Source organism: Streptomyces sp. NPDC034049 (assembly GCF_055575575.1).
This window is the reverse complement of sequence record NZ_JBVISJ010000009.1, coordinates 172468-399315: the sequence shown is the minus strand read 5'-3', so window position 1 is coordinate 399315 and position 226848 is coordinate 172468. Positions and strand designations below refer to the sequence as shown.

The window sequence follows — 226848 nt, the reverse complement described above, 5'->3', positions numbered from 1 at the left end:
CGCGTCGCTCGACGAGGGCGGCGAGATGGGCCGCCAGGTTGCCGGGAGCGGCCGCGTCGGCGGGCGGTCGGACGGGCCGGGCCGTCGTGGTGAACGTCGTCGTGATCGTCATCGCGTCGGCTCCTCGGTGACGGCGGGGGCGGAGGCGTGCTCCCGGTGGGCCCGCATCAGTGCCGCCGTCTTCAGCAGCATCTCGTCGTACTCGGCGGCGGGATCGGAGTCGAGGACGATCGCGCCGCCCGCGCCCAGATGCATGCGGCCGCCCTGGAACACGGCGGTACGGATGACGATGTTGAGGTCGGCGCCGCCGCTGCACCCGAGGTAGCCGAGGGCGCCCGAGTACACGCCCCGCGCCTCGGTCTCCAGCGCGTCGATGATCTCCAGGGTGCGCAGCTTGGGCGCGCCGGTCATCGAGCCGCCGGGGAAGCAGGCGCGTACGCAGTCGACGGCGTCGGTGCCCTCGCGCAGCCTGCCCTCGACCGTGGAGACGAGCTGGTGCACGGTGGCGTACGTCTCGGTGGCCATCAGCCGGGTGACCTTCACGGAGCCGGTGCGGGAGACGCGGCCGAGGTCGTTGCGGAGCAGGTCGACGATCATCAGGTTCTCGGCGCGGGTCTTGGCGTCGGCGGCCAGTTCCTCGCGGAGCCGGGCGTCCTCCTCCGGGCTGTCGCCCCGGGGCGCGGTGCCCTTGATGGGCTTGGCCTCGGCGATGCCGTCTCGGGTGATCCGCAGGAACCGCTCGGGGGACGAGCCGGCGATGTCGAGGTCGCCGAACCTGAGGTAGGAGGCGTACGGGGCGGGGTTGATCCGGCGCAGCACCCGGTAGAAGTCGTACGGGTCGTAGGGGGCGGGTAAACGGGCCGCGTTGGTCAGACAGACCTCGTAGCTGGTGCCCGCGTTCAGTTCCGCCTTGCAGGCCTCGATGTCGGCGAGGTAGGTGGCGCGGTCGCGGACCAGCCAGGGTTCGGCGGCGCGCGGGTAGGGCGCGGGGGCCGCCTTCAGCGGGACCGTGGCGTCCGAGCCGACGAAGGTGAGCTGGGCCAGCGCGGTGTCGAGCCAGTCGCCGGCCTCGCGGGAGGCCGCCGGGGTGTCCTCGGAGAGGCAGACCGCGTAGGTGTGGCCCTCCTGGTGGTCCACGGCGATCAGCCGGTCGGCGAACAGCCAGGCCGCGTCCGGGGTCTCGGCGCTGTGCCGGTTCTCGGAGCCGGTGTCGGCCTTGAGTTCGTAGCCGAAGTAGCCGACGTAACCGCCGGTGAAGTCGAAGGGCAGACCGGTCGCGTCGACCTTGCGGCCGGCCAGCTGCCGCTTGAGGTAGTCGAAGACGCTCGCCCGGACCGTGCGGGTGGGCCGGCCCTGCCGTTCGATCGTGCAGGTGCCGCTGTCGACGTCGTAGCGGACGGCCTCGGCGAGGGGGCCGCTGCCGTCGCCGAAGAACGAGAAGCGCGACAGGCCGGGTTCGACGCGGGAGCTGTCCAGCCAGAAGGCGTGCGGCGCGTCGGCGTACATCCGGGTGAAGGCGGCCTCGGCGTCGACGGCGCCGGCGATGCGGCGGGTGTGCAGCCGGTACCCGGCACCGGGGGCGCGTCGCGGGCGCGGGATCGTGCCGGTGAGAGCGGTGGCCGCCGGGTGGTGGGTGCCGGGGACGGGGGCGACCGCGGTGTTCTTGCTGCGCGTTCTGCCGGTGCGCTCCGCCGTGAGGTTGCGGAAGTTCACCAGCAGCCGGTGGCCGTGGTCGGTGAGGATCGACTCGGGGTGGAACTGGACGCCCCACAGCGGCCGTTCGCGGTGCCGGAGGCCCATGAGGACGCCGTCCTCGGACCAGGCGGTCGCCTCCAGGGTCGGCGGCAGCGGCTCGCGTACGGACAGCGAGTGGTAGCGGACGACGGTGAAGTTCTGCGGGAGGCCCCGGAACAGGTCGCGGCCGTCGTGCCGGACCGTGGACAGGTGCCCGTGGCGGGGCCACGGGGCGGGTTCGACATCGGCGCGTTCCCCGGCCGCGATGCCCTGGTGGCCCAGGCAGACGCCCAGGACGGGAATCTCGGCCTCGGATATCACCCGGGCGGCGATTCCGAAGTCACGCGCTCGTGCGGGGTGGCCGGGTCCCGGCGACACCACCACATTGTCGAATTCCCCCAGCTTCGGGATGTCGTCGGCCGAGGCGTCGTTGAGCACGACCACCGGCTCCTCGCCGTTGACCTCGGCGATCAGCTGGAACAGGTTGTACGTGTACGAGTCGTAATTGTCGATGAGCAGGGTCTTCACCCGCCCACCCCCCTCTTCGTTCTCGGACCTAGGCGGTCCGTCGTTTGTGCCGGCCGCGCAACGCCTGCAACGGCGGGTACAGCCATTTCTTCAAGAATCTCTGGAGTCTCGGCATGAGAATCCAGGTGACGATGGCTGCCACGGTCAGACACAGCAGAAGTGTACGGAAAAGCGGATTCAGGTCGTTGAGATAGGGAAGTATTGCCTGGTTGAACAAGAACACGGGCGGAAAGACCGCACCGGAATTCACCAACCAGAGTTTCCATTTCGGGGGTGGCCCCGGAGGGCCGGCCGGTGTCGGGGCCCGGGCGCTCTGGGAGTCGAACCAGGCCTTGGAGCCCACGATGCTCCGCCGGCCGGTCTCCTGCGCCAGTCCGTCGGCGCGGGCCGACCACTGTGCCCAGATCACGGAATTCTCCCAGGTCCGGGCTGATTCCTCGCTGTCGAAGCGGTAGACCACATGCCATTCACCCTCTCCGTCGACGAGTACGCCACCCCCCAGAAAACCCGGCTGCTGCGCACTGGTACGCAGCGCGGCCCACCCCCAGGAGTGGAAGTCGGCCTCGCGCCCCGGCACCACCTGGTACGCGACGGTGACGGTAACGGGAATCCTGCTCACGGTGTCGAATACGTGAAGACCATGGGCGCCGTTCAAGCCTCAACGAAGTTTTTCGACGGTGTCCGGATCGCTCCCGTATGACGGCCTTTCAGACACCTTGACGGCTTCCGTCACGCGGGTACGTCGAAGTAACTTCCGGTAATTCCCGGAAGCGCTTGCCGTCCCGGCCGAAATAGGCGCACCATTCGCCGACGGCCTCCGGTGAATTACCCGAATACGAAGGAGGGCCACGCGGTCCGGGTGCCCGGTCGCGCGTCGGCGCACCGACAGGGCCACTTCCGCGCAGGTGGACCGGGACCGCGGTCCGCTCCCCGTCCTACGCTGCCGATCATGGACTCCGTACTCGCCGGCGACCTCTCCCGGCTCCCCGAACTGCTCCAGGCCGCCCGTGACTTCGCCGCCGAGGAGGTGGCGGGACTCGCGGACCGGCCCGTCGCCCGGCCGGACGGGCGGCCCGGGACCGTGCCGCTCCCCCTCGAAGGTGTCGGCGCGGCGGGGGCCCTGACGGAGTTCGCCGAGCGCTGGGCCGGCGGCTTCTCCGGATCGGCCGGGCCCCGCTACCTCGGTTTCGTCACCGGCGGGGCCACCCCGGCGGCCGTCGCCGGGGACTGGCTCACCAGTGCGTACGACCAGAACGTCTCCGGCGGCCAGGACTCCTCCGCGACCGCCCTGGAACGGCAGACCCTCCAGTGGCTGCGGGAGCTGTTCGGGCTGGGCCCGGAGTACGGCGGTGCCTTCGTGACCGGGGCGACCGTCTCCAACACCGTGGGGCTCGCCGTCGGCCGCGAGTGGCTCGGCGAACGGCTCGGCGTGGACGTGTCCCGGGAGGGCGTCGCCGCCCTCGGTCCCGTCGAGGTGCTGTCCGGCAGCCCGCACTCCAGCATCACCAAGGCGCTCTCCGTGCTCGGCGTCGGCCGCGACCGGCTGCGTAGCGTCCCCCTGCTGCCCGGGGGCCGGGAGGCCGTGGACGTGGCGGCCCTCGACGCCGCCCTGGAGGCGCTGGACGGGCGGCCTGCGATCGTGGTGGCCAACGCCGGGACCGTCAACTCGGTCGACTTCGACGACCTGCGTGCGGTCGCCGCGCTCAGGGAGCGTCACGACTTCTGGCTCCACGTGGACGCCGCGTTCGGCGGCTTCGCCGCGCTGTCGCCGTCGTACGCACATCTCGTCGACGGTCTCGACGCCGCCGACTCGATCTGCGTGGACCTGCACAAGTGGCTGAACGTGCCCTACGACGCGGCCGTGCAGTTCACCCGCCGCCGGGACCTCCAGGTACGAGTCTTCCGCAACGACTCCCCCTATCTCGGCCTCCCCACCGGCGAGCCCGACTTCCTGCACCTCACACCGGAGAACTCCCGCCGACTGCGCGCCCTCCCGACCTGGTTCTCCCTCATGGCGTACGGCCGGGCGGGGCACCGCGAGATCGTCGAGCGCAATGTCGCGCAGGCCCGCGCCCTCGGTGAACGCCTCGCACAGGCACCGGGGTTGACGCCCGTCGCACCGGTCCGACTGAACGTCGTCTGCTTCACCCTCGCCGAACGGCCCACCCGGGAACGGGTCCAGGCCCTGGCCCAGGCGATCGCCGCCTCCGGCGAGGCCTTCGTGACCCCGACGGTCCTCCACGGGACCCACGCGCTGCGCGCCGCGTTCAGCAACTGGCGCACGACGGCGGCGGACACCGAACGGGTGCTCGACGCGGTGGTCGCGGCGACGAAGACGGTGACCGGTGCCGGGTCGTGACCGCTGCGGTCGCCGTCGCCGGGACCGCGGGATGCCACGTGGGGCATGCCGCAGCAGGTGAGGACGGGCAGGCTCCTGCGGGCACGTCCGACCCGGCCACGTTCACAGGAGGGCGTCGCGGAGAGGCAGCGGGTCGGCGGCGCTGCGCAGTGCGTGACTGGGCGGTGCCCCCCTCGTCGAGCCCGGATCGGACCGTGGTGGTGGCTGGTGACAGGATCTGGGGGTGCTGATCAAGGGATACGACGCCGGCCCGCTGATGGCGGGCGAGGCACTGCTGGTTCGCCCGGGCTTCTGGTCGAACTACCTTCTGGCGATGTGCAGCGACGGTGGGTGTGCCGAGCGGCCGGTCCCGGAGTGGTTCGGTGAGGACGGCGCCGATGCCGATGCCCTGTCCGAGGTCCTCTTCGATCCCGGACGCTGGCCGGTGTTCAGGGTGCCGGCAGAGAACGGCCCCGGAGCCGTGGTGATCTACCGCAACCTGGAGGGCGACTACGGCACCGACTACCTCCTCACCTATCCAGGCGGAAGCGTTGAGCAGATCGCCGGCTGGGACGGAGACTTCTCGGGCACGGGGCTGACATGGCGCGAGCTGATCCGGATCGCTGACAGCCCGTCCTTCGCAGCCGAAGGGGTTCAGGACGCGGCCGTTCGCTTCCTGCTGCTGCTTCCACTCCTCACCGACCCCAATGTGCCGGAAGCAGCGTCGGCAAGGCTCATCGCCGCCCTGGCCGTGGTCGGCGCGCCGCAAGACACCGCCTCCATCACGGCGGAGCACCTGCTGGCCCACCTCACGAAGAGATCCCGACACGACCCCACGTGGGCGTCTCCGCTGAGCGGCAGCTGAGCGGCAGCTCGCCCCATCGACGGCGCCCTGGCCCCCGCCCACCACCACACCATCGCCGAGCGGTCAAAGAACCACCGGTACTCGACCAATCACCAGGTCGTCATCGACGCCCCGCGACTGCCGCCTCAAGTGCGACGGCGTCCACCACGCCATGCTCGGCATCGCCCGCATGCACCACCTCGCCCTCGCCGGACCTTGGCCAGCGAGGCCAGATCGCTGATGGGACGTCCGGACGACCGCGCCTACGGGTGCGTGTCCGTGATCGCGATGACCTTGTCGAGGTGGTCCAGGGCGGCCTGAAGGTCGTCGATCTTGCCCTGGATGCGCTCGCGCTCGGCTCGCAGCATGGCTCGTTGATCGGCGTCGGTGTGCCCGGAGTCCCAGCACGGCAGGAGTTCGGTGATCCTCCGGCTGGTGAGACCCGCGGCGAACATCTGCTGGAAGAAGCGGACCAAGGGGACGGCGTTCTGCCGGTACAGGCGCTGGCCCGACGGGCTGCGCTCCGCGACGAGCAGCCCTTGCTGCTCGTAGTAGCGCACGGCGCGCACCGAGACGCCGGCACCTCGCGCCACCTCGCCGATGCGGATCAACCGCTCGCCTGCGGCCACTGTGACAGTCATGGTGATTCCTCTCACCCTGGCCCTGACGACCAGCGCTTGCCTCTGACGTTAGCGTCAGGTTTTAGCGTAGCGGCCATGGACATCAACAACTCCGTCGCCCTTGTCACCGGAGCCAACCGCGGCCTGGGCCGCGCCTTCGCCCAACGCCTGCTCGAACGGGGCGCCCGCAAGGTCTACGCGGCGGCCCGCCGACCGGAGACCGTGGACCTCCCCGGGGTCGAGGTGCTATCCCTCGACATCACCGATCCCGCATCCGTGAAAGCCGCCGCCGAGGCCGCCCCGGACGTCTCACTCCTCGTCAACAACGCGGGAATCAGTACGGGGACCGACCTGGTGACCGGTTCGCTGGACGCGGTGCGGCACGAGCTGGAGACCAACATGTTCGGCCACCTGGGAATGATCCGGGAGTTCGCGCCGACGCTCGCCGGGAGTGGCGGGGGCGCGATCGTCAACGTCCTCTCCGCCATGTCGTGGTTCGGGGGCAGAGGCGCCAATGCCTACCACCTGACCAAGGCCGCCGCCTGGGCCATGACCAACGGCGTCCGCCTGGAACTCGCCGAGCAGGGCACGCTCGTCACAGCTGTACACCTCGGCCTGGCCGACACCGACATGGCGGCGGGCTGGCCCGTGGACAAGCTCGCTCCGTCGGACCTGGCCGACGCGGCGCTCGACGGTGTCGAGGCGGGCTCCACCGAGGTCCTCGCCGACCAGTGGAGCCGGGACGTCAAGTCCCGACTGCCGCTGGCCCCGGAAGAGTTCAACGCCGCAATGGGCCGCGCCCTGGCAGCGCTGATGGCACCCTGAGAGGCCCTTCGGCCTCACGGACTTCGGTCCCGCCCGCTCTCGCCGGAGAAGGCCGCGCCCCTCATGGCGGAGGCGACGGTCGCCCGGGACCCCTCCGGCGAGGCGCTGCTGCTGCTCGGCAGCCCTGGGGTGGAGGAGAAGGCCCGCGCCTGGGTCGTCACGGTGATGCGGAGGGAGGAGTTCCTGCGCGCCGGGGCCCGTGACCCGTGACCCGTAGGCGTGACAGGTGCTGCTGGAGCGGCAGCGCGCCGGGCGGGAGGCCTATCACCGGGAGGCCTATTACGTCGCCGTACGGGAGGACTTGGCGCTCCCGCGCGGCCACGCGGCCCGCCGGCAACTCCCGACGCCGCCTGCCCACCTCGGTGACGGCGCCCGGCCGGACCCCGGTGCAGGAAGCCGGCCGAGTCCCGGTGCAGGCGGGCCGCCGAACCCCGGTGGCGGCGGTCAGCGGTAGCCGGTCGTGTCTGCCGGCTTGCCCGCGTCCTGGACCTCGACGATGTAGCGCCAGGCGTCCGGGCGGCTGCCGTCGAGGTCGGTGAAGCCGTAGGTCCGGGCGAGTGAACCGCTGGAGAGGGACTGCCCGTTGAAGCGGGCGACCTCCGGGTCGGCGGCGAGCGCGGCGACGGCCCGGCCGACGAAGCGGGGGGTCTCGGAGATGGCGAAGTGGGGGACGCGTTCGAGGGCGTCACGCCAGTTCTCCTCGGTGACCCCGAACCCGTCGAGCATCATCTCGGAGCGGAGCCAGCCGGGGGTAAGGGCCACGGCGGTGGCGCCGCGCGGCCCCAGTTCGTGGCCGAGGGCGAACGCCATGCGCAGGACGGAGGACTTGGCGAGGTCGTAGAAGAAGGTGGCGCGGTAGTGGGCGCCGTTGTACTCGGCCGTGCCGTCGGTCATCTCCACGACCAGGCCGCCGGGGTTGCGCAGCAGCAGCGGCAGGGCGAGGTGGTTGGTGATGGCGTGGGTCTCGACGGCGAGGCGCAGCAGCCGCAGCCCGTTGTCGAGATCGTGCTCCCAGACCGGGCTCTCCCATTCGAAGAGCTTCTCGCCGCCCCAGACGTCGTTGACGAGGACGTCGAGCCTGCCCTGCTCCTCGGTGATCCGGTCGACGAGGGTCCGGACCTGTGCCGGTTCGAGATGGTCGGTGGGTACGGCGATGCCGTGGCCGCCCGCCTCCGTGACCAGGTCGGCGGTGTCCTCCAGGGTCTCCGGCCGGTCGTACTCGGAGCGCCGCTCCCGCGTGGAGCGCCCTGTCACATAGACCGTCGCTCCGGCCGCCCCCAGTTCGACGGCGATCCCCCGGCCCGCTCCGCGCGTGGCTCCCGCGACCAGTGCGATCTTGCCGTCCAGCGGCTTCGACATGTCCGACCTCCCGTGTGTACGTGCCACCTTGGCCGACGCCGGGGGTGTTCCGGCGTCCTCGACACGAGGGTGTCGTAGAAGCCGGACATCTTCTGTCGGGTTTTCGGTGGCCTTCAGGGCGCGCATGGCGGGGCCCGGCTGCCATGCCTTCTCGGCAGCCGGGCCCCTGGCGGTCGTCAGTGACCGCGCGCGATCCACTCCTGGAGGTGCGGGGCCTCCGCGCCGATCGTCGTCGTGTCGCCGTGGCCGGTGCGGACGACCGTCTCGGGCGGCAGGGCGAGCAGCCGGTCGCGGATGGAGTCGATGATCGTCGGGAAGTGGGAGTAGGAACGACCGGTGGCGCCGGGGCCGCCGGAGAAGAGGGTGTCGCCGGTGAAGACCGTGCCGAGGCCCGGGTCGTGGAGGCAGACGGCGCCCGGCGCGTGACCGGGGGTGTGCAGGACGGTCAGGTCGGCGCCCGCCGCCTCGATGACCTGTCCGTCCGCCAGCCAGTGGTCGGGCAGCCGGTCGGGGTGGGTCTGCTTCCACAGCGGCAGATCGTCCGGGTGGAGCCAGATCGGCGCGCCGGTGCGCTCGGCGAGGGCGGGGGCCGCGTCGATGTGGTCGTTGTGGGCGTGGGTGCAGATGATGGCCAGGAGCCTGCGCTCGCCCACGGCCTCGGCGATGGCGTCGGCGTCGTGGGCCGCGTCGATGACGACGACCTCGTGGTCGTCGCCGACGAGCCAGACGTTGTTGTCGACGTCCCAGGTGCCGCCGTCGAGGCTGAACTGGCCCGAGGTGACGAGGTGTTCGATGCGGGCGGCCATCAGAGGGTCACCACCGAGCGCAGGACGTCGCCGCCGTGCATCCGCTCGAAGGCCTTCTCCACGTCGTCGAGCCCGATGGTCTCCGTGACGAACGCCTCCAGGTCCAGGCGGCCCTGGAGGTAGAGGTTGATCAGCATGGGGAAGTCGCGGTCGGGCAGGCAGTCGCCGTACCAGGAGGACTTCAGGGCGCCGCCGCGGCCGAAGACGTCCAGGAGGGGCAGTTCGAGCTTCATCTCCGGGGTGGGGACGCCGACGAGGACGACCGTGCCGGCCAGGTCGCGGGCGTAGAAGGCCTGCTTGTACGTCTCGGGGCGGCCGACCGCCTCGATCACGACGTCCGCGCCGAAACCGCCGGTCAGCTCACGGATCGCCTCGACGGGGTCGGTGTCCTTGGAGTTGACCGTGTGGGTGGCGCCGATGCTCTTGGCGGTGGTCAGCTTCCGGTCGTCGATGTCGACGGCGATGATCTTCTCAGCGCCGGCCAGCCGGGAACCGGCGATGGCCGCGTCCCCGACGCCGCCGCAGCCGATGACGGCGACACTGTCACCGCGCCCCACGTTCCCGGTGTTGATCGCGGCGCCGATGCCCGCCATCACCCCGCAGCCCAGCAGTCCGGCGACCGCCGGGGCGGCGGCCGGGTCGACCTTGGTGCACTGGCCCGCGGCGACGAGGGTCTTCTCCGCGAAGGCGCCGATGCCGAGGGCGGGCGACAGCTCCTGACCGGACGAGGCGAGGGTCATCTTCTGCGTGGCGTTGTGGGTGGCGAAGCAGTACCAGGGGCGGCCCCGCCGACAGGCCCGGCAACTGCCGCACACCGCACGCCAGTTGAGGATGACGAAATCACCGGGGGCGACATCCGTGACGCCCGCGCCGACGGACTCCACCACACCGGCGGCCTCGTGGCCGAGCAGGAAGGGGAAGTCGTCGTTGATCCCGCCCTGCTTGTAGTGCAGGTCGGTGTGACAGACCCCGCACGCCTGCACCTTCACCACGGCCTCCCCCGGTCCCGGGTCGGGCACCACGATCGTCTCGATCCGCACCGGCTCGTTCTTGCCCGGTGCGATCACGCCGCGTACTTCCTGCGCCATGGTGAACCTTTCCGTCGATCCGAGAGAGAGCGGTCGCCCGCCCACGGTCACCCTACGGACTGACCAGCGAGTAGGGCCTCCCGTGAGGGTGGAGCCATGGCCGAAAAGGGGCCGGCCTCGGCGCCGCCGAGGCCCGCCAGCGGCTGGAGTCGGCCCTGCCCGCCCTGCGGGGGTCCGCGGCCGAGCTGCTGATCGCCTGCCGGCCGGGCGCCCGGTCGGAGAAGGCCCGCACCCTCCTCGCCGGGCACGGCGTCCGGGCGGCCGACCCCACCGGCGGCACGAACGCCTGGACTGCCACGAGACACCAGCCACGCCGGCCGACCGGCGGCGCGCGGGCCGGCGGGGCGCGGGCCGGCGGGGCGCCGGAACGCCAGGTCCACGCTGGAACGCCAGGCCCGCTCCACCGCCGGCGCCCTCGTCCTCCTCGGGCCGGGGCTCGGACTGCCGCACAACCGCCCGCGCCCCCGGATCTCGGCACCACGCGCGCCGCCCTCGCCGCGCGCCGCGCGCCGCCCTCCCCACGCCCCGCCCTCCCCGCGCGCCCGCGTCAGCGCATGAAGTCCCGCACGGCCCGGGCGATCTCGTTCTCGTCGAGGCCGTCCGCGTCGCCGAGGGCCAGGAGCCGGTGCGGTACGTGGACGAGGGTCTCGGCGACCTGGCTCGCCGAGGTGCCGGGCAGGCACGGCTCGACGAGGACGACGTCGGCGTGGTCGGCGGCGAGGACGGCCGTGCGCAGGCCGATCTCGTCGAAGGGGCGGATGGTGACGGCGTAGAGGACGGCGAGGTCCGTTCCAGCGGTGGCGCGCAGCACGGGATCGAGTGCGGCGCCCACGGCGAGCACGACGCCGTCGAGCCCCGGCCGCACGAGACGGAAGCCGCCGGTGGCCTCGTACGGAGAGGCGTTGGAGCGCGCGGAGACGTGGACGTACGCGCGCTCCCCGTGGGCGACGGCGGCGGTGACCGTGTGCCGCACCTCGTCGGGGTGGCCGGGGACGTGCACGGTCCAGCCGGGGGTGGCGGCGTACCGGTTCAGTTCGTCGACGGCTCCGTAGCCGACGAGCACAGCACCCCTGTCGCGCGGCGCGGGGACGGTCCCGGTGAGCGCGTGCAGCATGTCGGTCCGCATGGGAGGGCCCTTTCTGTTAACGGATTGTTTCGTGGGACAGAAACATGAGAAACAAGTGAGACAGCGCGGTCGATAAACGCTTCCGCAGGTCTCTCATATCTCGCCCGGCAGCTCGGAATCCAACCTTCCATCCCCTGCAATTCAACCTTTAACCAAGCGAGAGGAAAGTGGCCATCTCTTTGCCTTGTGGAGGCGTAGTTCTGGTGTTTGCGCGGACCCGCACCTGCGTAACTTGATGTTGATCAACTCACTCGTGCAAGCTCCGGAACCAGGAGGCGGCGCCAGCCATGGCCGACAGCGGAACACCTTCCGAGGCACCACCCTTCGTCCACCTCGTCGCCGGACCGACCGGCGTCGGGAAGAGCGCGGCGGCCACGGATCTGGCCCGGGTGACCGGTGCCCCCGTCGTCGTCGCGGACCGGTTGCAGTGCTTCACGGACCTGGCCACCACGAGCGCCCGCGCGGGCGCGGCGGCGCCGGGGGTCCAGCGGTACTGGCTGGGCGACCGCACGGTGGCCGACGGCGACCTGTGCGCGACACAGGCGACGGACGCGCTGGTCACGCTGGTGCAGGAGCTGGGCGCCCGGCATCGCTTCGTGATCGTCGAGGGCGGCTCGATCTCCCTGCTGCGCGAGCTGTCCGCCCGCCGTGCCGACCTCGGCTGGCGGCTGACCGTACGGCTGCTGCCGGCCCCCGAGCGCGCCGAGTACGTCGCGGCGCTCACCCGCCGGGCCCGGGTGATGCTGACCCCGCCGGCCCCCGAGCGCGGTCTGCTCGACGAGCTGGCCACCCTCTGGCAGGATCCGCGGCACCGGTGGTTCGCCGCTTCCGTCAACGGTTTCGAAGCCGTCCTGGAATGCTGCGCGAAATATTCACTGGATGTGGAGAACCTGCACAGGCGGGATCTGCCCGAGCACATCCTGACGCGTATGGCGGGTTTGATTGCCGAGCGGCACGCCGAGCACGGTTTTCTGCAGCAGCAGGTGTTCTCCGAAATTTTCGAGACCCGGATTTCCGGGGACGGATTCGACTTCGGAACGCTGGAGCGTGCGGCATGACCGCGGTGTCCGAATTCACCCCGCCGCCGGACACCGCCGCGCGGCTCGCACGGGCCGCCCACGATTTCGGCCACATCGTCACCTCGCGCCCGCTGAGTGTGTGCACGCCCACGTCGGTCGCCGAGATCCAGGACGTCCTCGCCCACGCCGGCCCGCGCCGACTGCCCGTCGCGGCGCGTGGCGGCGGCTACGCGCTGTACGGGCAGGGGCAGGTCGACGGCGGCTGCGTCGTCGACATGGGCGGGCTGGACGAGGTGCGCTGTCTCCCGGAGGAGCGGGTCCTGGTCGCGGGCGCCGGCGCGCTCTGGAGCGATGTCGTACGCGCCGCCCTCGCCGAGGGGCTGACCCCTCCGGTCCTCCCCGACCACCTCGGCGGCAGTGTCGGCGGCGTGCTCACCACCGGCGGCTTCGGCGGCTCCAGCCACCGGTACGGGCTGGTCGCCGACCAGGTGCGGGAGCTGGACGTCGTCACCGGCGCCGGTGAGGCGGTCACCTGCTCCCGCGACCGGAACCGGGACCTCTTCCACGCCGTCCTCGCCGGTCTCGGCCAGTGCGCGCTGATCGTCCGTGCCACCCTCCGGCTGCTGCCCGCGCCCGCGCTCGTGCGCCGCTACCGCCTCTATCACCAGGACCCGGCCACGTACTTCACCGATCAGCGGCGGCTCGCCCGCGACGACCGCTTCAGCCAGGTGTGCGGGCAGGTGCGACCGGCCCTCGGCGGCAGCTGGGACTACGTGGTCGAGGCGGTCGCCCCGCACACGGACCGACTTCCGCCGGACGACGCCGCGCTGATCGGCGACCTGGCCCACGACCACGACCTGGAGGAGATCGAGGACCTCGCGTACGAGGAGTATCTGCGGCGCCTGGACCGCGACGAGCGCATCCTGCGGGTGACGGGCGAGTGGAGCCGTCCGCATCCGTGGCTGACCCTGCTGCTGCCGGAGGAGGCGGCCCCCGCGTTCGTGCCGGAGGTGCTCGCCGACGCGGCCCAGCACGGGCTGCGCACCTGCGGGACGGTCCAGCTGCGTCCCCTCGACGGCACCGTCCTGCGCGCCCCGCTGCTGCGCAGGCCGCCGGGCGAACGGCTCTGTCTGCTCTCGCTGATGCGCACGGCCCCGTCCCAGGACCCGGACCGCGTCCGGCGGTTGGTGGCGGCGAACCGGGCGGTGTACGAGCGGGCGCGGCGGCTCGGCGGTGTGCTGTACCCGGCCGGCGCGGTGCCGATGACGCCGGAGGACTGGCGGGCGCACTTCGGTCGCGCCTACGACGGGCTCGACCGGGCCAAGGGGCACTACGACCCGTATCGCGTCCTCACCCGGGGGTACGGGCTGTGGCGGTGAAGGGGGTGACGGTGTTCTGCGGCGCCTCGCCCGGACACCGCCCGGAGCATCTGCGCTCCGCCGCCGAACTGGGCGCCGCGCTCGCCGGCGCCGGGCTGCGGCTGGTCTACGGCGGTGCCCGCACCGGGCTGATGGGGGCGGTCGCGGACGCGGCCCTTGCGGGCGGGGGTGCGGTGACCGGTGTGGTCCCGCGCCGGATGCTGCCGTACGAGATCGCGCACACCGGGCTCGACGAGCTCGTGGTGGTGGACGGCATCCATGAACGCAAGGCGCGGATGGCCGAGTCGGGCGACGCGTTCGTGGCGCTGCCCGGGGGTCTGGGCACGCTGGAGGAGTTGTCCGAGGTGCTGGCGTGGGCGCAGCTGCGCATCCACCGCAAGCCGTGCCTGCTCCTCGATCCGACCGGCTTCTACCGGCCGCTGCTCGACTTCCTGCGGCACGTCGGGGACGAGGGCTTCCTGCACCCCGGGGATCTGGAGCGGCTCGTGGTGTGCGGGTCGGCGCGGGAGGTCGTCGAGCGGCTGACGGTCGCGTCGGCGCGGGAGGTCGTCGACCGGCTGACGGCCGCGTCGGCGCGGGTCCCGGCCGTCTCCGCCCCGCCCGAGCTGGGCCGGACCGCGTTCCTCTTCTCGGGCGGGGGTTCGCAGCAGCCGGGCATGGGGCGCGAACTGTACGACTCCCGGCCGGTGTTCACGGCGGCCCTCGACGAGGTCTGCGCGGCCCTGGACCCGTACCTCGACGTACCGCTGCGGGACGTGATGTTCGCCGAGCCCGGGACGCGCACGGCCGCACTGCTCGACCGGATCGCCTTCGCCAACCCCGCGATCTTCGCGCTCCAGGTGGCCCAGTACCGCCTCCTGGAGAGCGTGGGCCTCACACCGGAGGTGCTGTTCGGGTACTCGGCGGGCCGGATGGCCGCCGCCCATGTCGCCGGGGTCTTCTCGCTGGCCGACGCGTGCCGGGCCGTGGGCACGCTGTCCCGGCTCATGGGCGCGATCGTGACGCCGGGGGCCATGGCGGCGCTGGAGGTGGGCCCCGACGAACTGACACTGGAGCTGGAGCGGGAACCGGGGGTGGTGGTCGCGGCGGTCAACGGGCCCCGGGCCCTGGTCGTCTCGGGCGACCGGGACGCGGTGACGGCGGTGCACGACGGCTGGGCTGACCGGGGCCGCCGCACCCGGCTGCTGCGGGTGGGGCTGGCCGCGCACTCGCACCACCTGGACCCCGTCCTGGACTCCTACCGCGCCACCTTGCGGACCATGGGCCTGCGGGCCCCGCGCATCCCGCTGATCTCGGACGTCACCGCGCGGCCGGTCGGCGCCGAGGCCACCGAACCGGAGTTCTGGGTGCGGGAGTTGCGTGACCCCGTGCGCTTCTCGGCCGCGCTCGACCTGATGCGCCGGGACGGTGTGGAGTCCTTCCTCGAACTGGGTCCCGGCGAGGTCCTGGCGCGCATGATCGACGAGTACCCGCCGGACGACGGAGCCGGGGCACCGGCCGTGCTCACCGTCGCCCGGGACTGGAGGGCGCTGCTGGGCGGCTGAAAGCCGTTCCCGGTGCTCCTCACCCCCGACGTAGGCTGAAGCTCCGCGCCCCGGTCCCCACTCCCCGACCGACCTGCCGAGGAGCCCTGTGAGCACCCCTGAGACCACCGCCGAGCGGCAGCCACCCACCTGGCGGCTGCTGCTCGGCTATGTACGGCCCCATCGTGGGGCACTGCTGCTGGGCGCGCTGCTGTCCCTGGTCACCGGCGCCACAGGCCTGGCCCTGCCGTTGGTGGCCCGGGAGCTGATCGACGACCTCTCGCACGACCGGACGATCACCTGGGCGCTGGTCCTGATGTCGGCGCTGGTCGTCACCAACGCGGCGTTGGGCGCCGTGGGTTCGTACGTGCTGCGGCGCACCGCCGAGTCGGTGGTGCTCGGCGCGCGGCGCGCCCTGTCGTCGTATCTGCTGCGGCTGCGGATCACGGCGGTGGACCGCAGCGAGCCGGGCGACCTGATGGCGCGGATCACCTCCGACACCACGCTGCTGCGCGAGGTGACCACCGACACCCTGGTGGGCCTCGGCACCGGCGGGCTGACCCTGGTGGCGACGGTGGTGCTGATGGGTCTGGTGGACCCGGTGCTGCTGGCCGTGACCCTGGGCGTGATCGTGGGCGCGGGCGTGGTGTTCGGGGTGATCGTGCCGCGCATCAACCGGGCGAGCAGGGCCGCGCAGGACGCGGTGGGCGCGATGGGCGCCTCGCTGGAGCGGATCCTCGGCGCGCTGCGCACGGTGAAGGCGTCCGGCGCCGAGCACCGCGAGGAGGAGACGATCCACGCGGCGGCCGAGGAGTCGTGGCGGCAGAGCGTGCGGGCCGCCAAGTGGTCGGCCGCCGCCGGGAACACGGCCGGGCTCGCCATGCAGATCGCGTTCATCACGGTGCTTGCGGTGGGCGGCGCGCGGGTCGCGACCGGCGCGATCGACGTGGGCACGCTGGTGGCGTTCCTGCTGTACGTCTTCTATTTGATGTCGCCGATCCAGCAGGTCGTGGGCGCGATCACCCAGTACCAGACGGGTGCCGCCGCGCTCGCCCGTATCCAGGAGGCGCTGCGGCTGCCCGCCGAGCCGGCCTCCGCACCGGCTCCGCTGCCGTCCCCGGACGCGGAGCCCGCCGCCCTCGCCTTCGACGAGGTCCGTTTCCGGTACGCCGACGATCTGCCGTACGTCCACCACGGGGTGACCTTCGAGGTCCCGGCGCGGGGCATGACGGCGTTCGTGGGCCCGTCGGGCGCCGGCAAGACCACGGTCTTCTCGCTGATCGAGCGGTTCTACGATCCCGAGGCGGGCCGCATCACGGTCGACGGCCGTGATGTCGCCGAGTGGGAGCTGTCCCGGCTGCGGTCCGCGATCGGGTACGTCGAACAGGACGCGCCCGTGCTGTCCGGGACGCTGCGGGACAACCTGCTCCTGGGCAACCCGCGCGCCGACGAGGGCGACCTGACACGGGTGCTGAAGACGACCCGGCTGGACGGCCTGGTCGCCAGGCTTCCGCAGGGCCTGGAGACCCTGGTCGGCCACCGGGGCACCAAGCTCTCCGGCGGCGAGCGTCAGCGGGTGGCCATCGCGCGGGCCCTGCTGCGCCGCCCCCGGCTGCTGCTGCTCGACGAGGCGACGAGCCAGCTGGACGCGGTGAACGAGGCGGCGCTGCGCGACACGGTCGCGGACGTGGCCCGTACGACGACGGTGCTGGTCGTGGCCCACCGGCTGTCCACGGTGACGATGGCCGACCGCATCGTGGTCATGGACGCGGGCCGGGTCCGCGCGGTCGGCACCCATCGCGAACTGGTGGCCGCCGACCCGCTGTACGCGGAGCTGGCGGCCACGCAGTTCCTCGCGACGGCCGGATAGCCGGAGCCCCCGGAGGGACCCCGGGGGTCAGAAGGGGAAGTGCGACTGCTGGCCGGCGATGGTCACCCAGCGGGTGTTGGAGAACGCCTCGATGCCCCAGCGTCCGCCGAAGCGGCCGTAGCCGGAGGCCTTCACCCCGCCGAAGGGGGCCATCGGCTCGTCCGCCACGGACTGGTCGTTCACGTGCACGATGCCGGTACGGATCCGGCGCGCGACGGCCAGGCCGTGGGTGGCGTTCTCGGTGATGATGCCGCAGCTCAGGCCGTTGTCGGTGTCGTTGGCGAGGGCCACGGCCGTGGCGTCGTCGGCGAACGACCGCAGGACGCAGAGCGGACCGAAGGACTCCTGGTAGTACAGGTCGGCGTCCTGGGGGACGTCGGTGAGCACGGTCGCCGGGTGCACCGCGCCCTCGGGCTGCCCGCCCCCCGTGAGCACGGTGGCGCCCTTGGCGACGGCGTCCTTGACCAGGGCGGCGATCCGTTGGGCGGCGTCGGCGCTGACCAGCGGACCGACCACCGTGTGCGGGTGGTTGGGGTCGCCGGCCTGGAGGGAGGCGACCTTGGCGGTGAACTTCTGCGCGAACTCCTCGGCGAGCGACTCGTGGACGAGGATGCGGTCGCCGGACATGCAGATCTGTCCGGCGTTCATGAAGACGCTGAAGGTGACGGCGTCGACGGCGTAGTCCACGTCGGCGTCGTCGAGCACGATCACCGAGTTCTTGCCGCCCAGCTCCAGCACGGCGGGCTTGAGATGACGGGCCGCGTGCTCGCCGATGATCCGGCCGACACCGGTGGAGCCGGTGAAGTTCACCGCGCGGACCCGCTCGTCGGAGATCAGCGCCTCGGCGATCTGCGCCGCGTCCTCGGGGGCGTTGGTGACGACGTTGAGCACCCCGTCGGGCAGCCCCGCCTCCCGGAACACGTCCGCCACGAGGAGCCCGCAGGCGATCGGGGCGTCCTCGCTGGGCTTGACGACGACGGTGTTGCCCGCCGCCAGCGGCGCCGCGACCGCCCGGACACCGAGGATGACCGGCGCGTTCCAGGGGGCGAACGCCGCGACCACACCCAGCGGTTCGCGTACCGCGAGGCCCAGCGCGCCCTCCTTCTGGCTGCTGAGGACCTCACCGCGCGGCGCGGTGATCGCGGCCGCGGCCTCGCGCAGGATGTTCGCCGCGAGCGCCACGTTGAAGTACGCCCACGGCCGGGTGCCGCCCGCCTCGCGGGCCATGATGTCGGCGACCTGGTCGCCCCGGCCCTCCAGCAGCTCGGCCGCCTTGAAGAAGATCGCCCGCCGGGCGAAGGGGGTGAGCGCGGCCCACTCCTCGAAGGCGGCGTCCGCGGCGTCCACGGCTCGCCGGACGTCCTCCGGCCCGGCCGCCGCGACCGTCGCGTACACCTCCCCCGTGTACGGGTCGAGGTCCTCGGCGGTGCGGCCGGACGTGGCGGGCACGTCCTTGCCGCCGATCAGAAGGTCACGGGTGATGGCCATGATGCGGCTTCCTAGGGGTACGTATCGACGACGGTACGTGATCGAGCATGATCGCTCATGAACGTTCGTAGTGCGAAATTCAATTACGTTACTGTTCCGTGATGCTCTGCCCGGCCCCCGGGCATGTCAAGAGCCCCACCACGACGAACGCGGCGGGGCTCCGGAACGGACGCGGGCGGCTTCGCTACTCGATGGCGCCCAGCAGGCCGAGGGCGGGGGCGGCCATGTCGGTGACCTGGTGCAATTCGTTGAGCCGGTTCAGTTCGTGCACCTGGTTGAGGCTCTTGAGCTGCTGCGAGGGGCGCGGCAGGGCCGCCCGCTGCTCCTCGGGAAGATCGCCGACGGCGAGCGAGTCCAGCGTGGTCATCGGGTTGAGCTGCGTCGTTTCCGCGACGGCGTCCGCGTTCGCCATCGGTGCGGCCAGGCCCGTGACACCGATGGCGAGACCCACGGCGGCGACGATACGTCGAGTTGAGATCATGCCCTCAGCAACGCGCCCCGGGCCCCTGCGGTCACGGCCGCTCACCCGTGAGGCGCAGGGGCGGACGGAGGCGAGCGCAACGCCGTTCGACGCGCGCCCGCGCCTGCGCTTGCCGAGTCCCGCCGGACGGAGGAGCCTCGAAGGAGAGGCCGTTCGCGGCCCGTTCACCCATGCCGGGCCACGGCCTTTCGAAGGAGGTCACCCATGGGCACCTCGACCAGCCCCGCCTTCGACGTCGAAGCGCTGCGCAGGGGCACGGAGGAAGCGAACGCGGCGACGCTGACGTCGCTCTACGCGGACGACGCCGAACTGCGCGTCGTGGACCGCAACACCCAGCCCAGCCACCCCAAGGTCCTGCACGGCCGGAACGAGATCGGCGCGATGTTCGACGACGTCTGCAGCCGGGAGATGACCCACAGGGTCGAGCAGTGCCTGGTCCAGGGCGACCAGGTCGCGTTCACCGAGTCCTGCGAATACCCCGACGGGGTGCGGGTCCTGGCGAGTTCCATGATCTCTCTGAAGGACGGGAAGATCGTCGACCACACGATGGTCCAGGCCTGGGACGAGTGAGCGTCCGGGGCGCCGACTCGCCCCGGACCGCTCTCGGCGGGCCCCCGGCGGCGCGGTGCGCTTTCGGACAGGGGCTCTTTCGGGTCATCGCGGTGCCGTCCCCCTGACGGGGCACGGTCGCGCGGCCATACTGACGGGCGTGCGTGTAGCGATCATGACGGCGGGTTCCCGGGGTGACGTGGCGCCGTACACCGGACTCGGACACGGGCTGGTGCGGGCGGGACACGAGGTCACGCTGGTGACGCACGCCCGTTTCGAACCCCTGGTGGCGGGTTCGGGAGTCGTCTTCCACTCCCTGCCCGTGGATCCCCGGGCGGAGCTGGAGTCGGAGCGCGGGCAGGGGCTGCACCGGAGCACCACCGGCGCCGGGAAGCTGTACCGGGCGGCGGAGATGGCCCGGAGCCTGGTGGGACGGATGGCCGGCGATCTGGTGGCCGCCGCCCGCGCCAGCGACGCCCTGCTGCTGGCGGGCACCCTCGCGCCCCTCGGCCACACCATCGGTCAGGGCCTCGCGATCCCGACGCTCGGCGTGAACCTCCAACCCCTGGCGCCCACAAGGGAGTTCGCGCCCCCGATGACCGGGGTGCGCTCCTGGGGCCCGGTCGGCAACCGGGCGGCCGGGCACGCGGTGAACACGGCCGTCGAATGGATCTTCGCGGAGGAGGTACGCAGGCTGCGCGCCGAGTACGGGCTTCCGCGCACCGGCCGGACGGCCGCGCGGCGGGCCCGTGAGCGGCTGGGCCGGCCGGTGTTCCACGGCTTCAGCCCCCGGGTGGTGCCACGGCCCGGGGACTGGCGGGCCGGGCTGGACGTCACCGGTTACTGGTGGCCGTACGACAGCGTGGACCGGCTGCCGGCCCCGCTGCTGGACTTCCTCGACGCCGGTCCTCCGCCCGTCTTCGTGGGCCTGGGCAGCGCCACCGTGCCCGATCCCGAGCGGATGAGCGACGAGGTCGTACGGGCCCTGCGGGCGGCCGGGCTGCGCGGGGTGATCCAGCGCGGCTGGGGCGAACTGCGGGGCGAGGGCGACGACATGTTCACCGTGGGCGAGGTCCCGCACTCCCTGCTCTTCCCGAGGACGGCGGCCGTCGTCCACCACGCGGGCGCGGGCACCACGGGGGCCGGCCTGCGCGCCGGGGTGCCTGCCGTGCCGGTGCCCGTGCAGTTCGACGAGGGTTTCTGGGCGGCCCGGCTGGTCGCCCTCGGGGTGGCGCCTGCCGCCGTCCCGCTGCGCGGCTTCACCGCCGCCGCCCTCACGGCCGCCCTGCGCCGGGCGACCACCGACCCGTCGTACGGCCGTCGCGCCCGCGCCCTGGCCGAGCATCTGCGGGCGGAGGACGGGGTGGCCCCGGTCCTGACGGCGGTGAACCGACTGGCGGGCTGAACGTGCGAGGGCGTGAAGAGCAGGGGCTGCGCCCCTGCTTTTCAGGGGCGCGGGGAACTGCGCGAGAAGCCCCACCGGACCCGCACCCGAAGAACCACCCTGCCATCCCCTACGGTTCCGCCACTTCACCCTCCCCCGGTCGCCATCCCACCGGTCGCAGTATCCCCAGCAGCAGTCGGACCAGTTCGTCGACCACCTCGTCCAGAGGGGCGTCGACCCAGCCGGCCTGCCAGTCGTGGAGGAGGCCGTTGACGCTGCCGATGAAGGCGGTCGCGGCGATGCGGTAGTCGCGGTGGACGGCCTCGCCGCGCTCCGCCGCCGCGGTGGCCTCGGCGCAGATGAAGTCGACCCAGCGGGCGCGGCGTTCGAGGCGCTGGCGCTCCATACGGGGACTGACGCCGACGATCTCGGTGAAGGTGATGCGCAGCCGGCGCGGGTCGCCGGTGACATTGGCGGCGTACGCGAGGAACGCCGCGGAGACCCGCTCGGCGATCGGCCGCCCCTCCGCCGTGGCGAGTCCGGCGAGCGCGGCCTCCTCCGCCCAGTCGTTGACCCGTAGATGGAGAGCGGCCAGCACGTCCTCCAGGGAGTGGAACTCCTCGTAGAACTGGCGGGTCGACAGTCCGGCGGCCTCACTCAGGGCCGCGATGGTGGTCGCCCGGAAGCCGGGGGTGTCGCCGAAGAGCCGCAGCCCCGCGTCGAGGAAGCGGTCCCGGCGCTCGGCCCGGCGCTCCGCCGCGGATCTGCCCCCGTAACGGCCGGTGGGCTGTTTGAGCCTGCCCGACACGTTTCTCCCTCCTGACGGACTCACCCGTACGACGCCCGATGCGGCCGTCGCTCGATTTTGTCGTGTCCCTGGTCTTGTGGTGAAGCGGGACCGTTCCTTACTTTCCAGTAAGTCTGCTCTGAACACAGGTGTGTTCAGACTCCGCCCGCGCAGGAGGATCCGACATGCCCCTCTCCCCCACCCCCCGTGTCCGCAGGAACCGGCACCTCGGTGCCGTCGCCGTCGCCCTCGCGCTGACCGCCTCGGCCGCGGCGACCGCGACGCCGGCGAGCGCCGCTGCCGGTCTGCGGGAGGTGATGTTCGTGGGCAACAACTGGGAGGGCACCGCAGATGTCATCAAGGCCTCCGGCGACTTCGCCAAGATCGGCCGTATCAACGTCATCCCCGACAAGGACGCCCGGATGGCGGAGATCAACGCCGACCCGATCCGGTGGATCGCCTACATGACGATCCGGAACAGCGTGGGCGAGGGCCACGACCAGTACGTGGACGACATGTACTCCACGCCGGACGGCTCGTCGATGGTCGTCTCCCGCCCGAGCTTCGCCGACGTGGTCTCCATCGACATCAGGACCGGCGCCGTCAACTGGCGCTTCCCCGTGTCGGGTTACCGCTCCGACCACATGGCGGTCTCCCCCGACGGCAAGCGCGTCGCGGTGTCGGCGTCGACCGGCAACACCGTGCACGTCCTGGACATCGTCACCGGCAAGGAGGTCGGTTCGTTCAAGACCGGCGACAAGCCGCACGAGAACATCTTCACCAAGGACGGCAAGTACATCTGGAACATGGCGATCGGTGACGTCAACACCCAGACCGACGCGCCCTGGCTGGACTGGACGAAGGGCGACCGCAAGATCACGGTCGCCGACGCCAACACCTTCCAGCAGGTCAAGGTGATCGACATGCGCGCGCGGCTCGACGCCATCGGGCTGAGCGACTACTCGGACGCGGTCCGTCCCGCCGCGTTCTCGCCGGACGAGACGAAGCTGTACTTCCAGGTGTCGTTCTTCAACGGCTTCTTCGAGTACGACATCGCCACCGACAAGATCACCCGCACCAAGACCCTGCCGAAGTCCCCGGGCGTCAGCGACGACCGCACCACCTTCGTCAACGACTCCCGCCACCACGGCCTCACGATGAAGCCGGACGGCACCAAGCTGTGCATCGCGGGCACGATGGACGACTACGCGACCGTCGTGGACCGCGTGACCCTCCAGGAGGGCCCGCTGGTCCCGGTCTCCAAGCCGTACTGGTCGACCGTCAGCGGTGACGGCAAGTCCTGTGTGGTCTCCGAGAGCGGTGCCGACCAGGTCACCGCGATCGACTTCGCCACCGGGAAGAAGACCGTGTCCGTCGCAGTCGGCGACCACCCCCAGCGGGTGCGCGTGGCACAGGTGCCCGCCGACTGGACCGGACCCTCGGCTAACTGAACCTGGTGGTCAGCCAGTTCGACAGCTCCGTCCGCGCCGCGCTCAGCTGCGTCGCGGTCGGGGCTGTCGCGCCGTTGGTGACCAGGGCGTAGTGCAGCTTGCCCGAGTCGGCGGCGGTGAGGAGCAGACGGCGGCTGCCGGTGCCGCCGGGTTCCCGTGCGGCGGCGATCGGCGTGGACGTGGTGTACGCCGGCGGCGCGGCCGTCACCCCGAGGTCGGACACCACCGTGGTGGACGCGGTGGGGAAGGACGCCGGGAGGTGCAGCTCGGTCGGTTCGGTGCTGCCGTCCGAGCGCCAGACCAGCAGGGAGTACTGGCCGGAGCCGACGAGCGAGGAGACGTTCGGCAGGGAGCCGGGCACCGGGTTCCACGTCAGGGTCGTGGAGCCGTCGCGCGAGCGGTCCTCGTAGGTGAAGGCGACCGTCCGGCCCGCGGTGGCGCTCGGGTAGATCCGGTCCAGCATCCGGGCGTCCTGCCGGAGCACGGCCGTGCCGGAGTCGTCGAGGCGTACGGCGGAGAGGTCCTCGTCGTTCCAGCCGTCGGCCTCGACCTGCACCTTGTCGGGGTTGTCGTTCATCAGCTCGTGGTGGCGGCCCCAGTAGATGTCCCACTGCCACTGGGAGCCGGAGAGGACCGGGCCGGAGGCGGCCGGGTTCGACCACCAGTCGACGCCCTTCACCCGGGAGTCCAGCGCCTGGTACATGGCCTTGTGGACCGTGGGCGCCTTGTCGGAGACCGAGCCGCTGAGCGGGTGTCCGAACTCGCTGACGATCGCCGTCGTGCCGCCGGCGGCGGCCCGGTCACGGACGGCCTGGAAGTCGTTCACGTACTGGCCGTTCTCCGCCTTGCCCCACATGAAGACGCCGGAGATCGCCTTCTGGTCGTAGAAGTGGGTGTTGAAGACATAACGCGGTCCGATGGTGCCCGCGTCGAGCAGTCCGCCCTCCTGCTTCTGGAAGTCGATGTTGGCGTTCCAGAAGAGGTTCGGCTCGACGAACGCCGGTTTGGACTGCCAGCCCGCCGCGTCCATCCGGGCGCGGAACTTGACGTAGAACGGCCACAGGACGTCCTTCTCCCACGTCCTGCTGGTCTGCCCGGAGTCGAGGGTCCCGAAGTGGGGCTCGTTCCACGGGTCGAAGCCGACGAGGCCCTGGAACTGGGCGGTCGTGAGGTTCGCCTTCAGATACGTCATCGTCTTCTGCGCGGTGTCCAGGAAGGAGTCCTGGAGCCCGTGGGTGTTGTGCCAGAAGTCGTACGTCGCCTCCGTCACGGCCGCGTTGGAGGTGATGTTCTGGCCCCAGAACGGGCAGATGCCGCAGTACTCGTCGGGGTAGTCACCGAGGTCGACGGCCCACTTGGGGGCGCCGTCGCCGGTGTACCAGCTGTCGGAGTCGAACAGCCAGCGGGAGTACAGGTCCTGGTGGAAGTCGGGGTAGACCTTGATCCCGGCGTCCAGGAACGCGCCCATCTGCGCGGTGGCCGCCGCCAGGTAGGAGGTGCTCACCTGCCCGCGGACCGGTTCCGCGTAGGCCCAGGAGAGCAGGAAGCGGACGGAGTTGCCGCCGCCGAGGGCCCTGAGCGCGGTCGCCGACTTCTTCGCGTCGGCGACCGAGGCGAAGGGCAGACCGTTGTTCTCCTTGAGTTTCGTCTCACCCGAGACGTTGTAGCCGCGCAGGACGACCTCGCGGCCGAGTCCGTCCTTGAAGGTGCCGCCGTCGACCGTGAGAGTGGCCGCGGCCTGTGCGTCGAACCAGAGTTCGTCAGTGAGAGCGGAGGCGGGCTGGGTGGGGCCCACCGTGGTCAGGAAGCCGGTGACGAGTACCAGGACACCGAGCAGACTCATGCGCAATCTTGACATGTCCGCCACATTCGACATGTGCACTACCGTCCCAATGGGCAGGCGAGTCGTCAATAGCAACTGACGCACGAGTAAGTACCCGTTTTCGCAAGACAGTTCACCTGCCACGACCGATTCTTTGCCCCCGCGCGACCGCGTCGGGCCGGCGCGGCCGACCGAAGGGTCCCCGAGCCGCACGGGAAACACCCCCGACGCACGCCTCTCGGAGTTCAGGCGATGTTCACCCGAACGTCACCAGGGAGGGCCCTGTCGCCGGGAGCGGCCTATGGTTGATCACAGTTTGGGCCTGTTTCTCCCGTACTCCGTCCGGTGTACACGAAAGGTGGTATGTGCGGTGGACAGCTCTTTTCGCGGGCTCCGCGAACACAAGCCAGGCACGCGTGACTTCGACCCGAGGAGCGCCCTGCCCCGTCTCGACCGCCTCGGGCCACGGGAGGGGGAGAAGCGCTCGGACGCACGGAACGAGCGCTGCGCGTCGCTGTACGACGCGATACGGGACATGGGCCGGTACCAGGCGGCGGTGGAGGCGGAGAGCCGCAGGACGGGCGGTGACGACCTCCTGCCCGGCCCATGACGAAATGACGCGACCAGGACCGAGCCACGTGTGAGGGGGCTCGGCGCGACCGACCACCATCGGGCTGGGCTTTCATGGGCACAGAACCGCGGACCGACACCGGCTTCTCCCCCGAGGAGCCCCCGGGACGCACCACGGGCAACAAGTACTTCAAGGAGTTCATGAGGCTCGTGCACGTGAGCCTGCGGAGCTGGTGGTGGGGGGAGCCGCTGGCGGCGACGCTCGGCGGTCTCGGGGGCGCCTGGATCGGGCACGACGACGACCTGCCCATGGACGAGGTGCTGGGCGTCGCCGTCTCCATGGTGGGCGTCATCATCGGATCCGTGTTCGCCGTCCTGGCGATGATCACCCGCGCCTGCGACAACACCTTTCTGCGCAAGGCGAGAAAGGCCCGGCTCCTGCCCGTCGTCAACTACCTGTGGCCGTTCTTCACCATCATCGGCATGGGGATCCTGTCCATCGTGTTCCTGCTGCTGATGGCCGGGATCTCCGAGGACGCGCCCACGCTGCTGCTCATGACGGTCAGCGCGTCGGCGGGGTTCTGCGTCCTGTGGACCCTGGCCGGTCTGCTGCCCGCCCTGGGGGCGCTCATCGTGTTCACCCGCCTCATCGAGAAGACCTCGGCCGTGAACGACTGACGACAGCCCCGGACGGCACCCGGTGCGGGGACGCGCACACGTCTCCCGCACCGGTCGTTCAGCCGCGCGTCACTCGTCGACGTTGAGCATGATGTGGGTCCGGTGACCGTCCAGGGTGAGGTAGCCGTCTCCGTAGGCGGAGCGGTAGTGGCCCGTGCCGCCGACGATGGCCGTCTTGGCCGTGACCGGCTGGAGCGGCCGGTAGTCGATCATGTCGCTGAGGGTCAGCGTCCCCTTCTTCAGGCGCAGCACGCGGGTGCACTGCGCGGTGACCGCCCCGGCCCCGCTGCGCACCACGTCGCACTCCGACTCGCCGTCGCCGGCGTACCGCAGCTCCGTCTTCCCCGACTTCTTGGCCTTGTGCGGGGTGTACAGGTCCAGCGGAGTGGTCCAGGTGCCGCCGACCACGCCGTCCGGGGACGGCCAGGTGGCGACCCGGTTGACGCCGACGAGCTCGACCTTCTCGATGTCGTTGTCCTGGTCCTTCTGCTCGGCCTGCGCCGACGTCGGGAGAAGGGCGAGCGTGGTGGTGAGGGCGGTGACGAGCACCCCGCGGACAGCCGATGTGATCACTGAACCTCCAGTTCGGACAAGGTGCACTCGGACGGCGGAACGGCCGACGGCCCGTCGGCGCGGGGGTGCCGGTCAGTCATCGACGTAGAGGTCGAAGACGAAGCGGCCGGGCTCCACGGTGATGTAGCCCTCGCCCTCGGCGTCGTTGTAGATGCCCGTGCCGCCCGCGATGGAGGTCTTGGCGGTGACGCGCTCGTCCCCCTTGCGGCTGATCATGTCGTGGAGGGTGATCTCCCCGCCCTTGAGGCGTAGCACCCGGGTGCACTGGGCGGTGGACCGCTGAGGGGTCGCCTCGACGAGGGTGCAGCGCGAGCCGCCGTCGCCGACGTACTTGCCCTTGGGGTCGTGCAGGTGCAGATAGGTGGTCCAGGTGTTGCCGGGCTCGGTCTGCGCGGCGGCTGTGTCGTGCGCGGCGTGGCCGACGAGCTTGACTCGTACGACGTCCTCGTCCCCGACGTCCGCGGCGGCCGGCGCGGAGAGCGACGTGGCGAGAGCTGCGGCCAGGACGCCGAGGGTCACGGCGCCGCGGGCAGTGGCAGAGGGCATGCATCCTCCCAGGTGAATGTGGTGGTGGGTGCTCGGACTCAGGAGCATGGACATTCCATGTACCGGGTCCCCGCATGGCAACGCGCCTGGCGCGGCGGACGGCCGAGGCCACCCGAACAGGGGCGCGCTCCTCATCCCCCTGGGCGTCCGCCCGCCCGGTCGGGCCCCTCGCGCGGACGCCCGCCGGCGAGGGGCGGCCCGCCGGTGTGCCGTACCCCCGCACTCGTACTTGGATGGAGGGGACGCGAGAGGAGCGGGCGATGCGTGAGATCCTCCCGGCGCTCGGCGCGTGGTACGCGGCGGGCTCCCCCTTCGGACTCGCCACCGTCGTCGCGGTCAGCCGGAGCGCGCCGCGCGGGCCGGGGGCCGCCATGGCGGTCGGGCCCGGGGACGAGGTGGTGGGCAGCGTCTCCGGCGGCTGTGTGGAGGGGGCGGTGTTCGAGCTGGCCCAGGAGGTGCGGGCGTCCGGCGAGCCGCGGTCGGCGACCTTCGGCTACAGCGACGACGACGCGTTCGCGGTGGGGCTGAGCTGCGGCGGGGAGATCACGCTCCTGGTGCGCCGGGTGACGGCGGCCGAGGACCCGTCGTTCGGGCCGGTGGCCGAGACGGTGGGTGCGGGGCGTCCGGTGACGGTGGCGACCGTGGTCGACGGTCCCGGAAGGCTCGGCGCCACGCTGGCGGTGTGGCCGGAGCGGACCCTCGGCAGCCTCGGCACGGCGGGCCTGGACGCCGCGGTCACCGCCGACGCGCGCGGGGAGTTGGCCCAGGGTGTCACCGGGCCGCGGCACTACGGCCCGCACGGCGAGCGGCGCGAGGACGCGGTCACCGTCTTCCTGCACTCGTTCGCGCCGCCGCCGCGCATGCTGGTCTTCGGCGCGATCGACTACGCGGCGGCGGTGGCCCGGATCGGCGACTTCCTCGGGTACCGGGTCACCGTGTGCGACGCCCGCCCGGTCTTCGCCACGCCGAAACGCTTTCCCCCGTCCGTGGAGGTGGTCGTCGACTGGCCGCACCGCTATCTGCGCGGCGCCGCCACCGACGACCGCACGGTCGTCTGTGTGCTCACCCACGACCCCAAGTTCGACGTGCCGCTCCTTCGGGAGGCGTTGCGCCGGCCGGCCGCGTACGTCGGGGCGATGGGGAGCCGCCGGACGCACGAGGACCGCACCCGGCGGCTGCGGGAGGCCGGGCTCGACACGGCCGCGCTGTCCCGGCTGCGCTCCCCCGTCGGCCTGGACCTCGGTGCCCGTACGCCGGAGGAGGTGGCGGTGTCCGTCGCGGCGGAGATCGTCGCGCTGCGGTGGGGCGGCAGCGGGGTGCCGCTGACGGAGACGAGCGGGGTGATCCATCCGCCGGCCCCGTCCCGGTGAGGGCTGTGACGCGGCCCCGGTGAGAGGCGACGATGCCGCCCCTGCTCAGGTCCTGGGCGGCAGTCGGTGCAGGTGGACCTCCGTCAGCGCGCCGTCGGCGACCGTCGCCGTCATGTAGGTGCAGTGGGGCTGCCGCCGGCGGTCGGTCGGGGAACCGGGGTTGAGCAGGCGAAGGCCGGTCGAAGTCGTCGTGTCCCACGGGATGTGGCTGTGGCCGAAGACCAGGACGTCGGTGTCGGGGAAGCGGGCGGCGCAGCGGGGTTCGCGGCCCTGCGCGGGGCCGGTCTCGTGGACGACGGCGAGGCGCAGCCCGGCGAGGTCGGCGCGGGCCACCTCGGGGAGGCGGGCGCGCAGGCCGGGGCCGTCGTTGTTGCCGTACACGGCGATCAGCCGGCGTGAGCGGGCCTGGAGCAGGTCGAGGGTGTCCTCGTCGACCCAGTCGCCGGCGTGCACGACGACGTCGGCGCGCGGCAGTTCCGCGAGGAGGGGGCCGGGCAGCGCCTTGGCGCGCTTGGGCAGATGGGTGTCGGAGAGGAGCAGCAGACGCACCCTGCCAGCGTGTCACTCGATGGGGATCTCCGCCCACACCTGCTTGCCGCCGCTGACCGGGACGGTGCCCCACGCGGAGGACATGGCCTCGACGAGGAGGATGCCGCGGCCGCCGGTGGCCTCCCAGCCGATGACGGTGGGTTTCATCGGGGTGCGCGGGGAGGAGTCGGCGACGGAGACGCGCAGCCGGTCGGCGAGCAGGGTGAGGTCGAGGCGGACCCGGCCGTCGGTGTGCACGAGGGCGTTGGTGACCAGCTCGGAGACCACGAGGAGCACGCTGTCGGCCACGGATTCGACGCCCCAGCGGCGCAGCACACGGCGGGTGTAGCGGCGAGCCTGCCCGACCGCCTGGGGGACGCGCCACACGCTCCAGTTCTCGCGCTGGGGGCGCAGCGCCATGCCGTCGTAGCGGACCAGGAGGAGGGCCACGTCGTCGTCGCGGTTGGCGCCGCCGAGGAGGGTGTCGGCGACCACGCCGAGGTGCGCGGGGTCGGCGGCGGACAGTTCGGCGGCGAGATGGTCGAGCCCGTCCTCCACGTCGACGTCGGCGGACTCCACGAGGCCGTCGGTGGTGAGGGCCAGCAGGGTGCCGGGGGTCAGCCGCAGCGGGCTCATCGGGAAGTCGGCCTGCATGACGACGCCGAGCGGCGGGCCGCCCTCGGCCTCGCTGATCTCGGTGCTGCCGCTCGGGTGACGCACCACCGGCGGGATGTGGCCGGCCCGGACGTACCAGGCGGAGCCCTCCTCCATGTCGATGTCGACGTAGCAGCAGGTCGCGAAGAGGTCGGTCTCCATGTCCATGAGGAGGCGGTTGGCGTGCGAGACGACGACGTCCGGGGGGTGCCCCTCGACGGCGTACGCGCGCAGCGCGGTGCGCATCTGGCCCATCAGGGTGGCGGCGCCCGCGTTGTGGCCCTGGACGTCGCCGATGACGAGGGCCACGTGGTTGTCGGGCAGCGGGATCACGTCGTACCAGTCGCCGCCGACCTCCAGTCCGGCCGTGGTGGGCAGATAGCGGGCGACGGCGACCGCGCCGGGCAGCTGGGGCAGGCGGCGCGGGAGCAGGGTGCGCTGGAGCATGCCGACGAGTTCGTGCTCGGCGTCGAAGGCGTGGGCCCGCATCAGGGCCTGCCCGGCCAGGCCCGAGGCGGCGGTGAGCAGGGCGCGTTCCTCGGGGCCGAAGTCGTGGGGGTTGTCCCAGCCGATCAGGCACGCCCCCGCCATGCGGCCGCCGGCGGGCAGCGGGAGGACGGCGAGGCCGCCGGGGCCGACGTCGGCGAGGGCCGGCTCCAGATCGGCTCCGGCGGGCCAGATCCCGGCGCGTCCCTCGCGCAGGGCGGTGGCGAGGGTCGGCATGGTGCGCACGGGGGCGTCCGGCCACTCGGAGCGCCATTCGGAGCGCCACACCTCGGGCCAGACCTCCGGCTGCGGCGGATCGAGGACGGTGACGACCAGGCGGTCGCCCTCCAGCTCGGCGAGGGCGATCCGGTCGGCCTGCAGCGGTTTGCGCAGGGCGGTGACCACGGCCTGGCTGACGTCCCGGACGGTGCCGGCGGTGGCCAGGGCGGCGGCGAGGCGCTGGATGCGGGCCACGTCGCCGCGTCCGGTGCGCAGGGTGGAGGCGTCGGCGACGGTGCCGACGAGACGGGCGGGCCGCAGCTCGCCACCGGGCAGGATCCGGCCGCGCAGCCGGAGCCACTTCTGCTCGCCGGACGGCTGGAGGATGCGGAACTCCAGCTCGCGGTCGCCGATGGACATGTGGTCCGCCTCCACGACGGACATCAGCGCCGGCAGGTCCTCGGGCACGGTCAGCGCGATCAGCGTCTCGACGCGGCCGTCGAAGTCGTCCGGGCCGATGCCGAACAGCTCCAGCAGCCCCTCGTCGACCTCGACCCGCCCGGTGTCCATGGCGAGGTCGAAGGAGGCGCCGGACCCGGCGGGCGTTGCGGGAGCGGCGCCGGCGGCCGCCTCGGCGAGCACGTCGAGGCAGCGCCGGTCCTCGGCGTCGAAGGCGTCCGTGCCGTCGCCGACGGCCACGAGACAGCCGCGTTCGCGCAGCGGCAGCAGGCCCAGGGAGAAGCCCCCGGCCAGGGCACGGCGGACGTCGGCGTCCTGAGGGGTCTCGGCGTCCTGAGGGGCGTCCTGAGGGGCGTCCTGGTGCGGGTCGGTGCCCGGGTGCGGGTCGGTGTCCCGGAGCAGGTCCGTGGAGGCGAGCCAGCGCGGGCGGCCCGAGCGGCAGGTCTCGGCGACCGGGGCGGTGCCCGATGCCGGATAGCTGTCGGAGAGCCCGTACAGGTTCCGGGGCACGCCGGCGGAGGCGGTGAGGGACAGGGCCTCGCCCTCACCGTCGGGGAGGTACACGGCGGCGACGGTCGCGCTGGTGAACACGAGCACCTGTTCGAGGATGGCGTGCAGCCGCTCGTGCGGATCGAGATCGCCGCCGAGCGTCCTCAGCGCGAGTTCGGCACGCAGCGTCCTCGTTCCGTGTTCCGCAGCGCCCTCACTGACCACGTCCGCAATTACAGCGCTTCCGGCCCGGTCGCGCAGCCCCTGGGACCGTTCGGCGAGGCCGGGGCCCTGTCCACGGGGGCCGTCCGGGATCGAAAGAACCCGAACAGATCTTCACGCGTGCGTTCCGCACACCGACCGCGTGACAGGCGTGACGGGTCACTGGTGACAGCCGTGACTGTCGGGTCCCGGGGCGGGCTGGAAGGCTCGTCCTCACCCGGCCCAGGGGGCGACGGCAGTGACGGCACACGACTCGGGGGACGCGCATGGACAAGCGGTACGAGGCGTACGCGCTCGCCGACCGGCACTTCTACGAGACACCGGACCGGCTGTCGGCCGGTGACCGCGCCGGCACGGCGGCACCGGGCTTCGAGACGGCGGGGCGCGCGGTCCCCGAGGGCTGGCGGGCCGCCCGGATCGGGGACTGGCTGACGCTGACCCCGGTCGACGACGGCGGGCGGCCCCGTCCCGGGCCCACCCAGGGATGGAAGGTGCACGCCTCCGCCACCCGGGCGAACGCGGACCGCGTCGCGGCGATCGTGTGGGACTACTGCGTGCCCCGGCGGATCCCGTTCAAGTTCGTGCCGGGCCCGCATCTGCTGCACCTGCGCAACGCGAAGTACGCGGCCCGCGACACCAGCGGCAAGTTCGTGACGGTCTACCCGGCCGACGAGGAGCAGCTGCACCTCGTCCTGCGCGAGCTCGGGGCGCTCCTTGAGGGCTTCGAGGGGCCGTACATCCTCACCGACCTGCGCTGGAACGAGGGACCGCTGTACGTCCGCTACGGCGCCTTCGCCCGCTCCTTCGTCGTCGACGAGCGCGGCACGCTCGTCCCGGCGGTGCGCGACGGCGCGGGCACGCTGGTCCCGGACCAGCGCAAGCCGACCTTCCATGTGCCCGACTGGGTGACCCTGCCCGCGTTCCTGGAGCCGCAGCTGGCGGCGCGCAACACGACCACGGTCGGGGAGCTGCCGTACCGCATCGAGAAGGCGCTGCACTTCTCCAACGGCGGCGGGGTGTACGTCGGCACCGACACCCGCGACGGCCGCCGGGTGGTCCTCAAGGAGGGGCGCCCGCACGCCGGGCTGGCCGCCGACGGGGCCGACGCGGTCACCCGGCTGGAGCGGGAGAAGGACGCGCTGGAGCGGCTCGCCGGCCTGGGGGTGGTGCCCGAGGTGCGTGACTGGTTCACCCTGGGCGACCACCGCTTCCTGGTCATGGACTTCGTCGAGGGCCGCCCGCTCAACTCCTACGTGGCCGAACGGCACCCGCTGCTCGCGGCGGACCCCGGACCGGGCGCGGTCGCCGCGTACACGGCGTGGGCGTTGCGCGTCCACCGGGCCGTCGAGGAGGCGGTCGAGGCGGTGCACGGGCGCGGGATCGTCTTCAACGACCTGCACGTCTTCAACATCATGGTCGCGCCCGACGAACACTCGGTGTCGCTGCTGGACTTCGAGGCCGCGGCACCCGCCGAGGAGAACGGCCGTCAGGTCGTCGCCCACCCCGGCTTCCTCGCGCCCCCGGACCGCACCGGCCCCGACGTCGACCGCTACGCCCTCGCGTGTCTGCGCCTCGCGCTGTTCCTGCCGGTCACCTCGCTGCTCGTGGTGGAGCGGGCGAAGGCCGCGCATCTGGCGGCGGTGATCGCGGAGCAGTTCCCGCAGGTGCCGCGCGCGTTCCTGGACGAGGCGGTGGCGGAGATCTCCCGTGACATCGGGGCCAAGGGGACGGCATCGCCACCGGCACCGGCACCGGTGGCGCGCACCCGGGCGCCCGAGGCAGGGTCGGGCAGTGTTGCGGACGACGTGGCGGCCGGGGCGGGTGGCGTGGCGGCCGGCTGGTCGCCGGCCGAGCCCGGCGACTGGCCCTACAGCCGCGACTCCATGGTCAAGGCGATCCTGGCCTCCGCGACGCCGGAGCGCGACGACCGGCTCTTCCCCGGCGACGTCGCCCAGTTCTCCGACGGCGGCGGCCTCGGGCTCGCGCACGGCGCGGCGGGGGTCCTGTACGCGCTCGCGGAGGTCGGCGCCGAACGCTACGAGGAGGGCGAGCGCTGGCTGCTCGACCACACCGACCCGGTGCCGATCGGCACGCCGCTCGGCCTGTACGACGGCCTCGCGGGCGTCGCCCACACCCTGGAGCGGCTGGGGCACCGGCAGCGGGCCCTGGACCTCGTCGAGCAGATCCTCGGCGAGAAGTGGCACAAGCTGTCGTCCGACCTGCGCGGGGGCCTCGCCGGGCTCGGACTGGTGCTCGACGAGCTGGCGCGGACCACCGGTGAGGCCACGTTGCACGACCACGCGGCGCGGGCGGCCGACCTGCTGGTCCGGCGTCTAGCCGAGCCCCGCCCGGCACCGCCCCGCCGCCGGGCCGGCCTGCTGCGCGGCGCGAGCGGACCCGCGCTGTTCCTGCTGCGCCGGTACGAGGCCACGGGCGAGCGCGCGTTGCTCGACGCGGCAGGCGAGGCGCTGCGGCAGGACCTGGAGTGTCTCGTCGAGCAGAAGAACGGCGGGCTGGCCGTCGACGAGGGGTGGCGGACGATGCCGTACCTCGGCGACGGGAGCGTGGGCGTCGGGATGGTGCTCGACGACTACGCGGCGGCGACCGGCGCCGTCGATGCCGGCGACCGTGACGACGCCGGTGACGGCGCCGGTGGCGATGCGGCTGCCGCTGGCAGTACCCGTGCCGATGACGGGGGCGGTCGATTCGCCCGCCCCGCGGACGAGTTCGCCCGGGTCCGCGCGGGCGTCCTGGCCGCCGCGTCCTATCGCTTCTACGCCCAGCCGGGGCTGTTCGAGGGCCGCGCCGGGATGATCCTGCACCTCGCCCGGACGGGTGCCCCGCGCGAGCGGCTGACGGAGCAGATCGCCGCCCTCGGCTGGCACTCGATGCCCTACCAGGGCCAACTGGCCTTCCCAGGGAACCACTTGATGCGGCTCTCCATGGACCTCGGTACCGGAACGGCGGGGTGCCTGCTGGCCCTCGGCGCGGCCCACGCCGCCGCCGACGGCGACGCCACGGCGCACCTTCCGTTCCTGCCGCCGCTCCGACGGCGGCCCCACTGACGCGGTTCCGCCACCCGGCGGAGTCGTGACGCACCACTCCCGTCCCCACAAGGGCCCCGAGCGGGCCACCGATCGAAAGGAATCGACATGGCACTCCTCGACCTGCAGACGATGGAAGCCGACGAGACGACCGGCACCGGCGGCCCCAGCTCCCTGAGCGTGCTGTCCTGTGTGAGCGCGGCCAGCATCACGCTCTGCCTCTGATCATCTGCCTCTGATCGTCCGAGCGGGCGTCCGGGTCACCCGGGCCGCCCGTCGGACCGGCACGGCGGCTGAGTCGCGCCGACGGCTCCGGACGGTTCCTCTCCCCTGTCCGGGGAGGGGCCGTCCGGGGCCCATCCGTCATTCTTCCGGTCACTCATCGGCCATTCCCTCCGGTCAGTCATCGGGCCATCACTCCGGTCACTCCGGTCACTCATCGGGCCATCACTCCGGTCACTCCGGTCACTCATCGGGCCATCACTCCGGCCGTTCATCCGGTCGTCCCACGTCAGGACAGGTATGACGACCCTCACCGAAGGCGGTGCCCACGGCCCGGCGGCCGTGTCCGTCCCCCTGCTGCGCTCGATCGTCCGCCGCTCCGGCCCCCGTTGCGCGGCCCTGGCACTCGTGTCCGTGGCCTCGACGGGGGCGAGTCTGTTGCTGCCGGTCGCGCTGGGTCGGGCCCTTGACCTGCTGCTCGCCGGCGATCCGGACGGTTCGCGCCAGGTGCTGTGGTGCGCCGTGCTGGTCCTCGTGGCGGCCGTCCTCGACGCGGTCGAGACCGTGCTCGGCGGTACCACGAACGCCCGGGCCACCGCATGGCTGCGCCACGGTCTGGTCCGGCACGTCCTGGCCGTCGGGCCCCGGGCCGTCGCCCGGTTCGGCCCGGGGGACCTGGTGGCCCGGCTCGTGGGGAACGCGGCCCAGGCGGGAACGGCGCCCGCGACCGCCGCCGCGCTCCTCGCCGCGCTCGCCGGGCCCCTGGGCGCCGTGGTGGCCCTCACGGTGATCGACCCGCGACTCGGGGCGGCCTTCCTGATCGGCGCACCGCTGCTCGTCCTGCTGCTGCGCGCTCTCGCGCGGGACTCCTCCGACTGTGTGACGCGCTACCAGCGGGCCCAGGGCCGTATCGCGGGCGGCCTGGCGGAGGCCGTCGCCGGACACCGCACGATCGCCGCCGCCGGGACGGCCGAGCGCACCGTCGCACGTGTCCTGCGCCCCCTGCCCGAACTCTCCCGCGAGGGTCACCGCATGTGGCTCGTCCAGGGCCGCGCCGCCGCCCGGGCGGCCACCGTGGCCCCGCTCCTGCAGCTCGCGATCGTGGCCACCGCCGGGGTCCTGCTCACCCGACAGCAGCTCTCCGTGGGCGAGTTGCTGGCCGCGTCCCGCTACGCCGTCCTCGCCGCGGGCGTCGGCGTCCTGGTCGGGCAGCTCACGGGCCTGGTCCGCGCGCGGACGGCGGCCGAGCGGCTCGACGAGATACGGAGCGAGCCCGCGACCCGATACGGGGGGCGTGCGCTGCCGCCCGAGGGGACGGGGCGGCTGGAGCTGTGCTCCGTGACCGTCCGCCGGGGTGGGCGCGCCGTGCTGGACGGCGTCGATCTGGTGGTCCCGGCCGGCGCCACGGTCGCTGTGGTGGGCCGGTCGGGCGCGGGCAAGTCGCTGCTCGCGGCCGTGGCCGGGCGGCTGGTGGATCCGGACGAGGGGGAGGTCCGGCTCGACGGGGTGCCGTTGCCCGAGCTGGACCGCCGGGAGCTGCGGCGGGCGATCGTCCACGCCTTCGAACGCCCGGCCCTGCTGGGCGAGTCGGTGGAGGACACCATCGCCTTCGGCGTGGTCCGCCCCTCCCCCGCCCGGGTGCGGGAGGCTGCCCGCGCCGCGCACGCCGACGGTTTCGTCCGGCGCCTTCCCGAGGGTTACGCCACTCGATGCGCCGATGCGCCCCTGTCCGGTGGTGAGGCCCAACGCCTGGGCCTGGCGCGCGCGTTCGCCCGCGACAGTCGTCTGCTGGTGCTCGACGACGCCCTCTCCAGCCTCGACACCCTGACCGAGCACGACATCACCGACGCCCTCCTGCGTCCCGCCGCGGGCGGCAGCCGTCTGCTGGTCGCGCACCGCGTCACCACGGCCGCCCGCGCGGACACGGTGGTGTGGCTGGAGAAGGGGAGGGTGCGCGCGGTGGGACCGCATGCGGAGTTGTGGCGGACGGCGGAGTACCGGGAGCTGTTCGGGACGCGGGCGCCGAACAGCACGGACCGGACTGACCCGATGGACCGGACGGACCGGACGGACCGGACGGACCGGACGGACCGGACGGACGCCGTCCACGAGGGCGGCGTGCCCCGGGGCGCGCCCGGCGGAGGGGGCCGATGAAGGGCGGCGGCCTCTTCCATCGGGGCCTGCGCCATCTCCGGCGGCGGGCACGGGTCGTCGTGCGGCTGGCCCTGTGGTCCGTGGTGGAGACGGGGCAGACCTTCCTCATGGGGTACGCCCTCGCGCGGGCCCTCGACGACGGGTTCCTGGCGGGGCGGGCCGGGGTCGGGCTGGGGTGGCTCGGGGCCGCCGCGGCGGCCGTGCTGCTGGGAGCGCTGGGGACGTGGCGGGTGTACGGGTGCGTGGCGGGGCTCGTGGAACCGTTGCGGGACGGGCTGGTGCGCGGGGTCGTCGAGCGGGGGGTCCGGGAGGCGGACGGCGGGGCCCTGTCCGGGCTGACGCAGCAGGTGGAGATCGCCCGGGACACCTTCGCCGGACTCGTCATGGTGTCCCGCTCGTTCCTGTTCACGTCCGCCGGGGCGCTCGTCGGGCTCTTCTCCCTCGCCCCGCCGCTGCTGCTGGTCGTCGGCCCCCCGCTGGTCGTCGGTGTCGCCCTGTTCCTGGTGACGCTCAGGCCCCTGGCCCGCCGCCAGGAGAGCTTCCTCGTCGCCGACGAGGCGCTCGCCGACCGGCTCGGTGCCGTCTGCCCGGGGTTGCGGGACATCACGGCCGCCGGCGCGGAGGACTCCGTCGCCGCCGACGCCGGCCGGCGCGTGGACGCCGAGCTGCGGGCGGCGCGCTCCCTGGCCCGCTGGGGCGTGGCGCGGGTCGCCGCGCTCACCGTCGGTGGCCATCTGCCCGTCGTGCTGCTGCTGGTCGCCACCCCTCGGCTGCTGGACCGCGGAGTCACGCCGGGCGCCCTGATCGGCGCTCTCGCCTACGTCACCCAGTCCCTCCTCCCCGCCCTGCAGAACCTGGTGCACGGCCTGGGCACCAGCGGCTCCCGGCTCGCCGTGGTGCTCCGCAGACTGGCCCCGGCGCCCGCCCCGCCGCCGGCGCCGGACGACGCCGCACGGCCCTCGACGCACGGCGCACCCCCCTCGACGCACGCTCCTCCACCGACGGGCACCCCGTCGCCGGCGGACCCCCGCGACGCCCTCTCCCTCTCCTGTGTCACCTTCGCCTACGGCGCCTCCGCCGCCCCCGTCCTGGACGGACTCGACCTCCGCGTCCCTCACGGCACGCATCTCGCCGTCGTCGGTCCCAGCGGCGTCGGCAAGTCCACGCTCACCGGGATCGTCGCGGGTCTCCTGCGCCCCCGGCACGGCACCGTCCACTTGTGGGGGCAGCCGGTACCCGGCGCCACATCCCGCGCACACCGGGTGCTCATCCCGCAGGAGGCGTACGTCTTCGGGGGATCCCTCGCAGAAAACCTCGGCGAGCTGCGGCCGAAACCCGTGCCCGAGGACGAGTTGTGGGCCGCCGCGGAGGCCGTGGGCCTCACCGAGGTGATGATCCGGCTGGGCGGTCCGCCCGGAGAGGTCGACCCGGGCGCGCTGTCCGCCGGGGAGCGGCAGCTCGTCGCACTGGCGCGGGCGTACCTGTCGTACGCCTCGGTCGTGATCCTCGACGAGGCGACCTGCCATCTGGACGCGGAGGCCGAGGAACACGCGGAGCGGGCCTTCACCCGGCGGCCGGACACGACCCTCGTGGTCGTCGCGCACCGCGTCAGCTCGGCCCGCCGCGCTGACCGGGTGCTGGTCATGGACGGCCGGTCCGTGGCGTACGGGGACCACGACGGCCTCCTGGCCCGCTCACCGCTCTACCGGGACCTGGTCGGCGCATGGTCCCCGGCCCCTACCCCGGTCCGCTCCCCCGACGTCTCAGAGCCAGCCCTCCCCCTGCGAGATCCGGATCGCGTCGATCCTGTTGCGCGCCCCCGTCTTGCGGGTGATCGCGGCCATGTAGTTGCGCACGGTTCCGTGGGAGAGGTGCAGGCTGCCGGCGATCTCCGCGACGGAGGCTCCCTCGGCAGCCAGGGATAACACGCTCAACTCCCGCCGGGTCAGCGGCATCTCGGCGGCCTTGAGGAAGCCGAAGCCGAGGGAGTCGTCGATGAAACGTCTCCCCCGCGCGACCTCACGGATCGCGGACACCAGACGCTGTGGGGAGCCCTCCTTGTCCACGTAGCCGAGGGCGCCCGCCTCGGCCGCGCGCTTGAGGAGGCCGGGTCTGCCGGCGTTGGCGAGGACCACCAGGCCGGGGGTCGGGCCGCCCGTGCCGCGCAGATCGGCGAGCGGCGGGATGCCGACCGCGTCGGCGCAGTCCAGGTCCGCCGCGCAGACCTCGGGGCGCAGGGACCGCACCCGCCCCGGCGCGGCGCGCCAGGACGCGTCGAACACGGCCAGATCGGGTTCCCGGCGGAGCCACTCCGCCAGCACCGATCTGACCAGACACTCGTCGTGCACGAGAAGTACCCGGATCACGTTCGCCCCTCCGCCTGCCGGCCACCGATGTCCCTCCGCTCAGCGCGTGCCCATTGTTGGCGCCCCCGACCGCGCCCGGGCGCGAAGAACCAGCCATCGGGGTGCGTGGGGGCGCACTCGCGGCGCCCGTGCGCGATGCCGCGCATCAGTGCGGGGGCATGGCGTGGGCGAGAGGGGGTACGGCGGCGTGTCGTCGGGGCGGCGTTCGCCGTGCGCGGGCGGGCCCCAGGGAGGAGCCTTGACCCTGGGGCTGTCGCACGGTCGTGCGAGGAGGTGGTCGGCATGTCCGACGTCCACGCGTCCGGAGCGCGGACGACCGTCGAGACGGCCCGCGCCGGCCATCCGATGCTGTCGCTGGCGCTGGCCGCGATGATGGACGACGTCCAGGCCCACTCCGGCGCGGTGTACCTGCTGACGCCGGACGAGCCGGTGCTGGAGATGGCGGTCATGGCGGGGCTGCCGAGATCGTTCGCCGCGCCCTGGGAACGGGTCGGGCTGAACTCGCCGATCCCGGTCTCCGAGGCCGTGCGGGGGCGGCGGCTGGTGTGGGTCAACGGCGAGGAGCAGATGGCGCGCCGCTATCCCCGGATCGCCGTGGTCCTGCCCTACCCGTTCGCCCTGGCCGCGCTGCCGGTGGCGACCCGCGACACCGTCTACGGCGCGGTCTTCCTGACCTGGCCCGGCTCCCACCCGCCGGAGCTCAGCGAGCGCGAGCGGGACCAGCTGACCTCGGCCTGCGACCGGCTCGCGATGCGGCTCAGGCGCGCCGAGGAGGAGGGCCGGCCGGTGGTTCCGGAGCCGGACCTGTCGTCGCCGTCGACGACGGTCGCGGGGACGCTCGGCACGGTGGAGGCGGCGCGGATGGTGGCGCGGCTGCCGTACGGGATGTGCGCCCTCGATCTGCACGGGCGGATCTCCTTCGCCAACGCGGCCACGGCCGAACTGCTCGGCATCCCCGTAAGCGGTCTGCTGGGCACCCAGCTGTGGGTGTCCGTGCCGTGGCTCAACGATCCCGCGTACGAGGACCGCTACCGGGCGGCACTGATGAGCCAGCAGGTGACCTCGTTCGTGGCGCTGAGACCGCCGAGCGACTGGCTGTCCTTCCGGCTGTACCCGGGGAGCAACGGGCTGAGCGTCCGGATCTCCCGGGCCCGCGCGGTCGCCGAGGCCGAGCACGCGGCGCGGGAGGAGGACGACAAACCGGGCCGTCTGGTGACCATCCACCATGTGCTGGCGCTGGCGAGCGCGCTCACCGAGGCGGCCGGGGTGCAGGACGTGGTGGAGCTGGTCGCCGACGAGATCGCCCCGGCCCTCGGCAGCCAGGCCCTGGTGATGCTCGGCTCACGCGCGGGGCGCCTGCATGTGCTCGGGCACCGCGGCTACTCCGACCCGCACCTCGTGGAACGCTTCGACGGGATGCCGCTGACCGCGGCGATGCCCGGGGCGCACGCCCTGGCCACCGGGGTGCCCGCGTTCTTCGAGTCCCGCCAGCAGCTGGAGCACCTCTACCCGCTGCGGCAGGACACCCCGGACGGGCTGGGCGCCTGGGCGTACATCCCGCTGATCGCCTCGGGGCGGCCAGTGGGCACCTGGGTGCTCGGGTACGCGGAGCCGCATCCGTTCCCGGCCGACGAGCGCGCGGTGCTGACCAGCCTGAGCGGCCTCATCGCGCAGGCGCTGGAGCGGGCGCTGCTGTACGACGCCAAGCACCAGGTGGCGCACGGGTTGCAGAAGGCGCTGCTGCCACACTCGCTGCCCTCCATCCCGGGTATCGAGTCCGCCTCGCGCTATCTGCCCGCCACCCGTGGCATGGACATCGGCGGCGACTTCTTCGACCTGGTCCTCTCGCACGGGAGGGCCTCGGCCGTCATCGGCGACGTGCAGGGGCACAACGTGACGGCGGCGGGGCTGATGGGGCAGATCCGTACGGCCGTACGCGCGTACACGACCGTCGGGCAGACGCCGGAGGAGGTGATGAGCAGCACCAACCGGCTGCTGATCGACCTGGGTTCGGAACTGTTCGCCAGCTGTCTGTATCTGCGGCTGGACCCGGAGCACGGGACGGCCGTCATGGCGCGGGCCGGGCATCCGCCGCCGTTGCTGCGCCGGCCGGACGGGCACGTGCGGGTGCTGGACCTCGCGGGCGGCCCGCTGCTGGGCATCGACGCGGCGGCGACCTATCCGACGACGGAGGTGGCGCTGACGGAGGGGTCGGTGCTCGTCCTGTACACGGACGGGCTGATCGAGTCGCCGGGTGTCGACATCGAGGACGCGCTGGCGGATCTCGGGGAGCGGTTGTCGTCGGCCGGGGAGCGGCCGCTGGACGCGCTGGCCGACAGTCTGGTGAGGGAGACCGAGACGGCGGAGGAGCGGGCGGACGACGTGGCACTACTGCTGCTCCGGGCCACGGGGCGCTCCGCTGGGTGACGCCGCCTCGAAGAGAGCCACGCCCTTTCGATGCGACGCGAGCGGTCCGGCCCTCCCGCCGGAGGGCCGGACCGTGCCGTCTGTCGGCCGGAACCGCTGAGGTGGGGCCGGCGGACGGGTCGTGGGGCGCCGACCGGGGTCAGTGGCCGCTGATCCCCTGGCCGACGCCCACGCACTCGGTGGCGTTCGCCTACTGCCGGAGGCCCTCGTCGCCGACACCCTGCTCGTGCCGACCGGCTTCACCCTCGTCGCCCGGGTGACGCCGCCTCGAAGAGAGCCACGCCCTTTCGATGCGACGCGAGCGGTCCGGCCCTCCCGCCGGAGGGCCGGACCGTGCCGTCTGTCGGCCGGAACCGCTGAGGTGGGGCCGGCGGACGGGTCGTGGGGCGCCGACCGGGGTCAGTGGCCGCTGATCCCCTGGCCGACGCCCACGCACTCGGTGGCGTTCGCCTACTGCTGGAGGCCGTGGTCGCCGACACCCTGCTCGTCGGCACCCTGGTCACCCTGGTCACCGACGCCCTCGTCGCCGGCGCCCTGCTCGTGCTGGCCGGCGTCGCCCTCGTCGCCCGCACCGGCCACGGCACCGGCGTCACCGGCTCCGGCCGCCGCGGCGCCCTCTTCCTCGCCCGCGCCCGCGGCCGCGGCGCCCTCTTCCTCACCGGCGCCCGCAGCTGCGGCGCCCTCTTCACCGGCACCGGCCGCGGCACCGCCGTCGGCCTCCTCGCCGGCGCCCGCGGCGTCACCGGCACCGCCGGCGGCTTCCTCACCGGCGCCCGCGCCGGCGTCGCCGAGGGTGGCACCCGTGGCCGCGAGGGCCGTGGTGACCGGCTGGAAGAAGGTCTCGCCGCCGACCGTGCAGTCGCCGCTGCCGCCGGAGGTCAGGCCGATGGCCTGGCCGTCCTCGGTGAAGAGCGAGCCGCCGCTGTCGCCGGGCTCGGCGCAGACGTCGGTCTGGATGAGACCGGTGACCGTGCCCTCGGGGTAGTTCACCGTGGCTTCGAGGCCGGTGACCTGGCCGTCGGCGAGCCCGGTGGTGCTGCCCATGCGGAAGACCTGGAGGCCGACCGCCGCCTCGCCGGCCGCGGTGATGTCGACCGTCTGGCCGTTGCCGAGGTCGACCGTGCTGGCCGCCTGGGTCGCCGGGTCGTTGTAGTCGACCAGGGCGAAGTCGCCCGCGCCCGGGAACGTGGCGGTCGCCGCGTCGACGGTGCCGATCGGCGCGCCGCCCTCCTCCTCGGACCACTCGGCCTCGGCGACACCGCAGTGACCGGCGGTCAGGAAGGCCGGGGCACCCTCGGCGTTGACGACGTTGAAGCCGGCCGAACAGCGCGCGCCGCCGCCGAAGATGGCGTCGCCGCCCTCGAGGAAGGTCTTGAACGTGCCGGCGGACTTCTTGATGGTCGCCATGTCCGAGCCGAGCGACTTCACGGCCGACTCGATGGTGTCCCAGTTCTCGCCCGTGACGGTGGAGTCGGCGGTGACCTGGAGCTTGTTGGTGCGGGGGTCGATCGCCCAGGCGGTGCCCGGGACGGTGGCCTGCTCCTTCAGCGTGGCCGCGCCCTTCTGCAGCTCGGACCAGCTGTTCTCGACCTCACGGACCTCCGCGCCGGCCTCCTGGGCCTGGATGATCACGTTGTTGTCGTCGCCGTCGATCTCGAGGCCGTCGATGACGTTGATGATGAGGCGCTGCTCGCCCTTGTCGTAGTACGCGCCTGCGAACGCGTCACCGAGCAGGTCCTGCAGCTGGGAGGCGAGGTCCGGGGCGTCACTCGCGGCGAGCGTCTTCGGGGCGGCGCCCTTCGCGTCCGTCTGGGACGCCATCGCGTTCGGCAGGATGAGGGCTGCCGCGCCGAGCGCCGCCACGCCGCCTGCGGCTATGAACGCCTTGCGCTTGGTGGCTCGTTTGTGACTCAACTCTTGACCTCCTGGGGACGGGGTCCGTACCGCCGTCCGGCGGGTGAACTGGGGGCGCCTGGTTGCCAGTTGGTACGGATGGTTCCGATGGGGTGTTCAACGCCCCGCAAAAAGATTCCGGTCTTCCATTTCGCAAAGTGCGCTACGCCCGTCGTTCGCCTGGCATTTCACGACTTCCCGACCGTGCGCCCCCGTGGGGCCCTCGGGGGACCGGCCACCCGCACCCCTTCGGCACTCTCGGCCACCGCCCGGTAGCGGTCTGTCGACGCCGGTGATCGGGAAACCGGCTTCAGGGAATCTCCACACCGAATGCCCAGCGGGGTCACGGTCGGTGGGAGTTCTGCACAGGCCTCACGGGGGTGCCGCGCCTTTGCGGCGGGACTGTCCCATTCGTTTTCCGGGACGCAATGAAGCGCGTATGACGATGCCGCGATCCGTGTGAAGAGGTTGCCCCCAAGCCGTGCGCAAGCCTGCACCAATGAACCGTCTCGGTCACCAAGTTCGCTGGTGAGAGGCCTTGTTGATTGGAAGTGCTCCGTCGCGATCTGCTTTGATCCATCGCACCGCGGGGGCCGCCGAGCTCTCCGAGACGGGAGCAGCCGGCTCTCGAGGACGAGAAGTGGGCACCCACGTGCGCGGCCGTCGTTCTGTCCCCAGAAGGGGGCCGCTCCCCCCTTATGAATAGCTATACGAAGGGAAGTTCCATCATGAACTCCACCCCCCAGGTTGAGACCGCCGAGATCTCGGACGCCGCCCTCGACGCTGTCTCCGGTGGCCTCTCGGTCAACGCCGTCGGCACCGTCACCGGCCTGGTGGACGGCATCGCCCCGGTCTCCGGCCTGGTCAACACGGCCGTCGGCACCGTCGAGGGTGTGACCGGCCTGAACACCGCCCCGGTCACGAGCCTGGTCGCCGGTCTCTGATCGAGCCCTCACGCCGCTGAGTCCCGGAACCACCTGACAGGTTCCGGGACTCTCGGGGTGCCTGGGTCAAGTCCTCCCGTCTTCTGTCGTCTCCTGTCACGCAGGTGAGGGAAGTCCCGTGCAGTTCCGCCAACAGGCCCTCGCCAAGCTCCAGTCACCGGAGGAACTCGACCTCCCGGTGCGCTTCGCCCGCCCCCAGGGCTGGCTGGTGCTGTCCGTGACGGTGATCGCGATGGCCGCCGCCTCCGTGTGGGCCGTCACGGGTTCCGTCGCCTCCACGGTCGGCGCACCCGCCGTCCTCACCCATGGTCAGGGCAGTTACGTGCTCCAGAGCCCGGTCGCCGGGCAGGTCACCGCCGTCCTCGCGAAACAGGGCGAGCGGCTGCCCGCCAGGGCTCCCGTCCTGAAGGTCGCCACCGCCGACGGCGAGCAGGTCGTGCGCTCCGTCGCGGCCGGCCGGGTCTCCGCGCTCGCCGCCACCATCGGCCAGATCATCCAGACCGGTGCGAACGTCGCGGCCGTCGAGAAGGTCGCCGACGCCGACGACCCGCTCTACGCGACGGTGTACGTCCCCGCCGAGAACGCGGCCTCGATCCCGAAGGACGCCGAGGTGGACCTGACCGTGCAGTCGGCGCCCACCCAGCGGTACGGCGTGCTGCGCGGCCATGTGAAGAAGGTGGACCGCACCGCGCAGACCCCGCAGTCCATCGGCGCGTTCCTCGGTGACACCCAGCTGGGCGAGCAGTTCACCAAGAAGGGCCGGCCGGTGGCCGTCACCGTGCGGCTGGACCGTTCGTCGTCGACCGAGTCGGGCTACAGGTGGTCCTCGCAGGACGGGCCGCCGTTCGAGCTGACCTCCATGACCATGGCCACGGCGTCGATCCGGCTGGCCGACGAGCGCCCGATCGATTGGCTCCTTCCGTGACCGCCTCCGAGGACACCGCCCGGCCGGCCGCGCGCGGCAGACGCAAGGCGGCACCGCCGAAGCGCCCGGTGCCCAAGGGCAGGCAGCGGACGGTCCGCACACCGACCGTCCTCCAGATGGAGGCCGTGGAGTGCGGCGCCGCGTCCCTCGCCATGGTCCTCGGCCACTACGGGCGGCACGTCCCGCTGGAGGAACTGCGCATCGCCTGCGGTGTCTCCCGGGACGGCTCGCGCGCCAGCAACCTGCTGAAGGCGGCCCGGAGTTACGGCCTGACCGCCAAGGGCATGCAGATGGACGTGGCCGCCCTCGCCGAGGTGAAGGCACCGGCCGTGCTGTTCTGGGAGTTCAACCACTACGTCGTCTACGACGGCATGGGCCGCCGCTTCGGCCGGCGCGGCGTCCACATCAACGACCCCGGCAAGGGCCGCCGGTTCGTGCCCATGGAGGACTTCGACTCCAGCTTCACCGGAGTCGTCCTCGTCATGGAACCGGGCGACGACTTCGAGAGGGGCGGACGCAGGCCCGGTGTGCTCGGCGCCATGCCCGCCCGGATGCGCGGCACCTCCGGCACCCTGCCCGCCGCCGTCCTCGCCAGCCTGCTGCTGGTGGCGGTCGGTGCTGCCGTCCCCGCGCTCAGCCGCACCTACATCGACATGTTCCTGATCGGCGGTCAGACCTCCCTGCTGGGTGTGCTGTTCGCGTCGATGGGCGCGTGCGTGCTGCTGACGGTCCTGCTGACCTGGCTGCAACAGGCCAACCTGCTGCGGGGCCGGCTGATCTCCTCCACTCTCTCCAGCGCCCGCTTCCTGCGGCACCTCCTGCGGCTGCCGGTCACCTTCTTCTCCCAGCGCAGCCCCGCCGACCTCGTCCAGCGGCTCCAGTCCAACGACGCGGTCGCCGAGACCCTGGCCCGGGATCTCGCGGCGGCCGGTGTGGACGCGGTCGTGGTCGTCCTCTACGCCGTGCTCCTCTACACGTACGACCCGCAGCTCACCTTCGTCGGCATCGCGGTGGCCCTGCTGAACGTGGTGGCGATGCGGGTGGTGATCCGGCTGCGCGCGACCCGTACGGCGAAACTGCGCGCGGACAACGCGCGGCTCACCAACACGGCGTACACCGGGCTCCAGCTGATCGAGACGATGAAGGCGACCGGCGGCGAGGAGGGCTACTTCCGCAAGTGGGCCGGGCAGCACGCCACCACGCTGGAGGAGCAGCAGCGGCTCGGGGTGCCGAGCGCCTGGCTGGGGGTCGTCGCCCCGACCCTCGCCACGGTCAACAGCGCGCTCATCCTGTGGATCGGCGGTATGCGGGCGGTCGAGGGCCATATATCCGTGGGTCTGCTGGTCGCGTTCCAGGCGCTGGTCACCCGGTTCACCGCGCCCCTCACCCGGCTCAACGGGGTGGCGGGCCGGATCCAGGACTTCGCGGCCGACGTGGCCCGGCTGAAGGACGTGGAGAACTTCCGGGCGGACCCGTTGTACGCCCGTCCGGACGCGGCCGAGTCCACCCGCCGGCTAAACGGTCACGTCGAGCTGGAGAACATCACCTTCGGCTACAGCCCCCTCGACAAGCCCCTGCTCACCGGCTTCGACCTCACCGTGGGCCCGGGCCGGCAGGTGGCGCTGGTCGGCGGCTCCGGCAGCGGCAAGTCGACGGTGTCCAGGCTGATCTCGGGCCTGTACACCCCGTGGGAGGGCGTGATCCGCATCGACGGCCGGCGCCTGGAGGACATCCCCAGGGGGGCTCTGGCCGCCTCCGTCTCCTTCGTCGACCAGGAGGTGTTCCTCTTCGAGGGCACCGTCCGCGACAACGTGGCCCTGTGGGACCCCTCGATCCCGGACGAGGCCGTGGTCGAGGCGCTGCGGGACGCGGCCCTGTACGACGTGGTCACGCGGCGCCCGGGCGGCATCCACAGCAGGGTCGAGCAGGACGGCCGCAACTTCTCCGGCGGGCAGCGGCAACGCCTGGAGATCGCACGGGCGTTGGTCCGCAGGCCCAGCGTCCTCGTCCTCGACGAGGTGACCAGCGCGCTCGACGCGGAGACCGAGCTGACCGTCATGGACAACCTGCGCAAGCGCGGCTGCGCCTGTGTGGTGATCGCCCACCGGCTCTCCACGGTCCGCGACAGCGACGAGATCGTCGTCCTGCAACACGGCACGATCGTGGAGCGCGGCCGGCACGAGGAACTGGTGGCGCGCGGCGGCGCGTACGCCCAGCTGGTCAGGGAGCGATGAGATGACTGCCGTGCACGACGGGCAGAGCGGTCAGGGCGGCTACGAGGGAGACCTCGTCCTCGGTGCGCTCGGCGCGATGGGCACCCCCCTCGACTGCTCCGGCCACACCCGGCTGGACCTCGAAGGCCCGCAGACGCTGTGGCTGGTGGCCTCCGGCGCCCTGGACCTGTTCGCGGTCGACGCCGGCCAGCAGGGCCACTGGCACCATCTGGGCCGCCTCGAAGCGGGTGCGCTGTTGCTCGGCCCGGTCGCCGGGCCGCAGCACACGCTGGTGGCCCGCCCGCTGCGCGACTGCGTGGTCCGGCGCATCGGGCTGCGGGAGCTGTACCAGCAGGCGGGCACCGAGACCTGGTCGTACGACGAGTGGGGCAACCCGCAGCTCGTGCCCCCGCAGACGAGTCCCCTCGAATACGCCCTCGCCCTGGGGGTGGGCCGGGGCCTGTCCATCCTCTTCCAGGCGCCGATGGCCACCGAGCAGGCCGCCGCGCCCACCGACGACGACGTGTTCTGGATGCAGGTGCCGCCCGGCAGTGTCCAGTACGGCTCGCTGTACGGCGCTCAGGCGGCGGCCGATCTGCTGATGGACCCGGGGGTCTGGCAGAGCATGGTCGACCAGCAGTACCGGCTGCTGGCCACACTGGACCGCTGGATCGAGCAGCTGGAGCGCAGCCACGAGGACCGGACGGCCGCCGGGATCAAGGCCGGTGAGGCGGTGCGCGCCCAGGCCGACCGCACGCTGCTCGCCTCCATCGGCAAGTCGTCCGCGAACCGGCGTACGACGGCGGCCGACGCGGACGCCACGTACGCGGCCTGCGGGCTCGTCGCCCGGGCGGCGGGGATCTCGCTCTCCGAGCCGGCGCAGAGCGGAACCGAGAGCGACCGGCTCGACCCGGTGGAGCGCATCGCGCTCGCCTCCCGGGTCCGTGTCCGCGCCGTACGCCTCACCGGGAGCTGGTGGCGGGAGAACGTCGGCCCGCTGGTCGGGCACCGGGCGCTGTCGGGTGCGCCGGTGGCACTGCTGTGGCGGCGCGGCGGCTATGTGGCCGTCCAGCCGTCGTCCGGCCGGGAGACCCCGATCGAGAAGGCGAACGCGGCCGAGTTCGAGCCGCGTGCCGTGATGTTCTACCGCCCGCTGCCCGAACGGGTGCCGAGCCCGCTGCGCCTGATGCGGTTCAGTCTCCACGGGACGAGCGGTGACATGACGGGCCTGCTGCTCAGCGGGCTGGTCACGGTCGTGCTCGGCTCGCTCGTGCCCGTCGCGACGGGCCGGATCCTCGGCGAGTACGTGCCGAGGGCCCAGGAGGACCTGATCGTGCGGGTCTGTCTGGCGATCATGCTGGCGAGTGTGGTGTCGGCGGCGTTCCTGCTGCTGCAGAACCTGACGATCCTGCGTCTGGAGGGCCGTATCGAGGCCACGCTGCAACCGGCGGTCTGGGACCGTCTGCTGCGGCTCCCGACGAAGTTCTTCACCTCGCGGTCCACGGGTGAACTGGCCAGTGCCGCCATGGGCATCAGCGCGATCCGCCGCACGCTGGCCGGTGTCGGCCCGGTGGTCGCCCAGTCGGTGACCGTCGGCGCGGTGAACCTCGCCCTGCTGCTCTGGTACAGCGTCCCGATGGCCCTGGCGGCGATCGCCATGCTGGTCGTGGTGGCGGCGGTGTTCCTGGGCCTCGGTCTGTGGCAGGTCCGCTGGCAGCGCCGGCTGGTGGTGCTGGGCAACAAGCTGAACAACCAGGCCTTCCAGACCTTGCGGGGGCTGCCGAAGCTCCGGGTGGCGGCCGCCGAGAACTACGCCTACGCGGCCTGGGCGGGCGAGTTCGCGCGCAGCCGGGAGCTCCAGCAGAAGGTCGGTGGCATCAAGAACCTCAACACGGTGCTGGGCGCGGTGTATCTCCCGCTGTGCACCCTGCTGATGTTCATGCTGCTGGCGGGGCCGGCCCGCGGTTCGATGTCGGCGGCCGAGTTCCTGACCTTCAACACCTCGGTGACGATGCTGCTGACGTCGGTCACCCAACTGACGGGGGCGTTCGTGTCGGCGGTGGCGGTGCTGCCGCTGTTCGAGGAGATCAAGCCGGTGCTGGAGGCGACGCCGGAGGTCCGCACGGCGAGCACCCGGCCGGGCGTGCTGTCCGGCGCGCTGGAGGCCCGCCGTCTCTCCTTCCGCTACGCCGACGACGGACCGCTGGTGCTGGACGACGTGTCCTTCGCCGTCGCGCCCGGGGAGTTCGTGGCGATCGTCGGCCCGAGCGGCTGCGGGAAGTCGACGCTGCTGCGTCTGCTCATCGGGTTCGACAGGCCGGTCTCCGGGAGCGTCCTGTACGACGGTCAGGACCTCGGCGCCCTGGACCAGGCCGCCGTACGCCGCCAGTGCGGGGTCGTGCTCCAGCACGCCCAGCCGTTCACCGGCTCGATCCTGGACGTCATCTGCGGCACCGAGCCGTTCACTCCGGAGGAGGCGATGGCGGCGGCCGCGATGGCGGGCCTGGCGGAGGACATCCAGCGCATGCCGATGGGTCTGCACACCATCGTCCAGGGCAACGGCGCGATCTCCGGCGGGCAGCGGCAACGCCTGATGATCGCGCAGGCGTTGATCCGCCGGCCGCGGATCCTCTTCTTCGACGAGGCCACGAGCGCCCTGGACAACGAGACCCAGCGCACGGTCATCGAGAGCACACGGGCCCTGAACGCCACGCGGATCGTGATCGCCCACCGCCTGTCCACGGTGATGGACGCGGACCGGGTCGTGGTGATGGAGGACGGCAAGGTGGCGGAGGTCGGAGCACCGGGCGAGCTGCTGGCGAACCCCACCGGGCGCCTGCACGAGCTGGTCCGCCGTCAGATGGCATAGCCGGTTCCCCTCCCCCACCGGCCTCATGGCCGGTCAGAGCGACAGATCGCGCTCGTACCAGGTGCCCGCCGCACCACTGAGGTGTTCCGGGCCGGCCGGACCGACGGGGACGAACCCCGCCTTGGTCAGCACCTTCCGGGAGGCGGCGTTGTGGTGGGCCACGGCCGCCCGCAGGGTGCGCAGGCCGTACCGGTCCGCCGCCGACCGGCACAGTTCCCGGACGGTCGCGGTCGCCACGCCGTGACCGGCGACATGCTGGGCCACCCGATAGCCGAGGTGCGCGGAGTGGTCCTCGATGTCGACCAGGTTGAACCTGCCGAGCACCGAGCCGTCCTCGGCGAGGAGCACGTGGAAGGCGCAGACACCGCTCTCCTGCTCGGCCAGCAGGGCGGCGTACCGGTCGGGGAACTCGTCGAAGAACGCGTCGCCGCGGTCGGGGATCGAGGCGGCGAAGTAGGCACGGTTCGCCAGTTCGAAGTCCAGGACCGCCGCGGCATGTTCGGCACACAGTCGTCGCAACTCGGGCATCGGGCGACCCTAGTCGGAGGGTGCGCCGAGGGCACCTGATTTCCTCCGCACGGCAGGCACCGGCCCCGGGACGAGGAGGACCGAGGCGACCGGCACCGCGGCGAGGACCAGCCAGGGCACGGCGGTCGGCAGATCCGCGTCCATCAGGGCGCCCGCCGCCGCGCTGCCGACCAGCACGATCAGGCCGGACACGGAGGACATCGCCCCGGTGTAGAGCCCGAGGCGGCCCTCGACGGCGAGATCGGGCACCCAGGCCCGGGCCGCGGGGGCCACCAGCATCTGGCCCAGGGTCAGGAGGACCACGAACCCGACGGCGGGCAGCAGTCCCGCCGTGCCCGTCCACTCCGCGGGTCGCGCCAGGCCCACCACGCCGAACCCCGCGGCGATGAGGAGCAGTCCACCGGCCATGGACCGCCGCAGGTCGAGCCGTCGGGCCGCCCATCGCGTCACCGGCAGCTGCGCCGCCACGACCAGCAGCGAGGACAGCCCGAACAGCCAGGCCAGCGCCGTCTGCGACCCCGTGGCGCGCTCCACCTCGTCGGGCAGGAGCAGGTACAGCTGGTTGTAGGCCAGCAGGTACGCGCCGTACGCGCAAGCCAGCGCCAGGAACCGCCGGTTGCGCAGCAGCCCGCCCAGTCCGCCCCGCACCGCGACCCGCTCGCGCCCCGGAATGTGCTGCGGCAGCAGCCGGGCGTGCCCGGCGAGGACGAGGACGAAGACCCCGGCGCCCGCGAGGCAGACCACCCGGTAGTCGACGGCCAGCAGCAACGCGCCGATCAGCGGTCCGACGAACGCCCCGGCCTGCCCCGCCACCGTGAACAGCGCGAGCACGCTCGTACGGGGGCCGCCGCCGGACTCCTCCCAGACCACCGCCTGCCGAGCCACCTCGGACTCGACGGCCGGGGAGAACAGCGCGGCGGCGAAACCGATCAGCAGGACGGAGGCGATGACCGACCAGTCCTCGTCGGCGTACCCGAGCCACGCGAACCCGGCGATCCGCAGCACGCACCCGGCCAGCACCACCGGCCGTACGCCGTACCGGTCGGCCAGGGCGCCGCCGACCACGAACAGCCCCTGCTGGCTGAAGGTGCGCAGTCCGAGCACGAAGCCGACCATCCAGCCGGCCATGCCGATCGCCGTCCCGAGATGCTCGGCGAGGAACGGCAGCACCGCGAAGAAGCCGACGTTGAAGGCGAGTTGGGTGAGAATCAGCAGCCGCAGGAGCGGGTTGAGCCTCGCCCACGTCCCACGGCGCGACACCTTGCCGGCCACGCCCGCGGCCGCCGCACCACCGACGACCGCATGCCCGGCCGCTTCATTCTCGGCGGCCCGGCTCCCGGGCCGCCCGGCTCTCTCCTCCGTCGTCCGCCCCGTGGGGGGCGCGGTCGGGGGCTGTTCGGGCTCGGTCATCCGGTCTCTCCGACGGTGGGGGCGGCGGCGGGCTTCGGTCGCTGTGGGGCCCCGGCGAGCGGACGGCGCGGCAGGCGCGGCACACGGACCCCGCCCGCCGCCGTGACCGCGAGCGCGCCGAGGAGGGCGAGCGCGGTGGCGGGGGCGAGGACGGCCCAGGGGGCGCGTTCGGCGTAGGGCTGGTTCTCGGCGAGCAGGAGGCCCCACTCCGGGTCCGGGGGCTGTGCGCCGAGGCCGAGGAAGCCCAGGGAGGTCAGGGCGAGGGCCACCCCGGGCAGCCGCAGCAGGGCGTGTCGGGCGACGGGCGGCAGCACGGCGGGGAGCAGTTCACGGCGGAGCAGATACGCGTCGCCGGCGCCCAGCCCCTTCGTGGCCGTGATGTGGGTCGTGGCCCGTTCCTGTGCGAGCAGGGCGGTGGTGTGCGCGGCCAGCGGTACCCAGGCGACGGCGGCCACGGCCAGCGCGGGCGTCGCCCCTCCGCCGCCGACCACCCCGGCGACGAGGAGACCCGCGAGGACCGCGGGCACGGCGTTGACGGTGTCGACGAGGGGCCCGGAGAAGCGGGGCAGCAGCCCGAGCAGGACGCCGGTCAGCAGTGCGGCGGCGCTGATCGCGACGGCCAGGGCGAGGGTGGTGAAGGCGCCGTGCCCGATGCGGGCGAGGAGGTCTCGCCCGAGCGCGTCGGTGCCCAACGGGTGTGTCCAGGAAGGGGGTTGGAGCCGGGCGCCGGTGTCGAGGGCGAGCGGGTCGCGCATCAGGCCGAGCGTGACGACCGCCAGCAGGAGGCCGCCGTGCAGCAGGGGGGCGCGGCTGGGGGCCGGTGGCGTGGGCCGGTGCAGGGAGTGGAGCGCGCCGTCGCGCAGGGCGGGGCCGATGAGGCGGTGGGCGGCGAGGCGGGCGAGGGCCCCGGCGACGGCGGCCAGCAGGACGAGGGCGAGGGTGCCGGCCTGGAGGACGGGGAGGTCCTGGGCGACGGCGGCCTGGAGGGTGGTGCGGCCGAGGCCGGGTATGTCGAAGACCTGCTCGACGGTGACGGCGCCGCCGGTGAGGCCGACCACGAACAGACCGAGGTTCGGCAGCAGTCCGGGTACGCAGCGGCGTACGGCGTGGCGGGCGGTGGCCCGCTCGGGTATGCCGCGTGCGGCGGCGGCCAGTGCCCAGGGTTCGGCGAAGGCGCCGGGCAGCAGGTCGGTGAGCATCCGGCCGAGCAGCGCTCCGGCGGGCAGGCCCAGGGCGAGGGCGGGCAGCACCGTCCACCGCGGCCCGTACCAGCCGAGCGCGGGCAGCCAGCCGAGGTGGACCCCGACGACGACGGCGAGCACGGAGGCGGTGAGGAACTCGGGCAGCGCGGCGAGCATCGCGGCGCCGCTGCCGCCGCCCCGGCGGTCGTCGAGGCGGCGGTGCGCGCCGAGCCACAGGGTGCGGGCGCAGACCGCCGCGGCCGTGGCCGCCGCGACGACGAGCGCGGCGGCCATCAGCAGCAGGGACACGCCGAGGGCCTGGACGACGGACGGGGTGACCTCGGCGCCGGAGATCCACGACCGGCCCGCGTCACCGCGTGCCAGCCCGCCGAACCACTCCCCCAGAAGCCTCAAGGGGCCCGCGTCGAGGCGGAGTTCGTCGCGTACGGCGGCCAGGACCTCCGGCGTCGGGTCGCATTCGGCGGAGCGTGCCTTGAGGACGGTCAGCGCCGGGTCGGTGCGCGACAGCCACGGCAGCAGGCCGATGCCGCACAGCAGACCGGCGGCGAGCAGGGCCCGCCAGAGTGCCCGTATCAGCGCCGGGTCCCCGTTCCGACCAGCGTGCGCTCGTACGGGTCGAGGATCACGCCCCGCACGGAGGTGCCGACGCCGGTGATGATCCGCTGGTGGACGAGCGGGACGGTGGCGTCGGTGGCGAGGATCGCCGCCTCGGCGTTCATCGCCGCCTGCTGCCGCTTGGCGGTGTCGGACTCCCGCTCGGCGGCGGCGACGGCCCGGTCGACCTTCTTGTCGCAGAGCAGGGCGAGGTTGTAGCTGCCGTCGCAGGTGAAGTCGCCGGCCAGGATGGTGACGGGGTCGCCGGTGTCGAGCAGGGAGTTGCGGGCGCCGACGAACGCGTCGAACTTTCCGGCGAGGGCGTCGCTCTCCAGCCGCGAGTACTCGCGGACCTCCAGCTTCACCTCGAACCCGGCCTCCCTGAGCTGCTGTTGCAGCACCTGGGCGACCTCGGGCAGTTCGGGCCGGTTGTCGTAGGTGGCGATGGTGACGGAGGTGCCGTCGGGGTCGGCGGCCTTCGCGCGGCCGGCCGGTGCGACGCGCTTGTCGGCGGCCCAGGTCACGGCGGGGCCGAAGATGCCGACTCCGGCGTCCGCGTGGCCCTCGTACACGTCCTCGGCGAGGACGGAGCCGTCGACGGCCTCGCGGGCGGCGGCCCGCAGCTTCGGGTCCTTGAAGGCGCCGGTCCTGGTGTTGAGCAGGAGGCTGGTGGTGCGGGTGGTGGCAGTCTCGCGGCGGGTGCCCTTGTCGAGGGTGGAGGCCTGCGACACGGGGACGGCCTCGGCGATGTCGACCTGGTCGGTGCGCAGGGCGTTGGTGCGCGCGGAGCCGTCGGCGATGAACTTGGCGTCGATGCCGCTCGCCTGGGCACGCCCGCCCCAGTACTCCTCGAAGCGGTTCAGGGTGGCCGCGGTGGTGCCGGTGACCTTGGTGAGTTCGAACGGGCCGGTGGCCGTGCCGACCGGGTTCACGCGCTCGGCGCCGTAGGCCTTGGCGGAAAGGATCGCGAGGCCGGGGCTGGTGAGCCTGAGCGGCAGGGCGGGGTCCGGGTCCTCGGTGGTGACGCGCACCCGGCGGTCGCCCTCGGCCTTCGCGGTGAGGGTGATGCCGGAGAGCGCGGCGGTGACCGGTTCGGCCTCGGTGGCGCGGGTGAGGGCGGCGGCGACGGTGGCCGGGGTGACCTCGGTCCCGTCCTGGAAGGTGGCCTCGCGCAGGGTGAAGAGCCAGTTCCGGTCGTTCTCGCGGGTCCAGGACTCGGCGAGCGCGGGGGCCGGGACGCCGTTGGCGTCCAGCTTGGTCAGGCCTTCGGTGACGCCGAGCCGGCTGAGGAGGGTGGCGTCGGCGCCGTACGGCGAGAAGTTCTCGGCGGGCGGGAAGGCGAGGGCCACGCGCAGTCGGGAGCCGTCGCCGGAGGCGTCGTCGGTGGTCCCTCCGTCCGAGGCGAAGCAGCCGGTCAGCAGGGGGGCGAGGAGCAGGCCGGCGACGGCGCGACGGCGGCGGGGAGTGCGCATGGTCCTTGGTTCTCTGTGGGGGGCGGGGCGGCGGGGGACGGAACGGGGGGCGGGGCGCGACGCAGCCTACATGAGAATGATTTTCATTTAATCGGCGAGGAGGTCACGGCCGCGAGCACCGGGACCTCGAAGTGCACCACCCGCCCCCCGGTCGTCTCGCGCTCGTCGCACACGGCCACGCCCTGCGACCGCCAGAAGCCCTCGGCGCCGGGCACCCCGGGGTCGGTGTGCAGGTACACGGAGCGGTAACCGCCGTCGGCCGCCGCGAAGTCCAGCAGCCCGGCGACCAGCCGCCGGGCCAGCCCGCGCCGCCGGTGCTCGGCACGGACGTACACGCGCCGCAGCTGGGCGGTCGCCCCGGACGGGTAACGCTCGGCCAGCCAGCGGGGGTTGGGCGGATGGGCGGGCCCCCGGGAGTCCAGCGCGCCGGTGGCGACGACCGCGCCGTCCCGCTCGTCGACCGCGACCAGGAGCACATGACGGTCCGGGGTGACGTACGCGCCCCGCAGATCGATGATGTCGCCGTGCCAGCGCGGCACGTACCCCGTACCGAAGTCCCGGTAGACGGTGTCGAGCATCACCGCCCGCGCGCCGTCGAGGTCTTCGAGGCCTGCCACCCTGATGTCGTAGTGCTGCACCTGCACATCATATGCAATAAGTCTGATCATTCCGATCAGGGGTTCGGACGGCCGCTCCGTACGTTCGGACGCCCCTGCCGCTCGGTGGTGCCCCACGGCGCGCGATCGGCCTGGATGCGACGGCGTGCCTCCGGCCGCCGTACGGGACACGCGTGTTGGGGCGACTACCGGGTACTCCGGAGGTCATGCGGATGAGCGTGGTGGATGTGGGATCGAACACCGTACGGCTGGTGGTGGCGGACGCCGAGGGGGGCGTACCGCTGCCGGTGCACACCGCGAAGTGGCGCCTGCGGCTGTCCGAGCAGGTGCCGCCCGGAGGTGATGTGCCCGACGAGGCCGTACGACGGCTGTGTCAGGCGGTCACGGCGGCGGCGCGTACGGCGGAGAGATGGGGGGCAGCGACACCACTGGCGTTCGCGACCGCCGTGGTGCGGTCCGCGCCGAACTGCCGAGAGGTGCTGCGCACGGTGCGCGCGGAGACCGGTGTGCCGATCTGCACCCTGCCCGGCGAGGTGGAGGCCGAACTCACCTTCCTCGGCGCGCGGCGGTGGATGGGCTGGCGGTCGGGGCCGCTGGCCCTGCTGGACATCGGGGGCGGCTCGCTGGAGGTGGCCTTCGGGCGGGGACGGCTGCCGGACTTCGTGGCCTCGCTGCCGCTGGGCGCCAACCGGCTGACGCACGAGTTCTTCCACGGGCAGGACCCGCCGTCGATGGAGAGCATCAAGGCGCTGCGCCGCAAGGTCCGTCATCAACTCCGGGACGTCTCGGCCCGCATCCGCTGGGAGGGACCGCGCACGGCTGTGGCCACCTCGCGCACCTTCCAGCAGCTCTCCCGGCTGTGCGGATCCGCGCCGGGACGTCATGGGCCCTTCGTGGAACGGGAGTTGCGGTGCGCGGACCTCGGCGAGGCCATCACCCGTCTCGCCGCCCTGCCCGCGGCCCAGCGGTCCGCCCTGCCGGGCATCTCCGCGCCCCGGGCGACGCAGAGTCTCGCCGGGGCGCTGGTCGGGCACACCACGATGAAGCTCGCCGGTCTGAAGAGCGTGACGATCTGCCCCTGGGCGATCCGCGAGGGCGTCCTGCTGCGGCACATCGAGGACGGCCCGGCGTGGTGGTCGGAGGTGACGCGGGACGTCGAAGCCACGGGGTCGGCGGGTTCGAGCACACCGGGCGCGGTACCCCTGCGGATCGCGGCCCCGGCCCGCTGACCCCACCCGACCCCGACCGACCACACCTGCCCCCGCAGAAAGGAGCACCCCCATGACGCACCACGACAAGCGGAGCCCCGACACCGAGCCCGGCCGGCACGGCGACAGCAGGAAGGACAAGCCCGACACCGCCCTCGACGAGGTCCTGCGCGAGGTGGAACGGGCCGAGACCGACGTCACCGACTCCGACGGGCGCCGCCACCATGGCGAAGCGGGCGACGCGATCACCCCCAACGAGCGGGCCCAGGAGGAGTCCCACCACGACTAGGACACCCGGAGGCCGGATGGAGGCAGGTCGGATGCGCGACTCCTTCCGAGAAAGTCAATACGCAGGACAGCAATTCACCTTTTCGAGTGTTGTAGATCTTGCGCCGGGCGCGAAAGGGATGGCCTGCTCCGCGCCGGGGTAGCTAACCGGATCCAATGCGCCCTACCCCTGACAAGGTGGAGCCGCCATGAGTCCGGATGCCCACGACCGTGCCGCCCCTCGACCCGAGGACACGGCCCCCGAATCCGGATCCGGGCCCGTGTCCGGGTCGGTGGCGGCCGACGAGTACGCCCGCACCCGCCGGGTCGGCCCCTTCGTCGTCGTCGAGGTCTCGGGCGAGATCGACATGGCGTCGGCCGGATCCCTCGCCGCGCATCTGACGGCCGCCGTCACCGGGGCGTCCCCGCCGGACGTGCTCGTCGACCTGCGCCGCGTCGCCTTCTTCGACTGCTCGGGGCTGCGCGTGCTGTGCAGAGCGGAGGCCACCGCCCGGTCGCTCGGCGGGCGGCTCCGCCTCGTCTCCGACCAGCCCCGGATACACCGACTGCTGCGCGCCGCCGGTCTGCTGGGCCGTTTCCCGCCCTTACCGGGCTTCCCGCCCACGCCCCCACCACCGTCTCCCCCACCGCCCGCGTCTCCCCCGCCTCCGCGACGGCCAAGTCTCAAGTAGCAGTTCAATGAAACGATTGAAGGACCTGCGGCAGGCACAGACCGTTCCGGCGGACACCGGCGCGGAATCCGAGCGACACAGAAGTGGAGACGCGCGAAGTGAAGTTCCTTCTCGAAGTCGACCTGGACAGCACGGGCTGGGACGAGGGCACCGCCGTCCAGGAGCTGGAGCGCATCCTGCGCTACTGGGGCGGCAACCTCCGGCACTGCGAGATCGCCCCCGGGGACGGACAGCCCCTGTACGACTCCGGCCACCAGGAGGTCGGCCGCTGGGCCGTCACCTCCGAGTGACCCACCGGGCCCCGGCATGATGCCGGGGGCCGGCCCGCGGCCCCACTCCGCTTCGGCCGGCCCCCGGACGGGATCGCGTGACCACCGCGACAGGGCTCGCGCTCCCCAGCCACGGGCCCTCGCTCATCACTCACGGGGTCACGCAACCCCGGTCTTCCGGCCGCCGTCGGGCGGCCGTGTCTCGCGGGTGGTTCAGAAGGAGTACAGAACGCTCGCGGCGGAGTCCTTCAGGCACTCGTTGGCGAAGGTCCGCTCGTACGCGACGCGCTTGCCCTGCCAGACACCGTGGACGGTGACGACGACCGGGTCGTACTGCTTGGTGCACATCGCCCCGGCGCTGCCGCTCAGGACCTCGAAGTCGCCGCCACTGTCGCGGAGTTCGGCGCAGGCGTCGGCGGGCGCCGGGTGGGTGCCGCCGGGCTTCGGCGCGCAGCTCAGGGTGACGGCACGCTCGGGAGTGACGGTCGCCGAGGTCTCGCCGTGACCCACGGTCAGCACCAGGGCCGACGGGGCGTAGAGCCCCTGTACGGCGGGCTGGGGGGCCGCGGGTTCGGGCGCCGCGAGCGCGGGCCCCGCGAGGGGACCGCAGACGGCGGCGGCCGTCAGGGTGAGAGTCGCTGCCAGGCGCGCGGTCTTCGGCATGGTGTGCATCCTTCCGCTTTGCAGGAGTGCCCGGACGGCCCCGCCACATCGGTCGCGTGGACGAAGCCGGCCCGGACGGTGCCGGTTCGGCGTGCGCGAGTCTGCCGGGTCCCAGGCCGGAACACACATCCAACCCACAGGTTTCGGTAACTTTGAGTATTGAATCAGTGGCTCGAAGTCACGGAATTCGAACATGCAAACCCCGATTCTGAGCGGTTTCCGATCGCCTCATGATCACGAATGGCCGGATCTCCACGGCTCGGCAATCGGCCTGAAACATTCCGCTTCGGCCCGGACACCCACGCCATGACGGTGCGGGACCCCGAGCGAGACCACCCCGCTACACCGCGTGTTTCGGGCGGGCGCTTCCTCGGCGCTGCATGAGTGCCGGCCGGGCCCCACGCGATGATCCGCGCCCACGCCGACCGGACCGCCGCCGATCTGCGGACCAACGCCTCCCTCGCCCCCTGTTGCAGAAGGGCGACCGGAGCGTGGTCAGCGCCTACTACTCGCTCGACACCGGCCGCGTGGAGACCCTCACGGGCGCGCCCCCTCCGCCTGATCGGTGCCGCCGCGTCGGTACGTGGCCCAGGACGCTCGTGCCGTCCTGGGCCACGGCGAGGGTCCCACCCCCGGGCGGTGGACTGCTGGCGCACGGGTCGTCAGGATCGTCGGCGACGCGGGGCGTTCTCGACGGTGAGGGGCAGGACCGACGGGTGACGAAGCACTGGGCGGACTTCCAGTACGAGATCTACCTGGGCGGGATGGGCGGGGCCGTGCCCCGGCTGCCCACCGACCTGACCCGGCTGGAGGAGCTGGCCGAGCACCGGCTCGGCGCCGGTCCGGTCGGCTATGTGGCGGGCAGCGCGGGGAACGGCAGTACGGCCCGCGCCAACCGGGAGGCGCTGGACCGGCACCGGATCGTGCCCCGGCTGCTGCGGGACGTGAGCGAACGCGACCTGTCCGTCGAGGTGTTGGGCCGCGCGCTGCCGGCGCCGGTGGCGCTCGCCCCGGTGGGCGTGCTGTCGATCGTGCACCCGGAGGCGGAGCCGGCGGCGGCCCGGGCCGCCGCCGCGCAGGGTGTGCCGTACATCCTGTCCTCGGCGTCCAGCACGCCCATGGAACAGGTCGCGGAAGCCATGGGGGACGCGGAGCGCTGGTTCCAGCTGTACTGGGCGAAGGACCGCGACGTCACCCGGAGCTTCCTGGAACGCGCGCAGGCCGCCGGGTACTCAGTGCTCGTCGTCACGCTCGACACACCGTTGCTCGGTTGGCGGCCCCGTGATCTGGAGCGGGCGTATCTGCCGTTCCTGCACGGCGTCGGCACCGCCAACTACTTCTCCGACCCGGCGTTCCGGGCGGGGCTCGCGCGGCCGGTCCACGAGGATCCGAACGCGGCCGTGCTGCACTTCGCGGGGATGTTCGGCGATCCCGGGAAGACCTGGCCCGACCTGGCGTTCCTGCGTGAACACTGGGACGGGCCGATCGTGTTGAAGGGCGTGCTGCACCCGGACGACGCACGGCTCGCCGCGGACGCGGGGATGGACGGGGTGGTCGTGTCCAACCACGGGGGACGGCAGGTGGCGGGGGGTGTCGGGGCGGCCGACGCGCTGCCGGGGGTGGTGCGGGCGGTGGGTGAGCGGCTGACCGTGCTCTTCGACAGTGGTGTGCGGACGGGTGACGACGTCTTCAAGGCGTTGGCGCTCGGAGCGGACGCCGTGCTGCTGGGGCGGCCGTACGTGTACGGGTTGGCGCTCGACGGGCAGGCGGGGGTGGAGCACGTCATCCGCTGTCTGCTCGCCGAGTTCGACCTCACGCTGGCGCTGGCCGGGCATCGGGGGCCGGGGTCGGTGGAGGGCGGCAGTCTGGTCGGCGGGGGCTGCTGACGCGGGTTGCGCCCCCGCCGCCCCTACCCGTCCCATCCTGTAGGGGCTGCGCCCCTCGACCCCCATACGTCCGTCCGGTGGGGGCTGGTCGCGCAGTTCCCCGCGTCCCTGAAAGGGGCCTGCGGCCCTTTCGGGGGCGAAAAGCACGGGGCGCAGCCCCTGCTTTTCAGGGGCGCGGGGAACTGCGCGAGAAGCCCCACCGGGCCCGCACCCGACCGGCAACCCCTCTACAACCCGAGCCCCGTCAACAGCGTCGGCACGTCGACGGACGTCAGCGGGGTCAAGGGACCCCCCTGCTCCGTACCCTCCGCGGCGCCCTCGTCATGTACGGCCAGCACGGACCCACCCCGCTCGGCCTCCGCCTCCGGCGTCGCGTTCGGCGTCGGCGTGTCGGGCTTCTCCGGCCCCGGCGCCGGGGAACCCTCGCCCGCGTCCGGTTCCTCGGAGACCGGCTCGGTCTCGGGCGTGGGCGCCTCGGATCCGGAGACGGAGAAGGACTCGGGGCTCGCGGTCACCCCGTCGGTGAGCCAGCGCTGCTTGGTGGAGTTGTCCCGGACCTTGACCACGACGTCCGACTTGGGCTCCGAGTCGATGGGGGCCATGGCGAGCCCTTCGCCCCACCGGGGCAGCAACTCGCCCTGGACGGTGAAGTCGTAGCGGACGTCGTCGCCCCGCTTCGCGTGTTCGCCCGCGCAGCCGCCGAGGACGACGACACCGGCGTCCACCTGGGAGTCCAGGCACAGTTCGGGGTTGGCGACACTGCGCAGCAGCCCGTCCTCCTCGTAGGACCACTTCTGGGTCCAGCCGGAGTCGCACACCGCGAGTTCGGTCGAGGCGCCCTTCACGGCCTTGCCGCCCGCGATGTCGAGGCAGAGATCGGCGGCCTGGTTGCGCAGCCGGGTCTGCTGGGGCGCCGTGGGCCGTCCGGCCGAGGCCGGCGGGGTCGGTGAAGCGCTGCCGCGGGTGGCCTCGTTGCCGGTGTCCGGCGCCGTGGCGACACCCCCGGTGGCGCTGGTGGAGGCGGTGGGGTCGGCGCCGCTGCCGTCGTCCGAGAGGAACGCGGCGCCCAGGACGGCCGCGAGCAGCGCGCCCGAGGAGACGCCGACGGTGAGCAGGGCCCGGGGGTTGCGTGCTCCGGAGGTGATCCGGCGGCGCTGTGCGGGGATCTGGGAGAGCAGTCGGTGACGGCCGCCGTTCCCCGGCCGCCTCGACGTGCCCTTCTCCGGCAGCCGGCCGGGCCGGGAGTCGAGGTAGCGTCGGGCGCCCCAGCCGAGTACGGCTTCGGCGATGACGCCGCCGAGTCCGCCCTCGAAATGGCTGAGTTGCTCGGCGGCGTAACGGCAGTAGCGGCACTCCAGCAGATGCTGCTGGACGTCCGGCAGCAGCGCGCCGCCGCGGCGAATGGGCACATCCAGCAGGCGGTTGTAGAAGCGGCAATCCTTGGACGGCGCGAGTTCCCGGTGGGCACGGACGCAGCCCTCCCGGAATTTGTCGCGTGCCTGCTCAAGGGTGGCGACGGCGCTGTCCGCGTCCAGCCCCAGCAGACCGGTGGGTATGGTTATCGTTTCGGCTTCTACTTCGGTGTGCCACAGCAGGCACTGGGCGACCGCGGGGAGGGCCTGGAATGAGCGCTCGACGAGCTTGCGGTTTTCCGGCGTCATGGACTTCGCCGCCCGCATGCCCCGCCCTCCGGCGGGCTTGCGCAAGTCCGGCAGCACGCCGGAGACACCCCCTTCCGCGGACCACTCCTTGACGGTGTCGCGCGCGGCCACCAGTAGCCGGGGCCGCAGGGCGACACCCGACTCGCCCCGCATCAGCCCGTCGAGCACCCGGTGGAAGGCGGTCGCGGTGACCATCGAGGCGACCTGTGACTGGGTGGCGAGACAGATGGCCGCGTAGTCATGGGTCGGCTGCCAGTGCCGTGCCATCAACAGGGCGACCGGGTCGCCGGTGCCGCCCTCCGGCCATCCCCTCAGCCGGGCCGCGAGAGTCTCGTCGGACTCTCCGGGTACCGGGCCGGGCGCGGGCGGAAAAGTGGGGTGGGGAGGGTGGGGAGTGTGCACAGAGCGGGTTCCTTCCAAGGCACAAGATGGCACACGGAGTTGTGGCCGCCGAAAAGGGCCCTGGATTGGTGCGTACCTTTTTGGCGGGCGCCGGGAAAGCGGCCGGGGACCGGGCCGCACGATGACCGTCTTCCTCGAGCCTTTTGGGCCCTTCGGCGACCGGGAAAGCCAAATGGCCTTTCCGGCCGGGCCATTGCCCCTGCGCAGGAAGTTCACCCTTGCACAAGTTACTCATGGCTAACAAGGCACTTGTGCAACATCCGCATCACTAAAAGCAGGTCAGATGACCGGTACGAATGCTTCCGCTTCGCAGAGCGAACGCTTCCGCTTCCCAAATGTTCAAGCCTTCAAGCACCCCGTGTGAACCGTACGCACACCCCGGCGGTCCGCGCACGCTCCCGGCGCGCGGACGGTTCGTTGTTGACTGAGGTCGGCCACCTCGGAAGGCCCCGCGCGGAACGGCGGCTCTCCCGCGCGAAACGGCCGCCGACCTTGATCCTCCCGCCCTCGGTCGGCGGCCCCGGGGTGGCACCGCTCTCTCCGGCTCGCTCAGATCTGCCAGGAGCGCAGCCGGTCCGCCGCCCCGTAGACGTCGGTCTTGCCGGAGATCAGGTCCCGCGCGAGATCCACGAGGGCCCCGTACGGCGGGTCGATGCCGACGCCGCTGACGAACATGTAGGCCACGGCCGTCGCGCAGGCGAAACGGGCGTTGGCGGCCGGCAGGGGCTTGAGCAGGGCGAGGGTGTGCAGCAGCGCGGCCGCCCGCCAGGCCGGGTCGGAGTCCACGCCGAGGCGCGGCGGGTCGACGCGGTGCCGGGCGACGGCGGCGACGAGCGCCGAGAAGTCGTTGACGGTGGGCTGCTCGGGCATGACCTCTTCGTGGCGCTGGAGCAGCCAGGGCACGTCGATGTGGATGACGGGAGCCATCGGTCAGACGGCCCGTCCCTCCGCCTTCGCGGCGGGTTCGTCCTCCGGGAAGGCGGCGGCGAATTCGTCGGCGTGCGCGGTGAAGAACTCCCGGAAGGCCTCCGCGCCCTCCTTCAGCGCCCGGTGCCGCACGATGTCGGCCGCGGCGGCCTCGCGCACGAGCGCCTTCATCGACGTCCCGCGCTCCTTGGCCATCTGCCGCAGGTCCTCTAGCTCGCGGTCGCTGAACTCCACATTCAGAGCTGGCATGCGCCCACGGTACCGCGAGGGTACTTACGCGTAAATAATCGCAGGTCAAAGCTATGGGACGGCGGTACCGACACAAGGCGGCCGACGCCCCGGAGGACGTCGGCCGCGCGCGTTCGGAGGTGGGGCGTCAGCTCTGGTCCGCGACGAACGACGCCATACGGGCCAGCGCCGCGTTCCAGTTGATCGTGTGTTCGTTGGTCGACCAGGACTGGATGTCGTCGATGTAGCAGAACTGACCGACGCAGCCCTGGAGTTTGCTCTGCGCGTAGGGGTCCTGGATGGAGGAGTTGGGCCCGCCCGCGAGGGTGCCGGCCGGCGGGTTGGGCTGGTCCGGGTCGAGCTGGTGGGCGTACCAACGGGCGTGCTGGTTGCGGGCGTCGACCTCGCCGTAGCCGGTGACGTAGGAGATGTTGAGGGCGTTGCGGCCGAAGAGGTAGTCCATGCTCTGGAGCGCGCCCTCCCGGTACTTGGACGCCCCGCTGATGTCGTAGGCCGTGGCGACGACGACCGCGTTGTTGAGGATCTGGTGGTTGGAGCCCCAGTCGTAGAGGTTGTTCTCGGGCGCGTACGGCATGCCGTACGGGTGGTCCTTCAGCGTGGTCAGGTAGCGGTCGGCGGCCTTGATCACGGACTGGCGGACCTTGTCGCGGCCGGGCAGCCCGTTCGGCACGGTCGCGAGGTCGAGGCGGCCCGCGGCGGCCGTGCGGGCCCAGTCGAAGCTGATGGGTCCGAAGATGTCGGCGGTGTGCACGGGTGAGGCGAGGACGTGGTCCTGGAAGGACTTCTCGCCGGTGGTCAGGTACAACTGGGCGGCCGCCCAGTAGAACTCGTCGGTGACGTTGCTGTCGGCGTAGGTGCCCCCGCCGACGCCGTCGCTCTCGGAGGCGTAGACGGCCGGGTGTTCCAGGGCCGCCGCCCAGGCCGTGCGGGCCGCGGTGAGGGCCTTCGCGGCGAAGGCGCGGTCGTAGGGGCGGTAGAGGCGGGCCGCCTGGGCGGCCGTGGCCGCCAGGTTCAGGGTCGCCGCCGTGGTCGGCGGGTGCAGCTCACGCTTCTGCGGGTCGTCGGCGGGCATCAGCGGCAGACCGGTCCACTGCTCGTCGTGGATCTTGTGGTGGGCCATGCCCGCGAGCGGCTTTCCCTGCGGCACCTGCATCCTCAGCAGGAAGTCCAGCTCCCAGCGGACCTCGTCCAGCAGGTCGGGCACCTTGTTGCCGCTCTCGGGGATGTTCAGCGAGCCGTCGCCGAGCTTGCCGGCCTTGCCGGTACGGGCGTGCAGCGCGCGTTCGTAGGTGCTCAGCACCTCCCAGGTGGAGATACCGCCGTTGACGACGTACTTGCCGTGGTCGCCGGCGTCGTACCAGCCGCCGGTGACGTCGAGCCGGTAGTCGCAGACGCCGGGCTGGCAGGGCACGTTCCCGTCGCCCTGGTTGGGCGCCACGTCGACATGGCCGGCGGCGCGGCCGTAGCCGGGTCGCAGGTCGTCGCTGATCGGGGTGCCGCTGCGCTGGGTGTAGTAGTACTTCAGTGAGTCCAGGCGCAGGCGTTCGTAGGCGGCCGGGTCGATGTCGAACGGGCGGCTGGTCTCGCCGTCGGCGACCAGGGTGAAGCCGGTGCCGCGCCCCCGGTACGCGCCGAAGTCGATGGAGTGGACGTGCTGCCCGGAGGAGGCGTCGAGACCGCGCGGGGTGCTCCGCCCGTGGGCGACGACGGCACCCGAGGCGTTCTTCAACTGCCAGGGCAGCCGCGCCGTCGCGTCGGTCACCAGGGTGGCGTTCTTGGGCCCGGCGGGCAGATAGGCGACCTGGTTGACCCGCACCCGGGGCCCGGTGTCGGGTTCGTACACCTCCGGCGGCACCCCGCCGAGCAGCGAGACGTCGTCCATGCAGAAGGTGAACGGGTTCGCGTTGCCGCCCACCTGGAAGCCGACCTGGGCCTGGGTGGTGTCGACGGGCGAGGTGAAGGTGTACGTGTAGGAGTCGCCCGAGACGTTCAGCTGCGGGCTGACCTCGAAGTAGGTGTCGTACGGCGCCACCGACAGGCCGACGATGGCCCGCAGGACGTTGCCCTGGGGCGTGCCGGAGGCGGAGAAGGCGAACCGGTACGACTCGCCCTTGACCAGGGTGATGTCGTTCTGGCCGACGGCGGCGTCCCAGCGGTTGGTGGTGCCGCCGGGGATCTCGGCGCAGAGCCGGCCGTCGGTGAGGCCGGCGGTGACGTTGCCTGTCGTCCACCAGGGTGCGGTGGTGGTGTCGAAGGTGCCGTTCTTGACCTGTTCGACCTCCTCGGCCTGGGCCGGGCCGGTGGGCAGCGCGGTGAGCGCGGCCGCGAGGAGGGTTGTCAGGGCGAGCAGGGCGGTTCTGCGTCGTTTCACGTCTGGGCTCCTCGGAGGAGGTGGGGGCGCAGTCGGTGACGGGTGGTGCCGGGGGTGCGTGTGCGGACAGAGACGTGGGAGCGCTCCCAGATGCGGACCTTGGCCATGCTGTTAGAGACATGACAGCCCGTCAACGGTCCGGACGGGACTGGTTTGTCGTCCGGACCGGAGCGGCGGCTCACCGACGAGGCCCGGGGCGTCAGCCCGCGAGGACGTCCAGCCTGCTGATGCGGACCGCGCCGCGTGCCTCGCCCGGGTGGCGGCTCGTCAGGGTGAGCCGGACGCGGGAGCCGCGCAGCGGGGTGAACGTGATGGCGGTGGGGGCGTCGGAGGCGGTGGCCCAGTCGATCGTCGCGCCCTCCACGGGGACGTACCGCCGGCCGTCCCACACCTCGACCCCGACGGCCTCGGGCAGGCTGTGCCCCGCGTCGACGGTGAAGCAGACCTCGACCCGGTCGACCGTCCCGGGCCGCCCCCAGTCGACCGTGACCCAGTCCTCGGGTCGTGCGCCGCTGAACGCCGGCAGCAGGGCGGTGGCCGCCTTGAGGAAGGCGTTGGACCAGCCGGTGGCGGGGTCGCCGTCGAGCATGGCGGCGGGCAGGGTGTCGGGGCGACCGGAGTAACTCGCGTCGGCGCGGGGGTAGGTGACGGGAGCCGGGTGGTCGGGCCCGAACGCGGCGGCCGGGGTCGTCGACCTGTCGCGGGCCGGCGTGGCGCGCACGCTCACCCGTCCGGTGCGCAGCCCCGCCACCCGTGCCGTCACCCGTACCGTGCCCGCCTCGACCCCGGACCGGACGATCGCGAGCGCCTTGCCGCCGAAGGCGGTGCGGGTGGATGCCTGGTAGCGCTCGGCGCTCTCCTCACGGCCGTTGTCCAGGCCCGCGAGGGAACCTCCCCGGACGTCGAAGCTGATGAGGTGCTCGGCGTCGGGGACCACCACGCCCCGGGCATCGACGATCTCCGCGGTGACGAAGGCCAGCGAACGCCCGTCCGCCGCCAGGAACTTGCGGTCCGCGGTGAGCCGTACGGCGTGCGGCTCACCGGCCGTGCGCAGGACGTCGGTGGCGACGACCCTGCCGTCGCGCCGTGCCACGGCCTTCAGTTCGCCGGGGGCGTAGGGCACCTTCCAGGTGAGGTGGAGTTTGCCCGCGCTGCCGCCCGGGCTGGTGTAGCTGCCCGGGTACGGGCCGTCGGTGAAGGTCTTGTCGTCGCCGGTGGGTTCGGTGGTCTCCAGGTAGGACCGCCCGTCGAGGGTCTTCTTCTCGTCGAACCTCCTCGTCCCGAGGGACTTGCCGTTGAGGAACAGCTCGACGGTGGCGACGTTGGCGTAGGCCCACACCTCGACGGTGTCGCCCCGGTCGTGGTTCCAGGTCATCGGCAGCAGATGGACCATGGGCTCGTCGGTCCACTGGCTCCGGAAGAGGTGGTACATGTCCTTGGGGAAGCCGGCCGTGTCGACCGCGCCGAAGAAGGAGGCCTTCACCGGGAAGACGTCGTACGGCGTGGGCTCGCCGAGGTAGTCGATGCCCGACCAGAGGAACTGCCCGGCGAACCACTTCCGGTCGCGGTCCTTCTTGTGCCCGTACTCGCCGCTCATGGTCCAGGAGGCGAGGTTGTTGTCGTAGGAGGAGACGCCCCGTCGGCCCGGCGTGTGGTTCTCGCCGGTGTTGAGGTGCTCGGGCTCCTGGTAGACGCCTCTCGTGGAGGTCTCCGAGGACGACTCCGACTCGAAGAGGAACAGGTGCGGATAGCGGGCGTGCAGGGCGTCCACCGACTTGGCGGTGTTGTAGTTGAGGCCGAGGCCGTCGAGCTTGGCGAGGATCAGGTCGCCGGGGGTGCCGGGGGCGGGGACGCTGCGGTGGCGGTGGGAGCCGATGACGACGGGGCGGGTGTCGTCGGAGGCCTTGAGGGCGGTGATCAGGCGGTCCGCCATGACGAGGCCGGAGGCCGAGGTGAACTCGGAGACCTCGTTGCCGAGGGACCACATCAGGACGGCGGGCGAGTTGCGGGCCGCGAGCACCATCTCGGTGATGTCGCGGTCGGCCCACTCGTCGAAGAAACGGCCGTAGTCGTAGCGGGTCTTGGGGCTCCGCCAGCAGTCGAAGGCCTCCACCGTCATCACGATGCCGAGGTCCTCGCAGACCTCGATCATCTCGGGCGAGGGCGGGTTGTGGGAGGTGCGCAGGGCGTTGACGCCCATCGACTTCATGATCGTCATCTGGCGGCGGATCGCGTCGGCGCTGACGGCGGCGCCGAGCGCGCCGAGGTCGTGGTGGAGGTCGACCCCCTTGATCTTGTGCGGGGTGCCGTTGAGGTGGAAGCCCTCGTCGGGGTCGAAGCGGAAGGTGCGGATGCCGAAGGGGGTGCGGTGGGTGTCGGTGGTGCGGCCGCCGACGCGCAGTTCGGTGGTGAGGGTGTAGCGGTGCGGGTCCGCGAAGTCCCATCGCCTCGGCTCGCGGACGGTCAGTTCCTGGGTCGCGGTCGCGGTGTCGGTGACGGCGACCGTGGAGGACGTACGGGCGACCGTCCGGCCACGGGCGTCGACGACGCGGGAGACGACCTCGACGTCCGCGGCGCCGCCGGAGGTGTTCACGACGGAGGTGCGGACGCGGACGAGGGCGCGCTCGTCGGTGACGTCCGGGGTGGTGACGTACGTGCCCCAGCGCGCCACGTGCACGGGGTCGGTGACGACCAGTCGGGCCTCGCGGTAGATGCCGCTGCCGGAGTACCAGCGGCTGCTGGGCAGGCGGTTGCGCACCTCGACGGCGATGACGTTCTCGGTGGCGTCGTCGGTGTGCAGCAGGTCGGTGAGGTCGAAGGCGAAGCCGGTGTAGCCGTAGGGGTGACGGCCGACCTCGGTGCCGTTGCAGTGGACGCGGGAGTCCATGTAGACGCCGTCGAACTCGACGGAGATCCGCTTGCCGGCGAGGGAGCGCGGCAGGGTGAAGGCGGTGCGGTACCAGCCGAGGCCGCCGGGGAAGAAGCCGGTGCCGCTGGTGGTGCCGTGCTCGGTGGTGGGGGCGAGTTCGATGGACCAGTCGTGCGGGACGGCCACCTGCCGCCAGGCGGAGTCGTCGAACCCGGGGCGCGCGGCGTCGGCGTACGCGCCGGTGGGATCGGTGATGCCGCCGGGGTTGACGAGGGCGAAGCGCCAGCCGTCGCGGAGCGGGACGGTCCGGCGGGTGGCGGCGGCTCCCGAGCGGGGGGCGGCGGCCGCGGTGCCCGTCAGCGCTCCCACCAGCGGGGCGGAGGTGCCCGCGACGAGCAATGATCTGCGGGTGACGGTCATGGTGTTCCCTTCGTCGAACGTGCGGGTGGACGTTCCGGGGAGCCGTGGAGCACAAGACCCCACAAGACATCACATGCGATCGTGACCGAACAAAATCTGACGACCCGTCCCGGGGGTCGTCAAGGGCCTCGCACGCCACTCGGCGAACGCCCGTTCAGGAAATCGCGCGGAGGTACGGTTTCCCGTCCGCTTTTCCGGCGGAGCGCATAGGCTGGAATTCGCCCGTAAGCCCGTTCGGTCCGGCGGAATGGAACTCGCGACGATGAGGAGCCGCAAGGTTACGCACGGTGACACCCCTGCGTACGCCCTGGACGGTGCCGCCACCGCGCGGGCGGCCATGGACGGCGACGGCACGATCGTCGAGTGGAACGAGGGCGCCAGACGGCTGCTGGGCTGGCACGCGACGGAGGTCGTGGGCCGCCCCGCCGAGGAGCTGCTGGCCCCCGGGCGCACTTTCCTGCCGCCCCCGCCGGGCAGTCGCAGCTGGAACGGGACGCTCGCGCTGCGTCACCGCGACGGCCGCACGGTGACCGCGTGGCTCCTCGCCCACCACCGGAGCCTGAAGGACGCCGACGGCGGCGGCAACTGGCTGGTTCTCTGTCCGCTGGACGATCCCGGTCCGCTGGCGCGGGAGGATCCGCTCGCGGCGGCCGTCATGGTCCAGTCGCCGTGCGCCATGGCCGTCTTCGACGACCACCTCCGGCTGCGCGGCATCAACGACGTGATGGCGGACGCCGTGGGGATGCCCGAGGAGAACCTCCGGGGCCTGCACATGTCCGAGATCATCGGCGGCCGGCAGGGCGAGAAGCTGGAGCAGCAGCTGCGCGAGGTGCTGGCCCTGGGCCGCCGCAAGGACGTGCAGACCTTCCTGCGGGCCGCCGACGAGAACCGCGCCCACGCCTGGTCGGCGGCGATCGCCCCGCTCACGGACGAGTCCGGGGTGCCGATCGGGGTCTGTGTCACCGGGCACGACATCACCGAGCAGTACCTGGCGCGGCAGCGCCTGCAGCTGGTGAACGAGGCGAGCATCCGCATCGGCACCACCCTCGACGTGCGGCGCACCGCCCAGGAGCTGGCGGACGTCTGCGTGCCGGTCCTCGCCGACTTCGTCAGCGTCGACCTCATGCAGTCCCTCGACCACGGCGACGAGCCGCACGAGGGCCCGCTCTCCGCGCCCTTCACCCTGCGCCGCGCCGCCCACCAGTCGGTGACCCCCGGCTGCCCCGAGGCCGTGGTCGAGGTGGGCCGGACCGACGTCTACCCGGCGACCTCCCCGCAGGCCGCGTCCCTGACGGTCGGCCACACCGTCGTGGCGGCGGACCCCGCGAACACCCTCGTGGACTGGCTCGCCTGGGACCCGATACGCGGCCGGCGGGTCAAGGAGCTGGGTGTCCACACCACCATGTCGGTACCGATCCGGGCCCGGGGCACCACCCTCGGCGTGGCCGTCCTGACCCGTTTCAAACGGCTCGACCCCTACACCGCCGACGACGAGCTGCTGGCCGAGGAGGTCACGGCCCGCGCCGCCGTCTGCATCGACAACGCCCGCCGCTACTCCCGCGAGCGCGAGACCGCCCTCGCCCTCCAGCGCAGCCTGCTCCCCCAGACCCTGCCCCGCATGCCCGCCCTGGAGGCCGCCTCCCGCTACCTGCCGGCGGCCCAGGCCGGGGTCGGCGGCGACTGGTTCGACGTCATCCCGCTCTCCGGGATGCGGGTCGCCATGGTCGTCGGCGACGTCGTCGGCCACGGCGTGCAGGCCTCCGCCACCATGGGCCGGCTGCGGACCGCCGTGCGCACCCTCGCCGACGTCGACCTCGCCCCCGACGAACTGCTCACCCACCTGGACGACCTCGTCGTACGCCTGTCCGCCGAGGCCGGCAGCGAGGGGGTGACCGGTGAGGTGGGCGCCACCTGCCTGTACGCCGTCTACGACCCGGTGACCCGGCGCTGCACCTTCGCCCGTGCCGGGCACCCGCCGCCGGTGGTGCTGGACCCCGACGGACGGCCCATGGAGGTGGAAGTGCCGTCGGGACAGCCCCTGGGCCTCGGCGGACTGCCCTTCGAGTCCGCCGAACTCGAACTGCCCGAGGGCACGGTCATCGCCCTCTACACCGACGGCCTGATCGAGACCCGGGACCGGGACATCGACGCCGGCCAGGAACTGCTGGCGGAGGCGCTGTCCGGCCGCAAGGGCTCGCTGGACGACATCTGCCAGGACGTCGTCCACTCCCTGCTCCCCGCGAACGGCGCCCCGGACGACGTGGCGCTGCTGCTGGCCCGCACCCGCGGGCTGCGGGCGGAGCGGGTGGCGACCTGGTCGATCCCCGCCGACCCCGCGTTCGTCGCCCGGACCCGCCAGTACGTGCTGACGCAGATGGCGCTGTGGGGGATCAGCGAGTCGGCGTTCACGGCCGAGCTGGTGGTGAGCGAGCTGGTCACCAACGCCATCCGGCACGGCGCCCCGCCCATCCAGCTGCGTCTGATCCACGACGACACCACCCTGATCTGCGAGGTGTCGGACGGCAGCGGCACGGCCCCGCATCTGCGTCGGGCCAAGACCTTCGACGAGGGCGGGCGCGGTCTGCTGCTCGTGGCCCAGCTGACCCAGCGGTGGGGCAGCCGGCACACCGAGGACGGCAAGACGATCTGGGCGGATCTGACGCTGTCGGAGGAGTGAGCACGGCGGCGCCGCGGTGAGCCTGGTCTCACTCCCGGGCCGTATGCGTGTTCGCCGGACGTCGGCGGGCAGTTGTAGGGTGCAGCAGTCTCCGCGCCGTCGAGCGCCCTGACGTCCCCCCGACGAAGAACACCCCCGAAAGCCCTGCCGTGAACACCGCCCTCGCCGAGGTCCTGTCCGTCGTCCTGCTCGTCGTCGTCCTCGGCTGCGCGGTCGCGCGCCCCTTCGGGCTGCCGGAGGCGGTGGTCGCCGTACCGGCCGCCGGGATCGCCGTCGCCGCCGGTGCCGTCTCCCTGGAGCACGCCCGCGCGGAGGCCGAGCTGCTGGGCCCGGTCCTCGGGTTCCTCGCCGCCGTGCTCGTGCTGGCCAAGCTCTGCGACGACGAGGGGCTCTTCCAGGCGTGCGGGGCGTGGATGGCGCGGGCGTCGGCGGGGCGGCCCCGGCGGCTGCTGGGGTCGACGTTCGCGCTGGCCTCCGGCATCACGGCGGTGCTCAGCCTGGACGCGACGGTCGTCCTGCTCACTCCGGTGGTGTTCGCGACGGTGGCCCGGCTGGGCGCCCGCCCCAAGCCTCATCTCTACGCCACCGCGCATCTGTCGAACACGGCCTCGCTGCTGCTGCCCGTGTCCAACCTCACCAACCTGCTGGCGTTCACGGCCAGCGGGCTGACCTTCACCCGGTTCGCGCTGCTGATGGCGGCGCCGTGGGCGGTCGCCGTGGCCGCCGAGTACCTGGTGTTCCGGCGGTTCTTCGCGGCCGATCTGGACGCCGGGGCGCCCGCGCCCGAGGAGGCCGTCGAGGCGCCCGAGCTGCCGATGTTCGCGCTGGTCACGGTCGTGTGCACGCTCGCCGGGTTCGTGCTGACGTCCGTGCTCGGCATCGAGCCGGTGTGGGCGGCGCTGGCCGGGGCCCTGGTGCTCTCGGTCCGCGCGCTGGTCCGCCGGACCACGAGCCCGCGCGCGCTCCTCCACTCCCTCTCCCTGCCCTTCCTCGCGTTCGTGCTGGCGCTGGGCGTGGTGGTGCGCGCGGTCGTCGACAACGGGCTCGCCGACGCGCTGGGCCGGGTGATGCCGTCCGGCACCGGTCTGCTCGCCCTCCTCAGCGTCGCCGCCCTCGCCGCCGCGCTGTCCAACGTCATCAACAACCTGCCCGCGGTCCTGGTCCTGGTCCCGCTGGCCGCGCCGCTCGGCACGGGCGCCGTGCTCGCCGTGCTCCTCGGCGTCAACATCGGCCCGAACCTGACGTACGCCGGTTCCCTGGCCACCCTGCTGTGGCGGCGGATCGTCCACCAGCACGACCACGGTGTGGACCTGGGCGAGTTCACCCGCCTCGGCCTCCTCACCGTCCCGGCGGCCCTGGTGTCGTCGGTGGTGGCGCTGTGGCTGTCCCTGCTGGCCTTCGGGAGCTGACCGGCGGGGATTCCGCCCGGCCGCCGTCCCGCAGGCCCTGCCTGTACTCCCCCGGCGGCACCCCGTAGCGCTGCTGGAACACCCGGCTGAAGTGGAACGGGCTGGCGAACCCGGAGGCGGCGGCCACGCGCTCCACGGAGAGTCCGGTGGCCTCCAGGAGCCGGGCGGCGTGCAGCAGTCGGGCCTGGCTCAGGGCCCGCATCGGGGAGTGGCCGAGCTGCTCGGTGAAGAGGTGCGCGAAGCGGGACGGGGAGAGGGAGACCCGCTCGGCGAGGGAGCGGACGGTGTGCGGGGCGGCGGGGTCCGCGGCGATCAGGTCCTCGGCCCGGCGGATCCTCGGGTCGGCCCCCGACCGGCGGGGCTCCGCCCGGGCGGCGGTCAGCAGCACCACCTCCTCCAGTGAGCACAGGGCGAGTTCACGGGCGGCGGTGCCGTGCGCGACGGCGACCTCCTCACCGGACGGGACGGCGCCCGGGCTCGGCGGTGCGCCCTCGCCGGTCCAGCGGGCGTCGGCGAGCATCCGGCGGAAGGCCGCGTCGACCCGGTCACGGATGCCGGCCGGGGCCGAGGGGAGGGCGTGGACACGGTCGGCGGTCTCGTGGGGGCGCAGCCAGGCGGTCCAGGACGGGCGCGCCTGGCAGTGCGCCCACCAGAACGCCCAGTGCCGGGCGCCGGGCCGGACCGTGTAGTGCTGCGGCACCCCCGGGCCGAGGACCACCAGGTCGCCCGGGCCCGCCGGGGTCCGTGTCCTGCCCTGCCGCAGCAGTCCCGCGCCGCCCGTGGTCCAGACGAACAGCCAGCTGTCCGCGCCGCGCGGCCGGTGCACGGCGTAGGACGGCCGCTGGTCGAAGCGTCCGATGATCACCTGGCCCGGCGACGGATTGACGGGCGCAGCAGTCCCAGGCAGGTCGTCAGCACGCACAGGCATCCTCCCGAAAGGCACGTGGACGTAGCTTGGAGCACAGGGACGACGCCGAGAAGGGATGCCGCGCATGACAGTCACGGACAACACGGAGTTCGAGGAGAACGGGTACGTGGTGGTGCGGGGACTGTTCACGCCCGCCGAGATCGAGCAGTTGTGCGACCGTTTCGCGGCGCTCCAGGCGGGCGGACCGATCCCGGGGCACTTCCAGCCCCGCCCGGTCCCGGCCGACGGTCCGGCGGACCCGTTGCATGTCTACCCCCGGGTGATGCATCCGCACCGGATCGACGACCTCTCGCTGCGGGTCCTCCTCGACACCCGGCTGCGGGAGATCCTCGAAGGGCTGCTCGGGGAGGAGGTCCTGGCCGCGCAGAGCATGTTCTACTTCAAGCCGCCGGGGGCCCGGGGGCAGGCGCTGCACCAGGACAACTTCTATCTGCGGGTCGAACCGGGGACGTGTGTGGCCGCGTGGATCGCCTGCGACGTGATCGACCGGGACAACGGCGGTCTGGAGGTCGTGCCGGGGACGCACCGGATGGATCTCTTCTGCCCGGAGGTGGCCGACTCGGAGGTGTCCTTCGCCCGCGAGTACGTCGCTCCGCCGCCCGGCCTGGCCCCCGTGCCCGTCGACATGGCACCGGGTGACGTCCTCTTCTTCAACGGCAGCCTGGTCCACGGCTCCCGGCCCAACGGGACCACCGACCGCTTCCGCCGTTCCTTCATCGGCCACTACGTGGGCCGCTCCGCCGAACGCATCGGCCGCTACTACGAGACGCTGACCATGAGCGGCGCCCCCGTGGCCCTCCCGGAGAGCGAGGGAGCGGGCCCGTGCGGCACGGAGTTCGAGCCGGCGGGCCCCCACTGAGCGGGCCCGCGCCGCCTCAGCCCAGTTCGAGGAGCCCCAGCCGGACGGCCTCGGACACCGTGCTCGCCCGGTTCTCGGTGCCGAGCTTGCGGTAGACGCGGACCAGATGGGTCTTGACTGTGGCCTCGGTGAGATGGAGGGCGGCGGCGATGGCCCGGTTGCTGCGGCCCAGCGCCAGCAGCCGTACGACCTCGATCTCCCGGTCGCTCAGGGCGGTCCCCGGATCGGCCAGGTGACCGGCGAGGTGTCCGGCGGCCTCGGGGGCTAGCCCCATGCCGCCGGCCGCCGCGGCGCGTACGGCCCGGAACAGTTCCTCGGGCGGGCCGGCCTTGAGGACGTAGCCGCGGGCGCCGGCCTCCATGGCCCGGACGACGTCACCCTGGGTGCCGGAGCCGGTGAGGACGACGACCCGGCTGCGGGGGGACCCGGCCGTGATGCGCCGGGTCGCGTCCAGGCCGTTGACCGGGCGGTCGGGGACCGTGTCGCCGGTCAGGCGGAGGTCCATCAGCACCACGTCGGGGCCGAGCCGCGCGGCGAGCCGTACGGCCTCCTCGCCGTCGCCGGTCTCGCCGACCACGTCGAAGCCGGGCTCCCCGGCGAGGAGGGCGCGCAGGCCGGCCCGCACGACCATGTGATCGTCCACGATCAGGACGCGCAGCGGGGTGTCGGCCGCGGCGGTCACCGGTCGCCCGCCGGGCCCGCCAGGGCGAGGGCGCCCACGGGGAGGCTGGCGCGGGCCAGGGTGCCCCGGCCGGGAGCGCTGCGGACGGTGAGCGATCCGCCGAGGGCGTCCAGACGCTCGCGGCCGGCAGGCAGGCCGAGGCCCCGGTCTCCCGGTCCCGCGGTGGTCGCCGCCGGGTCGAAGCCCACGCCGTCGTCCCGCACCTCGACGGTGACGGCCGTGTCGTCGCGGTGGTCGAGGGTGACCCAGACGTGCCGGGCGCGGGCGTGCTCGCAGGCGTTGGCCACCAGGCCCTGGGCGACGCGGAGCAGGGCGGCGGCCCGGTCGCGCGGCAGGCCGCCCGGCTCGCCCTCGGTGCGGAACACCACCCGCGAGGGAGTGGTCGTGGTGCGGGCGCAGAAGGTGCGCAACGCGGTGGCGAGGTCGGCGTGTTCCAGGGCGGGCGGGGTGAGGTCACTGATGACGGTGCGGGTCTCGGCGAGCTGGGTGCCCAGCGCGTCGACGACCGTGCGGAGCTGGGTCCTGGCCAGATCGGGGCAGCGATCCCAGTCACGGTCGGCCGCCTGGAGGAGCATCCGGCTGCCGGCGAGTTCCTGGGCGAGGGTGTCGTGCAGGTCGCGGGCGATCCGGGCGCGCTCGGCGAGCCGGCCGGCCTCGCGCTGGTTTCGCGCCAACTCGGCGCGGGTGCGCCGCAGTTCGCCGAGGAGGAGCTGCTGGGCGCGGTAGAGGGCGACCGTGGCCCACAATGCGGCGACCGGGGGGAGGAGCTGTTCGGGGTGGAGGGTTCCGGAGGTCCGGGCGATCAGCAGGACGAGCGGCCCGGTGATCACACCGACGACGGCGACCGCCGTACGGCCCGTGAACATGCGCAGGGCGAGGATCGCGAGCGGGAGCACCAGCCAGGTGTAGGCGGTGGCGGCCGGGGCCGGCATCTCCCAGGAGACCCGCCACCACAGCACCAGCAGCGCGCCGAGCCACAGCGGGCGGCCCCATCGGCCCAGCCGGTCCCAGAGGGCGAGACCGGCCACGTACCCGACCGCCAACAGCGCGACGAGCGGGACCAGTTCCCAGCACAGCGCGGAGTTCAGGTCGGCGAGGCGGACGGCTCCGCCGACGACGACGGTCAGGAACAGCAGGTCCGGCAGGCGCCGAAGCGGCGGTAATCCTCGGTGCGGGACGGCGGGGGCGGCGATGGCGGGCACGGCGGCGGCGATTCCCTCTGCGACGGTCCGGACGGGCACGGGCTGGCGGGGCCAGCCGAGTGTAGGCCGTGACGCGTGTGACCGCGGTAAAGAGGTTCGCCGTACCCGCCGTGCCCGGCGTGGGGTCACCGCCCGGGGTGCAGCCCCAGGACTCCCGGGGTCGGGTCGCCCTTCACCTCGCCGAAGTAGAGGGCGAAGGTCTGCTTCCACCGCTCGACCTGGGCGCGGTCCTCCATGAACCGGGGGAAGCCGTCGAGGTGCGCGTTCCGGTAGGTCCAGATGGGCTGGAGTCCCCCGGCGGGCGTGATGTCGGTGCGGACGGACCAGGAGGAGCCCTGCTGGCGTTCGGCGGACAGCGCCCAGTTGAGGTACAGCTTGGCGGCCGTGGGGTGGGCGGCCTTCCGGAGGATCGCGGCGCGCTGGCCCCAGGCCATGAAGGGGTGGCCGTCGGCGACCGCGAAGCGGGTCGGGGCCGTGGCGGGCGCGGTCAGCGAGCCGGAACCGCCGACGCCGATGGCCTTCTGCTTGGCGTTGACCGCGACACCCGGGCTGTGCGAACCGCGGTTGAACTGCGGCTGCTGGGCGGCGAACTTCGCGATCCAGTCCCAGCCGTAGGCCTGCTGGTAGAGGGAGAAGAGGTACAGCACCGCGTCGTCGTCGTGCGGGTAGGAGGAGGCGATGGCGCCCTTCCAGCGCGGGTCGACCAGCTCCTGCGGCGACTTGGGCGCGTTGCCGCCCACGGCTTCGACGCCGTACATGTAGCTGAAGGCGGTGACCCGGACGGCCGTCCAGGCGCCCTGCGGGTCACGGAAGTCCGCGTACAGCTTGGAGAAGCCGGCGGGCTTGTAGGGCAGCAGCTTGCCCTGGCGCTTCCAGCGGGTGAAGTCCTGGAGCGTCTGGAGCTGGACGACGTCGGGTACCAGCGTGTCGGTCGCGAGCTGGTTGTCGACGCGGACGTCGTGGTACTTGCTGTAGTCCACGACCATCGTCAGGTCGATGTCCGGGAAGCGGGTGCGGAAGGCCTGGGCCGTGGCGTCCTGCTGGGTGGCGGTGTCGCCGCCCGCGTAGATGACGAGCTTGCCGCCCTCGGCGACCGCGTCGCGGTACAGCTCGTCGAGGGAGCGGGTCTCCTCGGCGCCCGGCGTCGCCGCGGGGGCACCGGCGGGCGACGCGTGGGCCGTGCCGGTCGCGACGAGACCGGCGAGCGTGGCGCCCGCGCCGGTGGTGAGGATGCGTCGCCTGCTGAAGCTGCTGGCCATGTGGGGGAAGGTCCTTTCCGAGCTGATCCGTCGGGCGTGCCGCCGCCGCGGCAACGCAAGTCTGTGATCGGCAGGGGCCGTCGCGCGTCGCCCGGAAGCCGCCGACCCGTTCAACCGTTCGGTTGAACGCGCGGCCTCATCCGTCACGGTGCGCTCCCTCCGCACCGCTCTCGCCCGATGCCCGGGTACGCCCGGCCGCACGCCGGTCGAATGGGGCGGCTTCACCAGCGGCTTCACCATGAGGGTGGCGGTCACCTCGACGGCCGGACCGTCGGGGGAGGACAGCCGCCAGGTCACTGTGAGGCCCGCGCGGCGGCCGAGCGGACCCTGGCCGGAACTCCCGTCGAGGTACGGGACGCGTTCCGCCGGCTGCCGATGGGGACGGCGACGGAACTCAGCGTGTGAGGGGCGCTCCCGCCTCGCCCGTCTCCAGCAGGTCCAGCGCCCGTTCCCAGCAGAACTCCGCGCGCTCACCGCCCTCCTCGGGCCCGCCGGCGTACGGGTCGCCGAACCTGACGCCCATGCCGCGCAGCCGCTCCAGGCTCGCGCGGTAGGCCGGGTGGGCGGCGAGGGCGTGGGCGACACAGGGCAGCACGGCGATCGGCACGCCCAGGCCGCTCGCCTCGCACAGGGTGCCGACCGCGAGGGTGTCGGCCAGTCCGGCGGCCCACTTGTTGACCGTGTTGAAGGTGGCGGGCGCGACCACCACGGCGTCCGGCGGCGGGAAGGGGCGGGCGTCGCCCGGTCGGCGCCAGGCGGAACGGATGGGGCGGCCGGTCAGCGCCTCGACCTCGGCCGTGTCGAAGAAGCCGCCCATGGCGACGGGGGTCGCGATGACCCCGACCTCCCAGTCGCGCTCCTGGGCGGCGGTGATCAGCTTGCTGACCTCGGCGGCGATACCGGCCGCGCAGACGACGACGTAGAGGAAGGGCTGCCCGCCCCGTCCGGAACCGCCTCGTCCCGGCTCCCCTCGCCCGGAACCGCCTCGTCCCGCCAGGTCATCGGTCGTGTTCGCAGTCGCAGTCACCCGTCGACCCTATTGAACCCGGCTCACCCTCCGGGCGATCTTTCGACGAAGCGTTCGACGTCCTCGGCGGTCGGGCGGAGCAGGCCGTCCCGTACGGCGAGGGCGGTGGCCTCCGCGCGGGAGGCGGCGCCGGTCTTGCGCAGCAGGTGCTCGACATGGGTGTGCACGGTGCGCGGGGACAGGAACAGCGCCTGGGCGATGGCCTGGTTCGTGCTGCCGGTGGCCGCCCGGGTGAGCACCTCCAGTTCCCGCGGACTGAGCCCGTACGGCAGCGGGACGGGCGTCTCGTGGACGAGGACCGCGCGGCGGACCACGGCCGTGCCGAGGGTGTGGCGGCGCACGGCGACCCGGTACCAGTCGGGCCCCACCGGCCACAGCAGGCGCAGCCGGGTGCCGTGCGCGTCGGCGAAGGCGGTCAGCAGGCGGCGGAACTCGGGGTCCCCGAGAACCACGGCCGGGTGGCGGCCCGGGAGTTCGAGGGTGTCGTCGGCGACGACGATGCTCGCCCCGCCGTCCGCGGGGAGGTCGGCGAGGTCGCCCGCGTGCGCGGTGGGGTCGGCGAGGACGCCCAGGGCGGGCAGCAGGGACGCCAGCAGGTGGCGGGTCGCGGTGTCGTAGGCGTCGGGGGTCGCGGTGGAGAGGGTGATCAGGCCGACGAGCCGCCCGTGGTGGCGCAGGGCGCCGGTGACCGCGTCGCGGACGCCCGCCGGGCGCATCCGCTCGGCGTAGAACCAGCCGTCGCGGTAGCGCTCGCCCGGGTCCTCGACGTCCTCGCAGATGGAGGGTGGGATCGCGCTGCGCAGGACGTTGGCGTACCAGGGTGTCGAGACGAACTCGGCGGCCAGCGTGGCGGAGACGTCGGCGTCGTAGCCGACGCCGGCGACCTGGACGTGGGCGCCGGTGATCGGGTCGATCTCCAGGAGGGTGGCGGCGTCCAGGGGCAGCGCGCGGCCGAGTTCATGCAGGGCCTCGGCGCAGGCGGCGGCGGTGTCGCGTTCGCGGGTGAGCATGCCGATGCGGGCGGCGGCCGCGAGCTGGTGATGGGTGAGCATGCGAGCCTCCCGGAGCCGCCCCGAGACCGGTGCAGGTCTTTTGGGCCCTAACGATAGGCGGCCGGGGTTCGACGGACAAGGCATTCACCGATCCACGACGCCCCCACCGCCCACGGCCTCCCCACGGGACGTGCGCGGTCCCGTCGGCACCCGCCCACCGAACACCGCACACGTGCCGGGCCCCGCCCACCGAACACCGCACACATGCCGGGCCCCGCCGCCGCTGCCCAACCGGGACGCGTGGTCCCCGTCCGTGTCCGGACTCGGTATTTGTACGGATGGTGGGGCGGGGCGGTGGGGTCTTTCCTGTTCGGCACAGCAGGACGCCCGCCGCTGACGGGCCCCGTCCCCCTTGGAGATCCCCGCCATGACCAGACGCACCCTTTCCGCCACCCCGGCCTCGCGCAGGCAGTTCCTCGCGTGGTCGGCCGGCACGCTCACCGCGACCGGACTGGCCGCCACGGGCTGCAGCGCCCCGGAGAGCAGCTCCGGCGCGGCGAAGGCGGCGGACGCCTCCCCCTCCGCACGGCGGCTCACAGAGATCGGCCTCGACTACCCGTTCACCCAACTCCCGCTCTACACCACCCTGGTGAAGCTTTCGACGGCCGCGGCGAAGAAGCACGACGTCAAGCTGTCGACGACGAGCGACGCGAGCAACCCCGACACCCAGGCCAGCAACCTCACCACCTGGGTCACGCGGAAGACGCCCGCGATCGTGTCGTTCCCGATGGTCTTCGAGGCCACCGAGGCGATCGCGAAGTCCGCGCTCGACGCCGGTCTGATCTGGGTGACGTACGGCGGCACGCTGGAGAACCAGAGCGCCGACATCCAGTTCAGCTTCCGCGAGAGCGGCACGCTGCTGGGCGAGGCGGCGGCGAAGTGGGCCGAGGAAGAGCTGAACGGCAAGGGGAAGATCGCGTTCCTGGTCGACAACACGATCGAGCTGGGCCGGGAGCGCACGAAGGGCATGGTCGACGCCTTCACCAAGCTCGCGCCCGGCGTCGACGTGGTCGCGCAGGAACAGGCCATCGACCCGGACACGGGGCTGTCGAAGTCCAACGCGCTGCTCGCCAAGCACCCCGACCTCAACATCGTCCTCGGGATCACGGACGCGGCGGCGTACGGCGGGTTCAAGGCCCTGCAACAGGTCGGGCGGAAGAAGGACGACCGGAAGACGTTCGTCGGCGGGCAGGACGGTTCGGCGCCCTCGCTCCTCGCCATCAAGCAGGGCACGTTCTACCGGGCCTCCTCCGCGCTCGCCCCGCGGGACATCGCCGACGCCATCGTCGACGTGCCGCTCGCGGTCGCCGCCGGGAAGGCGGACGCCAGTGTCCAGGTGCCGGTCAAGCTGGTCCGCAGCGGGGACACGGCGGAGATCGACGCGCTGCTCGCCCAGAACGGGTAGGGCCGCCCGATGGCCGACATGAGCGACACGCACGGCGCGTCCAACCCGCCGAACCTGCGGATCTCCTCCCTCAGCAAGTCCTTCGGCGGGGTGCGGGCGCTGGACGGGGTGGACCTCACGGTGCCCGCCGGCCAGGTGCACGCCCTGCTCGGGCACAACGGCGCCGGCAAGTCCACGCTGATCAAGTGTCTGGGCGGGGCGTTCCCGCCGGACGCCGGGACGATCGAGGTGGGCGGGGTCCCGTACGCCCGGCTCAGTCCGCGCGAGTCGATCGCGGCGGGGGTGGCGATCATCTTCCAGACGCTCAGCGTCGTGGACCCGCTGACCGTGGCCGAGAACATCTTCCTCGGGCAGGAGTGGACCAGGTACGGGCGGGTCGACCGCAGGGCCCAGGAGAAGGTGTCCGCCGAACTCCTCGACCGTGTCGCCGCGAGCTGCTCGCCGCGGGACCGGGTGGGTGAACTGCCCATGGGCCAGAAGCAGTTGGTCGAGATCGCCAAGGCCCTCAGCCGCAGCGCCTCGGTCCTGGTCCTCGACGAGCCCACGGCCGCGCTCTCCGGCGCCGAGAGCGACGCCCTCGCCACCCGGGTGGAAGACCTGCGCGCCCAGGGCCTCGCCATCGTCTACGTCACGCACCTCCTGGCCGAGGTCGAACGCCTCGCCGACGCGGTGACGGTCCTCCGCGACGGCCGAGTCACCCACACGGCGACCGGTGTCCACCACCGCCACGCCCTGGTACGGGCGATCACGGGATCCGCCGAACCGGCCCCACCGGCGCCCACCGGGACGGGGCCGGTCCCAGCCGACGACCCGACGGACGGGGGTACGTCGCGTCCGGCCGCCGACATGTCGCCCAGCACCGCCGAGCCCGCGGCCCCCTCCACCCCCCGCTCCCCCGCCCGGCTCTCCCTGCGGGGTTTGCGCGGTCCCGGGTTCGGGCCGGTCGATCTCAGCGTCGGTGAGGGCGAGATCGTGGGGCTGTACGGGCTGATCGGGTCCGGGCGCACCCGGATGCTGGAGACGTTGTTCGGCAGGCGGCGGGCCTACGGCGGGAGCGTCCACGTCGGCGAGCGTGCCGTCTCCCCCGCCCGCCCCGCCGACGCCCTCGCCGCCGGGATCGCGCTGGTGCCGGCGGACCGGCGGACGCAGGGCCTGTTCGCGGGGCTGAGCGCGCAGGACAACGTACTGCTGCCGAGCGTGCGGGCCCTCGCCCGGCGCGGGGTGCGCGCCCTCGGTGCGGAGCGGCGGGTCTTCGGCTCGCTCGCCGAGGCGGTGGGGCTGCGGCCCGCGCGGCCGGGGCTGCCGGCCTCCGCCTTCTCCGGCGGCAACCAGCAGAAACTGCTGCTCGGCCGCTGGATCAACGAGGCCAGGACCGTCGACGTCCTGCTGCTCGACGAGCCGACCCAGGGCGTCGACGTCGGCGCCCGTCAGGAGATCTACGACGTCGTGTCCACGCTCGCCGCCGAGCGCGGCACGGCCGTGCTGTTCGCCTCCAGCGACCCAGAGGAGGCGGCCGGCCTCGCCCACCGCTGTCTGGTCGTCGACCGGGGCCGGATCGTCGCCGAACTCGCCGGCCCGGACCTCACCGAGGCGTCCCTCCTTGCGGCGGTCCACGACGCGGGGCCCACGCCTCCGCACCCCCACCACCCCCCGGACGGCGCCCCCACCGCGCCGCCCACGCCCACCCCCTCCCACGAAGGAGCAGCATGACCGCCGTGACCGCCGCCGAGCGCGTCGTCCCCGGCCCGCGCGCCCTGGCCGCGCACGGGCTCTCGTCGGTGCGACGCCATCCTCTGATCGTCGTCCTCACCCTGCTGGTGCTGGTGTTCCAGCTGTCCACCGGCAGCTTCCTCGACCCCGGGAACCTGCGCGGGATCGCCACCGACGCGGCCGCCCTCGCGATCGTCGCCGTGCCCCTGGCCCTGCTGGTGATCAGCGGTTACCTGGATCTGTCGGTGGGTTCGACGCTGGCGCTGGGCGCCCTGACGGCGGGCTGGCTCGCGGGGGAGCAGGCCCAGTCCCCCGTGGTCGCCGTCCTCGGCGCGCTGGCCGTCGGCGCGGCGGTCGGCGCCGTGAACGGGGTGCTCTGCTGCCATCTGGGGCTGTCGCCGTTCATCGTGACGCTGGGCATGCTGGCGGCCGTGCGCGGCCTGGCGCAGCAGCTCTTCCCGCTGCCGCTGAGCGGTTTCGGCGACGGTTTCGCGTGGCTGGGCGGGGCCCGGATCGCCGGGATCGCGGCCCCCGTGGTCATCGCCGCCGCCGTGCTGGTGGCCGGGGCGCTGTTCCTGGCGTACACCCCCACGGGACGCCATGTGTTCGCGATCGGCGTCAACCGGGAGGCCGCCTATCTGTCCGGCATCGACGTCCGCCGTACGCCGTTCGCGCTGTTCGTGGTGACCGGTACGGCCGCCGCGCTGGCCGGGGCGATCAAGGCGTCCGTACTGGACAGCGCGGTCGCGGGCACCTCGGGCACGGGCTTCGAGCTGACCGTGCTCACGGCGGTGCTGTTGGGCGGGGTCGCCCTGAGCGGCGGCTCCGGTTCGGTTCTCGGGGTGCTGCTCGGCGTGCTGTTCCTGGGTTGCCTGCAGAACGGGCTGACACTGCTGAGCGTGCCGACGTTCTGGCAGCAGATGGCGCAGGGCGTGGCCCTGGTGGCGGGCGCGGCGCTCGCGTACTTCGGCCCACGCGCCACCCGGTGACCGGCGCCCGGGTCCCCTCCCACTCCCCAGCCGCTCCCCCGCACCCAGACACCCCAGAGAGGTCCTCGTGAGCGACACTTCCCCCAGCCTGGTCCTGACCGGCGGTCAGGTCATCACCGTCGACGCCGGTTTCTCGGTCGCCGAGGGTGTGGCCGTGCGCGGCCGGGAGATCGTGGCGGTCGGCACGGACGCCGAGATGCGTGCCCTGGCCGGGCCGGCGACACGAATCGTCGAGCTGGCCGGGCGTACCGTGCTGCCGGGCATCAACGACTCGCATCTGCACGGCGCCGCGTACGGGCTGTCCAAGCCCCCGTTCGCCCTGGACGTCGGCCACCCGGCGGTGGGGTCGATCGCCGACATCGCGGGGGTGGTGGGCGCGGCGGCGCGGGCCGCCGCGCCCGGCGAGTGGATCGTCGGCCTGGGCTGGGACCCCGGCTATCTCGCCGAGTGCCTCGCCGAGCCGGGCCGTCTGCCGCACCGCGCCGACCTGGACGCGGTGGCGCCCGGCCACCCGGTCTGTCTGACCGACTTCTCGCAGCACATGGTGTGGGCGAACAGCGAGGCGCTGCGCCGCTGCGGGATCGACGCGGACACCGTGGCACCGGACGGCGGTGTCGTCGACCGCGACCCCGACGGCCGGCCCACCGGCATCCTGCGGGAAGCGGCCGGTGTCCTGCTCCAGGCCGCCCTGCCCTCCCCCACGGTCGCCCAGCGCCGCCAGGCCATCCGCAACGTGGTGGCCGAGCTCCACTCGCGCGGCATCACCAGCTACACCGAGCCGGGTCTCGGCCCCGGCGGCGCCGAGACCCTGTTCGGGGGGCTGAGCACCGACAACTGGACGGCGTACGCGGACCTGGCGGCGACCGGCTCGCTGCACGCCCGGGTCAGCGCCCTGCTGCTGCCCGCGCCGATCGGCGGCTCCGCCGAGGACGTCCGCAAGGGTCTCGCCGAGCTGCACCGCCCGGAGTCGGCGGACCCCCGGCTGCTGAACGCCATCGGCGTGAAGATCTTCGCCGACGGGGTGCCGCCGAACCGTACGGCCTGGATGAACGAGCCCTACGTGGGCGGCGGCCACGGCTCCCTCTGTGTGCACGGGCGCACGCCCGACCTCCAGATCGACGAGCTGTTCGACATGATCCGGATCGCGCACGAGGCGGGTTACCAGCTGGGCGTCCACGTCACCGGCGACCGGGCCATCGATCTCGTGGTGGACGCGTTCACCGCGGCGCAGCGGGCCGTGCCGCGCGCCGACGCCCGGCACTACGTCATCCACGGCGACTTCATCGGCGCGGACAGCCTCGCCCGGCTGGCCGCGCACGGCTACGGCGTCAACATGAACCCCGCCATCAAGTGGACGATCTCCGATCTGATGGCGGAGGTGGTGGGCACCGAGCGGTCGGCGTACCAGTGGCCCGCGCGGTCGGCCTTCGACGCGGGCGTGGCGGTGTGCGCCAGTTCGGACGCGCCGATCACGGAGCCCGACTGGCGGCAGGGCGTCGCCGGGATGCTGCTGCGCGAGTCGAAGGCCAGCGGCCGGGTCAGCGGGCCCGAGCAGCGCGTGGAACTGGCCGAGGCGCTGCGGGCGTACACGATCAACCCCGCGCGGCAGGACTTCGCGGAGGAGTGGAAGGGGTCCGTGGAGGTGGGCAAGGTGGCCGACCTGTGCGTCCTGGACCGGCCGCTGCTCGGCCTCGACCCGCACGAGATCACCGGGGTCGAGGTCGACATGACGGTGTTCGACGGCGGGGTCGTCTTCGAGCGCTGAACCGGGGGCCGCGGGGGGAAGGCCGGCGCCGCTGCCGCGGCGCCGGCCTTGCCATGTGACTGTCCGGAGGGAAGCGGGCCGTCAGCTCGTCAGCGCCTCCACCCTCCGCATGACCTCCGCGCAGAAGGCGCCGACCCCGTCGGGGTCGTCGATGAACTGGTTGGGCTTGACGCAGAAGGTCGTGAAGCCCTGCTCCAACTGCTCGGGGATGGAGGCGAGGGCAGCCCCGAGGTCCGCCGGGGAGTGGTCGTCGGGGAAGACCGCCTGGGTGCCGCCGATCATCTCCAGTTCGGCGGCGTCCCGTCCGGCGGCGGTCATGGCCTCGTCCAGCGTCTTCAGGTCGTCCGGGGTCGGGCGCCCGAGAGGGTGGAAGCCATGGCCGTACCGGACCAGTCGGCGCAGGACGGGGCCGTGCAGGCGCTGCCCGCCGAACCACAGCCTCGGCCCCTCGGGGCGGTACGCCTTGGGCTCGAAGTACACGTCCCGGAACGGGTAGTGCTCACTGTCGTGGGAGATCGGGGACGGCCCCCAGGCCTTGGCCCAGACCTCCAGGTGCTCGTCGAGCAGCCGGCCCCGTCTGCCGAAGGGCACCCCGAGCGCGTCGTACTCGTCCCTGCTCCAGCTGACCGTGGGCTGCACCAGCAGCCGTCCCTCGCTGAGCAGGTCGAGGGTGCCGAGTTCCCTGGCCATCAGCAGGGGGTGGCGCAGCGGGGCCAGGACCGCCGCGGCGGCCAGGCGCAGGCGTTCGGTGACGGAGGCGATGGAGGCGAGCAGAAGCAGGGAGTTGGGCCAGGGGGTGTACGGGTCCTGATTGCCGGGGAGGGCGTAGTCGCGAGGATTGCCCATGACGCCGTCGGCGGCGGCGTCGGGGCCGAGCACGATGTGTTCGCTGACCATGACGGAGTCGAACCCGGCGTCCTCGGCCTCGCGTGCCCACCGGACGGCGGTGGGCAGGTCGGCCCGGCCGCCGGTGAGGGTCCAGTTCTCGCTGAGGACCAGCAGCATGCGGGGGGTGGTGCTCATGGTGGATTCCCTCTCCTCCGTACAATTTGATCCCGAATGACCGAACGACCGAACAATTGAACGACCGAACTACCGAATGTCCGCACGAACGACGGACCCGGACCGGGGGTGGCCGAGTGGGCCCCGCCGTCCGGCCGTGAGACCGAAGGAGCACGCGTGCCCGGCCAGCGATCCATCACCGAAGCCGAGAAGCTCGCCGCGGCGAAGCTCGGGGACTTCCCGATCCGCCGGGACCAGATGGCGGCGGTGGCGAACATCTACCGGGCCGCGGCGGCGGTGCGGCAGCACCTGGAGAACTCCGTGCTGCGCGGTTCCGACCTGACATGGACCGCGTTCGTGGTGCTGTGGGTCGTGTGGGTGTGGGGCGAGTCCGAGACCCGGCACGTGGCCGAGGAGGCGGGCATCTCCAAGGGCACGCTCACAGGTGTGGCCCGGACGCTGGAGTCGCGCGGGCTGTTGCGGCGCGCGGACCACCCGACGGACGGCCGGCTGGTCCTGCTGGCCCTCACCGAGGAGGGCGAGGAGCTGATGCGGCGGGTGTTCCCGCGCTTCAACGAGGAGGAGGCCTTCGTCACCGGGCAGCTCAGCGACGCGGAGTGCCGCAGCCTCGCGGAGGGACTGCGCAGCGTCGTGCTCCAGGTCGAGGAGCACGGCGAGGAGCGCCGCCGCACCCTGCTGGACGGAGCCGAGCCCGCGCCCCGGCGCAGCGGTCGCCGCCCGAAGGCGTGACGGCTCCGCACCCGACGCACCCGCCCGTCCACCCCCACTCCCTTCGTATCGTTTGGATTCAAACAAGGTAGGCGGACGCCGGAGCCCCGGTCAAGACCCACCGGACGACCGGGCGACCGGGCCACGCACGCCCCGGCCACGCTCCCGACGGCTCCGGCGCCCCGACGGCTGCGACAGCTGCGACTGCTGCGACTGCTGCGACAAATTCGCTTGCGGGGGCGGAGCGCCGCGCCGCAGGATCTGCCCCATGTGCATCCATCACACCTCCCCGACGCCGTTCCTCGCCACCGCCTCGCCGGTGCGGGGGCAGCAGCGGTCGGGCCGACCGTGGGGGCCGACACCACCCCGGTCGTGACGGCCGCGCTCGTCGCGGGGCTCCTCGCCGGCTATGGCATCGCCATCCCCGTCGGAGCCGTCGCGACCTACCTCGTCTCCCTCACCGCCCGTACGTCCCTGCGGACCGGAGCGTGCGCCGCGCTCGGTGTCGCGACGGCCGACGGACTGTACGCCCTGCTCGCCACCCTCGGCGGTACGGCCCTCGCGAACGCCCTGCAACCGCTGCTGACACCGCTGCGCTGGGCCTCCGCCCTGGCGCTCCTCGCCCTGGCGGCACGCGGCGCGGTCGGAGCCGTGCGCCAGTACCGCGCCCGGCGCCTGCCCACCCGCGCGCAGCGGGACCCGGTCGGACCGGCCCGCGCCTACGTCGCCCTCCTGGGGATCACCCTGCTGAACCCCACCACCGTGGTGTACTTCGCCGCGCTCGTGCTCGGCAGCCGCGCCACCGAGGCCGTGAGTCCCCTGGAGCAGGCGGTGTTCGTCCTCGCCGCGTTCCTGGCCTCGGCGAGCTGGCAACTGCTGCTCGCGGGCGGCGGCGCCCTCCTCGGCCGCGCACTGACCGGGCACCGTGGACGCCTGGTCACCGGTCTCGTGTCGAGCGCCGTGATCGCGGGACTGGCGGTGCTGATGGTCTAGCAATGTGACAAGTGCCGTACGCGGGTGGCCCGATGAGGATGATTTCGCGAGGGGCCGGTGTTGAGGACGAGGAAGAGTCGGTACGCGAGAGCAAGGGACGGTTGCCATGCCTCTTGAGGGCGAGTACGTGCCCAGCCCCACCCAGTGGGTGCGCGAGCAGGTCGAGTTGTACGAGAGCTCGGGCGGCACCGAGGGGACGACACTGCTGGACACCGGTCTGCCGGTCATCGTGCTCACGACGCGCGGTGCGAAGAGCGGGAAGATCCGCAAGACTCCGCTGATGCGGGTGGAGCACGACGGCCGGTACGCGGTCGTGGCCTCGCAGGGCGGCGCGCCCAAGCACCCGGTCTGGTACCACAACATCAAGTCCGACCCGCTGGTGGAGCTGCAGGACGGGCCCGTCCGGCAGGACCTGACCGCGCGTGAGGTCACCGGGGCCGAGAAGGCCGAGTGGTGGGAGCGGGCGGTCGCCGCGTATCCGCCGTACGAGGACTACCAGAAGAAGACGGACCGAGAGATCCCCGTCTTCGTGCTGGAGCCGGTGGAGGGGTGACCCGGGGGGCGCGACGTCGGCTCCGGGTCCGGGTCCGGTGGGGGCTGATCGCGCAGTTCCCGCGCCCGTGAAAAAGAGGGGCTGCGCCCCTGCTTTTTCGGCCCGAAAGGGCCGTAGGCCCTCAAGGGGCGCGGGGAACTGCGCGAGAAGCCCCACCGGACCCGCACCGGCAGAAAAAATCCTCACTTCGTCGCGCATGTTCCCCGAAGGGCCGGGCACACGAGATTCAGGCCCCGCCGCGTTCCCCCGTCGCGGCGGGGCTTTCCGCTGCCCGCTCCCCCGGCCGCGTCTTCTCCGTCACGTCGAGGAAGATCTGGTCGGCCTCGGGGACGACGCGGGCGATGGAGCGCTTGATGCGGACGGCGACCAGCTCGACCTCCTCGCTGTCGAGGCCGGGCACCAGGTCCACCCGGGCGGCCACCAGGATCGAGTCCAGGCCGAGTTGCATGGTGAGCAGGGCCTCGACGGTGTCGATCTCGGGCTGCGCCTCCAGCAGGGACCGGATCTTCCGGCTCGGTTCGGCGTCGGCGGCGACGCCGATGAGCTGTTCGCGGGCGTCCCGGCCGAGCCAGTAGGCGACGTACACCAGCAGGGCCCCGATCGCGAAGGAGGCGGACGCCTCCCAGATGACCTGGCCGGTCACCATGTGCAGGGCCATCCCGGCGATCGCGAGGGTCACCCCGAGGACCGCTGTGCCGTCCTCCGCGACGACCGTGCGCAGCGCCGGGTCCCGCAGTCCGCCGACGCCGCCCTGCCGCCGCACCTGGTGCAGGGCGCGCAGCAGTGAGGCCCCCTCGGAGAGGAGGGCCACGCCGAGGACGGCGATACCGGCGACATAGCCGCCGTAGGACTCCGCGCTCCCGGCGGTCAGGGCGTGGAAGGCCTGGTAGAAGGAGAAGCAGCCGCCCATCACGAAGATGCCGACGGCGGCCAGCAGCGACCAGAAGAAGCGCTCCTTGCCATAGCCGAAGGGGTGCCGGGCGTCGGCGGGACGGCGGCTGCGGCGCAGCGCGGCGAGGAGGAAGACCTCGTTCAGGCTGTCGGCGACCGAGTGGGCGGCCTCCGAGAGGAGGGCGGGCGAGCCCGCGAGGAGCCCGCCGACGGTCTTGGCGACGGCGATCAGGAGGTTGGCGCCGAGGGCGACGAGGACCGTGATCCTGGTCCTGCGGTCGGCCCGTGCCCCGCCCTTTTCCCCGCTCGCGCCCTGGTCCCGGGTCCCCGGTCCTTCGAGGACCGCCCCGCCCCGCTCGTCCGCCGTCTCGGTGTCTGATGGTGTCCGGGTCACGTTCGCCGCTTGCCCCGACCGTTCGCGCTCACACCGTGGGGGTCGCGGAAATCGGGGAACCCTCCTCAGGGCAGACGTATCGGGACGGGCCGGGAGGACGACGCATGAGTGTCGGTGAGGGCAACGAGGCCTACGGGCGGAAGGCGTTCAAGCGGTCCAGGAGCCACTTCACGGACCGGATCACCGCCGACGGCCGCGACGGCTGGCCGGTGGAGGCGGGCCGCTACCGGCTGGTGGTCAGCCGGGCCTGCCCCTGGGCGAGCCGGGCGGTGATCTCGCGGCGGCTGCTGGGCCTGGAGGACGCCCTGTCGATGGCGATCGCCGACCCCCTCCAGGACGACCGCAGCTGGCGGTTCACGCTGGACCCGGACGGCCGCGACCCGGTGCTCGGCATCCGCTTCCTGAAGGAGGCGTACGACGCGCGGGAGAGCGACTACCCGGGCGGCGTCAGCGTCCCCGCGATCGTGGACGTGCCGAGCGGTGAACTGGTCACCAACGACTACCAGCGGCTCACCCTCGATCTCGCCACCGAGTGGAGCGGCCTGCACCGCGAGGGCGCACCCGATCTGTATCCGCGGGAGCTGCGCGACGAGATCGACACGGTGATGGCCGAGGTCTACGAGGACGTCAACAACGGCGTGTACCGGGCGGGCTTCGCCACCGGGCAGGAGGAGTACGAGAAGGCGTGCGCCGGGGTGTTCCGGCGGCTGGAGGCGCTGTCGGAGCGGCTGGCGCGGCGGCGCTACCTCGTCGGGGAGACGATCACGGAGGCGGACATCCGGCTCTTCACCACACTGGTGCGTTTCGACGCGGTCTACCACGGTCACTTCAAGTGCAACCGCTGGAAGCTCGCGGAGGACCCGGTGCTGTGGGCGTACGCCCGTGATCTCTTCCAGACCCCCGGATTCGGCGACACCGTCGACTTCGACCACATCAAGCGGCACTACTACCAGGTGCACACGGGCATCAACCCGACCGCCGTGGTGCCGCTCGGGCCCGATCTGGCGGGCTGGCTCGCCCCGCACGGGCGGGCGAATCTGGGCGGCCGTCCGTTCGGGGACGGCACGCCGCCGGGGCCGGTGCCGGCCGCCGAGGTGGTGGCCCCGCAGGGCCGTCCCTGACCGGACGGCCGACGCAAGCGAAGGAGGAGGACCAGATGTCCAAGAAGAAGAAGCTGCCCGTCGCCTACAAGCCGGTCGGCTTCGCGCTGGGCTGGGTGAGCGGTGCGGTGGCCTCGGCCGCGTTCCGCAAGACCTGGAAGCTGATCCGGCACGAGGACGACGCGCCCGACGCGCTCGACCGGGACCGCGGCTGGGGCGAGATCCTGCTGGCTGCGGCCGTACAGGGCGCGATCTTCGCGGTCGTGCGCAGCGCGGTGGACCGCACGGGCGCCAAGGTCATCGAGCGGTCCACCGGGGTGTGGCCGGCCCCCGAAAAGGGAGGCCGGGACTGACGACGAGCGGGGCCGGTCGGGCGCTTACACGGCGTGCGACCGGCCCCCTGGCACGTACGGCCCCGTTCGCTTGCTTCGGCCCGTCAGCCCTGCTCGGGGGCTGTCAGCCCTGCTTGGGTGCCGTCGGGGTTTCCCGGCGCAGGGTGAAGGAGTGGCCCGCCGGGTCGGAGTAGCCGCGCTCCTCGAAGGGGCCGCTGGCCTCCTTGGTGTCGACGGGCCGTCCGCCCAGGGAGACGATCAGCCGTTCGGCCTCGTCGAGGTCCTCGACGTAGAAGTCCAGATGGGCCTGGAGGGAGTTCTCCGGGCGAGGCCAGCTGGGCGGAACGGCGTTGACGTCCCGGCGGAACGCCAGTCGGGCACCGCAGGCGCCCTCGATCTCGACGCGGTTGGCGGTCGCGTCCGTCTCCTCCGCGTCGAGCAGCTCCTTGTAGAACACCGCGAGCTTCTCCGGCTCGGCGCAGTCCAGCACCACGAGGCCCGCCTGTACCAGTGCCATGTCTCCTCCGTACGGGATCCCGGGCGCGGGGGACGGTCCGCCGCCGCCCATACGCTCCCCGGGTACCCGCGGACTACAGGTTCAGCCGCAGCGTGAGCGCCTGGGCACGGAACGCCTCCCGCTCGTAGAACCGGATCCCGTCCGCGTTGCCCGCCGAGGCGGTCACCTCCGCGTGCGCCGCGCCCCGTTCCCGGGCCCACGCCAGGAAGATGTCCACCAGCCGGGCCCCGACCCGGGCCCGCCGGTGTTCGGGCCGTACGTACAGCGCCATGAGGGTCGCCGAGGCGACGGGCCGCAGGGCGGTGGGGCCGGCCATCGAGGCCGACAGATGGCCCACCACCTCGCCGTCGTGCACCGCGGCCAGCAGCAGCCTGCCGGGGTCCCGGAGGGCGGCGGCGAAGGCCTCGGCGCCGTGCAGGCGCGGCCAGTCCACGTTCAGGCTGGGGTCCCGCTCCCCGCCGTCCTCGGCGAACAGCAGGGAGCTGGAGACGACGATCCCCGGTACGTCCTCGGCGCGGGCGCGCCGCACGATCACCTCTTGCTCACTCATGGACCGGAACCTAGCGGTCGGCTCTGACAACCCGTCGGCGCCGGACCAGCGGCGCCCCGGACCGGACTTCCTGGACAGGTGTCCAGCTATAGTGGACATCTGTCCAAGAAGTTCGGGAAGCATCGAGTGAACGACGGAGTCTGTTGACCATGGAGATCCTGGCGAACGTGCTGGTCGCGCTGGTGGCCCTGCTGCACGCGTACATCCTGGTGATGGAGATGTTCCTGTGGCAGAAGAAGCCGGGGATGTCCTTCCACGGCATGGACGCCGAGCTGGCGCGGCGGACGGCCTCGCTCGCCGCCAACCAGGGCCTCTACAACGGCTTCCTCGCCGCCGGCCTGGTCTGGGGCCTGATCGCCGACGACCCGACCGGCTACCGGGCGCAGATCTTCTTCCTGTCGTGTGTGATCGTCGCGGGCGTGTACGGCGCCGCCACCGCCAACCGCCGCATCCTCGTCGCCCAGGCCCTGCCCGGCGCGCTCGCCCTGGCCGCCGTCCTCGTCGCCGGATGACCCCCGAGGAGCCCCGGCCCGCACCGGAACACCGGCCCGCACCGGAACCCCGGGCCACGGAGGATCCGCGGGCCTCCCGCACCCGGGCCAGGCTGCGGGAGGCCCTCCTCGACGAGTGCGCCCGGCACCCCCTGCACGAGGTCAGCGTAGCCGCGCTGGTCCGCCGGGCGGGGGTCGGCCGGGCCACGTTCTACGTGCACTACCCGGATCTGGAGGCGCTGGCCGTCGACGCCTGCGCCGATGTCGTACGGGAGGCCGTGGAGGCGCTGCACGCGTGGCGGGGGCGCCCCGATCCGGTTCGGGCGCCGGCCGCCCTGCCGGAGTTCTTCGCCGGTCTCGCGCCGCACGCCGCCCTGTACCGGGCGCTGCTGACGCCCGGTGGCGGCGGGCCGCTCGGCCGGGTCCTGCACCGGGACCTGCGCGCCTACAGCCTGCGCGAGCGCGAGCTCGCGGGGGCCGCGGACGCCCCGCTGGTGGCCTCCGCCGTGGCGGCCACCTTCGCCGGGGTCCTCGCCGACTGGCTGCACGGCCTCCTCGACGGCACCCCGCGGGAGATCGCCGACCAGGCGTGGCAACTGCTGGTCGCCCTGCACCGCAGCCGCTGAGCAGCCCTGTGGGTGACCTGGTGCACAGGTCACCCACAGGGCCGGGGACACGCGGGGAGAACGTGCCCCGGCGGGAGATGGCTTTCTCGGGCGCCGGCAGCGGCGGACGGCCACCGGGAGCGGTCGGTCGGCTCCCGGGCGTCGGGCGGCCGGGCCGGACTCAGAAGGTGAGCACCGGCTTGATGGTCCTGCCGTCGCTCATGTCCGCGACCGCCTGGTCGATGTCCTCGAACTTGTAGCGGCTGATCAGCCGGTCGAGCGGGAGCTTGCCGTCCTTCACGAGCTGGACGAGGACCGGGATGGCGGTCTGGATCTCGTTGTCGCCGAGGGTGAGGCCGACGACGCGCTTGCCGCCGAGCATGCCGTTGACGTCGAGGGAGACCTCCGTGCCGAACGGCGGGGCGCCGACGATGACGAGCGTGCCGCGCGCGGCGAGGGCGTCGACGCCCTTGCGGAGCACGAAGACGCTGCCGGTGGTCTCGACGACGCCGTCCGCGCCCCGGCCGCCGGTGATCTCCATGATCGCCTCGGCGATGTCGGCGACCTCGGCCGCGTTCACCGTGTGGGTGGCGCCCAGTTCCTTGGCCAGCTCCAGGCGCTCGCCGACCTTGTCCACGGCGACGACCGTGGTCGCCGGGGTCAGGTTGGCCGCCATCACGGCGGACAGGCCCACGGCTCCGGCGCCGAGGACGACGACAGTGCCGCCCGCGCGGGGCTCCAGCACGTTCCAGACGGCGCCCACACCGGTCTGGACGCCGCAGCCGAGCGGGGCGATGGAGTCCAGCGGCACGTCCGGGTCGACCTTGACGAGGCCGCGCTCGTCGACCAGGGCGCGCTCGGCGAAGGAGGACTGGCCGAAGAAGTGTCCGCCCAGCTCCTGGCCGTCGCGGCTGATGGTGCTGGTGCCGTCGGCGCGCCGGCCGCCGATCAGGTTGAGCGGCAGCCAGGTGGCGCAGTACGCCGGGTGCCCGTCGCGGCAGTTGTGGCAGCCGCCGCAGGAGGTGAAGGACAGCACGACGTGGTCGCCCGGCGCGACGGTGGTGACGCCGGGGCCCACGGCCTCGACGACACCGGCGCCCTCGTGGCCCAGTACGCCGGGCAGGGGGAACGGCAGCCCGCCGCTCGCGACCCCGAGATCGGTGTGGCACAGCCCGGCGGCGACCATGCGGACCAGGACCTCGCCCTGCGCCGGCTGGTCGAGGACGACCTCGGAGAGGGTGAAGGGCGCGCCCCCGGACTCGACCACGGCGGCACGTATGGTGGTGGACATGCTCATGAACTCCTTGTTCTGGCGGTGAGCCGCCGGACCGGTTCCGCGGCTCACCGGGTGTTCCGGGGGAAGGTGCTCAGTCGAGCGAGACGACGACGGACTTGACCTTGGTGTAGGACTCCAGGGCCTCGGGGCCGTACTCCCGGCCGAAGCCGGAGGCCTTCACGCCACCGAAGGGCACGGCGGGGTCGAGCATCGGCCAGTCGTTGACCCAGACGATGCCGGCCTGGAGGCGGTCGGCGACGCGGTGGGCGCGGGTGAGGTTGGTGGTCTGGATGCCGGAGGCCAGGCCGTAGGGCGTGGAGTTGGCCAGCTCGACGGCCTCGTCCTCGGAGTCGAAGGGCTGCACCGTGAGGACGGGCCCGAAGACCTCCTCCTGCACGACCCGCGAGTCGTTGGCGAGGTCGGCGATGACGGTGGGCTTGTAGTAGTAGCCGCCGTTCAGGTCGAGGCGCTCGCCGCCGCAGACGATGCGGCCGCCCTCCTTGCGGGCCAGCTCGACGTACTCCTCGACCTTCTTCAGGTGCCGCTCGCCGGCCATCGGGCCGATGACGGTCTCGGGCTGCCGGGGGTCGCCGATCGGCACGCCCGGCACGGCCTCGGCGAGGATGCCGAGCACGGTGTCATGGACCGGACGGGCGACGAGGAGGCGGGGGCCGCCCATGCAGAACTGGCCGGTGTTGAAGACGAAGCCCCCGATGATGGCGCCGATGGCCTTCTCGAGGTCGGCGTCCTCGAAGACGAGGTGCGCCGCGTTGCCGCCCAGCTCCATCGTGACCTGCTTCAGGCCCTCGCCGGCGACGCTCGCCGCGTGCCGGCCGGTGGCGGTGGAACCGGTGAAGGCGATCTTGTCGACGCCGGGGTTGCGCAGCAGCGCCTCGCCCGCGACCGGGCCCGTGCCGGTGACGACGTTGTAGACGCCGTCCGGGACGCCGGCCTCCTTCAGCAGACCCGCCATGTAGAGGGCGCTGAGCGGGGTCTCCTCGGCGGGCTTGTGCACAACGGTGTTGCCGGCCGCGAGCGCGGGGGCGATCTTGGTGCCGGCCAGGATCAGCGGGAAGTTGAACGGCGTGATCGCGCCGACCACGCCGATCGGGCCGCGCCTGGTGTAGGCGAGGCGGTTGTTCGGGACGTCGCGGGCGGAGCCGTCCAGGGACCAGGCGAGGGAGGCGAAGTACTCGTAGTCGTTGGCCGTGTTCGTCACGTCGACCGCGTGGGCCAGGGTGATGGGCTTGCCGACGTCACGGCTCTCCAGGGCCGCTATCTCGTCGGCGTTCTCCCGGATCAGCTGGGCCACGCGGTTCAGGATCCGGCCGCGTTCACGGCCGCTCAGCCCGGACCACGTGCCGCTGTCGAACGCCTCGCGCGCGGCGCGCACGGCGGCGTCGACATCGGCGGCGCCCGCCTCCGCGACCGTCGTGACCACCTGGCCCGTGGACGGGTCGATCACGTCGGCGCGTGCTCCGTCGCTCGCCTCACGCCACTGTCCACCGATGAACAGCCGCCCGGGCTCGTTCTCGAAGGTGGTCGTCATTGTCCACTCCCCAGCTTTGGTCCAGCGATGATCGCCAAGTTTTCAACCAACAGGATTCCTGTTGGTTCGCAGTTTCATTACACACAGGTTTCCTGTCAATGCTTTACGCTGACCCCATGGTCGGCACCAAAGCACCTCCCTCCCTGCTCTACATGGTCAAGCAGGTCGAGCTCGTTGTCCGCTCGCACCTGGACGACCTGGTGCGGCCTGCCGGGATCACCGCCCTCCAGTACACATCCCTCACCGTGCTGGAGCGACACGACGGGCTCTCGGCCGCCCAGCTCGCCCGCGACTCGTTCGTCACGGCCCAGTCCATCGCGGATGTCGTCCGCAGTCTGGAGAACCGGGGACTCGTACGCCGGGAGCGCAATCCGCGCAACCGGCGCGAGTTGCTGATCCTGCTGACCGACGAGGGGCGCGAGCTGCTCGCCCGCTACGCCGAGCCCGTGCGCGACCTGGAGGAACGCATGATCAGCGACCTCACCGCGCACCAGGCCGACCAGTTCCGGCAGGCGCTGTCCAAGGCGTGGCACGCGCTGTCGTAGGGGGTCCTGCGCAAAACTCCGGACAGCATGCCGGAGAAATCGAAGACATATGTCAATCGAACATGCTGAAATTCACTCTGACGAGGGTAACTTGCAGGGCGGGGAAGGGTTTTGCCCTCACACCCTCACAGAATCCGGTAGGAGGCGATGCCGTCGTGTCGAGCGACCCCACACCGCCCGCGACCGGGTACCTGCGCGTCCGCACGGACCGCGGCCACTCCGTGCTCGAACTGCACGGAGAGATCGACATCGCGGCGGCCGTGGAGATCATCCCGCACCTCGACGCGGAGACCGGCCGCCCCGGCGCCCGGATCGTGATCGACCTCCGGCACGTCGAGTTCTTCGACTGCTCCGGGCTGCGGCTGCTCTACCGGGCCCGTCAGCGGGTGCTCGACCGCGACGGCGAACTCCGCCTGGTCTGCACCCACCCGCTCACCCTGCGCGTCCTCAAGGTCACCGGCCTCGCCAAGCTGCTGCCGCCCGCCCCGTCCCTGGAGGCGGCCCTGGAACAGCCCGAGGCCGCGTCCGGCACGTTATGACCCCGCCCCCGGCCGTCAGCCGTCCTCCCCGCCGTGGCCCGCCGGGGCGTCGAACAGGGCGCTGACGGACTCGCCGTTGTGGATACGGCGTACGGCCTCCGCGAGGGCGGGGGCGATGGAGAGCACCTTCAGCTTGTCGGTGCGCTCCTCCACGGGGACCGGCACGGTGTTGGTGCAGACGATCTCCAGGACGTCGGGCTGCTCGCTCAGCCGCTTCAGGGCTCCCGCCGCGAACAACCCGTGAGTGCATGCCACCCGGATCGAGCGCGGCCCCAACTCCCGCAGCCGCTCGAGGAGTTCCAGGACCGTGCTCCCCTTGGCGATCTCGTCGTCCAGAACGATCACATCCCGTCCCGCGACCTCGCCGATCACCGAGCTGATGCTCACCCGGTCGTCCGCGAACCGCTGCTTGGCACCCGCCGCGACCTGCGCGCCGATCATCCGCGCGAACGCCGCCGCCTCCTTGGCGTTGCCCAGGTCCGGTGAGACCACCGTCGTCCGCGTGAGGTCGTAGCGCCGGAAGTGCGCGGCCAGTTCGCGCAGCGCGTGCAGATGATCGACCGGCACCGAGAAGAACCCGTGCACCTGCGGGGAGTGCAGTGTCATGGCGAGCACCCGGCCGGCGCCCGCCGCCACCATGAGATCGGCGACCAGCCGGCCGCCGATGGAGATCCGCGGCGCGTCCTTCTTGTCCGAGCGGGCGTACGCGTAGTGCGGCATGACCACCGTGATCCGGCCGGCCGAGGCCCCGCGCGCCGCGTCGCACATCAGCAGCAGTTCGACGAGATGCTCCTGCACCGGCGTGACCAGCGGCTGGACCAGGAAGACGTCCTTCTCCCGGCAGTTGGCCTGGAGCTGCACCTCCAGACAGTCGTTGGCGAAACGGCTCACCCGGGACGGACTGAGCGGCACCCCGAGATGCGCGCAGACCTCCTCCGCGAGTTCGGGGTGGGCGCTGCCGGTGAAGACGGCGATGTCACGCACGGTGGGCTCCTCGCATGAACATGATCATTACGGGTTGCGCGGCTCATGCTACTGGCCGCTCCCCGTACGCCGATCCGGTACGCGGCTCCGGACGGCCGGCGCGCCCGGGATACGGCGAACCGATGACAATCACCAACTCGGCGTTCCCGCAGGGTCTTTGAGGGCATTCGTTGAAGGAGGAAGGAGGACCGTCGACATGACGACGCCCATCAAGCGCACGCGTCTGCCCGGCTGGGTCAAGCTGCTCACCGCCGTGGTCATCCTCATCGTGGTGCTGCTGGCCGCGCTGCGGATGCTGGTCTTCGGAGGGCTGGACGACATGTTCGGCACCGAGGAGCACGACCGCTCGGGGCCGACGCTCCTGAAGTCCATCCAGGACATGAGCCGTTACGACGCCGCCTCCGGCAACTTCCAGGTCGTCGTGGATCTGGAGAAGGACGCCAAGTACCTGCCGGACGCGATCCGCGGCACCCGCACGCTGTACGTGGGCGCGGGCACCGTGGACGCCTATGTCGACCTCGGCAAGGTCGGCGAGAACGACGTGAAGATGAACGAGGACCGCACGTCGGCCACCATCGACCTCCCGCACGCCCAGCTCGGCAAGCCGGCCCTCGACACCGAGCACTCCTACGCCGTCTCCAAGGAACGCGGCCTGCTCGACCGGCTCGGCGACCTGTTCTCGGACAATCCGGGCGGCGAACAGGCGGTGCAGCGCCTGGCCGTCAAGCACATCGGGGACGCGGCGAAGGAGAGCAAGCTCACCGACCGCGCCGAGGCCAACACCACCGACATGCTCGAAGGACTGCTGAAGTCGCTCGGCTTCGAGGAGGTGAAGGTGACGTACGGGTCCTGACCGGACGACGGCGCCCTCCCCGAACTGCGGGGAGGGCGCGTCGTACGCCGGCCCGTCCGTGGCCCGCGTACATCCGCGCCCTCCCACGCCCCAACCGCTCCCGGGCGCCCGACAGGCGCCCCTCGAACGGGAGCGGGTCCCTGCCACTCGCGAACCGGGTGCCCCTCTGAGGGCGGGCCCAAACCCGCCCGGCACCCGGCGGGCGACTTCTCGCCCGAGGGGCGCGGGGGCGAGCATCGCGGGCCGCTTCGGGGGTAACAGCCTTGGTACACAGGGAAGTTGAAATCGGGAGGGTCGCATGGCCGGCACCACGTCACGTTCCCGTTCCACCACCTCCGGCGGCCGTTCCCCGGCGGCCGCGCCCGGCCGACGGCCACTTCCGCTGCCCCTGCGGCTGCTGGTGATGGCCCTGGCGTTCCTGGCGATGGTGGCGTTCGGTGCGGCGCTGGCCGGGCTCACGCTCCAGCCGTCCCCGGCCTCGGAGGCGCTCACCCACAGCAACCTCCGGCCCGGCGCCTCCCTGGAGCTGTACTGGCACCACCCCGACCCGCGCGACGCGCTCAAGCAGGTCGGCGGGAACGTCCTGCTGGGTCTGCCGTTCGGGATCCTGCTACCGGTGCTGGCGCCCGGGGCGCGCGGTCTGCTACGGGTGCCCGCGCTGACCGCGCTGATGATGCTGCTGGTCGAACTGGTGCAGGGCGCGCTGGTCACCGGACGGGCGTTCGACATCGACGACGTCATCCTCAACACGGCGGGCGCGCTGCTGGGCTATCTGCTGCTGGGCCGGCGCCTCGGCCGGGCCGTCCACGCCCGCGCGCCGCGGGACCCGAAGCCCGCCCCGGCCCGGGGGAAGGCACCGGCCCGGGGAGGCGCACTGACGCGGGGGAAGAGGCCCGCTCGGGGAAAGACACCGACCAGGGGGAAGACACCCGCTCAGCGGAGGACACCGCGCGGCGCCTGGGTGCGGCGCCTGCGGATGGGCCGGCGCAAGGAGGCCGGTGGGGCGTCCAAGGGGGCTAGCGCAGCGTCCAGGTGAGTTTGTCGCCGCCCACCCAGCGGACCTGGTCGGGGTCGTCGAGATCGTGCACGACGACTCCGTACGCGGCGGCCGCCTGGAGGACGTCCGTCAGCCGCTTCGCCTCGCCGACCACCTGACCGTCGATCTCCACGATCCGGAACGGCGGCGTACCGGGCTGCACCCCGAGCACCAGGACCCGGGGATGGGAAATGTAGGGGCTCGCGCTTTCGGTCATGGTTCGAGGGTAGAGCGGTCCGGCGGTCGGTGGCCGGGTGACGCCCGGCAGGGGCCGGCGCGGCCGGTCCGGCGCGCCCGTGATCGTACGGCCGCCGTGCGGGTACCCGGGGGCTGGGCGACGCTGGAAGCGGGAGGCAGGAGGTGGCATGGATCCCGTCGAGGCCCTGGACCGGATCGCTTTCCTGCTGGAGCGGGACCGGGCCCCCACCTACCGGGTACGGGCGTTCCGTACGGCCGCCGCAGTCCTCGGCGCGCTGCCGGCCGACGAGGTGGCCGAGCGGGCGGCCGCGGGCTCGCTGGAGTCGCTGAAGGGGGTCGGGCCGAAGACCGCACAGGTGGCGCGTGAGGCGCTGGCCGGGGAGGTGCCGGGCTATCTGCGGAAACTGGAGCAGGATGCGGAGGCGCCGCTCACGGAGGGTGACGCGGGTGCGGAGCTGAGGGCGCTGATCAGGGGCGACTGCCATGTGCACTCGGACTGGTCGGACGGCGGCAGCCCGATCGAGGAGATGGGCCGGACCGCCGCGCGCCTCGGCCATGAGTGGACGGTGCTCACCGACCACTCGCCCCGACTGACCGTCGCCCGCGGTCTGTCGCCGGAGCGGTTGCGGGAGCAGCTCGACGTGGTGGCCGCGCTGAACGAGACCTGGGCGCCGTTCCGGCTGCTCACCGGCATCGAGTGCGACATCCTCGACGACGGTTCGCTGGACCAGGAGCCGGAGCTGCTGGAGCGGCTGGACGTGGTGGTGGTGTCCGTGCACTCCAAGCTGCGGATGGACGCGCGGTCGATGACCCGGCGGATGGTCGCCGCGGTGCGCGATCCGCACTCCGATGTGCTCGGGCACTGCACGGGGCGGCTGGTCACCGGGCGGGGGCGGCCTGAGTCGGAGTTCGACGCGGACGCGGTGTTCGCGGCGTGCGCGGAGACGGGGACGGCCGTGGAGATCAACTCCCGGCCGGAGCGGCTGGATCCGCCCCGGCGGCTGGTGCGGCGGGCCGTGGATGCGGGCGTGCTGTTCTCGATCGACACGGACGCGCACGCGCCGGGGCAGTTGACCTGGCAGGTGCACGGGTGCGCCCGGGCGGAGGAGTGCGGGGTCCCGGCCGAGCGGGTGGTGACGACGTGGGGGGTGGACGAACTGCTCGGGTGGGCTCGGGACCGATCGGTTCCCGACCGTGTCTGATCTCGGGTCCGGACGGTTCCGGACCTTGCCCGGTCTCGGTTCCGGACGGCGTTCGGTCTCGGGCCCCGGCCGTGCCCAGCCTCAGGCCCCGACCGCGTCCGGGTCTCGGGCCCCGACCGCGTTCGGCCTCAGGCCCCGACCGTGCCCGGCCTCGGTTCCCCGCGCCCTTCCCGGGCGCGGATGTTCGGTGATTCTCAGGAAGGTGAGCCATGAAGAAGGCTGCTGTGTTCGATGTCGACGGGACGCTCGTCGACACCAACCATCTGCACGTGGTCGCTTGGTGGGAGGCGTTCCGGCAGGGCGGCCATCGGGTGGCCATGCATGACGTGCACCGGGCGGTGGGCCTGCCGTCGGGTGATCTGATCACGCATCTGCTGGGCGAGGAAGTCGATCCCGCGGAGAAGGACGCGCTGAGCGCGGCGCACAAGGCGTTGTACGGGACGTACTTCGACCGGCTGCCCGCGCTGCCGGACGCGGGGCGGCTGCTGCGGCGGCTCGACGAGCAGGGCTGGAGCGTGGTGCTGGCGACCTCGGCGGGCGGAGCCGAGCTGACCGCGTTGCGGCGGGCGATCGGGGCCGACGACGCGATCATGGCGACGGCGAGCGCCGACGACGTGGCCCGGGGGAAGCCGGCGCCTGATCCGGTCGAGCAGGCGCTGGAGCTGGCGGGGGCGGAGGCCGAGCGGTCGGTGTTCGTCGGGGACACCGTCTGGGACATGCGGGCGGGCGCCCGGGCCGGGGTGCGCTGCGTGGCGGTGCTGTGCGGCGGAATTCCGCGGCCCGAGCTGGAGGCGGCCGGCGCGGAGGCGGTGTTCCGGAATCCGGCCCATCTGCTGGCCGCCCTTGAGGAGAGTCCGCTGGGCCAGGAGGAATGACCTGGTGACGGCCGCTCTGGGCGGCCGCGCGCGACGTGACACACATCACCGGCATTGTCCGGATACGGAAGGAACACCCCCTGGTACTTTCCCGTTGAACCAACCGTGGGTGTGGATGGGACAGTGTCCCCGGGCCTCACCTTTTGCCCACAGGGACGATCGTTCGGCTGAAGCCCTGTGGAGCGTTTCGCCGAGAGGCGACCGCCATCCGCACCCACACACAGACCGCCCCGACCGCGATTCCCCCGTCCCGGTCGGGGCTTCTTCCTGTCCGCGTCCGTCTTGGCCGGTGTGGCCGGTAGTGGCCGCGTGCATCCCCCGGGGCCGGGTACCCGTGGGCGGCTCCGGAGGAATGGACGTGCGCGAGAGGAGTCTGCGGTGAACGGAGAATCCGGCGGCAGGATCGTGGTCACCGGCGCCACGGGCAATGTGGGGACGAGTCTGGTGCGGCTGCTCGCGGAGGACGAGCGGGTCGACCGGGTGCGGGGGCTGGCCCGGCGGGTCCCTGACTGGGCCCCCGCGAAGACGGACTGGTCGGCGGTGGACGTGGGGTCCGAGCAGGCCGATCTGGTCGAGGAGTTCGAGGGGGCGGACGCGGTCGTCCATCTGGCCTGGGCGTTCCAGCCGACCCATGATCCGGCGACGACCTGGCGGACCAATGTGCTGGGCAGCATCCGGGTCTTCGAGGCGGTGGCGGCGGCCAAGGTCCCGACGCTGGTGCACGCCTCGTCGGTGGGCGCCTACTCCCCGGGACCGAAGGGCCGCGCGGTCGACGAGTCGTGGCCGACGCACGGCTGGCCGGACGCCGCGTACTGCCGGGAGAAGGCGTATCTGGAGCGTGCTCTGGACTCCTTCGAGCACGAGCACCCCGGGGTGCGGGTGGTGCGGATGCGGCCCGCGTTCCTGTTCAAGCGGGAGTCGGCGAGCGAGCAGCGCCGTATCTTCGGCGGGCGTTTCCTGCCGGGACAGCTGGCCCGGCCCGAGCTGCTGCCGTTCCTGCCCGACATCCCCGGTCTGAAGGTGCAGGCCCTGCACACCGACGACGCCGCACGGGCGTACCGGCTGGCCCTGCACTCCGATGCCCGCGGCGCCTTCAACCTCGCGGCGGAGTCCCCCGTGGACGCCGAGCTGCTCAGCGAGGTGCTGGGAGCCCGTCCGGTGCGCCTGCCCCGGGTCGCGGCCCGCTCGGCGATCGCCGCCGCGTGGAACCTGCGGCTGCTGCCCGCCTCGCCGCATCTCTTCGACGCCGTACTGCGGCTGCCGCTGATGGACTGCTCCAAGGCCCGCGACGAGCTGCGCTGGCGGCCCGAGCGCACCTCGGTGGAGGTGCTGGAGGAGTTCCTGGAGGGGCTGCGGCAGGGAGCCGGGGCCGACACGGAGCCGCTGCGGGGGCGGAAGGTCGGGTGAGTACGCCGGTCGCCCCAGCCACGGCGTCCCGCACATGACGGCGCCTCCCCGGGTCCCACCGGGGAGGCGCCGAGTCTCTGTGGCCGCCGAGTCGCTGTGGCCGCCGAGTCGCCGCGGGCCCGGGAGCGAAGGTCCGGGGCCGACGGGTGCGGGTCAGCCGGAGGGCTCGTCGGGTACGGGCTGCTCGGGGTTGGCGGAGCCCGACCGCGGGTCACCCTGGCGCCCGGTACCGGCCTCGTCCGTGTCGGGCACGTCGGTGGCGTCCTCGTCCCGCTCGTCCTCGTCGGCGGCACGCGTCGGTGCCACCTCCCAGGGGTCCTCGCGCTCGGTCGCCTGCTGGTCGGGCATGTCCCTCGGTACGGGGCCCGGTTGCTCGCCGGGACCCTCCAGGCGGTGTTCGTCCACGGCGTGCTCCTTCCTGCTGTCGTGCACCGGGCGCGGGTACCTCGGTCCGATCAGCTCAAACCGGGTGTCGCGCGCGCCGGACACGCGCCCGTCAGGCGAGGTCGTCCAGCGCGTCCAGGGCCGCCGTCAGCTGAGGAGCCACCGTCTCCCGCCGCCATGCGACCTGCTCGTCGTCCATCGCGCGGGGCACCACCTCGATCAGCATGATCAGATAGAGATAGCTGCGGTAGAGGGCGTAGCGGCGGCACACGGCAGGGGTGAAGTCGACGTCCCCGCCCGCCTCTTGATAGCCCGTCAGGAAGTCTCTGTCCGTCCGGATGTCGTCCAGCAGCGCCAGGGAGACGAAGTCCGCGACCGGGTCACCCCAGAACATGCGCTCGCCGTCGATCAGCCCGCCGACCCGGGGCGCCCGACCGTGCTCGACGAGGATGTTGCCCGGCCACAGGTCGAAGTGGACGGGACGCGGCACGGTCACCTCGTCGAGGACGTCGTGGGCGGCCTTCACCGTACGGGCCACCTCGTCCACCGGGCGGGGCAGCCAGGCCCCGTAGCGGCGGGCGTCGGCGAGCAGTCCGTCGAACATGGCGGTGAAGGCGGAGCGCCAGTCGGCGGTGAGCGGGCCGAAGGTGCCGGACGGGTAGCCGAAGCCGGGGCCGGTCACCCGGTGGAGCCGGGCCAGCAGACCGCCCAGCTCCCGCCGCAGCGCCGCCTCCTGTCCGGCGGCGAGCCCCTCCCATCGGCCGCCCGGGCAGTGGGTGAGCAGGATGTGCCGGCCGGCCGGCGCGGACTCGTCGAGGGCGACTCCCGCCACCCGTGGCGCCGGAACACCGACGGTCTCGGCGACCCGGCAGAACTCCGCCTCGGCGGCGAGGAGTTCGCTCTCGTAGGCCAGGGCCGGGGTGGACGACGGCGGCGGGACCTTCAGGACGAGCCGGGTGCCGTCGGTGAGACGGAGTTCCTCGACGGTGTTGTACGTGCCGCCGCCCAGCGGCAGCCGTTCGGCGAGGCCTTCCGGCGGAACACCCGCCGCCGCGAGCGCGAGCCGCGCCCGTTCCCTGTCGTCCATGCGCATCCCCCTGGTCCCGGACAGCGGTCCGGCCCCACTCTGCCAGGCTGCCCCGCACCGCTGAAGCCCGACTCCATCATCGGACGGCCCGATAACCATTGGACCCTCCCCAGAACTCCACGTACCTTAGGTGTAAACCTAGTACCCCTAGGTTCAGAATCCGATCATCACCCCTCACCGGAGAACAGGCCCGTCATGCAGACACTCACCGAGCAGGACATCCGCACCTCCTTCGTCAACTGCTCGAAGGGGGAGGCGAAGAGGATCTTCGTGCCGCGCGATCTGGAGCAGCGGTCGTGGGCGGATCTGGACTTCCTCGGGTGGCGGGATCCGGGGGCACCGGATCGGAGCTATCTGGTCGCCGAGCACGCGGACGGACTCGTCGGCGTCACCTTGCGGCTCCCGTCCGCGCGGCGCGGGTTCCTGCACCGCAGCATGTGCTCGGTGTGCCTCACGACGCATCCGGGCGGCGGGGTCTCCCTGATGACGGCGCGCAAGGCGGGCGCGGCCGGGCGCGAGGGGAACTCGGTCGGCGTGTACCTCTGCGCCGACCTCGCCTGTTCGCTCTATGTGCGCGGCAAGAAGGCCCTCGACGCCGGAAGCCGGTTCGAGGAGAGCCTCACCGTGGAGGAGCAGATCGCCCGGACGGTGGGCAATCTCTCCGCGTTCCTGGAGAAGCTCCACCACTGAGCCCGCCCGGCCTCGTGGTCTCCCGGCATTCTGCGCGATCGCCCAGGTGACTACTGTCCTCGGTCAGGAGTTCGGTACGACGGTGGAACGGGAACAGCGCAAGGATGCGAGACGTACGTGAGGTGTGGGACCTGATCGGCACCCGGGTGGCCGGATGGCGGCAGGACCCGGTGATCGTCCAGTCGGTACGGTCGGCGGCGGCCGCCACGGTGGCCTATGTGGTGGCGCTGCAACTGAGTACGGAGGCGGCGCCCCTGACGGCTCCGCTGACCGCGCTCCTGGTCGTGCAGGTGACCCTGTACTCCACCCTCACCACCGGTATCCGCCGGGTGAACTCGGTGGTCGCCGGCGTCGTCATCGCCATCGGCTTCAGCATCCTGGTGGGCCTCACCTGGTGGAGCCTCGCCCTGATCATCCTGGCCTCGCTCGCGGTGGGGCATCTGGTACGGGTGAGCGAGTTCGTGCCCGAGGTGGCGATCAGCGCGATGCTGGTGCTCGGGGTCACCAGGGTCGGGGACACGGCCTGGGCGCGGGTCCTGGAGACCCTGATCGGCGCGGTCGTCGGGCTCGCCTTCAACCTGCTGCTCGCTCCCCCGGTCTGGGTGGAGGCGGCCGGCGAGTCCATCGAGGATCTCGCCCGCCGGATGCGGCGGCTGATGATACGGGTCGGCGAGGAGGCCGCGGGTCGCACCCCGGCGGAGGCCGCGGCGGCACGGCTCCACGAGGCCCGGGAGCTCGACTTCGACATCGTCGAGGTGGACGCGGCCCTCAAACAGGCGGAGGACAGCCTGAAGCTCAATCCGCGCGTACGGGAGGGCCTGCTGCACCGGGTGGTGCTGCGCACCGGCCTGGACACGCTGGAGATCTGCACGGTGGTCCTGCGGGTGCTGGCCCGCACCCTCACCGACCTGGCCAAGGAGCGGGAGCCGAGTCCGCTGTTCTCCGCGCAGGTGGGGGCCGCCGTCGAGCGGCTGCTCGCCGAGATCGGCGACGCCGTCGTCAGCTTCGCCGTGCTGGTCACCACCGACGTCAGCCGCAGCGCCGAGTCCGCGGAGGACCGGCTCGCCGCCGAGCTGTCGACGGCCGTCGCGACCCGCGACAAGCTCGCCCAACTGCTCCTGGAGGACGTCCAGCGCGACCCGAGCCACTGGCAGTTGCACGGCGCCGTGCTGACGGAGGTCAACCGCATGCTGGACGAGCTGGACACCGAGCACCGCTCCCAGCGGCTGCTGGAGGAGCTCGACCGCTGCACCCGTGAGCAGCGCGAGCGCTCCCCCCGGCTCACGCGTCTGCGCGACCGCGTACGCGTCGTGAGCCCCCGTCGGCGGAACCGGTCCGGCCTCCCCGGACGTACTAAGTGACGCCGGACCGCAGGACGTCGTAGCCGAGACGTCCCGCCGAAGGAGCAGGCACGACGCGACGACGAGGGGAGCGTACGGAATGGCCGAAGGCACCGTGCGGATCGACGGGAGCACACTCCATCTGCCGGGCGGGGTACGGGTGCGCTTCATCCGCACCCTGCGCCTGCCGGAGCAGGGCACGCACCAGCTCCCGCCCGGTCTGGGCGACTTCCCGATCCGCCGGGTCGAGGACTATCCGCACACCACCTCCGCGGAGATGCGGGCCCGCGGTGGGGTGATGCTCCCCGTGTATCTGCGCGAGGCGATGTGGCTGCACTTCGGCGGTTCCACGGAACCGGCCGCGCTCCAGGTCGGCGTCGGCAAGGTGTGCGCGGTGTCGGGCAAGCCGTGGACCGGCGCGCTCGCCCGTGAACCGCAGAACTACGTCGTCCTCCCGCGTCAGCCGTGGCTGGACGGCATCAACTCCGGCAAGGGCACGGTCCGGCAGTTCGTGGCCGTCCCCCTGGGCCTCGGCGCCACGGTCGAGGGCCAGGTCACCGGCGAGGAGGTGTTCGGCGGGGTGCAGCTTCAGTCGTTCCCGCTGAACGACGAGCAGTTGGCCGTGTGGCGGAAGGAGGAACGGCTGCGCGCCGAGGCGGAGCGGGGACTCGGCGGGCTCGCCACCACCACGCTCTTCGGCGGCACGGGCCCGGTCCCGATGCCGCCGCCGGGTGCCGCGCCGCTGCCGCCTCCGTCGACCGGCGCGCCGCTGCCCCCCGCGCCCGGTGGCGGGCCGGCGGCCCCGGGTTGCGCGTACCCGATGGCGGCCCCCATGGCGGCGCCCGGGGCGGCCCCGGCGCGCAGTGCTCCCGCCGCCCCGACCCGGGCACCCGCCGCGATGGGTCTCGGGGTCGGCGGGTCGATGCGCCAGGAGGTCTACCGGGACACCTGGCCGCGTGGCAGCTGGGCGGAGCGGCCCGCCGGGCGGGTCTTCGTGCACCTGGTCACCCCGCCCGAGTGGCGCCGGATCACCGGGGAGGCCCCGCCGCCGTCGCCCGTGGACCGCGCGGCCTACACCCGGGCCGGGCTCCCGTGGTTCGAGTACTACGACAACGACGCGCACGATCTCGACCCGGCCGACGCCCTCGGCACGGTGAAGCCCGTCGGTGACTGGCTCGGCGACGACCTCGACCCCTGGCAGGCACCCGCCCCGGGACAGGTGAAACCGCTGGGTGACGCACCGGGCAAGCCGGTCCAGGACGGCGACTGGTAGCCGGGAGCGGCGACCCGCGGACGGCCCCGACCGCCCGCGCGCGGAACGCGGGGCGGGTGTCGCACGACGCGCGACGCCCGCCCGGCGCCTTTGCGCCGGGGCGCCCCGACCCGTCAAGGTGGTGGCGGCCGAGTGACGCGACACCCGAGGTGCACGAATGACGAGCGAGGCGGTTGGGGACCGGGGCGGCTGGAGCAGGCGCCGCGCCCTGGGACTGTTGGCGGGAGCCCTCCCGGCTGCCCTGGCGGGCTGCGCGGGGTCCGACGGGACGGCCGGGTCCGCGCCGTCCTCCCCCGCGTCCGGCACGTCGACGGCTCCGTCGGAGGCCGCCGGGTCGGGCACCGAGTCCGCGACCGCCTCCCCCTCCCCCGCCCGCACCGGCCCCCAGCCGCTCTACCTCGGCACCTACACCTCGGCCGAGGGCGGTGGCACCGGGATCGGCGTGGCGACGTACGACGTCCGGAGCGGGCGGATCACGGGCGAGGGGACGATCACCGGGGTCGGCGACCCGTCGTACCTCGCCGTGCACCCGGACGGGCGGACGCTGTACGCGGTGAACGAGCGGCCGGAGGGCGGGGTGACCGCCGTACGGCTGTCCGACCGCAAGGTCCTCGGCACCCGCGGCAGCGGCGGCGAGGCGCCCTGCCATCTGTCGGTCCATCCGAGCGGGCGGTGGCTGCTGAGCGCGAACTACGGCTCGGGCAGTGTCGCCGTGCACCCCGTCGAGGAGTCGGGCGCGCTGGGCGAGCGCACGGACCTGGTGGTGCACCGCGCTCCGGCGCCGGGCCCCGGCCAGGACGGGCCGCACGCGCACCAGATCGTCACGAGCCCCGACGGCGGTCATGTCCTCGCCGTCGATCTGGGCACCGACACGGTCTACACCTACCGGCTGGACGAGTCCCGGGGCACGCTCACCGAGGTCTCCCGGGCGAGCGTCCGCCCGGGCGCGGGGCCCCGGCACCTGACCTTCCATCCCGAGGGCCGGTACGCCTATCTGGCCAACGAGGTCGACAACACGGTCGTGGTCTGTGCCTACGAGCCCGACCGCGGGCGGCTCTCGCCCGGCCCACCGCAGCCCACGGGCACGGGGTCGGGCACCAACTACCCGGCGCAGCTGGTCGTGACGCCGAACGGCGCGTACGCCTACCTCGCCAACCGCGGGCACGACAGTCTGACGCGCTACGCGGTCGAGGCGGACGGCGCGCGGCTGCGGCTCCTGGACACCGTGCCGGTCGGCGGGGACTTCCCGCGCCAGATCGCCCTCTCGCCGGACGGCGGCCTGTTGTTCGCCGCGCTCCAGCGGTCCAGCGCGGTCAGTGTCTTCCGGGTCGATCAGGACAGCGGTGAACTGCGGCGCGCGGGCGAGCCGTTCGCGTCACCCGTCGCCGTCTGTGCGCTGCCGCTGTAGCGCGCGCGGGCAGGACGCGGCGCTCGCCTGGGAGAGCAGGATGTGCATACGCTCGGTGAGCTGCGCCATGTCGTCGGCGGGCTTGTGGAACGTCAGGCGTACGTCGCCGTTGCCGCGGGCCCGCTCGATGCGCAGGGTCAGGCCGTGCCGGTCGACGGCGAGCGGCTGGACCCGTACGGCGCCGTGCAGGCTGTCGTGCGGGACGAGCCGGGTGAGGCGTTCGACGGCGTCCGGGTGCGCGTCGGCGAGGTGCGTCAGCAGCCGGGACTCGGCCGTGGCCAGCGGATCCGGTGCGGCGGCGGCGAACTCGTCGAGGTCGACCACGACCGCGCCGGACGGCTCGCGCAGCACGATGCGGGTGGCCTTGAACTCCAGGTCGCCGTCCTTGGGGGCGAACCAGCCGGCGATCCACAGCCGGGCCCTGATGCGGTTGCGCACCGGGACGGGCGCCACGTCGGCGAACTCCAGCACGGCGGACGGCTCGCCGCGCGGTGCGCAGATCGCCGCGGCGACGAGCGTACTGTCCTCGGGGACGCACAGGATCACCCGGCCGTCCTCCGTGACGCTGTGCGCGCCGACGAACTCCTCGCGGCCGCCCTCGGCGGTCACCGCGCAGGACCACGCCGCCGCGAGCACCGAGCGGGCACGCTCCGCCGCGGCGGGCGCGGCCGTCCAGGTGTGACGGTCACCCATCCCAAACCTCCCTTAGGTAAGCCTTGCCTAACCTATCGAAGATCGGGGCGTACGCCAACCGGCAGCCGCCGCCGTGTGGAACTTTCTGTTCGCCGAAACGCACCAGACGCGGAGCACGAGAGCGCCGAGCCTCGAAATGCGGGCGGCCTTGGCCCTCTCGACAGCTGCCGCGCCCCTCGTCACCCGCGTCAGCCCTGCTACGGCGGTCCGTTCGGGTCGGCTCTGGTCGACGTGATCGCCGTACCCACCTGCTGTGCGGCACTGTCCACGGCACCGGCTCGCTCCTGCCGGTCCTCCTCGGCACCCTCGGCGTCGGTTACGGGAACGGCCTCCGTCGACGAGGGCGGATGGTCCGCGGAGAAGAGCGCGGGATCCCTGGACAGCGTCCGGGTCAGCCACGCCCCGGCCAGCTGGGAGGTCAGAACGGACAGCAGCACGAGGGCGACGAAGAATCGTCCGTTGATGACGCCCGCACCAAAGGTCACCGAGGCCAGGATGATGCCCGGGCCGCCGCGGGCGTTCATCGCCACCGCGAAGTGGGTCGACCACGACGGCGACTTGCCGGCCAGGCGCGCCCCCAGCCACACGCTGCCGAACTTGACCACACAGGCCAGAACGAACAGCCAGCCGAAGAAGAACAGGTCGAGATCGTGGACGAGGTCGAGGCGGAAGCCGACGAGCGCGAAGTAGATCGGGATGAAGAAGGCCAGCGAGAACGCGCGCACGGCCTCCTGCCCGGTTGACGCTGTCTCGTGGCCCGCCATGGCGATGCCCGCCATGAGCGCGCCGAAGATCGGATCGATCCCCAGGCCCAGGCAGCCCAGGCACAGGGCGAAGAGGAACATCAGGCGGAACGCCGCCGGGCTGCGCCGCTCCAGCTTCCCCAGGGAGCCCATGGCCAGCCATTGGAACGCCGTACGGCCTCCAGAGAGACAGACCGCGAAGAACAGCAGCGACGCGCCCGCGTAATAGGCCACCTCCCAAGCGATCCCGTCACCAGGGAGCAGGGCGGGCAGGCCGTAGGAGCTGTCCGCCCGGATGTGGGCCAACCCCAGGATCACGGCGAGGACGACATAGAGAAGGACGTCCTCGACGACAGCGACCGTGAGCACCATCCGGGCGAAGGGGCTGCCCATGATGCCGAGGTCCATCATGATCCGGGAGATGACCGGGATGCTAGTCACCGCGATGGCCAGGCCCATGACCAGGGAGATGTTCGCTGCGGATCCGTGCGGGCCCGCCAGGCCGCCGGGGTCCACCACCTGGGCGACCGCCAGACCTGCCACGAACGGGATCACCAGGCCTGAGACGGTGGTGAACAGCACGGTCCTGCGCTCCGAACCCAGACCGCCCTGGCGCATCTCCAGCCCGGCCAGGAAGACCATCAGGATCATGCCCAGTTGGTAGACCGCGCCCAGCATATGGGCGGTGGCGCTGGAGGACGGCACCAGCCAGCCGCTCACCGACGGAGCGAGTAGGCCCAGGGCGCTGCCCCCGAGCAACAGCCCCCCGACGATCTCGCCGATCACCGGAGGCTGGCTCAACCGTGCGAAAAGGTATCCGCCGAGGTGCGCCGCGACCAGAAATACGGTCAGCACGATCAGAATCCTGGCCATTTCGGCAACCGGTAGGGACATGAGCACGCCTCCGAATCGTCGAGGACTGACATCTCTCGAGTGCTGGAGACGTGGGGGAAGGGACTCCATCGAGCAATGTCATACGTTTATCGGATGATTCTTCCGCGTCGGATATACCCAAGCACTTCCTGGCTAACCGTCTAAATGTCAAGCCTTCCTTCATTCATTTTCCCTCCAGGTGAATTCGAACTGATAAACGCGATTACGTCAGTGCGAATATCCGCCCGCAGCGCCACCCCAAGCGGACCGCGACCTGCCCGGTGGATCCAAAGCTGGTCATGGACACCGCAGTTGGCGTCCGGATTCCAGCCCCGCACCGCCCAGGCTGCTTCGCCGGGCGTACGCCTGCGGCACTATTTCCGGTGACTTTTGGCAGTGGACAATCGATACGCGGACATGTACCCCGGCATGAATGTGCACCGTATCCCTGCCAGGCAGCCACACCGTTGGTATCGCTTTGACAATTGCGCTCCGCCCTGTCCCTGCCGTCCCGGCTGGATCCGTTCTTTCGGAGGGATTCGGCAGCGAAAATTCCGATCACGAAGCGACGCGAGCGGCTGCGCGGACGGGGACCAGTGCTCCATCGGCACAGCGCCGGCGAAGGCGATGTGGGCATGAGCGAGGTGACTGAACTCCGGGCGGACACGCGGCGGTGAAACGGAAGACCCACGGCACGAGGCTCAGGGAGCGAGCACTCCGAACAGCGCCCGCACACACAGATCCCGCACCTGCTCCCGGGGCAACTCCGAGCCCCGCAGCCACTCCAAGCAGACGGCCGTCGTGAACGACAGCCATCCCCGCACGGCGAGCCGCGTCTCCGGGCCCCCGTCGAGCGCCGCCCCGAACTCGGCGTCCCTCGAGAGCGCCTCCAGGATCCGCGCCTCCTGCGCGGCCAGTGCGCGCTGGTAGACCTTGCGCACGGCCTGGTCGCCCGTGGCGTCGGCACGGTGGAAGGCCCGGAAGCCGTGGGCGTGCTCCTCCACATACGCGAGGAAGACGTCGACCCCGTTGGTGAGCCGTTCGCGCGCCGACCGACCGGAGGCCGGGGCCATCGTGCGCAGCATGCGCTCACTCTCGCGCTCCACGACGGCCGCGAAGAAGTCCCGCTTGTTCGGGAAGTAGTGATAGAGCAGCCCTCGGGAGACGCCGGCGATCTCGGCGACCTGCTCGATCCACACGTCGTCGTACGAACTCTCCGCGAACAGCCTGGTTCCGACGGCGAGAAGCTGCTCCCGCCGCTCCTCGGTACTGAGCCGTCGGCGCGGGCGCTCCTCCTGCTTGGCTGCCATGGCGTCACCTTACTTGACGCGAGTTCAACAGCAGGATGACACTGAGCCCGTTATTGAACCCGAGTACAACAGCTTCGGCGTGACGAGCAGGGGAGATGGGGTCATGACGGCGACGACGGGGGCCACTGGCACCAAGGGGTTCCGCGGTGCGGAGCTGGGCTGGCCCGAGCTGTACCGCATACCGCATCCCCCGTATCGGCTGCCCGTCGTCGGCGACGTGCTCGGCACGAACATCCGTACGCCGGTCCAGGACTCCCTGCGCCTCGGGCGGCGGCTCGGGCCGATCTTCCGGCGGAAGGCGTTCGGCAAGGAGATCGTCTTGGTGGGAGGCGCTGGGCTCGCGGCCGAGCTGGCGGACGAGTCGCGGTTCGCCAAGCATGTGGGCGTGGGGGTCGCCAATCTGCGGCCGGTGGCCGGGGACGGGCTCTTCACGGCGTACAACCACGAGCCCAACTGGCAGCTGGCGCACGACATCCTGGCCCCGGGCTTCAGCCGGGAGGCCATGGCCGGCTACCACCCGATGATGCTCGACGTCGCCGAGCGGCTGATGGACCACTGGGACCGGGCGGGCGCGGCGGGCGACGTCGTGGACGTGCCCGGCGACATGACCAAGCTGACACTGGAGACGATCGCCCGCACCGGCTTCGGCCACGACTTCGGCTCCTTCGAGCGCACCCGGCCGCACCCCTTCGTCGCCGCGATGGTCGGCACCCTGACATACGCCCAGCGCCGCAACGTCGTCCCCGACCCGCTGGCCCCGCTGCTGCTGCGGGGGGCCACCCGGCACAACCAGGAGGACATGGCGTATCTGAACAAGACGGTCGACACGGTGGTGCGGGCGCGGCGGTCGTCGGGTGGCGGTGGCACCGGGGACGGTGACCTGCTCGACCGCATGCTGGAGACCGCGCACCCGGACACCGGCGAGCGGCTCTCCGCCGAGAACGTCCGGCGCCAGGTCATCACGTTCCTGATAGCCGGGCACGAGACCACTTCGGGCGCCCTCTCCTTCGCCCTGCACCACCTCGCTCAGCGTCCGGACCTGGCCGCCCGCGCCCGCGCCGAGGTGGACCGGGTGTGGGGCGACACCGCGCGACCCGGCTACGAGCAGGTGGCCAAGCTGCGGTATGTACGCCGGGTGCTGGACGAGACGCTGCGGCTGTGGCCGACGGCGCCCGCATTCTCGCGGGAGGCGCGCGAGGACACCGTGCTGGGCGGGGTCCATCCGATGCGGCGGGGCGCCTGGGCGCTGGTGCTGGCCGCGATGCTGCACCGGGACCCGGAGGTCTGGGGCCCGGACGCCGAGCGGTTCGACCCGGACCGCTTCGACGCGACAGCCGTGCGCACCCGGCCCCCGCACACGTTCAAGCCGTTCGGCACGGGGGCGCGGGCCTGCATCGGCCGCCAGTTCGCGCTCCACGAGGCCACGCTGGTACTCGGACTGCTCCTGCGGCGCTACGAGTTGCGGCCGGACCCCGCGTACCGGCTGCGGGTGGCCGAGCGGCTGACACTGATGCCGGACGGGCTGCGGCTGAACGTGGCGAGGCAGGTGGGTGGCGGGCTGGGCACCGCCGTCGCGGCCCCGGAGGTGAACGGCGAGCCGACGAGCGCCCCCGAGGCCCCGCGGATGCCGTCGTCCCCGTCACGCTGTCCAGTGACCGGGGCGGGTGACTGACGTCGGCAGCCGGGTGCCAGCGGTGCCGCGGGCCGCGTTGAGCTGGGGCTGGGTCAGGAAGAAGGCTCCGGTCAGGTCCGCGTCGGTGAGGTCGGTGTCGCGGAGGTCGGCGCCTATCAGGTCCGCGCCGCGCAGATCCGCGCCGGTCAGGTCGGCGGCTATCAGGTAGGCGCCCCGAAGGTTGGCCTTTCGCAGGTCGGCGCCCTTGAGGCGGGCGCCGATGAGGTCCGCTCCCCGCCGGTTCTGCCTGCGTCCGGCGCCCGCGCGCATCAGGTCGCTGACCTTCAGCAACAGGGCGTTGACACGCTGCCGGTGCGCGGCGACGTCCAGCTCCGCCAGTTCCTCGGCCGTCCGCCGGGTCAGCCGCTCGGTCTCGTCGAGGGCCCGGCGGAGGTCGGCGTACACGGGGCGGGCGGCGGGCAGGGTCAGCGATTCGGTCAAGTACCAGAGCAGTTCGTGGAGTTGGCGGACGACCGGGAAGACGTCGAACATCAGCCGGGCGTGCTCGCGGCCGCCGGTCCGCCAGCTCTCTCCCCCGAACGTGCCCTGCGAGACCTTCTGCCCCGCGCCGAAGCAGTCGTAGACCGTGCAGCCGCTGAACCCCTCGGTCCGCAGCCGGTCGTGGACACCGCACCGGAAGTCCTCCCGGAGGTTGCCGCACGCCTTGCCCGCCGACTTGTCGACGGCGAAGTCCGCCGAGCGGGCGAAGGGCAGGGCGACACAGCACAGGCCGAAGCAACTGCCGCAGTCCGCGCGCAGATCACGCAGGGTGAGTGGATCGAGGGCTTCTCCGGATCTCTGTTCCATGGGGTTCACCCTAACGAGCCGCCGTCGGTCTCCCCGTCAGCGCGCGAACACCTCGAAGGCGACGGCCGGTCTGCCGCCGAACCGCTCCCCCGTGGTCCGGGCGACGCCGGTGAGGAAGTCGCGCACGTACGTCTCGGGGTCCTCCTTCGTGAGCACGTCCAGGTAGGTGCGGTGTTCGAGGAGGGAGGCGACCGCGCGGTCGAGGCCGGCGGTGGCGTCGACCGCGTGGGTGGGGCTGGAGGAGCCGGCGACGGCGACCCAGCGGACGCCGTCCCAGGGTTGCAGGCCCTGGTCGAGGAGGTCGGGGAAGATCCAGCGGTTGCCCGCGTCACCGGCGGCGTCGAGCGTGGCGCGGCCCACCGCCACGTGATCGGGGGTGTTCCAGGCGACCCCGCCCCAGGTGTCGCGGTGGTTGAGGGTGATGAGCAGTTCGGGGCGGTGCCGGCGGACGGCGGCCGCGATGTCCCGGCGCAGGGCGGGCCCGTACTCGATGACGCCGTCCCGGTGGTCGAGGAACTCGACCGTCGAGACACCGACCACGGCGGCGCTCGCCCGCTGTTCCCGCTCCCGCAGCGGGCCGCACCGCGCGGGCTCCAGGGTGTCGATGCCCGCCTCGCCGCGCGTCGCCAGGACGTACGCGACCTCACGGCCCGCGTCGGTCCACGCGGCGATCGCCGCCGAGCAGCCGTACTCGAGGTCGTCCGGGTGGGCCACCACGGCGAGGGCGCGGCGCCAGTCGTCGGGCAGGGGCTTGAGCTGGTCCTGCTGCGGCTCGGTCATGTCGGCACAGTAACGCCGGGCCCCGGTCCCGCGCCGGTGATCACGCCTCGTCGCGCGTCAGCGCCAGCAACCGGTCCAGCACCCTCGGGCCCCCGGCGCGTACGCCGTCGTGCTCGTACTCGTCCGTGACCCAGGTGCGCAGGCCCCGGATCGAGCGGGCCGTCCTGAGGGAGTGGGCGGTGTCGACGTACATGTCGTCGTGGTAGATCGCGGCGGCGACCGGGACCTCGTTGACGGCGAGGCGGGCCGGGTCGTACAGCGGGGCCCAGTCGGTGCGGGCGGCCAGTTCCTCGGCGGTGTCGCGCAGGGGACGCAGGGCCGGGTCGGTGGCGAAGGTCCAGGGGTGGACGGACTCCCCCGTGAAGAGGACCGGCCCGTCGCCGGTGAGCGTCTTGGCGGCGTCGAACTGCGGGAACTCCGCGCGCACCCGCTCGGCGGACCAGGCGGTGGGCCGCTCGCCCTGGCCGTAGCAGGCCTCGTGGACGAGGGCGTACAGGGGGTGCCCGGCGAAGGAGAGCAGGCTCTGGACCGTCTCCTGGAACGCGTCGGAGAGCTCGGGGCCCTGCGGGGTGCGCACGAAGGCGTCCTCCAGCAGGTGGTGCAGCCGGTGGCTGCCGTCGCCGCGGCCGAGGAGGATGCCGAGGGACTGGAAGGCCTCGACGGTGAGCCGGTAGCCGCCGTGCAGCACGGGCTCGTGTTCGAGGAGGTGCTCGGCGATCCGGCGGGCCCGCTCGACGTCCTGGGGGTAGCGGGCGTAGTGCGCGGCGACCTTGCGCTCGATGCGCGGGTAGGCGGCGCGGTAGACGTCGTCGGCGTGACCGTCCAGCGTGGGCAGGCCGCCGGTGATGACGGCGGTGCTCAGGCCCTCGGGGGCGATCGAGAGGTAGGTGACCGTGCAGAAGCCGCCGAAGCTCTGGCCGAGGACGGCCCAGGGGGCGCCGCCGGTGACCTCGGGGCGGATGGCCTCGCAGTCGCGGACGATGGAGTCGGCGCGGAAGCGGGCCAGGTAGTCGGCCTGTTCGGCGGGGCCGCCGCGCGCGGGGAGGGTCTGGCGGTTGGCGGGGGTGGAGGCGCCGGTGCCGCGCTGGTCCAGGAGCAGCACCCGGTACTCCCGCAGGGCCCGGTCCAGCCAGGCCTCACGGCCGACGAAACGGTTCGCCCCGAAGCCGGGGCCGCCCTGCAGATAGACCAGCCAGGGCAGTTCGGCGTCCGCCTTGTCGCTCGCGACGACCTCGCGCGCGTAGAGCTCGATCCGCTCCCCCGCCGGGTCGTCGTGGTCGAGGGGGACGGTGAAGCGACGGTCGGTGAGGACGACACCGGGCTGCCGGTAGCTGACGGACAACAGGGCTCCCTGAGCGGACGGATTCCAGGCCGTGGTCCAGTCCAGCACAGATTCTCCGCCCGGCCGACCCCGTGGATCAAGAAATTCTCACTGAACCGTCGATCAGTACCCCGGCCGCGGTCGGTGGTCGGCCGCTGAACGGGCGCTCAGCGTGCCGAGAGGCTGGAGCGCCGCACCACCAGTTCCGGCTGGAGGACGACCCGCCGGTGCTCGTGCGGGACGGTCGCGGTGTCGGCCTCGGTCTCCTCCAGCAGGAGTTCGGCGGCGAGGGCGCCCATGGTGACGGCGGGCTGCCGTACGGAGGTGAGGGGGACGGCGGCCGCGGCGGCGAACTCGATGTCGTCGTAGCCGACGATGGCGAGATCCTCGGGGACGCTCACCCCGGCCGCGTACATGGCCTGGAGCACGCCGAGGGCGAGCAGGTCGTTGGCGCAGAACACGGCCGTCGGGCGGTCGGCGAGGCCGAGCAGGCGGGCGCCCGCGTCCCGGCCGGCGGCCACGTCGAGGCGGTCGGTGGGCAACTCCCGCAGGGCCTCGGGGCCGAGACTCGCCTCCTGTAGCGCGCCCAGGGCGCCCGTACGGCGGTCACGGACCTGGTTGAGCCCCGCCGGACCGCTGACGTACGCGATGGAGCGGTGGCCCGCGTCCACCAGATGACGTACGGCGAGGGCACCTCCCGCGACGTCGTCGACGGAGACCGAGCACTCGGTGGTGCCCTCGGCGACCCGGTCGACGAGGACGAAGGGGATGCCGTGGCGGCGGAACGCCTCGATGTTGCGTCCCGTGGCGTCGGCGGGGGTCAGCAACACCCCACGCACCCGCTGTTCGGCGAAGAGCGAGAGGTACTCGGACTCCTCTCCGGCGCTCTGCGCGCTGTTGCAGACCATCACGCCGAGCCCGGCGTCGCGCGCGGCCCGCTCGGCACCGCGCGCGACGTCGACGAAGAAGGGGTTGCCCATGTCGAGCACGAGCAGCCCCATGATCCGGCTCCGCCCGGCCCGCAGCTGGCGCGCCGACTCGCTGCGGACATAGCCGAGGCGGTCGATGGCGGCCAGCACGCGGGCGCGGGTGCCGGAGGCGACCGAGTCCGGCCGGTTGATGACGTTCGAGACCGTGCCGACGGAGACTCCGGCGGCGGCGGCGACGTCCTTGATACCCACCGACTGCGACATCGGACGGGGACCTCCAGGAAGGTACGGAGCGGCGGGCATACGTTCACATTACCGTCGGGCCGCCGCGCGAACGGCCCGGTCAGGAGGTGGAACGTCACCCTCGTACAGGGGGTGTCAGGCGGGCAGAGCGAAGTCGATCACGCGGAGCGCCGACGGTGTGGTGCCGCTCGACTTCACCTGGTACATCACGGACAGGACGTTGTCCTGGGCGATCCGGCTCTCGTCGAACACGACCTCGCCGAAGGCGTTCAGCCCGGAACCGTCGAACAGGATCTTCCAGTCGGTGTGCCCGGACGCCGCGGTGGCTCCGGCGATCCGGCCGAACGGGAAGAGCGCGTAGGCGTTGTTGTACTTGTCCATGACCAGTTTGGTGCGCTGGCTGGAGTTCAGCGGCACCGGTATCTCGGTCTTCGCCCAGGCTCCGGAGGAGCTCTTGCGGACGAGGAAGGCCCGGCCGTTGGCGGTGCGGTCGGCGACGTAGTTCGTGGTGCACTGGCCGAAGCGGCCGGGCACATAGCTGATGATCGCGTGCGGTCGGCCGGCGGAGTCGGTCCACTGGCTCTCCTGGTTCATCAGGGAGTGGTCCGGGTTGAGCGCGTCCACGACGAGGCCTGCGTCGGTGACGGAGACCTTGTCGGAGCCGCCGGTGGTGCCGACCACGGCGCCCGCGTTGTTGCGCCAGGTGCGGCCGAGGTCGTCCGAGTAGACGTAGCCGGTGTCGTGGTTGGTGATGCCGCCGCTGTTGCACATGACGGCGCCGTTCTGCTCGCGCCACGTGAACATGGCGTGCAGGCGCCCGTTGCGGTCGTAGTCGATGCCGTGCAGATACATGTTGCGGGCCGTCGAGGAGCCGTGCTCGCTGGTGTAGGTGCCGGTGGAGGACGTCCACTCACCGAGGTTGGTCCAGGAGGTGCCGTTGTACTCGGCGAGGGCGTTGCGGCCGTTGCCGGAGATGCCGGCGCGGTAGCTCAGCTGGAGCTTGCCGTCGGGCATCGAGACGAACTGCGGGTAGGTGAACTGCGAGGTGAGGGCGAGGCCGTCGAGGGTGGACTGCGGGGCGCCGAAGCGGCTGGTGGTCCAGCTCAGGCCGGCCGGGTCGTCCATGAGGCCGGCGACGGACTTGACGTAGGTGAAGCCGTCGCTGTGCGAGTCCATGTTGAGGTGGAGGCGGCCGTCGACCTTGGAGACGCCCATGGAGATCACGTTGTGGGAGTCGTTGTAGCGCAGCGTGTGGCCGACCTTGACGGTGGACCAGGTGCCGGAGCCGAGGACCCTGCGGCCGACGACGGCGTTGCGGTCGGCGGTGTACCAGACGGCGTACTGGTAGCCCTTGTAGGTGAGCAGGGCGTTCTTCTGGAACGCGTTGTTGTTGACCAGTCCGTCGTAGGACACGAAGTAGATGGCCTGGCTGTCGAGCAGGGTGTTGCCGGTCTGGGTGACCGACGGTCCGGGGTCGGCGGCGCGGGCGGTGGCGGCGCCGAGGGCGGGGGTCACCACGGCACCGGCGAGTGCGGCACCGAGCAGCGTACGTCTCTTCATCTCGGGGACTCCGTCGTCGAACGAGAAGGGGAACGGGGGGTACGGGTACGGGAGGGGGTCGGGCGAGGGGTGAACGGGTTCAGGCGAGGTGGAAGACCTCGGTGAGCGGCTTCATGGCCTCGTCGGGCCGGGCGCCGTCGAGGGACTCGAAGAACGGCGCCATCTCCTTCTGCCAGCGGGCGTTGACCTCGGCGGCCTCCATGCCGGCCAGCGCGGCCTGGAAGTCCTCGGTCTCCAGGTAGCCGACCAGCAGGCCGTCGTCGCGCAGGAAGAGGGAGTAGTTGTGCCAGCCGGTGGCCGAGAGTGCTTCGAGCATCTCCGGCCACACGGCGGCGTGCCGCTCGCGGTACTCGTCGATCCGGTCCTGACGGACCTTGAGGAGGAAGCAGACGCGCTGCATGAGATACCGCTCCTGGGGTGTGAGGGGGGTGGCTGTAACTCGTCCGCGGGGATCAGAAGTCGAACTTGTCGATGTTCTCCTTGTTGAACACGGTGGGCTTGCCGAGGCTGATGACGCCGTCCTTGCCGATGGTGTACTCGCCCATGTCACCGGCGGTGAAGGTCTCGCCCTCCTTGCCGGTGATCTGGCCGGAGACCAGCGCGACCGAGGTACGGGCGGCCAGCTCGCCGAGCTTCGCCGGGTCCCACAGCTCGAACGCCTCGACGGTGCCGTTCTTGACGTACTTGCGCATGTCGTTGGGGGTGCCGAGGCCGGTCAGCATGACCTTGCCCTTGTACTTGGAGCCCGACAGGTACTGGGCGGCGGCCTTGATGCCGACCGTGGTCGGGGAGATGATCCCCTTCAGGTTCGGGTACTCCTGGAGCAGGCCCTGGGTCTGCTGGAAGGACTTCTGGGCGTCGTCGTCACCGTAGGCGACCTTGACGAGCTTGATGTCCTTGTACTTGGGGTCCTTGAGTTCGTCCTTCATGAACTCGATCCAGGTGTTCTGGTTGGTCGCGGTCTGCGCGGCCGAGAGGATCGCGATCTCGCCCTTGTAGTCGATCTGCTCGGCGAGCAGCTGGACCTCGGTGCGGCCCAGGTCCTCGGCGCTGGCCTGCGAGACGAAGGCGTTGCGGCACTCCGGCTTGGTGTCGGAGTCGTAGGTGACGACCTTGATGTCGTTGCTCATGGCCTGCTTGAGCGCGGTGCACAGGGCGCCCGGGTCCTGCGCGGAGACGGCCATGGCGTCGACCTGCTGCTGGGTGAGCGTGTTGACGTAACTGACCTGGCCGGAGGTGTCCGTGGCGCTGGACGGGCCGACCTCCTTGTAGCTGGAGCCCAGCTCCTTCAGGGCCGCCTCGCCGCCCTTGTCGGCGGAGGTGAAGTACGGGTTGTTGACCTGCTTCGGCAGGAAGCCGACGGTCAGGCCCTTCTTCAGTTCGGCGTCGGGGTCGGCCTTGCCGGTGGCCGCGGCGGAGGCGGAGTCGTCCTTGACGTCGCTCTTGGTGGTGCCGCCGCAGGCGGTGACGCCGAGGGCGAAGGAGGTGACGGCGGCGAGCGCCGCACAGGAGCGACGAAGGGTGGCCTTGCGCATGAGGGGTCCTTTGATACGGAGGGGCGGACGGGTGGCGGTGTACGGGACGGCGGTGGGGGCCCAGCCGTTCAGGGGGCTGGAGTGGGCGCCTTGGTGACCGGCGCGGGGGCGGCTCTGCGGCCGGCCCTGGCGACGGAGATCTGGCGTGCGACCCGGGGGCCGAGCACGGAGAGGACGAGCAGGACGCCGGTGACGACGATCTGCGACTGGGCGGAGACGTCCTGGAGGCTCATGACGTTCTGCAGGGTGCCGAGGAGGAACACGCCGGCGATCGCGCCGCCTAGCGTTCCCTTGCCGCCGTCGAAGTCGATACCGCCGAGCAGGACGGCGGCGACGACCGAGAGTTCGAGCCCGGTGGCGTTGTCGTAGCGGGCGCTGGCGTAGTGCAGGGCCCAGAAGATGCCGGTGAGGGAGGCCATCAGGCCGGTCACCGTGAAGAGGATCAGCTTCTGCCGCTTGACCCGGATGCCGGCGAACCGGGCGGCCTCCTCGCTCGCTCCGGTCGCGAAGACCGAGCGGCCGAAGGGGGTGGCGTGCAGGGCGATCACGGCGATCACCAGCAGGACCAGGAAGGGGACGAAGGCCTGCGGGACGAAGCTGTCGCCGATCCGGCCGGCCGCGAAGTCCAGGTACTGGGTGGGGAAGTCGGTGACCGCGTCGGAGCCGAGGACGATCTGCGCGATGCCCCGGTAGGCGGCGAGCGTGCCGATGGTGACGGCGAGGGAGGACAGACCGAGCTTGGTGACCAGCAGGCCGTTGATCAGTCCGCAGACCACGCCGAGGGCCAGACAGATCGGGATGATCGTCTCGATGGTCATGCCCTGGTTCCACAGGGCGCCCATCACCGCGCCGGAGAGACCGGCGGTGGAGGCGACCGAGAGGTCGATCTCGCCGGAGACCACGAGGAGGGTCATCGGCAGGGCGACCAGCGCGATCGGCAGGGTGTTGCCGATCAGGAAGGACAGGTTGAGCGCGTTGCCGAAGCCGTCGACGGTGGTGAAGGACAGCAGGAGCACGACGATGAGGAGGGCGCCGACGACCGTGTCCCAGCGGACGGCGCGCGACAGCGTGGAGTCAGCCATGGCGGGCGTTCCTCTTCTTCAGTGCGGTCGCCACGCGCACCGCGACCACGCGGTCCACGGCGATGGCGAGGATGAGCAGGATGCCGTTGATGGCGAGCACCCACACCGAGCTGACGCCGAGGGCGGGCAGCACGCTGTTGATGGAGGTCAGCAGCAGGGCACCGAGCGCCGCGCCGTAGACACTGCCGGAGCCGCCGGTGAAGACGACACCGCCGACCACGACCGCGCTGACGACGGTGAGTTCGTAGCCGTTGCCGGTGCTGGAGTCGACGTTGCCGAAGCGGGCCAGGTAGAGCGCGCCGGCGAGGCCGGCGAGGGCGCCGCAGAAGGTGTACGCCAGCAGGATCCGCTTGCGGACCGGGATGCCGGCCAGGCGGGCGGCCTCCGGGTTGGAGCCGAGCGCGTACAGCTCGCGTCCGCTGCCGAAGTGCTTCAGGTAGTACGCCGTGGCCACCAGGACCACCAGCGCGATCAGGGCGAGGTAGGGCACCGCGGAGATGCCGCCGGAGCCGAAGTCGATGAAGTCGTCCGGGAGGCCGGAGGCGACGATCTGGCGGGAGCCGACCCAGATGGAGTCGATGCCGCGGATGATGTAGAGCGTGCCGAGGGTGACGACGAGGGCGGGCACCTGGCCGAGGCTGACCAGCAGTCCGTTCAGCAGGCCGAAGCCGATACCCATCAGGACCGCCAGCAGGACGGCCACGACCGCGTTGCCGCCGCCCTGGAGGTACGAACCGGCGGCGAAGGCGCTGATACCGAGGATGGAGCCGACCGAGAGGTCGACGTTGCGGGTGATGACGACCAGTGACTGGCCGACGGCGACCAGCACCAGGATGGTCGCGTTGAGCAGCAGGTCCTTGATGCCCTGTTCGGTGAGGAACTCGCTGTTGCCCAGCTGGGTGACGACGATCATCACCAGGAAGACGACCAGGATGGCGAGTTCGCGCATCTTGAAGACGCGGTCCACGAGCCGGGTGCCGCTGGACTTGGGCACCTCGGCGACGGGGGTGTTCTGAGGGGTGGTCACCGTCATGCGGCGGCCCTCCCGGTGGCTGCGGCCATCACGGATTCCTCGGTGGCTTCGGAGCGAGGGATCTCGGCGGTGAGCCGGCCCTCGTGCATCACGAGCACGCGGTCGGCCATGCCGAGGATCTCGGGCAGGTCGGAGGAGATCATCAGCACGGCCACGCCGTCGGCGGCCAACTCGCTGAGCAGGCGGTGCACTTCGGCCTTCGTGCCGACGTCGATGCCGCGGGTGGGCTCGTCGACGATCAGCACCTTCGGGCCGGTGGCGAGCCACTTGGCGAGGACGACCTTCTGCTGGTTGCCGCCGGACAGGGTGTTGACGGTGTCGGCGATCCGGGCGTACTTCACCTGGAGCTTGACGGCCCAGTCGAGGGAGCGGCTGCGCTCGGCGCCCCGGTCCATGAGGCCGGCCCGCACGGTCGTACGGAGTCCGGTGAGGCCGATGTTGCGCTCGATGGACATGTCCATCACCAGGCCCTGAGCGCGGCGGTCCTCGGGGACCAGGGCGAGCCCGGCGGCCATCGCGGTGGAGGGGGCGCCGTTGGTGAGGGCCCTGCCGTCGAGGGTGACCTCGCCGGCGTCCCAGCGGTCGATGCCGAAGACGGCGCGCGCCACCTCCGTACGGCCGGCGCCGACGAGGCCGGCCAGGCCGACGATCTCGCCCCGGCGAACGTCGAAGGAGACATCGGTGAAGACGCCCTCGCGGGTCAGCCGACGCACGCTGAGCGCGACCTCGCCCGGCTCGACCTCCTGCTTCGGGTAGAGCTCGTCCAGGTCGCGGCCGACCATGCGGCGGACCAGGTCGTCCTCGGTCATGCCGTCGATCGGTTCGCTGGAGATCCAGGCCCCGTCGCGCAGCGTGGTGACGCGCTGGCAGATCTGGAAGATCTCCTCCAGGCGGTGGGAGATGAAGAGGACGGCCGAGCCCTGCTCGCGCAGGGTGCGGACGACGCCGAAGAGCCGGGCCACCTCGCTGCCGGTGAGGGCCGCCGTGGGCTCGTCCATGATCAGGACGCGGGCGTCGAAGGAGAGCGCCTTGGCGATCTCGACGATCTGCTGGTCGGCGATGGACAGGCCGCGTGCCGGGCGGTCGGGGTCGAGTTCGACACCGAGCCGCTGCATCAGCGCGAGGGTGGCCGCGTGGGTGGCCCTGTGGTCGATGCGGCCGAGGGCGCGCCGCGGCTGGCGGCCCATGAAGATGTTTTCGGCGATCGAGAGGTCGGGGAAGAGCGTGGGCTCCTGGTAGATCACGGCGATGCCCGCGTCGCGGGCGTCGGCCGGGCCGTGGAACACGGTGGGCTCGCCGTCCAGGAGCACCTGACCGGAGTCCGGTCGGTGCACCCCGGCGAGGCTCTTGATGAGGGTCGACTTGCCCGCGCCGTTCTCTCCGGCGAGTGCGTGCACCTCGCCCGGGAACAGTTCCAGGGACACGTCCCGCAGGGCGCGTACGGCGCCGAAGGACTTGGAGACGCCCTTCAGAGCGAGAACGGGGGCCGGACCCTTGTCGGACCGGTGGGTCATGAGGGCTCCTCGACGACGGCCGGTGGCTAGCGGAGAAGCTGCCTCACTGCGTCGTGAAAGGTTTCAACTGGGTTGCCGGGACGTTAGGCACCCCGCCCAGGTCACGTCAATGGGTCTCGGTCGAAATTTTTTCGATAGGAGAGGTCGCGGCCAGGTCACGGAAAGCCGACTTGACCTGGGGGGTTGACAGCCCGGCATGGCGCTCATAGTTTCCGGTGCTGAATCGTTTCAGACATCAAAGCCGGTAGGAGCCCTGACGTGACCGAGCTCGCCGCGGTGAAGGCCGCCCTCAAGACCCAGGCCGTCGAGACGCCGTCGTGGGCGTACGGAAACTCCGGAACCCGTTTCAAGGTGTTCGCCCAACAGGGTGTCCCGCGCGACCCCTGGGAGAAGCTGGACGACGCCGGCAAGGTCCACGAGTTCACGGGCGTGGCGCCGACCGTGGCGCTGCACATCCCCTGGGACAGGGTGGAGGACTACGCGGCTCTCGCAAAGCACGCCGAGGAGCGGGGCGTGAAGCTGGGCGCCATCAACTCCAACACCTTCCAGGACGACGACTACAAGCTGGGCAGCATCTGCCACCCGGACGCGGCGGTCCGCCGCAAGGCCGTCGACCATCTGCTGGAGTGCGTCGACATCATGGACGCGACCGGGTCGCGCGATCTGAAGCTGTGGTTCGCGGACGGGACGAACTATCCCGGCCAGGACGACATCCGGGAGCGCCAGGACCGGCTGGCCGAGGGCCTCGCCGAGGTCTACGAGCGGCTCGGGAACGACCAGCGGATGCTGCTGGAGTACAAGTTCTTCGAGCCGGCGTTCTACACGACCGACGTACCAGACTGGGGCACCGCCTACGCCCACTGCCTGAAGCTCGGCCCGAAGGCGCAGGTCGTGGTCGACACCGGGCACCACGCGCCGGGCACCAACATCGAGTTCATCGTGGCGACGCTGCTGCGGGAGGGGAAGCTCGGCGCGTTCGACTTCAACTCGCGCTTCTACGCCGACGACGACCTGATGGTGGGCGCGGCCGACCCGTTCCAGCTGTTCCGGATCATGTACGAGGTCGTGCGCGGCGGCGGGTTCACCCCCGAGGTCGCGTTCATGCTCGACCAGTGCCACAACATCGAGGCGAAGATCCCGGCGATCATCCGGTCCGTGATGAACGTCCAGGAGGCCACGGCGAAGGCGCTGCTGGTGGACGGGGACGCGTTGCGCTCCGCTCAGCGGGCCGGGGACGTGCTGGAGGCCAACGCGGTCGTGATGGACGCGTACAACACGGATGTGCGGCCGTTGCTCCGTGAGGTGCGGGAGGAGATGGGGCTGGACCCCGAGCCGCTGAAGGCGTACCGGGCGTCCGGGTGGGCGGCGAGGATCGTCGAGGAGCGGGTGGGAGGGGAGCAGGCCGGGTGGGGCGCCTGATCTCCGGGGCCCGTCTGCCTGTTCTTGTTCGTCGTGGGCTGCGGGCCGTGCGTGGCTGGTCGCGCAGTTCCCCGCGCCCCTGAAAAGCAGGGGCTGCGCCCCGCGCTTCTCAGGCCCGCAGGGCCGTGCTCTTCCAGGCCCGCAGGGCCTGGTCTTTCAAGGGCGCGGGGAACTGCGCGAGAAGCCCCGCGTACCCGCACCCGGCGACGTGCCCCCGAGCCCCGAGCTGAACCCCGTACCCAGAACCCCGTACTCATCTCACCGTAAGGATTGACCGCACATGGCAACCCATCCCGAAGCCGCAGCTCTGCTCGCCCGGTCCCGGCGGCTCGGCGCCGATGCCCGGAACACCAACTACGCCGGCGGCAACGCCTCCGCCAAGGGCACCGACACCGACCCCGTCACCGGCGGTGACGTGGAGCTGATGTGGGTGAAGGGGTCCGGCGGCGACCTGGGCACCCTGACCGAGGCCGGGCTCGCCGTGCTGCGGCTGGACCGGATGCGGGCGCTCGTCGACGTCTACCCCGGGGTCGAGCGCGAGGACGAGATGGTGGCCGCGTTCGACTACTGCCTGCACGGCAAGGGCGGGGCCGCGCCGTCGATCGACACCGCGATGCACGGGCTGGTCGACGCCGCGCACGTGGACCATCTGCACCCCGACTCCGGGATCGCGCTCGCCTGCGCGGCCGACGGGGAGAAGCTGACCGCCGAGTGTTTCGGGGACAGCGTGGTCTGGGTGCCGTGGCGGCGGCCCGGCTTCCAGCTGGGGCTGGACATCGCCGCCGTGAAGCGGGAGAACCCGCGGGCCGTCGGCTGTGTGCTCGGCGGGCACGGGATCACCGCCTGGGGCGACACCGCCGAGGAGTGCGAGAAGAACTCGCTGCACATCATCCGCACGGCCGAGGCGTTCCTGGCGGAGAAGGGGAAGGCGGAGCCCTTCGGGAGCGTCATCGAGGGGTACGAGGCCCTCGACGCCGCCGCGCGCCGTGAGCGGGCCGCCGCGCTCGCCCCGTACGTCCGGGCCGTCGCCTCGCAGGACCGGGCGCAGGTCGGGCACTTCACCGACTCGGACGTCGTGCTCGACTTCCTGGCGCGGGCCGAGCACCCGCGGCTCGCCGCCCTCGGGACCTCCTGCCCCGACCACTTCCTGCGCACCAAGGTCCGGCCGCTCGTGCTCGACCTGCCGCCGACCGCCGACCTCGACACGGCGATCGCCCGGCTGAAGGAGCTGCACGCCGAGTACCGCGAGGAGTACGCCGCCTACTACCAGCGGCACGCCGAGCCCGACTCCCCCGCGATGCGCGGCGCCGACCCGGCGATCGTGCTGATCCCGGGCGTGGGCATGTTCAGCTTCGGCAAGGACAAGCAGACCGCGCGGGTGGCCGGCGAGTTCTACGTCAACGCGATCAACGTGATGCGGGGCGCCGAGGCGGTGTCGACGTACGCGCCGATCGAGGAGTCGGAGAAGTTCCGCATCGAGTACTGGGCGCTGGAGGAGGCCAAGCTCCAGCGGATGCCGAAGCCCAAGCCGCTGGCGACCCGGGTGGCGCTGGTGACCGGAGCGGGCAGCGGGATCGGCAAGGCCATCGCGCACCGGCTGGTGGCCGAGGGTGCCTGTGTCGTCGTCGCCGACCTCAACGCGGAGAACGCCGCCGCCGTCGCCGAGGAGCTGGGCGGGGCGGACAAGGCCGTCGCCGTGACCGTCGACGTGACGGACGAGCAGCGGATCGGGGAGGCCTTCAAGGCCGCCGCGCTCGCCTTCGGCGGGGTCGACCTCGTCGTCAACAACGCGGGCATCTCGATCTCCAAGCCGCTGCTGGAGACCTCGGCCAGGGACTGGGACCTCCAGCACGACATCATGGCCCGCGGCTCGTTCCTCGTCTCGCGCGAGGCGGCCCGCGTGATGATCGCGCAGGGCCTGGGCGGCGACATCGTCTACATCGCCTCGAAGAACGCCGTCTTCGCCGGACCCAACAACATCGCCTACTCCGCCACCAAGGCCGACCAGGCCCACCAGGTGCGGCTGCTCGCCGCCGAGCTGGGTGAGCACGGCATCCGCGTCAACGGCGTCAACCCCGACGGTGTGGTGCGTGGTTCGGGGATCTTCGCGGCAGGCTGGGGCGCGCAGCGCGCGGCGACCTACGGGATCGAGGAGGAGAAGCTCGGCGAGTTCTACGCCCAGCGGACCATCCTCAAGCGCGAGGTGCTCCCCGAGCACGTGGCGAACGCGGTGTTCGCGCTGACCGGCGGGGAGCTGACACACACCACGGGGCTGCACGTCCCGGTCGACGCCGGCGTGGCCGCCGCCTTCCTCCGATGAGCGCGCCTGTGACCGGCGGGTCCGTGAAGTCGTACGCGGCGGTCGACCTCGGTGCGTCCAGCGGGCGTGTCATGGTCGGCCGCGCGGGACGGGACTCGCTGGAACTGGTCGAGGCGCACCGGTTCCCCAACCGGCCGGTGCGCACCCCCGAGGGGCTGCGCTGGGACGTGCTGTCGCTGTACGCGGGGGTGCTCGACGGGCTGAAGGCGGCCGGTGCCCTCGGTGGCGGGCGGGTCGACTCCGTCGGGATCGACAGCTGGGCCGTCGACTACGGGCTGCTGGACGCGGACGGCGCCCTGCTGGGCAATCCGGTGCACTACCGGGACGCCCGGACCGAGGGTGTCGCGGAGAAGGTGTGGACGACCATGCCCGCCGCCGAGCTGTACGCGGCGACCGGGTTGCAGTACGCGCCCTTCAACACGCTGTACCAGCTGGTCGCCGCCCGGTCGTCCGCCCAGTTCGCCCATGCCGAGCGGTTGCTGCTGATCCCCGACCTGCTGACGTACTGGCTGACCGGGGAGCAGGGCACCGAGCTGACCAACGCCTCCACCACGCAGCTGATCGACCCGCGGACCCGTGCGTGGTCGCGGGAGGTCGCGGACCGGCTGGGCATCGACCTCGGTCTGTTCGCCCCGCTGCGGCAGCCCGGTGACCCGGCGGGCCTGCTGCGGCCCGAGGTCCTGGAGGCCGCCGGCCTGTCCGGTCCGGTCCCGGTGACGGCGGTCGGGTCGCACGACACCGCCTCGGCGGTGGCGGCCGTGCCGGCGACCGGGGAACGGTTCGCGTACATCTGCACCGGGACCTGGTCGCTGGCCGGTCTGGAACTCGAGACCCCGGTGCTGACCGAGGCGAGCCGGGCGGCCAACTTCACCAATGAGCTGGGGCTCGACGGCACGGTCCGTTACCTCCGGAACATCATGGGGCTGTGGCTGCTGCAGGAGTGCGTACGGGCGTGGGGGGACCCGGATCTCGGAGAACTGCTGCGGGCCGCCGCCGCGGTGCCCGCGCTGCGGTCGGTGGTGGACGCCGGGGACTCGGCGTTCCTCGCGCCCGGCCGGATGCCCGAGCGGATCGCCGAGGCGTGCCGGGAGTCGGGGCAACCCGTCCCGGAGACGCCCGCCGAGATCACCCGGTGCATCCTGGACTCGCTCGCCCTCGCCCACCGGCGGGCCGTCGACGAGGCCCAGGCGCTGGCCGACCACCCCGTCGACGTCGTCCACGTCGTGGGCGGCGGTACCCGCAACGCGCTGCTCTGCCAGCTCACCGCCGACGCCTGCGGGCTGCCGGTGGTGGCGGGCCCCGCGGAGGCGGCGGCCCTCGGCAACGTCCTCGTCCAGGCCCGCACCCACGGCCTGGTCGGCGACCGGGCCTCGATGCGGCGACTCCTCGTCCGTACCCAGCCGCTGGTGCGGTACGAGCCGCAGAGCGACCCGGCGGCCTGGCGCGCGGCGGAGGCCCGGCTCGCCGGGAGGTGAGCGGGGGTCTCCCCCGGCGGGACGCCCCCGCCGACGGTCGTCGCGCGGGACCGTCCGCCCCCGACGATCGTCGCGCGGGACCCCTCGCTCTTCGCGTACGCGCGTCGTACTCTGCACTCATCCGATGACCGACCCCCAAGGAGCCGCGATGCGTGTCGCTCTGTTCCTGACCTGTGTCAACGACACGCTCTATCCCGACACCGGCAGGGCCGTGGTGAAACTGCTGACCAGGCTGGGTGTCGACGTCGACTTCCCGATGGGTCAGACGTGCTGTGGACAGGCGCACTACAACACCGGATACCGTCACGAGGCCGAGCCACTGGCCCGGAAGTTCTCCGATGTATTCCGGGAGTACGAGGCGATCGTGACGCCGTCCGGCTCATGCGGGGCGATGGTGCGGGAGCTGTACCCGCGGATGGGCGAGCGGGCGCGGGCGGAGGGACGCGGGGACGGTCTGGCGCGGACGCTGGCGCCGGTCGTGCCGAAGACGTACGAGCTGACCGAGTTCCTGGTGGACGTGCTGGGCGTGACGGACGTCGGCGCGTACTACCCGCACAAGGTGACCTACCACCCGACCTGTCACGGGCTGCGGAGCCTCGGCCTCGGTGAGCGGCCCCGGCGGCTGCTCCAGGCCGTGAAGGGGCTGGAGCTGGTGGAGTTGCCGGGGGCCGACGAGTGCTGCGGCTTCGGCGGTACGTTCGCCGTGAAGAACTCCGACGTCTCGGCGGCGATGGGCGCGGACAAGGTGCGCAACGCCGAGTCGACGGGCGCCGAGGTGCTGTGCGCGGCCGACAACTCGTGCCTGATGCACATCGGCGGCACGATGACGCGGCTGCGGACGGCCGTCAGGCCCGTCCACATCGCGGAGATCCTGGCGAGCACGGAAGAGGAGCCGCTGGTATGAGCGGGACGTATCTCGGGATGCCGGCGTTCCCGAAGGCCGCGCACGAGGCCGTCCACAACACGACCCTGCGCGGGAACCTGCGCCACGCCACCCACACCATCCGCGCCAAACGCGCGAACGCGGTCGCGGAGGTGTCCGACTGGGCGGAGCTGCGCGAGGCGGGCAAGCAGATCAAGGACCACACGCTCCGTCATCTCGACCGCTATCTCGTGCAGCTGGAGGAGTCGGTGACGGCGGCGGGCGGCACGGTCCACTGGGCCGCCGACGCGGACGAGGCCAACCGGATCGTCACCTATCTCGTCAAGGCGACCGGCGAGAGCGAGGTCGTCAAGGTCAAGTCGATGGCCACGCAGGAGATCGGGCTGAACGAGGCACTGGAGGCCGAGGGCATCCACGCCTACGAGACCGATCTCGCCGAACTCATCGTGCAGTTGGGCAAGGACCGGCCCTCGCACATCCTGGTCCCGGCGATCCACCGCAACCGGGGCGAGATCCGGGACATCTTCGCGCGCGAGATGAGCGAGTGGGGGCGCCCGGCCCCCGAGGGCCTCACCGACACGCCCGCCGAGCTGGCGGAGGCCGCGCGGCTGCATCTGCGGGAGAAGTTCCTGCGGGCCAAGGTCGGTGTCTCCGGCGCCAACTTCATGGTCGCGGAGACCGGCACGCTGGTGGTCGTGGAGTCCGAGGGCAACGGCCGGATGTGCCTCACCCTCCCCGAGACGCTGATCTCGGTCGTCGGCATCGAGAAGATCGTGCCGACCTGGCAGGACCTGGAGGTGTTCCTCCAGACCCTCCCCCGCTCCTCCACCGCCGAGCGGATGAACCCGTACACCTCCACCTGGACGGGCACCGCCGACGAGGACGGGCCGCAGACGTTCCACCTGGTCCTCATCGACAACGGCCGCACCGACACGCTCGCCGACGAGGTCGGCCGCCAGGCCCTGCGCTGCATCCGCTGCTCGGCCTGTCTCAACGTCTGCCCGGTGTACGAGCGGGCGGGCGGCCACGCGTACGGGTCGGTGTACCCCGGCCCGATCGGCGCCATCCTCAGCCCACAGCTCCGGGGCACGGGAAGCGAGATCGACTCCTCGCTGCCGTACGCCTCCTCGCTGTGCGGCGCCTGCTACGAGGTGTGCCCGGTCGCCATCGACATCCCCGAGGTGCTGGTGCATCTGCGGGAGCGGGTCGCGCAGGGCGGGCCGGTGACGGAGAACGGCAACAAGGTCGTCCTCAAGCCCGCGAAGGGGCACGCGGCCGAGCGGGCGGCGATGCGGGCGGCGCGGTGGGCGTTCGGCCACCCCGGCGCGCTGCGCACCGGGCAGCGGCTGGCGTCCCGCACGCGGCGCTTCCATCCGCGCACGCTGCCGGGCCCCGGCAGGGCGTGGAGCGCCAGCCGCGATCTTCCGGCGCTGCCCCCCGAGCCGTTCCGCGACTGGTGGCAGCGGACCGACGGCGGAAAGGACACGGGCAAGTGAGCAGCAGGGATCTGATCCTGGGCCGGGTGCGGCGCGCCCTCGCCGACGTACGCCAGGACGACACTCCGTACGAGCAGGCCTTTCAGCGGTCCTATCTCCGTGAGCACGGCGGGCTGGGCCCCGCCGAGACGGTGGAGTTGCTGGCGGAGAACCTGGCGGACTACCGGGCGCTCGTGCACCGCACGGACGCGGACGGGCTCGCGGAGGTGATCGCCGGACTGTTGCGCACGCACGGCTCGAAGACGGTGTTGGTGCCGTCGGCGCTGCGCGAGGAGTGGCTGTCGGCGACCGACCTGACACGGGTGCCGGACCGGGCCGAGAGCACCGCGCACGAGCTGGACCGGGTCGACAGCGTCGTCACCGCCTGCGCGCTCGCGATCGCCGAGACCGGCACGATCGTGCTGGACGGCTCCCCCGACCAGGGCCGCCGGCGGATCACCCTGGTGCCCGACCACCACATCTGCGTCGTCCGCGTACCGGACCAGGTCGTGTCGTCGGTGCCGCAGGCCCTCGAACTCCTCGACCCGACCCGCCCGTTGACGTGGATCTCGGGCCCGTCCGCCACCAGCGACATCGAACTGGACCGGGTGGAGGGGGTGCACGGCCCGCGCACCCTGGAGGTGGTGCTGGTGACCGGGGGCGACGGCCGGGGCTAGCGTCGAGATCGCGGTTCGCTCTCCGCCAACGCCTCGGCGGCCACCCTGAGGTCGGACACCAGGCCCGCGTACGCGGCGTCGCGGTCGTCGGCGCGGAGTACGGCGGAGGGGTGCAGGGTGGCGACGACGTACGCCCCCTCCGCTTCCCCGGCGGGCAGGGGCAGCAGCGTCCCGCGGTCCTTGGTGACCCGGAAGGAGCCGCCGAGCAGGGCCTTGCCGGCGGTGGCGCCGAGGGCCACCACGATCTCGGGCCGGACCAGGCGGAGTTCGGCGAGCAGCCAGGGGCGGCAGGCAGCGACCTCGCGCAGGTCGGGCGCCTTGTGGATACGGCGTTTGCCGCCGCCCGGGGGCCGGGTGAACTTGAAGTGCTTGACCGCGTTGGTCACATAGGTCGTGTCCCAGTCGATGCCGGCCTCGTCCAGAGCGCGCCGCAGCAGCCGCCCGGCGGGGCCGACGAAGGGCTCGCCCTGCCTGTCCTCCTGGTCCCCCGGCTGCTCACCGACGAGGAGGAGCCGGGCGGATCCGTCCCCCTTGCCGAAGACGGTCTGCGTGGCGTCCTCGTGCAGGGGGCAGCCCCGGCAGTCGGCCGCGGCCCGGCGGTGGGCGGGGAGGCCGCCGCGGCTCGGCAGGAACGGCTCGGCGTCATAGCCCCGCGGCTCCGGGGAGGGGGCTTTCGTGGGGCTCGCGTGCTCGATGGGGCTCATCCGGGGACACCTCCCGCGTCGGGGGTCGTGCACCGCTCGGGGCCGCTTCCGGGTACCCCGTCCCACCCCGATGCACCATGGATCGGCTCCTGCGGGGCACCCACGGACGAATGGCCGCCTTTCTCGCGCTCGCGTCCGCCGCGCTGTACGGCATCGTCGACTTCGCCGGCGGGCTGCTGTCCCGCCGGGTGCACTTCGCCGTGGTCACGCTGCTCGGCCAGACGGGCGGCCTGCTCCTGGCACTGGTGGTGGCGCTCGCGGTGCCGGCGCCGGACGTGCGGGTCGTGGATGTGACGTGGGGCGCCCTCTCCGGCCTCGGGAGCGCGGTGGCGATGACGTATCTGAACCGGGGTCTGAGCCGGGGCGGCATGACCGTGGTGGTGCCGGTCAGCGCGCTCACCGGGGTCGCGCTGTCCGTGCTGTGCGGTGTCCTCCTCCTCGGCGACCGGCCCGCCTGTGCGGCCTGGCTGGGCATCTGCCTCACGGTGCCCGCGCTGTGGCTGGTGTCGTACGGCGGCGGGCCCGACAGCCGGGCGGAGCCGGCCGGGGTCCGGCACGGTGACACCTCCACGACGCGGGCCGGGAACGGCGGGGTGCCCGGGTTCCGGGCGGGCGCGGCCCTGGACGGGCTGCTCGCCAGTGTGGGTGTCGCGGTGCAGTACCTCGGGCTGGCCCAGGCCGGTGCGGGCAGCGGGGTGTGGCCGGTGGTCGCGGGGCGGGCGGCGGCGGTGGCCCTGCTCGCACCGGGGCTGTGGCGGCGGGCGGGACGGTTCCGGCAGCCGGTGACGGTGTGGGCGTCGGCCGCCGCGATCGGCGCGGGGGCCGCGCTCGCGTTGATCCTCTACCTCTGGGCGGCCCAGCGGCAGTTGGTCTCTGTTGTGGTCGTCCTGGCCTCCCTGTACCCGGCCGTCCCCACAGTCCTCGGCCTGACCCTGCTCCACGAACGGGTGAACTTCCGGCAGACGGCGGGGCTCGTCGGAGCGTTGATCGCGATCCTGCTGCTCACCTTGGGCTGATCCCATGGGGCGATGTCGTCGCCCAGCCGCAGAGCCACCCCAAAACTTGCACAGTTCGTTTTCTTGAACTGTTCGTGTTTATAGGGGTAGGTTGGTCGCCATGACCGCATCCCAGCCCCCGAACACCGCCGAGGAGCTGCGCGGTGCCGGCCTGCGGGTGACGGCCGCGCGCGTGGCGCTGCTGGAGACCGTCCGGGGCGGCGACCACCTCGGCGTCGAAGCGATCGCCTCGGGCGTGCGCGACCGTGTGGGCCACATCTCGCTCCAGGCCGTGTACGAAGCGCTGAACGCGCTCGCCGGCGCGGGACTCGTGCGCCGCCTCGAACCACCCGGCAGCCCGGCCCTGTACGAGGGCCGTGTCGGGGACAACCACCACCACCTCGTATGCCGCAGTTGCGGTGTCGTGGTCGACGTCGACTGCGCGGTCGGGCACGCCCCGTGCCTGACCGCCTCCGACGACCGCGGCTTCGCGATCGACGAGGCCGAGGTCATCTACTGGGGCCTGTGCCCCCCGTGTTCCGAAGCCAGCAGTTCAGCACCGTGATCCACCAGTTCCGGAAGGACACCCATGACTGAGAACCACGACGCGATCGTCACGGACGCGAAGCCCGAGGGGGCGGGAGGCTGCCCCGTCGCCCACGGGCGCGCCGCGCACCCGACCCAGGGCGGCGGGAACCGTCAGTGGTGGCCGGAGCGGCTCAACCTGAAGATCCTCGCCAAGGACCCCGTCGTCGCGAACCCCCTCGGTGAGACGTTCGACTACGCCGAGGCGTTCAACAACCTCGACCTCGCGGCCGTGAAACAGGACATCGCCGAGGTGCTGACCACCTCGCAGGACTGGTGGCCCGCCGACTTCGGCAACTACGGCCCGCTGATGGTCCGTATGGCCTGGCACAGCGCCGGCACCTACCGCATCCACGACGGCCGCGGCGGTGGCGGCCGTGGCCAGCAGCGCTTCGCGCCGCTGAACAGCTGGCCGGACAACGGCAACCTGGACAAGGCCCGCCGTCTGCTGTGGCCGGTGAAGAAGAAGTACGGCCAGTCCATCTCCTGGGCCGACCTCATGATCCTCACCGGCAACGTCGCCCTGGAGCAGATGGGCTTCGAGACCTTCGGCTTCGCCGGCGGCCGCGCCGACGTCTGGGAGGCCGACGAGGACGTCTACTGGGGCCCCGAGACCACCTGGCTGGACGACCAGCGCTACACCGGCGACCGCGAGCTGGAGAACCCGCTCGGCGCCGTCCAGATGGGCCTGATCTACGTCAACCCGGAGGGCCCGAACGGCAACCCGGACCCGCTCGCCGCGGCCCGCGACATCCGTGAGACCTTCCGCCGCATGGCGATGAACGACGAGGAGACCGTCGCCCTCATCGCCGGTGGCCACACCTTCGGCAAGACCCACGGCGCCGGCCCCGCAGACAACGTGGGCGACGACCCCGAGGCCGCCACCATGGAGCAGCAGGGCCTCGGCTGGAAGTCCACCTACGGCACGGGCAAGGGCGGCGACGCCATCACCTCCGGCCTGGAGGTCACCTGGACCACCAAGCCGACCCAGTGGAGCAACGACTTCTTCGACATCCTCTTCGGCTACGAGTGGGAGCTCACCCAGAGCCCCGCCGGCGCCAACCAGTGGGTGGCCAAGGACGCGCAGGCGATCATCCCCGACGCCCACAGCGACGCCAAGAAGCTCCCCACGATGCTCACCACCGACCTCTCGCTGCGCTTCGACCCGATCTACGGCGAGATCTCCAAGCGCTTCCACGAGAACCCCGACCAGTTCGCGGACGCCTTCGCCCGCGCCTGGTTCAAGCTGACCCACCGTGACATGGGCCCGAAGTCGCTGTACCTCGGCCCGGAGGTCCCGGCGGAGACCCTGATCTGGCAGGACCCGCTGCCGGAGGCCGAGGGCGAGGTCATCGACGCGGCCGACATCGCGGCGCTCAAGAGCAAGCTGCTCGCCTCGGGTCTGTCCGTCTCGCAGCTGGTGTCCACCGCGTGGGCGTCGGCCTCCACCTTCCGCTCCAGCGACAAGCGCGGCGGCGCCAACGGTGCCCGGATCCGCCTGGAGCCCCAGCGCGGCTGGGAGGTCAACAACCCGGACGACCTGCGTCACGTCCTGAGCGTCCTGGAGGGCGTGCAGGCGGAGTTCAACTCCGGCGCCAAGAAGGTCTCCCTGGCCGACCTGATCGTCCTCGGCGGTGCCGCCGCGGTCGAGAAGGCCGCCAAGGACGCCGGCTACGCGGTCGAGGTCCCCTTCACCCCGGGCCGGGTGGACGCGACCGAGGAGCACACGGACGCCGAGTCGTTCGCCGCGCTGGAGCCGGCGGCCGACGGCTTCCGCAACTACCAGGGCAAGGGCAACCGCCTGCCCGCCGAGTACCTGCTGATCGACCGGGCGAACCTGCTCTCGCTGAGCGCCCCCGAGCTGACGGTCCTCGTCGGTGGTCTGCGCGTCCTGGGCGCCAACCACGCCCAGTCCACCCACGGCGTCTTCACCGACACCCCGGGCGTGCTCACCAACGACTTCTTCGTCAACCTGCTCGACCTGGGCACGACGTGGAAGTCCACCTCCGCCGACCAGACCCTCTTCGAGGGCCGTGACGCGGACACCGGCGAGGTCAAGTGGACCGGCACCCGTGCCGACCTCGTCTTCGGCTCCAACTCCGAGCTGCGCGCCCTCGCCGAGGTCTACGCGAGCGACGACGCCAAGGAGAAGTTCGTGAAGGACTTCGTCGCGGCTTGGGCCAAGGTCGCCGACCTGGACCGGTTCGACCTGGTCTGAGACCCGCATCGGTCGGCCTGTCCGATCGACCCGGTCACGGCGGCCGGGCCGACCCCTCACGGGGTCGGCCCGGCCGTTGCCGTGTCGGCGGTCCTCCGTCAGCCGACGCCGCGGCCGGGTACCCGCCCCGGTTGCGGAGCGCGCGGTTCCGCGTGGTGACGGCGGTCGCCGGGAGGCGGGCATGGTGACGTGGCGAAGGAGCCGGAGGTGTGGGTGGAGGCCTCGGCGGCCGACGCGCGACGGCTCGGGCTCGGCGAGGGCGAGCCGGTGGAGGTGCGCACCCGGCGGGGTGCCCTGCGCGGGCGGCTATGGCTGACGGACGTACGCCCCGGTGTGCTGTTCGTGCCGTTCCACTACGGCTGCTGGGACACCCCGTCCGGGGTGGGTCCCGAGGAGAAGTCACCGCCCCGGGCGGCGAACGAGACCACCCTCACCGCCTGGGATCCCGCCTCGAAGCAGCCGCTGTTCAAGACGGCCGCGGCGGCTCTGACGCCGGTCGGCCCCCGGTCCGCGCCGACACCGTAGGGGCGATGACGAGTTCCTCGACGACCGTGCGCGCGGGGAGCGTGGCGCACAGCAGTACGGCGCGGGCCACGTCCTCCGGTCGCACCATGGCGGCGCGTCGCTCCGCGCTCGGTGGTTCCGGGCGGCTGTCCAGGACCGAGGTGTCGACCTCGCCCGGGAGGACGCAGGTGGCACGGACGAGGTCGTCGCGGTAGGTGTTGCGCAGGTAGGTCATGAAGTTGCGCACGCCCGCCTTGGCCGCGCCGTACGGGGCTCCCCCGAGGGGCGTCGGCCGTACGGCGGCGAGCGAGGAGATCGTGATGATCGAGCCGCCTCCGCGCTCCAGCATGTCCGGGAGGACGGCCCGGACCAGCAGATAGACCGCGGTGAGGTTGACGTCGACCACGGCGTGCCACTCGTCCTCGCCGAGCCGGCGGACGTCGCCGACCCGGCCGGCCACCCCCGCGTTGTTGACGAGGACGTCGACGGGGCCCGCCGTGTCCCGGGTCCAGCGGATCAGCTCCGCCACGTCGTCGGCGTCCTCGACATGGGTCGGGCGGGCGAGCGCCGTGCCCCCGGCGTCGGTGACGGCGACGGCCACCTCGTCCAGGAGGTGGGGCCGCCGTCCGGCGAGGACCACCGTCGCGCCCTCCTCGGCGAGCATCAGGGCCGTCGCCCGGCCGATGCCGGTGCCGGCCCCGGTGACCAGTGCGGTCTTCCCGTCGAGCGCGTGCGTCCGGTGTCCCTCGCGGTGTCCCATGCCCTCGCCCCTCCCGGCCGGGCGCGGTCGGGCGCCCTCGGGAGTGAGGATCCCCCGTCCCGGAGCCCGTGGGGAGGGTGCGTCAGCGGGCGGGCAGCCGGACGCCCAGCTCGGCCGCCGCCGACCGCAGCAGCGGCACCATGGCGACCAGGTCGTCCAGGTCGCGGCGGAAGGCGGGCGCGGCGGTGGAGAGGGCGGCGAAGACGGTGCCGTCGGGGCGCAGGATCGGCACCGCCACGGCGCGCAGGCCGGCGTGGTGCTCCTCGTCGGCCGTGGCGTAGCCGAGTTCGGCGGCGCGGGCGACGTGGGCGCGCAGTTCGTCGCGGTCGGTGACGGTGTTCGGTCCGTACGGGGTGAGTTCGACGCGGTCCAGGAGGTCGGCGCGTACGTCGGCGGGGGCGAAGGCCATCAGCACCTTGCCCATCGAGGTGCAGTGCAGCGGGCCGTGGTGGCCCGGGTCGCTGCGGACGCCGACCGGGAGGGGGCCGTCCACATAGTGCACGTACAGGTGCCGGGTGCCGTCGAGGACGGACATCAGGGTGGCTTCCTCGGTCTGCCGGGTCACGCGCTGCATCACGGGGAGGGCGGTGCCGGCGAAGCCGTACACCTGTCCGGCCTGTTGGCCGAGCCGGAAGAGTCCGAGACCCGGTTTGTAGCGCTTGCCGTCGGCCTCGAACTCCACCAGGCCCTCGCGGCAGAGGGAGTTGACCAGCCGGTGGGCCGTGCTGACGGGGACGCCGCCGGCGCGGGCCAGTGCGGACAGGGTGATCCCGTGCGGGTGCTCGCCGACCAGGACCAGCAGCCTGACCGCCCGTCCGACCACGTCCGTGGGTACCTCGCTGCCACTCACGGCGGCAAGTTACCACTGAGTGGAAAAGCCTTCCACGGTTGACAGCGACCGGCCGCCGCACCCACGATGCTTTTCCGTTGAGCAGATAACTTTTCCACTCAGTGGGAAAACAGGGAGAATCGCGTATGACGAGCCACCCCCTCTTCGACGTCACCGGAAAGGTCGCCCTGGTCACCGGGTCGAGCCGGGGCATCGGCCGCGCGCTGGCCGTCGGCCTTCTGGAGGCCGGCTGCACGGTCGTCCTCAACGGCCGGGACACGGTCGCCCTGGAGAGCACCCGCGAGGAGCTGGCCGGCACGTTCGGCGAGGCGGTCCTCGCGGAGGCCTTCGACGTCACCGACCCCGCCTCGGTGGCCGCCGCCGTCGCCCGGATCGAGGACCGGGCCGGCCCCGTCGACATCCTGGTCAACAACACCGGCGCCCAACGCCGCGCGCCCTTCCTCGACTTCACCGACGAGGACTGGCACACCCTGCTCGACACCAACCTCACCAGCGCCTTCCTCGTCGGCCGCGAGGTCGCCCGCCGGATGGTCCCCCGGGGCCACGGCAAGATCGTCAACATCTGCTCGCTACAGAGCGAGGCGGTACGCCCCGGCATCGCGCCCTACGCGGCGACCAAGGGCGGTCTGAAGATGCTCACCAAGGGCATGTGCGCCGACCTCGGACCGCACGGCATCCAGGTCAACGGCATCGGCCCCGGCTACTTCGACACCGAGCTGACCTCGGCGCTGGTCGCGGACGAGGAGTTCAGCGCCTGGGTGCGGGGCCGAACCCCGGCCGGCCGCTGGGGGAAGGTCGAGGACCTCGTCGGCGCCCTGCTCTTCCTCGCCTCCCCCGCCTCGGACTTCGTGAACGGGCAGCTGCTGTACGTCGACGGCGGCATGCTGTCCGTCCTGTGACCCTGCCGATCCCCCAAGGAGCCCCATGCACGCGTGTGTTGTCCACGGAGCCGGTGACCTGCGGATCGAGGAGCGGCCCCACGACGGTCCCGCGCCCGGCGAGATCGAGGTCGCCGTGGCGCTCGGCGGGATCTGCGGATCCGATCTGCACTACTACCACCGGGGCCGGGTGGGCGACTTCGCGGTGAGCGAGCCCATGGTGCTCGGTCATGAGGTGGTCGGCCATGTCGCCACGCTCGGTCCCGGGGTCGAGGGGCCTGAGACCCCGCCGGTGGGCGCGCCGGTCGCGATCCATCCGGCCACGCCGTGCGGGGTCTGCCCGGAGTGCGCGCGGGGCGCCCGCAACGTCTGCGCCCACACCCGCTATCTGGGCAGCGCGGCCCACACCCCGCATGTGCAGGGCGGGTTCGCGCAGCGTCTCAGCGTGCCCGCCGGTCAGGTCCGCGAGCTGCCGGCCGGGCTCGACCTGCGCCGTGCCGTGCTCGCCGAGCCGCTGGCGGTGGCGTTGCACGCCGTGCGCCGGGCGGGCGAGGTGCGGGGCAAGCGGGTCCTGGTCACGGGGGCGGGCCCGATCGGCTGTCTGGTGGTGGCGGCGCTGCGGCACGCCGGCGCCGCCGAGGTCGTCGCCGCCGATCTGCACGAGGAGCCGCTGCGGATCGCGACCGCGGTGGGCGCGACCGCCACCGTGCGGGCGGACCGGCCCGCCGACCCGAACTGGGCCGGTGTCTTCGACGTCGCCGTGGAGGCGTCCGGGGCGCCGGCCGGGCTGCGCGGCTGTGTGGAGCGGGCGCGGCGGGGCGGCACCGTGGTCATGCTCGGGCTGCTGCCGCCCGGGGAGATCGGCCTGCTCGGCAATGTGGCGGTCACCCGTGAGCTGGAGCTGCGCGGCTCCTTCCGCTTCGACACCGAGTTCGACGAGGCCCTGTCCCTGCTGGCCCAGGGCCTCCCCGTCGACCCGGTCGTCACGCACACCTTCCCGTTGGAGCGGTCCGTGGCCGCCTTCGAGACCGCGCGGGACCGTACGGTCGCCTCCAAGGTGCTGCTGGATCTGACGGACCGGGCGTGAGCGGGCGTCAACGCGCGTCGGCGGGCGTCGGCGGGCGTCAGACCTCGGTGAAGGTCCACAGCAGGTTGGTGCTGGTGCCCCAGGACCACTGCTTGGCGACCGCGCCGGACGAGACGTTCCCGCCGCCGTCGAGGACGAGTCCCGTGGTGCGGTTGGCGAGGGAGTGGCGGCCGTCGCCCCGGTGGACGATCAGCCACTGCTGGTCGGTGCGGCCGTCCCACACCGCCTGCCGCACGGGGGCACCGTCGCCGGTGGCGCCCCCTCCGTCGGCGACCATGCCGTTGACCCGGTTCTCCAGCTTGTAGTGGCCCTCGCCGACGTACACGGCGTGCCACTGGAGGCGGGCGGAGCCGTCCCAGGTCCCCTGCCGGAGGTCGGCGCCGGCGGGGACGTCTCCCCCGCCGTCCAGGGCGAGGCCGTTGGTGACATTGGTGATCCGGAACCAGGCGGACGGGGCGAGCCTCACCTTCAGCGAGGTGATCCGGTGCCGGACCCGTGCGGTGTCCGCGGTGAAGGTCCACGACGTGCCGGTGAAGTCGTCGCCGGAGTAGCCGACCAGTTCGTGGCCCGGGGCCGGCTTCAGTGAGGAGAGGGCGCCCGGCGGCATGCCGGAGAGGCCGAGCTGTTCGGCCGAGTGGTCGCCGAGGGCCAGGACGGCACTGTCGCCGCGGAAGTGGGCGTCCTCGAAGACCAGGGCGCCGGTGAGGGGCCGCAGGACCGGGATCCGGCCGCGGAAACGGAACTTGAGGACGTACGCGGGGGCCTCGAACGGGGCCGCGGGCGGGAGGGCCACCGTCAGGCCGGTCGGTTCCTGGACCGGGGCGTCGAGGTCGATGTACGTGCCGGCGGTGGAGTCGAGGAGCCGGACCGAGGCCAGCGAGTCCAGGTCGATCCGGTCCGAGCCGAGGGTGGTGAGCGTCAGCGAGTCGCCGGGCCAGCCGAGGACCGTCGCGTACAGGACGGTGCCCGCCTTGTCGCGGGTGAAGCGGATGTCCCGCGGGGTACCGGCGGTGGGCCGGGTGAAGGAGCCGCCGCCCATCTTCGTCGGGCCCTCCCCGTACGCGGTCCAGGCGCGGGTGCCGTAGATCGACTCGCCGAAGCGCTTCAGGTAGTCGCCGATGCCGAGCAGGAGGTCGCGCTGACCCCGCGGGATCGTCCCGTCGGCCATGGGGGCGATGTTGAGGAGGACGGTGCCGTTCTTGCTGACGCGGTCGACGAACGAGTGCAGCATCTGCGCGAGCGAGTAGTAGCCGATGCCCTCGGTGTAGCACCAGCTGGAGTCGGAGATGCTGTCGTCGGTCAGCCAGTAGGGCGCGGTGAGGTCGGCGGGGCCGCCGCGCTCGTAGTCGAAGACGGAACCGTGGCTGTTGAAGCCGTCCTTGTAGGTGGCGACGACCTCCTTGCCCCACTTGTCGGCCTGGTTGAAGTAGTACGCCAGGAAGTTCAGCCGCTGGGTCTCGTCGATGTGGTCGAGCCGCCAGTCCTGCCACAGGATGTCGGGCCGGGACCGGTCGACGACCTCCTTGAGCTTGTCGTACCAGAGCTGGTTCTGCGTCTCGGGATCCAGCTGCCCGTACAGCTTCTTGAGGCTCGGGTCGGACTGCCGGGGCGCGAACTCGAAGAATCCGGTGTGGTTGTACGCGTGGTGCATGGCGACCAGGAGCTTCAGCTTCCTGGCGCGGATGGCGTCGGTGAAGAGCTTCAGCAGGTCCAGGCGCGGCCCCTTGGCCACGGAGTTCCATTCGTTGACCCGGCTGTCCCACATCGAGTAGCCGTCGTGGTGCTCGGCGACCGGTCCGGCGAAGCGCGCGCCCGCGTCCACGAAGAGCTGGGCCCAGGCGTCGGGGTCGAAGTTCCCGCCGGCCGACGTCAGCTTCGGCGCGAACTCCACATGGCGGCCCGCGAGGTCGTCGGCGCCGTCGATGAAGTGGTGGTACGGCCAGTCGGCGGGGTCCCCGTACGTGGCGATGTGGTGCCGGTTCGCCCGCTGGTCCGGCGCGTACATGTTGCGCGGGTACCACTCGCTGTCGTACGCCGGGACGCTGAACGCCCCCCAGTGGAAGTAGATGCCGAACTTGGCGTCCCGGAACCACTCGGGGGCGGCGGGGTGCCGGTTCACGGAGTCCCAGGTCGGGGTGTAGGCCCTCGGGGCGGTCGGGGAACCGCCGGCCGCGAACGCGTCGGTGGCACCGGCGGCCGCCGCGACGGCCGTGGCGCCGACCAGTAACGTGCGCCTGCTGATCGATTGCGACATAGCCACGAACGTCACGCATGGGGACCACCACTGTCAACGGTTGCGCAGTGATGAATACACCTGGAAAGAAAGGTCAGTTGGGTGTTTTGGTGGGTAAATCCCTGGTTCCTCCGAGGTGATACATCACATGTCTGAGGTGGTGGAAGCGCCGGCGATCGCCCGGGTGCCGGAGGTCAGCGGTAGAGGGCGGGGCGGGCGGCGAGTTCCACCTCCACGCGGACGCCCTCGGTCTGGGCGCGGACGCCCGCCTCGGAGATCGCGGCGACGGCGTACCCGTCCCACGTGCTGGGCCCGGTGACCTCGCCGCGCCGGGTGGCGTCCACCCAGGCCTGGACCTGTCGGTCGTAGGCGTCCTCGAACCGCTCGAGGTAGCTCGGCGTGACCGTGCCGCCCCAGCGGCCCGCCGCGTTGACGAGCATGTCGTGTCCGTCGCCGATCCGGGCCGTGCCGTCCTCGCAGACGGCCTCGGCCTGCACCTGGTAGCCGTAGCGGGCGCTGAGGAAGATCTCCACGTCGACCACCGCGCCGCCGTCGGTCTCGAAGACGACGAGCTGCGGGTCGCTCAGGCCGGCGGGGGCGTGCGCGGAGGGGCGGGGCCGCAGCACGGTGACGGCGGTGATCTCCTGGCCGAGCAGCCAGCGGGTGATGTCCATCTCGTGGGCCACGGAGTCGTTGACGGCCATGGCGTCGGTGAAACCGGGCGGGGGCGCGGCGTTGCGGTGCCGGTGGTGCAGCAGCAGCGGCCGGCCCAGGTCGCCACTGTCCAGCAGGGCCTTGAGCTTGACGTACTCACGGTCGTAGCGGCGCATGAACCCCACCTGCACCCGGCGGTGGCCCAGCCGTTGCTCCGCCTCCAGCAGCCGGAGCGCGGAGGCGGTGTCCGGGGTGAGGGGCTTCTCGCACAGGACGGGCAGGTGGTGGGCGAACGCGGCGAGCAGGGCCGCCTCGTGCGCGGGGCCCGGTGAGGCCACGAGGACGGCGTCGACGCCCGGTGCGGCGAGGGCCTCGGCGGGGTCGTCGTAGGCCGCGCATCCCGCGATGCCGACGGCGACCGCCCGGGCGCGGCCGGTGTCGACATCCACGACGGCGGCCACATGGGCGCCGCTGATCACCTCGGCGATCCGGCGCGCGTGGTCGGCGCCCATCCGGCCGGTGCCGACGGCGGCGACGCCGAGGGAGCCCTGCTCGGCCGTACCGCTGCCTCGTTTCACGTTCTTCCTTCCAGGTTCTTCCACTCACGGAGGGCCGCGGGGACCGCGACGACGCCCGCGAGCGGCGGGCGCACAGGGTCTCGGTCTCCCCTGCGAGGCCCTTCTTCACGCCTGCTCAGCGGGGTCCGGGGCCGACGGGAAGGGCACGTGCCACATCCCGTTTCCCCTCCCGGCGATCAGCGGTTAGGCTCCCCCGGCGCGCGTCAGGCGTGTGCACATCAAAGGTGGGGGCACGGGGACATGATCGACGATTCGGCCGCTTCCGGAGCGGACTCGACAGCGGATGCGGAGCCGGGCCCGCGCACGGACGCGCGCGTCGGTCCGCCGAAGGAGATGGGGACGGCGGCCCAGGTGGTCTCGGCGGTGGCGACCGTCGGTGTGCTGCTGGGCGGGATGTGGCTGCTCGCGGACCTCCTCGACACGACCCCCGAGACCCTGGAGCCGGCCGTCTGCTCCTCCTCGGACGACGCCTCCCCGGCGACCCGGGCCGAGGTCTCGGGCGCGCGGCTGTGCACCGCCCTGAACCGCTCCGACCTGCCGAAGCTCCTCGGGACACCCACCGAGCAGGCGGTGACCGCGTCGGGCAGCGACAACGAGTCCACCTGGTTCGACGGCACCAAGACCGTCACCCCCGAGGCGAGGGTCGAACTCGACACGTACACCGTCGAGTTGTCGGCGTCGTCCGAGGATCTCCCGGTCGCCGAGTCGGTCGCCTACCTGGGGGCGGACGTCGAGACCAGGAAGGTCCTCGGGCATGCGGCGGCCCTGTCCTCGGGTCGGACCATCTCCATCTCGTTCCGGCTCGACGGCAGCGACGCGCAGTCCGGCCCCGGCGGCGTCGCCCGGCAGCTGCTGGTCGCGACCGACCCGAAGGACAGCGGCAGCACCTTCGAACTCGTCATCTACCGCCAGGACTCCCAGCGACCGGACGACGAGGCGCTGTTCCGCGTCGCCGAGAAGGTCCTGCCGACGCTCCCGGGCTGGAAGCCCGCGACCTGACGGTCCAGGACCCCCGCTCCACTCGCGTCTCACGCCGTCCCGGCGGGACGGCCCTTGCCCGGCTCGTCCCGGGACTCGGCGGCTTCGCGGGACTCACGACCGCCTCGGCCGGAATCATGTTCCCGGCCGAGGCGGTCGTACGTCGTGGTCCTCCGTGTCCGGCTCCTCCCCCACGAAGGGCAGCTCTTTCCCGAGGACCTTCTTCGCGCGGGCGGTGCCCAGGGCGCCGTGCCGCTCCCGCACGGCCCCACCGGTCCCTCGGGCCCGACCAGCCTCTCGGGCCCTTACGCCGACGGTTCCTCGAACGCGTCGACGCCTCAGGTGCCCGCGTGGGGGCCGAACTCGTGCTCCGCCGCCTGCGCGGCCATACGGGCGTCGCGGGCGTCGGCCGCCGGTCCGTCCGGCAGGTGGTAGTCCTCCCCCGCCCGCGCGGGACCGGTCTGCGCCTTCGTGGCGGCGGAGAGCCGGCGGCGTACGTACCGGTCGAACGCGTCGGGCACGTCGGCAGGTGTCGTACCGGCGAGACGGCCCCGAGCACGGCCGCGTCGACCGGTGCCTGGGCCGCGCCCTCGCACCCGGCGCGCCGCAGGCTCAGGGTGGCCGCCAGTCCGCCGATGCCCGCCCCCACGACGATCGCCCTCATGCCCCCGCCTCAGGTCGCCGCCGTTCCACGCCAGCGGCGGACGAGAGACGGGGGCAGGCGCGCGGCGGGGTGAAGTCGCCGCGCGCCGGCGCTCAGAGAGAGGTCCGCTCCACCGGGATCCACAGCTCCGCGTCGGCCTGCGCCGCGTCGGGCGAGATCCTGGTACGCAGGATCTCGGGCCCCGGGCGGCTCCGGTACGGGTTGGACGGGAACCACTGGGTGAACACGTCCCGCCACAGATGCTGGAGCGCCTGCGGGAAGGGCCCGGAGTTCTCGAACACGGCCCAGGTCCCGGCCTCGACGACCAGCTCGTCCATGTCCTCGGGCGCGGCGGCTCGCGTCACCGCTCCGTGGAAGTAGTCGAGTTCGGTGCCCTCGGCCCGGCCGGCGTCGAGATTGTCGCTGATCGAGACGATCCCCTTCGGTTCCTGGTCGGACAGGCTCTCGATCCGGTCGAGCGTCTCCTGTCCGAGGCCCCGGATGAAGTCGACGATGGCCGGGTTCATCCCCTCGTGCACGAGCGGGACACGGGTCTTCCTCCCGACCACCCGGAACTCCTCCTTGTCCATGACGCGATACCGCATGCTGCTGCTCCCTTCGACGACGAGGCGGAAGGACATCCGGGGCTGCGAGCGCAGACTCGCGCCGGTCCGCCGGGCCTCCCCGGGGCCGACGCCGTGCAGGGCGCGGAACGCCCGCGCGAACGCCTCTCCCGAGCCGTAGCCGTAGCGCACCGCGATCTCCAGCAGGGTCCGCTCATGGACCAGCACCTCGGCACCGGCCACGGTCAGCCGCCGCCGTCGGATGTACTCCGACAGCGGCATGCCCGCGAGCGCGGAGAAGAGCCGCCGCAGGTGGTACTCCGACGTCACCGCGATCCGCGCCAGGTCCGCCACCTCGATCGACTGATCCAGATGGCGCTCGATGTGCTCCATGGCCTGGTTGAGCCGCTCCAGCACCCCGGCCTCCTTCCTTTCGACCACCACGCTAGGAAGCGGCCACCCCGCCCCACCCGACATCCTGTGCCCGCTCCGGTCGGGTGGGGACCGCACCGCCGCCCGACGACGTGTCGAGACGTCCTGACATACCCGTCGACATCGCTCGGGGCGGCTCCGTAGTCAGGACCAGCCGGAGATCGAGCGGTTCCTGAACGAGTCCGACTCGCGGTACACCGTCCTCTGCCTCGACACGGGGCACGTGGCGTACGGCGGCGGGTACCGCTGCCCATCGCCGCCGTACGCACCCGTGAGCACCTCCAGGGCTGCGGCCTGGCGGGACCCGGCGTCCGACCTTCGAACGGTAGGAGCGCGCATGGTGGTGCAGGACGGCACCGCGAAGAACGGCGGGACGGGCACCCACGCGGTCACGGAGGACGCCTCCCGGGCCGTCTCGCGGCGGCTGATCACGCTCGTCGCCGGCCCCTTCGGCCAGCGGGACCCACCGGTGCCCGGACGTCTGTCAGGCGAGGGTGACCTCGACCGGCAGCTTCTTGATCCCGTTGACGAAGTTGGAGCGGACACGCGGGACGTCACCGACGAGGCGGATGTCGGCGAGGCGTGGGATCAGCTCCTCGAACATGATGCGGATCTCGGTGCGGGCCAGCAGATTGCCCAGGCACAGATGCGGGCTGCCCTTGCCGAAGGTGACGTGGTCGTTGTCGGCGCGGGCGACGTCGAAGTCGTACGGGTTGCCGAAGACCTCCTCGTCGCGGTTGCCGGAGGCGTACCACATGACGACCTTGTCGCCCTCCTTGATCCGCTTGCCGCCGAGTTCGACGTCACGGGTCGCGGTGCGGCGGAAGTGGTAGACGGGCGAGGCCCAGCGCAGGAACTCCTCGGTGGCCACCGGGATCAGGGACGGGTCCTCCTGGAGGCGGGCGAGCTGCTCCGGGTGCTGGAGCAGGGCCAGCATGGAGTGGGTGATGGTGTGACGGGTGGTCTCGTTGCCGGCGACGACCAGGAGCAGGAAGTAGTTGTCGAAGTCCTGCGCGGAGAGCGGGACTCCGTCGCGCGGGGTGGTGTTGACGAGCCGGGAGACCAGGTCGGTGCCGTCGCCGCCGCGTCGCTGCCGGGCCAGTTCGCGGCCGTACTCGAAGACTTCGAGGGAGGCGGGCGAGCGGAACGGCAGGTGCCGGTACTGCTCGCTCTCGGCGCTGTTCAGCAGGACGTCCGCGTAGTCGGGGTCGGTGTTGCCGATGATGCGGTTGCCCCAGTCGATGAGCCGCTGGTTGTCCTCCGGGGGGACGTCGAGCAGGCGGGCCAGGACGTTGATGGGGAAGTCGGCGGAGACGTCGGCGACGAAGTCGAAGGTGCCCTTGGCGAGGGCCGCGTCGAGGGTGGTGGCGGTCAGACCGCGCAGGAAGTCGGTGTAGCTGTTGATGACGCTCGCGCCGAACTGGCGCTGGATGACGCTGCGCAGGGCGCGGTGGCGGACGCCGTCCAGTTCGAGGATGGAGGCGCGGGTCCTGATCTGGTCCTCGTCGACCTCCTCCAGGTTGACGAACCTCGTCGAGGTGAAGGTGTCGGCGTCACGGTCGACGCGGGCGATGTCGGCGTGCCGGGTGACCGCCCAGAAGCCGGAGTTGAGGGCCTCCTCGGGCTGCCAGTGGACCGGGTCCCGGTGGCGCAGGGTGTGGAACATGCGCCACGGGGTGACGCCGTCGGTGAAGTTGTCGAGGTCGGCGAGGTCCACGTCGTCCAGTGGCATGGGTTCCTGCACGGCCTCGCGCACGGAGGCGGGGCGGGCTGAAGCGGTCATGATGGGGGTGCTCCCAGGCGTCACAGGTGGTAGGCGTACTCGGTGAACTCCCAGTCGGTGACGTGCCGTTGGAAGCGTTCGACCTCGTCGCGCTTGTAGCTGAGGTACGAGGTGGTGAAGGCCTTGCCGAGGATCTCGGTGAGGTCGGTGTCCGCCTCCAGGGCGTCGAGGGCGGCGGAGAGGTTCATCGGCAGCACGGCGGACCTGGCGGTGTCGTAGCCGTAGCCCTCCAGCGGGGCCGGGGGGTCCTCGCCCGCCCGGACGCCGAGCAGTGCGGCGGCGATCGTGCCCGCGATCAGGAGGTAGGGGTTGGCGCCGGCGTCGCCGAGGCGCAGTTCGAGGCGGGCGCCGGCGCCGCGCTCGGGCGGGATGCGGACCATGGCGCTGCGGTTGTCCATGCCCCAGTCGATGAGCCAGGGCGCGAGGGTGTCGGGGCCGAAGCGCTTGTAGGAGTTGACGGTCGGGTTGGCGAGGGCGGCGAGCGCCGGCGCGTGGGCGAGGACCCCGGCGACGGCGTGGCGGGCGGTGTCGGACAGTCCGTGGCGGCCCGCGGGGTCGTCGAAGGCGTTGCGGCCCTGTTCGTCGTCGCAGGACAGGTGGAGGTGGAAGCCGGAGCCGCCGGCGTCGTTGAAGGGCCTGGCCATGAAGGTGGCGAGGCGGCCCTCCCTGCGGGCGAGTTCCTTGACGGCGGCCTTGAAGCGGAAGGAGCGGTCGGCGGCGGAGAGGGCGTCCGAGTGCGTCAGGTTGATCTCGAACTGGCCGCCGTCGAACTCGTGGTTGCCGCCTGTGGCGCCGATGCGCAGGTCGCGGAGGTGGCGCAGGGTGCGCAGCAGATGGTTGTCGGGGTCGGCGCGCAGGCCGGCGGTGTAGACCGCGCCGGTGGCGCCCGAGTAGCGCGTCCAGCCGGTCGGGGACGCCGGGTCCGCGTCGCAGAGGAAGTATTCGAGTTCGGGGCCGACCACCGGGCGCAGGCCCTGTTCGGAGCAGCGGGCGAGCACCGAGCGCAGCAGGTCGCGGGGCGATTCGGGGGCGGGTGCCCCGGTCGCGGGGTCGATGCTCTCGCCGAGGCAGGTGGCGACGCCGGGCTCCCAGGGCAGGGCGAGCAGGGTGTCGAGGTCGGGGCGCACATGGATGTCGGGCAGGCCCGCGTCGAGACCGCCGGCGACGGGGACGACGTCCCCCTGGGGTGAGGTGTGGTAGACCGCCCGGCAGAAGGCGAGCCCGTGCTCGCAGGCCGTCGGCAACTGGTCGAGCAGCACGTCCCGGGCCCGGTCGGTACCGATCAGGTCGGGATACGTCACCCGGACCACGTCGATGCCCTCGGCGGCCAGCCGCTCCTGGTGCTGCCTGACGGCCGGTGTTTCGGATGCGCTCACCGTTGTCTCCTCGACGACTGAGGCCGTTTGTTTGGTGCCAAACGATAGGAACGGGTACAGCGGCCCGCAAGGGGTCCCGGCCAAAAAATTATCCACCTGGACAGGTATTGACCAGGGGTGAGCCGCTTCCTATGTTGTTTGGAGTCAAACGAGACACCTCAGGAGGACCGGCCATGAAGGTCGTCGTCGACATGAACAAGTGCCAGGACCACGGACAGTGCGTCTTCGCCGCCCCCGACGTCTTCCAGCTCGACGGGAACGGGCGCCTGGGCTACGTCAGCGACCCCGACGACGCACTCCTGGACGAGGTCGAGGAAGCCGCCGACGTCTGCCCGCTCCAGGCCATCCGGATCGAGGGCTGAGCCCATGGCGGCAACGGGTACCGAGGCGGGCCGGGCGAAGGGGCCGGGCCGGGCGGTCGTCGCCGGCGCCTCCATGGCCGGTCTGCGCGCCGCCGAACAGCTGCGCGCGGCGGGCTGGACCGGGGCGATCACCCTGGTCGGCGAGGAACCGCACATGCCCTACAACCGGCCCCCGCTCTCCAAGGAGGTGCTGGCCGGGAAGGCGTCCTTCGAGTCGCTGGCCTTCCGGCCCCGCGCGAGCGTGGCCGACGTGGAGTGGCGGCTCGGCGCCAGGGTCGTCGCCGCCCGCCTCGCCGAGCGGGCCGTCGTCCTCGACGACGGGTCGCGGCTGTCGTACGACGCTCTGGTCGTCGCCACCGGTATGCGGCCCCGCCGGCTGTCCTGCCCCGGCCCGCTCGCCGGCCGGCACACCGTCCGCACCCTCGCCGACGCGCGGGGCCTGCGGGCGGAGCTGATCCGGCCGGGCGCCCGGGTGGTCGTGGTCGGGGCCGGGTTCATCGGCTGCGAGGTGGCCGCCACCGCCGTGGCCCTCGGCGTCGCCGAGGTGACGGTCGTCGATCCGCTGCCGCTGCCCATGGTCGGCCCGCTCGGCGAGCTGCTCGGGCGTGCGCTGCTGCGACGGCACCGGGAGCGCGGGGTGCGGTTCGCGCTCGGCACGGGCGTCGCCGGGTTCGAGGGCGAGGACCGGGTCACGGGCGTGGTGCTCGCCGACGGGACCGTCCTGGCCGCCGACGTGGTCGTGGAGTCCGTGGGCTCGCTCGCCAACGTGGAGTGGCTGGAGGGCAACGGCCTCGACCTGACCGACGGGGTGCTGACCGACGAGCACCTACGGGTCGGCGGCCACGCGGACGTGGTCGCCGTCGGCGATGTCGCCCGCTTCCCCAACGCCCGCTACGACGGTGTGCCCCGCCGGGTCGAGCACTGGTCCATCCCCACCGACACGGCCAGGCACGCGGCGAAGGTCCTCACCGGCGCCGAGCCGGCGCCCTTCGCGCCGCTGCCCACCTTCTGGAGCGACCAGCACGACTTCCGGTTGCAGTCCTTCGGCGCGCCCGTGCTCGGCAGGGACGACGTACGGGTCCTGGACGGCGACCCCGACGGCGACGTCCTGGCCGGCTACCACCACGGCGGCCGACTGGTCGGGGTCGTCGCGCTCGGCGGGCCCGCGACCGTGTCCGCCGCCGCCCGCCACCGCGCCGCACTGCTCGAGCAGCCCGCCCTCACCGCGTAAGGACCCCTGACCATGACCAGTGTCCGTGGATACTTCCACCCCAAGACGGCGAGCGGAGCCTCGTCGCTGATCCCGTCGCCGCCGTGGCACTACTCGGGCGACCTGCTCACGATCGAGTACCGCACGGATCCGGCGCGGGTGCGTGAACTGCTGCCGGAACCACTGGAGTTGGCCGACCAGGACCCCGGCGCGGTCGCGCTGATCTGGGCCGACTGGCAGTCCTGCTCGGCGTCGGGGGCGGAGCTGCTCGACCCCGTCCTCTCCCAGTACAAGGAGGCCTTCGCGGTCGTCCGCTGCCGGTACAAGGGGCGGACGTACTCGCGGTGCGTCCACATCTGGGTCGACAAGGACTTCGCGATCGCCCGCGGACTGCATCAGGGGTATCCGAAGAAGCTCGGATCCATCCACCAGACACGGCCTCATCCGTACGGGCCCGCTCCGCGGATCTCGGCCGGGGCGCGGTTCGGGGCGACCCTGGCCGCGGCCGACCGGAGGCTGGCCCAGGCGGTGGTGACGCTGCGGGAGCCCGCGGAGACCAACGGGTTCGTGAACGCGCATCCGATGGCGCACCATCGGTGGCTGCCGTCGATCGAGACCGGGAAGGGGTTGGCGCTGGACGAGTTGATCGAGACCGGGGCGGCGTCCTTCGAGGCGGGTCAGGCGTGGGTGGGGGACGCCGAGTTGGAGTTGTTCGAGGCGCCGACGGAGGAGCTGGCTCGGTTGTCCGTCGAGGAGCCGATCGCCGCGTACTACCGGCAGGTGGGGGTCGTCTGGGACGGCGGGCGGTTGTTGGAGTCCGGGACGTCGGAAGCGGCTGCCGGGTGAGGTTCGTGGGCGGCTGCGGGTCGTCTGTGGCTGGTCGCGCAGTTCCCCGCGCCGCTGGGTCGGCTGGTCTGCCCCTTCGCTGAAAAGGAATCCCCTCTCATGTCTGACAAAATCACCGTCGCCGGAGTCTCCGTCGACACCCGGCACTGGATCGGTGGGCGGCGGGTCGGCTCCGCCGGGACGTTCACCGATGTCTCCCCCATCGACGGGAGTGTCCTCGGCGAGATCGCGCGGGGTGGGCCCGCCGAGGTCGAGGCCGCCGTCGCCGCCGCTCGGGACGCCTTCCCCGGCTGGGCCGCCACCTCCCGCGCCGAACGCGCCCGGATCCTGCACGCCGTCGCCGACGGGGTCGAGAAGCGGCTCGAAGAGCTGGCGATCGTCGAGACGAACGACAACGGGGCGTTGCTGCGGTCCCACCGGCGGGGTGTCATGCCGCGCGTGGCGCACAACTTCCGGTTCTTCGCCGACTGGCTGCTGACGCTGGAGCACGACGACTTCGAGACGCGCGGGCACACCAACCAGGTGAGCTGGGACCCGGCCGGCCCGTGCGTGCTGATCACCCCGTGGAACGCGCCGCTGATGCTGGCCACCTGGAAGGTCGCCCCGGCGCTCGCCGCCGGGAACACCGTGATCCTCAAACCCGCCGAGTGGACCCCGCTCACCGCGTCGCTGCTGGCGGACATCGCCGCCGAGGCGGGGCTGCCCGCCGGGGTGCTCAACGTCGTCCAGGGGTACGGCTCGGAGATCGGCGACGCGCTCACCTCGCACCCGGACGTCCGGCGGATCAGCTTCACCGGTTCGGTGCCGACGGCCCGGCGGATCGCCGCGTCGGCGGCACCGAACCTCACCCCCCTCAGCCTCGAACTGGGCGGCAAGTCACCGCTGTTGGTCTTCGCGGACGCCGATCTGGACCTGGCGGTGGATCTCGCGGTGGAGCAGTACGACAACGCCGGGCAGGTGTGCCTGGCCGCGACCCGGTTCCTGGTCGAGGAGTCGGTCGCCGAGGAGTTCACCAGGCGGTTCACGGAGAAGGCCGGCGCCCTGCGCCAGGGTGATCCCCGGGACGAGGCCACCGACATCGGGCCCACCGTCCATCCCCGCCAGCTGGAGAAGATCGACGGGTTCGTGCGGCGGGCGGTGGCGGCCGGGGCCCGGGTGGTGATCGGCGGGCACCGCGCGGACGGGCAGTACTACGCGCCCACCCTGCTCACCGACGTCGCGCAGGACTCGGAGATCGTGCAGGAGGAGGTCTTCGGGCCGGTGCTGACCCTGCAGACCTTCACCGACGAGGACGAGGCCGTCCGGCTCGCCAACGACACCCGTTTCGGGCTGGCCGCCACCCTCGCCACCGGCGACCGGGAGCGTGCCGCACGGGTCACCGAGCGGCTGGTCGCGGGAACGGTGTGGGTGAACTGCTTCTTCGTACGCGATCTCCGGGCGCCCTTCGGCGGCTCCCGTCAGTCCGGGGTCGGCCGGGAGGGCGGCACCTGGAGCTTCGACTTCTACTGCGACGTGAAGAACACCGTGACCGCACCGAACGGATGGAACAGCCATGGGTGAGATCGTCGGGGCGGGACTCCTCGCCCACGTCCCCACCATCGTCCTGCCGGAGGCCGACCGGCTGGAGCTCAACGAGGGCAAGGAGATCACCCTCGTCACCGGTCTACGGGAGCTGCGCCGGGACGTCTTCGACCGTGACGACTACGACACCGTCGTCGTCCTCGACTCGCACTGGGCGACCACCGTCGAGTTCGTCGTCGCCGCACAGGCGCGCCGCGCCGGCCTCTTCACCTCCGAGGAGCTGCCGCGCGGGATGTGCCGGATGCCCTACGACTTTCCCGGCGACCCCGAACTCGCCCTCAACATCGAGAAGTTCGCGGAAAAGCACGGCACCTGGATCACCGCGATCGAGGACGAGTACCTGCCGATCTACTACGCCACGATCAACCTCTGGAAGTTCCTCGGTGAGGGGCTGCCCGACAAGCGGTGGGTGACCATCGGGGTCTGTCAGACCGGGGACATGGAGGACCATCTGCGGCTCGGGCGGGCGCTCGCCGACGGGATCGCCGCCACCCCCGGGCGACGGGTGCTGGTCATCGCCTCGGGCGCGCTGTCGCACACCTTCTGGCCGCTGCGCGAACTGCGCGACCACGAGGCCAGCGATCCGGTCCACATCTTCACCGCGGAGGCCCGCGAGGCCGACGAGGAGCGGATCGCCTGGTTCAAGGAGGGCCGGCACGACAAGGTCCTCGACACCATGGACGAGTTCTGGAAGGTCAAGCCCGAGGCCAAGTTCTTCCACTACCTGATGATGGCGGGCGCGCTGGGCGAGCGGGCCTGTGCCGCCAGGGCCCGGCAGTACGGGGAGTACGAGAACTCCGTCGGCACGGGTCAGGTCCACCTCTGGTTCGACCGCCCCGCGGGCGGCTGGACCGGCAGCACCCCTACGACCACGACGGAGCCCACCCATGCCTGAGTACCGCCGCATCCTCCTCGACGGCGCCACCGTCCAGGTCACCGTCGACGGGGACGAACTCGTCGCCGGCGACGGCCGTCGCGTCAAGACCGAGGAGGCGCACCACCTGCCGCCGGTCGTGCCGTCGAAGGTCGTCGCCGTCCACCTCAACCACCGCAGCCGGGTCGACGAGTTCCGGATCGAACTCCCCGACGCGCCCACGTACTTCCACAAGCCGACCTCGTCGCTCAATTCCCACAAGGGCGCCATCGTCCGCCCCGAGGGCTGCAAGTGGCTCAACTACGAGGGCGAGGTCGCCATCGTCATCGGCAGGACGGCCAGGAACATCTCCCCGGCCGAGGCGGGCGCGTACATCGCCGGCTACACGATCGCCAACGACTACGGCCTGCACGACTTCCGCGACACCGACGCCGGTTCGATGCTGCGGGTGAAGGGGTCCGACACCCTCTGCCCGCTCGGCCCGGGCCTGGTCACCGACTGGGACTTCCACGGCAAGCGGCTGCGGACGTACGTCAACGGCGAGGTCGTCCAGGACGGTTCGACGGACGAGATGAAGTGGGACATGCACTACCTCGTCGCCGACATCGCCCGCACCATCACGCTGTACCCGGGGGACGTGCTGCTCTCCGGCACGCCCGCGAACTCCCGCCCCGTACAGCCCGGTGACGTCGTCGAGGTGGAGGTGGAGGGTCTCGGCAGGCTCACCAACCACATCGTGACCGGCCCCACCGCCGTACGCACGGACGTCGGCGCGCAGCCCACCGAGTCCGAGGAGGTCCTGTCGACGGCGCTCGGCGGCGACTGGGAGTTCCGTGGCGTCCGGCCGCCCCGGCGGTGACGCCGCGTCGGGGGTCCGGCGGGCCGGGATGTGACGTCCCGCGGCGGGGAGACGCAGGTGGCGGCCGGGTAGGGTCACGCGCATGACCGACTCCGCCGACGTCCCGAAGAGCCGACGGCCACGCAAGCGCCTCCACTACGGCGAGGGGCGCGAGGCCCTGCTCAACGCCGCCGTGCGCGTGGTGGCCCGGGGCGGGCTGCGCCGGCTCACCTACCGGGCGGTCGCGGAGGAGGCGGGGGTCACCCACGGGCTCGTCGTGCATCACTTCGGTTCGCGTGACGCCCTGATCGAGGAGGCCCTCGCCCACACCATCCGCACCTCCCTGGACACCAGTTCCCTCGAACCGGGCACCGGCAGGGTCGCGGACTTCTCCACCGGGCTGTCGGAGATGGTCACGGCCGATCCGGACACCCAGGCGTTCCAGTACGAACTGCTGCTGGAGTCCCGCCGCCGGCCGGAGCTGCTGCCGCAGATCCGCGAGCTGTACGACCAGTACTTCGACGCCGCCCAGCGCGAGCTGGGCCGGATGCTGCGGGCCGGCGCGGACAAGGCGCTGACCCGGCTGGTCTTCGCCGCGCTCGACGGTCTCGTCCTGCACCAGCTCGTCTTCAACGAGCCGGAGGTCACGGAACGGGCCGTGGAGGAGCTGCGCACCCTCCTGCGCCTGCTCCACGCCGACGGCGACGACAGCGACGACAGCGAGCGCGACGGACGTGCCTAGCCTCTGACCTCGGCGTTCACGGCCCCGGGCGTCCGTCGTCCGGGGCCTTTCGGCGTTCTGCCGCACCCCTGTCACACCTGCCGAAAATCTTCAGCCGACCCCTTGCCAAACGGATAGTTCGGGCCCACGATGAGGCAACTCGTTTGGGTCTAAACGAAACCCGACACGCAACCTCCCTCATCCCTCCCCGTCCCCGACAGGTGATCCGAGTGGACAGTCAGACGGCGGTCGCCCCGCACAGCTCGCACGAACCATCCACCGCAGGCAGGCTCAAGCCCGATTCCCTCGGCGTCCTGGGCATCCTCTTCTTCGTCCTCTCCGCCCAGGCCCCCCTGACCGGCATCGCCGGAGCCGTCCCCATCGCCGTCGTCATCGGCAACGGGGCCGGGGTCCCCGCCGCGTACATCGCGGCCGGCGTCGTGATCCTGCTGTTCTCCATCGGCTTCGTCACCATGGGCCGCCACGTCGTGGACGCCGGCGCCTTCTACACGTACATCGGCAAGGGACTGGGCCGCTCGGCCGGCTCCGGCAGCGCCGGCGTCGCGCTCTTCGCCTACTGCGCCATCCAGGCCGCGATGTACGGCCTGTACGGCGCCACCGTGAGCGGCCTCGTCGAGCACTACGCCGACGCGCGGATCGCCTGGTGGGTCTGGGCGCTGGTCACGATGGTGGTGGTCCAGGTCCTCGGCGCCGCCGGGATCGAGATGGGCGCCAAGGTCCTGGCCGTGTTCGTGCTGGCGGAGTTCAGCATCCTGATCGCCTTCGCCGTCGTCACCCTCGTCAAGGGCGGCGGCCCCGAGGGGCTCGGTTTCGCCGACAGCTTCTCGCCGGACGCGGCGCTCCAGGGTGCCCCCGGCGTGGCGCTGATGTTCGCCGTGGCGTCGATGTTCGGCTTCGAGGCGACCGCCATCTACGGCGAGGAGGCCAAGGAGCCGAGGAAGACGGTCCCGCGCGCCACCTATCTGTCGGTCGCGGTCGTCACCGGCTTCTTCGCCTTCACCTCGTGGATGCTGGTCTCCGCGCACGGCGCCTCCGGGGCCGCGGCCGAGGCGGGCAAGGCGTTGGAGGGCGGCGACGCCGCGGGCTGGGTCTTCGCGCCGATCGCCGCCGAGTTCGGCGCCTGGACCGGCGACGTCCTGCCCGTCCTGCTGGCCACCTCGCTGTTCGCCGGCATCCTGGCGTTCCACAACTCCGCCAACCGCTATCTGTTCTCCCTGGGCCGCGAGGGCCTGCTGCCGCGCGGACTGACCACGCTGAACGGGCGCCACTCCCCCTGGGCGGCAGGCCTCGTCCAGACCGTGATCGCGGCGGCCCTGGTCGTGCCGTTCGCGCTGCTGGGCAAGGACCCCGTGCTCACGCTGTTCTCCTGGTTCAGCGGGGTGGCCGTCCTGGCGATGATGCTGCTGTACTTCCTGACCTCGATCTCCGTGGTCGTCTTCTTCCGCCGCTCCCGCGCCGACACCCGGCCCTGGAACACCCTGATCGCGCCGGTCCTCGGCGCCCTCGGCATCGCCTGGGCGATCTGGCTGATCATCGAGAACTTCACCACGCTCATCGGCGGCGACCGGACCACCGCCGTGTGGCTGCAACTGACCGTTCCCGCGGTGCTGGTCCTCGGGCTCGTCGTGGCGCGGCTGACCCGGGGCGCCCGGGCCGCCACGGACTGACCGCCGCCCCCGACGCGCCCGCACCCGCCCTCACACCCGCCCCCGCCAGGACAAGAAGAGGAGAGCCGATGCCCGCCCCCGCCCACGACGCCCTGCTCCGTCGCGCCGAGGAACTGGAGCTGCCCGACCGGCACCACATCGACGGACAGGACGAGCCGGGCGGGGGCGCCTCCTTCGCCGTCGTGTCGCCCCGCGACGGGCGGACCCTCGTCGAGGTCGCCGACGCCGGGAGCGCCGAGGTCGACCTGGCCGTGGCCGCCGCCCGCCGCGCCTTCGACACCGGCCCCTGGCCCCGGCTGGCCCCCGCCGACCGCGGCCGGACGCTCCTGCGCATCGCCGAACTCCTCGAGGAACAGCGGGAGAAGCTCGCCCTGACCATCACCCTGGAGATGGGCAAGCCGTACACGGAGGCGCACGACATCGAACTGCGGGCGGCGATCACCACCTTCCGCTGGTACGGGCAGCTGGCCGACAAACTCACCGACGAGTCGCCCCACACCGCGCCCGACGCCCTGGCCCTGGTCACCCGGGAACCCTCCGGTGTCGTGGGCGCGGTGGTGCCGTGGAACTTCCCCCTCACGCTGGCGAGCTGGAAGGTCGCCCCGGCGCTGGCGGCCGGCTGCACGGTCGTCCTGAAGCCGTCGGAGAACTCCCCGCTGTCCGCCCTGCTGCTCGGCCGGATCGCCACCGAGGCGGGACTGCCGCCGGGCGTCCTCAACGTCGTCACCGGGGACGGACCGACTGCCGGACGCGCCCTCGGGCTCCACCCGGGCGTGGACGTCCTGGCGTTCACCGGGTCCACGGCGGTCGGGCGGCACTTCCTGCGCCACGCCGCCGACTCCAACCTCAAGCGCGTCTGGCTGGAGCTGGGCGGCAAGTCGCCGAACATCATCCTTCCCGACGCCCCCGACCTGGAGAAGGCCGCCGCCACGGCGGCCTGGGGCATCTTCTTCAACCAGGGCGAGATGTGCACCGCGCCCTCCCGGCTCCTGGTGCACTCCTCCGTCGCCGAACGCGTCACCGAGGCGATCGTGGCCCGCGCCCGGGAACTGCGCGTCGGCGACCCGCTCGACCCGGACACCGAGATGGGCGCCCTGGTCGGCGAGGACCACCTGGAGCGCGTGCGGGACCATGTCGCCACCGGCCTGACCGAGGGTGCCCGCCTGCGCGCGGGCGGCTCCCGGACCCGCGCCGAAACCGGCGGCAGCTATCTGGAGCCCACCGTCTTCGACCGGGTGGACCCCGGTATGCGGCTGGCCCGCGAGGAGATCTTCGGCCCGGTCCTGTCCGTGCTCGCCTTCGACGACGTCGACGAGGCCGTGCGGCTGGCCAACGCCACCGAGTACGGACTCGCCGCCGGCCTGTGGACCTCCGACCTGACCACCGCCCACCGCGTCTCGCGTGCGCTGCGGGCCGGAACGGTGTGGGTCAACTGCTACGAGGAGGGCGACCTGACCGTGCCGTTCGGCGGCATGAAGCAGTCGGGCAACGGCCGTGACAAGTCCGCCCACGCCCTGGAGAAGTACACCGAGCTGAAGACGACCTGGATCCAGCTGTGACCCGGCCCCTGATCGCGATACCCGCCCGCTTCGCCGCCACGACCTCCGCGCTGCGGTACGCCGCCGAGGTCAACGCCCGCGCGCTGGTCGAGGCCGTGTGGCGGGCGGGCGGTGAACCCGCGAGCATCCACCCGGCGGCCGACGGCGACGTGGCCGAGCGCCTCGCCCGCTTCGACGGCGTGCTGCTGCCCGGCGGCGGCGACCTCGCCCCGTACCGCTACGGCGCCACGGACACCCACGCCAGCGTCTACGACGTCGACGAGGTGCAGGACGCCTTCGACCTCGACGTCGCCCGCACCGCCCTGCACGCGGGCCTCCCGCTGCTGGCGGTCTGCCGGGGCCTCCAGGTCGTCAACGTCGCCCTCGGCGGCACCCTGGAACAGGACATGGGCGGCCCGGAACACGAGCACCGCCACCTCGTGCACCCGGTGGCGGTCCGGCGCGGCACCCTGCTGGAACAGGCCGCCGGAGCGCAGAAGGCGGAGGCGTCCTGCTACCACCACCAGCGGGTGGACCGACCGGCCGAGGGTCTGGAGGTCACCGCCCGCGCCGCCGACGGCACGGTGGAAGGACTGGAACTCCCCGGCTCCCCCGGCTGGTTCACCGCCGTTCAGTGGCACCCCGAGGACACCGCCGAAGAGGACCCCGTGCAGCAGGCCCTCTTCGACGCCCTCGTCCGGGCCGCCGACGCCAGGCGTCAGTCCTCGCCGCCCTCCAGATCGCCCTCGGTCTCCAGGTAGACCTGGCGCAGACCCTCCAGCACCGCCGGGTCGGGCTTCTCCCACATCCCGCGCGACTCCGCCTCCAGCAGCCGCTCGGCGATGCCGTGCAAGGCCCAGGGGTTGGCCTGCTGGAGGAACTCCCGGTTGGTCTCGTCCAGGACGTAGGTCTCGGTGAGCTTGTCGTACATCCAGTCGGCGATCACGCCGGTGGTGGCGTCGTAGCCGAACAGGTAGTCGACGGTGGCGGCGAGTTCGAAGGCGCCCTTGTAGCCGTGGCGGCGCATCGCCTCGATCCACTTGGGGTTGACGACGCGGGCGCGGAACACCCGGGACGTCTCCTCGACGAGGGTGCGGGTGCGGACCGTCTCGGGCCGGGTGGAGTCGCCGATGTACGCCTCGGGGGCCGTGCCGCGCAGCGCGCGGACGGTGGCCACCATGCCTCCGTGGTACTGGAAGTAGTCGTCGGAGTCGGCGATGTCGTGCTCGCGGGTGTCGGTGTTCTTCGCGGCCACCTCGATCCGCTTGTAGGCGGTCTCCATCTCCTCGCGGGCCGGGCGGCCGTCCAGTTCCCGGCCGTAGGCGTAACCGCCCCAGACCGTGTAGACCTCGGCGAGGTCGGCGTCGGTGCGCCAGTCGCGGGAGTCGATGAGCTGGAGCAGTCCGGCGCCGTACGTGCCGGGCCGGGAGCCGAAGATCCGGGTGGTGGCCCGGCGTTCGTCGCCGTGGGAGGCGAGGTCCGCCTGGACGTGCGCCCGGACGTGATTGGCCTCGGCCGGCTCGTCGAGCGACGCGGCGAGCCGTACGGCGTCGTCGAGCAGCCCGATGGTGTGCGGGAACGCGTCCCGGAAGAAGCCCGAGATCCGCAGGGTGACGTCGATACGGGGACGGCCCAACTCCTCGGCCGGGATGGCCTCCAGACCGGTCACGCGGCGGGAGGCGTCGTCCCAGACGGGGCGGACGCCGAGCAGGGCGAGTGCCTCGGCGACGTCGTCGCCGGCCGTGCGCATCGCGCTCGTACCCCACAACGACAGCCCCACCGACGTGGGCCATTCGCCGTTGTCCGCGCGGTAGCGCTCCAGCAGGGAGTCGGCGAGGGCCTGGCCGGTCTCCCAGGCGAGGCGGGAGGGGACGGCCTTGGGGTCGACGGAGTAGAAGTTCCGGCCGGTCGGCAGGACGTTGACCAGGCCGCGCAGCGGGGAGCCGGAGGGGCCCGCCGGGACGAAGCCGCCGTTGAGGGCGTGGACGACGTGGTGGAGTTCGGCGGTGGTGGCCTTCAGACGCGGAACGACCTCGCGGGCGGCGAACTCCAGGATGGCGGTGACCTGTTCGCCGTGCTCGTCGGGGACGGAGTCCGGGTCCCAGCCGAGGTCCTCCATCCGCTGGACCAGCTCGCGCGCCTTCGCCTCCGCCTCGTCGGCCGTCGTACGGGTGGCGGCGGACTCGTCGAGGCCGAGCGCCTCGCGCAGGCCGGGCAGGGCCTGGGTGCCGCCCCAGATCTGGCGGGCGCGCAGGATGGCGAGGACGAGGTTGACGCGGTCGGCGTCCGCCGGGGGGTTGCCGAGGACATGCAGCCCGTCGCGGATCTGGGCGTCCTTGACCTCGCAGAGCCAGCCGTCGACGTGCAGCAGGAAGTCGTCGAAACCGTCGTCCTCCGGCCGGTCGTCCAGGCCGAGGTCGTGGTCGAGCTTGGCGGCCTGGATGAGGGTCCAGATCTGGGCGCGGATCGCGGGGAGCTTCGCCGGGTCCATGGAGGAGATCTGGGCGTACTCGTCGAGGAGCTGCTCCAGGCGCGCGATGTCGCCGTAGGAGTCCGCGCGGGCCATCGGCGGCACCAGGTGGTCGACGAGGGTGGCGTGGACGCGGCGCTTGGCCTGGGTGCCCTCGCCCGGGTCGTTGACCAGGAAGGGGTAGATCAGGGGCAGGTCGCCGAGGGCGGCGTCGGGGCCGCAGGCGGCGGACAGGCCCGCGTTCTTGCCGGGCAGCCACTCCAGGTTGCCGTGCTTGCCGAGGTGGATCATCGCGTCGGCGCCGAAGCCGCCGTCGTCGGCGCGGGCCGCGATCCAGCGGTAGGCGGCCAGGTAGTGGTGGGAGGGCGGCAGGTCCGGGTCGTGGTAGATCGCGATCGGGTTCTCGCCGAAGCCGCGCGGCGGCTGGATGAGGATCAGCAGATTGCCGAAGCGCAGGGCCGCGAGGACGATGTCGCCCTCCGGGTTGGCGCTGCGGTCGACGAACATCTCGCCGGGCGGCGGGCCCCAGTGCTCCTCGACGGACGTGCGCAGTTCCTCGGGGAGTTCGGCGTACCAGCGGCGGTAGTCGGCGGCCGGGATCCGGACCGGGTTGCGGGCGAGCTGCTCCTCGGTGAGCCAGTCCTGGTCGTGGCCACCCGCCTCGATGAGGGCGCGGATCAGCTCGTCGCCGTCGCCGGAGGCCAGGCCCGGCACCTCGGCGTCGGTGCCGAAGTCGTAGCCCTCCTCGCGCAGGCGGCGCAGCAGGGCGACCGCGCTGGCGGGGGTGTCCAGGCCGACCGCGTTGCCGATGCGGGAGTGCTTGGTCGGGTAGGCGGACAGGACGAGCGCGAGGCGCTTGTCGGCGTTGGCGATGTGCCGAAGTCGCGCGTGCCGTACGGCGATCCCGGCGACGCGGGCGGCGCGCTCGGGGTCGGCGACATAGGCCGGCAGGCCGTCCTCGTCGATCTCCTTGAAGGAGAACGGGACGGTGATCAGGCGGCCGTCGAACTCGGGGACGGCGATCTGGCTGGCCGCGTCGAGCGGGGAGACCCCCTCGTCGCTCTCCTCCCAGGCGGAACGCGAACCGGTCAGGCACAGAGCCTGGAGGATCGGTACGTCGAGGCCGGTCAGGGCGCCCGCGTCCCAGGACTCGTCGTCGCCGCCGGCCGACGCCTCGGCGGGCTTGGTGCCGCCGGCGGCGAGCACCGTGGTGACGATGGCGTCAGCGGCGCGGAGTTCCTCGATCAGCTCGGGCTCCGGGGCCCGCAGGGAGGCCACGTAGAGCGGGAGCGCGCGGGCCCCGGTGTCCTCGATCGCCTCGCACAGCGCGTCCACGAAGGCGGTGTTGCCGCTCATGTGGTGGGCCCGGTAGTAGAGCACGGCGACGGTCGGGCCGTCGGCGGTGTCGCGGGCGGTGCGCTCCAGCGGGCCCCAGGAGGGCGCGGCCGCCGGCGCGTCGAAGCCGTGGCCGGTGAGCAGGACGGTGTCGGAGAGGAAGCGGGCCAGTTGCTCCAGGTTGGCGGGTCCGCCGTGGGCGAGATAGGCGTGGGCCTCGGCGGCGATGCCGACCGGGACGGTCGAGGCGGCCATCAGCTGGGCGTCGGGCGCCTGTTCACCGGTGAGGACGACGACCGGGCGGCCGTCGGCGAGCAGGAGGTCGAGGCCGTCCTGCCAGGCGCGGATGCCACCGAGGAGGCGCACGACGACCAGGTCGGTGCCGTCGAGGAGAGCCGGGAGGTCGTCCAGGGCGAGGCGCGAGGGGTTGGCGAAGCGGTAGGGGACCGGGCCGGCGGCCGCGCGGGCGCTGAGCAGGTCGGTGTCGGACGTCGACAGGAGCAGGATGCGGGGCTGCGCGGAGCGCTCCCCGGACGATGACTGCATGCGGCTGCTGGCCTTCCTCGGGGTCCGCGCCCCGGGCGGTGTCGAATCGGAAGTCTCCCCTGCTCGGACGGGCCGAGGGGTACGGGGAAGGGAGTTCCTGACTCGCCCGACCCTCCTGGGACGGGCTCACAGTGGCGGGACCGCGCCGGACTCACACCGGGCTTCCTCCCCTGTCGCCGTGGTGGCGTCGATGGACCGGATGATCCACCGAGCAGCATAGTAAGGGTCGCCTCAAAAGGAAGGCTGCCCCAAAAGGGCGGAGGATACGTCCGTTGTGCCGGTGGGTATGCTCGCCGCCATGTCCACGCCTCCCCCGCGTTCATCGTCCCAGGCCACAGCGGTCACACGGGACCGTGGCGACGCCTGCCCGGGGACGCTGCGGCTGCATGCGGCGGACGACGGGGCGTTGGCCCGGGTCCGGGTGCCCGGCGGTGTGCTGACCGTCCGCCAGGCCGAGGCGCTCGCGGAGGCGGCCGGGCGGCTCGGGGACGGTGATCTTCACCTCACTTCCCGCGGCAATGTGCAGCTGCGCGGACTGGCCGACGGCTGCGGGGGCGAGCTGGCCGGGTCGCTGGACGCGGCGGGCCTGTTGCCGTCCGCCGGGCACGAGCGGGTGCGCAACATCGTCGCCTCGCCGCTGTCCGGTCTCGACGGACGCGGTCTGCGCGACGTACGGCGCTGGCTGACCGCCCTGGACACCGCGCTGTGCGAGAGCGAGCCGGCGCGGCGGTTGTCGGGCCGGTTCCTGTTCGCGCTCGACGACGGGCGGGGCGACGTGGCCTCGCTGGACGCCGATGTGACCGTCCGGGCGGCCGGGGGCGACGGTGCGCTGCTGAGCCTGGGGACGGCCGGCGAGAGCCTGTCGGTCCGCGGCGAGGACGCGGCCCGGGCCGCGCTGACCGCCGCCGAGACCTTCCTTCAGGCGGCGCGGGAGAGCGGGGCGCGGGTCTGGCGTGTGACCGAACTCCCTTCCCAGGACGCGCTGCTCCGCGAGGTCCGGGACCGCCTGTCGGCCGCCGGCGTCGCCACCGCGCTCCGGGTCCGTGACGAGAGCGGTACGGCCACGCCCGGACCCGACGGACCACCCTCCGGACCCGGCGGCCCGTTGCCGGGAGCCGTCGGCGACGCCCTCTGCGTCCACGTCCCGCTCGGTCGCCTCACCCCCCTCCAGTGGCGGGAGTTGACCGCTCTCGCGGCCACGACACCCTCCCGTGAGCTGCGGCTGACGCCCTGGCGCGGGGTCGTCGTCCCCGTACCGGGTCTGGGCGAGGAGCAGACGGCCGACGCGCTCGCCCGGCTCGCGGTGACCGGTCTCGTCACCGATCCCGCCTCCCCCTGGCTGGGCGTGGGCGCCTGTATCGGCCGGCCCGGCTGCGCGAAGTCCCTGGCGGACGTACGGGCGGACGCGACCGGCAGCCTGGAGGCGGCGGGCCGCGCGGGACTCCCCCTGTACTGGTCCGGCTGCGAGCGCCGCTGCGGCCACCCCCGGGGCGAACGGATCGACGTGGTGGCGGTGGAGGGCGGCGGCTACGCGCTCTCCCGCACCGCCCCCGGCCGAAGCCCCCGCACCGCGTCCATGGCGGACGCCTCCCGACTCGCCGACGCCCTGGGGGAGATCACCCCCTGACGGCCGAGAACCCGCACGACACGCACGACGCACGACACGCACACGAGCACGCGCACGACCCGCACGAACGACCCCCGTACGACGACCGAGAGCAGCGAGAAGACCACCGTGACCACCTACGACTACGAGAAGGACGGCCCGGCGATCTACCGGCAGTCCTTCGCCACCATCCGCGCGGAGGCGGACCTCGCGGCCCTGCCCGCCGATGTCAGCCAGGTCGCGGTCCGGATGATCCACGCCTGCGGAATGGTCGACCTGGTACGGGACTTGACGTACACCCCCGACGTGGTGGCCCGCGCCCGCGAGGCCCTGCGGGCCGGGGCGCCCATCTTCACCGACGTCAAGATGGTGGCCAGCGGGGTGACCCGCAAGCGGTTGCCCGCCGACAACGACGTGCTGTGCACGCTCTCCGACCCGGCCGTCCCCGCGCTGGCGGCGAAGCTGGGCACCACGCGCAGCGCCGCCGCGCTGGAGCTGTGGCGGGACCGCCTGGAGGGCTCGGTGGTGGCCGTGGGCAACGCGCCCACCGCGCTCTTCCGGCTGCTGGAGATGATCGACGAGGGCGCGCCCCGGCCCGCCGCCGTCATCGGTGTGCCGGTCGGCTTCGTCGGCGCCGCCGAGTCCAAGGACGCGCTGGCGGAGCATCCGTCGGGCCTGGAGCACCTGGTCGTCCGCGGCCGTCGCGGCGGGAGCGCCATCGCCGCCGCCGCGCTCAACGCGATCGCGAGTGAGGAAGAGTGAGCGGCAAGCTGTACGGGGTGGGGCTCGGCCCCGGTGACCCGTCCCTGATGACCGTCCGGGCCGTCGAGGTGATCTCCGAGGCGGACGTGATCGCGTATCACAGCGCCCGGCACGGCCGTTCCATCGCCCGCTCGATCGCGGCGAAACATCTGCGCGCCGACCACATCGAGGAGCGGCTGGTATATCCGTTGACGACGGAGACCACCGACCACCCGGGCGGCTACAAGGGCGCGATGGAGGAGTTCTACGCGGAGGCGTCGGCCCGGCTGGCCGCGCACCTGGACGCGGGGCGTACGGTCGCGGTCCTCGCGGAGGGCGACCCGATGTTCTACGGCTCCTACATGCACATGCACAAGCGGCTGGTCGACCGCTACGACACCGAGGTGATCCCCGGTGTCACGTCCGTTTCGGCCGCCGCGGCCCGGCTCGGCACTCCGCTCGCCGAGGGCGAGGAGGTGCTGACGATCCTGCCGGGCACCTTGCCGGAGGAGGAACTGACCGCGCGGCTCGCCGCCACGGACGTGGCCGTGGTGATGAAGCTGGGGCGCACCTTCACCAAGGTGCGGAGCGCGCTGGAGAGTTCGGGGCGGCTCGGCGAGGCCCGCTATGTGGAGCGGGCCACCATGGCCGGGGAGCGGCTCGCCGAACTGGCGGACGTGGACCCGGAGTCGGTGCCGTACTTCTCGGTGGCCGTGCTGCCCAGCCAGGTCGACGTCGAGCGGCCCGAGGCCCGGGAGCGGGGCGAGGTCGTGGTGGTCGGGACCGGGCCCGCCGGTCCGCTGTGGCTGACGCCCGAGACGCGGGGCGCGCTCGCCGCCGCCGACGACCTCGTCGGCTACACCACCTATCTGGACCGGGTGCCGCGCCGGGCGGGTCAGGTGCGGCACGGCTCGGACAACCGGGTCGAGTCGGAGCGTGCCGAGTTCGCCCTCGACCTGGCCCGGCGCGGGCGGCGGGTCGCGGTCGTCTCCGGGGGCGACCCGGGGGTCTTCGCCATGGCGACGGCCGTGCTGGAGGTCGCCTCGCAGGAGGAGTACGCGGACGTGCCGGTGCGGGTGCTGCCGGGGGTGACCGCCGCCAACGCGGCCGCCGCCCGCGCGGGCGCCCCGCTCGGCCACGACTACGCCACGATCTCCCTCTCGGACCGGCTCAAGCCGTGGGAGGTCATCGCCGAGCGGCTGCGCGCGGCGGCCTCGGCGGACCTGGTGCTCGCGCTCTACAACCCCGGTTCGCACAGCCGCACCTGGCAGGTGGGCAAGGCACGCGAGCTGCTCCTCGAACACCGGGCGCCGGACACCCCGGTCGTGGTCGCCCGGGACGTGGGGGGCTCCGGCGAGCGGGTGCGGATCGTACGGCTGGCGGACCTGGACCCGGCCGAGGTCGACATGCGGACCATCCTGCTGGTCGGCTCCTCCCAGACCCGGATGGTCCGGCGCGGGGACGGCGAGCAGATCGTGTGGACGCCCCGCCGGTATCCGGAGGCGTGAGCGGGACGAGGGCGTGCGGCGGACGGGCGTGAGCGGGGCGGGAGTGCGTGCGGCGGACGGGCGTCAGCGGGCGTGGAGGCGCTCGCCCACCCAGCGGGCCGCCGCCTCCGGGTCCGCCACCACGGGTACGTCCTCGGGCACGGGCGGCCGGCGCACCACGACCACCGGGAGCCCCGCCTCGCGCGCGGCGGTCAGTTTGGGCGCGGTCGCCGCTCCCCCGCTGTCCTTCGTCACGACGACGTCGACGCGGTGGCGGCGCAGCAGCTCCCGCTCCCCGTCGAGGGTGAAGGGGCCCCGGTCGAGCAGCACCTCCGTCCGGGCCGGGTACGGGGCCTCGGGCGGGTCCACGGACCGGACGAGGAACCACAGGTCGTCCAGGGCGGCGAACGCGGCCAGGCCCATGCGCCCGGTGGTGAGGAACACCCGCCGCCCGAGCGTCGGCAGCAGCCGCGCCGCCTCCGTCAGTGAGCCGACGTCGTGCCAGTCGTCACCCGCGCCCGGCACCCAGCCGGGCCTGCGCAGCGCGAGCAGGGGAACATGGGTCGTGGCGGCCGCCTGTGCCGCGTGGAAACTCATGGTCCCGGCGAAAGGATGGGTGGCGTCGATGAACGCGTCCACCCCGTGCTCACACAGCCAGGCCGCCAGCCCCTCGGCCCCGCCGAAGCCGCCGACGCGGACCTCGCCCGGGGGCAGCCGGGGGCTGGCGACCCGTCCGGCGAGGGAACTGGTCAGGCGGACGCCCGGGGTGGCGTGCAGCAGTTCGGCCAGGCGGCGGGCCTCCGTGGTTCCGCCGAGTATCAGTACGTGCATGGGAGTCCGGGTCCGTTCATGAGCGGTGACGAGAAGCAGGGTGCCGACGGGGGCGGCGGTGCGGCGAAGGGCGGTCGCGCGGCCCAACTCAAGCACACCGGTCTGCGGCACGGCTGGACGACCGGTGCCTGTGCGACGGCGGCCACGACGGCGGCGTACACCGCGCTGCTGACGGGCGAGTTCCCGGACCCGGTGACGATCACCCTGCCGAAGGGCCAGACCCCGGCGTTCGCGCTCGCGGCCGAGGAGCTGACCGGTGACAGCGCGATGGCGGGGATCGTGAAGGACGCGGGCGACGACCCGGACGTCACGCACGGCGCGCTGGTCCGGGCCACGGTACGGCTGCTGCCCGCCGGGTCGGGGGTGGTCTTCCGGGCGGGCCCCGGGGTCGGCACGATCACCCGTCCCGGCCTGCCCCTGCCCGTCGGCGAACCGGCCGTGAACCCGGTCCCCCGCCAGATGATGCGGGACCACGTCGCCGAGGTGGCCGCCCGCCACGGCGGCACCGGTGACGTCGAGATCACCGTCTCCGTCGACCACGGCGAGGAGATCGCCCGCTCCACCTGGAACCCCCGTCTCGGCATCCTCGGCGGCCTGTCCATCCTCGGCACCACCGGGATCGTCGTGCCGTACTCCTGCTCGGCGTGGATCGACTCCATCCGGCGGGGCGTGGACGTGGCGCGGGCGGCCGGGCGCACACATCTCGCCGGGTGCACGGGGTCGACGTCGGAGAAGACGGTCGTCGCCGAGTACGCGCTGCCGGAGGACGCGCTGCTCGACATGGGCGACTTCGCGGGGGCGGTCCTGAAGTACGTGCGCCGCCATCCGGTGGACCGGCTGACCATCTGCGGCGGTTTCGCCAAGCTCTCCAAACTCGCCGCCGGCCATCTCGACCTGCACTCCGCCCGCTCCCAGGTCGACAAGGGCTTCCTCGCCGACCTCGCCCGCCGCGGCGGCGCCGACGAGACCCTCGCCGCGGCGGTCGCCGGGGCCAACACCGGACTCGCCACGCTCCAGCTCTGCCAGGCAGCCGGGGTGCCGCTCGGCGACCTGGTGGCGACGACGGCCCGCGACGAGGCCCTGGCCGTGCTGCGGGGCGCGCCCGTCGCGGTCGACGTCATCTGCATCGACCGCGCGGGCACGGTGGTGGGCCGCAGCGAGGTGCGCTAGCCCTCCTTCGCGACGGTGCGCAGGTAGGCGCCGAGGCGGGCGACGGCCGACGGGTTGCGGGGGCTCTCGACGAGGTCGGCGTAGTCGAGGACGAAGATCCGCTTGTGCCTGATCGCGGAGACGTCGCGCAGCGGGGCGTAGGAGAGGAGGAACTTCTTCTTCTGCTCGGCGCTGACGTCGCCGTAGTCGCAGATCACGATGGCGTCCGGGTTCCGCTGGACGACGCTCTCCCAGCCGACGGTGGTCCAGGAGTCCTCGACGTCGTGCATGACGTTGACGCCGCCGGCCTCGGTGATGATCTGCTCGGGGGCGGCGTAGCGGCCGGAGGTGAAGGGCTGGTCCTGGCCGCTGTCGTAGAGGAAGACCTTGGGCCTGTGCGCGGGAGCCTGCGCGCGCACGCCGGCGATCTGCTGCTTGAAGTCGGCGATCAGCGTGGCCGCCCGCTGCTCGACGCCGAACAGCTTCCCGAGGTTGGTGAGGTCGGTGTAGAGGGCGTCGAGGGGCGGCATGATGCCGCGCGAGGTCCCGGTCCGCCCGTTGCGGCAGGACTCGGTGAGGATGTACGAGGGGACGCCGAGCTTCTCCAGGGCGTCCGGGGTGAAGCCGGCGTCCTCGCGGAAGCCGTAGTTCCAGCCGGCGAAGACGAGGTCGGCCCTGGCGTCGAGGACGTTCTCCTTGGTGAGCTGGTCCTTCGACAGCCACTTCACCTCGTCGTAGCCGTCCTTCCAGGGCACCCCGCGCAGATCGCCCTTGTCGTCGGGCATGGCGAACCCGGCCATGCGGTCCTCCAGGCCGAGGGCGAACATCAGCTCGGTGATGCCGACGTCGTTGGTGACGACGCGCTCGGGGACCTTGTCGAAGGTGATCTCGCGCCCGCAGTTGGTGAGGGTGACCGCCTTCCCGGCGGACCGGGCTCCGGCGTCGGCGGACGGTTCGACGGTCGCGCCGCAGCCGGTGGCGGTCGCGGCGAGACAGAGGGCGGCGGCGAGCAGCTTGCGCATGAGGGTCCTCGGGGAGGGAGTGGTCGGGGGTGTCAGGCGGCGGGCGGGAGCAGGTCGAACAGGAGTTGGACGGCGCCGGTCTCCGGGTGCCGTACGGGGTGGGCGCGGACCCCGAACACCTCGGCGAGCAGGTCGGGGCGCAGGACGTCGTGGGGCGGGCCGGAGTCGACGATCCGGCCGCCCGCGATCACGTACAGGACGTCGCAGTGCGCGGCGGCGAGGTTGAGGTCGTGCAGGGCGGCGAGCACGGTGACGCCGCTGTCGCGGACCAGGGACAGCACGTCCAGCTGGTGGGCGATGTCCAGGTGGTTGGTGGGTTCGTCGAGGACGAGCACCTGCGGCTGCTGGGCGAGGGCGCGGGCGAGCAGGACGCGCTGCTTCTCGCCGCCGGACAGGGCCAGGAACCCCCGGTCGGCGAGATGGTCCACGCCCGTGCGGCTCATGGCCCGGGCGCAGATCTCCGCGTCGGAGGCGGCCGTCCGGTCCCGGTGCGGCAGCCGGCCCATGGCGACCACCTCGGCGACGGTGAAGTCGAACTCGGCGGTCGACTCCTGCGGCAGCGCGGCCAGCAGCCGGGCGGCGTGCCGCGCCGGCATGGCGTGCGCGTCGTCCCCGTCCAGCCGCACCGCGCCGGCGGCCGGGCGCAGCGCCCGGTAGACGCACCGCAGGAGGGTGGACTTGCCGCTGCCGTTCGGGCCGACGAGCCCGACGAACGCCCCGCTCGCGGCGGTGAGCCGGATGTCGTCGACGAGCCGGGCGCCCGCGGCCTCGACCGTCACCCCGTCGATGTCGAGTCGCATGGTCAGCGGCCTCCGAACGCGTAGCCGCCGCGCCGCATCAGCAGCAGGAAGGCGGGGACCCCCACCACGGCGGTGACGACCCCGACGGGCAGTTCGGCGGGGGCGAGCAGCAGCCGGGAGAGCACGTCCGCCCACACCAGCAGCACGGCGCCGACGAGCGGGGCCACCGCCAGCACCCGGCGGTGGTCGGCGCCGACCAGCATCCGCACGACGTGCGGCACCATCAGCCCGACGAACCCGATGGCCCCGCTGACCGCGACCACGGTCCCGGTCACGGCGGCGGTGAGGAGGAACAGTTCCCGGCGCAGCCGCTCCGGCCGGACGCCGAGCGCGGCGGAGGTCTCGTCGCCCATGGCGAGGGCGTTGAGCGACTCGGCCCGCCGCCGCAGCCAGGCCCAGCCCGCCGCGACGGTCACGGCGACGATCGGCACCTGCGCCCAGGTCGCGCCGCCCAGGCTGCCGAGGAGCCACATCAGCGCCGACCGGGCCGCCTCGCCCCGCGCCGCGCCGAACACCATGACCGTGGTGACCGCCTCGAAGCCGTACGCCAGTGCCGTCCCGGTCAGGACCAGGCGCAGCGGGGTGAGCCCGTGGGGCGAGCGGGCCACGGCGTACACCAGGGCCATGGCGGCGAGGGCCGAGAGGAACGCGGAGGCGGACAGCGCCCAGATCCCGAGTCCGGCGAACGCGCCGAGCAGGATGACCGCGTTGGCGCCCACCGCCGCGCCGGAGGAGATGCCGAGCACGAACGGGTCGCCGAGCGCGTTGCGCACGATCGCCTGGACGGCCACGCCGACGGCGGCGAGCCCGGCACCGACGACGGCGCCGAGCACGACCCGGGGCAGCCGGATCTCCCAGACGATGGTGTACGAGGCGGCGTCGTCGTCGTGCAGGGTCCCGCCGGTGACACCGGCCCAGAGCAGCCGCAGGACGTCCGGCCAGCCGATGCCGGCGGCGCCCAGGCCGGTGCCGGCGACGAGCGACAGCAGCAGCAGGAGCGCGAGGCCGGTCAAGAGTGGGGGCAGGGGTATTCGGCTGGGGGCGGGGCTGCGGCGCACGGTCGGGGCGGTCCTTCGCCTGGGGCCGCCTGACGGACGTCGGTCGAGGAACGGCCCGTACGGCGCGGGGGCCGTGCGGTCCCCTCTCGCAGTCCACGGCGAGCGTTCAACGGGTCGCACCACCCACGGGCGATCGGGCTCGCGCGACGGACTACCGGTTGTCGCGCACACCGTTGCGGGTCAGCGCCGGGTTCTCACCGGACTTCCCCCGCGGGAGGCAAGGGGAGCGTAGCACCGGGGGCCGGGGCGCCTGGCAGCTCGGGGGTGCGGGTGCGTGGGCGGCTGCGGGTGGGTCGTGGTTGCTCGCGCAGTTCCCCGCGCCCCTGAAAAGCCGGGGCTGCGCCCCGTGCTTTTCAGCCCGCAGCCCCGTCACCTTCCAGGCCCGCAGCCCCGTCACCTTCCAGGCCCGCAGCCCCGTCACCTTCCAGGCCCGCAGGGCCGTGGTCTTTCAGGCCCGCAGGGCCTGGTCTTTCAGGGGCGCGGGGAACTGCGCGAGCAACCACGACCCACCCGCACCCGACAACGCGCCGCAACCCCCCACGCACCCTCCCCCTCGCCTCCCCCTCAGCACTCGTGCCGGTCCCGCCCCGGCGAGTACAGGTGGCTGTCGCGGAACTGCGAAGCCCCCAGCGTCCGCCCGACCATGATCACAGCCGTGCGCAGCACCCCCGCCTCCTTCACCAGCCCGGCGATCTCCTCCAGCGTGCCCCGGATGACGACCTCGTCGGGCCGGGAGGCGTACGCGACGACGGCGACGGGACAGTCGGCGCCGTAGTGCGGGAGGAGTTCCTCGACGACCCGGTCCACGTAGCGGACGGCCAGGTGCAGCACGATGAGCGCCCCGCTGCGGCCGAGGGTGGCGAGGTCCTCGCCGTCCGGCATGGGCGTGGCCCGCTGGGCGACGCGGGTGAGGATCACGGTCTGGCCGACCGTCGGCACGGTCAGCTCCCGCTTCAGGGAGGCCGCCGCCGCGGCGAAGGCGGGCACGCCCGGCACCACCTCGTACGGCACCCCGGCCGCGTCCAGCCGCCGCATCTGCTCGGCGACCGCGCTGAACACGGAGGGGTCCCCGGAGTGCAGCCGGGCCACGTCGTGGCCCTCCTCGTGCGCACGGACCAGTTCGGCGGTGATCTGGTCCAGGTCGAGCCGGGCGGTGTCCACGAGCCGGGCGTCCGACGGGCATTCGGCGAGCAGTTCGCGGGGGACGAGGCTGCCGGCGTACAGGCAGACCTGGCAGGCGGCGAGCCGGCGGGCACCACGGACCGTGATCAGGTCGGCGGCGCCGGGGCCGGCGCCGATGAAGTACACGGTCATCTGTCTGCCTCCGAAGCGGTGTCGCGGGGGTCGAGGGGGGCGAAGGGTCTGCGGGCCGCCCACTGGGTCACCGGCATGGCCTGCCGCCATCCGGTGAAGCCGCCCACGGGCACGGCCTGCGCCACCGCGAGCCGTACCAGTTCGCCGCCGTGGTGGCGGTGGGCCTCGGCGAGCAGCGCCTCGGACTCCAGGGTCACGGTGTTGGCGACCAGCCGTCCCCCTGCGGGCAGTGCGGCCCAGCAGGCGTCGAGCAGGCCGGTCGCGGTGAGGCCGCCGCCGATGAACACGGCGTCCGGGCACGGCAGTTCGGCCAGTGCGGCGGGCGCGGCCCCGGTGACGACCCGCAGTCCGGGCACGCCGAGCCGGTCGGCGTTACGGGTGATGCGCGCGGCCCGTACGGGGTCGCGTTCGACGGTGACGGCCCGGCAGGAGGGGTGGGTGCGCATCCACTCGATCGCGATCGAGCCGGATCCGCCGCCGACGTCCCAGAGCAGTTCGCCGGGGGCCGGGGCGAGCGCGGCCAGGGTGGCGGCGCGCACATACCGTTTGGTGAGCTGCCCGTCGTGCTCGTACGCCTCGTCGGGCAGGCCGGGGACGGCGCCGAGCCGGAGGGCGTCCGGGGCCCGCCGGCACTCGACGGCGACGATGTTGAGGGGGTCGCCGGGCGGCCGGGTGTGCGTCCAGTCGTCGGCGGTGGCCGGGTCGCCGATCCTTTCCCGTTCGCCGCCGAGCTGTTCCAGGACACGTATCCGGCTCGGCCCGAAGCCACGGTCCCGCAGCAGGGCCGCGACCTCGGCGGGCGTGCCGGCGTCCGCGCTCAGTACCAGCAGCCGGCGTCCGTCGTGCAGGGCGGCGGCGAGCCTGGGTGCGGGCCGCCCGACGAGCGTGACGACCTCGACGTCCTCCAGCGGCCAGCCGAGGCGGGCCGCCGCGTGGGAGACGGAGGAGGGGTGCGGCAGGACGCGCAGCCGGTCACCGGCCTCCTCGGCGAGGGCGCGGCCGATGCCGTAGAACATGGGGTCCCCGCTGGCGAGGACGGCTATCCGGCGGCCGTGGTGCGCGGCGAGCAGGGCGGGGACGGCGGGCCGCAGGGGCGAGGGCCAGGCGATCCGCTCGCCCGCGCACTCCGGGGGCAGCAGGTCGAGCTGGCGGGGGCCGCCGATCAGGACCTCGGCGTCGCGCAGGGCCTCCCGGGAGGCGTCCGGGACGCCTCGCCAGCCGTCGGCTCCGAGTCCGACGACGGTGACGGCGTACGGCGGTCCTGGTCGTGCGGGGGTCACTGCGTGCTACCTCGGCGGTTCGGGGACGGCTCTCGGGGACGACAGAGGCGCACTCTACTGGGCGGTGACCTGCGCGCCTCTGCCCGGGGGCCGGTCGGGCGGCGGGCGTGCGGTCGTCGTCGTGGCGGCTCAGGCGACCGGTGGGCACCGGCCGCCACGTCGGGCGAGGAGCAGCGCCACGTCGTCGTTGCGCTCGTGGCCGAGGGCGCCGAGGAGCATGTCGCAGGTCTCCTCCAGGGGGAGCCCGGCGTCGTCCAGCAGTTCGAGCAGGCGTTGCAGTCCCGTCGCGACGGGCGTCGCGCGGCTCTCCACCAGGCCGTCCGTGAACAGCACGAGCAGCGCCCCCTCGGCGAGTTCCCGCTCCTCGACGGTGAACGGCACGCCCCCCACGCCGAGCGGCACCCCGCCGGCGACGTCGAGGAGTTCGGCTCCGCCCCGCGGGTCGACCAGGACCGGTGGCAGGTGGCCGGCGCGCGAGAGCTGGCAGCGGCCGTGCCGGGGGTCGCAGACGACGTAGAGGCAGGTGGCCAGGGTGTCGGTGTCGCCGAGGGAGGCGGCGAGGCCGTCGAGGTGGTGGAGGAGTTCGGCCGGCGGCAGGTCGAGCCGGGCGAGGGCGCGGGTGGCGGTTCGCAGCTGGCCCATGATCGCGGCGGCGTGCACCCCCTTGCCCATGACGTCGCCGACGACGAGTCCGACCTTGCCGTCCTTGAGCGGCAGCACGTCGAACCAGTCCCCGCCCACCTCGCTGATGGCGGGCACATAGCGGGAGGCGATCTCGATGCCGCCGTGCTGCGGTGGCTCCTGGGACAGCAGGCTGCGCTGGAGGGTGAGCGCGATGTCGCGTTCGCGGCCGTACAGGCGGGCGTTGTCGACGCAGATGGCGGCGCGTGCGGCCAGTTCGGTGGCGAGGGTGAGGTCCTGGTCGTCGAAGGGCCGGGGGCCGGTCGTGCGGTACAGGCTGAGCGTGCCCAGGACCTCGCCGCGTGCCATGAGCGGGACCACCAGACAGGAGTGGACGCCGGCGCGCCGCAGTGCCCGCGCCGCGGCCTCGTCGCGGGCGATGCGCCGGACCGCCGCGTCGTCCACGTGCTCCAGCAGGATCGGCCGCGCTTCGCGCACGCACTGGGTGACCAGCCGGGACGAGCTGTACTGGGCGGGCTCCCCGACCGGGTCCGGGATCTCCATCGCGTCGGTGGGACGGTTCGCCTTGAGGGCGAGCGCCCAGAAGTCGAGGGAGCCGTCCGTGCGGGGCGCGGCCGTGCCGCCGGGGTTGACCACCGCGTCCAGTACGTCGACGGCCGCGAGGTCGGCGAGGGTAGGAACGGCCACGTCGGCGAGTTCCCGTGCCGTGCGACGCAGGTCGAGCGTGGTGCCGATGCGGACGCCGGCGTCGGCGATCACCGCCAGGCGTTCGCGGGCCTTGGCGACCTCGGTCGTGGCCCGCTGCCGCTCGGAGATGTCGATGATCGCCATCGCGAGGCCCAGGACCCGGCCGTTGGCGTCCTGGATCCGGTGGTACGACTCGGAGTAGGCGTGCTCCTCGCCGTCGGCGGCCGTCCGTCCGACCGTCTGCTGGTCCAGCAGGGGCTCGCCGGTCCAGAGGACCCGCCGCATCCGTGACTCGATGGCCTCGACGTCGAGGGCGGGCAGCACCTCGCCGACGCGGCGGCCAAGGACGGCCTCCTCGGGGACGCCGTTGATGCGTTCCAGTGACGGGTTGACCCGCACCCACCGCAGATCGGTGTCGAACACCGCGATGCCGACCGGTGACTGGCTGACCAGGATGTGGGAGAGGGCCAGGTCCCGCTCCACGTCGCGCACGGTGTCGGCGTCGGTGCCCAGGCCGAGGGCGTGGATGTCGCCGCGGGCGTCGCGCAGCTGCATGGTGCGGAACTCCACGCGGCGGGTGGAGCCGTCCTTGTGCCGTACGGGGAAGACACCGGCCCAGCGGGCGCCCGTCCGTACGCGGTCGAACAGTTCGTGCGCCAGGGGCCGGTGGTCGGGGTCCACCAGCAGGGCGCCCGCGTCCTGGCCCAGCGCCTCCTCGGCGGTGAAGCCGAGCAGGGACTCGGCTTCGGGGCTCCACAGCACGATCCGGCCGTCGCTGCCGAGGACGAGGGCCGCCACCCGCAGCACATCCAGCAGCCCACCCGGCGCGGCGGTGACGCGGTCCTGTCCACCGCTCCCGCTCCGGGTCTCTTCCTCAGGCATACCGGGGCTCCTTCCGGCGGGGCACAGGGGTGCGCTCACCCCTTCCGCCGGGTTCCCTGTCAGTCATACCTCCCTCGGCAGGGGACCGCACGCCCGCGCGAGCGTGCGGCGAACCGGCCCCGCGAACTCTGGTCACCACTCTTGACTTCCCCCGATCAGCGCCATTAGCGTCTGGCAGCTTTTCGAACAACGTTCGTAATTTCGAACGCTTCGATCCACCGCATGAGTGCCCAATGGAGGACACCTCTATGCGTCATCCCCGCAGACCCGAGCGCCGCGTGCTGGCCGTCCTGTGCGCCTCGGTGTTGTCCGTCGGCCTGCTGTCGGCCGGCCCGGGAGCGAGTCCGGCGCTGGCCGCCGACGACCCCAATGCGGTCGCCCTGGACAAGGACGCGATCCTCGCGGCCAACCAGCTGGACGAGCGCCAGTGGTACAAGGACAACATCCCGTTCCTGGACACCCCCGACAACGACATCGACGAGGTCTACTACTACCGGTGGAGCACCTTCAAACGGGCGCTGCGCTACACCGTCCCGGGCACGGGGTACGTGTCGACCGAGTACGACGTGCCGATCGGCTACGCCGGGAACCCGTACACCGCGCTGCCGGACGCGACCGGCTACCACCTGCTGGACGGGCGCTGGCTGCACAACCGCGACTACGCGGGCGACTACCTGGACTTCTGGCTGCGCGGGGCGGGCAATTCGGGTGCGCGCAACTTCAGTGAGTGGATCACGAGCGCCGCGTACCAGCGCTATCTCGTGACCGGGGACGCCGCGCAGATCAAGTCCGCGCTGCCGCATCTGATCGCGCTCTACAAGCGGTGGGACTCCAACTTCGACGCCGACGTCACGGTGAACGGCACACAGTCCTCAAGCGACCTGTTCCACCAGACCCCGTTGTCGGACGCCACGGAGTACACCGAGACGTCGATGCACAGCAGCAACTGGTTCAGCGGCGGCCGCGGTTACCGGCCCACGATCAACGCGTACATGTTCGCCGCCGCCCAGGCCCTCAGCAAGATCGCCACGATGACCGGGGACACGGCGACCGCGACCGAGTACGACGGCAAGGCCGCGCAGCTCAAGGCCGCCGTGCAGAACTCCCTGTGGGACCCGCAGCGGAACTTCTTCATGCAGGTCTACAACACGGACGGCACCAACGGCACGCTGAAGCAGACCCGGACGACCTGGCGCGAGGCGATGGGGTACGCGCCCTGGGCGTTCAACCTCCCCGACGCGCAGTACTCGTCGGCGTGGAAGTACCTGACCGACGCCAAGCGGTTCAAGGCGCCGTTCGGGCCGACGACCCTGGAGCGGGTGCACGACTTCGAGGCCGAGCAGGCCGCCGTCGTCCACGCGAACGTCCAGAGCTCCTCGACGGCATCCAACGGCAAGTACATCGGACAGATCGACTTCGACGACAGCGCGGTCACCTTCACCGTGGACGCGCCCGGGGCCGGCACGTACCCGGTCACGGTCCACTACGCCAACGCCACCTCCGCCACCTCCACCCACAAGGTCGTCGTGAACGGGGACACGGCCACCCCGGTCACCGTGAGCTACCCCGCCGGGGGCAGTTGGGGCCAGTTCTCGGAGTCGAAGTCCGTCACCGTCCAGGTCCCGATGAAGGCCGGCGCCAACACGCTGAAGTTCACCAAGGGCACCGGCTTCGCCGAGCTGGACCGGATCACCGCCAACCCGTACTTCGACTACGAGGCGATACCGGCCGAGCAGAAGCGCGACGACGCCAACTGCTGCCACTGGAACGGCCCGAGCTGGCCCTACCAGACGAGCCAGATCCTGACCGGCCTGGCGAACCTGCTGCAGGACTACCCCGCGCAGAGCTTCGTCACCAAGGCCGACTACCAGACGATGCTGGCCCAGTTCGCCGACCTCCAGCACAAGGACGGCAAGCCCTATGTCGCCGAGGCCGCCAACGGCGACACCGGCGAGTGGATCTACGACGGGTTCAACTTCAGCGAGCACTACAACCACTCCAGCTTCAACGACCTGGTGCTCTCCGGTCTGCTGGGCATCAAGCCGCAGGCGAACGACACACTGGTACTGAAGCCGCTGGTGCCGTCCGGCTGGGACTGGTTCGCGGTGGAGAGCCTCCCCTACCACGGGCACACCTACTCGATCCGCTGGGACCGGGACGGCTCGCACTACGGCAAGGGCAGCGGCCTGCAGATCTTCCAGGACGGGCAACGCATCCACCAGTCCTCGACGATCGGCACCGGCACGACCGTGAACGTGGCCGCGCCGGTCACCCCGGCACAGCCCGCCCGCCTGATGAACGTGGCCGCCAACCCGCTGACCGCCGAGCAGGACTGGCTGGGCCGCACGATCACCCAGCCGTACCCGAAGGCCTTCGCCTCCTACACCAACACCGTCTCCAACGGCCCGCACTGCCACAGCGGCCAGACCTGCAAGCCCACCACCTTCGACGCCCCGCTGCGGGCCACCGACGGCTGGATCCGCTACGACAAGATCCCGGACAACCGCTGGACCAACTCCGGCTCGCCCAACGCCACCGACCACCTCGGCGTCGACTTCGGGGCTCCTCGCAAGATCAACGAGGTGAAGTTCTACACCTACGACGACGGCGCGAACATCCGCGTCCCGGCGAGCTACACCGTGCAGTACCTCAAGGACGGGGCCTGGGTGAACGTGCCCAGCCAGACGAAGAGCCCGGCGACACCGGTCGCGAACAACCCCAACGAGGTGACCTTCCCGACGATCACCACGTCCCAGTTCCGGGTGGTCCTCACCCCGCAGGCGGGCAAGTTCGTCGGCGTCACCGAGCTGGAGTCCTGGTACCCCGAGACACCCCGGGTGAAGATCACCAACAAGAACAGCGGCCTGGAACTCGGCATCGCCGGCTCCTCGATCGCCGCCGGAGGCGCCGTCCAGCAGCAGACCGCCGCGAGCGGCGACAACCACTGGTGGAAGGTCGTCCCCGCCGAGAACGGCTACTACAAGATCTTCAACACCAACAGCGGACAGGTCCTCGGCATCAAGGACGCCTCCAAAACCGCCGGGGCCACCGCGCTCCAGTGGGGTGACACCCTGACCGCCGACCATCTGTGGTCGATCGTCGACGCCGGCGGCGGGTACGCCAAGATCGTCAACAAGAACAGCGGCATGGTCCTCGGCATCCAGAGCATGTCCACGTCGTCCGGGGCCCAGGCCCTGCAGTGGGACGACACCGGAACCGCCGACCACCTGTGGAGGATCGCCGCGGAGGACGGCTCCACACCGTTCACCTCGTGAACCCCGTCCGCCGCGGCCCTCCACGGCCGCGGCGGACCCGCCACTCGGGCGGCGCCGAGCGCCGCCCGCCCGCCTGTCCCCGGGTGCCGCCTATCGGGCGTCGGGCCGGTCGGCCCCGGCTTCCTCGGGGGCTTCGCAGGTGATCTCGTCGCGCGGGGTGTAGTGGGTGCGGAACGGCTCCCGCTTCACCGCCCTGCCGTCGTCGTAGAAGACCCGTTCGACAGTGACGTCGAAGCCTTCGAGCGGTGTCTGCGGCACGCACTTCTCGTCGGTGCTCACCTTCTTCTCCGGCGGCTTCACCCCGGTCCGGGGTCCCTTCACCGACTTGACGTCGTCGTACTTCCGGGTGCCGAGGAAGGTGACGGTCACCGAGGTGTCGGTGGCCTCGGCCTGGATGTAGAGGGCGTGACCGGAGTCGTTGGTGAACCGGAGATCGAGGCTGCCCCAGGCGACCGTCGCCTCACGGCCCTCCGGGTACCGCTCGATGTAGAACGAGTGGGCGCCGTGCTCCACCGGCTTCACCCCGGCGAAGAACATGGCGTTGTACACGGTGGTGGCCATGGCGGAGACACCACCGCCGGCCGCCTTGGTGAACTGGTCGTCGAGGATCATGACGCCCTCGACGAAGCCGTTGGCCTCGGTGCGCTGCCCCACGGTGCGGTTGAAGCTCCAGGTCTCGTCGGGCATGACGAGGGAGCCGTTGATGAGCTGGGCGGCCCGCCCGATGTTCTTCGTGCGGTACGCGGCCGGCTCGAAGTGGACGGTGAAGGACGACATCTTCTCCGTCAGCCCCAGGCGCGCCGCGTTCTCCCGGGTCACCTGGGGCTGGATCCGCCGTACGGCCACCTCACCGGTACGGGCCGTGCCCGCTTCGGTGAGCAGCGGCAGCACGGCGCCGCTCAGCGCCCGGTCGGTGACCTGTACGCCGGTCCGGGCGTCGTCGGCCACCACCACCCGGTCGCCGTCGAGCCGCAGTCCGGCGTCGCGGGCCGTGGCGGTGACGCCGGCCAGGGGGCCGGCCACCTCGGGCTCCGCGCGCAGGCCCTTCCCATCCAGCTCGGGGACGAGCCTGCCGGAGTCGTCCGGCCGCATCGTCAGGTGCTCGCCCACGACGGCCGGGCCGATCGTGAACCGGCTGCCGCCCGCGGTGAGGGTGACGGGCGCCGACATGGCCGGCCGCGCGAACTCGCGCACCGCCCGCCGCACCTCCGCCGCGCCCACCTTCGGCTCGGTCACCTGTGCGGGCAGGGCCGTGACCGTGCCCGCCGTGCGGCGCAGGAAGGAGGTCCGCAGGGTGCCGACGGCGGCGTCCACGTCCAGTGCGTAGCCCCGGTGCGGGGTGACCTGCTCGACCCGCCCGCCCTCGAAGGTCACGGCCCCGTCGTCGACCCGCTGGTCGAGGTTCTTCGCCAGCTTCCCGAGTGCGGCGCGGGCCTTTCCCTCGTCCAGGTGGACGACCGGCTCGATGTCACCGCCCGAGCGGAAGAGGCCGCCGATCATGCCGAGCGGATCGGAGGCCGTGCGGGCCGCCCGGTCGACGGTCCGCTCGGCGTCGAAGGTGAGTCCGGCCTGCCGGGGCTCGACGCTCCCACGGCGATCGCCGACCTTCACGGCCAGTTCCCGCGAGCCGGCCGCCGCCAGGTGGTCGTCCAGTTCGCGGACGGCCTCGGTGCGGCTGAGGCCGCCGATGTCCACCCCGCGCACGGTCGTGCCCGACTCGATCTCACCACCGGTGACGAGCAGGCCGGCCAGATACAGACCGCCGACACCGACGGTCAGCGCACCGCCGGCCAGGGCGAGGGGCGGCACGGAGGCTATTCGAGGGCGCATGGGTCTCCCGGGCGGGGATCGGGGTGCGGCACGCTCGACGACGCACCACCACGAAAAGGGGCAAGCACCTCAAGCTACCTATAAGGAATGACCGGATCATATGTCGCAGATCACTTGCGGCAGCCTGGCCGGTGGAGCGCGGTGCCCCATCACGGACCGATAAACCGCATCGCACTGATTGTCACCGCTTCGAGGTAAGCATCTCGTCTGCCTGGTGGATCCGGCCGGTCCGGAGGCTAGGTTTTTGCAGGTGGACGGATTCCCGTGATCCTTCTCGCCCGTTGCCCATCCCTCCCTGTCCCCCGGTCGGCGCACCCGTGTGCGCCGGACGCCCCGTCGTGCAAGGAGAAACCCCCCGATGTCCGTCGACAGCGTCCCGGACGCCCGGACCACACCCGGCGCGCCGCAGCAGTCCCTGAGCACCGCCGCCGCCCGCAACCTCGCCACCACCACCAAGTCCGCCCCGCAGATGCAGGAGATCACCTCCCGCTGGCTGCTGCGGATGCTGCCCTGGGTCGAGGCCGGAGGCGGGGCCTACCGGGTCAACCGACGGCTGCGCCACACCCTCGGCGACGGGCGTGTCGAGTTCGTCCAGGAGGGCGCCACGGTCCGGGTGATCCCCCGGGAGCTAGGTGAGCTGGCCCTGCTGCGCGGATTCGAGGACACGGACGTCCTCACCGCCCTCGCCGACCGCTGCGCGCAGCGCGACTTCGCGGCGGGCGACGTCCTCGTCGAGCGCGGCAGCCCCGCGGACCGCATCCATCTGATCGCCCACGGCCGGGTCAGCCGGACCTCCGAGGGCAAGTACGGGGAGAAGGTGGCCGTCGCGGTGCTCGCGGACGGCGACCACTTCGGTGACAGCGCGCTGACGGACCCCGACGCCCACCACGACTGCACGGTCACCGCCGAGACCTCCGGCACCCTCCTCACCCTCTCCCGTGCCGACTTCACCGCGGTCCTGGAGTCCGCGCCCCGTCTCCGGGCCCATGTCGACATGTTCACCTCGCGCGCGCGGCAGCCGCAGAACAAGCACGGTGAGGCCGAGATCGCCGTGGCGGCCGGTCACGTCGGCGAGCCCGACCTGCCGGGCACCTTCGTCGACTACGAACTGCGGCCGCGCGAGTACGAACTCTCCGTCGCGCAGACCGTGCTGAGAGTCCACACCCGGGTCGCCGACCTCTACAACGGCCCGATGAACCAGAGCGAGGAGCAACTCCGGCTCACCGTCGAGGCCTTGCGGGAACGCCAGGAACACGAGCTGATCAACAACCGCGCGTTCGGGCTGCTGCACAACGCCGACTTCAAGCAGCGCATCCAGCCCCGCTCCGGGCCCCCGACCCCGGACGACATGGACGACCTGCTCTGCCGCCGACGCGGCACCAAGATGTTCCTCGCCCACCCGAGGACGATCGCCGCCATCGCCCGCGGCTTCAACGCCTGCGGTCTCGTCCCCGACCACGTCGACCTGGGCGGACAGTCCGTCCCCGCCTGGCGCGGGGTGCCCATCCTGCCGTGCAACAAGATCCCGATCAGCAGGGAGCAGACCAGCTCCATCATCGCGATGCGCACCGGCGAGAAGAACCAGGGTGTCATCGGCCTGCGCCAGACGGGACTGCCGGACGAGTACGAAGAGGGCCTCTCCGTCCGGTTCATGGGCATCAACGAACAGGCCATCGTCTCCTACCTCGTCAGCACCTACTACTCCGCCGCGGTGCTCCTGCCCGACGCCCTCGGAGTGCTGGAGAACGTGCAGATCGCCGACAGACCGCGCTGAGACGGACCCGAACCGCGGCAGGTCCACGGCCGACCCGCCCCGCGTCACGTACGTGGGCGGGCGGCCCGGTGACCCGCCCTGCGTCCGCACGCCCCCGACACGCCCCCGGCTGCGTACGTACGCACCCGACGCGCGCCGCTCGCGTACGCACCCGGCACGCCCCGCGTCCGCACGTACGCGCCCCTGCGCCTCCGTATGCGCGCGCACGACCGAGCCACCCACCCCACCGCAGCAAGGAGACGCCGATGCCCGACTCCGGGCCCCTCGGATCAGCACCCCCTGAGCAGCGGCCGACACCGCCCGCAGCCGTGCCGGACGCCCCCGCACCGATGGTCGCGAACCCTCCGGTCACGCCGATCCCCGCCGGATTTCTGGCGTCCCTGCATCCGCCGGTCACTATCCCGGGTCCGCCGACGTCACCGCCCCCGCCCCCGGCGCCGGAGCCCGCACAGGCACAGGCGCCCTCGGCCGCCGCAGTACCGGACGCGCCCGACACGACCGCGGCCGACTCCGCCCTCCGGGCGATCCTGCGCGGACCGACCGGACCGGGCACGGCCTCGCTCACCGTGGCCGGCCGTCACCGCGCCCCGCTCCCGGCCCCGGTCTCCCCGCCACGCCCTCCGTCCGCCGAGGGACGAGCGGTGCCCGGCCTGTACCACCACCCCGTCCCGGAGCCCGATCCCGTGCGCGTCGAGGAGGTGAGCCGCCGCATCAAGCGCTGGGCGGAGGACGAGGTCCAGCTCTATCCCGAGGAGTGGGAGGGGCAGTTCGACGGATTCTCCGTCGGCCGTTACATGGTCGCCTGCCACCCCGACGCCCCGACGGTCGACCATCTGATGCTCGCCACGCGGCTGATGGTCGCGGAGAACGCGGTGGACGACTGCTACTGCGAGGACCACGGCGGGTCACCCGTCGGTCTCGGCGGGCGCCTGCTCCTCGCGCACACCGCGCTCGACCACTTCCACACCACCGGGGAGTACGCGCCGGCGTGGCAGGAGTCCCTCGCCTCGGACGCCCCGCGCCGGGCGTACCAGAGCGCGATGGACTACTTCGTCCGCGCTGCCACGCCCTCGCAGGCCGACCGCTACCGGCACGACATGGCCCGGCTGCACATGGGGTACCTCGCCGAGGCCGCCTGGGCGGAGACCGGTCATGTCCCGGAGGTGTGGGAGTACCTGGCGATGCGCCAGTTCAACAACTTCCGCCCCTGTCCCACGATCACCGACACCGTCGGCGGCTACGAACTGCCCGCCGACCTGCACGCCCGGCCGGACATGCAACGGGTCATCGCCCTGGCCGGCAACGCGACGACCATCGTCAACGACCTCTACTCGTACACCAAGGAACTCGACAGCCCGGGCCACCACCTGAACCTGCCGGTGGTGCTCGCGGAACGCGAGCAGCTCTCCGAGCGCGACGCCTATCTGAAGGCCGTCGAGGTCCACAACGAACTGCAGCACGCCTTCGAGGCGGCCGCGGCCGACCTCGCACAGGCCTGTCCCCTGCCCCCGGTGCTGCGTTTCCTCAGGGGCGTGGCCGCCTGGGTCGACGGCAACCACGACTGGCACCGCACCAATACCTACCGCTACAGCCTGCCCGATTTCTGGTGAAGAACGGATATTCAATGACCACTGAGACGACCACCCCCACGACCACCCCCACGACCGCCACCGCCACCGCCACCGCGAAGATCCCGGCTCCGGCGTCGCCGTACCAGGAGGACATCGCACGCTACTGGAACAACGAGGCACGGCCCGTCAACCTCCGCCTCGGCGACGTCGACGGTCTCTACCACCACCACTACGGCATCGGTGCCGTGGACCACTCCGCGCTCGGTGACCCGGCCGACAGCGAGTACGAGAAGAAGCTCATCGCGGAGCTGCACCGGTTGGAGTCGGCGCAGGCGGAGTTCCTGCTGGACCACCTCGGCACCGTCGGCCCCGACGACACCCTCGTCGACGCCGGCTGCGGGCGCGGCGGGTCCATGATCATGGCCCATCAGCGCTTCGGCTCCAAGGTGGAGGGCGTCACCCTGTCCGCCACGCAGGCCGACTTCGGCAACAGGCGTGCGCGGGAACTGCGCGTCGAGGACCATGTCCGCTCCCGCGTGTGCAACATGCTCGACACGCCCTTCGACAAGGGCAGCGTCGCGGCCTCGTGGAACAACGAGTCGACCATGTACGTCGACCTCCACGACCTGTTCGCGGAGCACTCCCGCTTCCTGAAGGTGGGCGGCCGGTATGTGACCATCACCGGTTGCTGGAACCCCCGTTACGGCCAGCCGTCGAAGTGGGTCTCCCAGATCAACGCCCACTTCGAGTGCAACATCCACTCCCGCCGCGAGTATCTGCGCGCCATGGCCGACAACCGCCTGGTGCCCCACACCATCGTCGACCTCACGCGGGAGACGCTGCCGTACTGGGAGCTGCGGGCCACGTCCTCGCTGGTCACCGGCATCGAGGAGGCGTTCATCGAGTCCTACCGGGACGGCTCCTTCCAGTACATCCTGATCGCAGCCGACCGAGTGTGACCCCACCCTCGCGGGGCCGGTCCCGGGCTCAGTTCCTCATCCCGGGCACGGCCCCGCGAGGTGCGACATCTCCCTCACACGGGAGCAAGACCTCGCGTGCCTCTTGCGCGCCCGACTTCTCCGGCTGACCTGCTGGGTCTCTCGACCGGACGCACCTATGCTGGCCGCCATGAGGCGGACATCCTTTGCGCAGTGGCCCTGCTCGATCGCGCGGACCATGGATCTGCTCGGGGACTGGTGGACACCCTTGGTGCTGCGGGAGGCGTTCTACGGGATCCGGCGGTTCCACGCCTTCCAGGAATCGCTCGGGATCGCCCGCAACACGCTGACGGACCGGCTGCGCCGCCTGGTGGACGAGGGCCTGCTGGAGAAGCGGCCGTACCAGACCGACCCGGTCCGCCACGACTACGTACTCACCGAGATGGGGCGCGACTTCTACGGCGTACTGCTGGTGATGAACCGGTGGGGGGACCGTTGGCTGGCCGGTGAGGCGGGCCCGCCGGTGACCATGCAGCACGATGCGTGCGGCCAGGAGAGCCACGCCGAGGTGGTGTGCGCGGCCTGCGGCGAGCCGATGACCGCCGACGACACGCACCCCCGGATGGGGCCCGGCTACCCGCCCCACCTGGCCGAACGTCCTGATGTACGGGAGCGGTTCGCGGACTGATCAACCGGCACAGCTCGTGCGCCCCCTCTTGACATGTTGGTCTATCTACGCAACTTTGCTGGTCAGTTGGTTGCATAGGAATTCTCGGTGCCAGGGAGGCCGCCAGATCATGGAGTGGACGGGCGCGCGCTACGCGGACAAGCCGACGGTGGAGGTCCGGACCTGGATCGCCGCCCCACCGACGCGGGTGTGGACGCTGGTGTCCGACATCGGGCTGATGCCGCGGCTGAGCCCCGAACTGAAGTCGGTGCGATGGCTGGAAGACCGCGACGGCCCCGCGCTCGGAGCCCGGTTCGTCGGCACGAGCAAGCACGAGGCACTGGGTGAGTGGAGCACCACGTCCCACATCGTCGAGTACGAGCCATCCCGCGTCCTCACATGGGCGGTCGAGGATCCCCAACACCCCACCGCGCTCTGGCGGTTCACCCTGGAGCCGGAGAACGACGGCACGCTGCTGCGGGAGTGGATGCAGTTGGGGCCCGCCCGTTCGGGCCTCTCGTTCGCCATCGATCGTATGCCGGACAAGGAACAGAAGATCGTCTTCGTGCGTATGCGGGAGTTCGAGGCCAACATGACCGTCACCCTGGGGGAGATCAAGAAGCTGGCCGAGAGCGCCGAGGCCGTGGGCGAGGCGGGCCTGTGATGCGTACCTCCACCACGATCGAAGCCTCCGGGGGCGACTGGCGGGAGATCGTCGACTACGTCACCGAAGCGGAGAAACTCGGCCTGGACATCTGCTGGGTCGCGGAGGCATGGGGCTCGGAGGCACCCTCGCCGCTGGGCTACCTCGCCGCGCGAACCGAACGCCTGCTGCTCGGATCGGGCATCATCCAGCTCGGTACGCGCACGCCGATGGCCATCGCCCGTGCCGCGATCACGCTGTCGCAGATCTCCGAGGGGCGCTTCCTCCTCGGACTCGGCCCCTCGGGACCGCAGGTGATCGAAGGACTGCACGGGGTGCCGTTCGACCGGCCGCTGTCCCGGATGCGGGAGACCGTCGAGATCGTGCGGCAGGCCGCCTCGGGCGACAAAGTCTCCTACGCCGGGCGGGAGTTCCGGATCCCGCTGCCGGGCGAGGCGAAGCCCATGCGTCTGTCGATGCGCGCCGAGCACGACATCCCCGTCTACCTGGCGACCCTCTCGCCGAAGATGCTGCGCCTGACCGGGGAGATCGCCGACGGGTGGCTGGGCACCAGTTTCGTGCCCGAGGGCGCGAAGGAGGCGTACTTCACCCACCTGGACGAGGGGCTGACCGCCGCCGGGCGCACCCGTGCCGACCTCGACATCTGCCAGGGCGCCGAGGTCGCCTTCGCGGAGGACGAGGACGCGCTGCGGGTGATGGTCGCCGGACGCAAGAAGGAACTGGCGTTCAGCCTCGGCGGCATGGGCTCCGCGACCACCAACTTCTACAACAACGCCTACAGCCGCCAGGGTTGGGCCGAGGTCGCGGCCGAGGTCCGCGAACGCTGGCAGGCCGGGGACCGGGACGGCGCGGCCGCCCTCGTCACCGACGAGATGGTGCTGGCGACCACGCTGATCGGCACGGAGGAGATGGTGCGGGAGCGGCTGCGCGTCTGGCGCGCCGCCGGCGTCGACACCGTCCGCTTCTATCCCGCCGGCGACACACTCGACGCCCGGCTCACCACTCTGGGCCGGGCCCTCGAACTGGTCCGTGAGGTCGAGGCCGTCGGCGGGTGACTGGCCGTTCGACGACCGGCGCCCGGCGACCGGCGACGGTGCTGGTCGCCCCACCCTCCCGCCGCCGTGTCGCGACAACTCCCGTGTCCTGTACGGGAGTCCGGGGATAGCCTCGGCGCTGTCACGTCCGACGGGGAAGGGCCGGGGTATGCACGAGCAGGACTGGATCGCACATACGGGAGAGCTGTTCGAAGCGGCGATGTTCCGCGGGGACGCGTCCGCGCTCGACCGGTCGGACGACGTGCTGGACGCGGTCGAGGCACCGCTGGCCATGGCACGGGGGAAGGTGCTGCACGTCCGGTTCCTGAACGACCGCGAGGAGAACCCCCAGGAGCTGGCGCTGTTCGAGCGCGCGGCCGAGTTGTACGGGCGTCTGGGGGATGTGCCGGGTGAGGCGGACGCGCTGTTCTGGGTCGGCTGCTGGCACCAGGTGGTCAAGGGCGACGGTGTCACCGGCAGGCCGTACTTCGAGCGGTCGTACGCGCTGGCGAGATCCGTCGACGACCGGATGACGATGTCCTACGCGATTCGGCATCTCGGCTTCGCCGACAGGGACGCGGGCCGCTTCGACCGGGCCCGCGAGCGGCTGACCGAGTCGGTGGCGCTGCGCCGTGAGATCGGCTTCAGGCCCGGGGAGGCGGCCGGCCTGGTGGCACTGGCCTACCTCGCGGCCGAGACCGGAGACCCGACTGCGGCGTCCCGTCACCTCGACGAGGCGGGGTCGGTGGCCGAGAGCTGCGGTGCGAAGGCCGTGTCGGGCTGGATCGAGGAAGCCCGGACGCACATCCGCTCCTAGCGCCTCGCCGACGCCCCTCGGTCGCACTCCTGGAACCGCCTCGGCACCTCCCGAGGCACCTCAGTCGACCCTGACCACGTACTTGCCGCGCACTCCGCCCGCCTCCAGCGCCCGGTGTGCCGCAGCCGTCTCCTCCAGGGGGAAGACCGTGTCCACCGCCGGCCGCAGCCGCCCCTCCGTCACCTGGCGGGCGAGGTCGTCGAAGTGGGCGCGTCCGGGGTTGCCGCTGAAGAAGCGCACCCGGCCGCGTCCGTGGACGGCGCTGGCCGCGATGTAGCCCAGCGAGGCCACGGGCCGCGTCAGGTCGACGGCGATGGTGACCATGCGACCGCCGGGCTTCAGCAGCCGCCGTACGGTGCGCGGGTCGGTGCCCGCCGTGTCGAGGACCACGTCGAACGGTCCCAGTTCCGCCAGGGGCACGGCACGGTGGTCGACGGCGTGGTGGGCACCGAGTGTGCGGACGAAGTCGAGGTTGGCGGCGCGGGCCAGGCCGGTGACCTCGGCGCCGTACGCCCGTCCGAGCTGCACGGCGGCGTTGCCGACGCCGCCCGCCGCACCCCGTACGAGCAGCTGTTCGCCGGGGCGCAGTGCGGCCTTGTCGCGGAGAGCCGTGACGGCGGTGGTGGCCACCGGCAGCGCGGCGGCGGCCACGAGGTCCAACCCGTCCGGGACCCGGCCGAGCCGCTCGGGCCGTACCGTCAGGTACTCGGCGGCGCTGCCGAATCCGGAGGTGCGGCCGAGGACGCCCCACACCTGGTCGCCGACCGCGACGCCGGTCGCGCCGGTGCCGAGTGCGGCGACCTCGCCGGTGAAGTCCAGCCCGATGCGCTGCGGGAACCTCCGGCCGGTGATGAGGCGGGCGCGACCGGAACGGGCCGCCACTTCCCCGCCGTTCACGCTGAACGCGCGCACGCGCACGAGAACCTCGCCGGGCGCCGGTGCGGGACGGGGCACTCGGCCCACGTAGAGCACCTCGGGGCCGCCGAAGCGGTCGAACAGCACGGCTTTCATCGTGCGGCCGTTCGTCGTTCGGTTCATCGTTCGGCTGTTCATCATTCGGTCGTTCATCATTCGGTCGTTCATCGTCGCGTTCTCTCCTTCGCCACCAGTGGCCGTGCGGGGGGGTCCTGGCGCCGAGCGTAGGCTGGCAAACGGACGAGATCGTCCACTTGGCCGGAGGTGAGAGACAGCGGTGGGGGAATCCTCTCGGATCGCGGGGCAGGACGGGCTGCGGGCGGACGCCCGGCGCAACCGGGAGCGGGTCCTCGCGGCGGCCCGCCTGGTCTTCGCCGAGCACGGCATCAACGCGCCGATGGCGACGGTGGCGCGTCGGGCGGGGGTCGGCGTGGCGACGCTGTACCGGCGTTTCCCCACGCGGGACGCCCTGGTGCGGGCCGCGTTCGCGCACCAGATGGAGACCTGTGCCCGCGTGCTCACCGAGGCGCTGGCCGACCCCGATCCGTGGCAGGGCTTCCAGCGGCTGGTCGAGACGGTCTGCGAACTGCAACGGGAGGAACGGGGTTTCCCGGCCGCGTTCGTCGCGGCCTTCCCGGACAGCACGCGCGAACACGCGCCGACGCGGGAGCGGGCCGAGCGGGACTTCATGACCCTGGTCGGCAGGGCACAGGCGGCGGGCGCGCTGCGGGCCGACTTCCACCCCTCCGACCTTGCCGTGGCCCTGTTGTCCCACTGTGCCCTGGTCACCGCGCTGCCGGGCGACCACGCGGCGTCCCGGCGCCTGGTGGCGTACCTGCTCCAGTCCTTCCGCACCGAGGCGGCCCACGGCACGCTCCCGCCGCCGAGCACCCTGTCGCTGCGCAGCCTCCCGCTCACGCCCGCGCGGACGCCCTCACCCACGGGGCACCGCGTCACGTGACATCGGCGGCAACCCTGAGTCGAGGGCCCGCCACGCTTGCGACCGTTCGGACGCGTCCTGCGGCGTGCGCCGCACACCACGTCCTCGCTCGGACCTGATGGCCTTGGAAGGCTCCGGCCCTGATGGCCCTGGCTCAGCCCTGATGCCCCTGGTGGGTCTGGCGGAAGGCGCCCGGCGTCATTCCGGTGTGGCGGGCGAAGAACTTGCCGAAGTCGGTGGGTTCGAGGAAGCCCAGGCGGCGGGCGATGGTCGCCACCGGCTGGTCGGTGTGGGCGAGCAGGCGCTGTGCCTCCCCGGTGGCGGCCGTACAGGCGCGGATCGACGCCCAGCTGATCCCTTCCTACGCCGACGAGGCCGTCGCCTACGCCAAGGACCTGGGCGCCGCTGGACCGGCTCGTCGTCACGCACGCCCACCCCGACCACTACAACGGCGCCGCCCGCTTCGGCGTCCCCGTCCACGCCCTGCCCGAGGCGCGCGAGCAGATCATCGCCCGCGGCGACAGCCACCTGCCCACCGGCCTGGTCATCCCGCTCGCCGAGTTCACCCCGACCGTGGACCTCGCCCCGGGCACCGAGGTCATCGACGGCGTCCCCGTTCGTCTTCGAGGCCCTCTCCGGCGGCGAGACGGCCGGCGAACTGCTCGTCAAGCTGCCCGAACAGGGCGTCCTCGTCGCCCAGGACCTCGTCTACAACGACGTCCACCTCTACCTGGGCAACAACGACATCAGCGGCCGGCAGCAGGCCCTCGACACCCTGGCCGCCGAATCCGGCTACGACACGATCCTCGCCGGCCACGGCCTGCCCACCGGCCCCGACGTCTACGAGGACGTCCGCCGCTACCTCACCGACGCCCACGAACTCCTCGGCGACGACGGCGACGCGTACAAGAAGGCCATCGTCGACCGGCCCCACGTCGGCCCGTTCATCATCGACATCGCCAACCGATCCCTCTTCGCGGCCGGCAACGGAACCCCCGGCAGGTGAACACCGAACGCCGGCGCCCGAACCCCGAGGGCGCGTCCGCCGCCCGCCCCGCCCCACGCGCCATCAGGCAGAGTCGAACCGGTCGCGGGCGGTCTCGATGGCGCCCAGATAGCGGTGCGTCCAGTCGCACATGGCGTCGACCGTCGCGCGCAGGGCCCGGCCCGGCTCCGTGAGGGTGTACTCGACGCGTGGCGGCACGGTCGGGTACACCGTGCGCTCGACCAGGCCGTTGCGCTCCAGCAGCCGCAGGTTCTGCGTGAGCATCTTGTGGCTGATGCCCTCGATCTCCGCCCGCAGCTCGGTGAAGCGCAGGGTGCGGTCGCCCACCGCTTCGATGATCAACAGCGCCCACTTGTTGGCGATGTCCGTGAAGATCTCCCGCGCGAGGGAATCCGCCCGCGTCACATCGGCTTCGTCCTTGGCCGAGCCGTTGACCAGCTTGGTCACCATCAGGTTCCCCAGTCACCAGAAAGTGCGTTCTTCCACGTCAGCGCTCACTCTCCTACGGTTCCCGAGTAACCACAAGAGAGCACAAGGAGCCGTACGACCATGGCCATCACCCTGTTGAACCCCGAGGGACTGCCCCAGATCGACGTCTACCGGCAGGTGGCGATCGCGTCCGGTACGAGAACGGTGTTCGTCGCGGGACAGGTCTCCTGGGACGCCGACGGAGTCACGGTCGGCGAGGGCGACCTGGCCGCCCAGGTCGAGCAGTGCTACCTCAACGTGGGCACCGCGCTGGCCGGAGCGGGCGCGTCGTTCGACGACGTCGCGAAGCTCACCGTCCACGTCGTCGACTGGACGCCGGACAAGATGCCCCTGCTCATGGACGGGGTGGCCCGGGCGGCCGCGAAGTTGGGAGTCACCCCGGCGCCACCGGCCACGCTGATCGGCGTGGCAGCGCTGGACGTGCCCGAGCATCTGGTCGAGATCGAGGCCACGGCGGTCCTCGACTGAAGAGCGCGTCGGGCCTCGTACACCGGAGCCACCGCTGCGACCGCCACCGTCAGAGTTGCGCGGTCAGGCCGTGGTCCAGCTCGGTGGTGGTGGCGGCCGTGGCAGTGGCGCCGACGGCGCTGAGCCGGTCCCGCAGTTGGACCGTGTTGGGGCGGCGAGCAGGCCGCAGCCCGGCCCGCCACCTGGTCGGCTCTCGTCATACGCCTTGACGTGGAGGTCGGTGAAGCCCGCCTCGCCCGTCGCCGAGTCGGGCGCCCTCCGGTCGGGGCGTGATGAGCGCGCGTTGCAGAGTCGTGGCGTCCGACTCCTCTGGCGCCAGCCACCCGAGCGCTGGATCTCGTGCGACGTACCGCTTGTGGCAGGGATGATCCGAACAGGAGCGGATCAGGCGGCTCGCTACGGAACCGAGGGCAACCACAGCCAGCGCAGCGCGTCAGGCAGCAGGACGCCGCCGTGGTTGGGGCTGTGGCCGCCGTCTCCGAGGACAAGGCGGAAGTCGTAGCCCGCTTCAGCGAGAGCGGCTGCCACGCGCAGGTTCTCGGCGAGCCAGTTCCCTTGCGGCTCGTTCCAGTTCAAGTCGCGGTGGCCACCTTGCATGAAGATACGCAGCGGCTTGCGAGGGGCGCTGGAGATGAGGTCTGGGTAGGGATTGCCGTCCGGCATCTGTGCGAAGCTGGACAGGTATCCGATGACGCGGCGGAACTTGTCCGGACGCAGCCACGCGGCGGTGAAGGCACAGTTGCCGCCGCTGCTCCCGCCGCAGATGCCCCACCTTTCGGGCGACTGAGCGAGGGTATACCGCTCCGCGACCTGCGGGATGATCTCGGTGAGAAGGAAGGTGACGTACTGGTCGTCGAAGGCGTCGTACTCGTTGTTCCGGTTCTTCGGGTTCTCCGCATCGGGGAAGACACCGGGATCGACGAACACGCCGATGGTGACGGGTATGTCGCCGCGGTGAATGAGGTTGTCCAGGACGATCGCGCCGCGTACCTCCCCTGCGGGGTCCAGGTACCACCATCCGTCCTGGAACACCATCAAGGATGCCGGTTCCGCCGAGTCGTACTGTGCGGGCACGTGTATCCAGAACTTCCGGAAGGTTCCCGGGTAGACCTCGCTGTCCCTCCACTCGAACTCGACCGTCTCGCCAGCGGGCACACCCGGTTGTGGAGCGGAATCGGGTCCGTGGATGTAGCGCACGTCGGACTGGTCGATCGGAAGTGGCTGGTAGGGCATCTCCAAGGTCACGGGGAGCAACCGTAGGGCGATCACCACCGTTGACCGCAAGGGCTTTTCGTCCAGCCGCTCCACCTCACGACTCCAGTGCGAGGTTGGAAAAGTCTCAAACGGTTGGCCGAGTCTGCTCACCTGTGCCTACGGCGCACGCGATGCCACTGGGTTGAAAATGGCTTCGGGCCCACACTCTTCCCGCTCGCAGCGGTGAACGGGTCTGGGCCCGGTCCCGTTGATGAACAGCTCACCCTCATTGATGAGCCAACACGCCTGCTGGTTCTTCCTTGGCGGTATTTCCAGCGCCGGCCACGCCAGTTTCAGGGGGGCTTCGCGGCCAGGCAGGACTCGACGCGGCACAGTGCCGGGTCACCCGTCCGGGTACCGACTGACGCATGGCGTCATTCCACGCCTCGGCTGCGAAACCGACAGCCCGGCCCGTCTGCCACACCTGCGACAACCAGTCCTGCCAGCAGCCCACGCGCTACGTCTGGGCACCGTGGCTGAGAACCGGGCCGTATGGGCGGCACGTCGTGGAGATCCGGGAAGCCCCCTCGCTGATCTGCGCGGTCCTGCTGGAGGCTCGCGCGCGATCTGGGCCGCCATCAGTGTCGGCCGGGCGAACCAGGAATCGGAGCAGGCGATCGCGAGCCGCAGCCGAGCCGCTGTGTCCGCCGGTCGGCCGGTCGGCCGGCTCAGCCTCTGGTGAGGCGAGCACTGCACACTGTGCGATCTGGTCCCGCGAGGCGCGCTGCCGCCCCGTGCCCACAGACATCGGCTACGCCTGATCGCCCTCCGCCTCGGTCTCCGACTGGCGGACCCTCCGCCGAACTGAGCGAACGGCCGCAAAGAGACCTACCACGATCACGGAACCCATCACCTGCGCCAAAGCCCCTTCGACAACGGCCTGCCACAAGGGGGTGGATGGTGTCATGCCCTGCTCCTCTTCACCTCGACTGCGCTACCAGCAGCCTGGCTTGGAGATCGCTCCGCAGGACGGCGCTAGACGGTGGCGGCCGACGTCGGACACGATAGGACGGAATCGGACAGGCATCGGGGGAAGCTGTGCCAGAGCTCAGGCGGCCGGATCTGCCAGTCGGCAGATTGAAGGACTTGAACGATGCGCTCCACGACCTGCACCGCCGCGCCGGCAGACCCTCGACCCGAGAACTCACGAAGCTCGTGGGCCCGCACGTCGCAAGCAAGAGCCGAATCCATGACGCCTTCTCAAGCGGTCGCTTACCGTCGTGGGGGCTGATTCAGTTGCTCTCGGAGGCTCTGTGCGAATCCACGCCCGGGTCTGACTTTCCTCTGGAAGAACAGAGGCTGCACGGCCTCTGGCTGGCAGCGACGGAAGCCGAGGAGGATCATCATGGGCGGACGGAAGGGTTCGCTCTGACGCAGACGTTCTCCACCCGGGTTGATACGCCAACACCGGCCCCCATACTCGCGCTACGCATCGAGTGGGCGCGCCCCTGGGATCTGAGCGTCCGTGATCGTCGCGCGATCCGGCTCATCGTGAACGATGCCCTCTCGGACATCGGGTACGCGCACGAGGGCCCTCACCGCCGTGACATGAGTGCCGGCAGTGTCATCAGCGTCGATGCCAGACGAGAAGACCCCAGCCTTACGACCTCCACCATCCTCTCCGCCCTTGAGGACTCGCTACAACGCTCGCGCATCCCAGGCGGCTATGGCGGATCGACGCTGCACGTCCTGGCGCACCTCGGGCCCTACGCTGATCCCGCCGAGACCGATGGCGCCGCCCAAACTGTCGCAGAACTTGATGAGCTCTGGCGTCATCGACAGATCCAGGACCTCTTCAGAGATGAACAGAGCGTTTCGATAGTTCTTGCTGACGCGCTTCTGAGCCTCGACTACTTCAGTCGGCGCGACACAGACTGGGAGTACGCCACGATTCCGCTGTTCAGGGTGGATCGAGGGCCCCAGGATCTGGGCTACTACAAGGCCTGGGTGCGCTTACGACTGGATCCATACAGCAGTCAAGCAGAGGCTCCCCCGCCCTTTTGAGGCACCCACCATGCCGTCAGCCCGGGACCGACGCACCCGGGGCATACCTGCAGCAGCCCGTCTGTACGGCCGAGTATTCAGGCTGGGTCGGCAAGGGCCGGTGACACAGCGCAACATTCTGTCAGCACGACGCCACGCGATCGCGTGCCAGGTCACCACTCGTCCTGTGCTCGACATCAGGCCCGTCTGCCACACCTGCGGCAACCAGGGGCCTGGTCGGGGAAGCCGTTCATGCCCATCCCGGCGAGCAGTCGAAGAGGTGGGGGCCGATGTCCCCCGCTCCACAGGCAGCAGCCACGATGCCTCCGGCGTTGTTGCGGGTCAGCGGGTGCGCCCCCGCGGCTTCAACGGCACCGGCGGCAGTTCCGGCGCGGGCAGCGGAGCGCCGTCGTATCCCTTCACCTCGCCGAAACGTGTCCCTTCCGTCCAGTCGCGTCGGGCCTGCTCGATCTCGTCCTGGGACCGCCCGATCCAGTTCCAGAACATGATCAGCTCCTCCTCGAAGGGCTCGCCGCCGAGGAGCATCAGGGAGGCGGGCGTGTCGGCGCGGAGGGGGAGGTCGGTGCGGCCGCAGCCGAGGTAGAGCATGGAGCCGGGGAGGACGGGGACGCCGTCGACATGGGCCTCGCCGGACATGGACAGGACGGCGTACTCGAAGTCGGGTTCGACCGGAAGGCGCAGGTCGGCGCCCGGTGTGAGGGTGAGGTCCGCGCCGACGATCGGCGTGAACGTCGTACCCGGCGAGGTCGCGCCGTCCAGGCTGCCGAGGATGAGGGTGGCGCTCAGGCCGGCCGCCGTGACGACGGGCAGCTCGGGATGGTGCTCGAAGCGCGGGTCGGTGTGCCGGTGGCTTTCCGGCAGCGCCACCCACAGCTGGGCGCCGTGCAGGAGGCGGGCGTGCGACTTCGGGCTCTCCTCGGAGTGGCTGATGGCCCGGCCCGAGGTCATCAGGCCCAGCTCGCGCGGGCGGATGGTCTGGAGGCTGCCCGTGGAGTCGCGGTGCAGCACCTCGCCCTGGTGCAGCCAGCTGACCGTCTGCAGACCCATGTGCGGATGCGGCGGCACCTGCATGCCGGGCTCGTCGGCGATGTCGTCGGGGCCGTAGTGATCGACGAAGGCCCACGCGCCCACCATCCGGCGGCCCAGGTTGGGCAGCAGGCGCCGCACCTCGGTCGACTCGCCGAGCTTCACCCGGCGGGGGCTGAGGAGTTCACGGACCGGCTCGGCCACCACGAAACCCCGGCCGCCGCACACCGCGGGCACCGGCCGGCGATCAAGATTGCTCATGCACCACAACCTAGCCCGGTCCGGCCGCCCCCGTCAGCCGTCCTCTGGCCCAGCAGGAGGGGCACTCGGCCCGCATGGCGTGCGCCGCTCTCGCCCTCTCCCGCCCCGAGCAATATACTAGCCATGGCTATAGTAGCCATGTACGGTATCTGCCATGAGTGCGGTCATCGAGGGCGCGACGCCCGGTTTCCTGGTCTGGCGGCTGTCCATGAAGTGGCGGGTCGCGGTCGACCGCGCGGTCGCTCCCCTGGGGCTGACGCACGCGCAGTACGCGCTGGTGGCGTCGTTGCACGGCATGCGCCGGGACGGGCTGCGGCCCAGTCAGCGGCAGCTCGCCGACCACACCGGCCTGGAGGCCCTGTACGTCTCCAAGCTCGCCCGCGCCCTGGAGACCGCCGGACTCGTCGAACGCGCCCGGGACCCCCGCGACCCCCGCGCCGTGCAGCTGACGCTCACCGAGCAGGGGAGCGAGGTCACCCGGCGCGCCATCGAGGTCGTCCAGGGGCTGATGGGGCAGCTGCTGGAGCCGCTCGGGGGTCTCGACGGCGCTCGCACCCGGGAGTTCGCCCGCGAGTTGACCACGCTGCTCGACGTACCACTCGAAGTACCGCTCGTGCCGTCCACCGAACAGGCACACGAGAAGGAGCAACCATGACCACCACCGCCGCACCCGCCCTCGACCCCCGGGTCGTCGCCCTCGCCCACTACGCCGCCCGCGCGGTGCTGGAGAAGGTGCTCGCCGGGCACGGCCTGACGTTCCAGCAGTCGGTGACGCTCCGGGTCGTCGCGGTCGCCGAGGAACCCGTCGACCGGGAGGAACTCGTGGGCCGGGTCGTCGACTCGCTCAAGGTCGAGAAGGGCGAGATACGGCCCGTGGTCGAGGAGTTGGTCGCCGCGGGGCTCGTGGAGACGGACGCCGCGCGGCCGTCGCGGCTCAGGATCACGGAGGCCGGGCGCGAGGTCTACAACCGGTCCAGCGCCGAGACCGCCCCCATCACCGCCCGGATCTACGCCGGCATCCCGGCCGAGGAGCTCGCCGCCGCCGGTCGAGCGCTGACACTCATCACGGAGCGGTACAACGCGGAGCTGGCCGCGCCGCGGTAGGCGACATCCCCCGGCTCAGGGGTGCGCGGGCAGGAGGTTGCGCGGCGCAGGAGTTGCGCGGCGCAGGAGTTGCGCGACGCAGGGGCGATCGGGGCACAGGGGGCCGAGGGCTGCGGGGAGCCGGAGCCGACCGGAGACGGGGAGTGGGGCACAGGGCAACCACCGACCACGTGCGCCCCGACGCCCGCAGCCCGCACAGCCCCGGCCCCCGCGCAGCCCGCGCACGACACCGACGCCCACGGCCCCCGCGCTACTTCGCCCCCACCCGCCCGCCGTACGACCGCTTGCCGCGTCGGTGGGCGATCTCACCCAGGGCGATGTCCACCGCGATGAACACGGCGAGGGGGATGCCGAGCAGGGGCACGAAGTAGCCGAGGACGGCGATGACGGCGAGGGCCGGGACCAGGATCTGGGGCGGTACGTGCTGCCAGGCCCCGCGTGGGACCGGGCGCCCGAAGGACGAGGCGCGGCCGCGCTGCCACCACATGCGGTAGCCCCAGACGATCAGCACGACGAGGGAGGCCGCGAGGGCGAGCAGGACGAGCTGGTTGGCCAGACCGAACAGGACGCCGGTGTGGGCGTCGATGCCCCAGCGGGACAGCTTGGCGAGGATCGGGAAGTCGGCGAACCGGAGCGTGTCGGTGACCTCGGCGGTCGCCGGGTCCACGGCCACCGCGTCCTGCTTGGTTGGCCAGCTGCGCTGCACCTGCTTGACCACGTACGCGGAGGACGCGTCGGCGGGCGGGACGATCTCCACCGGGTCGCCGAGGCCCTCGGTCCGCGCGGCGGCCAGGATCTTGTCCAGGTCGCCCTCCGCGGCCGTCGTCCCGTCCGTCGAGCCGCCCCCGTGGGCGCCGTGGTCGCCCGCCGCGGACGAGATGGCCGGGGTCGCCTGGTGGAGTTCGGTCCGCAGGACCTCGATGTTGGCGCCGGCGTACGTGGACCAGGTCAGACCGGTCGCCGAGAGGAAGAAGAATCCGAGCGCCGCCCACACGCCGACCGTGCCGTGCAGGCCCAGCGTGCGGCGGCGGCCGGAGGTGCCGCGCACCTTGCGCTGGGCGCGGCGACGGGCGAACCAGAGCACCAGGCCGCCGCCCGAGACGACCCACAGCCAGCTGGCGGCGAGTTCGCTGTAGAGACGGCCGGTCTCGCCGAGCTGGAGGTTGGCGTGGAACTTGTCGATCCAGGTCCGCACCGGCAGCGCGCCCGTGGAGCCGTACTGCTCCAGCGCCCCGCGCACCTCGGCGGTGTACGGGTCGACGAACACCGCGAGGGTGTCGGTCTCGTCGATGCCCTCGACGCCCGTCAGCATCACCCGGGTCGTCGCGTCGTCCTCGGGAGACGGGCGTACGGCGGAAAGGGTGCCCTCGGGGTGCGCCTTGCGGGCGGCGGCGACCTGCTCGGAGATCGGCAGCTTCGCGTCGCCGATCTTCGCGACGGTCGTCTGGTCCGCGTAGACGATCCTCTCGACCGAGAACGAGGCGGCGTACAGGCCACCGGTCACCGCGGCGACCAGCAGGAACGGGGCGACGAGAACGCCCGCGTAGAAGTGCAGCCGCAGGACGAGCGGCCGGAGCGAGGCCCAGCCCCTCGTCGGGCCTTCCGGCTGGGCGAGGGGTTTCTGGGGCTCGTCCGTCTCGGTCGAGGGGGCGATGGTCATCGGCGGATGCTCCGGGATGCGGGGACGTCGTGGCGGTTCAGTAGTCGGGGCGGGCGTCCACCGAGTTCCCGGCACTTCATGTGACGCGGGTCACACGCATGCCGCCGGTGTCGTGTCTCCCGCGCGGGCGGCCTCCGTGAGAGCCGCCTCGCGTCGCGCGGGCCCGGTTGGCATCCTGGCCCGATGGCTTCCGAACGTGACCGCACCGAGTCCCGCCCCCTGAGCGACCGGGTCGAGGAACTCCTCGCCCATGAGGGGCCGCTGCCGATCGTCGCCGCGGGCGACCCGGTGCTGCGCCGCACCGCCGAGCCCTTCGACGGCCAGCTCGACGCGGGCCTCCTGACCCGCTTCGTCGCCGCCCTGCGCGCCACCATGCACGCGGCACCCGGCGTCGGCCTCGCCGCACCGCAGGTCGGCGTCCCGCTGCGCATCGCGGTGATCGAGGACCCCGCGCCGGTGCCGGAGGAGGTGCGGCTGGCCCGGGGCCGGGTGCCGCAGCCGTTCCGTGTCCTGGTCAATCCGGCGTACGAGGCGGTCGGGTCGTTCCGAGACGCGTTCTACGAGGGCTGTCTGAGCGTGCCGGGCTGGCAGGCCGTGGTGGCCCGGCACGCCAAGGTGCGGCTCCGGGCGCTCGACGAGCACGGGCGGGCCGTGGACGAGGAGTTCGCGGGCTGGCCCGCCCGGATCGTCCAGCACGAGACGGACCACCTCAACGGCACGCTCTATCTCGACCACGCCGAACCGCGGTCGCTCTCCTCGAACCAGGCGATGGCCGACCGCTGGAACGACCCGACCCCGGCGAGGGCCGCCCGCGAACTGGGCTTCCTCCTGCCCGACTAGCCACGCGGGCCGGCCGCCCCCGTTCGGCCCTCTTCAGCGTGGTTCAGCCCCGGTACGCCTCCAGCAGCCGCAGCCACACCTCGCTGATCGTCGGGTACGACGGCACCGCGTGCCAGAGGCGATTGATCGGGACCTCTCCGGCGACGGCGACGGTGGCGGAGTGGATGAGTTCGCCGACGGCCGGGCCGACGAAGGTGACGCCGCGCAGGATCTCGCGGTCCAGGTCGACGACCATGCGGGCGCGGCCCCGGTAGCCGTCGGCGTACAGGCCCGCGCCCGCGACGGAGGAGAACTCGACGTCGACCGCGCGGACGCGGTGGCCGGCCTGTTCGGCCTCGGCGAGGGAGAGCCCGACGGCGGCGGCCTCGGGGTCGGTGAAGACGACCTGGGGGACGGCGGCGTGGTCGGCGGTGGCCGCGTGGGCGCCCCACGGGTCGCTCTCCAGCAGCGGCACACCGGCCGCGCGGGCGGCGATGGCGGCCCCGGCGATCCGCGCCTGGTACTTGCCCTGGTGGGTGAGGAGCGCCCGGTGGTTGACGTCGCCGACGGCGTAAAGCCAGTCGCTGCCGGTCACCCGGAGGCTGTCGTCGACGGGCAGCCAGGAGCCGGGTTCCAGGCCGACGGTGTCGAGCCCGATGTCGTCGGTGCGCGGGGCGCGGCCGGTGGCGAAGAGGATCTCGTCGGCCTCCAGGCGGTCGCCGGTGTCGGTGAGGGCCACCACGGTCCCGTTCTCGCGGGAGACCGCCGTCACCGACGTACCCGTGCGGACGTCCACACCCGTCTCGGTGAGCGCCTCGGCGACCAGTTCGCCGGCGAAGGGCTCCATCCGGGGCAGCAGGCCCTTGCCGCGGACGAGGACGGTGACCTCGGAGCCGAGGGACCGCCAGGCGGTGGCCATCTCCACGGCGACGACACCGCCGCCGACGACGATCAGCCGGCCGGGGACCTCCTGAGCGCTGGTGGCCTCCCTACTGGTCCAGGGCCGGACCTGGGCGAGTCCCGGCAGGTCGGGCAGGAGGGCGCGGCTGCCGGTCGAGACGACCACCGCGCGCCGGGCGGTGAGCACCTGCCGTCCGCCGTCGGGGGCGTCCACGACCACGCGGCGGGCCCCGGCCAGGCGCCCGTGCCCCCGGTACAGGGTCGCTCCGACGCTCTCCAGCCAGCCGACCTGGCCGTCGTCCTTCCAGTGGGCGGTCTCGTAGTCGCGGTGGGCGAGCACCTCGGCGGCGTCCAGCGGGCCGTCGACCAGGTGGCGCAGACCGGGTACGCGGCGGGCGTCGGCGCGGGCGATCGCGGGGCGCAGCAGGGCCTTGCTGGGCATGCACGCCCAGTACGAGCATTCGCCGCCGACCAGTTCGCCCTCCACGATCGCGGTGGACAGTCCGGCGGCGCGGGTGCGGTCGGCGACGTTCTCCCCCACGGGTCCGGCACCGAGCACCACGACGTCGTACTCGATCGCCGTCGCTTCAGCCGCGTTCTCGGTGGTTCCGGTGTTTTCCGTATCCGTCATGGGGCCAGTCTGGTTGGTGGTGTGCGCCGTGGCCACACGGGTACGCGCGCGGAATACGCCACCGTGGGGTGGCGTTGTCGAGAGCGGCTCGCCCGAGCACCTAGACGGACCAGGAAGAGGGATGTACGCCATGAGCAGCACCGTGGAGCTCACCAAGGAGAACTTCGACCAGACGGTCACCGACAACGAGTTCGTCCTGATCGACTTCTGGGCGTCCTGGTGCGGGCCCTGCCGGCAGTTCGCCCCGGTCTACGAGAAGGCGGCCGACGACAACCCCGACCTGGTGTTCGGCAAGGTCGACACCGAGGCCCAGCCCGAGCTGGCCCAGGCCTTCGGCATCCAGTCCATCCCGACGTTGATGATCGTGCGTGACCAGGTCGCCGTGTTCGCGCAGCCGGGCGCGCTGCCGGAGGCCGCGCTGACCGACGTCATCGGCCAGGCCCGCCGACTGGACATGGACGAGGTCCGCAAGGCCGTCGCCGAGCAGCAGGCACAGGTCGAGCAGAACGGCCAGTGAGCCGCGCCGGCCCGGTGCCGGCGTGAGAGGCACCGGGTGCCGGGGGTGCGGGTCGGAGCGCGCGGCGGGCCGAACGCGCCCCGCTCCGGCGCCCGTTGGGCTCGGCACGTTCAGCTCGACTCGCGGTGGACGATCCTCGCGGCCAGAACGTCGTGCGTCGTGGGGATCGTGGCGGGGTCGCGCACCACGCGGTCGACCAGTTCCGCGAGGTCTCGTCCGGACGGCAGCTCCAGGTGGACGGTGCTGAGGCGCGGCCGCAGCAGCCGCCCGGTCATCAGGTCGTCGGCCCCGACCACGGCCGTCTCGTCGGGGATGCCGATGCCCTCGTCCTGAAGGGCCCGCATCAGCAGCATCGCGTACTCGTCGTTGTACGCGAACACCGCGTCCAGACCGAGGGATCGCCAGTCACGGGCCAGCCGGGCGGCGGCGGCCTCGTCGTAGGCGAGGGGCAGTTCGGTGACCGTCGCCTCCGTGCCCAGCACCGCGCGTCGTACGCCGGCCAGGCGGGGCTGGGAGAAGACCCCGAAGCCGGGCTCCTCGGGCACGACGACCCCGATCCGGCGGCGGCCGCGCTCGACCAGGTGCCGTCCCGCGCTGTGGCCGACGCCCGCGTGGTCCAGGATCAGCGCGTGGGCGCCCTCGACGGGTTCGGGGGTGAGGGTGACGACGGCCTTGGCCCCGGAGCGCTTGAGGACGGCCACGCCCTGCGGGCCGATGCCGACGCCGGGTACGATCACGGCGACCGGGCGCAGTTCGGCCCAGGCGCGGGCGGCGTCGTCGCCGCGCAGGCCGATGCCGCCGTGCTGCACGACGGTGTAGTCGAGGCGGCTCAGGGCCCACTGGATCTCGTTGATGAACTGGCTGTAGAGCGGGCCGACGGGCACGTTCGGGGTGGGCATCAGGACCAGGCGGCTGTGGCCGGCGCGCAGGCTGCGGGCCGCGGCGTGGGGTACGTAGCCGAGTTCCTTGGCCGCCTCGTGGACCCGGCGGCGGGTGGGTTCGCTGATGCGGACCGCGCTGGTGTTGTTCAGGACGTAGCTGACCGTCGCGCGTGAGACACCCGCGAGTCGTGCCACGTCCGCGCTCGTGGGCACGGAGCGCTGCAGGGGCGAGGGCGAGGCGGGCTCTTTCGGTATCTGCACCATGAGGACGGCATCCTTGCAGAAGCGGTGAAGGTCGTTCCGGCCGGGGAGTACCGACCATGCGGGAGCTCGGGTTCGGGCCACCGATCTTTGTGGCAGGGCAGTTTGGCGAATGTGTTCGAAATCTGTTCAACCGGGCAGTCATTTCGCGCCATCTCCACCGGGGCGGCACAGGCGTCACCCCGTACGGACGTCCGACCGGTCGACCAACGCGCCCGACGCGTGTCCCCGTGCCTGGCCAACGGCGTACGACCGGTGCGCGGCAGCGCACTTGGGGCGCCTCTCCCCCGTCCGGTGTCCGATCACCCGTGTGGGTGTCCGGTGGCGATGACACCCGAAAGCTATGGCGTGAACTGTGTGTCGAATGTGAGGGCGACACCGCTCCGGGCGCGCCCCGCCCACCCGCCGATCGGCGGGCATCCTCCGCCGTACGACGGCGTCCGCGCGCGCCGCCGCGGCGCCCATCATCACGGTACGAACCGTTGGCGCGCGACGCGGTACGCACCGTGGACGCGGTACCCGCACGAGGAGAAGCCCATGACCCTGGTCCCGCCGCCCTTCGACCCGGAACTCGCCGCGGCGCTGGAGGCGGTGAAGGACATGGTGCCGCGCGAGCTGAGCATGGACGACATCCCCCTGATGCGCCAGGGGCCGGGCATCGAACTGCTGGCGCGGCTGGACCTCACCATGGACGGGTTCTTCGATGTCGAGGACCGGCTGGTCCCGGGGCCCGAGGGCGCGCCGGAGGTCTCGCTGCTCATCTGCCGCCCCGCCGCCCCCACGACCCGGGGTCCGCTGCCGGTGATCTACCACATCCACGGCGGCGGCATGGTCGTCGGCACCAACCGGGTCGGGGTGGACGAGCCGCTGACCTGGGCACGGGAGCTGGGCGCGGTCGTGGTGTCCGTGGAGTACCGGCTGGCTCCCGAGCATCCGCATCCGGCGCCCGTGGAGGACGTCTACGCGGGGCTGCTGTGGACGGCCGAGCACGCGGACGAGTTCGGGGGCGACGCCGGGCGGATCGTGATCGCCGGGGCGAGTGCGGGAGGCGGGCTGACCGCCGCGCTCGCACTGCTCACGCGGGACCGGAAGGGGCCCCGGCCGATCGGGCAGGTGCTGATGTGCCCGATGCTCGACGACCGCAACGACTCGCCGTCCGCGCACCAGATGGCGGGGCTGGGGGTGTGGGACCGGACGGCCAACGAGACGGGGTGGACGGCGCTGCTGGGGGCGGGGCGGGGTGGGCCGGACGTGTCCCCGTACGCGGCGCCGGCGCGGGCGGAGGATCTGACGGGGTTGCCTCCGGCGTTTCTCGACGTGGGGTCGGCGGAGACGTTCCGGGACGAGGTCGTCGCTTACGCGTCCCGGTTGTGGCAGGCGGGTGGGGTGGCGGAGCTGCATGTGTGGGCGGGGGGATTTCACGGGTTCGACGGGTTGGCGCCGCAGGCGGCGGTGTCGCGGGACTGTCGGGGGGCGCATGTGCGGTGGTTGCGGCGGTTGATCGGGGAGTAGTTCTCCTCGCCCCCGCCGCCCCTACCCGTCCCGTCCTGAAGGGGCTGCGCCCCTTCGCCCCCCAGGCGTCCGTCCGGTGGGAGCTTCTCGCGCAGTTCCCCGCGCCCCTGAAAAGCAGAGGCTGCGCCCCGTGCTTTTCGGCCCGAAAGGCCGGAGGCCTTTCAGGGGCGCGGGGAACTGCGCGACCAGCCCCCACGCACCCGCAGCCGAACGCGCGGGTCTACCGGCGGAGCCATACCGCACTATGGGCGTATGAAAGAGCTGGCCGGGCGGCTGACCGCGGTGGATCCCGATGCCGGGGCCGCCGTGCGGGTCATCGCCTACTTCGACACGCTGGCCGAGGGGCGGGCCGGGCTGGAGGCGCTGGTGCGCGGGGCCGCCGTCCTCGCCGGGTGTCCCGCGCGGCTGGTCGACGCCGAGCGGCAGGTGCGGGTCCGGGTGGAGCCCGACGGGCGGCGCCAGGACAGCGATCAGCCGGCGGACCCGGACTGGCCGTCCGCCACGCTCGCCCCGGGCGGTGCGCCCGCGCTCTGGCTGGAGCGGGCCGGGGGTGCCGAGCCGAGCGTCGTGGACGCGGTCATCCTGGAGCGTGCCGCCGGTGTCCTCCGGCTGGTGCTGGACCGGACCCGGGGCCGTGCGCCCGTCTCTCCCACCGACGACCCGGCGCTCGTCGAGACCGTCCTCGACGCCACCGCCGCCGAGGGGGCCCGCCTCCACGCCGCCCGCCGCCTCGGCCTCGACCCCGACGATCCCACGACCCTGGCCCGCGCCGTCGCCCCGCTCGGAGGCCGCCCCCGCATCCTGCGCGTACGCGGGGACGAGCCGCCGGCCGGGCTTCCCGAGGGCCGGGTGGGGATCGGGCCCGCGGTGCCCGTGCTCGGGCTGCCCGGGTCCTGGGACGGCGCGCGGACCGCGTTGCGCTTCACGGCCGAGGGCACCGCGGTGGACCCCGGTGAGCGGGTGGTGCACGCCGACGCGCTCGGCGGGATCGCCCTCCTCGCCGAACTGATCCGCCCCGGGGCCGAACCCCCGCCCGACGTACGGGACGTGGAGCGGGCGGCGGCGGACTCGCCCTGGATGCTGGCGACGCTGCACGCGGTCGCCTCGACGGCGAGCCTGCGGTCCGCGGCCGCCGCCGTCAACGTCCACCACTCCACCCTCCAGGACCGCCTGATCCACGCCGAGGCCCTCCTCGGCTGGCCGGTCCGCACCCCGCAGGGCCGGCTCCGCCTCCATCTGGCCCTCACCATGCGCCACTTGGCCCGCGGCTGAGCGATCCTCGACGGCGCGGGGGAGGGAGGCGGCAGCCCTGCCGCGGCCCCTCCTCCCCCGCGAATCGCCGTCCCCGTCAGCCAACTCGTCCTCCCCGTACCCCGGCGGCCGCACGGACGTTACCGTTCGGTAGAAAGTCCTGCTTCCGGAGGTGTTCCGTATGGGTGTGGACCGTGCGCCGGGTCTCGTGGAGTGTGCTCGGGCGCTGGCTGCCGGGGAGGTGACGTCCCGGGCGCTGGTGACGGCGGCGCTCGCGCGGATCGAGGCGACCCAGGGGACCGTGAACGCGTTCCGGCGGGTGCGGGCCGAGGCCGCGCTCGTGGAGGCGGAGGCGGCGGACAGGGAGCTGGCGGAGGGCGGCCGGCGGCCGTTGCTCGGTGTGCCCGTGGCCGTGAAGGACGACATGGACGTGGCGGGTGAACCGACCGCGTTCGGCTGCCGGGGCGAGTTCCCCTCGCTGCCCGAGGACGGCGAGGCCGTACGACGGCTGCGCGCGGCCGGGGCGATCGTCGTCGGCAAGACCAACACCTGCGAACTGGGGCAGTGGCCGTTCACCGAGGGGCCGGCCTTCGGCGCCACCCGGAACCCCTGGCACCCGGACCACACCCCGGGCGGCTCCTCCGGTGGCTCGGCGGCGGCCGTGGCCGCCGGGCTCGTACCGGCCGCGCTGGGCTCGGACGGCGCCGGCTCGGTCCGCATCCCGGCCTCCTGGACCCATCTCGTCGGCATCAAGCCCCAGCGCGGCCGCATCTCGACCTGGCCGCACGCGGAGTCCTTCCAGGGCATCACCGTCAACGGCACCCTCGCCCGCACGGTCGCCGACGCCGCCCTCCTGCTCGACGCGGCGAGCGGCAACCACGAGGGCGATCTGCACCGGCCGCCCGCCGTCGACGCCTCCGCGGCCGTCGGGCGGGACCCGGGGCGGCTGCGCGTCGCCCTCTCCCTGAAGCCGCCGTTCACCGCGCTGCCCGCACGGCTGGACGCCCGCGTGGAGAAGCGGGTGCGGGCGCTCGCGGAGCGGCTCGCCGCGCTCGGGCACGTGGTGGAGGAGGCGGAGCCCCGGTACGGGCAGATCGGGCTGACGTTCATCCCGCGGGCCACGGCCGGGATCGCCGAACGGGTCGGCGCCATCACCGAGCAGGGCCTCCTCGACCGACGCACCCTCGACGCCGCCCGCCTCGGCCGGCTGCTCGGCGGGGCGCCGCTGCGGCTGGCCCGCCGCGCGGAGGTCACCCTGCACCGGCGGATCGGCGCGCTCTTCTCGTCGTACGACGTGCTGCTGGCGCCGACGACCGCCGCTCCCCCGCCCCGCGTCGGGTCCATGCTGAACCTCGGCGGACTCGGCACCGACCGCGCGATGATCGCGGCCTGCCCGTACGCCTGGCCGTGGAACGTGCTGGGCTGGCCCGGGGTGAACGTCCCGGCGGGGTTCGTGGACGGCGGGCTGCCGGTGGGCGCGCAGTTGCTCGGCCCCGCGAACAGCGAACCTCTTCTGCTGTCGCTGGCCGCGCAGTTGGAGGCGGACCAGCGCTGGCACGAGCGTTGGCCGCCGGAGCACGCGCCCGCGAACTCGCCCGCCGTGTGAGCGGGTTCGGTGCCCGGGGTACGACCCGTACGCTGTGACCATGGACGAAGCGTCGATGGTCGGGCTGATGGGACGGGTGACCGGTGCGGTCGGTCCCGGGCTCGTCGGGGAGGTGATCGTCCGGGTGCGGGGCGGCGCCGAGCACTTTCTCGCCTACCCCGCCTCCGCGAGGGACCGGATCGAGCCGGGGACCCTGGTGATGGTGATGGAGTATCTGCCCCCGCGCACCGTGTACGTGTCTGCGGCGTACGACAGTTGACGGTCCGTGAGGTGTCCGGGCCGCGCTCTGTCGGCTTTCGGGAACCGGTTGGCATCAGGACTGCAACAACGGGCTCCCGGCACCTGTACCACCGCTGGGCCGCGCGGGACACTCCCGAAGTTCGGTGCCGAAAGGGCACCTGGCCTAGGGGGGTGTGCCGATGTTCATCGGCATCATCGCGGGGGCGACCGCAGCGGTCGCTGTGGTTCTGATCGCTCTGTTCAAGCTGATGTGGCGTGTCGCCGAACCGAACGAGGCTCTGATCATCTCGGGCTCCAAGCACAAGATGGAGGGCCTGACGGAAGGCATGAACTTCCGTATCGTCACCGGGCGCGGCACGCTCGTCCTGCCCGGTATGCAGGCCGTGCGCAAGCTGTCGCTCGATCTGAACCAGACCGAGCTGGCCGTGGAGTGCGTGACCTTCCAGGGCATCCCGTTGAAGATCCGGGGCGTGGTGATCTTCAAGGTGGGCGACGACTTCGTGTCCATCGCCAACGCCGCCCGCCGCTTCCTCGGCCAGCAGAAGCGGGTCTCGGAGCGGGTGCACAACGTGTTCGCCGGTCATCTCCGGTCCATCGTGGGCGGGTTGACGGTCGAGGACATGATCCGCGACCGCGAGAAGCTGACCGGTCAGACGCGGGCCGCGTGCGGTACGGAGATGGAGAAACTGGGTCTGATCGTCGACTCGTTGCAGATCCACGAGATCGAGGACCCGACCGGCTACATCAAGAACCTGGCCATGCCGCACGCGGCGGCCGTCCAGCGGGACGCCCGTATCGCCCAGGCCGAGGCCAACCGGCTCGCCACCGAGGCCGAGCAGCAGGCCGCGGCCCGTATGGCGGAGGCCACCCGGGACAGTGAGATCCTCCAGGCCGGCTATCAGGCCGAGCGGGACAACGCCTCGGCGCGGGCCAAGCAGGCCGGTCCCCTCGCCGAGGCGGCCGCCCTCCAGGAGGTCGTCGTCCAGGAGACCCGGGTCGCGGAGCTGGCGGCGGCCCGGCGCGAGCAGCAGCTCCAGGCGGACGTCCGCAAGCCGGCCGACGCCAAGGCCTACGAGAAACGAACACTCGCCGAGGCCGAGCGCGACGCCCGTATCTCCGCCGCGCAGGCCAAGGCCAAGGAGACCGAACTGGCGGCCGCCGCCGAGGCGACCGCGACGCAGGTCACCGGTGAGGCCGAGGCCGCCGCCCGGCAGGCCAAGGGTCTCGCGGCCGCCGAGGCCACGCGGGCGAAGGGGCTCGCCGAGGCCGAGGGCATCAAGGCGCGCAGCGCCGCGCTGGCCGAGAACCAGGAGGCGGTGATCGCGCAGCAGCTGGCCGAGCGGTGGCCGGAGATCGTGCAGGCGGGGGCGTCCGCGTTCGGGAACGTCGACAACATGGTGCTGCTCAACGGGGCCGACGGGATGGCGGACATGTTCGCCAAGGCGCTCACGATGGGCGGGACCGGGCTGGGGCTGGCGCGGCAGTTGTTGTCGTCCATGAACCAGAACGGGGTGCCCGCAGACGGCCCGGCGGGGGTCAATGGGGTGCCCGTGGAGAAGGTCGCCGTGGAGAGGGTGCAGGTCGACAAGGAGTCGTAGTGCGCCGTAGCTCCGGCTGTGAGGGGTCGGCTGCGGGTCGTACATGGCTGGTCGCGCCCACGCGGCGGAGCCGCACATGGACACGGACCCGCGCCCCTGTCGGGGCGCGGGTCGCGGCAACGGCTAGCGTGAGCGCGTGACTTCCTTCGCCGAGCAGGACGTGCCGGGGCGCTACGGGCCCTTCGCCACCACCGAGGCCGATCCCCGTGAGGTCGGGCGGGTGCGGACCGAGTACTCGCCCGCGTACGACGGGGACCCGGATCCCGGGGAGATCGTCTGGACGTGGGTGCCGTACGAGGAGAACGACGGGCGGGGGAAGGACCGGCCCGTGCTGGTCGTGGCACGGGAGGCCGGAGGGACCCTGCTCGCCGTGCAGTTGTCGAGCAAGCGGCACGACGGGGACCGGGAGTGGGTGCCGATCGGGAGTGGCCCGTGGGACCGCTCGGGCCGGGACTCGTGGGTGGACGTGGACCGGGTGCTGCGGCTGCACGAGGCGGGGATGCGGCGGGAGGCGTGCGCGCTGGACCGGATGCGGTTCAACTCCGTGGTGCACCGGCTGCGGGAACGGTACGGGTGGCGTTAGGGCCCTTGTGAGCGATCGCCGTGGCGGAAGGAGCGGCGGCCGAGCGACGGCGACGAGATCGTCTGCCACGCGCGGGTTCCGCCCAGCGGCACTGCACGAGGTGCGCGGAGACCTTTCGGCGCACGACGGTGACGACGGGTGACGACAGGCGCGTTCGGCCCGGCGGCCGATCACGGCCGAACGGTCGTCCGCGGGCCGTCCCGGGTCGGTAGCGGGGGCTACGGGAGCCGTGCGGGACCGGGGCCCATCGCTCGGCTGAACTCGCGTTCGAAGGCGGTGCGGACCGTGGCGCCCCGCGTGCGGTCCAGCACTCCGAACACCACGTGCGCGAAGTGGCCCTCGAACCGGCCGCCGTCCGTGAGCAGGGTACGGAAAGCCGTCGCCACCTGCGCCGGGTCGTTGCCGAAGACGCCGCAGCCCCAGGCGCCGAGGACCAGCCGCCGGTAGCCGTGGGCCGCGGCTGTCTCCAGGACGCGTTCCGCGCGTACGGCGAGGGCGCGCGGGAGTTCCGGTGCGCGCTCCGGTGCCGTGCGGCGGACGACCGACGCGTTCGGGGCCGCCGAGGTCAGGAAGCCGGCCGTGTACGGGGTGTCCAGGAGCGTGCCCCGGTCGTCCCGGAAGACGGGGACGGCCGGTGAGTGGATGACACGGTCCGTGTAGAACGGATCGCGGTGGGCGCGGTGGTGGTCGTAGAAGGCGCGGGCCTCGCGGACGCAGGTGTACAGGGCGGAGGCCCGGCAGAGGGCTTCCTCCTGGGCCTGGGCGCCGTTGAGGTAGCCGCCGCCCGGGTTGCGGGCGGAGGAGAAGTTGAGGACGGCCACGGGGGCGGGGTCGGCTGCGGTCAGACGGCGGGCGGCTTCCAGACTGCTCTCGCCGGTGACCTCGACGGTCGACGGGACCAGGTCGCCGACCGGTGGGAACGGCACGGGGGCCGGGCCGTACAGGCGGGTGCCGGAGCGTGCTGCCTCGATCCCGGCCGCGAGGGAGACCTCGTGGCCTGCCGGGGCCCGGTAGCCGCCCGCAGCCACGATCCGCTCGGTCTCGTCCGCGATTCCCCGCAGGCGGGCGCTCATCGCGTCCCCGCCCGGTCTCGCGCGAGCGCTGCCCGCGCGTACTCCCCCGTCGTGCTCATGGACGCATCCTGGGCGATCCTGGTGAGTGACCGCAACGGAGTTTCCTCGCGTGAATGACCCGGTACGAGTACGGGAAGAGGTGCCAGGAGTTCCCGGAAACGAAGATCCCCGATCCGCATTGCCACGATGTGCCCCCTTGTGCGGAAGCGGCGCAAGGGTTTTGGGTGGGACGAGCGCGCCGCCGGTCCGGCCCCACCGGGCGGGGACCGACGGCTTGGATGACGAGATGGCATCTCAGGAGGATCCCGACATGTCAGATTCGACGAGTGGCTGTACGGAGCACCGCTCCCGGGTCACCGAGGCGGAGGTGGAGGCCCTGGTACGGGGCATCTGCTTCAAGACCGGTCCGCCCCGCACCCTCGGTGTCGAGCTGGAATGGCACGTCCACGAGCTGCGTGACCCGCGGCTCCCGGCAACACCCGCACGACTCGAAGCGGCCTACGCCGCACTGCGCGACCTGCCCCTGAACTCGTCCCTGACCGTCGAACCCGGCGGCCAGCTGGAGCTCAGCTCGGCACCGGCCGGCTCCCTGATGGAGTGCGTCGGGTCCGTCTCGGCCGACCTCACCGCCGTACGCGCGACGCTGCGCGAGGCGGGTCTCGGCATCAGCGGCCACGGCCACGAACCCTGGAACCCCCCGACCCGCTACCTCCACGAGCCCCGCTACGAAGCGATGGAGAGCTATCTCGACCGCTTCGGGCCCGAGGGGCGGGCCATGATGTGCTCCTCCGCCTCGGTGCAGGTGTGTCTCGACGCCGGGTACGAGGAGCCCGGCCCCCTCGGCCACCGGCGGCGCTGGTGGCTGTCGCACCAGCTCGGCGCCGTGCTGGTGGCGGCGTTCGCGCACTCCCCGCTGGCGCGCGGCGAGGTCACCGGCTGGCGTTCGACCCGGCAGGCGCTGTGGGCCGCCATGGACCCCGGGCGGACGGACGCGCCCTCGCTGGACGGCGACCCGCGCACGGCGTGGGCCCGGCTGGTGCTGGACGCGCCCGTGATGTGCGTACGGGCCGACGAGGGTCCCTGGGGTGTGCCCCGAGCGATGACGTTCCGGGAGTGGACGCGGTCCGACACCCCGCCGAGCCGCGCCGACCTCGACTACCACATGACGACGCTGTTCCCGCCGGTCCGCCCGCGTGGCCATCTGGAGTTCCGCATGATCGACGCGCAGCCGGGCGAGGACGGGTGGATCGTGCCGCTCGCCGTGACGGCGGCGCTGTTCGAGGACCCCCAGGCCGCCGAGACCGCGTACCGGGCCGTCAAGCCCCTCGCGGAGCGGGCCGGTTCGCGACCGGCACCGCGCAATCCGCTGTGGGAGGCGGCCGCCCGGGACGGGTTGGCCGATCCCGAACTGCGGGAGGCGGCGGTCGTCTGCTTCGCCGCGGCGGCCGAGGCGCTGCCCGGACTCGGGGCGAGCCCCGAGGTGCTGGACGCGGTCGTGGCGTACACCGACCGCTATGTGGCCCGGGGCCGCTGCCCCGCCGACGATCTGCTCGATCTGTTCCACGGGAAGGACATCCCCGCATGACCGCACCCGAGACGCCGGCTCCGACGGCCGACGCCGACCCCGACATACTCCGGGGGCGCGCGCTGGCGGCGCTGACCACGGCCCGGGCCCGCACCGCACTCCTGACCACCGCCGTCGACGAACCCGATCTCACCGCGCAGCACTCACCGCTCATGTCGCCCCTGGTGTGGGACCTCGCCCACATCGGCAACCAGGAGGAGCTGTGGCTGCTGCGGAACGTCGCCGGGCGGGAGGCGATACGGCCCGAGATCGACGGGCTGTACGACGCCTTCGAGCATCCGCGCGCCGAGCGGCCCTCACTGCCGCTGCTGCCGCCCGAGGAGGCCCGCCGGTATCTGGCGGAGGTACGTGGCCGGGCACTGGACGTGCTGGAGAGCGCCGACTTCCACGGCACCCGGCTCACCGACGCGGGCTTCGCCTTCGGCATGATCGCCCAGCACGAGCAGCAGCACGACGAGACGATGCTGATCACCCATCAGCTCCGCAAGGGGCCCGCCGTGCTGTCGGCGCCGGACCCCGAGCCGGTCCCGCTGTACACGGGTCCGTCCGAAGTCCTCGTCCCCGGCGGGGAGTTCGTGATGGGCACCTCGACCGAGCCATGGGCGCTGGACAACGAGCGGCCGGCGCACCGGCGGATCGTCCCGGCGTTCCACATCGACACCACTCCGGTGACGAACGGCGCCTACCAGGCGTTCATCGAGGACGGCGGCTACGACGACGAGCGCTGGTGGACGGCCGAGGGCTGGGACCACATCCGTGCGCACGGCATCCACGCGCCGCTGTTCTGGCGGCGCGACGGCCGGCAGTGGCTGCGGCGGCGCTTCGGGGTCACCGAGGTGGTACCGGCCGACGAACCGGTGCTGCACGTGTGCTGGTACGAGGCCGACGCGTACGCCCGCTGGGCGGGCCGACGGCTGCCCACGGAGGCCGAGTGGGAGAAGGCCGCCCGGCACGACCCGGTCACCGGCCGCTCCGCCCGCTACCCGTGGGGCGACGCCGATCCGGAGCCCGAGCACGCCAACCTGGGGCAGCGACATCTGCGCCCGGCACCGGCCGGCAGCTATCCGGCGGGGGAATCTCCGCTGGGCGTACGGCAGTTGATCGGCGATGTGTGGGAGTGGACGTCGAGCGACTTCCTGCCCTACCCGGGGTTCACGGCGTTCCCGTACAAGGAGTACTCGGAGGTGTTCTTCGGCCCCGAGTACAAGGTGCTGCGCGGTGGCGCGTTCGCCGTGGACCCGGTGGCGTGCCGGGGGACGTTCCGCAACTGGGACTATCCGATCCGGCGGCAGATCTTCAGCGGCTTCCGCACCGCCCGGGACGCCTCACCGGAGGTCCGCTGATGTGCCGTCATCTCGCTTATCTCGGGCCGGAGTCGGCGCTGGGCCGGGTCCTGGTGGATCCGCCGCACAGCCTGTTCCGGCAGTCGTGGGCGCCCCGGCGGCAGCGGCACGGGACGGTCAACGCCGATGGTTTCGGAGTCGGTTGGTACGCCGAGGGCGACCCGGTGCCAGGGCGCTACCGCCGCTCCGGGCCCATCTGGGGGGACCTGTCCTTCACCGACCTGGCCCGGGTGGTCCGCTCCGGGGCGCTGCTGGCCGCCGTACGGGACGCCACGGTGCCGGGGGCGGACAACGAGGCCGCCGCGGCGCCGTACGCCGCCGGGCCCTGGCTGTTCAGCCACAACGGGGCGGTCGCCGGCTGGCCCCGGTCATTGGGGCACCTCGCGGACGGTCTGCCCGCCGCGGAGCTGCTGTCGATGGAGGCCCGCAACGACTCCGCGCTGGTGTGGGCGCTGGTCCTGAACCGGCTGCGCGCGGGCGACGAGGAGGGCCAGGCGCTCGCCGACACCGTCCTCGACGTCGCGCGGGCGGCGCCCGGCTCACGGCTCAACCTGCTGCTGACCAACGGGGAGGCGATCGCCGCGACGGCCTGGGGCGACACGCTGTGGTACCTCGCCGAACCCGGCCGCAGCACCGTCGTGGCCTCCGAGCCGTACGACGACGATCCGCACTGGGTGGAGGTCCCGGACCGCACGCTGCTGGCGGCGAGCCGTACGGACGTCCTGCTCACCCCGCTCAAGGAGTTGGAGGAGCCCATCCGCCCGCACGACGAGTCCGCCTCCGCACCGCCGAAGGAGCCTTCCGCGTGAGCCCGTTCCTCCTCACCCGCACCCTGCCCGAGGACGCCACGGACGCGGCTCTGCGCGCCGACGTCCTGGAGGGCCTGACCCGCACCCCGAAGACGCTGCCGCCGAAGTGGTTCTACGACGCGCGCGGCAGCGAACTCTTCGAGAAGATCACCGAGTTGCCCGAGTACTACCCGACGCGTGCCGAGCGGGAGATCCTCGTCGGCCGGGCCGGCGAGATCGCCGCGGCGAGCGGTGCGCGCACCCTGGTGGAGCTGGGGTCCGGCTCCTCCGACAAGACCCGGCACCTGCTGGACGCGATGCCGGGCCTGCACACCTATGTGCCGGTGGACGTGAGCGAGAGCGCGCTGCGGCAGGCGGGCGAGGCGCTGGTCGCCGAGCGGCCGGGGCTGAACGTGCACGCGCTGATCGCCGACTTCACCGCCGGGCTGGAACTGCCCGAGACGCCGGGGCCGCGGCTGGTGGCGTTCCTGGGCGGCACGATCGGCAATCTGGTGCCGGCGGAGCGCACCGCGTTCCTGACCGCCGTACGGGGCCTGCTGGCGCCGGGTGACGCGCTGCTGCTGGGCACGGACCTGGTCAAGGACGAGGACGTCCTGGTCGCGGCGTACGACGACGCGGCCGGTGTGACGGCCGAGTTCAACAAGAACGTGCTCGACGTGGTCGACCGGGAGCTGGGGGCGGACTTCGATCCGGACGCGTTCGACCATGTCGCCCTCTGGAACGCGGAGTGCGAGTGGATCGAGATGCGGCTGCGGTCCCGCACGGCGCAGACCGTGAAGATCCCGGCGCTCGACCTCGCGGTCGATTTCGCGGCCGGGGAGGAACTGCGGACCGAGGTGTCCGCGAAGTTCAGGAGGGAGGGGGTGCGGGCCGAACTGGGTTCTGTGGGGTTGGAGTTGACCCACTGGTGGACGGATGAGCAGGGCCGGTTCGCGTTGTCGTTGAGCGGGGTGGGGTAGGGGGCCGCGTTGCGGGGTGCGTTGTCGGGTGCGGCCCGGTGGGGCTTCTCGCCCAGTCCCCGTGCCCCTGAAAGGCCTCCGGCCTGTCGGGCCGAAAAAGCACAGGGCGCGGCCCCTGCTTTTCCAGGGGCGCGGGGAACTGCGCGACCAGCCCCCACCGGACCCGCACCCGGCGACGAAACAGGCACCCCCACCCCGCCCCCTCGCGAACCGGCGGAGCCTGAGGCACCGTGGAGTGACGTGTGGCGCATCGGCCACCGGTGGAGCACGCGACAAGGAGAACCCGCATGACCGACCACGTGTACCGGGTCACCGAGATCGTCGGCAGTTCGGCCGAGAGCGTCGACCACGCCATCCGCAACGGCGTCACCCGCGCCGCCCAGACCCTGCGCAACCTCGACTGGTTCGAGGTGACGCAGGTCCGGGGGCACATCGAGGACGGCCAGATCGCGCACTACCAGGTCGGCCTCAAGGTCGGCTTCCGGCTGGACGAGTCGGACTGAGGAAGAGGAACCGGGGCGGCCCGACCCTCAGGTCCGGCCCTCCCGCTCCTGCGCCACCTTCAGCGCGGCGGAGGCGGCGGCCCAGCGCGCCCGTACGACCGTGAAGCCCGCCCGCTCCGCGTCCTCGCAGACGAGTTCGTCGTCGTCCACGAGGACGCGGATCTCGCGGGTCCGGGCCAGCTCGCGGAGGATCTCCAGCTTGGTGCGGCGGGCGGGCCTGCGGTCGTTGTTCCGGCGCATCCAGATCCGCCCCTCCGGCAGGCCCTGCGCGGCGAGCCAGTCGACGGTGTCGCGGCGGCAGCGCTCGGGGCGCCCGGTCAGATACACGACCTCGCACTCCTCGGCGCTCTCCCGCGCGAGCGCCACGCCCTCGGCCAGCGGCGGGTCCTGCGGCGCGGCGGCGAAGAACGCGTCCCAGTCGCGCGGGCTGCGCTCCAGGAACCGCTGCCGGTGCGCGGTGTCGGCGAGGGTGTTGTCCAGGTCGAAAACGGCGAGGGGCCGGTCGTTGTCGGTCACGGCACCAGCCTAGGCAGCCGCTGACTCGTGTCGTCCCTCGTCGCTTCACACAACAACCACGAACCCCGCCGGTAGCTTGAGGTTTCAAACGTTAGGGTCGTCATCTCTCCCCCCACCCAGCACAGGAGAATCGGCGTGCCTGACGGCGAAGTGATCGTGATCGGCGGCGGATACGGCGGCATCCGCCTCGCCAAACAGCTGGACGAGATCGCACGGGTCACCCTCGTGGACCGCAAGGAGGTCTTCTTCCACCGCATCGCCGCGCTGCGCGCGGGCGTGCGCGAGGCCTGGACGACCACCCCCTTCATCCCCTACGACCGACTGCTGCGCCACGGCCGTGTGGTCGTCGGCAAGGCGGTCGACATCGACACCGGCGAACGGCAGGTGCATCTCGCCACGGGCGAGCGGCTGCCGTACGACGTGGTGGTGATCGCGACCGGCGCGGACTATCCCGAGCCGGCGCGTTTCCTCGGCACCACCTCCGAGGAGGCGGGCAAGACCTTCGCCGCGCACCAGGAGAGCGTGGCCGCGGCCGAGCACGTCCTGATCGTCGGCGGCGGCCCCGGTGGCGTGGAGCTCGCCGCCGAGATCCGGCTGGCCCGCCCGGACGCGCGGGTCACCCTCGCACACGCGGGCTCGGAACTGCTCAGCTCCACCGGCAGCAGGTGGGCCGGGCGGCGGGCCCTGACCTGGCTGGAGTCGCACGACGTGGACGTGCGGCTCGACTCGTTCGTCTCCCAGGGCCCCGACTTCGGCACCTACCGGGACGGCCGGGGCGGCATCATCGAGGCGGACCTGTCGTTCTGGGCCAACGGCACCACGCCGAACACGCTCTGGCTGCGGCTGGCCGGGCACGGGGCGTGGCTGAACGAGGCAGGACAGGTCAAGGTCGACCGGATGCTGCGGGTCGACGGGCGGCTCGACGTGTTCGCGGTCGGCGACGTCAACGACGTGAGCGAGCTGAAGGTCTCCCCCGTCGCGTTCGCCCAGGCGGACATCGCCGCCCACAACATCCGTGCGTACCTGGCGAGTTCGGGCCGGCACCGCAAGGAACCGCGCGTGTACCGGCCGATCCGGCGGACCCCGCTGATCATCCCTCTCGGCTCGGCCGACGGGATCACGCTGGTGCCGGTGCCGGGTGGGGAGACGGCCGTGCTGGGGGGTCGGACGTCGACACTGGCGAAGGCGAAGACCCTGATGACGCCGTATGTACGGAGGCAGTTGGGCTACTGAGGGGCGGGGGCGCATGCGGGTGGGGGTGCGTTGTCGGGTGCGGGTCCGGTGGGGGCTTCTCGCGCAGTTCCCCGCGCCCCTGAAAGGCCTCCGGCCTTTCGGGCCGAAAAAGCGAGGGGCGCAGCCCCTGCTTTTTCAGGGGCGCGGGGAACTGCGCGAGAAGCCCCACACACCCGCACCCGACAGCGCACCCCAGTCACCCACCCCCTCAATCCGCCCGCACACCCCCCGCCTCCTGCTCCCCCACTTCGTTCGCATGCGTGAGAAAGTCGTCGACCATCCGGTGGAACAGCCCCGCGAGCTGCCGCAGCTCCTGCGGGGACCACTCGGCGAGCGCCATCTGCATCCCGCGCACCCCGGCCTCGCGGATCCGCCCGATCGCCTCCTTGCCGGCCGACGTCAGCTCGATGCGCTGGGCGCGGCGGTCGTCCGGGTCGGGTACGCGGGTGACGTAGCCCGTCCGCTGGAGCTGCTGGACCTGGCGGGTGACATGGGAGGCCTCGACGCCGAGCCGGTTGGCCAACTCCCCCGGGCGCAGCGGCTCGGAGTCGGCGATCTGCCGCAGCAGGGCCACGGCGGCACGGTCCAGCGGCACGCCGGCCAGGCTCATCAGGCGTTCGTGGGCGCGGGCCCGGGTGCTGAGGTAGGTGATGCGGGTGAGGGCTCGCTCGATCTCGATCACTTCCGCCGAGGCGGGGTCGGAGGGTAGCGGTGATGGGGACATGGGGACTACTTTACCATCTTGTTGCCTGACTCAAGTAAGTTCATGGTTCGGGTAGCCCCCGCGACCGAACGGAGCCCCATGTCCCTTCTCGCCCGCCCGGCGGTGGCCGCCTTCGCGGCCAAGGCGATGCAGCGTATCTCGTCGACGGCGAGCCGCCGGGCCGGCGGGCGGGGCTCCGCCGCCGGCCGGCGGGCCCGCCTTCCCGAATACGCCTGCGACACCCGCGAGTTGAGCATCCCCACCGCCTACGGGCCGGCCCGCGCGGTGCTGTACCTGCCCACCGCCGAGGACGCCCCTCCCCCGCCGGTCCACGTCAACCTCCACGGCGGCGGCTATGTCCTGCCCCAGATCGAGCCGGACGACGCGCTGTGCCGGTGCATAGCCGTGGAAGCGGGTGCGGCCGTGCTCAACGTGGACTACGTGGTCGCCCCGCAGCACCCGTTCCCGGCGCCGCCCCGGCAGGCGTACGAGATCGTGCGCTGGGTCGCCGGCCACGGGGCCGAGCACGGGTGGGACGGCGACCGGCTCTCGGTGGGCGGCCAGAGCGCGGGCGGCGGGCTCGCGGCGGCGGTGGCCCGCCAGGCGCTGGAGGAGGGCGGCCCCTCGATCGCGCTCCAGGTCCTGCACTACCCGCCGCTCGACCTCGCCACCGCCGCCCGCGACAAGCGGGCCTCGATCGCGGAGCCGATGCTGCGCCCGTGGATGGCGGACGTCTTCGACAGCGCGTACATCCCGGACCCGGAGCGGCGCGCGGACCGGCTGGCCTCGCCGGCGCACCCCTCGGACACGGCCGATCTCCGGGGCATCGCCCCGGCCTTCGTCGTCACCGCCGAGTTCGACCTGCTCAAGTCCGAGGGCGTCGCCTACGCCGACCGGCTGCGCACCGCCGGGTCCCTGGTCGGCCACCACGACGTGCGCGGCGCCGACCACGGTTACGACACCGGCGACGACGCCCGGGCCCGCGAGGTGTACCCGCTGATCGCCGCGCGCGTGCGGCAGGCCCTGCACGGCGGGGCGGCCGAGGGGACGCCGTAGGGCGCCGAGCCCGGGGCCGAATGCGGCACCGGAGTCGTCCGTGCGCTCAGCGGCTCGGCATGAGCATGCTGAGCGCGTTCGCCGCGACGACCGCGCCGATCGCGGCCCACTCGATCCCGTCCAGCTCCTGCCCGAGCATGATCCAGCCCGCGAGCGCGGCCAGCACGGGGTTGACGCTCATGAAAAGCCCGAACACCTGGGCGGGCACCCGGCGCAGGGTGAACACGTCCGCGAGGTACGGCACGGCCGAGGCGAGGATCCCGGCGGCGATCGCGTACCCGACGGCCCCGGCCGTCGGTGGGTTCCGTACGACCACGACGGCACCGACCGGCAGGAAGGCCAGGGCGGAGAGACCCGCGGCGGCCGCGGAGCCCTGCGCGCCCGGGATACGGCGGCCCACCGTGCGGTTGAGGAGGATGTACGACGCCCAGCAGACGGCGGCCAGGAGACCGAGGCCCATGCCGAGGTGGTCGGCGGAGGGCTGGGGCCGCATCAGGGTGACCACGCCGAGGCCGGCGATCAGCGCACAGCACGCGTCCACCCGGCGGCGCGA

Annotated in this window: 193 protein-coding genes, 7 pseudogenes and 1 riboswitch (2 of these 201 cut by a window edge); of the genes and pseudogenes, 112 read left to right on the top strand and 88 right to left on the bottom strand. The window is 72.4% G+C overall.

The window, feature by feature from the left end; translation table 11 throughout:
* The 3 genes in view from ACZ52C_RS26715 to ACZ52C_RS26705 are tightly spaced (at most 28 nt apart) and all read right to left on the bottom strand, a layout consistent with a single transcriptional unit that may run on beyond the window.
* Positions 1 to 112, bottom strand: partial view of a benzoate-CoA ligase family protein gene (locus ACZ52C_RS26715; RefSeq protein WP_469077133.1) — the 5' portion only. It extends 1529 nt beyond the left edge of the window; only the first 112 of its 1641 coding nucleotides appear in the window; its start codon is at positions 110 to 112; its stop codon lies beyond the left edge, outside the window.
* Positions 109 to 2262, bottom strand: a complete 2154-nt coding sequence (gene pabB / locus ACZ52C_RS26710) for an aminodeoxychorismate synthase component I (protein ID WP_469077132.1) — start codon at positions 2260 to 2262, stop codon at positions 109 to 111. Before pabB ends, ACZ52C_RS26715 begins: the two co-directional genes overlap by 4 nt.
* 28 nt (positions 2263 to 2290) lie before the next feature.
* On the bottom strand, positions 2291 to 2881 hold the full coding sequence (locus ACZ52C_RS26705; RefSeq protein WP_469077131.1) for an antibiotic biosynthesis monooxygenase: 591 nt from the start codon (positions 2879 to 2881) through the stop codon (positions 2291 to 2293).
* A gap of 330 nt (positions 2882 to 3211) precedes the next feature.
* Between ACZ52C_RS26705 and ACZ52C_RS26700 the strand changes: the two genes are divergently transcribed.
* The 3 genes and pseudogenes from ACZ52C_RS26700 to ACZ52C_RS26690 form a co-directional block, all read left to right on the top strand.
* Positions 3212 to 4621: a pyridoxal phosphate-dependent decarboxylase family protein gene (locus tag ACZ52C_RS26700; protein WP_469077130.1), complete on the top strand. Its 1410-nt coding sequence runs from the start codon at positions 3212 to 3214 to the stop codon at positions 4619 to 4621.
* Between the two features lie 223 nt (positions 4622 to 4844).
* The gene (locus ACZ52C_RS26695) at positions 4845 to 5465 is read left to right on the top strand and encodes a hypothetical protein (protein ID WP_469077129.1); all 621 of its coding nucleotides are present in this window, start codon (positions 4845 to 4847) and stop codon (positions 5463 to 5465) included.
* 15 nt (positions 5466 to 5480) lie between these two features.
* A pseudogene (locus tag ACZ52C_RS26690) lies at positions 5481 to 5576 on the top strand (IS5/IS1182 family transposase); the annotation flags it as partial.
* A gap of 131 nt (positions 5577 to 5707) precedes the next feature.
* On the opposite strand, the gene ACZ52C_RS26685 reads toward ACZ52C_RS26690, so the two are convergent.
* Entirely contained in the window at positions 5708 to 6085 is a 378-nt protein-coding gene (locus ACZ52C_RS26685) for a MerR family transcriptional regulator (RefSeq protein WP_469077128.1), read from the bottom strand.
* A 75-nt stretch (positions 6086 to 6160) separates the two neighbouring features.
* On the opposite strand from ACZ52C_RS26685, the gene ACZ52C_RS26680 reads away from it, so the two are divergent.
* Together ACZ52C_RS26680 and ACZ52C_RS26675 are read left to right on the top strand one after the other, a co-directional pair.
* The gene (locus ACZ52C_RS26680; protein ID WP_469077127.1) at positions 6161 to 6889 is read left to right on the top strand and encodes an SDR family oxidoreductase; all 729 of its coding nucleotides are present in this window, start codon (positions 6161 to 6163) and stop codon (positions 6887 to 6889) included.
* Between the two features lie 33 nt (positions 6890 to 6922).
* Positions 6923 to 7343, top strand: a pseudogene (locus tag ACZ52C_RS26675) (hypothetical protein); the annotation flags it as partial.
* Here the strand turns inward: ACZ52C_RS26675 and ACZ52C_RS26670 are convergent.
* From ACZ52C_RS26670 to ACZ52C_RS26655, 4 genes are all read right to left on the bottom strand, one after another.
* Positions 7334 to 8248, bottom strand: coding sequence for an SDR family oxidoreductase (locus tag ACZ52C_RS26670; protein WP_469077126.1), 915 nt, complete (start codon positions 8246 to 8248; stop codon positions 7334 to 7336). The pseudogene ACZ52C_RS26675 and the gene ACZ52C_RS26670 overlap by 10 nt on opposite strands.
* 176 nt (positions 8249 to 8424) lie before the next feature.
* Positions 8425 to 9054 (bottom strand): MBL fold metallo-hydrolase, encoded by a 630-nt coding sequence (locus ACZ52C_RS26665; protein ID WP_469077125.1) that lies wholly within the window; start codon positions 9052 to 9054, stop codon positions 8425 to 8427.
* Positions 9054 to 10142, bottom strand: coding sequence for an S-(hydroxymethyl)mycothiol dehydrogenase (locus ACZ52C_RS26660; protein WP_469077124.1), 1089 nt, complete (start codon positions 10140 to 10142; stop codon positions 9054 to 9056). The genes ACZ52C_RS26665 and ACZ52C_RS26660 overlap by 1 nt, the downstream gene beginning before the upstream one ends.
* Positions 10143 to 10689: 547 nt before the next feature.
* Complete coding sequence (locus tag ACZ52C_RS26655) at positions 10690 to 11268, bottom strand: transketolase (protein WP_469077123.1); 579 nt, start codon at positions 11266 to 11268, stop codon at positions 10690 to 10692.
* A gap of 287 nt (positions 11269 to 11555) precedes the next feature.
* Here ACZ52C_RS26655 and ACZ52C_RS26650 point away from each other — a divergent pair, with 287 nt between their 5' ends.
* From ACZ52C_RS26650 to ACZ52C_RS26635, 4 genes are all read left to right on the top strand, one after another.
* Positions 11556 to 12326, top strand: coding sequence for an isopentenyl transferase family protein (locus tag ACZ52C_RS26650; RefSeq protein WP_469077122.1), 771 nt, complete (start codon positions 11556 to 11558; stop codon positions 12324 to 12326).
* Positions 12323 to 13666 carry an FAD-binding protein gene (locus ACZ52C_RS26645; protein WP_469077121.1) on the top strand — a complete coding sequence of 448 codons (1344 nt, stop codon included), beginning with the start codon at positions 12323 to 12325 and terminating at the stop codon, positions 13664 to 13666. Before ACZ52C_RS26650 ends, ACZ52C_RS26645 begins: the two co-directional genes overlap by 4 nt.
* Complete coding sequence (locus tag ACZ52C_RS26640) at positions 13657 to 15210, top strand: TIGR00730 family Rossman fold protein (protein ID WP_469077120.1); 1554 nt, start codon at positions 13657 to 13659, stop codon at positions 15208 to 15210. Before ACZ52C_RS26645 ends, ACZ52C_RS26640 begins: the two co-directional genes overlap by 10 nt.
* A gap of 88 nt (positions 15211 to 15298) precedes the next feature.
* The gene (locus ACZ52C_RS26635) at positions 15299 to 17059 is read left to right on the top strand and encodes an ABC transporter ATP-binding protein (RefSeq protein ID WP_469077119.1); all 1761 of its coding nucleotides are present in this window, start codon (positions 15299 to 15301) and stop codon (positions 17057 to 17059) included.
* Positions 17060 to 17086: 27 nt separating this feature from the next.
* Here ACZ52C_RS26635 and ACZ52C_RS26630 read toward each other — a convergent pair whose 3' ends face one another.
* Complete coding sequence (locus ACZ52C_RS26630) at positions 17087 to 18547, bottom strand: aldehyde dehydrogenase family protein (RefSeq protein WP_469077118.1); 1461 nt, start codon at positions 18545 to 18547, stop codon at positions 17087 to 17089.
* Positions 18548 to 18731: 184 nt separating this feature from the next.
* Entirely contained in the window at positions 18732 to 19028 is a 297-nt protein-coding gene (locus tag ACZ52C_RS26625; RefSeq protein ID WP_469077117.1) for a hypothetical protein, read from the bottom strand.
* A gap of 204 nt (positions 19029 to 19232) precedes the next feature.
* On the opposite strand from ACZ52C_RS26625, the gene ACZ52C_RS26620 reads away from it, so the two are divergent.
* Positions 19233 to 19598, top strand: a complete 366-nt coding sequence (locus tag ACZ52C_RS26620) for a nuclear transport factor 2 family protein (protein WP_469077116.1) — start codon at positions 19233 to 19235, stop codon at positions 19596 to 19598.
* Positions 19599 to 19752: 154 nt separating this feature from the next.
* The gene (locus ACZ52C_RS26615; protein WP_469077170.1) at positions 19753 to 20982 is read left to right on the top strand and encodes a glycosyltransferase; all 1230 of its coding nucleotides are present in this window, start codon (positions 19753 to 19755) and stop codon (positions 20980 to 20982) included.
* Positions 20983 to 21091: 109 nt separating this feature from the next.
* On the opposite strand, the gene ACZ52C_RS26610 is transcribed toward ACZ52C_RS26615, so the two are convergent.
* The gene (locus ACZ52C_RS26610) at positions 21092 to 21769 is read right to left on the bottom strand and encodes a TetR/AcrR family transcriptional regulator (protein WP_469077115.1); all 678 of its coding nucleotides are present in this window, start codon (positions 21767 to 21769) and stop codon (positions 21092 to 21094) included.
* Between the two features lie 164 nt (positions 21770 to 21933).
* On the opposite strand from ACZ52C_RS26610, the gene ACZ52C_RS26605 reads away from it, so the two are divergent.
* Positions 21934 to 23199, top strand: coding sequence for a YncE family protein (locus ACZ52C_RS26605; RefSeq protein ID WP_469077114.1), 1266 nt, complete (start codon positions 21934 to 21936; stop codon positions 23197 to 23199).
* Here ACZ52C_RS26605 and ACZ52C_RS26600 read toward each other — a convergent pair.
* Entirely contained in the window at positions 23192 to 25075 is a 1884-nt protein-coding gene (locus ACZ52C_RS26600; RefSeq protein ID WP_469077113.1) for a glycoside hydrolase family 5 protein, read from the bottom strand. The two genes, ACZ52C_RS26605 and ACZ52C_RS26600, sit on opposite strands and share 8 nt — an antisense overlap.
* 316 nt (positions 25076 to 25391) lie before the next feature.
* On the opposite strand from ACZ52C_RS26600, the gene ACZ52C_RS26595 reads away from it, so the two are divergent.
* Positions 25392 to 25631 carry a hypothetical protein gene (locus tag ACZ52C_RS26595; protein ID WP_469077112.1) on the top strand — a complete coding sequence of 80 codons (240 nt, stop codon included), beginning with the start codon at positions 25392 to 25394 and terminating at the stop codon, positions 25629 to 25631.
* A gap of 74 nt (positions 25632 to 25705) precedes the next feature.
* On the top strand, positions 25706 to 26269 hold the full coding sequence (locus tag ACZ52C_RS26590; protein WP_469077111.1) for a hypothetical protein: 564 nt from the start codon (positions 25706 to 25708) through the stop codon (positions 26267 to 26269).
* Between the two features lie 69 nt (positions 26270 to 26338).
* On the opposite strand, the gene ACZ52C_RS26585 is transcribed toward ACZ52C_RS26590, so the two are convergent.
* Together ACZ52C_RS26585 and ACZ52C_RS26580 are read right to left on the bottom strand one after the other, a co-directional pair.
* Positions 26339 to 26842, bottom strand: coding sequence for a hypothetical protein (locus ACZ52C_RS26585; protein WP_469077110.1), 504 nt, complete (start codon positions 26840 to 26842; stop codon positions 26339 to 26341).
* A 72-nt stretch (positions 26843 to 26914) separates the two neighbouring features.
* The gene (locus tag ACZ52C_RS26580; protein ID WP_469077109.1) at positions 26915 to 27388 is read right to left on the bottom strand and encodes a hypothetical protein; all 474 of its coding nucleotides are present in this window, start codon (positions 27386 to 27388) and stop codon (positions 26915 to 26917) included.
* 260 nt (positions 27389 to 27648) lie between these two features.
* On the opposite strand from ACZ52C_RS26580, the gene ACZ52C_RS26575 reads away from it, so the two are divergent.
* A complete protein-coding gene (locus ACZ52C_RS26575; protein WP_469077108.1) occupies positions 27649 to 28758 on the top strand; it encodes an XdhC family protein in 1110 nt (369 codons plus the stop codon).
* 45 nt (positions 28759 to 28803) lie between these two features.
* On the opposite strand, the gene ACZ52C_RS26570 is transcribed toward ACZ52C_RS26575, so the two are convergent.
* Positions 28804 to 29307 (bottom strand): metallophosphoesterase family protein, encoded by a 504-nt coding sequence (locus tag ACZ52C_RS26570; protein ID WP_469077107.1) that lies wholly within the window; start codon positions 29305 to 29307, stop codon positions 28804 to 28806.
* Positions 29308 to 29319: 12 nt separating this feature from the next.
* Positions 29320 to 31818 carry a SpoIIE family protein phosphatase gene (locus ACZ52C_RS26565; protein WP_469077106.1) on the bottom strand — a complete coding sequence of 833 codons (2499 nt, stop codon included), beginning with the start codon at positions 31816 to 31818 and terminating at the stop codon, positions 29320 to 29322.
* Positions 31819 to 32081: 263 nt separating this feature from the next.
* Here ACZ52C_RS26565 and lanKC point away from each other — a divergent pair, with 263 nt between their 5' ends.
* The 4 genes from lanKC to ACZ52C_RS26545 all read left to right on the top strand — a co-directional run bounded on the left by lanKC (position 32082) and on the right by ACZ52C_RS26545 (position 39160).
* Positions 32082 to 34880 (top strand): class III lanthionine synthetase LanKC, encoded by a 2799-nt coding sequence (gene lanKC / locus ACZ52C_RS26560; RefSeq protein WP_469077105.1) that lies wholly within the window; start codon positions 32082 to 32084, stop codon positions 34878 to 34880.
* Between the two features lie 87 nt (positions 34881 to 34967).
* Entirely contained in the window at positions 34968 to 35084 is a 117-nt protein-coding gene (locus ACZ52C_RS26555; RefSeq protein WP_005483995.1) for a SapB/AmfS family lanthipeptide, read from the top strand.
* A gap of 297 nt (positions 35085 to 35381) precedes the next feature.
* Positions 35382 to 37235, top strand: coding sequence for an ABC transporter ATP-binding protein (locus ACZ52C_RS26550; RefSeq protein ID WP_469077104.1), 1854 nt, complete (start codon positions 35382 to 35384; stop codon positions 37233 to 37235).
* On the top strand, positions 37232 to 39160 hold the full coding sequence (locus tag ACZ52C_RS26545) for an ATP-binding cassette domain-containing protein (protein ID WP_469077103.1): 1929 nt from the start codon (positions 37232 to 37234) through the stop codon (positions 39158 to 39160). Before ACZ52C_RS26550 ends, ACZ52C_RS26545 begins: the two co-directional genes overlap by 4 nt.
* Here the strand turns inward: ACZ52C_RS26545 and ACZ52C_RS26540 are convergent.
* Positions 39083 to 39556, bottom strand: a pseudogene (locus tag ACZ52C_RS26540) (LuxR C-terminal-related transcriptional regulator); the annotation flags it as partial. The gene ACZ52C_RS26545 and the pseudogene ACZ52C_RS26540 overlap by 78 nt on opposite strands.
* Positions 39557 to 39883: 327 nt before the next feature.
* Between ACZ52C_RS26540 and ACZ52C_RS26535 the strand changes: the two are divergent.
* The gene (locus tag ACZ52C_RS26535) at positions 39884 to 42028 is read left to right on the top strand and encodes a SpoIIE family protein phosphatase (RefSeq protein ID WP_469077102.1); all 2145 of its coding nucleotides are present in this window, start codon (positions 39884 to 39886) and stop codon (positions 42026 to 42028) included.
* 450 nt (positions 42029 to 42478) lie between these two features.
* Here the strand turns inward: ACZ52C_RS26535 and ACZ52C_RS26530 are convergent, their stop codons facing one another.
* Positions 42479 to 43942 carry a S1 family peptidase gene (locus tag ACZ52C_RS26530; RefSeq protein ID WP_469077101.1) on the bottom strand — a complete coding sequence of 488 codons (1464 nt, stop codon included), beginning with the start codon at positions 43940 to 43942 and terminating at the stop codon, positions 42479 to 42481.
* A gap of 707 nt (positions 43943 to 44649) precedes the next feature.
* Here ACZ52C_RS26530 and ACZ52C_RS26525 point away from each other — a divergent pair.
* The 4 genes from ACZ52C_RS26525 to ACZ52C_RS26510 all read left to right on the top strand — a co-directional run bounded on the left by ACZ52C_RS26525 (position 44650) and on the right by ACZ52C_RS26510 (position 50872).
* Positions 44650 to 44865, top strand: coding sequence for a hypothetical protein (locus ACZ52C_RS26525; protein ID WP_033528587.1), 216 nt, complete (start codon positions 44650 to 44652; stop codon positions 44863 to 44865).
* Positions 44866 to 44983: 118 nt separating this feature from the next.
* Entirely contained in the window at positions 44984 to 45790 is an 807-nt protein-coding gene (locus ACZ52C_RS26520) for a hypothetical protein (protein WP_469077100.1), read from the top strand.
* A complete protein-coding gene (locus ACZ52C_RS26515) occupies positions 45787 to 48024 on the top strand; it encodes an NHLP family bacteriocin export ABC transporter peptidase/permease/ATPase subunit (RefSeq protein WP_469077099.1) in 2238 nt (745 codons plus the stop codon). Before ACZ52C_RS26520 ends, ACZ52C_RS26515 begins: the two co-directional genes overlap by 4 nt.
* A 1-nt stretch (position 48025) precedes the next feature.
* A complete protein-coding gene (locus ACZ52C_RS26510) occupies positions 48026 to 50872 on the top strand; it encodes an NHLP bacteriocin export ABC transporter permease/ATPase subunit (RefSeq protein WP_469077098.1) in 2847 nt (948 codons plus the stop codon).
* Positions 50873 to 50905: 33 nt separating this feature from the next.
* On the opposite strand, the gene ACZ52C_RS26505 is transcribed toward ACZ52C_RS26510, so the two are convergent.
* The 5 genes from ACZ52C_RS26505 to ACZ52C_RS26485 all read right to left on the bottom strand — a co-directional run bounded on the left by ACZ52C_RS26505 (position 50906) and on the right by ACZ52C_RS26485 (position 56716).
* Positions 50906 to 51400, bottom strand: a complete 495-nt coding sequence (locus ACZ52C_RS26505) for a GNAT family N-acetyltransferase (RefSeq protein ID WP_469077097.1) — start codon at positions 51398 to 51400, stop codon at positions 50906 to 50908.
* A gap of 9 nt (positions 51401 to 51409) precedes the next feature.
* Positions 51410 to 52810 carry an MDR family MFS transporter gene (locus ACZ52C_RS26500; RefSeq protein WP_469077096.1) on the bottom strand — a complete coding sequence of 467 codons (1401 nt, stop codon included), beginning with the start codon at positions 52808 to 52810 and terminating at the stop codon, positions 51410 to 51412.
* Positions 52807 to 54285 (bottom strand): ABC transporter permease subunit, encoded by a 1479-nt coding sequence (locus tag ACZ52C_RS26495; protein ID WP_469077169.1) that lies wholly within the window; start codon positions 54283 to 54285, stop codon positions 52807 to 52809. Before ACZ52C_RS26495 ends, ACZ52C_RS26500 begins: the two co-directional genes overlap by 4 nt.
* Before the next feature lie 299 nt (positions 54286 to 54584).
* Positions 54585 to 56078: an ABC transporter substrate-binding protein gene (locus ACZ52C_RS26490; RefSeq protein WP_469077095.1), complete on the bottom strand. Its 1494-nt coding sequence runs from the start codon at positions 56076 to 56078 to the stop codon at positions 54585 to 54587.
* A gap of 83 nt (positions 56079 to 56161) precedes the next feature.
* Complete coding sequence (locus ACZ52C_RS26485; RefSeq protein WP_469077094.1) at positions 56162 to 56716, bottom strand: GNAT family N-acetyltransferase; 555 nt, start codon at positions 56714 to 56716, stop codon at positions 56162 to 56164.
* 185 nt (positions 56717 to 56901) lie between these two features.
* Here ACZ52C_RS26485 and ACZ52C_RS26480 point away from each other — a divergent pair, with 185 nt between their 5' ends.
* The 4 genes from ACZ52C_RS26480 to ACZ52C_RS26465 all read left to right on the top strand — a co-directional run bounded on the left by ACZ52C_RS26480 (position 56902) and on the right by ACZ52C_RS26465 (position 59152).
* Complete coding sequence (locus ACZ52C_RS26480; protein WP_469077093.1) at positions 56902 to 57924, top strand: Ppx/GppA family phosphatase; 1023 nt, start codon at positions 56902 to 56904, stop codon at positions 57922 to 57924.
* 52 nt (positions 57925 to 57976) lie between these two features.
* Positions 57977 to 58192, top strand: coding sequence for a hypothetical protein (locus ACZ52C_RS26475; protein ID WP_469077092.1), 216 nt, complete (start codon positions 57977 to 57979; stop codon positions 58190 to 58192).
* Between the two features lie 187 nt (positions 58193 to 58379).
* Positions 58380 to 58862 carry an STAS domain-containing protein gene (locus ACZ52C_RS26470; protein WP_469077091.1) on the top strand — a complete coding sequence of 161 codons (483 nt, stop codon included), beginning with the start codon at positions 58380 to 58382 and terminating at the stop codon, positions 58860 to 58862.
* Between the two features lie 98 nt (positions 58863 to 58960).
* Positions 58961 to 59152, top strand: coding sequence for a hypothetical protein (locus ACZ52C_RS26465; RefSeq protein ID WP_469077090.1), 192 nt, complete (start codon positions 58961 to 58963; stop codon positions 59150 to 59152).
* A gap of 192 nt (positions 59153 to 59344) precedes the next feature.
* Here the strand turns inward: ACZ52C_RS26465 and ACZ52C_RS26460 are convergent, their stop codons facing one another.
* The gene (locus ACZ52C_RS26460; protein ID WP_469077089.1) at positions 59345 to 59794 is read right to left on the bottom strand and encodes a protease inhibitor; all 450 of its coding nucleotides are present in this window, start codon (positions 59792 to 59794) and stop codon (positions 59345 to 59347) included.
* Positions 59795 to 60510: 716 nt separating this feature from the next.
* Between ACZ52C_RS26460 and ACZ52C_RS26455 the strand changes: the two genes are divergently transcribed.
* Positions 60511 to 61680 carry a lactate 2-monooxygenase gene (locus ACZ52C_RS26455; protein ID WP_469077088.1) on the top strand — a complete coding sequence of 390 codons (1170 nt, stop codon included), beginning with the start codon at positions 60511 to 60513 and terminating at the stop codon, positions 61678 to 61680.
* 227 nt (positions 61681 to 61907) lie between these two features.
* Here the strand turns inward: ACZ52C_RS26455 and ACZ52C_RS26450 are convergent, their stop codons facing one another.
* The 5 genes from ACZ52C_RS26450 to ACZ52C_RS26430 all read right to left on the bottom strand — a co-directional run bounded on the left by ACZ52C_RS26450 (position 61908) and on the right by ACZ52C_RS26430 (position 70579).
* Positions 61908 to 63743, bottom strand: coding sequence for an RICIN domain-containing protein (locus ACZ52C_RS26450; protein ID WP_469077087.1), 1836 nt, complete (start codon positions 63741 to 63743; stop codon positions 61908 to 61910).
* A gap of 549 nt (positions 63744 to 64292) precedes the next feature.
* Entirely contained in the window at positions 64293 to 64670 is a 378-nt protein-coding gene (locus tag ACZ52C_RS26445) for a toxin Doc (RefSeq protein ID WP_033528576.1), read from the bottom strand.
* Positions 64671 to 64673: 3 nt separating this feature from the next.
* Positions 64674 to 64919, bottom strand: a complete 246-nt coding sequence (locus ACZ52C_RS26440) for a hypothetical protein (RefSeq protein WP_192360674.1) — start codon at positions 64917 to 64919, stop codon at positions 64674 to 64676.
* Positions 64920 to 65046: 127 nt separating this feature from the next.
* Positions 65047 to 67290, bottom strand: coding sequence for a glycoside hydrolase family 9 protein (locus tag ACZ52C_RS26435; RefSeq protein WP_469077086.1), 2244 nt, complete (start codon positions 67288 to 67290; stop codon positions 65047 to 65049).
* 199 nt (positions 67291 to 67489) lie between these two features.
* Complete coding sequence (locus tag ACZ52C_RS26430) at positions 67490 to 70579, bottom strand: glycoside hydrolase family 2 TIM barrel-domain containing protein (protein ID WP_469077085.1); 3090 nt, start codon at positions 70577 to 70579, stop codon at positions 67490 to 67492.
* A 262-nt stretch (positions 70580 to 70841) separates the two neighbouring features.
* On the opposite strand from ACZ52C_RS26430, the gene ACZ52C_RS26425 reads away from it, so the two are divergent.
* Entirely contained in the window at positions 70842 to 73256 is a 2415-nt protein-coding gene (locus tag ACZ52C_RS26425) for a SpoIIE family protein phosphatase (RefSeq protein WP_469077084.1), read from the top strand.
* Between the two features lie 149 nt (positions 73257 to 73405).
* Positions 73406 to 74665 (top strand): SLC13 family permease, encoded by a 1260-nt coding sequence (locus ACZ52C_RS26420; RefSeq protein ID WP_469077083.1) that lies wholly within the window; start codon positions 73406 to 73408, stop codon positions 74663 to 74665.
* On the opposite strand, the gene ACZ52C_RS26415 is transcribed toward ACZ52C_RS26420, so the two are convergent.
* Positions 74595 to 75593 carry a helix-turn-helix domain-containing protein gene (locus tag ACZ52C_RS26415; protein WP_469077082.1) on the bottom strand — a complete coding sequence of 333 codons (999 nt, stop codon included), beginning with the start codon at positions 75591 to 75593 and terminating at the stop codon, positions 74595 to 74597. The two genes, ACZ52C_RS26420 and ACZ52C_RS26415, sit on opposite strands and share 71 nt — an antisense overlap.
* Positions 75594 to 75657: 64 nt before the next feature.
* Here ACZ52C_RS26415 and ACZ52C_RS26410 point away from each other — a divergent pair, with 64 nt between their 5' ends.
* Positions 75658 to 76452 (top strand): phytanoyl-CoA dioxygenase family protein, encoded by a 795-nt coding sequence (locus ACZ52C_RS26410; protein ID WP_469077081.1) that lies wholly within the window; start codon positions 75658 to 75660, stop codon positions 76450 to 76452.
* Positions 76453 to 76468: 16 nt separating this feature from the next.
* Here ACZ52C_RS26410 and ACZ52C_RS26405 read toward each other — a convergent pair whose 3' ends face one another.
* From ACZ52C_RS26405 to ACZ52C_RS26385, 5 genes are all read right to left on the bottom strand, one after another.
* Positions 76469 to 77134: a response regulator gene (locus ACZ52C_RS26405; protein WP_469077080.1), complete on the bottom strand. Its 666-nt coding sequence runs from the start codon at positions 77132 to 77134 to the stop codon at positions 76469 to 76471.
* Positions 77131 to 78336 carry a sensor histidine kinase gene (locus tag ACZ52C_RS26400; protein ID WP_469077079.1) on the bottom strand — a complete coding sequence of 402 codons (1206 nt, stop codon included), beginning with the start codon at positions 78334 to 78336 and terminating at the stop codon, positions 77131 to 77133. The genes ACZ52C_RS26405 and ACZ52C_RS26400 overlap by 4 nt, the downstream gene beginning before the upstream one ends.
* 125 nt (positions 78337 to 78461) lie before the next feature.
* Complete coding sequence (locus tag ACZ52C_RS26395; RefSeq protein ID WP_469077078.1) at positions 78462 to 79595, bottom strand: ABC transporter substrate-binding protein; 1134 nt, start codon at positions 79593 to 79595, stop codon at positions 78462 to 78464.
* Positions 79596 to 79989: 394 nt separating this feature from the next.
* Entirely contained in the window at positions 79990 to 80622 is a 633-nt protein-coding gene (locus ACZ52C_RS26390) for a flavoprotein (protein ID WP_469077077.1), read from the bottom strand.
* Positions 80623 to 80645: 23 nt separating this feature from the next.
* Complete coding sequence (locus ACZ52C_RS26385; RefSeq protein WP_469077076.1) at positions 80646 to 81674, bottom strand: helix-turn-helix transcriptional regulator; 1029 nt, start codon at positions 81672 to 81674, stop codon at positions 80646 to 80648.
* A gap of 367 nt (positions 81675 to 82041) precedes the next feature.
* Between ACZ52C_RS26385 and ACZ52C_RS26380 the strand changes: the two genes are divergently transcribed.
* The 4 genes from ACZ52C_RS26380 (at position 82042) to ACZ52C_RS26365 (ending at position 87543) form a co-directional block, all read left to right on the top strand.
* Positions 82042 to 83079: a sugar ABC transporter substrate-binding protein gene (locus ACZ52C_RS26380; protein ID WP_469077075.1), complete on the top strand. Its 1038-nt coding sequence runs from the start codon at positions 82042 to 82044 to the stop codon at positions 83077 to 83079.
* An 18-nt stretch (positions 83080 to 83097) separates the two neighbouring features.
* Positions 83098 to 84789 (top strand): sugar ABC transporter ATP-binding protein, encoded by a 1692-nt coding sequence (locus ACZ52C_RS26375; protein WP_469077074.1) that lies wholly within the window; start codon positions 83098 to 83100, stop codon positions 84787 to 84789.
* A complete protein-coding gene (locus tag ACZ52C_RS26370) occupies positions 84786 to 85778 on the top strand; it encodes an ABC transporter permease (RefSeq protein ID WP_469077073.1) in 993 nt (330 codons plus the stop codon). The genes ACZ52C_RS26375 and ACZ52C_RS26370 overlap by 4 nt, the downstream gene beginning before the upstream one ends.
* 67 nt (positions 85779 to 85845) lie before the next feature.
* Positions 85846 to 87543 (top strand): amidohydrolase, encoded by a 1698-nt coding sequence (locus tag ACZ52C_RS26365; protein WP_469077072.1) that lies wholly within the window; start codon positions 85846 to 85848, stop codon positions 87541 to 87543.
* Between the two features lie 81 nt (positions 87544 to 87624).
* Here the strand turns inward: ACZ52C_RS26365 and ACZ52C_RS26360 are convergent, their stop codons facing one another.
* Entirely contained in the window at positions 87625 to 88566 is a 942-nt protein-coding gene (locus ACZ52C_RS26360) for an LLM class flavin-dependent oxidoreductase (protein ID WP_469077071.1), read from the bottom strand.
* A 156-nt stretch (positions 88567 to 88722) separates the two neighbouring features.
* On the opposite strand from ACZ52C_RS26360, the gene ACZ52C_RS26355 reads away from it, so the two are divergent.
* From ACZ52C_RS26355 to ACZ52C_RS26345, 3 genes are all read left to right on the top strand, one after another.
* Positions 88723 to 89295: a MarR family winged helix-turn-helix transcriptional regulator gene (locus tag ACZ52C_RS26355; protein ID WP_469077070.1), complete on the top strand. Its 573-nt coding sequence runs from the start codon at positions 88723 to 88725 to the stop codon at positions 89293 to 89295.
* A gap of 351 nt (positions 89296 to 89646) precedes the next feature.
* A complete protein-coding gene (locus ACZ52C_RS26350) occupies positions 89647 to 90267 on the top strand; it encodes a LysE family transporter (RefSeq protein WP_469077168.1) in 621 nt (206 codons plus the stop codon).
* A 106-nt stretch (positions 90268 to 90373) separates the two neighbouring features.
* A complete protein-coding gene (locus ACZ52C_RS26345) occupies positions 90374 to 90820 on the top strand; it encodes a nitroreductase family deazaflavin-dependent oxidoreductase (RefSeq protein WP_469077069.1) in 447 nt (148 codons plus the stop codon).
* 226 nt (positions 90821 to 91046) lie between these two features.
* Here ACZ52C_RS26345 and ACZ52C_RS26340 read toward each other — a convergent pair whose 3' ends face one another.
* Positions 91047 to 92105 carry a cation diffusion facilitator family transporter gene (locus ACZ52C_RS26340; protein WP_469077068.1) on the bottom strand — a complete coding sequence of 353 codons (1059 nt, stop codon included), beginning with the start codon at positions 92103 to 92105 and terminating at the stop codon, positions 91047 to 91049.
* A 104-nt stretch (positions 92106 to 92209) separates the two neighbouring features.
* Between ACZ52C_RS26340 and ACZ52C_RS26335 the strand changes: the two genes are divergently transcribed.
* Both ACZ52C_RS26335 and ACZ52C_RS26330 read left to right on the top strand, forming a co-directional pair.
* Entirely contained in the window at positions 92210 to 93226 is a 1017-nt protein-coding gene (locus tag ACZ52C_RS26335) for a glutathione S-transferase family protein (protein WP_469077067.1), read from the top strand.
* Positions 93227 to 93261: 35 nt separating this feature from the next.
* Complete coding sequence (locus ACZ52C_RS26330) at positions 93262 to 93558, top strand: DUF4235 domain-containing protein (RefSeq protein ID WP_469077066.1); 297 nt, start codon at positions 93262 to 93264, stop codon at positions 93556 to 93558.
* A 103-nt stretch (positions 93559 to 93661) separates the two neighbouring features.
* Here the strand turns inward: ACZ52C_RS26330 and ACZ52C_RS26325 are convergent, their stop codons facing one another.
* Positions 93662 to 94054 carry a VOC family protein gene (locus ACZ52C_RS26325; RefSeq protein WP_469077065.1) on the bottom strand — a complete coding sequence of 131 codons (393 nt, stop codon included), beginning with the start codon at positions 94052 to 94054 and terminating at the stop codon, positions 93662 to 93664.
* 73 nt (positions 94055 to 94127) lie between these two features.
* Positions 94128 to 94604 (bottom strand): GNAT family N-acetyltransferase, encoded by a 477-nt coding sequence (locus ACZ52C_RS26320; RefSeq protein WP_469077064.1) that lies wholly within the window; start codon positions 94602 to 94604, stop codon positions 94128 to 94130.
* 149 nt (positions 94605 to 94753) lie between these two features.
* On the opposite strand from ACZ52C_RS26320, the gene ACZ52C_RS26315 reads away from it, so the two are divergent.
* Together ACZ52C_RS26315 and ACZ52C_RS26310 are read left to right on the top strand one after the other, a co-directional pair.
* Entirely contained in the window at positions 94754 to 95116 is a 363-nt protein-coding gene (locus tag ACZ52C_RS26315; RefSeq protein WP_469077063.1) for a DUF1304 domain-containing protein, read from the top strand.
* On the top strand, positions 95113 to 95721 hold the full coding sequence (locus tag ACZ52C_RS26310) for a TetR/AcrR family transcriptional regulator (protein WP_469077062.1): 609 nt from the start codon (positions 95113 to 95115) through the stop codon (positions 95719 to 95721). The genes ACZ52C_RS26315 and ACZ52C_RS26310 overlap by 4 nt, the downstream gene beginning before the upstream one ends.
* Before the next feature lie 160 nt (positions 95722 to 95881).
* Here ACZ52C_RS26310 and ACZ52C_RS26305 read toward each other — a convergent pair whose 3' ends face one another.
* A complete protein-coding gene (locus tag ACZ52C_RS26305; protein ID WP_469077061.1) occupies positions 95882 to 96991 on the bottom strand; it encodes an NAD(P)-dependent alcohol dehydrogenase in 1110 nt (369 codons plus the stop codon).
* Positions 96992 to 97067: 76 nt separating this feature from the next.
* Complete coding sequence (locus ACZ52C_RS26300; RefSeq protein ID WP_469077060.1) at positions 97068 to 98525, bottom strand: aldehyde dehydrogenase family protein; 1458 nt, start codon at positions 98523 to 98525, stop codon at positions 97068 to 97070.
* A gap of 116 nt (positions 98526 to 98641) precedes the next feature.
* On the opposite strand from ACZ52C_RS26300, the gene ACZ52C_RS26295 reads away from it, so the two are divergent.
* A complete protein-coding gene (locus ACZ52C_RS26295; RefSeq protein ID WP_365667586.1) occupies positions 98642 to 99070 on the top strand; it encodes a MarR family winged helix-turn-helix transcriptional regulator in 429 nt (142 codons plus the stop codon).
* Between the two features lie 155 nt (positions 99071 to 99225).
* Complete coding sequence (locus tag ACZ52C_RS26290) at positions 99226 to 99609, top strand: anti-sigma factor antagonist (protein WP_469077059.1); 384 nt, start codon at positions 99226 to 99228, stop codon at positions 99607 to 99609.
* A gap of 15 nt (positions 99610 to 99624) precedes the next feature.
* Here the strand turns inward: ACZ52C_RS26290 and ACZ52C_RS26285 are convergent, their stop codons facing one another.
* Positions 99625 to 100593 carry a ribose-phosphate diphosphokinase gene (locus ACZ52C_RS26285; RefSeq protein ID WP_469077058.1) on the bottom strand — a complete coding sequence of 323 codons (969 nt, stop codon included), beginning with the start codon at positions 100591 to 100593 and terminating at the stop codon, positions 99625 to 99627.
* A 196-nt stretch (positions 100594 to 100789) separates the two neighbouring features.
* On the opposite strand from ACZ52C_RS26285, the gene ACZ52C_RS26280 reads away from it, so the two are divergent.
* Both ACZ52C_RS26280 and ACZ52C_RS26275 read left to right on the top strand, forming a co-directional pair.
* On the top strand, positions 100790 to 101446 hold the full coding sequence (locus ACZ52C_RS26280) for a DUF4230 domain-containing protein (RefSeq protein WP_469077057.1): 657 nt from the start codon (positions 100790 to 100792) through the stop codon (positions 101444 to 101446).
* A 298-nt stretch (positions 101447 to 101744) separates the two neighbouring features.
* Entirely contained in the window at positions 101745 to 102482 is a 738-nt protein-coding gene (locus ACZ52C_RS26275; protein ID WP_469077056.1) for a VanZ family protein, read from the top strand.
* On the opposite strand, the gene ACZ52C_RS26270 is transcribed toward ACZ52C_RS26275, so the two are convergent.
* Positions 102463 to 102699, bottom strand: coding sequence for a hypothetical protein (locus ACZ52C_RS26270; RefSeq protein WP_045560042.1), 237 nt, complete (start codon positions 102697 to 102699; stop codon positions 102463 to 102465). The two genes, ACZ52C_RS26275 and ACZ52C_RS26270, sit on opposite strands and share 20 nt — an antisense overlap.
* A 148-nt stretch (positions 102700 to 102847) precedes the next feature.
* On the opposite strand from ACZ52C_RS26270, the gene ACZ52C_RS26265 reads away from it, so the two are divergent.
* From ACZ52C_RS26265 to ACZ52C_RS26255, 3 genes are all read left to right on the top strand, one after another.
* On the top strand, positions 102848 to 103882 hold the full coding sequence (locus ACZ52C_RS26265; RefSeq protein WP_469077055.1) for a PHP domain-containing protein: 1035 nt from the start codon (positions 102848 to 102850) through the stop codon (positions 103880 to 103882).
* A gap of 209 nt (positions 103883 to 104091) precedes the next feature.
* Positions 104092 to 104757: an HAD family hydrolase gene (locus ACZ52C_RS26260; protein ID WP_469077054.1), complete on the top strand. Its 666-nt coding sequence runs from the start codon at positions 104092 to 104094 to the stop codon at positions 104755 to 104757.
* A 378-nt stretch (positions 104758 to 105135) separates the two neighbouring features.
* On the top strand, positions 105136 to 106164 hold the full coding sequence (locus ACZ52C_RS26255) for an SDR family oxidoreductase (RefSeq protein WP_469077053.1): 1029 nt from the start codon (positions 105136 to 105138) through the stop codon (positions 106162 to 106164).
* 153 nt (positions 106165 to 106317) lie between these two features.
* On the opposite strand, the gene ACZ52C_RS26250 is transcribed toward ACZ52C_RS26255, so the two are convergent.
* Both ACZ52C_RS26250 and ACZ52C_RS26245 read right to left on the bottom strand, forming a co-directional pair.
* Positions 106318 to 106569, bottom strand: coding sequence for a hypothetical protein (locus tag ACZ52C_RS26250; RefSeq protein WP_469077167.1), 252 nt, complete (start codon positions 106567 to 106569; stop codon positions 106318 to 106320).
* 91 nt (positions 106570 to 106660) lie between these two features.
* Positions 106661 to 107635 carry a phosphotransferase family protein gene (locus tag ACZ52C_RS26245; RefSeq protein WP_469077052.1) on the bottom strand — a complete coding sequence of 325 codons (975 nt, stop codon included), beginning with the start codon at positions 107633 to 107635 and terminating at the stop codon, positions 106661 to 106663.
* 195 nt (positions 107636 to 107830) lie between these two features.
* Here ACZ52C_RS26245 and ACZ52C_RS26240 point away from each other — a divergent pair, with 195 nt between their 5' ends.
* From ACZ52C_RS26240 to ACZ52C_RS26225, 4 genes are all read left to right on the top strand, one after another.
* Complete coding sequence (locus ACZ52C_RS26240; protein ID WP_469077051.1) at positions 107831 to 108325, top strand: FBP domain-containing protein; 495 nt, start codon at positions 107831 to 107833, stop codon at positions 108323 to 108325.
* A gap of 104 nt (positions 108326 to 108429) precedes the next feature.
* Positions 108430 to 109686, top strand: coding sequence for an FUSC family protein (locus tag ACZ52C_RS26235; protein ID WP_469077050.1), 1257 nt, complete (start codon positions 108430 to 108432; stop codon positions 109684 to 109686).
* A gap of 79 nt (positions 109687 to 109765) precedes the next feature.
* Positions 109766 to 110938 carry a GyrI-like domain-containing protein gene (locus ACZ52C_RS26230; RefSeq protein ID WP_469077049.1) on the top strand — a complete coding sequence of 391 codons (1173 nt, stop codon included), beginning with the start codon at positions 109766 to 109768 and terminating at the stop codon, positions 110936 to 110938.
* Between the two features lie 157 nt (positions 110939 to 111095).
* Positions 111096 to 112346 carry a lactonase family protein gene (locus ACZ52C_RS26225; RefSeq protein WP_469077048.1) on the top strand — a complete coding sequence of 417 codons (1251 nt, stop codon included), beginning with the start codon at positions 111096 to 111098 and terminating at the stop codon, positions 112344 to 112346.
* On the opposite strand, the gene ACZ52C_RS26220 is transcribed toward ACZ52C_RS26225, so the two are convergent.
* The 3 genes from ACZ52C_RS26220 to ACZ52C_RS26210 all read right to left on the bottom strand — a co-directional run bounded on the left by ACZ52C_RS26220 (position 112314) and on the right by ACZ52C_RS26210 (position 115965).
* Positions 112314 to 113039 (bottom strand): DUF2470 domain-containing protein, encoded by a 726-nt coding sequence (locus ACZ52C_RS26220; RefSeq protein WP_215453771.1) that lies wholly within the window; start codon positions 113037 to 113039, stop codon positions 112314 to 112316. The genes ACZ52C_RS26225 and ACZ52C_RS26220 overlap by 33 nt on opposite strands.
* A gap of 197 nt (positions 113040 to 113236) precedes the next feature.
* On the bottom strand, positions 113237 to 114637 hold the full coding sequence (locus ACZ52C_RS26215; RefSeq protein ID WP_469077047.1) for a cation:proton antiporter: 1401 nt from the start codon (positions 114635 to 114637) through the stop codon (positions 113237 to 113239).
* A gap of 719 nt (positions 114638 to 115356) precedes the next feature.
* Positions 115357 to 115965: a TetR/AcrR family transcriptional regulator gene (locus ACZ52C_RS26210; protein WP_469077046.1), complete on the bottom strand. Its 609-nt coding sequence runs from the start codon at positions 115963 to 115965 to the stop codon at positions 115357 to 115359.
* Between the two features lie 103 nt (positions 115966 to 116068).
* Here ACZ52C_RS26210 and ACZ52C_RS26205 point away from each other — a divergent pair, with 103 nt between their 5' ends.
* The gene (locus tag ACZ52C_RS26205; protein WP_469077045.1) at positions 116069 to 117637 is read left to right on the top strand and encodes a cytochrome P450; all 1569 of its coding nucleotides are present in this window, start codon (positions 116069 to 116071) and stop codon (positions 117635 to 117637) included.
* On the opposite strand, the gene ACZ52C_RS26200 is transcribed toward ACZ52C_RS26205, so the two are convergent.
* The 10 genes from ACZ52C_RS26200 to ACZ52C_RS26155 all read right to left on the bottom strand — a co-directional run bounded on the left by ACZ52C_RS26200 (position 117605) and on the right by ACZ52C_RS26155 (position 128441).
* Positions 117605 to 118444: a pentapeptide repeat-containing protein gene (locus tag ACZ52C_RS26200; protein ID WP_469077044.1), complete on the bottom strand. Its 840-nt coding sequence runs from the start codon at positions 118442 to 118444 to the stop codon at positions 117605 to 117607. The genes ACZ52C_RS26205 and ACZ52C_RS26200 overlap by 33 nt on opposite strands.
* A 36-nt stretch (positions 118445 to 118480) precedes the next feature.
* On the bottom strand, positions 118481 to 119224 hold the full coding sequence (locus tag ACZ52C_RS26195; RefSeq protein ID WP_469077043.1) for a PIG-L deacetylase family protein: 744 nt from the start codon (positions 119222 to 119224) through the stop codon (positions 118481 to 118483).
* A 40-nt stretch (positions 119225 to 119264) separates the two neighbouring features.
* Positions 119265 to 120566, bottom strand: coding sequence for an alpha/beta fold hydrolase (locus tag ACZ52C_RS26190; protein ID WP_469077166.1), 1302 nt, complete (start codon positions 120564 to 120566; stop codon positions 119265 to 119267).
* Between the two features lie 146 nt (positions 120567 to 120712).
* Entirely contained in the window at positions 120713 to 121738 is a 1026-nt protein-coding gene (locus ACZ52C_RS26185; RefSeq protein WP_469077042.1) for a LacI family DNA-binding transcriptional regulator, read from the bottom strand.
* Between the two features lie 114 nt (positions 121739 to 121852).
* Complete coding sequence (locus ACZ52C_RS26180) at positions 121853 to 123277, bottom strand: BNR repeat-containing protein (RefSeq protein ID WP_469077041.1); 1425 nt, start codon at positions 123275 to 123277, stop codon at positions 121853 to 121855.
* Positions 123278 to 123356: 79 nt separating this feature from the next.
* Positions 123357 to 123677: an L-rhamnose mutarotase gene (locus ACZ52C_RS26175; protein WP_030043960.1), complete on the bottom strand. Its 321-nt coding sequence runs from the start codon at positions 123675 to 123677 to the stop codon at positions 123357 to 123359.
* A gap of 52 nt (positions 123678 to 123729) precedes the next feature.
* Positions 123730 to 124812, bottom strand: coding sequence for a rhamnose ABC transporter substrate-binding protein (gene rhaS, locus ACZ52C_RS26170; RefSeq protein WP_469077040.1), 1083 nt, complete (start codon positions 124810 to 124812; stop codon positions 123730 to 123732).
* 68 nt (positions 124813 to 124880) lie between these two features.
* The gene (locus ACZ52C_RS26165; RefSeq protein ID WP_469077039.1) at positions 124881 to 125894 is read right to left on the bottom strand and encodes an ABC transporter permease; all 1014 of its coding nucleotides are present in this window, start codon (positions 125892 to 125894) and stop codon (positions 124881 to 124883) included.
* A complete protein-coding gene (locus tag ACZ52C_RS26160; RefSeq protein ID WP_469077038.1) occupies positions 125887 to 126927 on the bottom strand; it encodes an ABC transporter permease in 1041 nt (346 codons plus the stop codon). The genes ACZ52C_RS26165 and ACZ52C_RS26160 overlap by 8 nt, the downstream gene beginning before the upstream one ends.
* On the bottom strand, positions 126924 to 128441 hold the full coding sequence (locus ACZ52C_RS26155; RefSeq protein WP_469077037.1) for a sugar ABC transporter ATP-binding protein: 1518 nt from the start codon (positions 128439 to 128441) through the stop codon (positions 126924 to 126926). The genes ACZ52C_RS26160 and ACZ52C_RS26155 overlap by 4 nt, the downstream gene beginning before the upstream one ends.
* Positions 128442 to 128699: 258 nt before the next feature.
* Here ACZ52C_RS26155 and rhaI point away from each other — a divergent pair, with 258 nt between their 5' ends.
* The 6 genes from rhaI to ACZ52C_RS26125 all read left to right on the top strand — a co-directional run bounded on the left by rhaI (position 128700) and on the right by ACZ52C_RS26125 (position 136690).
* The gene (gene rhaI / locus ACZ52C_RS26150) at positions 128700 to 129860 is read left to right on the top strand and encodes an L-rhamnose isomerase (RefSeq protein WP_469077036.1); all 1161 of its coding nucleotides are present in this window, start codon (positions 128700 to 128702) and stop codon (positions 129858 to 129860) included.
* A gap of 280 nt (positions 129861 to 130140) precedes the next feature.
* Positions 130141 to 132180: a bifunctional aldolase/short-chain dehydrogenase gene (locus ACZ52C_RS26145; RefSeq protein WP_469077035.1), complete on the top strand. Its 2040-nt coding sequence runs from the start codon at positions 130141 to 130143 to the stop codon at positions 132178 to 132180.
* Positions 132177 to 133655: a rhamnulokinase gene (locus ACZ52C_RS26140; RefSeq protein ID WP_469077034.1), complete on the top strand. Its 1479-nt coding sequence runs from the start codon at positions 132177 to 132179 to the stop codon at positions 133653 to 133655. The genes ACZ52C_RS26145 and ACZ52C_RS26140 overlap by 4 nt, the downstream gene beginning before the upstream one ends.
* 148 nt (positions 133656 to 133803) lie before the next feature.
* The gene (locus ACZ52C_RS26135; protein WP_392312387.1) at positions 133804 to 134559 is read left to right on the top strand and encodes a (Fe-S)-binding protein; all 756 of its coding nucleotides are present in this window, start codon (positions 133804 to 133806) and stop codon (positions 134557 to 134559) included.
* Complete coding sequence (locus tag ACZ52C_RS26130) at positions 134556 to 136034, top strand: LutB/LldF family L-lactate oxidation iron-sulfur protein (protein WP_469077033.1); 1479 nt, start codon at positions 134556 to 134558, stop codon at positions 136032 to 136034. Before ACZ52C_RS26135 ends, ACZ52C_RS26130 begins: the two co-directional genes overlap by 4 nt.
* On the top strand, positions 136031 to 136690 hold the full coding sequence (locus tag ACZ52C_RS26125) for a LutC/YkgG family protein (RefSeq protein WP_469077032.1): 660 nt from the start codon (positions 136031 to 136033) through the stop codon (positions 136688 to 136690). The genes ACZ52C_RS26130 and ACZ52C_RS26125 overlap by 4 nt, the downstream gene beginning before the upstream one ends.
* Here the strand turns inward: ACZ52C_RS26125 and ACZ52C_RS26120 are convergent.
* Positions 136687 to 137394, bottom strand: coding sequence for a UdgX family uracil-DNA binding protein (locus tag ACZ52C_RS26120; RefSeq protein ID WP_469077031.1), 708 nt, complete (start codon positions 137392 to 137394; stop codon positions 136687 to 136689). The genes ACZ52C_RS26125 and ACZ52C_RS26120 overlap by 4 nt on opposite strands.
* A gap of 110 nt (positions 137395 to 137504) precedes the next feature.
* Here ACZ52C_RS26120 and ACZ52C_RS26115 point away from each other — a divergent pair, with 110 nt between their 5' ends.
* The 4 genes and pseudogenes from ACZ52C_RS26115 to ACZ52C_RS26100 form a co-directional block, all read left to right on the top strand.
* Entirely contained in the window at positions 137505 to 138410 is a 906-nt protein-coding gene (locus tag ACZ52C_RS26115; protein ID WP_469077030.1) for an EamA family transporter, read from the top strand.
* 100 nt (positions 138411 to 138510) lie between these two features.
* Entirely contained in the window at positions 138511 to 138954 is a 444-nt protein-coding gene (locus ACZ52C_RS26110; RefSeq protein ID WP_469077029.1) for a Fur family transcriptional regulator, read from the top strand.
* 24 nt (positions 138955 to 138978) lie between these two features.
* Positions 138979 to 141192, top strand: a complete 2214-nt coding sequence (katG, locus tag ACZ52C_RS26105; protein ID WP_469077028.1) for a catalase/peroxidase HPI — start codon at positions 138979 to 138981, stop codon at positions 141190 to 141192.
* Between the two features lie 201 nt (positions 141193 to 141393).
* Positions 141394 to 141717 (top strand): annotated as a pseudogene (locus ACZ52C_RS26100) (molybdopterin dinucleotide binding domain-containing protein); the annotation flags it as partial.
* Here the strand turns inward: ACZ52C_RS26100 and ACZ52C_RS26095 are convergent.
* Positions 141659 to 142456: an SDR family oxidoreductase gene (locus ACZ52C_RS26095; protein WP_469077027.1), complete on the bottom strand. Its 798-nt coding sequence runs from the start codon at positions 142454 to 142456 to the stop codon at positions 141659 to 141661. The pseudogene ACZ52C_RS26100 and the gene ACZ52C_RS26095 sit on opposite strands and share 59 nt — an antisense overlap.
* A gap of 82 nt (positions 142457 to 142538) precedes the next feature.
* Positions 142539 to 143306 carry an IclR family transcriptional regulator gene (locus tag ACZ52C_RS26090; RefSeq protein ID WP_469077026.1) on the bottom strand — a complete coding sequence of 256 codons (768 nt, stop codon included), beginning with the start codon at positions 143304 to 143306 and terminating at the stop codon, positions 142539 to 142541.
* A gap of 125 nt (positions 143307 to 143431) precedes the next feature.
* Between ACZ52C_RS26090 and ACZ52C_RS26085 the strand changes: the two genes are divergently transcribed.
* Entirely contained in the window at positions 143432 to 144205 is a 774-nt protein-coding gene (locus tag ACZ52C_RS26085; RefSeq protein ID WP_469077025.1) for an SDR family oxidoreductase, read from the top strand.
* Positions 144206 to 144230: 25 nt separating this feature from the next.
* On the top strand, positions 144231 to 145271 hold the full coding sequence (locus tag ACZ52C_RS26080) for an L-idonate 5-dehydrogenase (RefSeq protein ID WP_469077024.1): 1041 nt from the start codon (positions 144231 to 144233) through the stop codon (positions 145269 to 145271).
* A gap of 37 nt (positions 145272 to 145308) precedes the next feature.
* Here the strand turns inward: ACZ52C_RS26080 and ACZ52C_RS26075 are convergent, their stop codons facing one another.
* Positions 145309 to 147525 carry an alpha-L-fucosidase gene (locus ACZ52C_RS26075; RefSeq protein WP_469077023.1) on the bottom strand — a complete coding sequence of 739 codons (2217 nt, stop codon included), beginning with the start codon at positions 147523 to 147525 and terminating at the stop codon, positions 145309 to 145311.
* 173 nt (positions 147526 to 147698) lie between these two features.
* Complete coding sequence (locus ACZ52C_RS26070) at positions 147699 to 148736, bottom strand: Gfo/Idh/MocA family protein (RefSeq protein ID WP_469077022.1); 1038 nt, start codon at positions 148734 to 148736, stop codon at positions 147699 to 147701.
* A gap of 240 nt (positions 148737 to 148976) precedes the next feature.
* Here ACZ52C_RS26070 and ACZ52C_RS26065 point away from each other — a divergent pair, with 240 nt between their 5' ends.
* Entirely contained in the window at positions 148977 to 149735 is a 759-nt protein-coding gene (locus ACZ52C_RS26065; RefSeq protein ID WP_469077021.1) for a DUF6215 domain-containing protein, read from the top strand.
* A gap of 317 nt (positions 149736 to 150052) precedes the next feature.
* Here ACZ52C_RS26065 and ACZ52C_RS26060 read toward each other — a convergent pair whose 3' ends face one another.
* Both ACZ52C_RS26060 and ACZ52C_RS26055 read right to left on the bottom strand, forming a co-directional pair.
* A complete protein-coding gene (locus ACZ52C_RS26060; RefSeq protein WP_469077020.1) occupies positions 150053 to 150235 on the bottom strand; it encodes a hypothetical protein in 183 nt (60 codons plus the stop codon).
* Between the two features lie 235 nt (positions 150236 to 150470).
* On the bottom strand, positions 150471 to 151337 hold the full coding sequence (locus ACZ52C_RS26055; RefSeq protein WP_469077165.1) for an AraC family transcriptional regulator: 867 nt from the start codon (positions 151335 to 151337) through the stop codon (positions 150471 to 150473).
* Between the two features lie 160 nt (positions 151338 to 151497).
* On the opposite strand from ACZ52C_RS26055, the pseudogene ACZ52C_RS26050 reads away from it, so the two are divergent.
* Positions 151498 to 151593, top strand: a pseudogene (locus tag ACZ52C_RS26050) (2-keto-myo-inositol dehydratase); the annotation flags it as partial.
* 243 nt (positions 151594 to 151836) lie between these two features.
* Here the strand turns inward: ACZ52C_RS26050 and ACZ52C_RS26045 are convergent.
* Positions 151837 to 153135, bottom strand: a complete 1299-nt coding sequence (locus ACZ52C_RS26045) for a cytochrome P450 (protein ID WP_469077019.1) — start codon at positions 153133 to 153135, stop codon at positions 151837 to 151839.
* 20 nt (positions 153136 to 153155) lie between these two features.
* Positions 153156 to 154511: a glutamine synthetase family protein gene (locus ACZ52C_RS26040; protein WP_469077018.1), complete on the bottom strand. Its 1356-nt coding sequence runs from the start codon at positions 154509 to 154511 to the stop codon at positions 153156 to 153158.
* A 173-nt stretch (positions 154512 to 154684) separates the two neighbouring features.
* Here ACZ52C_RS26040 and ACZ52C_RS26035 point away from each other — a divergent pair, with 173 nt between their 5' ends.
* The 10 genes from ACZ52C_RS26035 to ACZ52C_RS25990 all read left to right on the top strand — a co-directional run bounded on the left by ACZ52C_RS26035 (position 154685) and on the right by ACZ52C_RS25990 (position 164930).
* A complete protein-coding gene (locus tag ACZ52C_RS26035; protein WP_469077017.1) occupies positions 154685 to 154873 on the top strand; it encodes a ferredoxin in 189 nt (62 codons plus the stop codon).
* A gap of 4 nt (positions 154874 to 154877) precedes the next feature.
* On the top strand, positions 154878 to 156104 hold the full coding sequence (locus ACZ52C_RS26030; RefSeq protein ID WP_469077016.1) for an NAD(P)/FAD-dependent oxidoreductase: 1227 nt from the start codon (positions 154878 to 154880) through the stop codon (positions 156102 to 156104).
* 12 nt (positions 156105 to 156116) lie between these two features.
* Positions 156117 to 156929 (top strand): acetoacetate decarboxylase family protein, encoded by an 813-nt coding sequence (locus ACZ52C_RS26025; RefSeq protein WP_469077015.1) that lies wholly within the window; start codon positions 156117 to 156119, stop codon positions 156927 to 156929.
* A 99-nt stretch (positions 156930 to 157028) separates the two neighbouring features.
* Positions 157029 to 158489: an aldehyde dehydrogenase gene (locus tag ACZ52C_RS26020; protein WP_469077014.1), complete on the top strand. Its 1461-nt coding sequence runs from the start codon at positions 157029 to 157031 to the stop codon at positions 158487 to 158489.
* On the top strand, positions 158482 to 159405 hold the full coding sequence (locus ACZ52C_RS26015; RefSeq protein ID WP_469077013.1) for a 3,4-dihydroxyphenylacetate 2,3-dioxygenase: 924 nt from the start codon (positions 158482 to 158484) through the stop codon (positions 159403 to 159405). Before ACZ52C_RS26020 ends, ACZ52C_RS26015 begins: the two co-directional genes overlap by 8 nt.
* Complete coding sequence (locus tag ACZ52C_RS26010) at positions 159398 to 160243, top strand: fumarylacetoacetate hydrolase family protein (RefSeq protein ID WP_469077012.1); 846 nt, start codon at positions 159398 to 159400, stop codon at positions 160241 to 160243. Before ACZ52C_RS26015 ends, ACZ52C_RS26010 begins: the two co-directional genes overlap by 8 nt.
* A gap of 82 nt (positions 160244 to 160325) precedes the next feature.
* On the top strand, positions 160326 to 160964 hold the full coding sequence (locus ACZ52C_RS26005) for a TetR/AcrR family transcriptional regulator (protein ID WP_469077011.1): 639 nt from the start codon (positions 160326 to 160328) through the stop codon (positions 160962 to 160964).
* Between the two features lie 209 nt (positions 160965 to 161173).
* Positions 161174 to 162631 carry an APC family permease gene (locus tag ACZ52C_RS26000; RefSeq protein ID WP_469077010.1) on the top strand — a complete coding sequence of 486 codons (1458 nt, stop codon included), beginning with the start codon at positions 161174 to 161176 and terminating at the stop codon, positions 162629 to 162631.
* 68 nt (positions 162632 to 162699) lie between these two features.
* Complete coding sequence (locus tag ACZ52C_RS25995; RefSeq protein ID WP_469077009.1) at positions 162700 to 164190, top strand: aldehyde dehydrogenase; 1491 nt, start codon at positions 162700 to 162702, stop codon at positions 164188 to 164190.
* Positions 164187 to 164930, top strand: a complete 744-nt coding sequence (locus tag ACZ52C_RS25990; protein WP_469077008.1) for a gamma-glutamyl-gamma-aminobutyrate hydrolase family protein — start codon at positions 164187 to 164189, stop codon at positions 164928 to 164930. The genes ACZ52C_RS25995 and ACZ52C_RS25990 overlap by 4 nt, the downstream gene beginning before the upstream one ends.
* Here ACZ52C_RS25990 and cobN read toward each other — a convergent pair.
* Positions 164888 to 168520, bottom strand: coding sequence for a cobaltochelatase subunit CobN (gene cobN / locus ACZ52C_RS25985; RefSeq protein WP_469077007.1), 3633 nt, complete (start codon positions 168518 to 168520; stop codon positions 164888 to 164890). The two genes, ACZ52C_RS25990 and cobN, sit on opposite strands and share 43 nt — an antisense overlap.
* 75 nt (positions 168521 to 168595) lie before the next feature.
* Positions 168596 to 168726: riboswitch (cobalamin riboswitch) on the bottom strand.
* 80 nt (positions 168727 to 168806) lie between these two features.
* Between cobN and cobG the strand changes: the two genes are divergently transcribed.
* The 3 genes from cobG to ACZ52C_RS25970 all read left to right on the top strand — a co-directional run bounded on the left by cobG (position 168807) and on the right by ACZ52C_RS25970 (position 172375).
* On the top strand, positions 168807 to 170147 hold the full coding sequence (gene cobG, locus ACZ52C_RS25980; protein ID WP_469077164.1) for a precorrin-3B synthase: 1341 nt from the start codon (positions 168807 to 168809) through the stop codon (positions 170145 to 170147).
* Between the two features lie 108 nt (positions 170148 to 170255).
* Positions 170256 to 170888, top strand: a complete 633-nt coding sequence (locus ACZ52C_RS25975) for a precorrin-8X methylmutase (RefSeq protein ID WP_239760679.1) — start codon at positions 170256 to 170258, stop codon at positions 170886 to 170888.
* Entirely contained in the window at positions 170885 to 172375 is a 1491-nt protein-coding gene (locus tag ACZ52C_RS25970; protein WP_469077006.1) for a precorrin-2 C(20)-methyltransferase, read from the top strand. Before ACZ52C_RS25975 ends, ACZ52C_RS25970 begins: the two co-directional genes overlap by 4 nt.
* Positions 172376 to 172438: 63 nt before the next feature.
* On the opposite strand, the gene ACZ52C_RS25965 is transcribed toward ACZ52C_RS25970, so the two are convergent.
* Entirely contained in the window at positions 172439 to 173185 is a 747-nt protein-coding gene (locus tag ACZ52C_RS25965) for a cobalt-precorrin-6A reductase (protein WP_469077005.1), read from the bottom strand.
* Positions 173186 to 173203: 18 nt separating this feature from the next.
* Here ACZ52C_RS25965 and ACZ52C_RS25960 point away from each other — a divergent pair, with 18 nt between their 5' ends.
* Positions 173204 to 174355 (top strand): cobalt-precorrin-5B (C(1))-methyltransferase, encoded by a 1152-nt coding sequence (locus ACZ52C_RS25960; RefSeq protein WP_469077004.1) that lies wholly within the window; start codon positions 173204 to 173206, stop codon positions 174353 to 174355.
* Here ACZ52C_RS25960 and ACZ52C_RS25955 read toward each other — a convergent pair.
* The 6 genes from ACZ52C_RS25955 to ACZ52C_RS25930 all read right to left on the bottom strand — a co-directional run bounded on the left by ACZ52C_RS25955 (position 174352) and on the right by ACZ52C_RS25930 (position 182019).
* Entirely contained in the window at positions 174352 to 175356 is a 1005-nt protein-coding gene (locus ACZ52C_RS25955; protein WP_469077003.1) for an ABC transporter substrate-binding protein, read from the bottom strand. The two genes, ACZ52C_RS25960 and ACZ52C_RS25955, sit on opposite strands and share 4 nt — an antisense overlap.
* A gap of 32 nt (positions 175357 to 175388) precedes the next feature.
* Positions 175389 to 176156 (bottom strand): ABC transporter ATP-binding protein, encoded by a 768-nt coding sequence (locus tag ACZ52C_RS25950; RefSeq protein ID WP_469077002.1) that lies wholly within the window; start codon positions 176154 to 176156, stop codon positions 175389 to 175391.
* Positions 176157 to 176158: 2 nt separating this feature from the next.
* Positions 176159 to 177214, bottom strand: coding sequence for a FecCD family ABC transporter permease (locus ACZ52C_RS25945; protein WP_469077001.1), 1056 nt, complete (start codon positions 177212 to 177214; stop codon positions 176159 to 176161).
* A 564-nt stretch (positions 177215 to 177778) separates the two neighbouring features.
* Positions 177779 to 178528 (bottom strand): precorrin-4 C(11)-methyltransferase, encoded by a 750-nt coding sequence (gene cobM, locus ACZ52C_RS25940; protein WP_469077000.1) that lies wholly within the window; start codon positions 178526 to 178528, stop codon positions 177779 to 177781.
* The gene (gene cbiE, locus ACZ52C_RS25935; protein WP_469076999.1) at positions 178525 to 179808 is read right to left on the bottom strand and encodes a precorrin-6y C5,15-methyltransferase (decarboxylating) subunit CbiE; all 1284 of its coding nucleotides are present in this window, start codon (positions 179806 to 179808) and stop codon (positions 178525 to 178527) included. Before cbiE ends, cobM begins: the two co-directional genes overlap by 4 nt.
* Before the next feature lie 129 nt (positions 179809 to 179937).
* Positions 179938 to 182019, bottom strand: coding sequence for a SpoIIE family protein phosphatase (locus ACZ52C_RS25930; protein WP_469076998.1), 2082 nt, complete (start codon positions 182017 to 182019; stop codon positions 179938 to 179940).
* A 233-nt stretch (positions 182020 to 182252) separates the two neighbouring features.
* Between ACZ52C_RS25930 and ACZ52C_RS25925 the strand changes: the two genes are divergently transcribed.
* Positions 182253 to 185294, top strand: a complete 3042-nt coding sequence (locus tag ACZ52C_RS25925; RefSeq protein WP_469076997.1) for an MGH1-like glycoside hydrolase domain-containing protein — start codon at positions 182253 to 182255, stop codon at positions 185292 to 185294.
* Between the two features lie 90 nt (positions 185295 to 185384).
* Here ACZ52C_RS25925 and ACZ52C_RS25920 read toward each other — a convergent pair whose 3' ends face one another.
* Positions 185385 to 187124: a VanW family protein gene (locus ACZ52C_RS25920; protein ID WP_469076996.1), complete on the bottom strand. Its 1740-nt coding sequence runs from the start codon at positions 187122 to 187124 to the stop codon at positions 185385 to 185387.
* A gap of 358 nt (positions 187125 to 187482) precedes the next feature.
* On the opposite strand from ACZ52C_RS25920, the gene ACZ52C_RS25915 reads away from it, so the two are divergent.
* From ACZ52C_RS25915 to ACZ52C_RS25885, 7 genes are all read left to right on the top strand, one after another.
* Positions 187483 to 188898 carry a family 2B encapsulin nanocompartment shell protein gene (locus ACZ52C_RS25915; protein ID WP_469076995.1) on the top strand — a complete coding sequence of 472 codons (1416 nt, stop codon included), beginning with the start codon at positions 187483 to 187485 and terminating at the stop codon, positions 188896 to 188898.
* A gap of 245 nt (positions 188899 to 189143) precedes the next feature.
* Positions 189144 to 190508, top strand: a complete 1365-nt coding sequence (locus tag ACZ52C_RS25910; RefSeq protein ID WP_469076994.1) for a family 2 encapsulin nanocompartment cargo protein terpene cyclase — start codon at positions 189144 to 189146, stop codon at positions 190506 to 190508.
* 14 nt (positions 190509 to 190522) lie between these two features.
* Entirely contained in the window at positions 190523 to 191428 is a 906-nt protein-coding gene (locus tag ACZ52C_RS25905; protein WP_469076993.1) for a geranyl diphosphate 2-C-methyltransferase, read from the top strand.
* A 169-nt stretch (positions 191429 to 191597) separates the two neighbouring features.
* Positions 191598 to 192095, top strand: a complete 498-nt coding sequence (locus tag ACZ52C_RS25900) for a winged helix-turn-helix transcriptional regulator (RefSeq protein ID WP_469076992.1) — start codon at positions 191598 to 191600, stop codon at positions 192093 to 192095.
* Positions 192096 to 192204: 109 nt separating this feature from the next.
* A complete protein-coding gene (locus ACZ52C_RS25895; protein WP_469076991.1) occupies positions 192205 to 192738 on the top strand; it encodes an SRPBCC family protein in 534 nt (177 codons plus the stop codon).
* On the top strand, positions 192738 to 193793 hold the full coding sequence (locus ACZ52C_RS25890) for an LLM class flavin-dependent oxidoreductase (RefSeq protein ID WP_469076990.1): 1056 nt from the start codon (positions 192738 to 192740) through the stop codon (positions 193791 to 193793). The genes ACZ52C_RS25895 and ACZ52C_RS25890 overlap by 1 nt, the downstream gene beginning before the upstream one ends.
* Positions 193794 to 193941: 148 nt before the next feature.
* A complete protein-coding gene (locus tag ACZ52C_RS25885) occupies positions 193942 to 194589 on the top strand; it encodes a tetratricopeptide repeat protein (protein WP_469076989.1) in 648 nt (215 codons plus the stop codon).
* Between the two features lie 60 nt (positions 194590 to 194649).
* Here the strand turns inward: ACZ52C_RS25885 and ACZ52C_RS25880 are convergent, their stop codons facing one another.
* Positions 194650 to 195627: an NAD(P)-dependent alcohol dehydrogenase gene (locus ACZ52C_RS25880; protein WP_469076988.1), complete on the bottom strand. Its 978-nt coding sequence runs from the start codon at positions 195625 to 195627 to the stop codon at positions 194650 to 194652.
* Positions 195628 to 195781: 154 nt separating this feature from the next.
* Here ACZ52C_RS25880 and ACZ52C_RS25875 point away from each other — a divergent pair, with 154 nt between their 5' ends.
* Positions 195782 to 196465 carry a TetR/AcrR family transcriptional regulator gene (locus ACZ52C_RS25875; protein WP_469076987.1) on the top strand — a complete coding sequence of 228 codons (684 nt, stop codon included), beginning with the start codon at positions 195782 to 195784 and terminating at the stop codon, positions 196463 to 196465.
* 133 nt (positions 196466 to 196598) lie between these two features.
* On the opposite strand, the pseudogene ACZ52C_RS25870 reads toward ACZ52C_RS25875, so the two are convergent.
* Positions 196599 to 196781 (bottom strand): annotated as a pseudogene (locus ACZ52C_RS25870) (helix-turn-helix domain-containing protein); the annotation flags it as partial.
* A gap of 1 nt (position 196782) precedes the next feature.
* Here ACZ52C_RS25870 and ACZ52C_RS25865 point away from each other — a divergent pair.
* Positions 196783 to 197450 (top strand): annotated as a pseudogene (locus tag ACZ52C_RS25865) (MBL fold metallo-hydrolase); the annotation flags it as partial.
* A 63-nt stretch (positions 197451 to 197513) separates the two neighbouring features.
* Here the strand turns inward: ACZ52C_RS25865 and ACZ52C_RS25860 are convergent.
* Positions 197514 to 197900 (bottom strand): winged helix-turn-helix transcriptional regulator, encoded by a 387-nt coding sequence (locus ACZ52C_RS25860; protein ID WP_086802649.1) that lies wholly within the window; start codon positions 197898 to 197900, stop codon positions 197514 to 197516.
* A gap of 99 nt (positions 197901 to 197999) precedes the next feature.
* Here ACZ52C_RS25860 and ACZ52C_RS25855 point away from each other — a divergent pair, with 99 nt between their 5' ends.
* Positions 198000 to 198407, top strand: a complete 408-nt coding sequence (locus ACZ52C_RS25855; protein WP_469076986.1) for a RidA family protein — start codon at positions 198000 to 198002, stop codon at positions 198405 to 198407.
* Positions 198408 to 198803: 396 nt separating this feature from the next.
* Here the strand turns inward: ACZ52C_RS25855 and ACZ52C_RS25850 are convergent, their stop codons facing one another.
* Positions 198804 to 199715, bottom strand: coding sequence for an alpha/beta hydrolase (locus tag ACZ52C_RS25850; RefSeq protein ID WP_469076985.1), 912 nt, complete (start codon positions 199713 to 199715; stop codon positions 198804 to 198806).
* 1032 nt (positions 199716 to 200747) lie between these two features.
* On the opposite strand from ACZ52C_RS25850, the gene ACZ52C_RS25845 reads away from it, so the two are divergent.
* Positions 200748 to 201665 carry a hypothetical protein gene (locus ACZ52C_RS25845; protein ID WP_469076984.1) on the top strand — a complete coding sequence of 306 codons (918 nt, stop codon included), beginning with the start codon at positions 200748 to 200750 and terminating at the stop codon, positions 201663 to 201665.
* A gap of 321 nt (positions 201666 to 201986) precedes the next feature.
* Here the strand turns inward: ACZ52C_RS25845 and ACZ52C_RS25840 are convergent, their stop codons facing one another.
* Positions 201987 to 202952, bottom strand: a complete 966-nt coding sequence (locus ACZ52C_RS25840) for a pirin family protein (RefSeq protein WP_469076983.1) — start codon at positions 202950 to 202952, stop codon at positions 201987 to 201989.
* Positions 202953 to 203106: 154 nt separating this feature from the next.
* Here ACZ52C_RS25840 and ACZ52C_RS25835 point away from each other — a divergent pair, with 154 nt between their 5' ends.
* Both ACZ52C_RS25835 and ACZ52C_RS25830 read left to right on the top strand, forming a co-directional pair.
* Positions 203107 to 203607, top strand: coding sequence for a MarR family winged helix-turn-helix transcriptional regulator (locus ACZ52C_RS25835; protein ID WP_469076982.1), 501 nt, complete (start codon positions 203107 to 203109; stop codon positions 203605 to 203607).
* Entirely contained in the window at positions 203604 to 204056 is a 453-nt protein-coding gene (locus ACZ52C_RS25830) for a MarR family winged helix-turn-helix transcriptional regulator (RefSeq protein ID WP_469076981.1), read from the top strand. Before ACZ52C_RS25835 ends, ACZ52C_RS25830 begins: the two co-directional genes overlap by 4 nt.
* A gap of 250 nt (positions 204057 to 204306) precedes the next feature.
* On the opposite strand, the gene ACZ52C_RS25825 is transcribed toward ACZ52C_RS25830, so the two are convergent.
* Positions 204307 to 205716, bottom strand: a complete 1410-nt coding sequence (locus ACZ52C_RS25825) for a PepSY-associated TM helix domain-containing protein (RefSeq protein WP_469076980.1) — start codon at positions 205714 to 205716, stop codon at positions 204307 to 204309.
* 183 nt (positions 205717 to 205899) lie between these two features.
* Between ACZ52C_RS25825 and ACZ52C_RS25820 the strand changes: the two genes are divergently transcribed.
* The gene (locus tag ACZ52C_RS25820) at positions 205900 to 206556 is read left to right on the top strand and encodes a peptide deformylase (protein ID WP_469076979.1); all 657 of its coding nucleotides are present in this window, start codon (positions 205900 to 205902) and stop codon (positions 206554 to 206556) included.
* 43 nt (positions 206557 to 206599) lie between these two features.
* On the opposite strand, the gene ACZ52C_RS25815 is transcribed toward ACZ52C_RS25820, so the two are convergent.
* The gene (locus ACZ52C_RS25815) at positions 206600 to 208066 is read right to left on the bottom strand and encodes a dihydrolipoyl dehydrogenase family protein (protein WP_469076978.1); all 1467 of its coding nucleotides are present in this window, start codon (positions 208064 to 208066) and stop codon (positions 206600 to 206602) included.
* Between the two features lie 130 nt (positions 208067 to 208196).
* Between ACZ52C_RS25815 and trxA the strand changes: the two genes are divergently transcribed.
* Positions 208197 to 208583, top strand: a complete 387-nt coding sequence (gene trxA / locus ACZ52C_RS25810) for a thioredoxin (RefSeq protein WP_319234898.1) — start codon at positions 208197 to 208199, stop codon at positions 208581 to 208583.
* A 110-nt stretch (positions 208584 to 208693) separates the two neighbouring features.
* On the opposite strand, the gene ACZ52C_RS25805 is transcribed toward trxA, so the two are convergent.
* A complete protein-coding gene (locus ACZ52C_RS25805) occupies positions 208694 to 209728 on the bottom strand; it encodes a LacI family DNA-binding transcriptional regulator (RefSeq protein ID WP_469076977.1) in 1035 nt (344 codons plus the stop codon).
* Positions 209729 to 210262: 534 nt separating this feature from the next.
* Here ACZ52C_RS25805 and ACZ52C_RS25800 point away from each other — a divergent pair.
* From ACZ52C_RS25800 to ACZ52C_RS25775, 6 genes are all read left to right on the top strand, one after another.
* Positions 210263 to 211237, top strand: coding sequence for an alpha/beta hydrolase (locus ACZ52C_RS25800; RefSeq protein ID WP_469076976.1), 975 nt, complete (start codon positions 210263 to 210265; stop codon positions 211235 to 211237).
* A gap of 252 nt (positions 211238 to 211489) precedes the next feature.
* On the top strand, positions 211490 to 212509 hold the full coding sequence (locus tag ACZ52C_RS25795; RefSeq protein WP_469076975.1) for a helix-turn-helix domain-containing protein: 1020 nt from the start codon (positions 211490 to 211492) through the stop codon (positions 212507 to 212509).
* Positions 212510 to 212669: 160 nt separating this feature from the next.
* Positions 212670 to 214094, top strand: a complete 1425-nt coding sequence (locus ACZ52C_RS25790; protein WP_469076974.1) for an amidase — start codon at positions 212670 to 212672, stop codon at positions 214092 to 214094.
* A gap of 34 nt (positions 214095 to 214128) precedes the next feature.
* Positions 214129 to 214353, top strand: a complete 225-nt coding sequence (locus tag ACZ52C_RS25785) for a hypothetical protein (RefSeq protein ID WP_045561539.1) — start codon at positions 214129 to 214131, stop codon at positions 214351 to 214353.
* A gap of 160 nt (positions 214354 to 214513) precedes the next feature.
* Positions 214514 to 215932 (top strand): flotillin family protein, encoded by a 1419-nt coding sequence (locus ACZ52C_RS25780; protein WP_469076973.1) that lies wholly within the window; start codon positions 214514 to 214516, stop codon positions 215930 to 215932.
* Positions 215933 to 216068: 136 nt separating this feature from the next.
* Positions 216069 to 216515 (top strand): type II toxin-antitoxin system PemK/MazF family toxin, encoded by a 447-nt coding sequence (locus ACZ52C_RS25775; protein ID WP_086797967.1) that lies wholly within the window; start codon positions 216069 to 216071, stop codon positions 216513 to 216515.
* 218 nt (positions 216516 to 216733) lie between these two features.
* Here the strand turns inward: ACZ52C_RS25775 and ACZ52C_RS25770 are convergent, their stop codons facing one another.
* The gene (locus ACZ52C_RS25770; protein ID WP_469076972.1) at positions 216734 to 217588 is read right to left on the bottom strand and encodes a TIGR02452 family protein; all 855 of its coding nucleotides are present in this window, start codon (positions 217586 to 217588) and stop codon (positions 216734 to 216736) included.
* 310 nt (positions 217589 to 217898) lie between these two features.
* Between ACZ52C_RS25770 and egtA the strand changes: the two genes are divergently transcribed.
* The 5 genes from egtA to ACZ52C_RS25745 all read left to right on the top strand — a co-directional run bounded on the left by egtA (position 217899) and on the right by ACZ52C_RS25745 (position 222787).
* The gene (gene egtA, locus ACZ52C_RS25765; protein WP_469076971.1) at positions 217899 to 219173 is read left to right on the top strand and encodes an ergothioneine biosynthesis glutamate--cysteine ligase EgtA; all 1275 of its coding nucleotides are present in this window, start codon (positions 217899 to 217901) and stop codon (positions 219171 to 219173) included.
* Positions 219170 to 220516, top strand: coding sequence for an ergothioneine biosynthesis protein EgtB (egtB, locus tag ACZ52C_RS25760; RefSeq protein ID WP_469076970.1), 1347 nt, complete (start codon positions 219170 to 219172; stop codon positions 220514 to 220516). The genes egtA and egtB overlap by 4 nt, the downstream gene beginning before the upstream one ends.
* A complete protein-coding gene (gene egtC / locus ACZ52C_RS25755) occupies positions 220516 to 221325 on the top strand; it encodes an ergothioneine biosynthesis protein EgtC (RefSeq protein WP_469076969.1) in 810 nt (269 codons plus the stop codon). Before egtB ends, egtC begins: the two co-directional genes overlap by 1 nt.
* A complete protein-coding gene (gene egtD, locus ACZ52C_RS25750) occupies positions 221322 to 222284 on the top strand; it encodes an L-histidine N(alpha)-methyltransferase (RefSeq protein WP_469076968.1) in 963 nt (320 codons plus the stop codon). The genes egtC and egtD overlap by 4 nt, the downstream gene beginning before the upstream one ends.
* Positions 222285 to 222571: 287 nt before the next feature.
* Positions 222572 to 222787 (top strand): dodecin, encoded by a 216-nt coding sequence (locus ACZ52C_RS25745; protein ID WP_086804150.1) that lies wholly within the window; start codon positions 222572 to 222574, stop codon positions 222785 to 222787.
* A gap of 27 nt (positions 222788 to 222814) precedes the next feature.
* On the opposite strand, the gene ACZ52C_RS25740 is transcribed toward ACZ52C_RS25745, so the two are convergent.
* Complete coding sequence (locus ACZ52C_RS25740; RefSeq protein WP_469076967.1) at positions 222815 to 223303, bottom strand: phosphatase domain-containing protein; 489 nt, start codon at positions 223301 to 223303, stop codon at positions 222815 to 222817.
* A 135-nt stretch (positions 223304 to 223438) separates the two neighbouring features.
* Between ACZ52C_RS25740 and ACZ52C_RS25735 the strand changes: the two genes are divergently transcribed.
* Positions 223439 to 224536, top strand: coding sequence for an NAD(P)/FAD-dependent oxidoreductase (locus ACZ52C_RS25735; protein ID WP_469076966.1), 1098 nt, complete (start codon positions 223439 to 223441; stop codon positions 224534 to 224536).
* Between the two features lie 208 nt (positions 224537 to 224744).
* On the opposite strand, the gene ACZ52C_RS25730 is transcribed toward ACZ52C_RS25735, so the two are convergent.
* Positions 224745 to 225260: a MarR family winged helix-turn-helix transcriptional regulator gene (locus tag ACZ52C_RS25730; RefSeq protein ID WP_469076965.1), complete on the bottom strand. Its 516-nt coding sequence runs from the start codon at positions 225258 to 225260 to the stop codon at positions 224745 to 224747.
* Between the two features lie 78 nt (positions 225261 to 225338).
* On the opposite strand from ACZ52C_RS25730, the gene ACZ52C_RS25725 reads away from it, so the two are divergent.
* Positions 225339 to 226295, top strand: coding sequence for an alpha/beta hydrolase (locus ACZ52C_RS25725; RefSeq protein ID WP_469076964.1), 957 nt, complete (start codon positions 225339 to 225341; stop codon positions 226293 to 226295).
* A gap of 46 nt (positions 226296 to 226341) precedes the next feature.
* Here the strand turns inward: ACZ52C_RS25725 and ACZ52C_RS25720 are convergent, their stop codons facing one another.
* Positions 226342 to 226848: the 3' portion of an EamA family transporter gene (locus ACZ52C_RS25720; RefSeq protein ID WP_469076963.1), read on the bottom strand. Its footprint extends 432 nt past the window's final position; 507 of the gene's 939 nt are visible here — the last part of the coding sequence; its start codon lies off the right edge, out of view; its stop codon occupies positions 226342 to 226344.

What these genes read in the sequence shown, in the direction of transcription:
- ACZ52C_RS26700 (WP_469077130.1), top strand. Translation starts at nt 3,212, where the DNA reads ATGGACTCCGTACTCGCCGGCGACCTCTCCCGGCTCCCCGAACTGCTC.
- ACZ52C_RS26685 (WP_469077128.1), bottom strand. Translation starts at nt 6,085, where the DNA reads ATGACTGTCACAGTGGCCGCAGGCGAGCGGTTGATCCGCATCGGCGAG.
- ACZ52C_RS26680 (WP_469077127.1), top strand. Translation starts at nt 6,161, where the DNA reads ATGGACATCAACAACTCCGTCGCCCTTGTCACCGGAGCCAACCGCGGC.
- ACZ52C_RS26670 (WP_469077126.1), bottom strand. Translation starts at nt 8,248, where the DNA reads ATGTCGAAGCCGCTGGACGGCAAGATCGCACTGGTCGCGGGAGCCACG.
- ACZ52C_RS26665 (WP_469077125.1), bottom strand. Translation starts at nt 9,054, where the DNA reads ATGGCCGCCCGCATCGAACACCTCGTCACCTCGGGCCAGTTCAGCCTC.
- ACZ52C_RS26660 (WP_469077124.1), bottom strand. Translation starts at nt 10,142, where the DNA reads ATGGCGCAGGAAGTACGCGGCGTGATCGCACCGGGCAAGAACGAGCCG.
- ACZ52C_RS26655 (WP_469077123.1), bottom strand. Translation starts at nt 11,268, where the DNA reads ATGCGGACCGACATGCTGCACGCGCTCACCGGGACCGTCCCCGCGCCG.
- ACZ52C_RS26650 (WP_469077122.1), top strand. Translation starts at nt 11,556, where the DNA reads ATGGCCGACAGCGGAACACCTTCCGAGGCACCACCCTTCGTCCACCTC.
- ACZ52C_RS26645 (WP_469077121.1), top strand. Translation starts at nt 12,323, where the DNA reads ATGACCGCGGTGTCCGAATTCACCCCGCCGCCGGACACCGCCGCGCGG.
- ACZ52C_RS26630 (WP_469077118.1), bottom strand. Translation starts at nt 18,547, where the DNA reads ATGGCCATCACCCGTGACCTTCTGATCGGCGGCAAGGACGTGCCCGCC.
- ACZ52C_RS26625 (WP_469077117.1), bottom strand. Translation starts at nt 19,028, where the DNA reads ATGATCTCAACTCGACGTATCGTCGCCGCCGTGGGTCTCGCCATCGGT.
- ACZ52C_RS26620 (WP_469077116.1), top strand. Translation starts at nt 19,233, where the DNA reads ATGGGCACCTCGACCAGCCCCGCCTTCGACGTCGAAGCGCTGCGCAGG.
- ACZ52C_RS26615 (WP_469077170.1), top strand. Translation starts at nt 19,753, where the DNA reads ATGACGGCGGGTTCCCGGGGTGACGTGGCGCCGTACACCGGACTCGGA.
- ACZ52C_RS26605 (WP_469077114.1), top strand. Translation starts at nt 21,934, where the DNA reads ATGCCCCTCTCCCCCACCCCCCGTGTCCGCAGGAACCGGCACCTCGGT.
- ACZ52C_RS26600 (WP_469077113.1), bottom strand. Translation starts at nt 25,075, where the DNA reads ATGTCGAATGTGGCGGACATGTCAAGATTGCGCATGAGTCTGCTCGGT.
- ACZ52C_RS26590 (WP_469077111.1), top strand. Translation starts at nt 25,706, where the DNA reads ATGGGCACAGAACCGCGGACCGACACCGGCTTCTCCCCCGAGGAGCCC.
- ACZ52C_RS26580 (WP_469077109.1), bottom strand. Translation starts at nt 27,388, where the DNA reads ATGCCCTCTGCCACTGCCCGCGGCGCCGTGACCCTCGGCGTCCTGGCC.
- ACZ52C_RS26575 (WP_469077108.1), top strand. Translation starts at nt 27,649, where the DNA reads ATGCGTGAGATCCTCCCGGCGCTCGGCGCGTGGTACGCGGCGGGCTCC.
- lanKC (WP_469077105.1), top strand. Translation starts at nt 32,082, where the DNA reads ATGGACAAGCGGTACGAGGCGTACGCGCTCGCCGACCGGCACTTCTAC.
- ACZ52C_RS26555 (WP_005483995.1), top strand. Translation starts at nt 34,968, where the DNA reads ATGGCACTCCTCGACCTGCAGACGATGGAAGCCGACGAGACGACCGGC.
- ACZ52C_RS26550 (WP_469077104.1), top strand. Translation starts at nt 35,382, where the DNA reads ATGACGACCCTCACCGAAGGCGGTGCCCACGGCCCGGCGGCCGTGTCC.
- ACZ52C_RS26545 (WP_469077103.1), top strand. Translation starts at nt 37,232, where the DNA reads ATGAAGGGCGGCGGCCTCTTCCATCGGGGCCTGCGCCATCTCCGGCGG.
- ACZ52C_RS26535 (WP_469077102.1), top strand. Translation starts at nt 39,884, where the DNA reads ATGTCCGACGTCCACGCGTCCGGAGCGCGGACGACCGTCGAGACGGCC.
- ACZ52C_RS26525 (WP_033528587.1), top strand. Translation starts at nt 44,650, where the DNA reads ATGAACTCCACCCCCCAGGTTGAGACCGCCGAGATCTCGGACGCCGCC.
- ACZ52C_RS26510 (WP_469077098.1), top strand. Translation starts at nt 48,026, where the DNA reads ATGACTGCCGTGCACGACGGGCAGAGCGGTCAGGGCGGCTACGAGGGA.
- ACZ52C_RS26505 (WP_469077097.1), bottom strand. Translation starts at nt 51,400, where the DNA reads ATGCCCGAGTTGCGACGACTGTGTGCCGAACATGCCGCGGCGGTCCTG.
- ACZ52C_RS26500 (WP_469077096.1), bottom strand. Translation starts at nt 52,810, where the DNA reads ATGACCGAGCCCGAACAGCCCCCGACCGCGCCCCCCACGGGGCGGACG.
- ACZ52C_RS26495 (WP_469077169.1), bottom strand. Translation starts at nt 54,285, where the DNA reads ATGGCCGCCGCGCTCGTCGTCGCGGCGGCCACGGCCGCGGCGGTCTGC.
- ACZ52C_RS26490 (WP_469077095.1), bottom strand. Translation starts at nt 56,078, where the DNA reads ATGCGCACTCCCCGCCGCCGTCGCGCCGTCGCCGGCCTGCTCCTCGCC.
- ACZ52C_RS26480 (WP_469077093.1), top strand. Translation starts at nt 56,902, where the DNA reads ATGCGGATGAGCGTGGTGGATGTGGGATCGAACACCGTACGGCTGGTG.
- ACZ52C_RS26475 (WP_469077092.1), top strand. Translation starts at nt 57,977, where the DNA reads ATGACGCACCACGACAAGCGGAGCCCCGACACCGAGCCCGGCCGGCAC.
- ACZ52C_RS26470 (WP_469077091.1), top strand. Translation starts at nt 58,380, where the DNA reads ATGAGTCCGGATGCCCACGACCGTGCCGCCCCTCGACCCGAGGACACG.
- ACZ52C_RS26460 (WP_469077089.1), bottom strand. Translation starts at nt 59,794, where the DNA reads ATGCCGAAGACCGCGCGCCTGGCAGCGACTCTCACCCTGACGGCCGCC.
- ACZ52C_RS26445 (WP_033528576.1), bottom strand. Translation starts at nt 64,670, where the DNA reads ATGGCTCCCGTCATCCACATCGACGTGCCCTGGCTGCTCCAGCGCCAC.
- ACZ52C_RS26440 (WP_192360674.1), bottom strand. Translation starts at nt 64,919, where the DNA reads ATGCCAGCTCTGAATGTGGAGTTCAGCGACCGCGAGCTAGAGGACCTG.
- ACZ52C_RS26430 (WP_469077085.1), bottom strand. Translation starts at nt 70,579, where the DNA reads ATGACCGTCACCCGCAGATCATTGCTCGTCGCGGGCACCTCCGCCCCG.
- ACZ52C_RS26425 (WP_469077084.1), top strand. Translation starts at nt 70,842, where the DNA reads ATGAGGAGCCGCAAGGTTACGCACGGTGACACCCCTGCGTACGCCCTG.
- ACZ52C_RS26415 (WP_469077082.1), bottom strand. Translation starts at nt 75,593, where the DNA reads ATGCCTGTGCGTGCTGACGACCTGCCTGGGACTGCTGCGCCCGTCAAT.
- ACZ52C_RS26410 (WP_469077081.1), top strand. Translation starts at nt 75,658, where the DNA reads ATGACAGTCACGGACAACACGGAGTTCGAGGAGAACGGGTACGTGGTG.
- ACZ52C_RS26395 (WP_469077078.1), bottom strand. Translation starts at nt 79,595, where the DNA reads ATGGCCAGCAGCTTCAGCAGGCGACGCATCCTCACCACCGGCGCGGGC.
- ACZ52C_RS26385 (WP_469077076.1), bottom strand. Translation starts at nt 81,674, where the DNA reads ATGCTCACCCATCACCAGCTCGCGGCCGCCGCCCGCATCGGCATGCTC.
- ACZ52C_RS26380 (WP_469077075.1), top strand. Translation starts at nt 82,042, where the DNA reads ATGACCAGACGCACCCTTTCCGCCACCCCGGCCTCGCGCAGGCAGTTC.
- ACZ52C_RS26375 (WP_469077074.1), top strand. Translation starts at nt 83,098, where the DNA reads ATGAGCGACACGCACGGCGCGTCCAACCCGCCGAACCTGCGGATCTCC.
- ACZ52C_RS26370 (WP_469077073.1), top strand. Translation starts at nt 84,786, where the DNA reads ATGACCGCCGTGACCGCCGCCGAGCGCGTCGTCCCCGGCCCGCGCGCC.
- ACZ52C_RS26360 (WP_469077071.1), bottom strand. Translation starts at nt 88,566, where the DNA reads ATGAGCACCACCCCCCGCATGCTGCTGGTCCTCAGCGAGAACTGGACC.
- ACZ52C_RS26345 (WP_469077069.1), top strand. Translation starts at nt 90,374, where the DNA reads ATGCCTCTTGAGGGCGAGTACGTGCCCAGCCCCACCCAGTGGGTGCGC.
- ACZ52C_RS26335 (WP_469077067.1), top strand. Translation starts at nt 92,210, where the DNA reads ATGAGTGTCGGTGAGGGCAACGAGGCCTACGGGCGGAAGGCGTTCAAG.
- ACZ52C_RS26330 (WP_469077066.1), top strand. Translation starts at nt 93,262, where the DNA reads ATGTCCAAGAAGAAGAAGCTGCCCGTCGCCTACAAGCCGGTCGGCTTC.
- ACZ52C_RS26325 (WP_469077065.1), bottom strand. Translation starts at nt 94,054, where the DNA reads ATGGCACTGGTACAGGCGGGCCTCGTGGTGCTGGACTGCGCCGAGCCG.
- ACZ52C_RS26320 (WP_469077064.1), bottom strand. Translation starts at nt 94,604, where the DNA reads ATGAGTGAGCAAGAGGTGATCGTGCGGCGCGCCCGCGCCGAGGACGTA.
- ACZ52C_RS26315 (WP_469077063.1), top strand. Translation starts at nt 94,754, where the DNA reads ATGGAGATCCTGGCGAACGTGCTGGTCGCGCTGGTGGCCCTGCTGCAC.
- ACZ52C_RS26310 (WP_469077062.1), top strand. Translation starts at nt 95,113, where the DNA reads ATGACCCCCGAGGAGCCCCGGCCCGCACCGGAACACCGGCCCGCACCG.
- ACZ52C_RS26305 (WP_469077061.1), bottom strand. Translation starts at nt 96,991, where the DNA reads ATGTCCACCACCATACGTGCCGCCGTGGTCGAGTCCGGGGGCGCGCCC.
- ACZ52C_RS26300 (WP_469077060.1), bottom strand. Translation starts at nt 98,525, where the DNA reads ATGACGACCACCTTCGAGAACGAGCCCGGGCGGCTGTTCATCGGTGGA.
- ACZ52C_RS26295 (WP_365667586.1), top strand. Translation starts at nt 98,642, where the DNA reads ATGGTCGGCACCAAAGCACCTCCCTCCCTGCTCTACATGGTCAAGCAG.
- ACZ52C_RS26280 (WP_469077057.1), top strand. Translation starts at nt 100,790, where the DNA reads ATGACGACGCCCATCAAGCGCACGCGTCTGCCCGGCTGGGTCAAGCTG.
- ACZ52C_RS26275 (WP_469077056.1), top strand. Translation starts at nt 101,745, where the DNA reads ATGGCCGGCACCACGTCACGTTCCCGTTCCACCACCTCCGGCGGCCGT.
- ACZ52C_RS26270 (WP_045560042.1), bottom strand. Translation starts at nt 102,699, where the DNA reads ATGACCGAAAGCGCGAGCCCCTACATTTCCCATCCCCGGGTCCTGGTG.
- ACZ52C_RS26265 (WP_469077055.1), top strand. Translation starts at nt 102,848, where the DNA reads ATGGATCCCGTCGAGGCCCTGGACCGGATCGCTTTCCTGCTGGAGCGG.
- ACZ52C_RS26260 (WP_469077054.1), top strand. Translation starts at nt 104,092, where the DNA reads ATGAAGAAGGCTGCTGTGTTCGATGTCGACGGGACGCTCGTCGACACC.
- ACZ52C_RS26245 (WP_469077052.1), bottom strand. Translation starts at nt 107,635, where the DNA reads ATGGACGACAGGGAACGGGCGCGGCTCGCGCTCGCGGCGGCGGGTGTT.
- ACZ52C_RS26240 (WP_469077051.1), top strand. Translation starts at nt 107,831, where the DNA reads ATGCAGACACTCACCGAGCAGGACATCCGCACCTCCTTCGTCAACTGC.
- ACZ52C_RS26235 (WP_469077050.1), top strand. Translation starts at nt 108,430, where the DNA reads ATGCGAGACGTACGTGAGGTGTGGGACCTGATCGGCACCCGGGTGGCC.
- ACZ52C_RS26230 (WP_469077049.1), top strand. Translation starts at nt 109,766, where the DNA reads ATGGCCGAAGGCACCGTGCGGATCGACGGGAGCACACTCCATCTGCCG.
- ACZ52C_RS26225 (WP_469077048.1), top strand. Translation starts at nt 111,096, where the DNA reads ATGACGAGCGAGGCGGTTGGGGACCGGGGCGGCTGGAGCAGGCGCCGC.
- ACZ52C_RS26220 (WP_215453771.1), bottom strand. Translation starts at nt 113,039, where the DNA reads ATGGGTGACCGTCACACCTGGACGGCCGCGCCCGCCGCGGCGGAGCGT.
- ACZ52C_RS26210 (WP_469077046.1), bottom strand. Translation starts at nt 115,965, where the DNA reads ATGGCAGCCAAGCAGGAGGAGCGCCCGCGCCGACGGCTCAGTACCGAG.
- ACZ52C_RS26205 (WP_469077045.1), top strand. Translation starts at nt 116,069, where the DNA reads ATGACGGCGACGACGGGGGCCACTGGCACCAAGGGGTTCCGCGGTGCG.
- ACZ52C_RS26200 (WP_469077044.1), bottom strand. Translation starts at nt 118,444, where the DNA reads ATGGAACAGAGATCCGGAGAAGCCCTCGATCCACTCACCCTGCGTGAT.
- ACZ52C_RS26195 (WP_469077043.1), bottom strand. Translation starts at nt 119,224, where the DNA reads ATGACCGAGCCGCAGCAGGACCAGCTCAAGCCCCTGCCCGACGACTGG.
- ACZ52C_RS26185 (WP_469077042.1), bottom strand. Translation starts at nt 121,738, where the DNA reads ATGTCGCAGTCGGTGGGTATCAAGGACGTCGCCGCCGCCGCCGGAGTC.
- ACZ52C_RS26180 (WP_469077041.1), bottom strand. Translation starts at nt 123,277, where the DNA reads ATGAAGAGACGTACGCTGCTCGGTGCCGCACTCGCCGGTGCCGTGGTG.
- ACZ52C_RS26175 (WP_030043960.1), bottom strand. Translation starts at nt 123,677, where the DNA reads ATGCAGCGCGTCTGCTTCCTCCTCAAGGTCCGTCAGGACCGGATCGAC.
- rhaS (WP_469077040.1), bottom strand. Translation starts at nt 124,812, where the DNA reads ATGCGCAAGGCCACCCTTCGTCGCTCCTGTGCGGCGCTCGCCGCCGTC.
- ACZ52C_RS26165 (WP_469077039.1), bottom strand. Translation starts at nt 125,894, where the DNA reads ATGGCTGACTCCACGCTGTCGCGCGCCGTCCGCTGGGACACGGTCGTC.
- ACZ52C_RS26160 (WP_469077038.1), bottom strand. Translation starts at nt 126,927, where the DNA reads ATGACGGTGACCACCCCTCAGAACACCCCCGTCGCCGAGGTGCCCAAG.
- ACZ52C_RS26155 (WP_469077037.1), bottom strand. Translation starts at nt 128,441, where the DNA reads ATGACCCACCGGTCCGACAAGGGTCCGGCCCCCGTTCTCGCTCTGAAG.
- ACZ52C_RS26145 (WP_469077035.1), top strand. Translation starts at nt 130,141, where the DNA reads ATGGCAACCCATCCCGAAGCCGCAGCTCTGCTCGCCCGGTCCCGGCGG.
- ACZ52C_RS26140 (WP_469077034.1), top strand. Translation starts at nt 132,177, where the DNA reads ATGAGCGCGCCTGTGACCGGCGGGTCCGTGAAGTCGTACGCGGCGGTC.
- ACZ52C_RS26135 (WP_392312387.1), top strand. Translation starts at nt 133,804, where the DNA reads ATGCGTGTCGCTCTGTTCCTGACCTGTGTCAACGACACGCTCTATCCC.
- ACZ52C_RS26130 (WP_469077033.1), top strand. Translation starts at nt 134,556, where the DNA reads ATGAGCGGGACGTATCTCGGGATGCCGGCGTTCCCGAAGGCCGCGCAC.
- ACZ52C_RS26120 (WP_469077031.1), bottom strand. Translation starts at nt 137,394, where the DNA reads ATGAGCCCCATCGAGCACGCGAGCCCCACGAAAGCCCCCTCCCCGGAG.
- ACZ52C_RS26115 (WP_469077030.1), top strand. Translation starts at nt 137,505, where the DNA reads ATGGCCGCCTTTCTCGCGCTCGCGTCCGCCGCGCTGTACGGCATCGTC.
- ACZ52C_RS26110 (WP_469077029.1), top strand. Translation starts at nt 138,511, where the DNA reads ATGACCGCATCCCAGCCCCCGAACACCGCCGAGGAGCTGCGCGGTGCC.
- katG (WP_469077028.1), top strand. Translation starts at nt 138,979, where the DNA reads ATGACTGAGAACCACGACGCGATCGTCACGGACGCGAAGCCCGAGGGG.
- ACZ52C_RS26095 (WP_469077027.1), bottom strand. Translation starts at nt 142,456, where the DNA reads ATGGGACACCGCGAGGGACACCGGACGCACGCGCTCGACGGGAAGACC.
- ACZ52C_RS26085 (WP_469077025.1), top strand. Translation starts at nt 143,432, where the DNA reads ATGACGAGCCACCCCCTCTTCGACGTCACCGGAAAGGTCGCCCTGGTC.
- ACZ52C_RS26080 (WP_469077024.1), top strand. Translation starts at nt 144,231, where the DNA reads ATGCACGCGTGTGTTGTCCACGGAGCCGGTGACCTGCGGATCGAGGAG.
- ACZ52C_RS26075 (WP_469077023.1), bottom strand. Translation starts at nt 147,525, where the DNA reads ATGTCGCAATCGATCAGCAGGCGCACGTTACTGGTCGGCGCCACGGCC.
- ACZ52C_RS26065 (WP_469077021.1), top strand. Translation starts at nt 148,977, where the DNA reads ATGATCGACGATTCGGCCGCTTCCGGAGCGGACTCGACAGCGGATGCG.
- ACZ52C_RS26045 (WP_469077019.1), bottom strand. Translation starts at nt 153,135, where the DNA reads ATGACCGCTTCAGCCCGCCCCGCCTCCGTGCGCGAGGCCGTGCAGGAA.
- ACZ52C_RS26035 (WP_469077017.1), top strand. Translation starts at nt 154,685, where the DNA reads ATGAAGGTCGTCGTCGACATGAACAAGTGCCAGGACCACGGACAGTGC.
- ACZ52C_RS26030 (WP_469077016.1), top strand. Translation starts at nt 154,878, where the DNA reads ATGGCGGCAACGGGTACCGAGGCGGGCCGGGCGAAGGGGCCGGGCCGG.
- ACZ52C_RS26025 (WP_469077015.1), top strand. Translation starts at nt 156,117, where the DNA reads ATGACCAGTGTCCGTGGATACTTCCACCCCAAGACGGCGAGCGGAGCC.
- ACZ52C_RS26020 (WP_469077014.1), top strand. Translation starts at nt 157,029, where the DNA reads ATGTCTGACAAAATCACCGTCGCCGGAGTCTCCGTCGACACCCGGCAC.
- ACZ52C_RS26015 (WP_469077013.1), top strand. Translation starts at nt 158,482, where the DNA reads ATGGGTGAGATCGTCGGGGCGGGACTCCTCGCCCACGTCCCCACCATC.
- ACZ52C_RS26010 (WP_469077012.1), top strand. Translation starts at nt 159,398, where the DNA reads ATGCCTGAGTACCGCCGCATCCTCCTCGACGGCGCCACCGTCCAGGTC.
- ACZ52C_RS26005 (WP_469077011.1), top strand. Translation starts at nt 160,326, where the DNA reads ATGACCGACTCCGCCGACGTCCCGAAGAGCCGACGGCCACGCAAGCGC.
- ACZ52C_RS25995 (WP_469077009.1), top strand. Translation starts at nt 162,700, where the DNA reads ATGCCCGCCCCCGCCCACGACGCCCTGCTCCGTCGCGCCGAGGAACTG.
- cobN (WP_469077007.1), bottom strand. Translation starts at nt 168,520, where the DNA reads ATGCAGTCATCGTCCGGGGAGCGCTCCGCGCAGCCCCGCATCCTGCTC.
- cobG (WP_469077164.1), top strand. Translation starts at nt 168,807, where the DNA reads ATGCTCGCCGCCATGTCCACGCCTCCCCCGCGTTCATCGTCCCAGGCC.
- ACZ52C_RS25965 (WP_469077005.1), bottom strand. Translation starts at nt 173,185, where the DNA reads ATGCACGTACTGATACTCGGCGGAACCACGGAGGCCCGCCGCCTGGCC.
- ACZ52C_RS25960 (WP_469077004.1), top strand. Translation starts at nt 173,204, where the DNA reads ATGAGCGGTGACGAGAAGCAGGGTGCCGACGGGGGCGGCGGTGCGGCG.
- ACZ52C_RS25955 (WP_469077003.1), bottom strand. Translation starts at nt 175,356, where the DNA reads ATGCGCAAGCTGCTCGCCGCCGCCCTCTGTCTCGCCGCGACCGCCACC.
- ACZ52C_RS25950 (WP_469077002.1), bottom strand. Translation starts at nt 176,156, where the DNA reads ATGCGACTCGACATCGACGGGGTGACGGTCGAGGCCGCGGGCGCCCGG.
- cobM (WP_469077000.1), bottom strand. Translation starts at nt 178,528, where the DNA reads ATGACCGTGTACTTCATCGGCGCCGGCCCCGGCGCCGCCGACCTGATC.
- ACZ52C_RS25930 (WP_469076998.1), bottom strand. Translation starts at nt 182,019, where the DNA reads ATGCCTGAGGAAGAGACCCGGAGCGGGAGCGGTGGACAGGACCGCGTC.
- ACZ52C_RS25925 (WP_469076997.1), top strand. Translation starts at nt 182,253, where the DNA reads ATGGAGGACACCTCTATGCGTCATCCCCGCAGACCCGAGCGCCGCGTG.
- ACZ52C_RS25920 (WP_469076996.1), bottom strand. Translation starts at nt 187,124, where the DNA reads ATGCGCCCTCGAATAGCCTCCGTGCCGCCCCTCGCCCTGGCCGGCGGT.
- ACZ52C_RS25915 (WP_469076995.1), top strand. Translation starts at nt 187,483, where the DNA reads ATGTCCGTCGACAGCGTCCCGGACGCCCGGACCACACCCGGCGCGCCG.
- ACZ52C_RS25910 (WP_469076994.1), top strand. Translation starts at nt 189,144, where the DNA reads ATGCCCGACTCCGGGCCCCTCGGATCAGCACCCCCTGAGCAGCGGCCG.
- ACZ52C_RS25905 (WP_469076993.1), top strand. Translation starts at nt 190,523, where the DNA reads ATGACCACTGAGACGACCACCCCCACGACCACCCCCACGACCGCCACC.
- ACZ52C_RS25900 (WP_469076992.1), top strand. Translation starts at nt 191,598, where the DNA reads ATGAGGCGGACATCCTTTGCGCAGTGGCCCTGCTCGATCGCGCGGACC.
- ACZ52C_RS25895 (WP_469076991.1), top strand. Translation starts at nt 192,205, where the DNA reads ATGGAGTGGACGGGCGCGCGCTACGCGGACAAGCCGACGGTGGAGGTC.
- ACZ52C_RS25890 (WP_469076990.1), top strand. Translation starts at nt 192,738, where the DNA reads ATGCGTACCTCCACCACGATCGAAGCCTCCGGGGGCGACTGGCGGGAG.
- ACZ52C_RS25885 (WP_469076989.1), top strand. Translation starts at nt 193,942, where the DNA reads ATGCACGAGCAGGACTGGATCGCACATACGGGAGAGCTGTTCGAAGCG.
- ACZ52C_RS25880 (WP_469076988.1), bottom strand. Translation starts at nt 195,627, where the DNA reads ATGAACCGAACGACGAACGGCCGCACGATGAAAGCCGTGCTGTTCGAC.
- ACZ52C_RS25860 (WP_086802649.1), bottom strand. Translation starts at nt 197,900, where the DNA reads ATGGTGACCAAGCTGGTCAACGGCTCGGCCAAGGACGAAGCCGATGTG.
- ACZ52C_RS25855 (WP_469076986.1), top strand. Translation starts at nt 198,000, where the DNA reads ATGGCCATCACCCTGTTGAACCCCGAGGGACTGCCCCAGATCGACGTC.
- ACZ52C_RS25840 (WP_469076983.1), bottom strand. Translation starts at nt 202,952, where the DNA reads ATGAGCAATCTTGATCGCCGGCCGGTGCCCGCGGTGTGCGGCGGCCGG.
- ACZ52C_RS25835 (WP_469076982.1), top strand. Translation starts at nt 203,107, where the DNA reads ATGAGTGCGGTCATCGAGGGCGCGACGCCCGGTTTCCTGGTCTGGCGG.
- ACZ52C_RS25830 (WP_469076981.1), top strand. Translation starts at nt 203,604, where the DNA reads ATGACCACCACCGCCGCACCCGCCCTCGACCCCCGGGTCGTCGCCCTC.
- ACZ52C_RS25825 (WP_469076980.1), bottom strand. Translation starts at nt 205,716, where the DNA reads ATGACCATCGCCCCCTCGACCGAGACGGACGAGCCCCAGAAACCCCTC.
- ACZ52C_RS25820 (WP_469076979.1), top strand. Translation starts at nt 205,900, where the DNA reads ATGGCTTCCGAACGTGACCGCACCGAGTCCCGCCCCCTGAGCGACCGG.
- ACZ52C_RS25815 (WP_469076978.1), bottom strand. Translation starts at nt 208,066, where the DNA reads ATGACGGATACGGAAAACACCGGAACCACCGAGAACGCGGCTGAAGCG.
- trxA (WP_319234898.1), top strand. Translation starts at nt 208,197, where the DNA reads ATGAGCAGCACCGTGGAGCTCACCAAGGAGAACTTCGACCAGACGGTC.
- ACZ52C_RS25805 (WP_469076977.1), bottom strand. Translation starts at nt 209,728, where the DNA reads ATGGTGCAGATACCGAAAGAGCCCGCCTCGCCCTCGCCCCTGCAGCGC.
- ACZ52C_RS25800 (WP_469076976.1), top strand. Translation starts at nt 210,263, where the DNA reads ATGACCCTGGTCCCGCCGCCCTTCGACCCGGAACTCGCCGCGGCGCTG.
- ACZ52C_RS25795 (WP_469076975.1), top strand. Translation starts at nt 211,490, where the DNA reads ATGAAAGAGCTGGCCGGGCGGCTGACCGCGGTGGATCCCGATGCCGGG.
- ACZ52C_RS25790 (WP_469076974.1), top strand. Translation starts at nt 212,670, where the DNA reads ATGGGTGTGGACCGTGCGCCGGGTCTCGTGGAGTGTGCTCGGGCGCTG.
- ACZ52C_RS25780 (WP_469076973.1), top strand. Translation starts at nt 214,514, where the DNA reads ATGTTCATCGGCATCATCGCGGGGGCGACCGCAGCGGTCGCTGTGGTT.
- ACZ52C_RS25770 (WP_469076972.1), bottom strand. Translation starts at nt 217,588, where the DNA reads ATGAGCGCCCGCCTGCGGGGAATCGCGGACGAGACCGAGCGGATCGTG.
- egtA (WP_469076971.1), top strand. Translation starts at nt 217,899, where the DNA reads ATGTCAGATTCGACGAGTGGCTGTACGGAGCACCGCTCCCGGGTCACC.
- egtB (WP_469076970.1), top strand. Translation starts at nt 219,170, where the DNA reads ATGACCGCACCCGAGACGCCGGCTCCGACGGCCGACGCCGACCCCGAC.
- egtC (WP_469076969.1), top strand. Translation starts at nt 220,516, where the DNA reads ATGTGCCGTCATCTCGCTTATCTCGGGCCGGAGTCGGCGCTGGGCCGG.
- ACZ52C_RS25745 (WP_086804150.1), top strand. Translation starts at nt 222,572, where the DNA reads ATGACCGACCACGTGTACCGGGTCACCGAGATCGTCGGCAGTTCGGCC.
- ACZ52C_RS25730 (WP_469076965.1), bottom strand. Translation starts at nt 225,260, where the DNA reads ATGTCCCCATCACCGCTACCCTCCGACCCCGCCTCGGCGGAAGTGATC.
- ACZ52C_RS25725 (WP_469076964.1), top strand. Translation starts at nt 225,339, where the DNA reads ATGTCCCTTCTCGCCCGCCCGGCGGTGGCCGCCTTCGCGGCCAAGGCG.